The 224,773-nt window shown below is 72.9% G+C and carries 197 protein-coding genes (1 of these 197 cut by a window edge); 102 read left to right on the top strand and 95 right to left on the bottom strand.

What is annotated here, in order from left to right; translation table 11 throughout:
* On the top strand, positions 1–674 hold the 3' portion of the coding sequence (locus tag ACFWYW_RS22275; protein ID WP_379620951.1) for a thioesterase II family protein. It extends 22 nt beyond the left edge of the window; the window shows 674 of its 696 coding nt (coding positions 23–696); its start codon lies off the left edge, out of view; it ends in the stop codon at positions 672–674.
* A 2-nt stretch (positions 675–676) separates the two neighbouring features.
* Here the strand turns inward: ACFWYW_RS22275 and ACFWYW_RS22270 are convergent, their stop codons facing one another.
* The 5 genes from ACFWYW_RS22270 to ACFWYW_RS22250 form a co-directional block, all read right to left on the bottom strand.
* Positions 677–5,491 (bottom strand): SDR family NAD(P)-dependent oxidoreductase, encoded by a 4,815-nt coding sequence (locus tag ACFWYW_RS22270; RefSeq protein WP_379620953.1) that lies wholly within the window; start codon positions 5,489–5,491, stop codon positions 677–679.
* Positions 5,469–7,064 carry a non-ribosomal peptide synthetase gene (locus tag ACFWYW_RS22265; RefSeq protein ID WP_379620955.1) on the bottom strand — a complete coding sequence of 532 codons (1,596 nt, stop codon included), beginning with the start codon at positions 7,062–7,064 and terminating at the stop codon, positions 5,469–5,471. The genes ACFWYW_RS22270 and ACFWYW_RS22265 overlap by 23 nt, the downstream gene beginning before the upstream one ends.
* A 22-nt stretch (positions 7,065–7,086) precedes the next feature.
* A complete protein-coding gene (locus ACFWYW_RS22260) occupies positions 7,087–8,244 on the bottom strand; it encodes a peptidogalycan biosysnthesis protein (protein WP_379620957.1) in 1,158 nt (385 codons plus the stop codon).
* 44 nt (positions 8,245–8,288) lie between these two features.
* The gene (locus ACFWYW_RS22255) at positions 8,289–9,227 is read right to left on the bottom strand and encodes a sulfotransferase domain-containing protein (RefSeq protein ID WP_379620959.1); all 939 of its coding nucleotides are present in this window, start codon (positions 9,225–9,227) and stop codon (positions 8,289–8,291) included.
* A gap of 148 nt (positions 9,228–9,375) precedes the next feature.
* Positions 9,376–9,963, bottom strand: a complete 588-nt coding sequence (locus ACFWYW_RS22250) for a helix-turn-helix domain-containing protein (RefSeq protein WP_379620961.1) — start codon at positions 9,961–9,963, stop codon at positions 9,376–9,378.
* An 87-nt stretch (positions 9,964–10,050) separates the two neighbouring features.
* Between ACFWYW_RS22250 and ACFWYW_RS22245 the strand changes: the two genes are divergently transcribed.
* From ACFWYW_RS22245 to ACFWYW_RS22235, 3 genes are all read left to right on the top strand, one after another.
* The gene (locus tag ACFWYW_RS22245; RefSeq protein ID WP_379620963.1) at positions 10,051–10,680 is read left to right on the top strand and encodes a class I SAM-dependent methyltransferase; all 630 of its coding nucleotides are present in this window, start codon (positions 10,051–10,053) and stop codon (positions 10,678–10,680) included.
* A gap of 10 nt (positions 10,681–10,690) precedes the next feature.
* A complete protein-coding gene (locus ACFWYW_RS22240; RefSeq protein ID WP_379620965.1) occupies positions 10,691–11,131 on the top strand; it encodes a DinB family protein in 441 nt (146 codons plus the stop codon).
* Between the two features lie 68 nt (positions 11,132–11,199).
* A complete protein-coding gene (locus ACFWYW_RS22235; protein WP_379620967.1) occupies positions 11,200–12,189 on the top strand; it encodes an alpha/beta fold hydrolase in 990 nt (329 codons plus the stop codon).
* Between the two features lie 7 nt (positions 12,190–12,196).
* On the opposite strand, the gene ACFWYW_RS22230 is transcribed toward ACFWYW_RS22235, so the two are convergent.
* Positions 12,197–12,877, bottom strand: a complete 681-nt coding sequence (locus ACFWYW_RS22230) for a TetR/AcrR family transcriptional regulator (RefSeq protein WP_379620969.1) — start codon at positions 12,875–12,877, stop codon at positions 12,197–12,199.
* 103 nt (positions 12,878–12,980) lie between these two features.
* Here ACFWYW_RS22230 and ACFWYW_RS22225 point away from each other — a divergent pair, with 103 nt between their 5' ends.
* Positions 12,981–13,691 carry an NAD(P)-dependent oxidoreductase gene (locus tag ACFWYW_RS22225; RefSeq protein ID WP_379620971.1) on the top strand — a complete coding sequence of 237 codons (711 nt, stop codon included), beginning with the start codon at positions 12,981–12,983 and terminating at the stop codon, positions 13,689–13,691.
* 25 nt (positions 13,692–13,716) lie between these two features.
* Here ACFWYW_RS22225 and ACFWYW_RS22220 read toward each other — a convergent pair whose 3' ends face one another.
* Complete coding sequence (locus ACFWYW_RS22220) at positions 13,717–14,532, bottom strand: class I SAM-dependent methyltransferase (protein WP_379620973.1); 816 nt, start codon at positions 14,530–14,532, stop codon at positions 13,717–13,719.
* 193 nt (positions 14,533–14,725) lie between these two features.
* Between ACFWYW_RS22220 and ACFWYW_RS22215 the strand changes: the two genes are divergently transcribed.
* The 3 genes from ACFWYW_RS22215 to ACFWYW_RS22205 all read left to right on the top strand — a co-directional run bounded on the left by ACFWYW_RS22215 (position 14,726) and on the right by ACFWYW_RS22205 (position 17,912).
* On the top strand, positions 14,726–15,427 hold the full coding sequence (locus ACFWYW_RS22215) for a VOC family protein (protein ID WP_379620975.1): 702 nt from the start codon (positions 14,726–14,728) through the stop codon (positions 15,425–15,427).
* Positions 15,428–15,533: 106 nt separating this feature from the next.
* Positions 15,534–16,781, top strand: a complete 1,248-nt coding sequence (locus tag ACFWYW_RS22210) for an MFS transporter (protein WP_379620977.1) — start codon at positions 15,534–15,536, stop codon at positions 16,779–16,781.
* A 6-nt stretch (positions 16,782–16,787) separates the two neighbouring features.
* Positions 16,788–17,912 carry a M20/M25/M40 family metallo-hydrolase gene (locus ACFWYW_RS22205; protein WP_379620979.1) on the top strand — a complete coding sequence of 375 codons (1,125 nt, stop codon included), beginning with the start codon at positions 16,788–16,790 and terminating at the stop codon, positions 17,910–17,912.
* Positions 17,913–17,924: 12 nt separating this feature from the next.
* Here the strand turns inward: ACFWYW_RS22205 and ACFWYW_RS22200 are convergent, their stop codons facing one another.
* The gene (locus tag ACFWYW_RS22200) at positions 17,925–18,713 is read right to left on the bottom strand and encodes an alpha/beta fold hydrolase (RefSeq protein ID WP_379620981.1); all 789 of its coding nucleotides are present in this window, start codon (positions 18,711–18,713) and stop codon (positions 17,925–17,927) included.
* Positions 18,714–18,808: 95 nt separating this feature from the next.
* Here ACFWYW_RS22200 and proS point away from each other — a divergent pair, with 95 nt between their 5' ends.
* Both proS and ACFWYW_RS22190 read left to right on the top strand, forming a co-directional pair.
* Positions 18,809–20,242, top strand: a complete 1,434-nt coding sequence (gene proS, locus ACFWYW_RS22195) for a proline--tRNA ligase (protein ID WP_379620983.1) — start codon at positions 18,809–18,811, stop codon at positions 20,240–20,242.
* Positions 20,243–20,306: 64 nt separating this feature from the next.
* Positions 20,307–23,555 carry a BTAD domain-containing putative transcriptional regulator gene (locus tag ACFWYW_RS22190; RefSeq protein WP_379620985.1) on the top strand — a complete coding sequence of 1,083 codons (3,249 nt, stop codon included), beginning with the start codon at positions 20,307–20,309 and terminating at the stop codon, positions 23,553–23,555.
* Here the strand turns inward: ACFWYW_RS22190 and ACFWYW_RS22185 are convergent.
* A complete protein-coding gene (locus tag ACFWYW_RS22185; protein ID WP_379620987.1) occupies positions 23,548–24,762 on the bottom strand; it encodes a serine hydrolase domain-containing protein in 1,215 nt (404 codons plus the stop codon). The genes ACFWYW_RS22190 and ACFWYW_RS22185 overlap by 8 nt on opposite strands.
* Before the next feature lie 135 nt (positions 24,763–24,897).
* Here ACFWYW_RS22185 and ACFWYW_RS22180 point away from each other — a divergent pair, with 135 nt between their 5' ends.
* From ACFWYW_RS22180 to ACFWYW_RS22145, 8 genes are all read left to right on the top strand, one after another.
* On the top strand, positions 24,898–25,914 hold the full coding sequence (locus ACFWYW_RS22180) for a hypothetical protein (protein ID WP_379620989.1): 1,017 nt from the start codon (positions 24,898–24,900) through the stop codon (positions 25,912–25,914).
* A 66-nt stretch (positions 25,915–25,980) separates the two neighbouring features.
* Complete coding sequence (locus ACFWYW_RS22175; protein ID WP_379620991.1) at positions 25,981–26,361, top strand: hypothetical protein; 381 nt, start codon at positions 25,981–25,983, stop codon at positions 26,359–26,361.
* A 66-nt stretch (positions 26,362–26,427) separates the two neighbouring features.
* Positions 26,428–27,672 (top strand): alpha/beta fold hydrolase, encoded by a 1,245-nt coding sequence (locus ACFWYW_RS22170; RefSeq protein ID WP_379620993.1) that lies wholly within the window; start codon positions 26,428–26,430, stop codon positions 27,670–27,672.
* A complete protein-coding gene (locus ACFWYW_RS22165; RefSeq protein WP_379620995.1) occupies positions 27,669–28,241 on the top strand; it encodes an RNA polymerase sigma factor in 573 nt (190 codons plus the stop codon). The genes ACFWYW_RS22170 and ACFWYW_RS22165 overlap by 4 nt, the downstream gene beginning before the upstream one ends.
* Positions 28,238–29,023 (top strand): zf-HC2 domain-containing protein, encoded by a 786-nt coding sequence (locus ACFWYW_RS22160; RefSeq protein WP_379620997.1) that lies wholly within the window; start codon positions 28,238–28,240, stop codon positions 29,021–29,023. The genes ACFWYW_RS22165 and ACFWYW_RS22160 overlap by 4 nt, the downstream gene beginning before the upstream one ends.
* Complete coding sequence (locus ACFWYW_RS22155) at positions 29,020–29,856, top strand: ABC transporter ATP-binding protein (protein WP_379620999.1); 837 nt, start codon at positions 29,020–29,022, stop codon at positions 29,854–29,856. The genes ACFWYW_RS22160 and ACFWYW_RS22155 overlap by 4 nt, the downstream gene beginning before the upstream one ends.
* On the top strand, positions 29,853–31,280 hold the full coding sequence (locus ACFWYW_RS22150) for a hypothetical protein (RefSeq protein WP_379621001.1): 1,428 nt from the start codon (positions 29,853–29,855) through the stop codon (positions 31,278–31,280). Before ACFWYW_RS22155 ends, ACFWYW_RS22150 begins: the two co-directional genes overlap by 4 nt.
* Positions 31,271–31,954 carry a hypothetical protein gene (locus ACFWYW_RS22145; RefSeq protein WP_379621003.1) on the top strand — a complete coding sequence of 228 codons (684 nt, stop codon included), beginning with the start codon at positions 31,271–31,273 and terminating at the stop codon, positions 31,952–31,954. Before ACFWYW_RS22150 ends, ACFWYW_RS22145 begins: the two co-directional genes overlap by 10 nt.
* 4 nt (positions 31,955–31,958) lie before the next feature.
* Here the strand turns inward: ACFWYW_RS22145 and ACFWYW_RS22140 are convergent, their stop codons facing one another.
* The 6 genes from ACFWYW_RS22140 to ACFWYW_RS22115 all read right to left on the bottom strand — a co-directional run bounded on the left by ACFWYW_RS22140 (position 31,959) and on the right by ACFWYW_RS22115 (position 38,938).
* Positions 31,959–33,617: an alpha/beta fold hydrolase gene (locus tag ACFWYW_RS22140; RefSeq protein WP_379641047.1), complete on the bottom strand. Its 1,659-nt coding sequence runs from the start codon at positions 33,615–33,617 to the stop codon at positions 31,959–31,961.
* A 75-nt stretch (positions 33,618–33,692) separates the two neighbouring features.
* Complete coding sequence (locus ACFWYW_RS22135; RefSeq protein WP_379621006.1) at positions 33,693–34,250, bottom strand: TetR/AcrR family transcriptional regulator; 558 nt, start codon at positions 34,248–34,250, stop codon at positions 33,693–33,695.
* 37 nt (positions 34,251–34,287) lie between these two features.
* Positions 34,288–34,716: a pyridoxamine 5'-phosphate oxidase family protein gene (locus ACFWYW_RS22130; protein WP_379621008.1), complete on the bottom strand. Its 429-nt coding sequence runs from the start codon at positions 34,714–34,716 to the stop codon at positions 34,288–34,290.
* A 117-nt stretch (positions 34,717–34,833) separates the two neighbouring features.
* Positions 34,834–36,234 carry an amidase gene (locus tag ACFWYW_RS22125; protein WP_379621010.1) on the bottom strand — a complete coding sequence of 467 codons (1,401 nt, stop codon included), beginning with the start codon at positions 36,232–36,234 and terminating at the stop codon, positions 34,834–34,836.
* A gap of 288 nt (positions 36,235–36,522) precedes the next feature.
* A complete protein-coding gene (gene cydB / locus ACFWYW_RS22120) occupies positions 36,523–37,521 on the bottom strand; it encodes a cytochrome d ubiquinol oxidase subunit II (RefSeq protein WP_379641046.1) in 999 nt (332 codons plus the stop codon).
* Positions 37,522–37,534: 13 nt separating this feature from the next.
* Positions 37,535–38,938 carry a cytochrome ubiquinol oxidase subunit I gene (locus ACFWYW_RS22115; protein WP_379621014.1) on the bottom strand — a complete coding sequence of 468 codons (1,404 nt, stop codon included), beginning with the start codon at positions 38,936–38,938 and terminating at the stop codon, positions 37,535–37,537.
* Positions 38,939–39,014: 76 nt separating this feature from the next.
* On the opposite strand from ACFWYW_RS22115, the gene ACFWYW_RS22110 reads away from it, so the two are divergent.
* The gene (locus tag ACFWYW_RS22110) at positions 39,015–39,896 is read left to right on the top strand and encodes a LysR family transcriptional regulator (RefSeq protein WP_379641044.1); all 882 of its coding nucleotides are present in this window, start codon (positions 39,015–39,017) and stop codon (positions 39,894–39,896) included.
* Here ACFWYW_RS22110 and ACFWYW_RS22105 read toward each other — a convergent pair.
* The 3 genes from ACFWYW_RS22105 to ACFWYW_RS22095 all read right to left on the bottom strand — a co-directional run bounded on the left by ACFWYW_RS22105 (position 39,893) and on the right by ACFWYW_RS22095 (position 42,281).
* On the bottom strand, positions 39,893–41,269 hold the full coding sequence (locus ACFWYW_RS22105) for a cytochrome bc complex cytochrome b subunit (protein WP_379621018.1): 1,377 nt from the start codon (positions 41,267–41,269) through the stop codon (positions 39,893–39,895). The two genes, ACFWYW_RS22110 and ACFWYW_RS22105, sit on opposite strands and share 4 nt — an antisense overlap.
* Positions 41,270–41,374: 105 nt before the next feature.
* Positions 41,375–41,650 carry a DUF1905 domain-containing protein gene (locus ACFWYW_RS22100; RefSeq protein ID WP_379621020.1) on the bottom strand — a complete coding sequence of 92 codons (276 nt, stop codon included), beginning with the start codon at positions 41,648–41,650 and terminating at the stop codon, positions 41,375–41,377.
* Positions 41,643–42,281: a maleylpyruvate isomerase family mycothiol-dependent enzyme gene (locus ACFWYW_RS22095; protein ID WP_379621022.1), complete on the bottom strand. Its 639-nt coding sequence runs from the start codon at positions 42,279–42,281 to the stop codon at positions 41,643–41,645. The genes ACFWYW_RS22100 and ACFWYW_RS22095 overlap by 8 nt, the downstream gene beginning before the upstream one ends.
* Positions 42,282–42,367: 86 nt before the next feature.
* On the opposite strand from ACFWYW_RS22095, the gene ACFWYW_RS22090 reads away from it, so the two are divergent.
* Entirely contained in the window at positions 42,368–43,018 is a 651-nt protein-coding gene (locus ACFWYW_RS22090) for a TetR/AcrR family transcriptional regulator (protein ID WP_379621024.1), read from the top strand.
* Here the strand turns inward: ACFWYW_RS22090 and ACFWYW_RS22085 are convergent.
* Positions 43,003–45,360 (bottom strand): ATP-binding cassette domain-containing protein, encoded by a 2,358-nt coding sequence (locus tag ACFWYW_RS22085; RefSeq protein ID WP_379621026.1) that lies wholly within the window; start codon positions 45,358–45,360, stop codon positions 43,003–43,005. The two genes, ACFWYW_RS22090 and ACFWYW_RS22085, sit on opposite strands and share 16 nt — an antisense overlap.
* 95 nt (positions 45,361–45,455) lie before the next feature.
* Complete coding sequence (locus ACFWYW_RS22080; RefSeq protein ID WP_379621028.1) at positions 45,456–46,739, bottom strand: MFS transporter; 1,284 nt, start codon at positions 46,737–46,739, stop codon at positions 45,456–45,458.
* A gap of 283 nt (positions 46,740–47,022) precedes the next feature.
* On the opposite strand from ACFWYW_RS22080, the gene ACFWYW_RS22075 reads away from it, so the two are divergent.
* Entirely contained in the window at positions 47,023–47,463 is a 441-nt protein-coding gene (locus ACFWYW_RS22075) for a helix-turn-helix transcriptional regulator (RefSeq protein WP_379621030.1), read from the top strand.
* A 10-nt stretch (positions 47,464–47,473) separates the two neighbouring features.
* The gene (locus tag ACFWYW_RS22070) at positions 47,474–47,884 is read left to right on the top strand and encodes a VOC family protein (protein WP_379621032.1); all 411 of its coding nucleotides are present in this window, start codon (positions 47,474–47,476) and stop codon (positions 47,882–47,884) included.
* 3 nt (positions 47,885–47,887) lie between these two features.
* Here the strand turns inward: ACFWYW_RS22070 and ACFWYW_RS22065 are convergent, their stop codons facing one another.
* On the bottom strand, positions 47,888–48,241 hold the full coding sequence (locus ACFWYW_RS22065) for a VOC family protein (RefSeq protein WP_379621034.1): 354 nt from the start codon (positions 48,239–48,241) through the stop codon (positions 47,888–47,890).
* A 53-nt stretch (positions 48,242–48,294) separates the two neighbouring features.
* Between ACFWYW_RS22065 and ACFWYW_RS22060 the strand changes: the two genes are divergently transcribed.
* Positions 48,295–48,798, top strand: a complete 504-nt coding sequence (locus tag ACFWYW_RS22060) for a TetR/AcrR family transcriptional regulator (RefSeq protein WP_379621036.1) — start codon at positions 48,295–48,297, stop codon at positions 48,796–48,798.
* A gap of 640 nt (positions 48,799–49,438) precedes the next feature.
* On the opposite strand, the gene ACFWYW_RS22055 is transcribed toward ACFWYW_RS22060, so the two are convergent.
* Positions 49,439–50,929 carry an alpha/beta fold hydrolase gene (locus ACFWYW_RS22055; RefSeq protein WP_379621038.1) on the bottom strand — a complete coding sequence of 497 codons (1,491 nt, stop codon included), beginning with the start codon at positions 50,927–50,929 and terminating at the stop codon, positions 49,439–49,441.
* Positions 50,930–51,058: 129 nt separating this feature from the next.
* Positions 51,059–51,700: a GntR family transcriptional regulator gene (locus tag ACFWYW_RS22050; protein WP_379621040.1), complete on the bottom strand. Its 642-nt coding sequence runs from the start codon at positions 51,698–51,700 to the stop codon at positions 51,059–51,061.
* Between the two features lie 71 nt (positions 51,701–51,771).
* Between ACFWYW_RS22050 and ACFWYW_RS22045 the strand changes: the two genes are divergently transcribed.
* Positions 51,772–52,959 (top strand): CaiB/BaiF CoA transferase family protein, encoded by a 1,188-nt coding sequence (locus tag ACFWYW_RS22045; RefSeq protein WP_379621042.1) that lies wholly within the window; start codon positions 51,772–51,774, stop codon positions 52,957–52,959.
* Positions 52,956–53,756, top strand: coding sequence for an HpcH/HpaI aldolase/citrate lyase family protein (locus ACFWYW_RS22040; RefSeq protein WP_379621044.1), 801 nt, complete (start codon positions 52,956–52,958; stop codon positions 53,754–53,756). Before ACFWYW_RS22045 ends, ACFWYW_RS22040 begins: the two co-directional genes overlap by 4 nt.
* 131 nt (positions 53,757–53,887) lie before the next feature.
* Here the strand turns inward: ACFWYW_RS22040 and ACFWYW_RS22035 are convergent, their stop codons facing one another.
* The gene (locus ACFWYW_RS22035; RefSeq protein ID WP_379621046.1) at positions 53,888–54,646 is read right to left on the bottom strand and encodes a DUF6597 domain-containing transcriptional factor; all 759 of its coding nucleotides are present in this window, start codon (positions 54,644–54,646) and stop codon (positions 53,888–53,890) included.
* 61 nt (positions 54,647–54,707) lie between these two features.
* Here ACFWYW_RS22035 and ACFWYW_RS22030 point away from each other — a divergent pair, with 61 nt between their 5' ends.
* The 5 genes from ACFWYW_RS22030 to ACFWYW_RS22010 all read left to right on the top strand — a co-directional run bounded on the left by ACFWYW_RS22030 (position 54,708) and on the right by ACFWYW_RS22010 (position 59,416).
* The gene (locus ACFWYW_RS22030) at positions 54,708–55,253 is read left to right on the top strand and encodes a TIGR03086 family metal-binding protein (RefSeq protein WP_379621048.1); all 546 of its coding nucleotides are present in this window, start codon (positions 54,708–54,710) and stop codon (positions 55,251–55,253) included.
* Between the two features lie 161 nt (positions 55,254–55,414).
* A complete protein-coding gene (locus ACFWYW_RS22025; RefSeq protein ID WP_379621050.1) occupies positions 55,415–56,914 on the top strand; it encodes a PhoX family protein in 1,500 nt (499 codons plus the stop codon).
* Between the two features lie 82 nt (positions 56,915–56,996).
* A complete protein-coding gene (locus ACFWYW_RS22020) occupies positions 56,997–57,515 on the top strand; it encodes a SigE family RNA polymerase sigma factor (RefSeq protein WP_379621052.1) in 519 nt (172 codons plus the stop codon).
* The gene (locus ACFWYW_RS22015; RefSeq protein WP_379621054.1) at positions 57,512–58,603 is read left to right on the top strand and encodes a hypothetical protein; all 1,092 of its coding nucleotides are present in this window, start codon (positions 57,512–57,514) and stop codon (positions 58,601–58,603) included. The genes ACFWYW_RS22020 and ACFWYW_RS22015 overlap by 4 nt, the downstream gene beginning before the upstream one ends.
* Before the next feature lie 30 nt (positions 58,604–58,633).
* Complete coding sequence (locus ACFWYW_RS22010; RefSeq protein WP_379641042.1) at positions 58,634–59,416, top strand: SDR family oxidoreductase; 783 nt, start codon at positions 58,634–58,636, stop codon at positions 59,414–59,416.
* A gap of 4 nt (positions 59,417–59,420) precedes the next feature.
* On the opposite strand, the gene uppS is transcribed toward ACFWYW_RS22010, so the two are convergent.
* On the bottom strand, positions 59,421–60,158 hold the full coding sequence (uppS, locus tag ACFWYW_RS22005) for a polyprenyl diphosphate synthase (protein WP_379621182.1): 738 nt from the start codon (positions 60,156–60,158) through the stop codon (positions 59,421–59,423).
* Between the two features lie 92 nt (positions 60,159–60,250).
* Here uppS and ACFWYW_RS22000 point away from each other — a divergent pair, with 92 nt between their 5' ends.
* The 6 genes from ACFWYW_RS22000 (at position 60,251) to ACFWYW_RS21975 (ending at position 65,753) form a co-directional block, all read left to right on the top strand.
* On the top strand, positions 60,251–60,646 hold the full coding sequence (locus ACFWYW_RS22000) for a DoxX family protein (protein ID WP_379621180.1): 396 nt from the start codon (positions 60,251–60,253) through the stop codon (positions 60,644–60,646).
* Between the two features lie 50 nt (positions 60,647–60,696).
* Positions 60,697–61,254, top strand: coding sequence for a hypothetical protein (locus ACFWYW_RS21995; protein WP_379621178.1), 558 nt, complete (start codon positions 60,697–60,699; stop codon positions 61,252–61,254).
* A 99-nt stretch (positions 61,255–61,353) separates the two neighbouring features.
* On the top strand, positions 61,354–62,385 hold the full coding sequence (locus ACFWYW_RS21990; RefSeq protein ID WP_379621176.1) for an ABC transporter substrate-binding protein: 1,032 nt from the start codon (positions 61,354–61,356) through the stop codon (positions 62,383–62,385).
* On the top strand, positions 62,382–63,398 hold the full coding sequence (locus ACFWYW_RS21985) for a FecCD family ABC transporter permease (protein WP_379621174.1): 1,017 nt from the start codon (positions 62,382–62,384) through the stop codon (positions 63,396–63,398). The genes ACFWYW_RS21990 and ACFWYW_RS21985 overlap by 4 nt, the downstream gene beginning before the upstream one ends.
* A gap of 5 nt (positions 63,399–63,403) precedes the next feature.
* Complete coding sequence (locus tag ACFWYW_RS21980; RefSeq protein ID WP_379621192.1) at positions 63,404–64,450, top strand: FecCD family ABC transporter permease; 1,047 nt, start codon at positions 63,404–63,406, stop codon at positions 64,448–64,450.
* 10 nt (positions 64,451–64,460) lie between these two features.
* Positions 64,461–65,753, top strand: a complete 1,293-nt coding sequence (locus ACFWYW_RS21975; protein WP_379621172.1) for a lysine N(6)-hydroxylase/L-ornithine N(5)-oxygenase family protein — start codon at positions 64,461–64,463, stop codon at positions 65,751–65,753.
* Positions 65,754–65,755: 2 nt separating this feature from the next.
* On the opposite strand, the gene ACFWYW_RS21970 is transcribed toward ACFWYW_RS21975, so the two are convergent.
* Genes ACFWYW_RS21970 through ACFWYW_RS21930 form a run of 9 tightly spaced genes read right to left on the bottom strand, consistent with a single transcriptional unit; the run spans position 65,756 to position 96,484 of the window.
* Positions 65,756–66,496: a class I SAM-dependent methyltransferase gene (locus tag ACFWYW_RS21970; RefSeq protein ID WP_379621170.1), complete on the bottom strand. Its 741-nt coding sequence runs from the start codon at positions 66,494–66,496 to the stop codon at positions 65,756–65,758.
* On the bottom strand, positions 66,493–67,347 hold the full coding sequence (locus ACFWYW_RS21965) for a siderophore-interacting protein (RefSeq protein WP_379621168.1): 855 nt from the start codon (positions 67,345–67,347) through the stop codon (positions 66,493–66,495). The genes ACFWYW_RS21970 and ACFWYW_RS21965 overlap by 4 nt, the downstream gene beginning before the upstream one ends.
* Complete coding sequence (locus ACFWYW_RS21960) at positions 67,344–69,044, bottom strand: ABC transporter ATP-binding protein (protein ID WP_379621166.1); 1,701 nt, start codon at positions 69,042–69,044, stop codon at positions 67,344–67,346. The genes ACFWYW_RS21965 and ACFWYW_RS21960 overlap by 4 nt, the downstream gene beginning before the upstream one ends.
* The gene (locus ACFWYW_RS21955; RefSeq protein ID WP_379621164.1) at positions 69,037–70,716 is read right to left on the bottom strand and encodes an ABC transporter ATP-binding protein; all 1,680 of its coding nucleotides are present in this window, start codon (positions 70,714–70,716) and stop codon (positions 69,037–69,039) included. The genes ACFWYW_RS21960 and ACFWYW_RS21955 overlap by 8 nt, the downstream gene beginning before the upstream one ends.
* A gap of 6 nt (positions 70,717–70,722) precedes the next feature.
* Positions 70,723–70,932 (bottom strand): MbtH family protein, encoded by a 210-nt coding sequence (locus ACFWYW_RS21950; protein WP_379621162.1) that lies wholly within the window; start codon positions 70,930–70,932, stop codon positions 70,723–70,725.
* A gap of 24 nt (positions 70,933–70,956) precedes the next feature.
* Entirely contained in the window at positions 70,957–72,201 is a 1,245-nt protein-coding gene (gene entS / locus ACFWYW_RS21945) for an enterobactin transporter EntS (protein ID WP_379621160.1), read from the bottom strand.
* Positions 72,198–88,073: an amino acid adenylation domain-containing protein gene (locus tag ACFWYW_RS21940; RefSeq protein ID WP_379641041.1), complete on the bottom strand. Its 15,876-nt coding sequence runs from the start codon at positions 88,071–88,073 to the stop codon at positions 72,198–72,200. The genes entS and ACFWYW_RS21940 overlap by 4 nt, the downstream gene beginning before the upstream one ends.
* A 24-nt stretch (positions 88,074–88,097) precedes the next feature.
* The gene (locus ACFWYW_RS21935; RefSeq protein WP_379621156.1) at positions 88,098–92,024 is read right to left on the bottom strand and encodes an amino acid adenylation domain-containing protein; all 3,927 of its coding nucleotides are present in this window, start codon (positions 92,022–92,024) and stop codon (positions 88,098–88,100) included.
* Positions 92,021–96,484 carry an amino acid adenylation domain-containing protein gene (locus tag ACFWYW_RS21930; RefSeq protein ID WP_379621154.1) on the bottom strand — a complete coding sequence of 1,488 codons (4,464 nt, stop codon included), beginning with the start codon at positions 96,482–96,484 and terminating at the stop codon, positions 92,021–92,023. The genes ACFWYW_RS21935 and ACFWYW_RS21930 overlap by 4 nt, the downstream gene beginning before the upstream one ends.
* Before the next feature lie 238 nt (positions 96,485–96,722).
* Here ACFWYW_RS21930 and ACFWYW_RS21925 point away from each other — a divergent pair, with 238 nt between their 5' ends.
* The 8 genes from ACFWYW_RS21925 to ACFWYW_RS21890 all read left to right on the top strand — a co-directional run bounded on the left by ACFWYW_RS21925 (position 96,723) and on the right by ACFWYW_RS21890 (position 110,092).
* Positions 96,723–98,690 carry a multicopper oxidase family protein gene (locus ACFWYW_RS21925; protein WP_379621152.1) on the top strand — a complete coding sequence of 656 codons (1,968 nt, stop codon included), beginning with the start codon at positions 96,723–96,725 and terminating at the stop codon, positions 98,688–98,690.
* A 90-nt stretch (positions 98,691–98,780) separates the two neighbouring features.
* Positions 98,781–99,494 carry an SDR family oxidoreductase gene (locus ACFWYW_RS21920; RefSeq protein WP_379621150.1) on the top strand — a complete coding sequence of 238 codons (714 nt, stop codon included), beginning with the start codon at positions 98,781–98,783 and terminating at the stop codon, positions 99,492–99,494.
* A gap of 14 nt (positions 99,495–99,508) precedes the next feature.
* Positions 99,509–100,627 carry an isochorismate synthase gene (locus ACFWYW_RS21915; RefSeq protein WP_379621148.1) on the top strand — a complete coding sequence of 373 codons (1,119 nt, stop codon included), beginning with the start codon at positions 99,509–99,511 and terminating at the stop codon, positions 100,625–100,627.
* Complete coding sequence (locus tag ACFWYW_RS21910; protein WP_379621146.1) at positions 100,614–102,098, top strand: (2,3-dihydroxybenzoyl)adenylate synthase; 1,485 nt, start codon at positions 100,614–100,616, stop codon at positions 102,096–102,098. Before ACFWYW_RS21915 ends, ACFWYW_RS21910 begins: the two co-directional genes overlap by 14 nt.
* Positions 102,099–102,103: 5 nt before the next feature.
* A complete protein-coding gene (locus ACFWYW_RS21905; protein ID WP_379621144.1) occupies positions 102,104–102,751 on the top strand; it encodes an isochorismatase family protein in 648 nt (215 codons plus the stop codon).
* Positions 102,744–102,962 (top strand): phosphopantetheine-binding protein, encoded by a 219-nt coding sequence (locus ACFWYW_RS21900; RefSeq protein WP_379621142.1) that lies wholly within the window; start codon positions 102,744–102,746, stop codon positions 102,960–102,962. Before ACFWYW_RS21905 ends, ACFWYW_RS21900 begins: the two co-directional genes overlap by 8 nt.
* Entirely contained in the window at positions 102,959–109,459 is a 6,501-nt protein-coding gene (locus ACFWYW_RS21895; RefSeq protein ID WP_379621140.1) for an amino acid adenylation domain-containing protein, read from the top strand. Before ACFWYW_RS21900 ends, ACFWYW_RS21895 begins: the two co-directional genes overlap by 4 nt.
* Before the next feature lie 120 nt (positions 109,460–109,579).
* Positions 109,580–110,092, top strand: coding sequence for a hypothetical protein (locus ACFWYW_RS21890; protein WP_379621138.1), 513 nt, complete (start codon positions 109,580–109,582; stop codon positions 110,090–110,092).
* A gap of 7 nt (positions 110,093–110,099) precedes the next feature.
* On the opposite strand, the gene ACFWYW_RS21885 is transcribed toward ACFWYW_RS21890, so the two are convergent.
* Entirely contained in the window at positions 110,100–110,780 is a 681-nt protein-coding gene (locus tag ACFWYW_RS21885; protein WP_379621136.1) for an alpha/beta fold hydrolase, read from the bottom strand.
* Positions 110,777–112,618 carry an SIP domain-containing protein gene (locus ACFWYW_RS21880; RefSeq protein WP_379621134.1) on the bottom strand — a complete coding sequence of 614 codons (1,842 nt, stop codon included), beginning with the start codon at positions 112,616–112,618 and terminating at the stop codon, positions 110,777–110,779. Before ACFWYW_RS21880 ends, ACFWYW_RS21885 begins: the two co-directional genes overlap by 4 nt.
* A gap of 170 nt (positions 112,619–112,788) precedes the next feature.
* Between ACFWYW_RS21880 and ACFWYW_RS21875 the strand changes: the two genes are divergently transcribed.
* Together ACFWYW_RS21875 and ACFWYW_RS21870 are read left to right on the top strand one after the other, a co-directional pair.
* On the top strand, positions 112,789–114,444 hold the full coding sequence (locus tag ACFWYW_RS21875; protein WP_379621132.1) for an ABC transporter ATP-binding protein: 1,656 nt from the start codon (positions 112,789–112,791) through the stop codon (positions 114,442–114,444).
* Positions 114,437–116,167 (top strand): ABC transporter ATP-binding protein, encoded by a 1,731-nt coding sequence (locus ACFWYW_RS21870; protein ID WP_379621130.1) that lies wholly within the window; start codon positions 114,437–114,439, stop codon positions 116,165–116,167. The genes ACFWYW_RS21875 and ACFWYW_RS21870 overlap by 8 nt, the downstream gene beginning before the upstream one ends.
* Here the strand turns inward: ACFWYW_RS21870 and ACFWYW_RS21865 are convergent.
* The 4 genes from ACFWYW_RS21865 to ACFWYW_RS21850 are packed head-to-tail and all read right to left on the bottom strand — an operon-like array spanning position 116,130 to position 120,017.
* Positions 116,130–117,134, bottom strand: coding sequence for an ABC transporter substrate-binding protein (locus tag ACFWYW_RS21865; RefSeq protein WP_379621128.1), 1,005 nt, complete (start codon positions 117,132–117,134; stop codon positions 116,130–116,132). The two genes, ACFWYW_RS21870 and ACFWYW_RS21865, sit on opposite strands and share 38 nt — an antisense overlap.
* On the bottom strand, positions 117,131–117,922 hold the full coding sequence (locus tag ACFWYW_RS21860; protein WP_379621126.1) for an ABC transporter ATP-binding protein: 792 nt from the start codon (positions 117,920–117,922) through the stop codon (positions 117,131–117,133). The genes ACFWYW_RS21865 and ACFWYW_RS21860 overlap by 4 nt, the downstream gene beginning before the upstream one ends.
* On the bottom strand, positions 117,919–118,992 hold the full coding sequence (locus ACFWYW_RS21855; protein ID WP_379621124.1) for a FecCD family ABC transporter permease: 1,074 nt from the start codon (positions 118,990–118,992) through the stop codon (positions 117,919–117,921). The genes ACFWYW_RS21860 and ACFWYW_RS21855 overlap by 4 nt, the downstream gene beginning before the upstream one ends.
* Complete coding sequence (locus tag ACFWYW_RS21850) at positions 118,992–120,017, bottom strand: FecCD family ABC transporter permease (RefSeq protein WP_379621122.1); 1,026 nt, start codon at positions 120,015–120,017, stop codon at positions 118,992–118,994. The genes ACFWYW_RS21855 and ACFWYW_RS21850 overlap by 1 nt, the downstream gene beginning before the upstream one ends.
* 128 nt (positions 120,018–120,145) lie before the next feature.
* On the opposite strand from ACFWYW_RS21850, the gene ACFWYW_RS21845 reads away from it, so the two are divergent.
* On the top strand, positions 120,146–120,886 hold the full coding sequence (locus ACFWYW_RS21845; RefSeq protein WP_379621120.1) for a helix-turn-helix domain-containing protein: 741 nt from the start codon (positions 120,146–120,148) through the stop codon (positions 120,884–120,886).
* 12 nt (positions 120,887–120,898) lie between these two features.
* Here ACFWYW_RS21845 and ACFWYW_RS21840 read toward each other — a convergent pair whose 3' ends face one another.
* The 3 genes from ACFWYW_RS21840 to ACFWYW_RS21830 all read right to left on the bottom strand — a co-directional run bounded on the left by ACFWYW_RS21840 (position 120,899) and on the right by ACFWYW_RS21830 (position 123,776).
* Complete coding sequence (locus tag ACFWYW_RS21840) at positions 120,899–122,257, bottom strand: hypothetical protein (RefSeq protein WP_379621118.1); 1,359 nt, start codon at positions 122,255–122,257, stop codon at positions 120,899–120,901.
* A 151-nt stretch (positions 122,258–122,408) separates the two neighbouring features.
* On the bottom strand, positions 122,409–123,224 hold the full coding sequence (locus ACFWYW_RS21835; protein ID WP_379621116.1) for a hypothetical protein: 816 nt from the start codon (positions 123,222–123,224) through the stop codon (positions 122,409–122,411).
* Positions 123,225–123,776: an RNA polymerase sigma factor gene (locus ACFWYW_RS21830; RefSeq protein ID WP_379621114.1), complete on the bottom strand. Its 552-nt coding sequence runs from the start codon at positions 123,774–123,776 to the stop codon at positions 123,225–123,227.
* Between the two features lie 130 nt (positions 123,777–123,906).
* On the opposite strand from ACFWYW_RS21830, the gene ACFWYW_RS21825 reads away from it, so the two are divergent.
* The 3 genes from ACFWYW_RS21825 to ACFWYW_RS21815 are packed head-to-tail and all read left to right on the top strand — an operon-like array spanning position 123,907 to position 126,995.
* A complete protein-coding gene (locus ACFWYW_RS21825) occupies positions 123,907–124,905 on the top strand; it encodes an alpha/beta hydrolase family protein (protein ID WP_379621112.1) in 999 nt (332 codons plus the stop codon).
* A 24-nt stretch (positions 124,906–124,929) separates the two neighbouring features.
* Positions 124,930–126,075 carry a serine hydrolase domain-containing protein gene (locus ACFWYW_RS21820; protein ID WP_379621110.1) on the top strand — a complete coding sequence of 382 codons (1,146 nt, stop codon included), beginning with the start codon at positions 124,930–124,932 and terminating at the stop codon, positions 126,073–126,075.
* Positions 126,076–126,110: 35 nt separating this feature from the next.
* Positions 126,111–126,995 carry a helix-turn-helix transcriptional regulator gene (locus ACFWYW_RS21815; protein ID WP_379641040.1) on the top strand — a complete coding sequence of 295 codons (885 nt, stop codon included), beginning with the start codon at positions 126,111–126,113 and terminating at the stop codon, positions 126,993–126,995.
* On the opposite strand, the gene ACFWYW_RS21810 is transcribed toward ACFWYW_RS21815, so the two are convergent.
* Together ACFWYW_RS21810 and ACFWYW_RS21805 are read right to left on the bottom strand one after the other, a co-directional pair.
* The gene (locus tag ACFWYW_RS21810; RefSeq protein WP_379621106.1) at positions 126,948–127,601 is read right to left on the bottom strand and encodes a class I SAM-dependent methyltransferase; all 654 of its coding nucleotides are present in this window, start codon (positions 127,599–127,601) and stop codon (positions 126,948–126,950) included. The two genes, ACFWYW_RS21815 and ACFWYW_RS21810, sit on opposite strands and share 48 nt — an antisense overlap.
* Positions 127,602–127,649: 48 nt before the next feature.
* Positions 127,650–128,492 carry an alpha/beta fold hydrolase gene (locus ACFWYW_RS21805; protein ID WP_379621104.1) on the bottom strand — a complete coding sequence of 281 codons (843 nt, stop codon included), beginning with the start codon at positions 128,490–128,492 and terminating at the stop codon, positions 127,650–127,652.
* Between the two features lie 95 nt (positions 128,493–128,587).
* On the opposite strand from ACFWYW_RS21805, the gene ACFWYW_RS21800 reads away from it, so the two are divergent.
* On the top strand, positions 128,588–129,148 hold the full coding sequence (locus ACFWYW_RS21800; protein WP_379621102.1) for a TetR/AcrR family transcriptional regulator: 561 nt from the start codon (positions 128,588–128,590) through the stop codon (positions 129,146–129,148).
* 3 nt (positions 129,149–129,151) lie between these two features.
* Here the strand turns inward: ACFWYW_RS21800 and ACFWYW_RS21795 are convergent, their stop codons facing one another.
* A complete protein-coding gene (locus tag ACFWYW_RS21795) occupies positions 129,152–129,760 on the bottom strand; it encodes a TetR/AcrR family transcriptional regulator (protein WP_379621100.1) in 609 nt (202 codons plus the stop codon).
* Positions 129,761–129,844: 84 nt separating this feature from the next.
* Here ACFWYW_RS21795 and ACFWYW_RS21790 point away from each other — a divergent pair, with 84 nt between their 5' ends.
* The 3 genes from ACFWYW_RS21790 (at position 129,845) to ACFWYW_RS21780 (ending at position 131,935) form a co-directional block, all read left to right on the top strand.
* On the top strand, positions 129,845–130,252 hold the full coding sequence (locus ACFWYW_RS21790) for an ester cyclase (protein WP_379621098.1): 408 nt from the start codon (positions 129,845–129,847) through the stop codon (positions 130,250–130,252).
* Positions 130,253–130,313: 61 nt separating this feature from the next.
* Positions 130,314–130,877 carry a DUF305 domain-containing protein gene (locus ACFWYW_RS21785; protein WP_379621096.1) on the top strand — a complete coding sequence of 188 codons (564 nt, stop codon included), beginning with the start codon at positions 130,314–130,316 and terminating at the stop codon, positions 130,875–130,877.
* 155 nt (positions 130,878–131,032) lie between these two features.
* Positions 131,033–131,935 carry a BTAD domain-containing putative transcriptional regulator gene (locus ACFWYW_RS21780; protein WP_379621094.1) on the top strand — a complete coding sequence of 301 codons (903 nt, stop codon included), beginning with the start codon at positions 131,033–131,035 and terminating at the stop codon, positions 131,933–131,935.
* On the opposite strand, the gene ACFWYW_RS21775 is transcribed toward ACFWYW_RS21780, so the two are convergent.
* Complete coding sequence (locus tag ACFWYW_RS21775) at positions 131,870–132,529, bottom strand: TetR family transcriptional regulator (protein WP_379621092.1); 660 nt, start codon at positions 132,527–132,529, stop codon at positions 131,870–131,872. The two genes, ACFWYW_RS21780 and ACFWYW_RS21775, sit on opposite strands and share 66 nt — an antisense overlap.
* Positions 132,530–132,618: 89 nt before the next feature.
* Between ACFWYW_RS21775 and ACFWYW_RS21770 the strand changes: the two genes are divergently transcribed.
* The 4 genes from ACFWYW_RS21770 (at position 132,619) to ACFWYW_RS21755 (ending at position 135,875) form a co-directional block, all read left to right on the top strand.
* Positions 132,619–133,869 (top strand): aspartyl protease family protein, encoded by a 1,251-nt coding sequence (locus ACFWYW_RS21770; protein WP_379621090.1) that lies wholly within the window; start codon positions 132,619–132,621, stop codon positions 133,867–133,869.
* Between the two features lie 18 nt (positions 133,870–133,887).
* A complete protein-coding gene (locus ACFWYW_RS21765) occupies positions 133,888–134,226 on the top strand; it encodes a YciI family protein (RefSeq protein WP_379621190.1) in 339 nt (112 codons plus the stop codon).
* Positions 134,118–135,386, top strand: coding sequence for an RNA polymerase sigma factor (locus tag ACFWYW_RS21760; protein WP_379621188.1), 1,269 nt, complete (start codon positions 134,118–134,120; stop codon positions 135,384–135,386). The genes ACFWYW_RS21765 and ACFWYW_RS21760 overlap by 109 nt, the downstream gene beginning before the upstream one ends.
* Positions 135,387–135,458: 72 nt before the next feature.
* Complete coding sequence (locus ACFWYW_RS21755) at positions 135,459–135,875, top strand: ester cyclase (RefSeq protein WP_379621088.1); 417 nt, start codon at positions 135,459–135,461, stop codon at positions 135,873–135,875.
* Between the two features lie 147 nt (positions 135,876–136,022).
* Here the strand turns inward: ACFWYW_RS21755 and ACFWYW_RS21750 are convergent, their stop codons facing one another.
* Both ACFWYW_RS21750 and ACFWYW_RS21745 read right to left on the bottom strand, forming a co-directional pair.
* Positions 136,023–136,466 (bottom strand): hypothetical protein, encoded by a 444-nt coding sequence (locus ACFWYW_RS21750; protein WP_379621086.1) that lies wholly within the window; start codon positions 136,464–136,466, stop codon positions 136,023–136,025.
* Complete coding sequence (locus tag ACFWYW_RS21745) at positions 136,463–137,035, bottom strand: DUF2867 domain-containing protein (RefSeq protein ID WP_379621084.1); 573 nt, start codon at positions 137,033–137,035, stop codon at positions 136,463–136,465. Before ACFWYW_RS21745 ends, ACFWYW_RS21750 begins: the two co-directional genes overlap by 4 nt.
* A 100-nt stretch (positions 137,036–137,135) precedes the next feature.
* On the opposite strand from ACFWYW_RS21745, the gene ACFWYW_RS21740 reads away from it, so the two are divergent.
* Entirely contained in the window at positions 137,136–137,708 is a 573-nt protein-coding gene (locus tag ACFWYW_RS21740) for a TetR/AcrR family transcriptional regulator (RefSeq protein WP_379621082.1), read from the top strand.
* 153 nt (positions 137,709–137,861) lie between these two features.
* Here the strand turns inward: ACFWYW_RS21740 and ACFWYW_RS21735 are convergent, their stop codons facing one another.
* The 4 genes from ACFWYW_RS21735 to ACFWYW_RS21720 all read right to left on the bottom strand — a co-directional run bounded on the left by ACFWYW_RS21735 (position 137,862) and on the right by ACFWYW_RS21720 (position 141,506).
* Complete coding sequence (locus ACFWYW_RS21735) at positions 137,862–138,287, bottom strand: hypothetical protein (RefSeq protein WP_379621080.1); 426 nt, start codon at positions 138,285–138,287, stop codon at positions 137,862–137,864.
* Positions 138,288–138,525: 238 nt separating this feature from the next.
* Positions 138,526–139,044, bottom strand: a complete 519-nt coding sequence (locus tag ACFWYW_RS21730; protein ID WP_379621078.1) for a hypothetical protein — start codon at positions 139,042–139,044, stop codon at positions 138,526–138,528.
* Between the two features lie 45 nt (positions 139,045–139,089).
* Complete coding sequence (locus tag ACFWYW_RS21725; protein WP_379621076.1) at positions 139,090–140,613, bottom strand: hypothetical protein; 1,524 nt, start codon at positions 140,611–140,613, stop codon at positions 139,090–139,092.
* Positions 140,610–141,506: an ABC transporter ATP-binding protein gene (locus ACFWYW_RS21720; protein WP_379621074.1), complete on the bottom strand. Its 897-nt coding sequence runs from the start codon at positions 141,504–141,506 to the stop codon at positions 140,610–140,612. The genes ACFWYW_RS21725 and ACFWYW_RS21720 overlap by 4 nt, the downstream gene beginning before the upstream one ends.
* A 65-nt stretch (positions 141,507–141,571) precedes the next feature.
* Here ACFWYW_RS21720 and ACFWYW_RS21715 point away from each other — a divergent pair, with 65 nt between their 5' ends.
* The 3 genes from ACFWYW_RS21715 (at position 141,572) to ACFWYW_RS21705 (ending at position 145,561) form a co-directional block, all read left to right on the top strand.
* Complete coding sequence (locus ACFWYW_RS21715; RefSeq protein ID WP_379621072.1) at positions 141,572–142,159, top strand: TetR/AcrR family transcriptional regulator; 588 nt, start codon at positions 141,572–141,574, stop codon at positions 142,157–142,159.
* Positions 142,160–142,271: 112 nt separating this feature from the next.
* Positions 142,272–143,549, top strand: coding sequence for an NAD(P)/FAD-dependent oxidoreductase (locus ACFWYW_RS21710; protein ID WP_379621070.1), 1,278 nt, complete (start codon positions 142,272–142,274; stop codon positions 143,547–143,549).
* 35 nt (positions 143,550–143,584) lie between these two features.
* Positions 143,585–145,561, top strand: a complete 1,977-nt coding sequence (locus tag ACFWYW_RS21705; RefSeq protein WP_379621068.1) for a S9 family peptidase — start codon at positions 143,585–143,587, stop codon at positions 145,559–145,561.
* A 1-nt stretch (position 145,562) separates the two neighbouring features.
* Here ACFWYW_RS21705 and ACFWYW_RS21700 read toward each other — a convergent pair whose 3' ends face one another.
* The 3 genes from ACFWYW_RS21700 to ACFWYW_RS21690 form a co-directional block, all read right to left on the bottom strand.
* A complete protein-coding gene (locus ACFWYW_RS21700; RefSeq protein WP_379621066.1) occupies positions 145,563–146,336 on the bottom strand; it encodes a hypothetical protein in 774 nt (257 codons plus the stop codon).
* 88 nt (positions 146,337–146,424) lie between these two features.
* Positions 146,425–147,582, bottom strand: a complete 1,158-nt coding sequence (locus tag ACFWYW_RS21695; RefSeq protein WP_379621064.1) for an epoxide hydrolase family protein — start codon at positions 147,580–147,582, stop codon at positions 146,425–146,427.
* A 61-nt stretch (positions 147,583–147,643) separates the two neighbouring features.
* Complete coding sequence (locus ACFWYW_RS21690) at positions 147,644–148,534, bottom strand: helix-turn-helix domain-containing protein (RefSeq protein ID WP_379621062.1); 891 nt, start codon at positions 148,532–148,534, stop codon at positions 147,644–147,646.
* A 93-nt stretch (positions 148,535–148,627) separates the two neighbouring features.
* Between ACFWYW_RS21690 and ACFWYW_RS21685 the strand changes: the two genes are divergently transcribed.
* Positions 148,628–149,971, top strand: coding sequence for a serine hydrolase domain-containing protein (locus ACFWYW_RS21685; RefSeq protein ID WP_379621060.1), 1,344 nt, complete (start codon positions 148,628–148,630; stop codon positions 149,969–149,971).
* On the opposite strand, the gene ACFWYW_RS21680 is transcribed toward ACFWYW_RS21685, so the two are convergent.
* Both ACFWYW_RS21680 and ACFWYW_RS21675 read right to left on the bottom strand, forming a co-directional pair.
* Positions 149,972–151,543: an amidohydrolase gene (locus ACFWYW_RS21680; protein WP_379641038.1), complete on the bottom strand. Its 1,572-nt coding sequence runs from the start codon at positions 151,541–151,543 to the stop codon at positions 149,972–149,974. It lies immediately after the preceding gene.
* A complete protein-coding gene (locus ACFWYW_RS21675) occupies positions 151,519–152,934 on the bottom strand; it encodes an APC family permease (RefSeq protein ID WP_379627961.1) in 1,416 nt (471 codons plus the stop codon). Before ACFWYW_RS21675 ends, ACFWYW_RS21680 begins: the two co-directional genes overlap by 25 nt.
* A gap of 108 nt (positions 152,935–153,042) precedes the next feature.
* On the opposite strand from ACFWYW_RS21675, the gene ACFWYW_RS21670 reads away from it, so the two are divergent.
* Complete coding sequence (locus ACFWYW_RS21670) at positions 153,043–153,648, top strand: TetR/AcrR family transcriptional regulator (RefSeq protein WP_379627959.1); 606 nt, start codon at positions 153,043–153,045, stop codon at positions 153,646–153,648.
* A gap of 164 nt (positions 153,649–153,812) precedes the next feature.
* On the opposite strand, the gene ACFWYW_RS21665 is transcribed toward ACFWYW_RS21670, so the two are convergent.
* Positions 153,813–154,682: an N-acetylglucosamine kinase gene (locus tag ACFWYW_RS21665; RefSeq protein ID WP_379627957.1), complete on the bottom strand. Its 870-nt coding sequence runs from the start codon at positions 154,680–154,682 to the stop codon at positions 153,813–153,815.
* Between the two features lie 73 nt (positions 154,683–154,755).
* Between ACFWYW_RS21665 and ACFWYW_RS21660 the strand changes: the two genes are divergently transcribed.
* The 7 genes from ACFWYW_RS21660 (at position 154,756) to ACFWYW_RS21630 (ending at position 162,204) form a co-directional block, all read left to right on the top strand.
* The gene (locus ACFWYW_RS21660; RefSeq protein ID WP_379627955.1) at positions 154,756–155,622 is read left to right on the top strand and encodes a MurR/RpiR family transcriptional regulator; all 867 of its coding nucleotides are present in this window, start codon (positions 154,756–154,758) and stop codon (positions 155,620–155,622) included.
* The gene (locus ACFWYW_RS21655) at positions 155,619–156,365 is read left to right on the top strand and encodes a sugar isomerase domain-containing protein (protein ID WP_379627953.1); all 747 of its coding nucleotides are present in this window, start codon (positions 155,619–155,621) and stop codon (positions 156,363–156,365) included. The genes ACFWYW_RS21660 and ACFWYW_RS21655 overlap by 4 nt, the downstream gene beginning before the upstream one ends.
* Positions 156,366–156,422: 57 nt before the next feature.
* Positions 156,423–157,820, top strand: coding sequence for an N-acetylglucosamine/diacetylchitobiose ABC transporter substrate-binding protein (gene ngcE / locus ACFWYW_RS21650; protein WP_379641037.1), 1,398 nt, complete (start codon positions 156,423–156,425; stop codon positions 157,818–157,820).
* Entirely contained in the window at positions 157,817–158,701 is an 885-nt protein-coding gene (locus ACFWYW_RS21645; protein WP_379628203.1) for a carbohydrate ABC transporter permease, read from the top strand. Before ngcE ends, ACFWYW_RS21645 begins: the two co-directional genes overlap by 4 nt.
* Positions 158,698–159,546 carry a carbohydrate ABC transporter permease gene (locus ACFWYW_RS21640; RefSeq protein ID WP_379628201.1) on the top strand — a complete coding sequence of 283 codons (849 nt, stop codon included), beginning with the start codon at positions 158,698–158,700 and terminating at the stop codon, positions 159,544–159,546. Before ACFWYW_RS21645 ends, ACFWYW_RS21640 begins: the two co-directional genes overlap by 4 nt.
* A 26-nt stretch (positions 159,547–159,572) precedes the next feature.
* A complete protein-coding gene (locus ACFWYW_RS21635; protein WP_379641036.1) occupies positions 159,573–160,847 on the top strand; it encodes a cellulose binding domain-containing protein in 1,275 nt (424 codons plus the stop codon).
* A gap of 106 nt (positions 160,848–160,953) precedes the next feature.
* Positions 160,954–162,204 (top strand): cytochrome P450, encoded by a 1,251-nt coding sequence (locus ACFWYW_RS21630; RefSeq protein WP_379622929.1) that lies wholly within the window; start codon positions 160,954–160,956, stop codon positions 162,202–162,204.
* Here ACFWYW_RS21630 and ACFWYW_RS21625 read toward each other — a convergent pair.
* Entirely contained in the window at positions 162,186–162,542 is a 357-nt protein-coding gene (locus tag ACFWYW_RS21625) for an NIPSNAP family protein (protein ID WP_379622931.1), read from the bottom strand. The genes ACFWYW_RS21630 and ACFWYW_RS21625 overlap by 19 nt on opposite strands.
* A gap of 86 nt (positions 162,543–162,628) precedes the next feature.
* Here ACFWYW_RS21625 and ACFWYW_RS21620 point away from each other — a divergent pair, with 86 nt between their 5' ends.
* Complete coding sequence (locus ACFWYW_RS21620; protein ID WP_379622933.1) at positions 162,629–163,354, top strand: VOC family protein; 726 nt, start codon at positions 162,629–162,631, stop codon at positions 163,352–163,354.
* Between the two features lie 82 nt (positions 163,355–163,436).
* On the opposite strand, the gene ACFWYW_RS21615 is transcribed toward ACFWYW_RS21620, so the two are convergent.
* Entirely contained in the window at positions 163,437–163,838 is a 402-nt protein-coding gene (locus tag ACFWYW_RS21615) for a nuclear transport factor 2 family protein (protein ID WP_379622935.1), read from the bottom strand.
* A gap of 52 nt (positions 163,839–163,890) precedes the next feature.
* Here ACFWYW_RS21615 and ACFWYW_RS21610 point away from each other — a divergent pair, with 52 nt between their 5' ends.
* Positions 163,891–164,445, top strand: coding sequence for a TetR/AcrR family transcriptional regulator (locus ACFWYW_RS21610; RefSeq protein WP_379622937.1), 555 nt, complete (start codon positions 163,891–163,893; stop codon positions 164,443–164,445).
* Between the two features lie 94 nt (positions 164,446–164,539).
* On the opposite strand, the gene ACFWYW_RS21605 is transcribed toward ACFWYW_RS21610, so the two are convergent.
* Positions 164,540–165,031, bottom strand: coding sequence for an SMI1/KNR4 family protein (locus tag ACFWYW_RS21605; RefSeq protein WP_379622939.1), 492 nt, complete (start codon positions 165,029–165,031; stop codon positions 164,540–164,542).
* 203 nt (positions 165,032–165,234) lie between these two features.
* Here ACFWYW_RS21605 and ACFWYW_RS21600 point away from each other — a divergent pair, with 203 nt between their 5' ends.
* Together ACFWYW_RS21600 and ACFWYW_RS21595 are read left to right on the top strand one after the other, a co-directional pair.
* Positions 165,235–165,888, top strand: coding sequence for a DJ-1/PfpI family protein (locus ACFWYW_RS21600; RefSeq protein ID WP_379622941.1), 654 nt, complete (start codon positions 165,235–165,237; stop codon positions 165,886–165,888).
* 50 nt (positions 165,889–165,938) lie between these two features.
* Positions 165,939–166,457 carry a GNAT family N-acetyltransferase gene (locus ACFWYW_RS21595; protein WP_379622943.1) on the top strand — a complete coding sequence of 173 codons (519 nt, stop codon included), beginning with the start codon at positions 165,939–165,941 and terminating at the stop codon, positions 166,455–166,457.
* An 8-nt stretch (positions 166,458–166,465) separates the two neighbouring features.
* On the opposite strand, the gene ACFWYW_RS21590 is transcribed toward ACFWYW_RS21595, so the two are convergent.
* The gene (locus tag ACFWYW_RS21590) at positions 166,466–167,455 is read right to left on the bottom strand and encodes a DUF418 domain-containing protein (protein ID WP_379622945.1); all 990 of its coding nucleotides are present in this window, start codon (positions 167,453–167,455) and stop codon (positions 166,466–166,468) included.
* 111 nt (positions 167,456–167,566) lie between these two features.
* Between ACFWYW_RS21590 and ACFWYW_RS21585 the strand changes: the two genes are divergently transcribed.
* Positions 167,567–168,667: a sensor histidine kinase gene (locus tag ACFWYW_RS21585; protein WP_379622947.1), complete on the top strand. Its 1,101-nt coding sequence runs from the start codon at positions 167,567–167,569 to the stop codon at positions 168,665–168,667.
* Complete coding sequence (locus ACFWYW_RS21580) at positions 168,664–169,317, top strand: response regulator (RefSeq protein ID WP_379622950.1); 654 nt, start codon at positions 168,664–168,666, stop codon at positions 169,315–169,317. The genes ACFWYW_RS21585 and ACFWYW_RS21580 overlap by 4 nt, the downstream gene beginning before the upstream one ends.
* On the opposite strand, the gene ACFWYW_RS21575 is transcribed toward ACFWYW_RS21580, so the two are convergent.
* The 4 genes from ACFWYW_RS21575 to ACFWYW_RS21560 form a co-directional block, all read right to left on the bottom strand.
* Positions 169,314–169,544, bottom strand: a complete 231-nt coding sequence (locus ACFWYW_RS21575) for a hypothetical protein (RefSeq protein WP_379622952.1) — start codon at positions 169,542–169,544, stop codon at positions 169,314–169,316. The genes ACFWYW_RS21580 and ACFWYW_RS21575 overlap by 4 nt on opposite strands.
* 70 nt (positions 169,545–169,614) lie before the next feature.
* Positions 169,615–170,277, bottom strand: coding sequence for a M23 family metallopeptidase (locus ACFWYW_RS21570; RefSeq protein ID WP_379622954.1), 663 nt, complete (start codon positions 170,275–170,277; stop codon positions 169,615–169,617).
* Between the two features lie 142 nt (positions 170,278–170,419).
* Positions 170,420–171,217, bottom strand: coding sequence for an alpha/beta fold hydrolase (locus ACFWYW_RS21565; protein WP_379622956.1), 798 nt, complete (start codon positions 171,215–171,217; stop codon positions 170,420–170,422).
* Positions 171,214–172,422 carry an MFS transporter gene (locus tag ACFWYW_RS21560; RefSeq protein ID WP_379622958.1) on the bottom strand — a complete coding sequence of 403 codons (1,209 nt, stop codon included), beginning with the start codon at positions 172,420–172,422 and terminating at the stop codon, positions 171,214–171,216. Before ACFWYW_RS21560 ends, ACFWYW_RS21565 begins: the two co-directional genes overlap by 4 nt.
* A gap of 92 nt (positions 172,423–172,514) precedes the next feature.
* Between ACFWYW_RS21560 and ACFWYW_RS21555 the strand changes: the two genes are divergently transcribed.
* Complete coding sequence (locus ACFWYW_RS21555; protein ID WP_379622961.1) at positions 172,515–173,480, top strand: LysR family transcriptional regulator; 966 nt, start codon at positions 172,515–172,517, stop codon at positions 173,478–173,480.
* A gap of 88 nt (positions 173,481–173,568) precedes the next feature.
* Positions 173,569–176,709, top strand: coding sequence for a choice-of-anchor P family protein (locus tag ACFWYW_RS21550; RefSeq protein ID WP_379641034.1), 3,141 nt, complete (start codon positions 173,569–173,571; stop codon positions 176,707–176,709).
* Between the two features lie 21 nt (positions 176,710–176,730).
* Here the strand turns inward: ACFWYW_RS21550 and ACFWYW_RS21545 are convergent, their stop codons facing one another.
* Both ACFWYW_RS21545 and ACFWYW_RS21540 read right to left on the bottom strand, forming a co-directional pair.
* Positions 176,731–177,804 (bottom strand): tartrate dehydrogenase, encoded by a 1,074-nt coding sequence (locus ACFWYW_RS21545; protein WP_379622967.1) that lies wholly within the window; start codon positions 177,802–177,804, stop codon positions 176,731–176,733.
* 69 nt (positions 177,805–177,873) lie between these two features.
* The gene (locus ACFWYW_RS21540) at positions 177,874–178,746 is read right to left on the bottom strand and encodes a LysR family transcriptional regulator (protein WP_379622969.1); all 873 of its coding nucleotides are present in this window, start codon (positions 178,744–178,746) and stop codon (positions 177,874–177,876) included.
* Between the two features lie 126 nt (positions 178,747–178,872).
* Here ACFWYW_RS21540 and ACFWYW_RS21535 point away from each other — a divergent pair, with 126 nt between their 5' ends.
* Entirely contained in the window at positions 178,873–180,225 is a 1,353-nt protein-coding gene (locus ACFWYW_RS21535; protein WP_379622971.1) for a GntP family permease, read from the top strand.
* 52 nt (positions 180,226–180,277) lie between these two features.
* Positions 180,278–181,273, top strand: coding sequence for a methyltransferase (locus tag ACFWYW_RS21530; protein WP_379622973.1), 996 nt, complete (start codon positions 180,278–180,280; stop codon positions 181,271–181,273).
* A gap of 12 nt (positions 181,274–181,285) precedes the next feature.
* On the opposite strand, the gene ACFWYW_RS21525 is transcribed toward ACFWYW_RS21530, so the two are convergent.
* Positions 181,286–182,554 carry a DUF6585 family protein gene (locus tag ACFWYW_RS21525; RefSeq protein ID WP_379622975.1) on the bottom strand — a complete coding sequence of 423 codons (1,269 nt, stop codon included), beginning with the start codon at positions 182,552–182,554 and terminating at the stop codon, positions 181,286–181,288.
* A gap of 290 nt (positions 182,555–182,844) precedes the next feature.
* Here ACFWYW_RS21525 and ACFWYW_RS21520 point away from each other — a divergent pair, with 290 nt between their 5' ends.
* On the top strand, positions 182,845–183,378 hold the full coding sequence (locus ACFWYW_RS21520; protein ID WP_379622978.1) for an RICIN domain-containing protein: 534 nt from the start codon (positions 182,845–182,847) through the stop codon (positions 183,376–183,378).
* Here the strand turns inward: ACFWYW_RS21520 and ACFWYW_RS21515 are convergent, their stop codons facing one another.
* Positions 183,379–184,284 (bottom strand): GntR family transcriptional regulator, encoded by a 906-nt coding sequence (locus ACFWYW_RS21515; protein ID WP_379639639.1) that lies wholly within the window; start codon positions 184,282–184,284, stop codon positions 183,379–183,381.
* Positions 184,285–184,388: 104 nt separating this feature from the next.
* Here ACFWYW_RS21515 and ACFWYW_RS21510 point away from each other — a divergent pair, with 104 nt between their 5' ends.
* Both ACFWYW_RS21510 and ACFWYW_RS21505 read left to right on the top strand, forming a co-directional pair.
* Entirely contained in the window at positions 184,389–184,970 is a 582-nt protein-coding gene (locus ACFWYW_RS21510) for a GNAT family N-acetyltransferase (RefSeq protein WP_379622982.1), read from the top strand.
* Complete coding sequence (locus tag ACFWYW_RS21505; RefSeq protein WP_379622985.1) at positions 184,967–185,812, top strand: alpha/beta fold hydrolase; 846 nt, start codon at positions 184,967–184,969, stop codon at positions 185,810–185,812. The genes ACFWYW_RS21510 and ACFWYW_RS21505 overlap by 4 nt, the downstream gene beginning before the upstream one ends.
* A gap of 2 nt (positions 185,813–185,814) precedes the next feature.
* On the opposite strand, the gene ACFWYW_RS21500 is transcribed toward ACFWYW_RS21505, so the two are convergent.
* From ACFWYW_RS21500 to ACFWYW_RS21485, 4 genes are read right to left on the bottom strand one after another with little or no spacing between them, the layout of a single operon-like run.
* A complete protein-coding gene (locus tag ACFWYW_RS21500; protein ID WP_379622988.1) occupies positions 185,815–186,678 on the bottom strand; it encodes an ABC transporter permease subunit in 864 nt (287 codons plus the stop codon).
* The gene (locus ACFWYW_RS21495; RefSeq protein ID WP_379622990.1) at positions 186,675–187,637 is read right to left on the bottom strand and encodes an ABC transporter ATP-binding protein; all 963 of its coding nucleotides are present in this window, start codon (positions 187,635–187,637) and stop codon (positions 186,675–186,677) included. Before ACFWYW_RS21495 ends, ACFWYW_RS21500 begins: the two co-directional genes overlap by 4 nt.
* Positions 187,634–188,722, bottom strand: a complete 1,089-nt coding sequence (locus ACFWYW_RS21490; RefSeq protein ID WP_379622992.1) for a hypothetical protein — start codon at positions 188,720–188,722, stop codon at positions 187,634–187,636. Before ACFWYW_RS21490 ends, ACFWYW_RS21495 begins: the two co-directional genes overlap by 4 nt.
* Positions 188,706–189,308 (bottom strand): sigma-70 family RNA polymerase sigma factor, encoded by a 603-nt coding sequence (locus tag ACFWYW_RS21485; protein WP_379622994.1) that lies wholly within the window; start codon positions 189,306–189,308, stop codon positions 188,706–188,708. Before ACFWYW_RS21485 ends, ACFWYW_RS21490 begins: the two co-directional genes overlap by 17 nt.
* A gap of 85 nt (positions 189,309–189,393) precedes the next feature.
* On the opposite strand from ACFWYW_RS21485, the gene ACFWYW_RS21480 reads away from it, so the two are divergent.
* Positions 189,394–190,551, top strand: a complete 1,158-nt coding sequence (locus tag ACFWYW_RS21480; RefSeq protein WP_379622996.1) for an NAD(P)/FAD-dependent oxidoreductase — start codon at positions 189,394–189,396, stop codon at positions 190,549–190,551.
* Between the two features lie 54 nt (positions 190,552–190,605).
* On the opposite strand, the gene ACFWYW_RS21475 is transcribed toward ACFWYW_RS21480, so the two are convergent.
* Complete coding sequence (locus ACFWYW_RS21475; protein ID WP_379622998.1) at positions 190,606–191,412, bottom strand: UbiA family prenyltransferase; 807 nt, start codon at positions 191,410–191,412, stop codon at positions 190,606–190,608.
* Positions 191,413–191,475: 63 nt separating this feature from the next.
* Here ACFWYW_RS21475 and ACFWYW_RS21470 point away from each other — a divergent pair, with 63 nt between their 5' ends.
* From ACFWYW_RS21470 to ACFWYW_RS21440, 7 genes are all read left to right on the top strand, one after another.
* Positions 191,476–192,546, top strand: coding sequence for a type III polyketide synthase (locus ACFWYW_RS21470; protein WP_379623000.1), 1,071 nt, complete (start codon positions 191,476–191,478; stop codon positions 192,544–192,546).
* 6 nt (positions 192,547–192,552) lie between these two features.
* On the top strand, positions 192,553–193,077 hold the full coding sequence (locus ACFWYW_RS21465; protein ID WP_379623002.1) for an isoprenylcysteine carboxyl methyltransferase family protein: 525 nt from the start codon (positions 192,553–192,555) through the stop codon (positions 193,075–193,077).
* Positions 193,074–194,090: an NAD(P)/FAD-dependent oxidoreductase gene (locus ACFWYW_RS21460; protein WP_379623004.1), complete on the top strand. Its 1,017-nt coding sequence runs from the start codon at positions 193,074–193,076 to the stop codon at positions 194,088–194,090. Before ACFWYW_RS21465 ends, ACFWYW_RS21460 begins: the two co-directional genes overlap by 4 nt.
* A gap of 109 nt (positions 194,091–194,199) precedes the next feature.
* On the top strand, positions 194,200–195,111 hold the full coding sequence (locus tag ACFWYW_RS21455; RefSeq protein ID WP_379623006.1) for an ABC transporter ATP-binding protein: 912 nt from the start codon (positions 194,200–194,202) through the stop codon (positions 195,109–195,111).
* Positions 195,108–195,869: an ABC transporter permease gene (locus tag ACFWYW_RS21450; RefSeq protein WP_379623008.1), complete on the top strand. Its 762-nt coding sequence runs from the start codon at positions 195,108–195,110 to the stop codon at positions 195,867–195,869. The genes ACFWYW_RS21455 and ACFWYW_RS21450 overlap by 4 nt, the downstream gene beginning before the upstream one ends.
* A gap of 46 nt (positions 195,870–195,915) precedes the next feature.
* A complete protein-coding gene (locus ACFWYW_RS21445) occupies positions 195,916–196,644 on the top strand; it encodes a response regulator transcription factor (RefSeq protein WP_379623073.1) in 729 nt (242 codons plus the stop codon).
* The gene (locus ACFWYW_RS21440; protein ID WP_379623010.1) at positions 196,641–198,086 is read left to right on the top strand and encodes a sensor histidine kinase; all 1,446 of its coding nucleotides are present in this window, start codon (positions 196,641–196,643) and stop codon (positions 198,084–198,086) included. The genes ACFWYW_RS21445 and ACFWYW_RS21440 overlap by 4 nt, the downstream gene beginning before the upstream one ends.
* Positions 198,087–198,091: 5 nt before the next feature.
* Here the strand turns inward: ACFWYW_RS21440 and ACFWYW_RS21435 are convergent, their stop codons facing one another.
* From ACFWYW_RS21435 to ACFWYW_RS21415, 5 genes are all read right to left on the bottom strand, one after another.
* Positions 198,092–198,673, bottom strand: coding sequence for a hypothetical protein (locus tag ACFWYW_RS21435; RefSeq protein ID WP_379623012.1), 582 nt, complete (start codon positions 198,671–198,673; stop codon positions 198,092–198,094).
* A 62-nt stretch (positions 198,674–198,735) separates the two neighbouring features.
* Positions 198,736–200,325, bottom strand: a complete 1,590-nt coding sequence (locus ACFWYW_RS21430; RefSeq protein ID WP_379623014.1) for an FAD-dependent monooxygenase — start codon at positions 200,323–200,325, stop codon at positions 198,736–198,738.
* Between the two features lie 66 nt (positions 200,326–200,391).
* On the bottom strand, positions 200,392–200,769 hold the full coding sequence (locus tag ACFWYW_RS21425; RefSeq protein ID WP_379623016.1) for a VOC family protein: 378 nt from the start codon (positions 200,767–200,769) through the stop codon (positions 200,392–200,394).
* Positions 200,766–201,107: an ArsR/SmtB family transcription factor gene (locus tag ACFWYW_RS21420; RefSeq protein ID WP_379623018.1), complete on the bottom strand. Its 342-nt coding sequence runs from the start codon at positions 201,105–201,107 to the stop codon at positions 200,766–200,768. The genes ACFWYW_RS21425 and ACFWYW_RS21420 overlap by 4 nt, the downstream gene beginning before the upstream one ends.
* Positions 201,094–201,522 (bottom strand): SRPBCC domain-containing protein, encoded by a 429-nt coding sequence (locus ACFWYW_RS21415; RefSeq protein ID WP_379623021.1) that lies wholly within the window; start codon positions 201,520–201,522, stop codon positions 201,094–201,096. The genes ACFWYW_RS21420 and ACFWYW_RS21415 overlap by 14 nt, the downstream gene beginning before the upstream one ends.
* A 97-nt stretch (positions 201,523–201,619) precedes the next feature.
* Here ACFWYW_RS21415 and ACFWYW_RS21410 point away from each other — a divergent pair, with 97 nt between their 5' ends.
* Genes ACFWYW_RS21410 through ACFWYW_RS21390 form a run of 5 tightly spaced genes read left to right on the top strand, consistent with a single transcriptional unit; the run spans position 201,620 to position 208,609 of the window.
* Positions 201,620–202,879 carry an MFS transporter gene (locus ACFWYW_RS21410; RefSeq protein ID WP_379623023.1) on the top strand — a complete coding sequence of 420 codons (1,260 nt, stop codon included), beginning with the start codon at positions 201,620–201,622 and terminating at the stop codon, positions 202,877–202,879.
* Positions 202,879–204,207 (top strand): carotenoid oxygenase family protein, encoded by a 1,329-nt coding sequence (locus ACFWYW_RS21405; protein ID WP_379623025.1) that lies wholly within the window; start codon positions 202,879–202,881, stop codon positions 204,205–204,207. Before ACFWYW_RS21410 ends, ACFWYW_RS21405 begins: the two co-directional genes overlap by 1 nt.
* Positions 204,204–204,647, top strand: a complete 444-nt coding sequence (locus tag ACFWYW_RS21400; RefSeq protein WP_379623028.1) for an SRPBCC family protein — start codon at positions 204,204–204,206, stop codon at positions 204,645–204,647. Before ACFWYW_RS21405 ends, ACFWYW_RS21400 begins: the two co-directional genes overlap by 4 nt.
* 11 nt (positions 204,648–204,658) lie before the next feature.
* Positions 204,659–207,274 (top strand): ATP-binding protein, encoded by a 2,616-nt coding sequence (locus ACFWYW_RS21395; RefSeq protein WP_379623030.1) that lies wholly within the window; start codon positions 204,659–204,661, stop codon positions 207,272–207,274.
* Between the two features lie 42 nt (positions 207,275–207,316).
* The gene (locus tag ACFWYW_RS21390) at positions 207,317–208,609 is read left to right on the top strand and encodes an aspartate aminotransferase family protein (RefSeq protein ID WP_379623032.1); all 1,293 of its coding nucleotides are present in this window, start codon (positions 207,317–207,319) and stop codon (positions 208,607–208,609) included.
* Here the strand turns inward: ACFWYW_RS21390 and ACFWYW_RS21385 are convergent.
* The 6 genes from ACFWYW_RS21385 to ACFWYW_RS21360 form a co-directional block, all read right to left on the bottom strand.
* Positions 208,604–209,884: an aspartyl protease family protein gene (locus ACFWYW_RS21385; RefSeq protein WP_379623034.1), complete on the bottom strand. Its 1,281-nt coding sequence runs from the start codon at positions 209,882–209,884 to the stop codon at positions 208,604–208,606. The genes ACFWYW_RS21390 and ACFWYW_RS21385 overlap by 6 nt on opposite strands.
* A gap of 62 nt (positions 209,885–209,946) precedes the next feature.
* Entirely contained in the window at positions 209,947–210,894 is a 948-nt protein-coding gene (locus ACFWYW_RS21380; RefSeq protein WP_379623036.1) for a squalene cyclase, read from the bottom strand.
* Positions 210,895–210,925: 31 nt separating this feature from the next.
* On the bottom strand, positions 210,926–211,318 hold the full coding sequence (locus ACFWYW_RS21375) for a beta/gamma crystallin-related protein (RefSeq protein WP_379623038.1): 393 nt from the start codon (positions 211,316–211,318) through the stop codon (positions 210,926–210,928).
* 70 nt (positions 211,319–211,388) lie between these two features.
* A complete protein-coding gene (locus ACFWYW_RS21370; RefSeq protein ID WP_379623040.1) occupies positions 211,389–211,613 on the bottom strand; it encodes a helix-turn-helix transcriptional regulator in 225 nt (74 codons plus the stop codon).
* A gap of 2 nt (positions 211,614–211,615) precedes the next feature.
* Positions 211,616–212,035 carry a hypothetical protein gene (locus ACFWYW_RS21365; RefSeq protein ID WP_379623042.1) on the bottom strand — a complete coding sequence of 140 codons (420 nt, stop codon included), beginning with the start codon at positions 212,033–212,035 and terminating at the stop codon, positions 211,616–211,618.
* Between the two features lie 80 nt (positions 212,036–212,115).
* Complete coding sequence (locus ACFWYW_RS21360) at positions 212,116–212,451, bottom strand: helix-turn-helix transcriptional regulator (RefSeq protein WP_379623044.1); 336 nt, start codon at positions 212,449–212,451, stop codon at positions 212,116–212,118.
* 80 nt (positions 212,452–212,531) lie between these two features.
* Here ACFWYW_RS21360 and ACFWYW_RS21355 point away from each other — a divergent pair, with 80 nt between their 5' ends.
* Positions 212,532–212,951, top strand: coding sequence for an STAS domain-containing protein (locus tag ACFWYW_RS21355; RefSeq protein WP_379623046.1), 420 nt, complete (start codon positions 212,532–212,534; stop codon positions 212,949–212,951).
* Positions 212,952–213,095: 144 nt separating this feature from the next.
* On the opposite strand, the gene speB is transcribed toward ACFWYW_RS21355, so the two are convergent.
* From speB to ACFWYW_RS21340, 3 genes are read right to left on the bottom strand one after another with little or no spacing between them, the layout of a single operon-like run.
* Positions 213,096–214,157: an agmatinase gene (speB, locus tag ACFWYW_RS21350; RefSeq protein WP_379623048.1), complete on the bottom strand. Its 1,062-nt coding sequence runs from the start codon at positions 214,155–214,157 to the stop codon at positions 213,096–213,098.
* 10 nt (positions 214,158–214,167) lie between these two features.
* The gene (locus ACFWYW_RS21345) at positions 214,168–215,406 is read right to left on the bottom strand and encodes a LysR family transcriptional regulator (RefSeq protein WP_379623050.1); all 1,239 of its coding nucleotides are present in this window, start codon (positions 215,404–215,406) and stop codon (positions 214,168–214,170) included.
* A 9-nt stretch (positions 215,407–215,415) separates the two neighbouring features.
* Positions 215,416–216,843 (bottom strand): hypothetical protein, encoded by a 1,428-nt coding sequence (locus ACFWYW_RS21340; RefSeq protein WP_379623052.1) that lies wholly within the window; start codon positions 216,841–216,843, stop codon positions 215,416–215,418.
* A gap of 158 nt (positions 216,844–217,001) precedes the next feature.
* On the opposite strand from ACFWYW_RS21340, the gene ACFWYW_RS21335 reads away from it, so the two are divergent.
* The 3 genes from ACFWYW_RS21335 to ACFWYW_RS21325 all read left to right on the top strand — a co-directional run bounded on the left by ACFWYW_RS21335 (position 217,002) and on the right by ACFWYW_RS21325 (position 219,291).
* Complete coding sequence (locus tag ACFWYW_RS21335) at positions 217,002–217,301, top strand: AbrB/MazE/SpoVT family DNA-binding domain-containing protein (protein WP_379623054.1); 300 nt, start codon at positions 217,002–217,004, stop codon at positions 217,299–217,301.
* Positions 217,298–218,326, top strand: a complete 1,029-nt coding sequence (locus tag ACFWYW_RS21330) for an alpha/beta fold hydrolase (RefSeq protein WP_379623056.1) — start codon at positions 217,298–217,300, stop codon at positions 218,324–218,326. The genes ACFWYW_RS21335 and ACFWYW_RS21330 overlap by 4 nt, the downstream gene beginning before the upstream one ends.
* 110 nt (positions 218,327–218,436) lie before the next feature.
* The gene (locus ACFWYW_RS21325) at positions 218,437–219,291 is read left to right on the top strand and encodes a MerR family transcriptional regulator (RefSeq protein ID WP_379623058.1); all 855 of its coding nucleotides are present in this window, start codon (positions 218,437–218,439) and stop codon (positions 219,289–219,291) included.
* Here the strand turns inward: ACFWYW_RS21325 and ACFWYW_RS21320 are convergent.
* Positions 219,288–220,604: an MFS transporter gene (locus ACFWYW_RS21320; RefSeq protein ID WP_379623060.1), complete on the bottom strand. Its 1,317-nt coding sequence runs from the start codon at positions 220,602–220,604 to the stop codon at positions 219,288–219,290. The genes ACFWYW_RS21325 and ACFWYW_RS21320 overlap by 4 nt on opposite strands.
* Positions 220,605–220,860: 256 nt before the next feature.
* On the opposite strand from ACFWYW_RS21320, the gene ACFWYW_RS21315 reads away from it, so the two are divergent.
* Positions 220,861–221,394 carry a GNAT family N-acetyltransferase gene (locus ACFWYW_RS21315; RefSeq protein ID WP_379623062.1) on the top strand — a complete coding sequence of 178 codons (534 nt, stop codon included), beginning with the start codon at positions 220,861–220,863 and terminating at the stop codon, positions 221,392–221,394.
* On the opposite strand, the gene ACFWYW_RS21310 is transcribed toward ACFWYW_RS21315, so the two are convergent.
* The 4 genes from ACFWYW_RS21310 to ACFWYW_RS21295 are packed head-to-tail and all read right to left on the bottom strand — an operon-like array spanning position 221,391 to position 224,675.
* Positions 221,391–222,389 (bottom strand): amidohydrolase family protein, encoded by a 999-nt coding sequence (locus tag ACFWYW_RS21310; RefSeq protein ID WP_379623064.1) that lies wholly within the window; start codon positions 222,387–222,389, stop codon positions 221,391–221,393. The genes ACFWYW_RS21315 and ACFWYW_RS21310 overlap by 4 nt on opposite strands.
* On the bottom strand, positions 222,386–223,147 hold the full coding sequence (locus ACFWYW_RS21305; RefSeq protein WP_379623066.1) for an ABC transporter permease: 762 nt from the start codon (positions 223,145–223,147) through the stop codon (positions 222,386–222,388). The genes ACFWYW_RS21310 and ACFWYW_RS21305 overlap by 4 nt, the downstream gene beginning before the upstream one ends.
* Positions 223,144–223,929 carry an ABC transporter ATP-binding protein gene (locus ACFWYW_RS21300; protein WP_379623069.1) on the bottom strand — a complete coding sequence of 262 codons (786 nt, stop codon included), beginning with the start codon at positions 223,927–223,929 and terminating at the stop codon, positions 223,144–223,146. Before ACFWYW_RS21300 ends, ACFWYW_RS21305 begins: the two co-directional genes overlap by 4 nt.
* Entirely contained in the window at positions 223,929–224,675 is a 747-nt protein-coding gene (locus tag ACFWYW_RS21295) for an ABC transporter permease (RefSeq protein ID WP_379623071.1), read from the bottom strand. Before ACFWYW_RS21295 ends, ACFWYW_RS21300 begins: the two co-directional genes overlap by 1 nt.
* Positions 224,676–224,773 lie beyond the last annotated feature (98 nt).

Genomic DNA, 224,773 nt, shown 5'->3' with positions numbered 1-224,773 from the left:
ACTACATCGTCAGCCCGGCACTCGACGGCGGCCCGGCCGTCATCTTCGTCCCCGGCCTGGGCGGCCGGACGAAGTTCGTGGACCAGTGGAACGAACCGGGGCGGTTACCCGTCATCCGCCGGGCCAGCTGGAGCGAGCCGATGAGCGTACCCTCCGTCGACGAGCGGGGCGCGGCGCTGGCGTCCCTCGTCACGACGTCCGGTGCCACGGACGTGGTGCTGGTGGGCCACAGCATGGGCGGTCTGGTCTGCCTGGAGGCGGCCAGGCACCTGGAAGGGCGGCTTCGCGGCACCGTCGTCCTGTGCCAGTACCCGCCGCACCGCACGCCCCTCTCCCCTCTGGCCGAGCTGCCCGACCGGGCGCTGGCCGAGGAGATCGAGGCGCCGCGGCACATCACGGACACGGCGGCCCTGCCGGAGTACGCACGTCTGTGGCGATCCGAGTACCACCTGCTCAACCGCTATCTGGAGGCGGATCCGCGCCCGATGCTGCACACGCCGATCATCGCGGTCGGCGCCACCGGCGACGCGAGCTCCTGCGACACCGAGTGTCTCAACGACTGGAACCAGTACACGACGGACGAGGTGTCGGTCCAGATGGTCGAGGGCGGCCACCAGATGGTCGAGCGGCTCGATCCCGAGACGCTTCGCGAATGGGTCGGAAAGGTTCGCTGATCTCACCCGGTCAGCCGCCGCAGCTCGGCGACCAGTTCGGTCACCGTCGGGTGGTCGAAGATGGCCGCGATGCCGACGTCCACGCCGAACGCGCGGCGGATCTCCTCCACCAGCTCCACCGCGGTGAAGGAGTCGCCGCCCAGCTCGAAGAAGTCGTCGTCGGGGCCGACCGCGTCCGCGCCGAACGCGGCGCACCACATCCGCGTCAGCCGGACCTCCAGTGACTCCTCCTCCGACGGCGCGCCGCCCGGGTCGCGCCCGGGTGAGCTCCGCCGCTCGACGTCTGGGGCGTCCGGCCTGACCGCGGCGTTCCGCAGGACCGCGTCCTGTCCCGACATGGTGATCGCCACCTGCCGGTGGCCGGGTCCCCGCAGGATGCGCAGCAGCATGCCGACCCCGGTCGCGGGCGTGATCCCGTCGCCGGCGCCTCGCTGCTCGCGCGGGGCCACCATGGACTCGTCGACGCGGCGCATGGTGAAGCCCCTGACCTCGACCGCGACCTCACCGGCGGCCGTCAGCACGTCGATGTCGGCCACGATCGTGTCAGAACCGCTCGGGCGGCGGCGGATGTGGCTGTACGCACGCGCCGGGATCGGCCGGTGCACCACGATCGACTGGTAGGCGAACGGCGCGTGCGGCGGCTCATGGTCGGGATCGCGGGCCAGTGACACCGCCGCGTCCAGGAGGGTGGGGTGCAGCGCGTGCTCGGCGAGCTCGTGGCCGAACGCCTCGGGAAAGGTGAGGACGGCCAGCTTCGTGCCCGCGTCCGCCCCGGAGGTCCAGATCTCCTCCTCCGGCCAGTGCGGGCCGATGGTGAACAGCCGGTTCCCGGCGTCGTTGACGGGGACCCGCCGATCGGGCAGCGACGCGCGCAGGCCGTCCAGGTCCACCTCACCGGCGCCGGCGTCCACCAGCCCGATCTCACCCGTCGTGTGGACGCGGTAGTCGCCGGAGGACGGCGGCGCGGTGCGGACGGTGAACCGCCAGGAGTCATCGTGCGGCTCGAAGCCGACCTCCAGGCAGACGGGCTCCGGGGTGGTGATCGGCTGCCGGAAGACCATGTGGCGCAGCTGCGCGGGCCGCCCGTCCGGGTGGCCGATCGCCTCGCGGAAGGCGCGCAGCACGAAGTCGACCTGGGCGGTGCCGGGCAGGACCGGGACGCCGTCCATGCGGTGTTCGTCCAGGATCGGATAGTCCTCGGCCGACAGCGGGGCCGACCACCGCACCTCCGTCGCCGACGCCGCACGCGCGCTCTGGCGGGCGGCCATGCCGACCTCGGACCACGACGGCCAGTTGATGGTGGTCGAGGCGACACCGGCCAAGGGCTGGCGGCGTACCACCGCGTCGAGGAAGGCGTTCGCCGCGGCGTAGTCGGCGCTGCCGACCAGGCCCCGCAGCGCGGCGCGGCTGGAGAAGGCCACGAAGAAGTCCAGGCCGGCCCGGCCCCCCAGGACCTCGACCAGCGCCAGCGTTCCGTGAACCTTGGGCGCGAGCGTCGCCGCCATCTGCGCCCGCGTCCGGAACTGGATCATGCCGTCGCCCGCCACGCCCGCGAGGTGGAACACCCCGTTGGCGACCCCGAAGGAGTCGAGCACGCGCCGCAGCGCGGCCGCGTCGGTCACGTCGCAGGTCTCGAAGCGGCACTCGGCGCCCAGGGCCCGGATCGCGGCGAGCGCGGCGTCGTGCCCGTCCGTCGCGGTGCGGCCGAGCAGCAGCAGCCGCGGCCGTGTACCGGTCTCCGCCAGGCCGCGCGCCACGGCCAGGCCGAGGCCGCCGAGCCCGCCGGTGATGACGTAGGCGCCCCCGTGCCGCAGGTCGACCGGGCCGGGACCGCCGGGGACGAGTTCGCGCTCGCCGGGGACCCAGCGCCGGTCCCCGCGCAGGGCGACGATCTCCGATCGCCGCGGGCCGCGCAGCTCCGCGAGCAGCCGATCTCCGCTGACGCCGTCCTGGACGTCGACGAGCTTGCACGTGGCGCGCGGGTTCTCGAGCATGTAGCTCCGCAGGAGGCCGAGCAGCATGGCGCGTACCGGATGCACGCTTTCGCCGCCCGTCACGTCCGCGGACCGCTCGGCGAGGACCAGGACGTCGCGGGCGCGCTTGTCGGGCGCCCGGCGCGCCGCCTCCCGCAGAAGCTCGACGAGGCGGTGGAATCCGGCGTCGAGCTGGGCGTCGATGCCGCTCAGATCGGGTTCGGCCAGGGCGCCGAGCTGTGTCGCGTCGATGATGAGCTCCGGGTACCGGTGCTCTTCGCGCAGCTCGTCCAGCAGCCGGGCGACGTCGGCGGACGCGGTGCCGTACGGCACCCGCGGCACGTCGCCGAGCAGGGCGAGCAGGTCGCCGGCCCGTCGCGCGTCGGCGGGCAGGAACACCAGCGAGGGACCGGGAACGTCAGCACCGTCAGGTGCGGCAGGTGCGGCCTCCACCCACGTGGGAAGCCGGAACACCGCCTGGCGTTCCGTTTCCTCGACTTCCTCGACGACGGGCGCGGCGCGCTGCTCGATCCAGAACCGCTCGCGCTGGTACGGATATCCCGGCAGCGGTACGCGCGCACGCGGCCCCGCCGGCCAGTTCACCTCCGTGCCCAGGGTCCACAGCCGGGCCAGGGCGTGCAGGAAGGAGCTGCGTTCCGTGGCGCCCTTCGACGGCCCGCTCGGGAGCGTCGGGATCGCCAGGTGCCGCTTGGCGCGTACCTGCGGATGCGCGCGGGCCAGGGTGGTGAGCGTCCGCCCCGGGCCCACCTCCAGCAGCACCCGGTCACCGTCCGACAGCACGGCCTCCAGCGCCTGTGAGAACAGGGCGGGCCCGGTGAGCTGCCGGATCCAGAAGTCCACGCTCCGCGCCTCGGCCGGGCCGCCGGTGGAGGCGGAGTAGATCTTCCAGCGGGGTCTGCGCGGCGCGATGCCGTCGAAGGCCAGGCGCAGGAGTTCGGCGGAGCCGCTCGCACGGGCGCTGACCAGCCGTACCGCTTCCGGGAGTGTGAACACCTCGGCGAGCGCGGCGGCCGCGAGCTCTCCGACGCCCTGGCCGAGCAGCGCGCCGGGCTCGACGCCCAGCGTCAGCCACAGCCGTCCCAGCGCGTACTCGACGCTGAACGGCGACGCGTCCCGCCGCCCCTGGGCCGCGAACAGGGCGGAACACTCGTCGAACGCCGCGCGGAACACCGGTTCGGTGCGATGGAGCTCCGCCGCCATACGTTCGTGCCGCGCCTCTTCTCCCGGGAACAGGAACACGGTGCCGCGCTCCGCCCGCTCCTCCGGCGTCACGATCCGCCGCGCGGGATCGAGGACGGCGGCGGCCGCGTCGGCCACGCTCTCCACCACCACGGCCCCCCGGACCGGGTGCGGCGTGCGCCCCTTCTGCAGGGTGAACGCGACGTCGGAGAGCGGCTCCGCGCAGTCCTCGAAGAACCGGGCGAGCCGCTGCGGATACGCCTCGGCCGCGGCCGGGGTCCGTCCCGACCAGACGATCAGCTGCACCGGCTCCGGAGCCGGTTCGGTCACGCGGGACGGCGCCTCTTCGAGGATCGCGTGCGCGTTCGTGCCGCCGATGCCGAAGGAGCTGACCCCGGCCAGGCGCCGCCGGCCACCCTGTCGCGGCCACGGCCGCGACTTGTCGTTGACGACGAACGGCGAGTTCTCGAGGCCGAGCAGCGGGTTGACGTTCTCGACGTTGATGCTCGCCGGAATCTGCTCGTGGCTCAGCGACAGCGCCGCCTTGATCAGCGAGGTGATGCCCGACGCGTGACCCAGGTGGCCCACGTTTCCCTTGATCGATCCGATCGGGACCGCGGGTTGCGACGGGGCCCGGCCGCGGAACGCCTTCTTCAGCGCCGAGATCTCGATGGCATCACCCAGGCGGGTCGCGGTGGCGTGCGCCTCCACGTACCCGATGTCCTCGGGGCCCACGTCGGCGGCCTCCATGGCGCTCAGCACGACCTCCGCCTGCCGGTCGGCGCTGGGCGCGGTGAAGCCGACCTTGGCCGCGCCGTCGTTGTTGACCGCCACGGCGCGGATCACCGCGGAGATCCGGTCCCCGTCGGCCAGGGCGTCGGCGAGCCGCTTGAGCACCACGACGCCGGCGCCGCTGGCGAAGATCGTGCCGGTGGCGGCCGCGTCGAAGGGGCGGCAGTGGCCGTCGCGGCTCAGCGGGCCGTCCTGGGCCCACCAGTACCCGTGACCGACCGGGAACTCGACGTCCGCGCCACCGGCCAGCGCGACGTCGCACTCCTGGAGGCGCAGCGCGTTCACGGCGAGATGCACGGCCACGAGCGAGCTCGAACACGCGGTCTGCACGGTCATGCTCGGCCCGTGCAGGTTCAGCTTGTAGGAGACCAGCGTCGAGGCGCTGTCGGGGTTGTTCCACATGCCGGCGGCCATGCCGGTGGCGCTGCGCAGGGCCTCCAGGCTGCCGAGCACCCGGCCGATGGCGTACCGGTTCGCGGCGACCGACGAGAACACGCCCGTTCTGCCCAGTTTCGCGGGGTCGTAGCCCGCGTTCTCGACGGCGGCGTGCGCCGTCTCCAGATACAGCCGTAGCTGGGGGTCGCAGGTCTCGGCCTCCCGCCGGGTCAGGCCGAAGAACCCGGCGTCGAACAGGTCGAGGCCCGCCGGTTCCGCCACCGCCCTGACGTAGGCCGCGTCCTCCAGCGCCGCGCCCGGCACGCCGCTCGCGCGGAGCTCGGCCTCGGCGGGGAAACGCACCGCCTCCTCGCCGGCCACGAGGATCTCCCAGAGCCGCCGGGTGTCCGGCGCCGCCGGGAACCGGCCGGCCATCCCGACGATCGCGATCGGCTCAACGAGGTTGCCCATCATCATCCGCCCTCCGAAGATAGCCGGCGAAGCTGTTCAGGCTCGGATACTGGAAGACCAGCAGGGGAGAGATCTCCGTCCCGAGCCGGACCGAGACCTCCGACACGAAGGCCATGAGCGACATCGACGTGAACCCGGCCTCGAAGAAGCCGCCGTCAGGGTCGATCTCGCCGCCGCCGAGAGCCGACCGCGCGCTTTCGCGCAGAACCTCCATCAGCGTCGCCGGGTCGTCGTCGCCTTGGTCGTCGTCCGGCCACGCGTCCCGCACCTCGATGCTCGACGGCATGACCGCGGGGTCCAGGTGGTCGCGCAGCACCGCGCGGACCTCGTCCTCCGTCGTGGTGCCGCCCACGACGGTCAGGCGCACGGACCCGACGCCCCCGCCGTCCTCGACGAACGTCGCCACCGACTCGACGACACCGGCGACCTTGGCCGCCGCGCCCTCGATCTCGTCCAGCTCCACCCGGGCGCCGTTGACCTGGACCTGCCGGTCCGCCCGCCGGACGAAGCACATCGAGCCGTCCGGCAGCCGGCTGACGATGTCACCGGTGTCGTACCAGCCGCGCCCGTCCTGGCCGGGAGTCAGCAGAGGCGTTCCGTCGGTGTAGCCGAGCGCGCAGGCGGCTTCTTCAACGTGCAGCCGCCCTTCACCGTCGGCGGGGACGATCCTGGTGACGGCATGGCCGAGGGGGCGTCCGATGGGAACCGGGTCCTCGCTCACGGCCCCCTCTCCGGGCGGCACCCGGTGCATGCACAGCACCTGCGGGGTCTCCGACGCGCCGTAACAGTTGGCGATGGTGGCGTTGGGGGCGAACCGGGCCGTCGCCCGCAGCGTCGCGGCCGTGAGCCGGGCTCCCGCCGAGCAGACCAGCCGCAGGCTGCCGACGGGCGGCGACGAGCCCGCCATGAGCCGCAGCAGGACCGGGGAGCCCTGGAGCACGGTGATGGCGTGCTCCGCCAGCCAGGCCGCCGTCAGCCGGGGATCGGCCGCCGTGCGGCGGCCGGGGATGAACAACGTCGCGCCGGTGAGCCAGGGCGCGATCAGCTCCCGCAGGCTCGGGTCGTGGCCCGGCCTGCTGAGGAAGGCGACCCGATCGGATCCGTCCATGGGCAGTTCGTCGAAGAACGCCGTGCTGGCGGCCTCGAAAGCGGGTCGCCCGACCACGATCCCCTTGGGGCTGCCCGTCGTGCCGGAGGTGAAGAGGATGTGGCTGGCCTCTTGCGGCTGCTCGTCCGCGGTGGTGTCCAGAAGTTCCAGGGCGCCCGACGGTCCGAAGGTCGCCGCGGCGCGGGCGGCCGTCAGCGCGCCGCGTACCCGCTCGGGACCCCAGTCCCCCAGGATCGCCGGTACGGCTCCCGCCGCCCAGACCCCCGCGAGCCGCGCGACGAACTCCGGGCTCCGCTCGGCCGGCACGCCCACCACGCGGCGCTTCAGTAGGTGACTCCCGACATGGTTGCCGACGTCCGCGCCGAGTGCGGCGACGTCGCCGAAGGTGAAGGCACGGCCCTCGTGGACCAGGGCGACGGCGCCCGGGTCCCGAGGCCGTCCGAGAAGCCCCCGTTCGTGGCCTCGGCTCACGCTGTTCTCCCTCGTTGTCACGTCACAACAGCTCATCCCACACCGCGGGGAAGTAGGTGGGGTGAGCGCTGCGTAACTGGCGCCAGTGCGTCCTGCGTTCCTCCGCCTGCTCGGTGCCGATCCGCCGGTCCCGGCCGTCCGCCGCCCACGCCAGGTGCACCAGCGGGAGCACGGCCGAACCGCGCCGGGCCTTGCCCAGCTCCGCCCCCGCGCCGGTGACGACCCTCGACAGCCCGGCCGCGTAGGCGTGCTTGACGGGTTCGTAGATCGCCGCGTTGAAGTACACGAACGGGTCGGGCGCCCCGTCGTCGAGGCGCCCGAAATCGGTCACGTACAGCCGGTCATGCCAGCGGCACATGACCCCGGCGCCGACGAGCCGGCTCCCCGCCCGGCACAGCAGGGCCGTGGCCGCGGCGTCCCCGAGCGCACGGGCATAGGCCGACAGGCGCCGCGTGACCACGTCCACGCTGTACGCCATCCCGTGCTTGGCCCGCACGTTCACGATCATCGGAGCCACGGCCGGGATGGCTTCCCGGAGAGGCACGGTCTCGGCCGAACACTCCTTGGCGAAGACGCCCGTCTCCCTGCGCGCGCTGGTGCGGGTGTTGCGCGGCAGCGTCGCCAGGTAGTCCTCGAAGCCCGCTCCGGGGAGCTCCAGCTCGGTCTGCGCGACGCTCGCCAGCCGGTGGTGATCTCCGTCTGCGGTCACCGGTGCGAGCTCTCTCCACGCGGCGGCGTCGAGAAACAGGAAGAACGTGTACGGGAGCCCGCGCTCGGCCGCGACGGCGCGGGCGGCGTCCCGGAGCGCGCGCAGGACGGCGGTCTTGGCCGGGCTCGGCAGGGCGCGGTCCACGATGAGCCGCGTGCCGAACCCCGCGCAGGAGCCGGCCAGCAGTCCCAGCCGGCCACCGCGCGAGCTCGCGGCGATGAGGTCGCGAAAGTGCAGTTCGGGCCAGCTCAGGTAGTCGCCGCGGCTGGGGAGTGAGTCGTAGAGGGGCAGGACGCCGAGGACGCGCGGGTCCCCGGGCCGCCGGGCTATCAGGTACGTGACGGGTGCGTCACCGGACTGCTCCAGGGCCCGCAGCCACGCGTGGCTCTGGTACAGGTCCCGCGGGTCGGCGACGTCATTCCACGCACGCTCGGAAATGCCGCCTAACGAGGGGACGCGCTCGACCGTCACAAACTCAAGCGCGTCGGGTGGTTTATCCGGAATTTCCTGATTTATCATCGGTTATCGGGTCTGTGATGGAGCCATTCCAGCAAGCCGGGCTCCGCGAGTTCGGCCATCCGGCGGTCGTAGCGCGCCCGGTCCTCGGTGGTGAGGAACTGCTCCCATTCGCCTGACTTGCCGCTGCGGAAAAAGCGTTCGCGATCACGGATGTAGCCCAGTTGCTCGTCGGGCGCCAGTTCGGTCGCGCGGTCGCGCATCTGCCGGAACGTGGCCGCCTCGACCAGTTCGGGCCACCTGCTCTCGGGGATGTCGATGCCGAGCCGTTCCGCGAGCCGGCGCATCTGCCCGGCGAGGTCGGCGGACAGGTCGGCGTAGTGCAGCAGGATGACGTTCGGCTGCTCGCGGCGCACCCAGGCGCGGCTCTGCGTCCAGATCAGCGCACGCAGCGAGTCGAGGTTGACGAACGGCGAGTCGTCGTTGTCCACCCAGCGTAAGGTGTACGACCGCTCGTCGAGCAGGTCCCGCTCGTCATAGGCGTCCACCGGCGCCTCCGACCCGCCGGGACCGGGGTGGGCGGCCTGGTTGATCAGGCGGCGGATCACGTCGCGCTTGAGGTTCTTGCCGTGGCTGCGCAGGGATATGGCGACGTCGCGGGGGTCACGGCCCACAGTGATGTAGGTGACCTGCGGATCGCTCGGGATTCCGTCGAGCGGGATGTGGGTCTTGATGAAACGGCGGTGCTGCTGCGCGGCCAGGCGGTCCCAGACCTCCTGCTTCGGACGCACGAGCATGTCGATCCACGGGGAGAGGCTGGACAGGGGCGCGGGCAGCCGGGGCGTCTGGAAGATCAGGAGCGCGCAGATCATCTGCGTCCAGGTGGTGCCGCACTTCGCCGGCGAATTGATGACAATGTCGCCAGGCCGGAATTCGAACCCGTCCCACCGGGAGCTGTCCTCCATCGGTGTGAGGTAACGAGCCAGATGCGTCGTCATCGACGTGATTTTAATCACCGATTGGCAATTAAGGAAGGGCGGAAATTGCCGGAACTCTTTCCGTATAGGAAAAGCGTTTGACCATATTCCTGATCTGATGGGAAGGGAATTTGTAAACGCTGGTATAACTCCATATGGAAATACCAGGTCAGCGGCGTTGGTGAGGGTGGGCGCGCACGTGCGCGCGCTCGCCCTGCAGGCCGAACAGGATGAGCAGCTCGACCGCTCCCCCGTCGGCGCTGCCCAGCCAGTGCGGCAGGGACGTGTCGAACTCGGCCGCCTCACCGGCCGGCAGCGTCAGGTCACGCTCCCCGAGCACCAGCCGCAGCCGCCCGCTGAGCACGTACAGCCACTCGAAGCCGTCGTGGGTCTGCGGGGTCGGCTCGAGCGGCTCCGGCACGGCCGGGATGATCATCTTGAACGCGTGCACCCCGCCCGGCCGCCTGGACAACGGGATGAAGATCATCCCGAAACGTTGCACCGGCTTCAGATGGATGCGGGGGTCGCCCGTGCGCGGAGCGCCGACCAGGTCGTCCAGCGGCACGTCGTAGGTACGCGCCAGCGGCAGCAACAACTCCAGCGTCGCCCGGCGCTGCCCGCTTTCCAGCCGGGACAGGGTGCTCTCCGACACCCCGGTGGTCGCGGCGAGGTCGGCGAGGGTGAGGCCGCGTTCCCGCCGCAGCGTACGCAGCCGGGTCCCCACGCCGTCGAGCACGTCATCCGTTTCTTGGTCCACGGGGCCATCTTGCCAGAACCGCAAGTTTCCTTGCCGAACCATGGCAAGCCCGGTGAACCTGGGCGCGTCACGACGGAAGGAACCTCGATGAGCACCACCGATGCGGCCACGTTCTGGGACGGCGTCCACACCGCCCGCCCGGCCGCCACCGACCCCCGGCCGAACGACCGCCTCGCCGAGACGGTCGCGGACCTGCCGCCCGGCGCCGCGCTGGACCTCGGCTGCGGCGCCGGCGGCGACGCGCTGTGGCTGGCCCGCCGCGGCTGGCACGTCACCGCCGCCGACATCTCGGCCGTGGCGGTCGAACGGCTCGCCCGCCTGGCCCGTTCCCGCGGCCTGGGCGAGCGGGTCGTCGCCGAGCGGCATGACCTGCGTGAATCCTTCCCGCGAGGCGGGTACGACCTGATCTGCGCCCACTACCTGCACACCCCGTTCGACCTGGACAGGGCGAGCGTGCTGCGGGTGGCCGCGTACGCGCTGCGCGTGGACGGGCGCCTGCTGGTCGTCGACCACGGCTCGGCCACGCCGTGGTCGTGGAACCAGGATCCCGATGCCCGGTTTCCCGCCCCGCTGGAGGTCGCCGCGGGGATCGATCTGGACCCGGCGACGTGGACGGTCGAACGGGCCGACTCGCCCCGCCGGATCGCGACCGGTCCCGGCGGGCGTACCGCCGAGGTGACCGACCACGTCCTGCTCATCCGCCGCACGGCACCGTAAGGAGATCACGATGACCCGTAGAGACACTCCGCCGCCCCGCACCGGCGGCGGCGAGACCGAGGTCCTGCGCGGCTTCCTCGACTACCTCAGGAACTCGATCGCCGCGAAGGTCGACGGCGCCCCGGAACCCCAGGTCAGAACGGCGGCAGTGCCGTCGGGCACGAACCTGCTCGGCCTGCTCAACCACCTCACGTTCGTCGAGCGCGCGACGTTCCTCGGGGACAAGGTCACCAACTGGCCGTCGACCTTCCGGGCGGCGCCGGCCGACAGCGTCGCCGACGTCGTCTCCCGCTACCGGGAGACGGTCGAGCGCGCGAACGAGGTTCTCGACCGGAACACCGACCCGGGCAGTGTCCGCTGGGCGCTCGTCCACATGATCGAGGAGACCGGCCGCCATGCCGGTCACGCGGACATCCTCCGCGAACTGATCGACGGCGCGACCGGCCGCTGACTCCACCCCTTCATCCAGGACAGGAACACATGATCTCCGCACCACGGCCACGCCGTCTTCTGCGCACGATGGCCTCTCTCACGCTCGCCGTCCTGCTCACCGCCGGCGCGGGCGCCTGCGCCGCACCGGCGGCCGGGCCCGCTCCCGCTTCCGCCTCCGCTCCTGCCCACACCGCCGCCACGCGGAACGACCCCAAGTTCACGAGCACCTTCCGGCACGAGTTCGCCGACGTGGACGGCGTCCGAATGCACTACGTGGCCGGCGGCAGCGGTCCGCCGGTCGTCCTGCTGCACGGCTGGCCGCAGACCTGGTACGGCTGGTGGCCGATCATGCCCGAGTTGGCCAAGCACCACACCGTCTACGCCGTCGACCTGCCAGGACTGGGCGACAGCACCGGCTCCCCGACCGGCTACGACAAGGCCACCCTCGCCCGCTACGTCCACACCCTGATGGCCGAGCGCCTGGGTGTGCGGGACGCCCGCGTGATCGGGCACGACCTCGGCGCCGCCGTGGCCTTCCAGTACGCCGCCCAGTTCCCGGCCGACACCGCCCGCCTCGGCTACCTGGACCTGCCGCTGCCCGGCCCCGGCATCGACGCGCGCACCTACCGCTCGCTGAGCTGGCACATCGCCTTCCACTCCCAGCCCAAGGTCCCCGAGACGGTAGTGGGGGACGACGTCCGCGACTACCTGGCCCTGTTCTACCCCCAGGTCTCCTTCGGCGGCACCGCGTTCGGCGGCACCTCGACCCGATCCCCGTTCACCGACGCCGAGATCAACGAGTACGCCAGGACCTACAGCCGCCCCGCGGCCCTGTCCGGCGGCTTCGACCTCTACCGCAGCCTGGACAAGGACGTCGGCGACGCCAAAGCGGCCAAGCCGGTCCGCGTCCCGGCCCTGGTCATGAGCGCCCAGGGCCAGATCAAGGCGATCAAGGCCACGGTGGCCCCGCGCCTGACCAACATCGTGCGGGCGGTGGACGTGCCGAAGGCCGGGCACTGGCTCGTGGAGGAGAACCCCCGGTTCGTCACCAAGGAACTGCTGCGCTTCCTGGCCTGACCACCGGCTACCGCCAGCCTTCCCGCCGGCGCTCCAGCCCGTCGAGGATCAGCCCGAGGCCGACGTCGAACTCCTCCTGGTAGGCGTAGTCACCCTTGAGACCCCGCTCGGCGAGCATCTCGCTGAGATGCGGGAACTCCTCGTGCGGCAACTGCTCCATGATCGAACCCGCCACGTCCTCCAGCCCCTCCGGCGAGGTGAACGGCAGGCTGAGCTCCTGGAGCGTGAACCCGTAGATGTAGCCGTCCAGCACCGAGATCGCGTGCGAGGCGCCGGCGATCGAGAATCCGCCCGAGCGCAGGCAGCCGATGACCGCGTCGTGGTGGCGCAGGGTGGCGTTGCCGGGGTTGGTGCGCGAGTCCATGAGGCGGATCGCCCACGGGTGGCGGGTGAGGGCCGCGCGCATCGAGGCCGACCGGCGGCGCATCGCCGCCTGCCAGTCCATGCCGGCGGGCGGGAGTTCGATCTCGCCGAAGACCACGTCGATCATGCCGTCGAGGATCAGGTCCTTGTTGCGGAAGTGGTGGTAGAGCGACATGGCCTCGATGCCGAGGCGGTCACCGAGCCTGCGCATGCTCGGCACGCCGGTGCCCGCCTCGTCGGCCAGCGCGACCGCCGTACGGATCACCACCTCTTTGGTGAGCGTGTTGCGCCGGGGCGCAGGCGTGCCGGCTGTCTCGGTGTCCACGACGTTCTCCTGCCTGTTCTGCTGGGACGGCTTGACAACCTTACACTGCAAGGTTCTACCCTTACGCCGTAAGTGTAGGTGTTGCGGAGCAGAGGAGCGGGCCGTGGAACCGATCGGTTCGGGCAAGAAGGTGTGCGTCGTCGGCGCGTCGGGAAAGCTCGGGCGCTACCTGGTGCGGCACGCGCTGGACCGGGGCTACGAGGTCGTGGGCGTGTGCCGGGAGCAGAGCGTGGCCAAGCTCGCCGACTTCGAGGGACGCGTCACGGTGATCCCCGGAGCCACCAACACCCCCGCGATCATCGCGCGGGCGGTGCGGGACTGCGACGCCGTCCTCACGGTGCTGGTGCCCTGGGGCAGGAAACGCTATGCCTCCGGTACGGCCCAGGCCGTCCTCGACCACGCGCGCAAGGACGCCCGCCTGGTGTTCTCCTGCGGCTGGCACATCACCCGCGACGGGAAGGACGTCTATCCCCGGGCCTTCAAGCTGTACGCCGCCGTGTTCGGCCGGCTGGCCAAGATCGCCGGGGTCGTCGACGTGGACGACCAGGTGGAGGCGTGCCGGCGGATCTTCGCCAGCGACACCCGCTGGACGGTCGTGCGCGGCAGCGACTTGGAGGAGGGCGAGAGCCAGGGCCTGCCGGTGTGGAGCCGGCACGTGGGCGATCCGATCCTCGCGAGCAACCTGACCCGTCGCGTGGACTACGCCCGTTTCATGGTCGAGGCGGTGGAGGACGACGGCCTCGTCCACGAGGCCCCGGCCATCGTCGGCCGGCTGACCCCCTCGGCCCTCGCGCACACCGGCGATCCGGCCTGAGCGCCCGCCGGCCGGATGGTCGTGATCATCCCTTCGGGCGGGCCGCCCAGACGGTGCGTTCGGTGCGGACCATGAGGTCGTCGCGGCGCAGGATGCTGTGCGGGCCTTCGGTGTCGAGCAGGCGGTCGAGCGCGGCGAGGTCCTCCGGCGCGAGGAGGCCGGCGACGCCCTCGCGGATGCGGCGCAGGCTGGCGAGGGCGTAGCGGCCGACCGCCTCGTTGCCGGAGCCGCCGATGTTGACGGTGAGCGTGCGTTCGCCCTCGATGACGAATCCGGCGGCGGTCAGCTTCGGTCCCCAGTCGGCGCCGCGGTGCGGCACGTGCTCGGCGTGGAAGCGGGCGCTCGCCGCGTGGCAGCGTTCTTCCAGGCCGGGGCGGTCCTGCGGGGCGTACTCGGGCAGGAATCTGGGGAAGCCGGCCAGTTCGACGACGGCGAACAGCCCGCCGGGCGCGAGGATGTCGCCGACCTCGCGCAGCGCGCGGCCGGGGTCGGCCAGGTGGTGCAGGGAGGCCGAGGCCCACACGAGATCGGGCGTGCCCAGATCGGGCCAGCCGGTGTCGAGGTCGGCCTGGATGGTGACCACCTCGCGGGTACCCGCCTTCTCGCGCAGGCGGTGCAGGTGCTCGGGCGAGGAGTCGACGGCGATGACGTGCGCCTCGGGGAAGCGGGTGAGGAGGGCGAAGGTGCCGGCGCCCGTTCCGCTGCCGAGGTCCACGATCCGGCGAGGGGGCGTATCGATCGGCAGCCATGCGGTGATGGCGGCGAGGTGGCCGGCGAGGACTTCGGCGTCCAGGTCGAGGATTTCCGCCTGGGCGTGGTGAGAGGCGTCGTGTGGGTGCATATCCCCACGTTAGAGCGGGTATGCGGATGTGGCACGAGGTCTTGCCGGATCCGCAAGACGATGGTCGTGGGGGCTGCCGGACGCGCAAGGCCGCCGGATTAAAGCGTTGGCGGCGTCGTCAGCGGGCCGACTAGCGTTGCGTCGTTCACACGCCTGGTGTGCGTGCCGCACATCACCTGATGGGAGATGCCGGATGACCTCTCAGCTCGCCGCGCTCTGCTTCGACGCCAAAGATCCACTCCGTCTCGCCCGCTTCTGGGGCGAGCTCCTGGGCCGGGAGGTGACCGAGGACCCCCGCGACGGCGTGGTGCTGCTGCCGGGCGCCGACACCGAGTTTCCCCTCCGGTTCCTTCCGAGCCCGGCCGAGAAGCTGGGCCCGAACCAGTGTCACTTCGATCTGACGAGCGAGTCCCCCGAGGGCCAGGAGCGGACGGTGGCGCGGGCCCTCGAACTGGGCGCCGAGCACATCGACGTCGGGCAGTTGCCGGAAGAGGGGCATGTGGTGCTGGCCGACCCCGAGGGCAACGAGTTCTGCGTCATCGAGGCGGGCAACAAGTTCCTGGCCGGCACCGGGTTCATCGGCGCGCTGTCGTCCGACGGCACGCAGGCGGTCGGCTACTTCTGGAGCGAGGCTCTGGGCTGGCCGCTGGTCTGGGACCAGGACGAGGAGACCGCGATCCAGTCGCCGCACGGCGGCTCGAAGATCACGTGGGGCGGTCCGCCCGTGGCGCCCAAACTCGGGAAGAACAGGCTCTACCTCGACCTCTCCGCCTCCGGTCAGGAGGAGGTCGACCGTCTCGTCTCCCTCGGTGCCGCGGTGGCCGGGCAGAGCGAGGACCGGGTGGAGATGACCGACCCCGACGGCAACGAGTTCGTGGTCCTGATCTCCCGATGACGGCCGGCGGGAATCTCTCGGGTCGCTCAACCGTTCGAAGTTAGCTGGTGATCCCCGCTTGGCAGGGTGGCCCGCGTACTGATCCAAGCGCACAGAGGAAGACGACATGACCACGACCACCGGCTGGCGGCGCAACGTCGCCCTTTTCCTGACCGGGCAGACGGTTTCGCTGTTCGGCTCGATGATCGTGCAGTACGTGGTCATGTGGTGGGTGACGCTGCAGACTCAGTCCGGGCTGGCGGTCGCCCTCTACGCGGTGGCCGCGTTCCTGCCGCAGGGCGTGGTGTCGATCTTCGGCGGGGTGCTGGCCGACCGGATGAACCGCCGTGTGCTCGTGATGATCGCCGACGGCGGCATCGCCGCGGCGACGCTGGTGCTGGCGATATTGATGGCCAACGGCGTGACCGACCTGTGGATCGTCCTGCTGGCCGTCGCGGTGCGCTCGGTGGGGGCAGGCGTCCAGACCCCCGCGGTCCAGGCGATGATCCCGCAGATCGTGCCCAGCGAGCACCTGATGCGCGTCAACGGGATCTTCCAGACGATCCACTCGGCGATGGCGCTGCTCGCGCCCGCGGCCGCCGGAGCGATCTTCGCCGCTTTCGGCGTCGTCCCGGTCTTCTTCCTGGACGTGGTCACCGCGGTCATCGGCATCGGGCTGCTCGCCCTGGTCGCCGTCCCGACGCTGGAGCGGGTGACCGAGTCGACCGCCTCCTACCGGCAGGACCTGGTCGAGGGCATGCGCTACATCAAGAGCCAGCCGGTCGTGCGCTGGCTGCTCGTCGTGTACGCGACGATCTTCCTGCTCACGGTGGCGCCCACGTTCATGACGCCGCTGATGGTCGCCCGCACCTTCGGCCGCGACGAGTGGATGCTGGCCGTCCTGGAGGTCGCCTTCAGCGTCGGCATGCTGCTCGGCGGCGTCCTGATGTCCACGGTGCTGGCCAAGCGCAGCCCGGTGGGGCTGATCCTCATCGCCGTCTACGGTTTCGGGCTCGCGACCGTCGCGCTCGGGCTGAGCACCAACCTCTGGGTCTTCTACGGGTTCATGTTCCTGATCGGGCTGCTGGTGCCGCCGTTCTCGACCCCGTTCATGACCTTGATCCAGGAGACCGTCGAACCCGGCATGCAGGGGCGCGTGTTCAGCTACGTCACGATCGTGATGGCCCTGGCCACGCCTTTCGGCACCGTCGTGTTCGGGCCGCTGGCCGACGTGGTCAGCGTGCAGGTCCTGCTGATCGCCGCGGGCGTGGCGGCGGTCGTCGCGATCGCGTTCGCCGCCCGGCTGCCGTCCGGCCGGGCCACCATGGCCGCCGCACGGAAGCTGGCCGAGCCGGTCCCGGAGTCCGTAACCTGATCGTTCATGGAGTCCGGACGCCTTCTGGAGCGGTTGATCGCCCTTGACTCCGTCAACCCGGACCTGGTGCCCGGCGGGGCGGGCGAGAGCGCCGTCGCCGGGTACTGCGGCAAGTGGCTGGCCGGGCGCGGCTTCGAGGTCCACCGGCTGGAAGAACGTCCGGGCCGCCCCTCGCTCGTCGCCGTCGCCCGCGGCACCGGCGGCGGCCGGTCGCTCATGCTCAACGGCCACCTCGACACCGTGGGTACGGCCGGCTACGACGGCGACCCCCTCGGCCCGCGCGTCCACGACGGCAAGATGTTCGGCCGGGGCGCGTTCGACATGAAGAGCGGCATCGCGGCCATGATGATCGCCGCCGCCCGCGCCCGCGACGCCGGGCCGCGCGGTGACGTCATCCTGGCCTGCGTCGCCGACGAGGAGCACGCCAGCTTCGGCACCGAGGAGGTGCTGAGGTCCTTCACCGCCGACGCGGCGATCGTCACCGAGCCGAGCCATCTGGAGGTGACGCTGGCCCACAAGGGCTTCGCCTGGTTCGACGTGGTGATCGAGGGCCGCGCCGCCCATGGCTCGCGGCCCGACCTCGGCGTCGACGCCATCGCCAAGGCCGGCCACTTCCTGATCGCGCTGGAGCGCCTGGGAGCGCGGCTCGCGCGGAGCCCGTCCCACCCGCTGCTCGGCGCCGGAACCGTGCACGCCTCCGTCATCCGCGGCGGCCGCGAGCCCTCCACCTACCCGGCCGAATGCCGCGTCACGGTGGAGCGCCGCACCGTCCCCGGCGAGGATCCGCGGGCGGAACTGACCGCCCTCCTGGACGACCTGGCCGCCACCGTCCCCGGCTTCCGCCACCGCCTGAAGCCCGGCCTGCGCCGCGACCCGTTCGAGGCGGACCCGCAGGCGGAGGTGGTCCGCGCCGTGACCCGCCACGCACAGGCCGTCCTCGGCCGCCCGCCCACGGTCCGCGGCGAACCCTTCTGGACCGACGCCTCCCTCCTGGACCGCGCCGGCATCCCCTGCCTGCTGTTCGGCGTCGACGGCGGGGGCGCGCACGCGGACGTCGAGTGGGTGGACCTCGCCTCCCTGGACCACCTCACCGACGTCCTCACCCGCGTCATCACCGACTTCTGCGCCTGAGCCGACCGCGCCCTACTCGGGCATCGGGGCGTCCAGGTAGGTCAGCACGACGTCACGCACCACGTCGGTGTGGCCGAGTCCGTTGAAATGGGTCGTGCCGGGGAAGACCGCCAGCTGTGAAGCGGGCACACCGACGAAGTCGCCGTTGACGTCGCCGCCGCGCAGCCGTAGGAACTCCACGGCGTGATCGAGCTTGACGGCGTCGCAGTCGCCCACGGTGATCAGGGTGGGTGCGGCGATGGCGCGGACGTCGTCGTCCGACCAGCCGGCGAAGCCGGGGTCGAAGGCGCCGAGCTTGTCCAGCAGCGTCTGCAGCCGCTCCGGGTGCGGCGACTTGGCGAGATAGTCCTGCTCCATGGGGGTGCCGGCGATCATGTCGACGGTCATCTCGCCCACGGCGTCGGTGTTCTCAGAACGGTCCCCGCGAGGGTGGAAGGACACCGACGAGATGATCGCCTTGCGCACCAGCTCGGGATGGCGGATCGCCAGATGCAGCGCGACCGCGCCGCCGACGCTGAAGCCGAACACGTCCGCCCGCGGCACGTTCAGGTGCTTCAGCAGGCCCACGACGTCGGAGGCCAGGTCGGCCACGGTCAGCGGCCGGTCGACGTCGTTGGTGCGCCCATGCCCCTGGAAGTCGGCGGCGATGACCTGGCGGGTCGCGGCCAGGCCCGGGATCAGCGCGCCGAACTGCAGGTCGATGTTGAACAGACCGCCGTGCAGCAGGAGCAGCGGCGTCCCGCCGGAGCCGTGGATCTCGTAGTACATCTGCATGCCGTTCACCGGCGCGTACCCGGTCATGATGTCCTCTCTTCGGGGAAAAGTGACTACCCACCGTACGGCAGCACGCGAGAAAACCAGATGACCCCGGCCCTCCGCCCTCCTAACCTCCCTGCATGGGACGTGACGAACGCGGTGTGACACCTCAGAGCGAGGACTTCTCTGCCTGGTACAACGAGCTGGTGGCCAAGGCCCAGCTCGTCGACCGGGGACCGGCGAAGGGCACCATGGTCATCCGACCGTACGGCTACCGCCTGTGGGAACTCCTCCAGGGAGAGCTGGACCAGCGGATCAAGGACACCGGCCACGAGAACGCGTACTTCCCGCTGCTGATCCCGGAGAGCTACCTGCAGCGCGAGGCGCAGCACGTCGAGGGCTTCGCGCCCGAACTCGCGGTCGTCACGCACGCGGGCGGCAAGGAGCTGGAAGAGCCGCTGGTCGTCCGGCCCACCTCGGAGACGATCGTCGGCGAGATGATGGCCACCTGGGTGTCCTCCCACCGCGACCTGCCCTTGCTGCTCAACCAGTGGGCGAACGTCGTGCGCTGGGAGCTGCGGCCCCGGATGTTCCTGCGCACGACGGAGTTCCTGTGGCAGGAGGGTCACACCGCGCACGCCGACGCGGCGGGCGCGATGAGCGAGACGATGCTCGCCCTCGGCCTGTACACCGAGGTCTGCCGCGACATCGCGGCGCTGCCCGTGGTGCCCGGTGAGAAGACCGAAGGGGAGCGGTTCGCGGGCGCGGAACGCACGTTCACCGTCGAGGGCATGATGCGCGACGGCAAGGCGCTTCAGTCCGGCACCTCCCACTACATGGGGACGAACTTCGCCAAAGCCTTTCAGATCCGCTACACCTCGCCCGCCGGGCGGCTCGAATGGTGCCACACCACGTCGTGGGGCATGACCACGCGGATGATCGGCGCCGTCGTCATGACGCATGGCGACGACAAAGGGCTGGTCCTGCCGCCCCGGCTCGCGCCGTACCAGGTCGTGATCGTCCCGATCGGCCGCGGCGAGGAGGTCACGGCCGCCGCCCGCGACCTGGCGGACCGGCTCAAGGCGGCCGGTGTCCGCGCGCACGTCGACGACCGCGACCATCTCTCACCCGGCTACCGGTTCAACGACTGGGAGCTGCGCGGCGCCCCGGTCCGGCTCGAACTCGGTGCGCGTGAGCTGGAGTCCGGCACCGTGGTCATGGCCAAGCGGCTGGGCGAGGAGGGCAAGCGGACGATCCCGCTCGGCTCCGTCGCCGCGATCATGCCCGGCATGCTCGCCGACTTCCAGGCCTTCCTCCTGCGCCGGGCCACCGAGTTCCGCGAGGCCCGCACCCGTACCGTCGGCACCTGGGAGGCGTTCGCCGACGCCGTCACCACGGGCTGGGCCTCGGCCCTGCACTGCGGCCGCGCCGTGTGCGAGAACGACATCAAGGCCGAGAGCGCCGCCACGCCGCGGTGCGTCCCGCTCGACGCGCCGCCCGACAGCGGCGCCTGCGTCCGCTGCGGGCAGCCCGCCGCCTACGGCAAGCGCGTGCTGTTCGGCCGCTCCTACTGACCCTCACCCCCGTCGGCCCTCTCCTGGTACGGCGGGCCGCGCGCCCTCTGACACACTTCTGGCCATGGCCAAGGAGACCGAGGCGGGCGCCGGGGCGCGGGTGCGGGTCGGCGTGCTCGGTCCGCTGACGCTGGAGACCGCCTCCGGCCCGACGCCGGTCGGGGGCGCCCGGCTGCGGGTGCTGCTGGCCCGGCTGGCGCTGGAGGCCGGGCATGCCGTACGGCCCGCCGCGCTGGCCGAGGACCTGTGGGACGAGGCGGCGCCGGAGGCTCCCCTGCACGCGCTGCAGACGCTGGTGTCGCGGCTGCGGCGCCTGCTGGGCGACCCGGGACTGCTGACCTCGGGCCCGGACGGCTACCGGCTGGCCGTCGAGCCGGACGCGGTCGACGCGCTCCGGTTCGAACGGCTGGCCCGCCAGGCACGGCGTTCGCCCGCCGAGGCCCCCGCCGTCCTGCGTGAAGCCCTGAGCCTGTGGCGCGGCCCCGCCCTGGCCGACGTGCGCGCGGCGCCGTTCGCCGCCGCCGAGGCGGAACGGCTGGAGCGCGCCAGGCTGGCCGTCCTGGAGGACCGGATCGAAGCCGACCTGACGCTGGGCGCCGACCCCGACCTGGTCGCCGAACTCGACGCGCTGAGCGCCGCGCACCCGGTGCGCGAACGCCTGCACGCCCAGCTGATCCGGGCCCTGGCGCTGACCGGCCGCGGCGGCGAGGCGCTGGCCGCCTACGAGCGTGTCCGCGCCCTGCTCGCGGAGAGTTTCGGCACTGATCCCGGCCCGCACCTGCGCGAGGCCCACCTGGCGGTGTTGCGCGGCGAACGCCGCCGCCCGCCCGGCAACCTGGACCTCCCGCTGACCAGCTTCGTCGGCCGTGACGACGACGTGCGCCGCGTGGCCGCGCTGCTCGGCCGGGTCCGGCTGGTCACGCTGACCGGTCCTGGAGGGTCGGGCAAGACGCGGCTGGCCACGACCGTCGGCAGGCGGCTCACGCCGGCCGGCGGGGTGTGGTTCGTCCCCCTGGCCCCGGTCGGCGCCGGCGACGTGCCCCGGGCGGTACTCGACCGGCTGCGGGCCCGCGAGCAGCCCGGCCCGGCGCGGCCGGTCGCCCCGGAGGGGATCGTGGACCGCCTGGCCGGCAACCTCGCCGGCGACGACGTGGTGCTGGTGCTGGACAACTGCGAGCACGTGATCGAGGCCGCCGCCGCGCTCGCCGCGACGCTGCTCGGCCGCTGCCCGGGACTGCGGGTGGTGGCCACCAGCCGCGAACCCCTGCGGATCGACGGCGAGAGCCTGCACCCGGTGCTCCCGCTGGAGCTGCCGGAACCGGGCTCGACGGCCGCGCGGGCGCGCGCCTGCGCCGCGCTCCGGCTGTTTCACGACCGGGCCGCCGCGGTGAAGCCCGGTTTCACCCTGGAAGGCGGCGCGCTGACGGCCGCGGTCGAGATCTGCCGCCGCCTGGACGGCCTGCCGCTGGCGATCGAGCTGGCCGCGGCCCGGCTGCGCGCCCTGCCGGTCGAGGCGGTCGCGGCCCGGCTCGACGACCGCTTCCGGCTGCTGAGCGGCGGCAGCCGTACGGCGTTGCCGCGCCATCAGACCCTGAGCGCGGCGGTGGCGTGGAGCTGGGACCTGCTCAACGGCGACGAGCGGACCTTGCTGGAGCGGCTGGCGGTCGTGCCCGGCACCTTCACCGAGGACGCGGCGGCGGCGATCGGCGGCATGGACGACGCCGGCGAGCTGCTGACGGCTCTGGTCGACAAGTCCCTGCTGCACCCGGCCGAGTCCGCCGACCCGCTGGAGCCGCGCTACCGCATGCTGGAGACCATCCGGGAGTACGGGCTCCAGCGCCAGGAGCGGCCCGGTGCCGTCCGCGACCGGCACGCCAGGTTCTTCCTCCGGCTGGCCGAGACCGCCGACCCGCACCTGCGCACCGCCGGGCAACTGCGCTGGCTGGCCCGCCTCGGCGCGGAGCGTGACAACCTGGCGGCCGCGATCCGGTGGGCGGCCGAGTCCGGCGACGCCGATCTCGCGGTACGGCTCGGCGTCGCGCTGAGCTGGTTCTGGTTCCTGCGCGATCACCCGCCGGAGTCGCTCGACCTGCTCGGCCGGGTCCTCGATACCCGCGGCGCGAGCGATCCGCGATCCCGCGCGCTGGTGGTCGCCGCGCACGCGCTGGCCACCACCGAGACCATCAGCGGTCCGGACGAGGGCGCGGCGGCCTTCGCCCGGATCAGGACGGCGCTGGAACAGGCCGCGCCCGGCACGCACCCTCTTCTGGACATGGCCGGGCTGGCGCTGGCCGTGGGCTCGCGGGCCGGCCTGCCGAGCCCCTCGGGCGAGCCGACGGATCTCTGGAGCCGGTCGCTGACCCTGCTGGTCCGCGGCGTGCTGACCATGAACGGCGGGCACCCCGCCGAGGCGGCGCGGCTGCTGGCGGCGGCGCTGGCCGGGTTCGAGGAGGTCGGCGAGCGGTGGGGCCTCGGAACCACGCTGAGCACCCTGAACACGGCGCTGCGCCGCAGCGGCGACCCGGCCGCCGCGCTGGGGATGGCCGAGCGGGCGGGCCGCTGCTTTCGGGAACTCGGCATGGCCGAGCACACGATGGAGAGCGAGGTGGCCGCCGCGACGCACCTGGCCGAGGCCGGTGACGTGGAGGGCGGGCGGCGGCAGCTCGCGTACCTGCTGGAGAGGGCCGGGTCGGCGGAGTCGCGGGCGCAGGTCCGCCTGGGGCTGGCCCGGCTGGAGTGGCGGGCCGGGCGGCTCGACGCGGCGCGCGAGCATGCCGGCGCGGGGCTGGCGGAGGCGGCGCCCGGCCGGTCGACGCCGCACCTGGCCGCGCTGCTGCTGAGCGTGCTCGCGCACGTGGACGTCGCCGAGGGCCACCCCGAGCGGGCGGTACGCCGGCTCGACCACCCGGCGGTGCACGTGACGCTGACGTGGAACACCCCGGTCGCCGCCGCCATCGCGCTCGCCCTCGCGGCCATCGAGCTGTCCCGCCCGCCCGCGGCCGGTGGTGGCCAAGCTGGGCCGACTGGACAGCGGGACGGGGCCCAGCTTGATGACCGCGAGCAAGCAGGGCAGCGGGTCCGGACACCGTTTGATCATCGTGAGCGGGCGGGGCGGCTGCTCGGGGCCGCCGTCGTGCTGCGCGGCTGGGACGAGCCCGGCGACGCCGACGTGCGGACGATCACGCGGCGGGCGACGGAGGCCCTGGGGGCCGCCGGGTTCGCGGCCGCCCACGCCGCGGGGGCGGCGATGTCGCGGGCCGAGGCCGAGAGCCTGGTGTCCGCGATCATCACCGCGCCCGCGCCGGTCAGCTAGCCCGCGGCTTGCCGAACATCGTGCAGGTCACCGCGCTCTGCAACGCCTGGGCCGCCTTGGCGATCTTCGGGTCGGACTCGAACTCGGCCCAGTACTCCGTCGCGATGACCACGCTCGCCGTGCGGCCGCCGGTGCGGTCGGTGAGGGTGGTGGTCAGGTAGCCGGGCATGCCGCCGTCGTGACCCCAGAACGTGCCGCACGGGGTCGTGCCGGTCTGGACGCCCAGGCCGTAGCCGGGCCCGTCCGGCCGGGCGGGGTCCACCGGCACCGTGGCCCGCATCTGGGCCAGCTGGGCGGCGGGCAGCAACTTGCCGGACATCAGCGCGGTGGAGAACCGGGCCCAGTCCTGGCTGGTGGACACCACCGCGCCGGCCGCCGCGCCCCACCCGGGGTCGTGGCCGGAGACGTCCACGTGACCGTGGCGGCGCGGCCCGGCGAGGTTCCTGAACCCGGCCGGGACGCCCGGCGGCATGTGGGCGGCGTCGCGCTCGTAGCCGCGGGCATGGGAGCCGCGCCAGGTGCCGTCGGCCGGGTAGTAGGTGTGCTCGAGTCCGAGCGGGCGGGCGATCCGGTCGCGGACCAGCCCGGCCAGGCTCTTGCCCGTGGCCCGTTCCAGGACGGCGCCGATGGCCGCGTACCCGGTGTTGCTGTAGGACCACTTCGTGCCCGGCGCGAACAGCGGCGGGTGCTTCACCCCCACCGCGAGCAGCTTGTCCGAGGTCCACCGCCGCCGGTCCTTGCCGAGCATGGCCGGGCGCAGGGCGGCGTCCTGGGTGTAGTCGAACAGGCCGCTGGTGTGGTTCAGCAACATGCGCAGCGTGATCTGCCTGCCGTTGGGCACCTTGCCGGGCAGCCACTTGTCCACCGAGTCGGTCAGGGCGAGCTTGCCCTCGGCGACCAGTTGCAGCGCGAGGGTGGCCGTCATGACCTTGGTGTTGGACCCTACCCGGAATTCGTCGTCGGCTTTGAGCAGGTGATCCCGCTGGGTCCAGGCGGCCTGCTCGGCGATCTCGACGGGCCTGCCGCGGCCGTCGTCGACCCGCACGATCACACCGGGCGCCCCCGCCTCCACCAGGTCGCGCGCCAGCCGCTGGAGCTGGGCACGCCGCTCCTCGGCACTCGTGTACGGCGTGGCGGCGGCCGGGACCACCGCCGTCAGACCCACGACCAGCGCGGACGCCACGACAGAAAGGACACGTTGCGACATTGACCGGTTCCTCCGGGTGATAGGTGAAACGAACGACCCCACCCTCCAGCCCCCCACTCACAGACCGCACACAGCACGCTTTCAGCCCCGGGAACGCGCGATAGGCTGACCGCCCCCGAGCGGAGAGGGAGCCGGATGCGGGTGGCGGCCGTCATCGTCCTGCTGATCGCCTGCCTGTCGGGCGGCGGGCCGCCGAGGCCGGTGTGGGAGCTGACGCTCACCCAGCGGGCCGCCGTCCAGTCGATGGCGGCGACCGCGTCCGGGCAGGCGTGGCTGATCGGCAAGGACGGCGCGCTCCAGCGCTGGGACGGCCGGGCCTGGGCCCCGGCGGGCAAACCACCGCGCTTCTGGAGCGAACACGGCAGCCTGGTGACCTCGCCCGCCGGTGACGACCTGTGGCTGTTCGGCGGGGAGCAGCCGCTGCAGTGGCAGGGCCGGTGGGTGAGCAGGCCCTTCCCGCGCGGGGAGTTCGCCGCCGGGCCGCAGGCGGTGGCCGCTCGCGACCGGGTCTGGGTGGGCGAGCAGGGCGGGCCCGAGGACTGCGTCTGCGTCGGCATCCGCTACTGGGACGGCACGCAGTGGCGCGACGTCGCCACCGGCGGCGACCAGAGCTTCGACACCCAGTTCACGAAGGTGGCGCCGCCGTGGCTGGTCAACCACGAGGGGATGCTGCGGTGGGAGAACGGGCGGCGGCGGCAGGTCCCGCCGCCGGTGACCTCGTTCGGGTGCCGTTCGTGGGAGGGCTATGCGATCGAGCGCCTGACCTCCGGCCCCGGTGGGGCGTGGGCGGTGGCCCGGGTCGCCAGGCCGGAGGCGTCCTGGTGCCTGGGTCATCACGCTGAGCTGCGGGTACTGCTGCGCTGGGACGGCGCCGCCTGGCGGCAGGTCGAGCTTTCCCTGGACGGGACCGGGGTGGCGGGGCTGGCCGTGGACGCGGGCGGCGGGTTGTGGCTGGCGGCCAATCCGGGCGGCCGGCCGTACGTGCTGCGCTGGGAGAAGGGCAGGTGGCGCAGGACGGTTCTGCCGCGCGGGACCGGGATCGCCCGGATCGCCCCCGAACCCGGCACGGGCCGCCTGTGGGTGCAGGCACAGGACGGCCCGGACACGCTGATCTACCGCCTCACCGCAACCACCCCCGTTCACGGCGGCTGACCCGCGGACATCGGCCACGATCGGGCACCATCCGCCCCCAAGGTCATCACCGGGTAAAATGCGGCAATGGTGCGAGCGTTGGCGGTCGTGGGCGTCCTCATCCTCGGGGGCGTCATGGTGGTGGCCCTGGTGGCCTTGCGCGGCACCGGCGACCCCCGGCTCAGCGCCGCGTCCGCCGAGATGGAGGCGGTCGCCCGCACCATGCGGGACGGCGAGCTGCTCGGCCCCAGGACCGTCGGCGGGATGGCGTTCGAGGAGGTCCGCCGCGAGCAGGGCGTGGTCGTCTTCCAGGAGGGCGAGAACCTGTCCAGCCCGTACGGCTACGCCTGGAGCCCCCAAGGTGATCCGGCCCGGCGCCTTCAGGACGTGGTGTGGTCGGACGACCACGTCGATCATTCCTTCGAGCACCTGCGCGACGGCTTCTACTCCTGGCAGGGACGGCGCTGACGGGCCCAGCCTGTCGCGGAGGATCCGGGCGAGAGCGGTCAGGCGGGCTCCAGCACACTGGAGCGCATGAACCACACCAAGGTGCTCTTCCCCGGCTCCGGTGGGGAACCGCTGGCCGGCCGCCTGGAGCTGCCCGCCGGGCCGGTGGCGGCGACGGCCCTGTTCGCCCACTGCTTCACCTGCGGCAAGGACTCCGTCGCCGCCTCACGGATCTCCCGTGAGCTGGCGGCGCGCGGCGTGGCCGTGCTGCGCTTCGACTTCACCGGCCTGGGCCAGTCGGGCGGCGACTTCGCCAACACCACGTTCACCTCCAACGTCGGCGACCTGGTGTGCGCGGCCGGCCATCTGCGCGAGACGATCGGGGCGCCGGGCATCCTCATCGGCCACTCCCTGGGCGGCGCCGCCGTCCTGGCGGCGGCGGACCTGATCCCCGAGGCCAGGGCGATCGTCACCATCGGCGCGCCGGCCGACACCACGCACGTGGAGCACCTGCTCGGCTCCTCGAAGGCCGAGATCGAGGCGAGCGGGGCAGCGGAGGTGGTGCTGGCGGGCCGGCCGTTCCGGATCAGCAAGGAGTTCCTGACCGACATCAGGCGGCAGGACCAGCACAAGCGCATCGCCGGGCTGCGCCGCGCGCTGCTGGTCATGCACGCGCCGCAGGACGAGCTGGTGGGGGTGGAGAACGCCCGGCTCATCTACGACGCGGCCCGCCACCCCAAGTCCTTCGTCTCCCTCGACGGCGCCGACCACCTGCTCACCGACCGCCGGGACGCCGCCTACGTGGCCGACGTCCTGGCCGCGTGGGCCGGCCGCTACATCGACGCCGCACCGGACACTGACGCCGCACCGGACGCCGACGTCGAGCCGGGGGTGGACGGCGAGCCGGGGGTGGTCACGGTGGCCGAGACCCGCACGGGCAGGTACCGGCAGTCGGTCACGCTGGGCCGCCACCGCCTCATCGCCGGCGAGCCCCGCTCCTTCGGCGGCGACGACTCCGGGCCGGGCCCCTTCGACCTGCTCCTGGCCGCGCTCGGCGCCTGCACGTCGATCACGGTCCGCATGTACGCCGACGCCAAGCAGATCCCGCTCGACCACGTCGCGGTGTCGCTGCGCAGGAAGGGCAAGGACACCATCGTCAAGGACCTCGCCCTCACCGGCGACCTGAGCGCGAAGCAGCGGGACAAGCTGCACGAGATCGCCGACAAATGCCCGGTGCACCGCGCCCTGACCAGCCCGCTGACCATCGAACGACCCACGCGCGCGCACCTGTCAGAACCGCCGGGCACGGACGGTGCGATAGACCCAGCGTGAGACCGTTCCCCTTCCGCCGGCGCACCGCGCCCGACGTCGGCGCCGACAGCACCGACGCCGAGCTCGTCGCCGCCGTCGCCGCGGGCGCCACCGCCGCCCTGCGCCTGCTGCACCAGCGGCACGCCCCCTGGCTGCGCGCCCGGCTGGCCCGCCGCTGCGCCGACCCGGACGCCGTGGACGACGCGCTGCAGGAGACGTTCCTGGCGGTGTGGCGCTCGGCGGCCCGCTTCCGCGGCGACAACGCGGCCGGCTGGCTGTGGACGATCGCGATCCGGCGGCTCATCTCGGCGCTGCGCGGCAGCGGCGGGCGCTGGATCGGCTCGGGCGTCGAGCCGGACGACGCCTCGCCGGTCGCCTCGGCCGAGGACGTGGTGCTGCTCAACGTGGAGCACGGCGACCTCGGCAGCGCCCTGACCAGGCTCTCGCCCGAGCTGCGGGCCGTCATCGAGGCCACCGTCCTGGACGGTCTGACCACCAAGGAGGCCGCCGGTCTCCTGGGCATTGCGGAAGGCACGGTCAAGACCCGCGCGATGCGGGCCAGGGCCCGGTTGCGCGAGGAGCTGTCATGAGCTGGCACATCCCCGATGACCTGCGCGCACGCTATCTCGACGGGGCGCTGGAACCGGCCCTGGCCATGTCCGTGGACGCGCATCTGGGGCGGTGCGCGGCCTGCCGGGCGGCGGTGCCGTACGAGCGGGACTGGCTCGAAGGGTCCTGGGCCCGGCTGGAAGCCGAGCTGGTCACGGCGCGCCCGCGGCTGACGGAGAGAGTGCTGCGGCACGGCGGGGTGCCGGACCATCTGGCCAGGCTGCTGTCGGCGACGCCGACGCTGAGCCGGGCGTGGCTGGTCGCGGTGGTGGCGGTGCTGGGGTTCGCGGTGCTGGCGGCGCGCGAGCAGGCCGAGCTGCTGCCGGCGTTCCTGATCGTCGCGCCGGTGCTGCCGCTGGCGGGCATCGCGCTCGCCTACGGGCCGCGCGTCGATCCCGCCCACGAACTGGTGGCGGCGACGCCGATGTGGGGGCCGCGGTTGCTGCTGGCCCGGGCCACGGCGGTGCTGGCGGTGTCGGTGGTGCTGGCCGGGCTGGCCTCGCCGCTGCTGCCGGCGCCGCCCGGGTTGAGCGCCGCGTGGCTGCTGCCCGCGCTGGCCGCCGCCGCGGGCTGCCTGGCCCTGTCCAACCGGCTGCCCGTGCCGATCGCCGCCCTCGCCGTCGGCGGGGCGTGGCTGGCCATCGTCGGCGCGGGCGGCCTGCTCGGCGGCTGGATCGCCGTCTTCGGCCCGGCCCCGCAGATCGGGTACGGCGCCGCCGTCCTCCTGCTGACCTACCGCTTCTACCGAGTGAGCACCCGATGATCCAGATCAACGGCCTGACCAAGACCTACGGCGCCAGACGGGCGCTGGACGACCTGCACCTGACGCTCGGCACCGGCGTGACCGGCCTGCTCGGCCCCAACGGCGCCGGCAAGACCACCCTGCTGCGCTGCCTGGCGACCACGCTGGCGCCCGACGCCGGCACGGTCGAGGCGTTCGGCCTGGACCCCGCCGAGCGCGCCCAGCGCACCGCCCTTCGCCGCAGGCTCGGCTACCTGCCGCAGAACCCCGGCGCCTACCCGCACTTCACCGCCTTCGACCTCGTCGACTACGTGGCGATCCTCAAGGAACTGACCGACCGCGCGCACCGCCACGCCGAGGTACGCCGGGTGCTGGCCGAGGTGGACCTCACCGATCAGGCCGGAACGAGGGTCCGCAAGCTGTCGGGCGGCATGCGCCAGCGGCTCGCGCTGGCCCAGGCGCTGCTGGGCGAGCCGGACCTGCTCATCCTGGACGAGCCGACCGTGGGCCTGGACCCGGAGCAGCGGATGACGTTCCGCGCGCTGGTCTCGCGGCTGGGCGAGAGCCGTACCGTGGTGCTGTCCACGCACCAGACCGAGGACGTCGCCGCGTTGTGCGAGCGGGTGGTGGTCATGCGCGAGGGGCGGGCGGTCTTCGACGGCACGCCCGGCAAGCTCGCCGCGGTCGCCGAGGGCCGGGTGTGGCTGTCGCCGGCGCCGCCCGACGGGGCGCGGCTGTTCTGGAAGACGGCCGACGGCCGCTACCGTACGCTCGGCGCGCCCCCGCCGGCCGCGGACGCGGCGCCGCCCGGTGTCGAGGACGGCTACCTCATGCTGCTCGGGGAGGCGGCGTGACGCGGCGGCTGCTGTGGTTCGAGGCGCGGCGGCTGATCAGGCATCCGCTGGTGTGGGGGGCGAGCGTGCTGGTGGTGGCGCTGCAGACGTACCTGAGCCGCGACGGCCAGCCCGACCTCACGATGGATCCGGTCAACGCCACGGGGCTGTTCACCTGCCTGGGCGCGGCGGTGCTGGTCGTGGCGAGCCTGGCCGCCTCGCGCGAGGGCCGGCACGGCATGCCCGAGAGCCTGGCCGGGCTGCCCGGCCGGGCCGAGCACCGCACGCGCGCCCTGCTGCTGGCCGTCCCGCTGGTCGCGGGGCTCGCGGCGGCGCTGGCGATGGGCGGCTACCTGGCGATCCGGCTGCTGAGCGGCCCGGCCGGGGGCCGGCTGGACGTGGCCGAGCCGCTGACGGCGGTGGCCGCCGCGGTCCTGGCCGCCACCGCGGGGGTGGCGGTCGGTCGCTGGGCGCGGTGGCTGATCGCCGGGCCGATCGTGGTGGCCGTGCTCGGCTTCCTCATCTTCACCAACCCCTCCAACGGCCCGGCGGGCTGGCTGCTGCCGGTGATGCAGGTCCACCGCCCGGACTGGCCCGACCGCCCGTCGCTGGTCCACCTGGTGTACGTGCTCGCCGCCGCGGCCCTGTTCGCGGCGATCGCACTGCTCAAGCATCGGGTACGGCCGGCGCCCGCCGTGGCCGCGGTGCTGGCCCTGGCCGTCGCGGTGCCCGCGGGGGCCACCGCGGCGTCCACCCCGGCACCGGCCCCGTTTCCCACGACCGTGGACCATGTCGATTCCCGCGTCCGTGAGCGTTACTTCGGCCCCGCCGCCCACCGATGCGACGTGCGCCGGGGGCTGACCTACTGCGCCTTCCCCGGCTACGAGCCCTGGATCCCGCTGTGGGAGCGGGTGGTCGGCCCGGTGATGGCGGCTCTGCCCGCCGCGCGCCGCGCCCAGGCGCCCGCGGTCCGGCAGGTGAGCCCCACCTGGAACTTCGTCACGCGGCCGGCCGCGATCGGGGCGCCGATGAGCTGGGGCCACCCCGACCAGCGCAGGCTGCTGGCCGAGGACGCCGCGTTCTGGGCCACCGGGCTGAACGACTCGGCCGCCGCCCACCACGACCCCCGCCTGCGCATGCTGTGCGACGTGCGCGGCCAGGCGCGCACGGTGGTGGCGCACTGGCTCATCGGCCAGGCAGCCCCGCCCGAGGCCCGCAGGGAGCTGTACGTCGAGCGCGATCTGGGGCGGCGGTCGGGCCTGGACTGGGGTCCGGCCGAGACCGGCTACGCCACGCTCCTGCTCGCCGTCCCGGGCGCCCGCGAGAAGGTCGCGGCCCATTGGGACACGCTGATGAAGCCAGCCACCACGATCGACCAGGCCTTGCCGCTGCTCGGGCTGGAACGCCGGTTCACCGCGCCGATGGGAGCAACACCGTGCTTGTGACCGCCCGCCCCGAGGCCGCCACGTTCAAGGCCTCCCTACCGTCTCGCTTCCGGGTGGCGCTGCTGCTGGTGCGTCCCCTCGCCCGTGCGATCGACTGGGCGCCGCTGGCCGTGGTCGCCGTCTTCACCGCGGCGCTGGTGAGCCTGGTGGGCTTCGGTCAGGTGCTGCCCGGCGGGGACGCGCTCGTGCTCATGCGCGTCTGCGGCACACTGCTGGGCGCGGCGGCGGCGTTCGGGCTGGTCGACGCCATGTCCGCCGATCTCGGGGCGGCCGCGGTCCCCCGCTGGGTGACTCAGGCGTTGCGCTGCCTGCTGCCGGGCGGCGTGGCGATCGCGATCTGGCTGGCCGCCTTCGCCTATGTCCTGACCCGCCTGCCGGACGGCGCGTTGTTCCCTGTCGGCGACCTGCTCATCGAGGTGGGCGTCTGTCTCGGCATCGCGCTGGCGGCGGCGGCGAGCGCGGTGCGGTTCGCGCCGGGGCGGCAGGCGGCCATGGCGGCGGTGGTGGTGCAGATGGCGCTGGTGCTGGGGACCGTCCTGCTGCCCGAGCAGGTCCGGCTCTGGCCGCCGACGTGCGGGTTCGGGTACTGGGACCAGGCGCACCTGTTCTGGCTGGCGATGCTGCCGCTGCCGTACCTGTGGCTGATCCTCGCCGGGCGCGACCTGCGACGCTGACGCTTCAGTGCACGGCCCGCGCCACCTCGATCGGATGGGTGAGCTGCGGATAGTGACCGGCGCCGGGGATCTCGGTCACCGGATGCCCGGCCGTCACGGTGAGCGGGTCGGCCGCGCCCGTCACGATCCGGACCGGGACGCCCGCCCGTTCCAGCAGGGCCCGGGAGCTCTCGCGCTCGGCGAAGGCGGTGCGCAGGGCCGCGACCACCCGGCGGGCCACTCCGGGCCGGCGCAGATCCGCCGCGGCGCTCGCCACCTCCGGCCCCTCCGCAACCCCGAGCGTCCCGGCCAGCTCGGCGGGCGACATACGACGCAGCTTCGGTACGGCCAGCCGCGACCGGGTGATCCGGGCGCCGGGAGCCTGCAGGAAGGCCGGGGCGAGGAGGACGAGAGCGCCGACGCGCTCCGGATGCCCGGCGGCGTAGCGCAGGGCGGGACCGCAGGCCAGCGAGTGCGCGACCAGCACGGGACGGGTGCCCACCGGGCCCATCAGCGCCTCCATCCAGGCGCCCATCGGCGCGGCGGGCGCCGAACGGCCCAGGCCGGGCAGGTCGGGCGCCAGGACCGGGCCGTCGAGGTGCGCGGCGAGCGGCGCCCAGAGGTCGGCGTTCATCGGCAGCCCGTGCAGCAGGACGTACGCGGGCCGGTGCCGTTCCCCGGCGATCCACGTGCGGCTGCCCGCGACGTCGTGGAACCCGTACGGGCGCAGCGCGGGCGTCGCGGCGCCGAAGCGGGTGCCCACCAGGTCGTCGGCCCACGCCCGCACCACGTCGCCGACCGGCGGCGTCTCCAGGCCCGCACGCGCGGCGAACGCGCGGGCCGAGGCCGTCGGATAGCGCTCGGCCGACAGGAACGACAGCGTCTCGGGGTCGGCCCCGGTCAGCGCGCGCGGCAGGCGCCGTAGCAGCCCGGCCGGGATGGAGCGCCGGGGCGCCCGCACCCCGAGGTGGGCGGCGATCAGGCCGATCAGCTCGGGCAGCGGCGGGGTGTCGTCGTCGAGCACCCAGTAGTGCTCGCCCGCCGGACCGCCCGGGATCTCCGCCAGGAACCGGGCGAAGTAGCCGGCCGCGACGACCGGGACGAAGGTGGCGGGGCCGCCGGGCAGCGCGGGCAGCCTGCCGTTCCACAGGTCCTGTACGAGGGTGGCCGGGCCGATGTACTGGCCGGGCCCGATCACGGCGCTGGGGTTGGCGATGGTCAGCGGCACCCCGAGCGCCGCGGCCCTGGCGCGCACCGCGAGGTCGCCCTCGATCTTCGAGGCCTCGTACGCGCCGAGCGCCGCGTAGTCCGGCGGCCCGCTCGCCGCGCTCACCCGGTACCCGCTGACGTGCACGAGGCGGCGCAGGTCCGGCAGCGTGGCGGCCCATTCGAGCACGTGGAGCGCCCCGGCTACGTTGGCCGCCCTGGCCGCCTGCCTGGTGAGGCCGAAGGCGTAGCGCCCGGCGGTGTTGTAGACGTCGCGCGCGCCGGGCAGCCCGGTCAGGGGCCGCGTGATGTCGGCGGTGACGACGCTCAGCCCGCCCGAGCCGACGCCCCGGGCGTCCAGCCACGCGGTGAGGGTGTCTTCGCGTACGGCCGCCGCCACCCGCTGCCCCCGTGCCAGCAGTTCGGCGACCAGGTGGCGGCCGATGAAGCCGCTCGCGCCGAAGACGATCGCGTCCACAGAACTCCTTGAATAGATCGATCTACATATTTTCTGGCCGGAGAAAGAGCCCGCCGGTTGCGCGGCGGGCGGGGATCAGCGCAGCAGGGCGGCGATCTGGCGGGAGACGCGGTTCAGCGGCTCCCTGTCGCGATGCGTCCTGGCCAGCAGGAGCGCGCCCTCGACGAGCGCGAGGATGGTGAGCGCCAGGTCGTCGGCGTCCGGGCGGCCCTGCAATCGGGCGCGCAGGGCGTCCTCCCACGAGCGGTAGACCTGCGAGCACACCTGCTGCAGCGGATCGCTGCCGGCGGCCGTCTCCAGCGCGACGGTGGCCACCGGGCAGCCCTTGCTCCAGCCCGACTCCTCCAGCCGATCGCCCAGGAGGCGCAGCATGCCCTCGGCGAACGCGGCCACCGTGGGAGCGGTGGCGGCCAGGGCGTCCATGGCCTCGCCGATGCGCCGGCCGGCCCGCCGTACCGACTCGGCGACGAGCTGGTCCTTGCCGCCGGGGAAGTGGAAGTAGAGCGAGCCGCGGGGGGCGCCGCTGAGCGCGATGACCTGGTTGAGCCCGGCGCCGGCGTATCCGGCGGCCTCGACCAGGTCTTGTGTCGCGTCCAGCAGGCGCTCGCGCGTCTCGGCTCCCTTGTGTCCCATGCCGGACAAACTAGACCGGTCTACATATTTCGTCAATTCAGCCGGTGAACTCCTTGCCCCAGTCGTAGGTGAGCCAGCGCTCGGGGCGTACCCGGACGGTCTGCATCGAGCGGATGTATCCCTCGGCCGAAGTGAAGAACCGCTCCCCCGCCTCGGGCCCCAGATACCGGATCGACCAGCGGCGGTACTCCTGCAGGTCGACCGGCTCGTAGCCGAGCACCGGCCCCTCGATCGTGACGTACTTGTAGGGCATCTCCTCCTGCTGCACCGTGAACGTCACCCGTCCCGCGGCCCGGATCTGGGCCATCTTGCGGCTGTCCGGGCTGGTGGCGAAGGTGAGCTCGCCGCCGGGCTCGTAGCCGTACCAGATGGGCACCGCCATCGGGCCCGCGCCGCCGTCGTCGGCCACGCTCAGCACCCCGATGTGCGTACCGGCCAGGAAGCTCTCCCGCTCGTCCGTCGTCATGCGCGTCGACATCATCGGCTCCTCATCGTTGGTGGATCGACACCCGTCATCCTTCTGCGCGCCGCGCACGATCGGCTGCGGACTCGCTGGGGGTATGCCGTCGGCTGAACCGGCGCCTCAACCGCGCGGGTGGAAGAGCAGCGCCTCGTCACCCGGGCGGCAAATCAGCTGCAGGCCGACGGGCAGGCCGGCCGCCGTACCCGCCGGGAGGGACAGGGCGGGCAGGCCCAGCACGTTCCAGGGGCTGGTCAGTGCCAGCAGGGTGGCGCGGACGGCGGCGGGACGGCCCTCGATCGCGATCTCGCGCTGTCCGATGAGCGGGGCGGTGATGGGCACCGTCGGCAGGGCCAGCACGTCGTGCTGCTCGAACAGCGCCTCGGCGGCCGCGGCCAGGCCCGCGCGCGCGTCCATCGCCTGGACGTAGCGCCAGCCGGGCATCTCCATGGCGGCGTGCAGGCGTTCGAGGGTCTCCGGTTCGTACAGTCCGGGCGCGGCGGCCAGGCGGCCGGCGTGCACCGCGGCCGCCTCGCAGCTGTGCATGGCGGCGTAGGTCTCGCGCAGGGCGGGGGCGAGGCCTTCTGGCCAGCCGATCTCCTGCGGGGTGCCGGCCGCGGCGCGGGCGAGCCGTACCACCTGGGGGTCGAGCGCGGACAGCTCGGCGGGGTCGAGCCAGGCCACCCGCGGCGCCCTGGCCCGTCCGCCGTCATCCGCCCGCCCGCCCTTATCCGCCCGTGCGCTCTCATCGGCCCGTCCGCCCTTATCCGCCCGTGCGCCGTCGTCTGCTCGTCCGCTCTCATCGGCCTGGCGGCCGTCGTCGCCGGTCAGGCAGCGGTAGGCGAGCAGGCAGTCGCGCGCCGAGCCGGCCAGGACGCCCACGTGGTCGAAGGAGCGGGCCAGCGGGAAGACGCCGTCGGCCGGGATCGCGCCGTAGGCGGGCTTGAACCCCGCCACCCCGCACAACGCGGCCGGGATGCGGACCGATCCGCCCGTGTCGGTGCCGAGCGCGAGCGGCACCAGGCCCGCCGCCACCGCGGCCGCGCTGCCGGCGCTGGAGCCGCCGCTCATCCGCGCCGGGTCGCGGGGGTTGCGCACCGGACCGGTGGCCGACAGGTCGCCCGTGGGGCCGTAGGCGAACTCGTGGGTCGTGGTCGTGCCCACGATGACCGCCCCGGCCGCGCGCAGCCGCCGCACGCAGGCGGCGTCGGCGGGCGCGAGGTTGGCGGCGAAGTGCCGCGATCCCATGGTGAGCGGCAGCCCGGCGACGCCGATGAGGTCCTTCACCGCGACGGGCACGCCGTGCAGCGGCCCGCGGTCGGTTCCGGCGGCCCGTTCGTCGTCGGCCCGCCGCGCCGCCGCGCGGGCGCCGCCCGCGTCGACGGTGACGAACGCGTTGAGCTTGGCGCCGGGCCCGGCGATCGCGTCCAGGGCCAGCTCGGTGAGCTCGGCCGACGTGGTGCGCGCCTGGCGCAGGTCCTGGGCGAGGCCGTCGATGGTACGGCCGGCGAAGGGGCCGGTCATGGGGACCTTTCCGCAACAGTGGGATCTTCGTGCAGATCCCACTGAATACCACCGGGCCCCCGGCAGGCGCGAGCCCCCTCCCCTCGGGCAGGCCGACACCAGCACGTTCCCCCTCGCCGTCTGCGCCTTCGGACCCCTCGGCGCCCGGCTGACCCGCCCCAGCGCGCCTCCTCCCCTCGCCGCCTGCGCCTTCGCAGCCCGGCCGACCCGCGCCAGCACGCGCTCTCCCCTCACCGGCAACGGCTTCGGGCCTTTGCCGGCGCCGGGCCGTCCCCGCCGCGCGTGCGGTCAGAAGTAGTCGGGCTGGGCGACGCGGCCGCGGAAGGCCCACCACAGGAAGGCCTGGTAGCCGAGGATGACCGGGACGATCACGACGCCGAAGCCGGTCAGGAACTGCAGCGTCGCGCCGTCGGCCGCCGACTCGGCCAGCGTCAGCCCGGCGCCCGGCGTGACGGAGGAGACCAGCAGGTACGGGTAGTTGGCCAGGCCCGTGGCCACGACCGGGAGCCCGGCGGCGGCCGCGGTGGCGGCGAAGGCGAGGCCGGGACGGGAGGCGGCCAGGGCGGCGCGGGCGCCCGCCAGCAGCGCCGGAAGGGCGAGGGCCGCCACGATGGCCGGCGCCGCGTGGTCCGGCCGGACACCGAGCGCCGTCCCGGCGGCGGCCGTCGCCACCGCCGCGATCATCGCCCACCCCGCCGCCCGCCGTGCGAAGGCGGCGCCGCGGGCGGCCACCTGCCCGCCGGCGCGCAGGGCCAGGAAGGCGCCGCCGTGCCCGGCGAAGACCAGGACGGTGGTCAGCCCGCACAGCAGCACGAAGGGGTGCAGGACCTCGCCCGCCGACAGGGTGAAGCTGTGGCCGCCGTGCAGCGGAACGCCGGTCAGCAGCAGCCCGACCAGCATGCCGAGCGCCATCGCGGGGATGAGCCCGCCGGCGGTGAGCAGCACGTCCCAGACGCGCCTGCCCCCAGCGCTGACGCCACGGCCGCGCAGCTGGACCGCGCTCTTGCCGGCGACCAGGCCGAGCAGCAGCGCCACGATCAGCGGGTAGGCGCCCGACAGGAGGGTCCCTTCGAGAAAGGGGAAGGCGCCGAACAGTACGCCCGCGGCGCCGATCAGCCAGACCTCGTTGCCGAAGAAGAACGGGCCGAGGGCGGCGAGCGTCTGACGGCGGGCGTTCTCGTCCCGCCCGGTGAACGGCAGTGCGAGCTGTACGCCGTAGTCGTAGCCGCCGAGGATGAAGGATCCGGTGAGCAGGAAGCCCAGGATCGCCAGCCAGACAATGTCCATGGAGCCGTTCCTCTCAGAAGGTGGGGGGCGTCTGGGCCGGCTGCCCGAGGTGGGCGGAGTGGGGGCCGCGGCGGGCGTAGCGGATGATCAGCGTCCAGTCGGCGACGGCGAGCGCGCCGAGCACGAGCGCGAAGCTGAGCAGCGAGGTGAGCATCGCGCCCTGGCTCACGCCCGGCGACAGGGCCTGGGCGGTGGTGAGCTCGCCGTAGACGACCCACGGCTGGCGGCCGGTCTCGCGCAGGACCCAGCCGCCCACCGAGGCCAGGAACGGCAGCGGGATCGCGAGGATCAGCGCCCGGTGCAGCGGGCGGGTCAGGCGTCCGCCGTGGCGCAGGGCGGCGCCCAGGAGCAGGGCGACGGCGGCGTAGATGGGCAGCCGGTAGGGGCCCGCCTCGCCGAAGGCGACGCCGCCGGCGAACTCCCCCGCCGGCAGCGCCGTCAGCAGGACGGCCACGACGGCGACGGCTTTGCGCCGGGTCAGGCGCTCCCGGAAGACGATCATGACGGCGAACAGCGCGACGAGGCCCAGGACGTAGCCGAGCCAGAGCATCGCGTACTGGCCCCACACGGCCCAGTGCGGCGGGATGTAGTCGCCGGGGCCGTGGACGGCCCGCATGGCGTTCTGCAGGTGCTCCACTTCCGCGCCGCCGGACAGCAGGCCGAGCTTCATCGGCTGCGTCGCGGCCAGCAGGGGGTACTGCAGGGCGCCCACGACGTAGACGGCCAGGCTCGCCACGGCCGCGACCAGGACGCCCGAGCGCAGCGGGCGGCGAAACTCCCGCCGGCCGCGCAGCAGGTGGTGGGCGCTGATCCCGGCGACGAAGACGCCGCCGGTCAGCAGCGCCGCCGCCACGACGTGGCCGAGCGCGACCAGGGCGCTGGGGTTGGTCAGCAGGGCGCCGAAGTCGGTGAGGTAGGCCACGCCGTCGCGGATGAGGTAGCCGGTGGGGGCCTGCATGAAGCCGTTGGCGACCAGCACCCAGTACGCCGAGACGTAGGCGGTCAGCGTCACCAGCCAGATCATGCCCGCGTGCAGCCAGGGCCGCAGCCGCCCCCACCCGAAGATCCACATGCCGAGGAAGGTGGACTCGGCGAAGAAGGCGATGAGCGTCTCCAGGGCCAGCGGGGCGCCGAAGACGTTGCCGGCGAACTTGCTCAGCCCGCTCCAGTTCAGGCCGAACTGGAACTCCATCACCAGCCCGGTCGCGATGCCCAGCGCGTAGTTGATCACGTACAGCCCGCCCCAGAACCGGGTCATGCGCTCGCGGGCGGCTTTGGTGTCCGGGTCGCGGGCGCGTACCGCCGAGGTGTGCATGAGCGCCACCAGCGGGACGAGGCCGAGCGTGAGGATGACGAACAGCCAGTGCACGCCGGTGGTGAGGGCGAACTGGAGACGGGCCAGATCCACGATGTTCACGCCGCCGACCGTAGGCAACCTCGGCATATGCTGTCCAAGACCGAAATATCCATCAGTTCATAGCTTTAGAGGCATAATGGATTTGCTGCCGCTGCGTTACTTCCAGGCCGTGGCCCGGCACGAGCACATCAGCCGGGCCGCCGAGGAGCTGCGGGTGGCCCAGCCGTCGCTCAGCCGGACCATCGCCCGTCTCGAAGCCGACCTCGGGGTGCCGCTGTTCGACCGGCAGGGGCGCCGGGTGCGGCTCAACCGGTTCGGCGCGGCGTTCCTGCGGCGGGTGGACCGGGCGCTGGGCGAGCTGGAGGACGGGCGGCGCGAGCTCGCCGACGCCGCGGGCCTGACCCGGGGCAGCGTGACGGTGGCCTCGGAGACGCTGATCATGCTCGTCGAGCCGGTCAAGAGCTTCATCGCCGCGCATCCCGGTGTCGGCGTGCGGCTGCTTCAGTCCGACACCGACACGATGGCGCTGCGGCTGCGCGAGGGCGAGGTCGACCTCTGCCTGACCTCGCAGCCGCTGGAGGGCTCCGGGTTCGGCGAGCGGGTGTTTCCCGCCGAGCAGGTAATGCTCGCGGTGTCGCCGGCCCACCGCCTGGCCGGGCGTAGCCACGCCACGATGGCCGACCTGCGCGGTGAGCGGATCGCGACCACGCCCCCGGGCCACTGGCAGCGCGCGATGATCGAGCGGCTGTTCGCGGCGGCCGGCATGGAGCCGGTGTACGCGTGCGAGGCCAACGAGGCCTACGCCGTCGTCGAGCTGGTCAGCGCCGGGCTGGCCATCGGCTTCGTGCCGGCCTGGTCGGCCGCCAACCCGGCGGGCCCGCCGATCGTCCTGCTCCGCCTGGACGCGCCCGGCTGCGAGCGCGTCCAGCGGCTCATCTGGCGGGAGCGGGCGTATCTGTCGGCCGCGGCCCGGCTGTTTCGCGAGCACCTGCTGGCCGCGCTCCTGCCGGAGGACTAGCGGCCCAGCGGCACGCGTTCCTCGTGGGTGGTCGCGCCGTGGAAGCCGCCGTCGGCCGAACGGGTGATGATCCCGGTCTCCACGCCGTGCGCGACCAGGCGGCGATCGCCCTGCTGCAGGGCCAGGCAGATCCAGCGCGTCAGGGCGAAGGCGAGGATCGGGCCGGCGACGACGGCGACCTGGAAGGCGATCGTCACGGCTTCGAGCGACAGGTGGAACCGGTGGGCGAGCTGGTCGTTGGACGCGGCCGCCCACAGCAGGCCGTAGAAGGTGACGCCGGCGGCGGCCAGCGCGGTGCGCACGGCGGCCTCGCGGGGGCGCTGCAGGATGTCGTGCCGGGCCCTGGCCTTCTTGATGCGGGCGCTGGTCTTGGGGCGGCCTTCGGCGTCACGCCGGGTACGGCGTTCGGCCAGGCGGCGCTCCAGCAGGGGGTAGCCGGCCAGGACGGTGAAGAAGACGCCGGGCACGGCCAGGGTGGGCACCAGGACCGCGAGGCTGAGGGTGTAGCCGAAGACGGTGGCCTCCCAGGCGGGCATGAGCCGCAGGGCGCCGTCGAGGAAGCCCATGTACCAGTCGGGCACCGATCCGGCCGAGACGTGGGTGGGGTTGGCGGGGCCGTACAGCCAGATGGGGGCGACCTGGAAGGCCAGCCCGAGCACGAGCAGCACGCCGACGGTCGTCAGCGCCATGATCGGGCGGGCACGGCGGCGGCCGGGGGCCGCGTCGGCGAAGCGGGTGTGGCCGTGACGGCGCAGCAGCCGGGCGCGCACGGCCAGCAGCGCGATCATGGCGGCGGGGATCACCAGGACGTGCGCCCAGTACAGGACGGTGATGACGTTCTCGCCGGGGAATTCGGCGCCGAACAGCAGGTACATGCCGTAGGAGCCGACGACGGGGATCGACTGCAGCACCGACTTGATCAGCCACAGGCTGCCGCCCGAGAGCATGTCGTCGGGCAGGATGTGCCCGGTCTCGCCGGCCGCCATGGCCAGCGGCAGCAGCGTCACCCAGATCAGCCACTGCGCGGTGCGCGGGTGGCGGAAGGCGCCGGTGACGAACATGCGCAGCAGCTGCAACGCGACGGCGGCGGCGAACACCAGCGCCGCCCAGTGGTGCACCTGGCGCACCAGCAGGCCGCCGCGCACCTCCAGGCTCAGGTGCATCGTCGAGTCGAACGCCTTGCTGACCGGGATGCCGCTGAGCGGGGTGTAGACGCCGTCGTACAGCACGCGCGAGGTGCTGGGGTCGAAGAACACCATGAGGAACAATCCCGTGACCAGCAGCACGACGAACGACCAGATGGCGATCTCGGCGAACATGAACGTCCAGTGGGAGAACTGGAAGGTACGGCCTTTGGCCGGCAACAGGCGCATGGGAGCCCCCTCGTCTCGTCTCAACAACACGACGAAACAGGGCGCGGCGACGTGACGCCCCCGCGGGTGATACGCATCACGTGCGCGTGCCGCCTAACCGCGCCCTCAGGACAGGCGGCGGGTCAGGTGCACGGTCACCTCGTCGCCGAGCCCCTTGCCGATGATCTTCCGGAAGGGGGCGCGCAGCGGCATCATGTGGCTGCCGCCGCCGATCGGCAGCAGGGTCGCCTCGTAGGCGTGGCCGTCCACGGTGCCGGCCACCTTGACGGCCTTCCCGGTGCCGAACACGCCGGCCGAGCCGGGCATCCGCACGCAGGGCCAGCCGCTGTTGGAGTCGGCGACGACCGGCGCGGTGAAGGTGGTGTCGATGGGCTCAGCCATGGTGGGTTCCTCCGTCGTGGGTCAGGGCCGGGACGCCGGCTCCGGTCAGCTCCCCCGCCCGGGTGGGGCGTCCGGAGACGGCCAGCAGCAGCGCCAGGGCGCTGCCGCGCACCTGCGGGCCGTCGCCGGCGTCGAGGTCGGTGTCGGTGGCGACCAGGCGCAGCCCATCGGCCCGCTGGCGGCCGCCGCCCTGCCCGACGCTGGTGCGCAGCTGGTAGCGCAGCGCGGCGGCGACGGGCTCGGGCGGGTAGGGCCGGGTCAGACCGAGCGGGCGGCGGATGTCCTCCGCGTGGACGAACGCCTCCACCAGCCGGGTGGCCTTCGGCGCCGGGGCGCCTGTGGTGCGGTGGCTGACCGCGCGGAAGGCGGCGAGCGTGTCGCGCGGGTCGGCGGCGCGCTCGCGGGCCACGCCCGCCTGGTTGTAGCGGTCGAAGTCGAAGCGGGCGGCGGCCAGGCGCAGCAGGAAGGAGGCCGGGGTGGTCCGCGCGTCGTCGACGAGGTGGGCCAGGACGTCGTGGACGTCCCAGCCGGGACACAGGGACGGCGTGGCCCACCGCTCGGCGGGGACGTCCTCCAGGTCCCGGATCAGCGCCTGGCGTTCGGCGTGGACCGCGGGCCAGATCTCGTTCACGTCTCCCCCTCGTCGATAACTGAACTGAACTGTACAGGACAGATACTCCTGTACTCAAGGGTTCAGTTAGAGGTAGGATGCGGGACGTGGGCACAGACAGCACCAGGACGGCCGCGCCGACGGGCAAACGCGCCGAACGCAACCGGCAGGCCATCGTGGCCGCCGCGCGCGAGATGTTCACCCGCGACGGCTTCGAGGCCGGCATGGACCTGATCGCCGCGCGCGCCGGCGTGTCCAAGGTGACCGTCTACAACCACTTCGGCAGCAAGGAAGAGCTGTTCACCGAGGTCATCGGCCTGGCGATGGGCGAGGCGCACGCCACGATGGCCCAGGTCAGAACCGAGCTGGCCGGCACCGGGGACGTGCGCGCGTCCCTGCTGCACACCGCCCGCGCCCTGGTCAGTGCCGCCACCGACCCGACCAGGCTGGCCCTGCGCAACCTCGTCACCGGCGAGCTGCGCCGCTTCCCCGACCTCGCCCGCGCCTACCGGGAGCACGGCCCGTCCCGCTCGGCCCACGAGCTGGGCGCGCTGTTCGGCGACCTGTGCGCGCGCGGCCAGCTCGAGATCGACGACACCGAGCTGGCCGTGCTGCAGTTCTTCAGCCTGACCGTCTACCCCCACCTGATCGCCGCCTCCATCGGCGCCGCCCTGCCCGCCGACCTCGCCGACCGGCTGATCACCGACGGCGTGGAGACCTTCCTGCGCCGCTACGGGAGCTCTCAGGCGCCCACGTAGGCGGCCAGGTGCTCGCCGGTCAGCGTGGAGCGGGCGGCGACCAGGCCTGCCGGGGTGCCCTCGAAGACGATCCGGCCGCCGTCGTGCCCGGCGCCGGGGCCGAGGTCGATGATCCAGTCGGCGTGCGCCATGACCGCCTGGTGGTGCTCGATGACGATCACCGACTTGCCCGAGTCGACCAGCCGGTCCAGCAGGGCGAGCATCTGCTCGACGTCGGCCAGGTGCAGGCCCGTGGTCGGCTCGTCGAGCAGGTAGACGCCGCCCTTGTCGGCCATGTGCGTGGCCAGCTTCAGCCGCTGCCGCTCCCCGCCCGACAGCGTGTTGAGCGGCTGGCCCAGGCTCAGGTAGCCGAGCCCCACGTCGGCCAGGCGGCCGAGGATGGCGTGCGCCGCCGGGGTGCTCGCCTCGCCCGCGCCGAAGAACTCCAGCGCCTCGGTCACCGGCATCGCCAGCACCTGGCTGATGTCGCGGCCACCGAAGCGGTACTCCAGCACCGAAGCCTGGAAGCGCTTGCCCTCGCACTCCTCGCACGGGGTGTCGACGCCGGCCATCATGCCCAGGTCGACGTAGATGACGCCGGAGCCGTTGCAGTTGGGGCAGGCGCCCTCGGAGTTGGCGCTGAACAGGGCCGGCTTGACGCCGTTGGCCTTGGCGAACGCCTTGCGGATCGGCTCCAGCAGCCCGGTGTAGGTGGCCGGGTTGCTGCGGCGCGAGCCGCGTACCGGGGCCTGGTCGACCGAGACGACGCCGGCCGAGGCCGGGATGGAGCCGTGCAGCAGCGAACTCTTGCCCGAGCCCGCCACGCCCGTCACGACGCACAGGACGCCGAGCGGGATGTCGACGTCGACGTCCTGCAGGTTGTGGCGGGTGGCGCCGCGGATCTCCAGCGTGCCCTTGGGCGTGCGGGTGGAGTCCTTCAGCCGGGCGCGGTCGTCCAGGTGGCGGCCGGTGATCGTGCCGGCCGCGCGCATGCCCTCGACGGTGCCCTCGTAGCAGATGGTGCCGCCGGCCGTACCGGCGCCGGGGCCGAGGTCGACGACGTGGTCGGCGATCGCGATCGCCTCCGGCTTGTGCTCCACGACCAGCACCGTGTTGCCCTTGTCGCGCAGGCGCAGCAGCAGTTCGTTCATGCGCTGGATGTCGTGCGGGTGCAGGCCGATGGTCGGCTCGTCGAAGACGTAGGTGACGTCGGTCAGGGAGGAGCCGAGGTGGCGGATCATCTTCACGCGCTGCGCCTCGCCGCCCGACAGCGTGCCCGCCGGCCGCTCCAGCGACAGGTAGCCCAGCCCGATCTCCACGAACGACTCCAGCGTGTGCACCAGCTTGGCCAGCAGCGGCGCCACCGTCGGCTCGTCCAGGCCGCGCACCCACTCGGCCAGGTCGCTGATCTGCATCGCGCACGCCTCGGCGATGTTCATGCCCTTGATCCGCGAGGACCGCGCCAGATCACTCAGCCGCGAACCCCCGCACTCCGGGCAGGAGGCGAAGGTGACCGCCCGGTCCACGAACGCCCGGATGTGCGGCTGCATCGCCTCGCGGTCCTTCGACAGGAACGACTTCTGGATCTTCGGGATCAGCCCCTCGTAGGTGTAGTTGCCGCCGTCGACCTTGACCTTGGTCGCCTCCTTGTACAGGAAGGCCTGCATCTCCCGCTTGGTGAAGTCACGGATCGGCTTGTTCGGGTCGACGAACCCCGACTCGGCGTAGATCCGCACCGTCCAGAAGCTGTCGGACTTCCAGCCGGGAATCGTGAACGCGCCCTCGGAGATCGACTTGGAGTCGTCATACAGCTGCGTCAGGTCGATGTCGGAGACCTTGCCCCGGCCCTCGCAGCGCAGGCACATGCCGCCGGTGATGCTGAAGTCGCGCCGCTCCTTGACCGTGTTCCCGCCGCGCTCCAGCGTGACCGCGCCCGCCCCGCTGATCGAGGCCACGTTGAAGGAGAAGGCCTGGGGCGAGCCGATGTGCGGCTGCCCGAGCCGGCTGAACAGGATGCGCAGCATCGCGCTGGCGTCGGTGGCGGTGCCGACCGTCGAGCGCGGGTCGGCGCCCATCCGCTGCTGGTCGACGATGATCGCCGTGGTCAGCCCGTCGAGCACGTCGGCCTCCGGCCGCGCCAGCGTCGGCATGAACCCCTGCACGAACGCGCTGTAGGTCTCGTTGATCATCCGCTGCGACTCGGCGGCGATCGTGTTGAACACCAGCGAGCTCTTGCCCGAGCCCGACACACCCGTGAACACCGTCAGGCGGCGCTTGGGGATCTCGACACTGACGTCCTTGAGGTTGTTGACGCGCGCGCCGTGCACGCGGATCAGGTCGTGGGTGTCGGCAGCGTGCGGCATCGTGTCTCCATCGTGTGCGCGTGAACGGTACGCGGGGTCCCGCCGTGTAGATTTAAGCAGTTTGTCTGGTTTCTTGGGCGCGTGTGTCCCTCGGGTCACGCTAGGGGCGGCGCCGTACCGGATGCTTCTCCATTCCTGCTTGCTCTGGTCAAAGCTCCCCTGCGGGCCAGCAACAGCAGCACGCACGCCACCGCCCCCAGCGCCACCGTGACCAGGCCGGAGCCGGCCAGCGTCACCCGCGGCCCCAGCGCGGTGGTCAGCGGCCCGCCCAGCGCGGTACCCATCGGCGAGGCCGTCAGCAGCACCGCGCTGCGCGCCGCGAGCATCGCGGCCAGATGTCGCGGCGGCGAAGCCGTCTGCATGAGCGTCACCGACAGCGCCACGAACGGCCCGTAAACCACCCCGCCCAGCGTGAAACACGCCACCGTCACCGCCACCGGCGCCTCGAACCCGAACGGCAGCAGCAACACCCCCCACCCGGCCACGATCACCACCGTCACCGGCCACAACGGCAACCGCCGCAACGCGCCCACCGCCAGCCCGCCGGCCACCGCCCCGATACCGAACAACATCCAGTACAACCCCAGCAGCGTGCCCGGCGCCCCCAGATCCCGGGTCACGTGCAACGGCAGCGCGACCTCGACCGGGCCGTAGAGCAGGTTGAAGAACCAGGTCAGCGCCAGCAACCCCAGCAGTTCCGGATGCGAACGCAGCAACGCCAGCCCGCCCCGCGCCGCCGCCCGGTCGACCGGCGAGACCTGCCCCACCCGCGGCAGGCGGGTACGCGCGATGAGCACCGCCAGGAACACATACGTCAGCGCGTCCAGGCCCAGCACCAGCGCGGAACTCACATACGTCACCAGCACCCCGGCGATCGCCGGCCCCGCGATCGTGGCGGCGAAGCTGAGCGTGCTGACCACCGTGTTGCCCGCCAGCCGCTGCTCCCGCGGCAGCAACTCCGCCAGCAGCGTGTACTTGCCCGCGTTGCCCCACGCGTGCAGCAACGACGACACGGCCAGCAGCACCACGTACAACCACGGCGTGAGCACACCCGCCAGCCACGCGAGCGGCACCACGCCGAGAAACACGCCGCGCACCACGTTGTCGGCCAGCAGCAGCCGCCGCGCCGGCACCCGGCGCAACCACCGCCCGAGCACCAGCGCCCCCACGACCCCCGGCAGCGTGTACGCCGCCACCGCCCCACCGATCCACAACCCCGCATTGGCCGGCGGCGCCAGCTCCATCGCCAGCCACGCCACCGCGACGAAACTCATCCCGTCCCCGAGATAGGACACGGCGAACCCGCCGATCAGCCGCCGGAACACCCGGTTGGCCAGCACCGGCCGGTAAGCGGAGGGAAGCAGGCGGGGCAGCGTCATGGGGGGTTCACCGTCAGGCCGGCGCCGCTCAAGAGGACGACGGGAGAGGACGACTCGAGGGGGCGGCTTGTGGGGGCGATTTATCGGAGGCCACGACTCGTCGGAGGCCGACTCGTGGGACGTGACTCGTAGGGCGTGACTCGGAGGGTGTGACGCGTGGGAGGTGACTCGCAGGACGCGATGAGACTACCGGCGCCAGCGCCCCCGGCACAGCCCCCGCCCAGGACCGAGCCCGAGCGCAGGTCAGGGGCACTTTGTCAGCCGCCGGTGCTACGCTGCCCGCATGACCCCGCAAGACCTGGCCAACCTCGCGCACCTGCGGCGGGCGCGGGATCTGATCGACCGCGAATACGCGCGCCCCCTCGACGTGCCCACCATGGCACGCCACGCGCTCATGTCACCCGCCCACTTCTCCCGCCAGTTCCGGGCCGCCTACGGCGAGACGCCCTACGGCTACCTCATGACCCGCCGCATCGAGCGGGCCATGGCCATGCTGCGCGCGGGCGTCAGCGTGACCGACGCGTGCATGGCCGTCGGCTGTACCTCACTCGGCTCCTTCAGCTCCCGCTTCACCGAACTGCTCGGAGAGACACCGAGCGCCTACCGCGCCCGCGAGCACAGCGCCGTGGCCGCGATGCCCCCGTGCGTGGCACGGCTGCGCACCCGCCCCACCCGCGACGCGCCGAGCAGGATCGAAGAAGCCAAACGCGAGGCCGCCGCCTAACGTGGGCGGCATGAGCATCGCACTTCAGTACTGCCACGTCACCGTCAACGACGTCGACGAAGCCCTCGCCTTCTACCGCGACGCCCTCGCCTTCGAGGTACGCAACGACGTCGCCTCCGGCGGATTCCGCTGGGTCACCCTCGGCACCCCGTCCCAGGCCGGCACCGAGATCGTGCTGTCGGAACCCCACGCGGGCCGCTCCCAGGCCGACGGCGACGCCATCCAGGAACTCCTCACCAAGGGCGTCATGCCCATGATCGTCCTGCGCACCGACGACCTCGACAAGACCTTCGAGAACGCCCGCGCCTCCGGCGCCGAGATCCTGCAGGAGCCCATCGAACAGCCCTGGGGCCCGCGCGACTGCGCCCTGCGCGACCCGTCGGGCAACCTGGTACGCATCCAGCAGGAACCGAAGGCGTAGGACCTACCGCGGTCCCGCCGTGCTCTGGTCGAACAGGTGGATGGGGTTACCCGAGGGGTCGAGGAACGCCGCGCTCTTGCCGTCGGGCAACTCCAGGACCTCACCCACCCACTTCAGCCCGGGATGGGCGGCGATGTAGTCGTCGACGCTGTCGACCATGAACCCGCCGCCCCTCCCCCACTCCGGCCCCTCGCCGGGCGGGACGTCGAGCATCAGCTCGACCTCGGTGCCGGGCAGGTGGAACGCCACGGTCGTCTCGCCCTCCCGCCACGACTCATCGAGCCCCAGCACGTCGCGGTAGAACGCCAACGACTCCTGCAGATCGGTCACCGGCTGATAGAGGAAGATAAGCTTCATACGCCTGAACATAATCCGTTTACGTTATCGCGTCAATCAATTACGATGGTGTGGTGCGCGCATCCATTCCCGTACCCGGCTCAGCGAAGGCACGGCTCATCGAAGCCGGACTCCACCGCTTCGAACGCGACGGCTACGACGCCGTCAACGTCACCGACCTGGCCGCCAAGGCGAGCGTCACCACCGGCGCCCTCTACCACCACTTCGGCTCCAAACTCGGCCTCTACGGCGTCATCCGCGACGACTTCGAACAACGCGTCATCGACCGCATGCACGGAGCAGCAGCAGCCGCCGGCCCCGCCCCCATCCGCGCGGCCCTGCTGGTCGCCTTCGACACCGCCGTCCACTTCGGCACCTGCCGCATCCTGGCCGAACAACCCCCCGAACCACGAAAAGACCCCATCACCGAACTCCTACGCACCCTGCTGGAGAACCACCTGAGAAGCGCCGCCCCCATCCTCACCGCCGCCTGGCGCGCCGCCCTCCTCGAAGTAGCCGACGGCACCCCCGCCTCCACCGTCCGCCCCGCCCTCGACCTCATCCTCACCAACACATAACCCCCTCCCCCAACCCACCAGAACCCCCGGCCACCCAGAACCCCAGCCACCCGGCAGCCCAGCACCCGCAGTCACCACCGGCAACCCGCCCCAGGACGCACCGCACCCCGACACAACAAGCCACCAGCCCGACACACGCGGACCGGGACACACGGACCGGGAAGCAGTTCCGGGGCACGCTGGCCGGGACACGCCAGCCGGGAAGCAAGTTGGGGCACGCGGTTCGGGAAGCGGGTCGGGGCACGCGGATCGAGACACGCGGGTCGGGACACGCCGGCCGGGACACGCCGGCCGGGAAGCGGGTTGGGGCACGCGGGTCGGGACACGCAACACTGGGAGGCATACGCAGGGCAGCGCACGCCACGGGGCCGACCCGCGTCGCCGAGGCACGACTGCGCGCCATGACACAGCGCACCACCCCAACGCCCGCCGCCCGCCGATCTGTGCCCCAGAGGCAAACGCCCTTCCCGCACACGGCATGTCCCGCAACCGCCGCGCACCGACGTGGCATGTCTCCGGAGGCGTGTGCCTTGGCCCGCTCCGTGGCGTAGAGACGAGGTGTGTTCCGGAGGCGGCAGACGCTCCTGGTGCCGGCGCCCCGCATCGTGGCGGACCCCGACGAGCCGCCAGGGTGTGCGGGTTAAGGGGTGCAGGTGGTGTTGGGTGGGGGAAGGGTTCCGGTGGTGAAGTAGGTGTCGGCGTGCTGGCGGGCGCAGGCCGAGCCGGTGACGTAGATCTCGTGGCCGGTGTCGGGTTGCAGGACTGTGGAGCTGCCGGGGACCGAAGCCACGCTTCTGAACGTGGCCGGCGCGTCAGCCCACGTGCCCATGGCCAGCAGCGGCGGCACGCCGGACGGCAACGGCGCGGGTGGGTTCACCGATGGGATGGCCGCGCCCACACAGCCCAGCAGGAACGGCAGCGACGTGCCGCCGGGGCCGAAGTTCGGGGACTCCTTGCGCAGGCGCTTCACCATGGCGGACAGGTCGCGGTAGTCGGAGAGCCCGGGGGCGTCGCCGCACTCGGTGACCGCGAACTTGCTGGTCGACGGGTAGGGGATCCTCCCTCCCGGCGCCAGGGCGGAGGCGTCGCCCCGGGTCGCCTGGTCGATAGCCTTGGCGAGCTTGGGCCAGTCGGCGGCACCCGCCCGGATCAGCTGTCCGGCCAGGAGGCCTTCGAGGTGCTCGCGGGTGTAAGCGGCCTTCACGGCGGGGGCCGGAATGGGGGTCTTGGCCGCCTTGCGCAGGAGCTGGCGCCACAGGCGGGGCACGTCACGGCCGGTCAGGGCACAGGAGGTGTCGGTGGCGCACCAGGCTGTGAACCGGCGCATGCGCAGTTCCAGGTCGCGGGCGAGGGCGAGTTGCTCGCGCAGGAAGGGGTCGGCGTGGTTGCCGCCGCCGTCGAGCACCATGGTGCGCACCCGTTGCGGGAACTGCCTGGCATAGGACTGGCCGTACCAGGTGCCGTAGGAGCCCATGTAGAGGTTGATCTTGGGCGCGCCGAGCGCCCGGCGGATGGCTTCCATGTCGCGCGCGTGGACGGCCGAGCTCATGTTGTCGAACAGCTCCGGGTCGTGCGTACGGCAGGCTCCGGCCCGAGCCTTGTTGTCAGAGGCCAGACGGTCCATCTCCGCCTGGTTTCGGGGGAACGGCGGGACCGGCATGCGGCTGTCCTGCCACGCGCACCCCAGCTCGGGCCGGCTCAGACCGTTGGGATAGCCCCGCGTGTCCCAGGTCACGACGTCCATCTCGCGTCTCAGGCCGTCGAACGGCTTCGCCCAGTAATCCGCATGGTCACGCCAGGCGGTCACCCCCTGCAGACCCGGACCACCGAAGTTGACCAGCACGACCCCCTTGGACGCCGCCGGGCCGGTGGATCGTAGGCGGGCGACGCTCAGCGTGAGCTTCCGGCCGCCGGGTTTGGAGTAGTCGACGTGCACTTTGACCTGGGCGCATTCGAGGCCGCCCGGACCACACGGCTTCCAGGCCGGACCGGACGACGGCCCAACCCCGGCCGAATCCGGTACCGACGCCGTGGCGGTGGCGGTGGCCGAGCCCGTGGCCGGGCCCAGGGCCGAGATTCCGGTGAAGGACAGACCGAGCAGGCCGAGGGACAACAGGGTGTGTAGAAGCATGCGTCCAGGGTCGCGGCGAGCACCGCCCGGCCACATCAACCCACGGTCTGAACGACATCAGCCCACGGTCGGACGCCGCCAACCCCGGTCACGATGCCCCGGTTCACGACACCCCGGCCCACGCCCCGGTCACGATGCCCGGGACACGCCCGCCTGCCGTACATGATCGATCATGATCTTCTCGGCCAGGTCGCCGTCCGCCGCCCGCAACGCCGCCAGAATGTGCTCGTGCGCGTCAAGGTTGCCCCGCGCCTGCACCGGATCCAGCCACAACGACGCCGCCGCCGGAACCGGCACACTGTTACGAATCGCACGGGCATGCTGCCCCAGAAACGCCGGCCCCCCGATATCGGCGATCGACAGATGAAAAGCCCGCGACTTCTCCCCCAGCCCGGCCAGCGCACCGGCGGCCAGATCAGCGACCATCTCGGCGTGCAACGCGTGCAACCCCGCCAGATGCTCAGGAGTGATCCGCGCGGCGGCCAGCCGCGCACCCAGCCCCTCCACCACCGCGCGCACCCCGTAGAACTCCTCCAGCGCGTCCGCCCCCATGTCGATGACGGTCGCGCCGTGGTGCGGCTCGTAGCTGATCAGCCGGTCCTTCTCCAGACGGCGCAACGCCTCGCGCACGGGAGTGACCGAGACACCCAGGCGCTCGGCCACCGCGGCGGCACGCAGCGCGGTGCCCCCCGGAATACGCGCGCTGCGGATGTCGTCCAGCAGGACGCTGTAGACGTAATCAGCCTTACTCATCGGCGGCGTAGGCGGCATGTCCGTGATTGTTCCGTATTTCGGAGTCGCGCGGGTTGACGTATGACTTATTTCTTATAAGTTACATCATCATGACAAGCCTGCCCGACCTTCGGGTGATCGATATGGCGACCCTGTTCGCCGGACCCTCCGCCGCCATGATGCTCGGCGACTTCGGCGCCGACGTCATCAAAATCGAACACCCACGGCGCGGCGACCCCTCCCGCGGCCACGGCGCCGCCGTCGACGGCGTCGGCCTGTGGTGGAAAACCCTGTCACGCAACAAACGCAACGCCGCCATCGACCTGTCCCGCCCAGAAGGCCAGGAGATCATCCGGCAACTGGCCCACAACGCCGACGTCCTCATCGAGAACTTCCGCCCCGGCACCCTCGAACGCTGGGAACTCGACCCACAACACCTGCTGACCGCCAACCCCCGGCTCATCATCGCCCGCATGACCGGATTCGGACAGTTCGGCCCCATGTCCCACCAACCCGGCTTCGGCACCCTCGCCGAAGCCATGAGCGGCTTCGCCGCCATGACCGGCCAGCCCGACGGCCCACCCACACTCCCGCCACTCGCCCTCGCCGACGGCATCGCCGGCCTCGCCATGTCCTACGCCATCATGGTCGCCCTCCACAACCGCGAACGCACCGGCCACGGACAGATCATCGACATGGCGATCATCGAACCCATCCTCGGCCTCCTCGGCCCCCAGATGAGCGCCTACAAAGCCCTCGGCGTGACACCCCGCCGCACCGGCAACCGCTCCAGCAGCAACGCACCCCGCAACACCTACCGCACCCGCGACGGCCGCTGGCTCGCCATCTCCACCAGCGCCCAACCCGTCGCCGAACGCGTCGTCACCCTCGTCGGCCGCCCCGACCTCGTCGCCCAACCCTGGTTCGCCAGCGGAGCCGGCCGCGTCCAGCACGTCGAAGAACTCGACGAAGCCGTCGCCACCTGGATCGCCGCCCGCGACGCCCACGAGGTCATCGCCGCCTTCGAAACCGCCCAGGCCGCCATCGCCCCCATCTACGAAATCTCCGACATCGCCGAAGACCCGCAATACGCCGCCCTCAACACCTTCGTCGACCTGCCCGACCCCGAACTCGGCACCGTCACCATGCAGAACGTCATGTTCCGCATGTCCGAAACCCCCGGCGAAATCCGCTGGCCCGGCCGCCCCCTCGGCCACGACACCGACACCATCCTCACCGAACTCCACTACACCCCGGAACAGATCACCACCCTGCGCGAAGCCGGAGTCATCGCATGACCGTCACCTGGCTCTACGTCCCCGGAGACCGCCCCGAACGCTTCGCCAAAGCCGCCACCTCCGGCGCCGACGAGATCATCATCGACCTCGAAGACGCCGTCGCCCCCCACCACAAAGACCAGGCCCGCGCCAACGCCCTCGACTACCTCCACACCAACCCCGGCATCCCCATCCAGGTCCGCATCAACGACCTCACCACCCAGCGCGGCCGCGACGACCTCGCCGCCCTCACCGGCGCACCCGGCCTCACCGCCGTCCGCCTGCCCAAAGTCGAATCCACCACACCCCTGGACACCCTCGACGTCCCCGCCTGCGCCCTGCTCGAATCCGCCGCCGGCATCCTCAACGCCGCCGCCATCGCCGCCCACCCCCGCATCACCTCAGTCGCACTCGGCGAGCAGGACCTGACCGCCGAACTCTCCCTCACCTCGCCGGCCGCCCTCGACCACCTGCGCCTCCAGGTCGTCCTCGCCGCCGCCGCCGCGGGCCTGCCCCCCGTCCCGATGTCGGTCTACCCCGACGTCCACGACGAACAGGGCCTCATCGCCTCCTGTACGGCCGGCCGCGCCCTCGGCATGTTCGGCCGCACCGCCATCCACCCCCGCCAAATCCCCGCGATCCGCCGAGCCTTCCGCCCCACCCCCGAGGAAACCGCCCGCGCCGCCGAAATCGTGCAAGCCGCCACAGAAACCGGCCAGGCCGCCTTCGCCCTGCCCGACGGCCGCTTCGTCGACGCCCCCGTCCTCGCCAGGGCCCGCCGCATCCTCGCCCTCGCCGACCGCCTCACCGACTCCTGACCCTCACGAGACGAGGCGCGGTCTCTCTCGTCCCCGAACCGCGCCTGGAGGTCACCCCGCTCTATCCGTTGAGGCTTGGCTGTCGAATCGGAAAGTAGGTTTCAACCAACCGACCGCCTTTACTTTGTAGATCAAGATCTGCGACGCGCGTAAGCCGCCGGGGTCATACCGACCGCCGCCGTGAAGTCGCGGGTCAGGTGGGCCTGGTCGGTGTAGCCGAGCTCGGCCGCCAGCGTTGCCAGGTCGAGGCCCTGGTAGATGCGCTCCGCCGCCTCGTGCAGCCGGAACCGGCGGATCACCCACTTCGGGCCGATCCCCACATAGTCCCGGAACAGCCGCTGCAACGAGCGCATCGACCGGCCCGATCGGGCGGCCAGCTGCTCCACCCTGACCATGGGCACCTCGGCCTCCGCCAGAGCCACCAGCGCCGCCGCCTCCTCCGCCAGCGGATCCTCGCGCGGGTCCAGACCCAGCAGGAACGTCTCGACCCGCGCGATCGCCGCCCGCGCCTCGGGTTCGGCCAGGACCCGCTCGGCCAGTGCCGCGCCCGCCTCGCCGTACATGTCGCTGATCTCCACGAAACGGCCGGTCAGCTCGGAGACGGGGCCGCCGAGGAACGTGCGGAAGCCGCCGGGGCGGAAGCGGACGCCGAGCACGCGCCCGCTTCCGCGCATCGTGTAGGAGAAACCGCCCTTGATCACTCCCGCTATCCGGCGGTGGTCCGGGGCGATGTTCAGGTTCACGGTGGGATGGGAGACGATGCGCTGCACGTACGGCTCGGCCAGCTCCTTCCAGGTGACGACCCAGAAGTGGTCCACGAACGCCGCGAGGCCGGGCGCCGGCGCCTGCCGGGTGAAGTCGAAGGCCGCGAGCCCGGCATAAGGGTCCACCCAGCCACGCTGTCGCGTTTCTACAAGCCGCGCCTGTGACGGACGGGGAATCATCGCTGCCATGGACCACATGATGCCGCTGATGACACGTGCCGCCGAACGTACCGCCGGCGTGGTGCGCGGCGTACGGCAGGAGCAGTTCGCCGCACCCACGCCCTGCGCGAAGTTCGACGTCGAAGCCCTGATCGCCCACCTGGAGTGGGTCGCCGAGCTGTTCGAGTCGCTGGGCGCCAAGGGACCGTACGTCGAGCAGGGCCCCTACGCCGGCGACTTCCCCGAGCGGGCCGAGCGCGCGCTGGCCGTCTGGTCGCGGCCCGGGGCGTGGGAGGGGGACAGCGCCGCCATGGGCCTGCCGATGACGGTGCTGGGCCACATGTTCCTCGTGGACATGATCGTCCACGGCTGGGACCTGGCCAAGGCCACCGCGCAGCCGTACGAGCCGGACCCGGAGACCGTGACGGTGGCCGTCGGCTTCACCGGCCGGATGGTGGAGATGGGCAGGCAGCGCGGCGCGTTCGGACCGCCGGTGGCGGTGCCGGACGACGCCCCCGCCTTCGACCGCCTGCTCGGCGTCATCGGCCGGGATCCGGCCTGGGCGGCGACGTGATCGAAAAGGCACTGACCACGAACGCGGCTGACACGCGCCTCCTGATCGAGAAGGTGATTCACGTGCTCACCGACTGACAAATAGGCCCTCTCAGGGATGATCAGCGCGTTTACGCTGCAAAAGCAGTTGTTCATCGTGTGTTCACACAAGGAGAGGCACACATGACCGCGCTTGATCGACGATCCTTCCTGGGCCGCGGCCTCGCCACCGCCGGTGGCGTCCTGGCCGGCGGTGTCGCCATCGAGACCTTGGCAGCCCACGCGTCCTGGGCCGACGCCGGACGACCCGCCGCCGACCCGGGTAAGGCGGGGTATGGCCCGCTGCGCCGTACCCCTTCCAAGAACACCGGCGAAGAGCTGCTCGCCCTGCCCTCGGGATTCTCCTACATCGTGCTCGGTCAGACCGGAACCCCTATGACCGACGGGGTCGCGACCCCGATCGCCCACGATGGCATGGCCGCTTTCCCCGGCAGGCGACGCCACACCGTCCGGCTGATCCGCAACCACGAGGTCCGCACGACTCCGGGATCACCGACGGGCCGGGTGCACGTGCCCGGATCCCGGCGTTACGACGAGCTCGGCGTCGGCGGCACCACCACGCTTGAGGTGGATCTGCGCAGCGGCGAGACGCTGGAGCACTTCGTCAGCTTCAACGGTTCGATCGTCAACTGCGCCGGCGGCCGGATGCTTCACAACCGCGGCTGGCTGACCTGCGAAGAGACCACCTCCGGCCTGGACCGGGGCTGGCAGCGCAAGCACGGCTACATCTTCGAGGTGCCGCTGAACGGGCCCAGGCCGGGCGAACCCGCTCCGTCGATGCCGCTCACCGCGATGGGCCGTTTCTCCCACGAAGCCATCGCGGTCGACCCGCGGACCGGCTACGTCTACGAGACCGAGGACGACTCCGGCAAGCCCAACGGCTTCTACCGCTTCCGGCCCGGCAACCCGCGCGATCTGGCCGCGGGCGGCGTGCTGGAGATGCTCAAGGTCAAGGGCGCCGGCGAGTACGACTGCCGCGAGGGCCAGACGATGGGCAGCCGCCTGCCGGTGGAGTGGGTCAGAATCGACGACCCTGACCCGGATCTCGAGAACGGCGCCCCGACCTGCACCCAGCAAGGGCTGGCCAAGGGAGGCGCGAAGTTCAACCGGCTCGAAGGCTGCTGGTACGGCGACGGCGCCATCTTCTTCAGCTCCACCAGCGGCGGCGACGCGAAGAACGGCGACGCCCCCAACGCCGACGGCTACCGCGAGGGGTACGGCCAGGTCTGGCAGCTCGTCCCCGGCCGCCATCGCCGTTCCGACACGCTGGTGCTCGTCTACGAATCGCCGGGACGCAAAGAACTCGACTCCCCCGACAACCTCACCTTCACCCCGCGCGGCGGCATCGTCCTGTGCGAGGACGACGCCTCCTCCGCCGACGCCGACCCGCACCCGCTGGCACCGGGCCTGGACAACGTCAACCGGCTGATCGGCCTGGATCCACGGGGCGGGCAGCCGTTCGAGTTCGCCGTGAACATCGACAACGACAGCGAGTTCGCCGGAGCCTGCTTCAGCCCTGACGGCTCGGTGCTGTTCGTCAACTGTCTCGGCCACACTGCCGCACTCGACCCTCCCGGGCGTACGTTCGCCATCCGCGGGCCGTGGTCACGCGGGCCGCTGTAGGTCACGGCCGGACTGATCAGATAAGGGTTCCAACCTTTCGCCCCGTACGTGGCGTTTGACTGGGGTGAGAGGAGAACGAATCTTGGAACCACACGCCGGCTTCCGCGAGTTCGTGCTGGCCCGCCAGCAGGCGCTCATGCGGACCGCGTACCTGCTCACGGGGGACGCCCACCTTGCCGAGGATCTGCTGCAGAGCGTCCTGGTCAAGGTGGTGGGCCATTGGGCCCGCCTGGCCCGCGACGGCAACCCCGAGGCCTATACGCGCAAAGCGCTGGTCAACCAGTACATTTCCTGGCGGCGGCGGTCCCGCCCCGAGTCGCCCAGCGCCAGCCTGCCCGAGCACGGGCGGCGCTATGACGAGGCCGCGCTGGACCGCATCGTGCTGCGCCAGGCGCTGGCCAGGCTGACTCCCAAGCAGCGGGCCGTGCTCGTGCTGCGGTTCTGGGAGGACCTCACGGAAGCGCAGACCGCCCAGGTGCTGGGCTGCTCGCTGGGAACCGTCAAGAGCCAGACCCACCACGCGCTCTCGCGCCTGCGCGCGCAGGCGCCGGAGCTGGCCGGTCTGCTGTCGGAACATGTGATCGAGGAGGTGGCCCGATGACGAGGCTGCGTGACGCGCTCGGCGATCTGGCCGAGCAGGCCCCACGCGTGGATCTGGCGGAGGCGGCCATCGCGGGCCACCTGCGCAGGCGGCGTACCGGCCGGGTGGTCGCCGCCCTGGCCACCGCCACGGTGCTGGCCGTCGCCGGAGCCGTGGTGACGCTGCCGTGGCAGAGCACCGTGAGCCCGGTCGCGGCCGAGGGCGTGAAGAAGGCGCCCGACCTGCCCGCCACCGCGGTGGGCCCGCTCGGCTACGCCTTCCGTACACCCTGCCGCGTCAAGCCCGAGCACGACTGCTCCGCGTCGGAGTGGCGGGTCGTCACCCGCTCGGGCAGGACCTACCGGCTGCCGCACGCCCCCGCGTACCTCCACGGGGGGCTCGCCGCGCCGGTGGCGATCAGCCGTGACGGCGGCACGCTCGCCTACTACGACCCCCAGGAGGGGGCGCACGTGGTCCACGACCTGAAGCGCGGCACCCGGACGGTGTCGCGGTTGCGGCTGGGCGAGGACCGCGTCGGCGTCGGCTCCCTGCTCCTCGTCTCCGACGACGGCCGCTACCTGGCTTTCGACCCGCAGGAAGGCAGCAAGGAGCCGGGGATGGTCATCGACGTGCGTACCGGCGCGACTGTGTCGGTGCCGGGGAAGTTCGAGCCGGTCAGCGTCAAGGACGGCGTGGTGTCGCTGGTGCGCTACCTCAAGACCGACCTGTGGCTCATGCCGGTGACCGGCGGGGGCAAGCCGGTGCGGTTCGACGGCGTGTTCATCATGTTCAGCGAGCCCGCCCCCGACGGCCGCACGGTCGCCGCGGTCCGGCACAAGGACCATCTCCGCAACAAGCTGACCCTGCTGGACGCCAAGACCGGCAGAACCCTGCGTACGGTGCCCGTCCGCGGCCTGCCCGACGACCGCGGCGCCGTGACCGCGACCGGCCCTTGGCGCAGCTCCGGGGAGATCGACCTCAGCTATTCGGGCAGCACGGGCCTGCTCACCTACGCGGTCGACGTGCGCAGCGGCCGGGCCCGCCTGCTGGAGCGCTACCCCGGCAAGCGGTTGAGCGTGACCCTGCCCGGCCAGGCGGAAGGCGGGTAGGAGTCAGGACACTCGCCGAAGGAGGCCCTCATGTCCGCCGAACTCGTGGCCGTCGTGACCGGGGCGGCTCGGGGTGTCGGCCGCGGGATCGCGCTGGTGCTGGGCGAAGCCGGCGCCACCGTCTACGTCACCGACCGCGAATCCCGCGCCCACCGCCACTCCGACCTGCCCGGCACCGTTGAGGACACCGCCGGCCAGGTGAACGACCGGGGCGGCCACGGCGTCCCCGTCGTCGTGGACCACGCCGACGACGACGCCGTGGCGGCGCTGTTCGAGCGGGTCCGCGCCGAGCGGGGCGGGCTCGATCTCCTGGTCGCCAACGCGTGCGCCGGCAACGCGCTGCCGTTCGCCGGCGGGCCGTTCTGGACGCTGCCGATACAGCACTGGCGGAACATGATGGAGATCGGCGTCCGCAGCCACCTGGTCGCGGCCTGGCACGCCGCTCCCCTGCTGATCGAACGGCGCGGCCTGCTGGTCATGACCGGCTACGCCGACCCCGAGGCGGAGGTCATCGCCGGTCACGTCTTCTATGACCTGGCCATGACCGGCGTGAGCCGCCTCGCCCGTACGCTCGCCCACGACCTGCGCCCGCACGGCGTCACCGCACTGGCCCTGTCGCCCGGCTTCACCCGGACGGAGGCGATCATGGCCGCCTTCGGCGACCGGATGCCGCCGGGCGGCGACTCGATCGAGTTCCCCGGCCGGGCGGTGCGGGCGCTGCTGGCCGACGCCGGGGTCGCCCGGCACGCCGGGCGCACCGTCCGTGTGGCGGACCTGGCGGAGGAGTACGGCTTCGGCGACCTTCCGGACTGAGCGGTCAGCTCCGGGTGTCGCGGGCGAAGGTGCGCAGGGCCCGCAGGAAGTCGATGTGGCGGAAGCCGGGCCAGTTGACGTCGCAGAAGTGCAGCTTGGCGTGGGCGGCCTGCCACATCAGGAAGCCGGACAGGCGCTGCTCGCCGCTGGTGCGGATGATGAAGTCCGGGTCGCTGCGGCCGCTGGTGTAGAGGTGGGCGGCGATGTCGTCGGCCGTCAGCGTCCGGGCCAGCTCGGACAGGTCGGCGCCGTCGGTCTCCAGGAGGGCGCGGACCGCGTCCACGACCTCCTGCCGGCCGTCGTAGCCGATGGCGAGCGTGAGCTCGTGGCCGTGCTCGCGGCCCGCGGTGGCTTCCATGGCGAGTTTGAGCGCGTGCGCGGTCGAGTCGGGCAGTTCGTCGAGGCGGCCCGCCACGTGCAGCCGCCACAGGGGCGAGGAGGCGACCAGGCTGCCCGCGATGACCTTCTCGATCAGTTCCATGTAGAACGTGACCTGCTCGGAGGCGCGTTTGCGCACGTTGTCGGAGGAGGCCACGTAGATCGTGACCTCCTTGATGCCGAGTTCGGCGCACCAGCCGGCGACGGTCTGGATGTGCTCGACGCCGTAGCGGTGGCCGACGCTCGGGTTGGCGAAGCCCTCCTCGCGGGCCCAGCGCCGGTTGCCGTCCATGACCAGGCCGACGTGCCGGGGAACGCGGGTGACCTGGGCACGGAGCCTGCGGGCGTAGAGCGCGTGGAGCATGTTCCGACTCTATAGACAGTGCAGGCAGGTACACCCTCGCTTGGGCGTTACCTGCATTCTGAATCCCGGGCCGGGAACCTAGCGTCGGGATCATGACAACCTCGCTACGTACCATCGGGCTGTGGATCCTTCAGGTCGTCACGGCGGCGGCGTTCCTGCTGGCGGCGCTGGGCAAGTTCGCGGACGCGGAGCCGGCCGCGAGCACGTTCGACGCGATCGGCGCGGGTGACTGGCTGCGCTATCTGGTCGGCGCGCTGGAGGTCGCGGGCGTCATCGGCTTGCTGGTGCCGCCGCTGGCCGGGCTCGCCGCGCTGGCGTTCGCGGCGCTCATGGTCGGCGCGACGCTGACCCAGGTGCTGGTGATGGGCGGCGGCGCGTTCCTGCCGCTCGTCCTGCTCGCCCTGTCTCTGGTGATCGCCTGGGGGCGGCGGAGCAGTACGGCGAAGCTGTGGTCGGCCCTCAGATCCCGCGAAGCGCACAAGATCTGATGACAATCCGCATGGGTGCGTTGTTCGGAAATGCCCGCACGCTGTCACCCATGCGAACTCTCACCCATTACCGCGACGCCCTCCTGGCCCGGTGGCCGACGATGGTCGGCCTGGTCGTCCTCGCCCTCACCGGCCCCGACGCGCACGTCGCCGCCATGATCATCATCCTGGCCGCCCTCTGCTACCTCGGCGCCGCGGCGCTCGGCTCACGCCGCGCCAGCTGGATCGTCGCCGTCCTCGCCTCGGTCCTGGTGAGCATCGGCATGGCCACCGCGCTGGACGCGATCGTGCTGCTCCTCGCCGCCGCCGCGATCTTCCTGGTGTACGGCCTGCTGCGCGGCGACCGGATCGACCGGCGTGAACTCGGCATCCAGGCGGCCGCCTTCGCCGGCTACTCCGCGATCGCGCTGACCGCGATGACGGCCGGCCCGGTCCTCGCCGTCCACCTGGCGGCGCTGGCGGCCATCGGGCACGGCGTCTGGGACGTGATCCACCACCGCCGCGACAAGGTCGTCACCCGCTCGCTGACCGAGTTCTGCATGGTGCTCGACTTCGGCCTCGGCGTGCTGCTGCTGGCCGTCACCTGGGCGGCGATCCTCACCGCCTGAGGCGTTCTCGGGGAATATTTTAGTTAGGCTAGCCTAACCTAACTTCAGGGATCATACTTGTCGTGCACCACGTCGGATGACGTCGAAAGGAGCCGTCCTTTGGCACGGCATGAAGCCCCACCCCGAACCTCGGCAACCCTGAGGGCCGCCGCGTTAGGCCTGGTCCTGGTCCTGCTGGCGGCGTGCGGCAGCAACGTACGGAGCGCAGCGCCCACCTCGGCGCCGCCCGCGCCTCAGCAGGCGGGCGCCTTCCCCGTCACGATCAAGCACGCGGCCGGGGAGAGCCGCATCGAAAAGGCCCCCGCCCGCGTCGTCGCGCTCAGCACCGGCTGGGTCGACGCCACCCTGGCCCTCGGCGTGGTCCCGGTCGCGGCCAACCGGTGGAGCGCCACCCAGCCGGTCTTCGCCCCGTGGAACGCCGACCTGCTCAAGGAGTCCACGACCACGCCGATCAACACCGTGGCCGACATCTCCGTCGAGGAGATCGCCAAGCTGCGCCCCGACGTGATCTTCGGCTCGTACCAGGTCACCTCCAACAAGGGCCTGTACGCCGCGCTCAGCAAGATCGCGCCCACCATCGGCATCATCGGCGCCGACAACCAGGACGGCACCTGGCAGGAGATCCTGCTCACCGTCGGCAAGGTCCTGGGCAAGAGCGCCGAGGCCCAGGCCGCCGTGACCAAGGCCGAGGCGTCGCTGTCCGGGGTCGCCACCACGTACCCGGGGATCAAGGGCAAGACCGTGCAGTACGTCGTGCTGCGCCAGCCCGGCACCGTCCAGGCCGGCGCCAAGGCCAACGACCACCTCGTCCGCTTCTTCCAGACCATGGGACTCGGCCCCGCCCCGGGGCTGACGGCGCTGGAGGCCAAGGGCGGCGAGACCGGCTTCCTCAGCTACGAACAACTCGGCGCGCTCGACGGCGACCTCATGTTCATCGGCGGCTTCAGTGACGAGGAGATGACCGCGTTCGAGAAGTCGGAGCTGTTCAAGAAGATCCCCACCGTGCGCGACGGCACGTACCTGGTCCTGGACGCCGAGAAGATCGGCGCGATGCGCACCCCCACCGTGCGCAACATCCCCTACCTCCTCGACGCCATGAAACCGGCCCTGGAAAAGGCCGGAAACGCGTGAGCGACGGCCACCGGGGCCGTGCTGCGCTGCGCGGCGCCGCCTTGGTGGTGGCCTGCGGGGTGCTGTTCCTCGTGTGCCTGCTCAGCGTGGGACTGGGCTCGTTGCAGATGTCGCCCGCCACGGTGATCTCGGCCCTGCTGTCGCCCGACGACTCCTACTCGGCGCTCATCGTCACCTCGATGCGCGTGCCGAGGACGCTCGTCGGGCTGCTGGCCGGCGCCGCGCTCGGCGTGTCGGGCGCGCTCATGCAGTCCATGACGCGCAACCCCCTGGCCGATCCCGGCCTGCTCGGGGTCAACGCGGGCGCGGCCACCGCCGTGGTGTTCGCGGTCGCGTTCTTCGGGCTCGACCAGCTCACCTCGTACGTGTGGTTCTCGTTCGCGGGCGCGCTGGCCGTCTCCCTGCTGGTGTACGGCATCGGCTCGGCGGGCGGCGGCCGGGCCACCCCCGTACGGCTGGCGCTGGCCGGAACGGCCATCGGCGTGGTGCTGACCTCGATCATCCAGGCCGTCCTGCTGATCGACCCGATCGCCTTCGACCGCTACCGGTTCTGGGCCATCGGCGCTCTGGCCGGCCGGGACATGAAGGTGGTCGAGCAGGTGCTGCCGTTCATCCTGATCGGCCTGGCGATGGCGCTGGTCCTGGCGCCCTCGCTCAACGTGCTGGCGCTCGGCGACGACAGCGCCCGCGCGCTGGGGCTGCGGCTCGGACACGTGCGCGTGCTCACGGCCGTCGCCATCACGCTGCTGTGCGGCGGGGCGACGGCGGCGGCCGGGCCGATCGTGTTCGTGGGGCTGGCGGTGCCGCACATGGTGCGCCTGCTGACCGGCCCCGACCAGCGGTGGGTGATCCCGTACAGCATGGTCGTGGCGCCCATCCTGCTGCTCGGCGCGGACCTGGCCGGACGCGTACTGGCCCGGCCGAGCGAACTGGAGGTCGGCATCATCACCTCGTGCCTGGGCGCGCCCGTGCTGATGTGGCTGGTCCGCGGGAGGAGGCTGGCGAAGCTGTGAAGACCATGACGGCCGTCCCCGGCAAGACGGTACGCCTGTTCGGCGACCGCGTGTCGGCCCGCGTCTCCATCCGCACGGTCATCGTGTGCGCGCTGCTGGCCTGCGCCGCCGCCGGGCTCGGCATGGTCGCCCTCGCGGTGGGCGACTACCCGATCCCCCTCCCTGACGTCCTGGCCGCGCTCACCGGAGACGGGCCGGGCGGCGACCGCTTCATCGTCGCCGACCTGCGCCTGCCGCGCGTGCTGTGCGCGCTGCTCATCGGGGCGGGGCTCGGCGCCGCCGGGGCGATCTTCCAGGGCCTGACCCAGAACGCGCTCGCCAGCCCCGACATCATCGGCTTCACCACCGGGGCGGCCACCGGCGGCATCCTGGTGATCGTGCTGCTCGCGGGCGACTCCGCGCAGGTGGCGGGCGGCGCGCTCGCCGGCGGCGGCGTGGTGTCGCTGGCCGTCTACGTGATGTCGTTCAAGCGGGGCGTGCAGGGATACCGGCTCATCCTCATGGGCATCGGCATCACCTCCATCCTGGTGTCGGTCAACAGCTACCTGCTGGCCAGGGCCGAGGTCGAGACCGCGGCCAACGCCCAGCGCTGGCTCATCGGCTCGCTGAACGGCTCCACCTGGAGCAACACCGCCGTCCTCGCCGTCCTGCTGGCGGTACTGCTGCCCGCGGCGGCGTCCATGAGCGGCCGGTTGCGGCTGCTCGGGCTGGGCGACGAGCAGGCGCGCGGGCTCGGGCTCGCGGTCGAGCGGTCCCGGCTGGGGCTGATGCTGGTGTCGGTCGCCATGACCGCCGCCGCGACGGCCACCGCCGGGCCGATCGCGTTCGTGGCGCTGGCCGCCCCGCAACTGGCCCGCAGGCTCACCCGGACGAGCGGGGAGGGCGTGATGTCGTCGGCGTTCATGGGGGCGCTGCTGCTCGTGGCCGCCGACTTCGCCGCCCAGCGGGTGATACCCGGCGTACAGCTGCCCGTGGGCATTCTGACCGGGGTGATCGGCGGGCTGTATCTGGTGGCTCTGCTCACCGCCCAGTGGCGGGCAGGGCGAGGCTGACTCAAGGAGAATGCGGGTGACCATGCACGTTCTCGACGTCCTGGGCATCGGGTTCGGACCGTCGAACCTGGCACTGGCCATAGCCCTCGAAGAACACACCGCGGCGCCGCCGCTCACCGCCAGGTTCCTGGAGCGGCAGCCGCGGTTCGGCTGGCACCGGGGGATCCTCATCGACGACGCGACGATGCAGGTGTCCTTTCCGAAGGACCTGGTCACCATGCGCGACCCGAGCAGCGACTTCAGCTTCCTGTACTACCTGCGGGAGAAGGGGCGCCTGGTCGACTTCGTCAACCAGAAGACGCTGTTCCCGTTACGGGCGGAGTTCCACGACTACTTCGAGTGGGCGGCGGGCAGGCTGAGCCACCTCACCCAGTACTCCGCCGAGGTCGTCGCCGTCGAACCGGTGCACGAGCGCGGCGAGGTACGCGCGTTCGACGTGGTCACCGCCCAGGACGGCCGCCGGGTACGGCGGCGCGCCCGCAACCTGTCCATCGCCATGGGACTCAAACCGCACCTGCCGCCGGACACGGTCCTGTCCGACCGCGTCTGGCACACCAGCGAGGTCCTCCCCCGCATCGCGCAGCGCCTCGAATCGGGCGAGCCGGTACGCCGGGCGCTCGTCCTGGGCGCCGGCCAGAGCGCCGCCGAGGTGGTCGACCTGCTGCACCGCACGTTCACCGAGGCCGAGGTCTGCGGCGTGTTCGGCAAGTTCGGCTACACCCCCGCCGATGACAGCCCGTTCGCCAACCGCGTGTTCGACCCGGCGGCCGTGGACGTCTTCTACGGCGCCCCGCCCGAGGTCAAACGCTCGATCCTGGACTACCACCGCGGCACCAACTACTCCGTCGTCGACATCGACCTCATCCAGTCGCTGTCCTCGACCATGTACCGCGAACGGCTGCACGGCAGGCAGCGGCTGCGCATGCTGAACGTCTCGCGGGTCCACGACGTCCGCGAGCACGCCGGCGGCCTGGACGTGACCGTCGAGGACCTGCCGACCGGCCGGCGCGAGGTCCTGGCCGCCGATGTTCTCGTGCACGCCACCGGCTACCGCCCGCACGACCCGGCCGCGCTGCTCGGCGAGGCCGCCAAGTTCTGCCTGCGCGACGAGGAGGACGCCCTGCGCATGCACCGCGACCACAGGATCGTCCTCGCCCCGCAGGTCAAGGCCGGCATCTACCTTCAGGGGGCGACCGAGCACACCCACGGCCTGACCTCGACGCTGCTGTCCACGGTGGCGGTCAGGGCCGGCGAGATCCGCGACTCACTGCTGGCCCGCCGCTCCCCCGCCGCCTCCCCCTGACCTCACCCGGCCTTCGTGGCCGCCATGATCACGCGCGGGCTGGCCGGCAGGGTGGCGGGCGTGTCTCTGGCCTCCTCCAGCAGGACGGAGGCCCCAGGACCCAGCTCCGCCTCCAGCGCCGCGGCCCGCGCGCGCACCAGCTCGTACACCCGCAGCTGCCGCTCCAGCCATCGATCGGCCTCCTCCTTGGCCGTCACGGTGAACCCGGCCGCGGCCAGCAGCCCGCCGTGATCGAGGTAGGACGGCTCCCAGGTGCTGAACACGAACCTGCCGCCGGGCCGCAGCACCCGGGCCACCTCGGCGAACGCGGCCCGCTTGTTCCACACCATCCACAGCGCGTCCACGCTCAGCACCGCGTCGCAGGACGCCGGCTCCAGGCCCGTGGCGGTGAAACCGCCGACGGCGAAGCGCGCCTCGGGCAGGCCGAGCGACACGCTCAGCTCGCGCGCGCCCTCCACCGCGACGGCCAGGGGGTCCAGGCCGAGCAGCCGGGCACCCGCCGCGCGCGCCAGCGCGATCCCCGGCCCGCCCCTGCCGCAGCCCAGGTCCACGAGGGACATCCCCGGCCGCAGCTCCAGCAGGACGGCGAAGCGGGCCAGGTCCGTCCTGGTGACGAAGCCGAACGGGCGCAGTTCCTCGGGATGGTCGTCGCCGTAGACGTCGAGGTAGATGCGCGCCAGCGTCGGGCTCGACAGCTGCCTGGCGTAGAAGTCGGCGTAGCGGTCCTCCGCGGTCTGGCTCACAGGCCCGCCGCTTCCAGGGCCGCGTCGAACTCGTCCTGGCACTGCTCGGTGTCGCCGCCCCGCTCCCGCGTCACTGCGACCCTGGCCCTGACGTCGGGGGCGACCTGCTCGAAGCGGCGCTGCCACTCCTCGGCGGCCGGGCGCCAGTAGCCGAGCGTGGCGAAGTTGTCCGCGGGCAGCCGCCGCTCGTGGCGCAGGTGCTTGCGGATCGCCCGCATGGCCGCGGCCTCGCCCGCCGCCCAGACGTAGGCGTCGCGCACGTCGTGCCGCCGGACGATCTCCGGCAGGCCGGCGTCGCCCGGGTACAGCCAGGTGATGTCGGCCTGGCCCCGGGTGTCGAACTCCTGGCGTTCGGCCGGGCCGGCGACCTGGGCGTACACCTTCGCGCTGGTTCCGGCGGGGAGCTCTTCCACGATGCGGCCGATAGCGGGCAGCGCGGTCGCGTCACCCACGATGAGCTGCCAGGACGCCTCGCGCGGCGGGCGGTGGAGTCCGTGGGCCGCCGACACCCCGACCTTGTCGCCGGGACGCGCCCTCATGGCCCAGGGCGCGGCCACGCCGCCCTCGTGCAGGACGAAATCGACGTCCATCTCGCCGGTGGCCGGGGTGAACCGGCGCACCGTGTACGTGCGCAGCACCGGCTCCGGCACGCCCTCCGGGTACACCCAGCGGCCCTCGACGACCTCGGGCAGCACGGGCTCACGCTGTCCTTCCGCCGGGAAGAACATCTTGAAGTACTCGTCGGCCGCGCCGCTGCTGACATAGCCGTCCAGGCCGAGCGTGACCCTGATCATCAGCGGGGTCACGTGGCGGGTCGCGATGACCTCGGCGGGGAAAAGGTCGTTGCTCACGTCGTCTCCTCAGGGGTGGGGTGTGTGGCCACTTCGCCGCCGCGCAGTTCCACGCGGCGGGAGAAGCGGTCGATGGTGGCGCGGCGGTGGGCGATGACGATCAGGGTGCGCTCGCCCGCCTGCCGTTCGAGCGCGCCCTCGATGAGGGCCGCGGTGGCGGGGTCGACGTCCGCGGTGGCCTCGTCGAGGATGAGGACGGCGGGGCCGAGCAGCACGGCCCGGATGAGGCCGATGAGCTGGCGTTCGCCCGCCGACAGCAGGGCGCCGCGCGCGCCGGTCTCGGTGTCGAGCCCGGCGGGCAGGCCGTGCAGCCAGCCGTCCAGGCCGAGCAGCGTGATCGCCCGCTCCAGGTCCGCGGGGCCGGAGCCGGTGCCCAGGGCGAGGTTGGCGGCGATCGTGCCACGCACGGTCTGCACGTCCTGCGGGATCAGCGCGACGCGCCGCCGCCGCTCGGCCGGGTCGAGAGCGGCCAGGTCGGCGCCGTCGTGGCGGACCGTCCCCCGGTCGGGGGTGTAGAGGCCGGCCATGAGCTTGGCGAGCGTGGACTTGCCCGCGCCGGTCGCGCCCACCACGACGGCGCGCTCGCCGGGCGGGAACGCGAGCGTGATCTCGCGCAGGACGTCCTCGCCCGGGACGTAGGCGTAGCAGGCCGCGTCCAGGTGCAGCCCGCGCCCGGTTCCCGGCCGGTCCGGGCCGGAGGCGGGCGGGGGCTCGGTGGCGGCCAGCAGGTCCAGGACGCGGGCCAGCCCGACCCTGGTCCGCTGGACGCCGCCGGCCAGGCGGGTCAGCTCCATGAAGGAGTCGAACATGCCGCGGCACGACAGCACGAACACCACGACGGTGCCCACCTCGCCCGGCCCGCCCCCGAGCAGGACCCCGCCCAGCAGGATCACCCCGGCGATGGCCAGGCACTCGAACGCCTGGATGGCGGTCATGGTGTTGAGCGCGCGGGTGGTCTGGGCGATGCCGTCCAGCAGCCGGTCGTTGTCGCGGGCGTAGCGGCGGTCCCACTGGCGGGCCGCACCGGCGAGCTGGATGGTCTCGCGGGCCTCCAGGCTTTCGGCGAACGTGGCCGCCACCTTCGCCTGCCGGTCCGCCTCGACGTCCCACGCGGTGGCCGAGCGGACCCGGAAGCGGTGCAGGACGTACAGCGCCGGTGGCATGAACGCGGCGAACAGCACCACGGCCAGCAGCCACGACCTGCTCACCAGTACGTATCCGCCGATGAGCAGGTAGCCGGCGGAGGCGAGCAGGGCGGGCACCTGCTGGCGGACGAACACGGCCAGCTCGGCGATCTCCGCGGTGGCCCGGCCGACGAGTTCGCCCGCCGCGTGGCTCTCCACGAACCGCAGCGGGGCCGCGGCCAGCCGTTCGGCCGCCCGCTCGCGCAGCGTGCGGACCAGCCGCTCACCCGCGGCGCCGAGCAGCAGGTCGCCGCCCTGCCGCGTCGCCAGATGGACGAGGGTGAGCCCGAGGAGGACGAGCGTCACGGTCGTGATCTGGTCCGTGTCGCCGTCGAGCACGGCCGTGGCGATCGCGCCGACGGCGGCCGGCACCAGCGCCACCGCCGCCGACGCCGCCAGGCTCAGCCCGGCGCCCCACCCGATCCGGGCGAGGTGCGGTCGGAGATAGGGCAGCGCGGCCCGGACGAGGCCCCGTTTCGACGGCGTCTCCCGCAGTTTCCCGGCCTCACCCATGGGCCCGGCCGATCGGGATGATCTGGTCGGCGTGCCGCAGTACGGCGGGGCGGTGGCTGACCGCGATCACGGTGCCGGCGCCGAGCCAGTCGCGCACGCCCGCCAGCACCCGTTGCTCGGTGCGCTCGTCCACGGCGGAGGTGACGTCGTCGAGCAGCAGGACGTCGGGACGGCGCAGCAACGCCTGTGCCAGCGCGACCCGGCGCCGCTGGCCGCCCGACAGGGTGGCGCCGCCCTCCCCGATCAGCGCGTCCAGTCCGCCCGGCAGGGCCTCGACCTCGTCCAGGACCGCCGCGGCGCGCAAGGCGGCGCGTAGTTCCGCGGGACCCGGCGGATCGTCCAGGCCGAGGGTCAGGTTGTTCGCGACGGTGCCCGACACGAGCACCGGCCGCTGGGGCACCAGGGTGACCAGCTCGCGCAGAGTGGCCGGGTCTAGGTCGCGCAGGTCCACGCCGCGGTAGCGGACCTGGCCTTGGCGGGGTTCCTGCAGGCGTACCAGCACCCGCAGCAGCGTCGACTTGCCCGAGGCCACCGGACCGGTGACGACGGCGAAAGAGCCCGGCTCCACGCGGAAGCCGACCGGCCCGAGCACCGTGCGCCCTTCGTGCTCGACGCACAGGTCCACGACCTCGATCACGCCGCCGGGACGTTCCGGAGGAGCGGCACTCCCCCTCAAGGGCTCGGGGCCGTCGCGCAGCACCTCGGCGATCCGCGCGGCGGCCTCGACCGCCTGGGCCCGCTGGGAGACGCGCACGGACAACGTGGTCGAGGTGGCGGTGAGCATGAGCATCCAGGACGCGAACGCGGCCAGCCCGCCCACCGTCATCGTGCCCGCCGCCACGGCGGGGGCGGCAGCGGCGACGCCCAGAGCGATGGCCAGCAGCGGCACGAAGGACGACACGGCCGACCAGCCCGCGCCGGCCCGGATCACGGCCAGCGCCTTCCGGCTCACCTCGGCGCTGTGGTCGTGGTGGGTGCCGACGAGGGCCTGCTCGGCGCCGGCTCCCTTGACGGTCAGGGCCGCGCCGACCAGTTCGTCCACGACGTCGGCGCGCCGCCCCTGGGCCGCCGCCAGCGCGCCGCTGCGTACGCCGAGCACCCGGCCGAACACGACGTTCGTGACGAGGACGGCGGCCACGCAGCCCAGGCAGAGCAGCGCCAGCAACGGGTGCAGGAACGCGACCGCCACCACGACCGTGACGAGCCCGATGACCAGGTGCGGGAGGGCGGTGGTGCCGCCGACCCAGATCCAGATCAGGTCCACGTCGTGGGAGTTGCGCGCCTGGAGGTCGCCCCGGCCGAAGGCGGCGGCCGTACGGGTGTCGAGGGTGAGCAGGTGGGCGGAGAGCCGCCGGCGCAACCGGGTGATGATCTTGGCGCCGGCCATGTAGTCGAGGTGCTGGCCGGCGTGCTGGGCGAGCCAGGCGAGCAGCCCGGTGCCGGCGATCACCCCGCTCCACCGCAGCAGCGCCGCCCGGTCCGCGGCGACGAGCCCCTCATCGAGGGCGCGCTGGATCGACAGCGGCAGCGACACGAGCGCGAGCTGCCACAGCGTGGTGAGGGCGGCGGCGGCCGCGATCGCCCGCGCTTCGCCGCGCAGGCACCATCGCAGCAGTTCGCGGGCGGCCCGTGGGGAGCCGCCCGCGATCCGCGGGGTCGTCGTGGTGCTCACCGGCGCCTAACGGTCCATGGCCCGCTGCAGGCTCAGCGGCCGCATGTCGGTCCAGTGGCGCTCGACGTACTCGAGGGCGGCGGCGTGGGTCCCCGGCCCGTGGACCACCTCCCATCCGGCCGGTACGTCCGCGAACTCGGGCCAGAGCGAGTGCTGGCCCTCGTCGTTGACGAGGACGAGGAAGGTGCCGTTCTCATCGTCGAACGGGTTGGACATGGAACCTCCATACATAGAGTGTGACTAGGACGTCGGTGCCGGTTGGCTGTCGGGTTCGCGCAGGGCGGGCAGCAGGGCGGCCAGGACGAGCACGGTGACGCCGGCCCCCGCCCCGTACACGATCAGGGCGGTCGCGGGGCTGAACGCCTCGGCCAGTACGCCGGCGACGAGGGAGCCGGCCGCGGCGGCCGCCACGACCTGCGCCTGCCAGAGGCTCGCCACCCTGCCTCTGATCTCGTCGGGCGTGTGCCGCTGCAGCAGGGTGAAGCGGAGGATGTCGGTCAGGACGCGGCCGGCGCCGTACCCGGTGAGGGCGAGGAACGCCGCGAGCGGGACGGGACTCAGGCCCGTGGCGAGCACGGCGAGCCCCATCACGAGCAGGGACGTCAGCAGCGCGAGGCCGGGGCGGCGGGCGGCGCCGATCCAGCCGCTGGTGAGCGAGCCGGCCACGGCGCCGATCGCCGGGGCGCTGTAGAGCAGGCCGAGCACGCTCTCGCCGCCGCCGAGATGGGTCTTCACCAGCGCGGGCAGCAGGACGACGGGGCCGCTGAGCAGCATCGTGGCCAGCCCGGCGACCAGCACGCTCCTGACCGTGCGGTGGCGCACCGCGAAGGTCAGTCCGGCCGCCATCGCGCGCAGGGGCGGTTCCCGGCCGGTTCCCGGCGCGGGGTAGGAGGGCAGGCGGCTGATGCTGAACGCGGTCAGGACGGTCGCCGCCGCCGCGGCGGCGTAGTTGGCGGCCACGCCCCAGGTCGCGATCAGCAGCCCGCCGAGCGCCGGTGAGATCATCGCCGACAGGTCGGCGGTGAGGGAGAGCAGCGCCCCGGTGGCGGGCAGGTGCTCGCGGCCGACCAGGGTGGGCAGCAGGGCCGTGAGCGTGGTGGAGCTGATGCCGCCGGCCAGGCCGTCCCAGGCGGCCAGCGCGTAGATGGGCCACAGCGGCGGGTCGGGCAGCAGCGCGTTGACCGCCAGGAGCACGAACCCGATCCCGGCGGCGGTGCGGGCGGCCAGGATGACGCGGCGGCGGTCGTAGCGGTCGGCGAGCAGGCCGCCGGCGAGCGACCCGGCGAACACGCACGCGCCCGCCGTGGTCGCGACCGCGCCGAGATGCAGCGCCGAGCCGGTGATCGTGTACACCTGGACCGGGACCGCCACCATCAGCAGCCCGATCCCGAACAGCGAGGCCAGCCGCGCGGCGAACACCAGCCGGAACGGCCGCGAGGCGCGCAGCGGCGTCAGATCGAGAGTGATCTTCTTCAGGACGCTCATCCGGCCGTCTCCCCCGTGAGGTGGGCGGCGATGAGGGAGCCGGTCAGCGCCCAGCCCGCCGCCCGCCCGAGCGTGTGGTGGTCCACGGGCACCGCGTGCTCCACCAGCCGTCCGGACACCTGGCGCCGCCAGGCCGCCCGGTTGGCCGCGGCCTCCTCCTCGCGCTCGCCGGCCGAGGCGCCGATGAAGAGCATGTCTCCGTCGAACACCTCGAAGGAGGCGTGTCCCATCTGCTCGCTGTGGCGCAGGTAGGAGTCCACGATCCGGTCGAGCGCGCCCTCGTCGAAGGAGGTCAGCACGCTCTCGGTGCGCCGTACCCGGGCGTAGAGGTCCTGCTTGTCGGTGAGGTCGAGCGTGGCGGGGTCGAGCCCGGCGGAGGAGGCGACGTAGGCCATCGCCTCCGCGCGCAGCGCCGCGCCGGTGCCGTCCCCGCCGCCGCCGGTCTCGGTGATGTAGGCGTCGAGTACCGTCAGCGAGGCGATCGCGTGGCCCTCCCGCCGCAGCGTGGTGGCCACGCGGTGCGCGACCAGCCCGCCATAGGACCAGCCGACCAGATGGTACGGCCCGCGCGGGTCGACCCGCCTGATCCTTTCCAGGTACCCGGCGACGGCCTGGTCGAAGGTGAGCCGCGGCGCGCCCGGGTCGGACAGCAGCGGCTCCTGCAGCGCGTAGATCGGGTGCGCCCCCGGCAGATGGGCGACCAGCCCGGTGTAGGACCAGCCGAGCCCGCCGGCCGGGTGGAAGCAGAAGACCGGCGCCTCCTGCCCGGAGGAGCGGATCTCCAGCAGCGGACGCAGCCCGCCGGCGCCGCCCCGCCGGTCGGCCGCCCTGGCCACCAGCCGGGCGGGTGTGGGCGCGTCGTAGACGTCCCGGACGGAGACCGCGCCGATCCGCTCGCGCAGCCGGCCGACCAGCCGCACCACCAGCAGCGAGTGGCCGCCGAGCGCGAAGAAGTCGTCGTTCCTGCCCACGTCGGCCAGCCCGAGCACCTCGCGGAAGGCGTCCGCGACCGCCTCCTCCCGCGGGCCCTGGGGCGGTTCGCCCGCGCCGGGCGCGGTGATGACCGGGCCGGGCAGGGCGTCCTGGTCGAGCTTGCCGTTCACGGTGAGCGGCAGCCGGTCGAGCGTGACGACGGCGGCGGGCACCATGTAGCCGGGCAGCACGGCGGCGGCCTCGGCGATGAGCCGTTCGACGTCGAGCTCCTCGGCGCCGCCCGCGGGCACCAGATAGGCGACCAGGTGGACGGCGCCCTGGGCGTCGGTCCTGGGTACGACGGCCGCCTGCCCGACCCCGTCCAGGCCGGTGAGCACGTCCTCGACCTCGCCGGGCTCGATGCGGTAGCCCCTGATCTTGACCTGCCCGTCCGAGCGGCCCAGGAAGTCGATCAGGTTGTCGGGCCGCCAGCGGGCCAGGTCGCCCGTCCGGTACATGCGCCCGCCCGGCCCGCCGAACGGGTCGGCGACGAAACGCCCGGAGGTCAGGCCAGGCCGGCGGTGGTAGCCCCTGGCCAGCCCGTCGCCCGCCAGGTACAGCTCACCGACGGCGCCGGGCGGCACGGGCCGCAGCCCTGGGCCGAGGATGTAGGCGCGGGTGTTCCAGATCGGCCGGCCCACGGTCGAGGTCGTGCTCTCGGCCAGGTCCGCGCCCAGGGCGTTGATCGTGTACTCGGTGGGCCCGTACAGGTTGTAGCCCTCCACTCCCCCGGCCTCGCGGATCCTGTTCCACAGCCCGGCGGGCACGGCCTCGCCGCCGAGCGAGAAGAAGACCAGCCCCGGTGCGTCCGGCGGGGCGTCGCCGCCGCACCGGGGCCGGTCCAGCAGCCCGGCCTCGACGAGGAACGTCCCGTACGACGGGGTCACGTCGAAGCCGTCGACGCGCTCGCGGTCGAAGTAGTCCAGCAGCAGTGCCGGATCGCGCCGCGTGTCCTCGTCGATGACGTGCACCTCGTGCCCGGCCAGCAGCCAGAACAACTGCTCCCACGAGGCGTCGAAGGAGAACGACGTGGTGTGCGCGATGCGCAGCTTGCGCCCGTCCTGCCGGGCGGTCACGTGGTCGAAGATGTTCTCCAGGTGGTTGTAGTACATGGTGGTCAGCCCGCGGTAGGGCACGGTGACCGCCTTGGGCCGCCCGGTGGAGCCCGAGGTGAAGATCAGGTACGCCGGGTGTTCGAGCCCGGCGGGGGCATGCCGTTCGCCGGCCGGGATCGGCTCGGGCGAGGTCGCCGCCAGCTCGGCCATCGCCTCCGGCCCGTCGAGCACGACGGCGGGCCGCCCGGCCGGGAGCAGGTCGCGCAGGCTCTCGGTGGTGAGGACCACGACGGGCGCGGACTCCTCGATCATGTACGCGATCCGGTCGGCCGGATATTCGGGGTCGATGGGCACGTAGGCGGCCCCCGCGGCGAACACCGCGAACAGCGCCACCACCATCAGCTCCGACCGGGGCAGCACCAGGGCGACCGCGCTCTCGGCGCCGACGCCCCGGCTCACCAGCAGCCGGGCCAGCCGGGCGGCGGCTGCCTCCAGCTCGGCGAAGGTCAGCTCCGCCGTACCGCTGACCAGGGCGCGCTCGTGCGGGATCAGCAGCGCGCGCTCGTGCAGCAGGTCGGCGATCGACAGTTCCGGCACGGGCCTGGGCGCCGGGTTCAGCCCGTCGAGCAGGTGCGCGCGCTCCAGGTCCGAGACGGCCTCCACGCGGCCGATCGGCCGGTCGGGGTCGTCGGCGAAGGCCGTCAGGATGCGGACGTAGGTGTCCATGACCCTCGTGGCCTCGTGCTTGCCGAAGACGTCGGTGCGGAACAGCATGCGCAGCCTGGCGGTGCCGTCGGGCGGGCTGACCACCATGGTCAGCGGGTAGTGGGTGGCGTCGCGCAGGTCCCTGCCCTCGACCCAGAGCTCGCCGTCCGGCCCCCAGCGCTGGTCGGGGGTGACCTTCGGCTGGTTCTGGAAGACGAACAGCGTGTCGAACAGGTTGCGCCGGCCGGCCAGCTCCTGGATGCGGGCCAGGCCGACGTAGGGGTGGCGGACCACGGTCATGCGCTCGCGCCGCACCCGGGCGGCCATGGCCCGCAGGCTGTCGGCCGGGGCGGTGCGCACGCGCATGGGCACGGTGTTGAACAGCAGGCCGACCGTGCTCTCGATGCCGGCCAGCTCCGGCGGGCGGCCGTAGGTGAGCAGGCCGAACACGGCCTCGTCGGCGCCGGTGTGCTGGTGCACGAGCACCGCCCACGCGATCTCGAACAGCGCGCTCGCGGTCAGGCCCAGCTCGCGGCTGACCGCGCCGAGCCGGTCGGCCAGATCGGCGTCGAGGTCCTCCTCCAGCTCGTCCATGTGGCGCGCGTCGGCCGTGGTGTCCTGCGCGTGGGGCGCGATGAGCCCGGCCGCGCCGACCCCGGCCAGGAACGCGCGCCAGGCCTCCTCCGCCACGGACATGTCCTGTACGGCCAGCCATTCCAGATAAGTCCGGAAGTCGCAGACCTCGCGCCGTTCCTCGGCGTCCGGGTCGGTGTAGAAGGACAGCACCGACAGCAGGAACAGCGAGATCGACCAGCCGTCCATGAGGATGTGCTGGGCCCACACGACGAAGCGGTGCTCGTCCCGCGCCAGCTTGGCGAGCCCGAACCTGATCAGCGGTGGGGCGGCGATGTCGAACGGCTCGGCGGCGCCGCGTTCGCGGAACTCCTCGAACGCCTCCTCCGGCCGGGGCGCGCCGCTCAGGTCGGCCGCCGTCCAGGAGAACGGGACGTGGGCGGGGATCGCCTGGACGGTGGCGTCGCCGACGTCGTAGAAGCCGGTGTTGAGGTTGGGGAACTTCGCCAGCGCCGCCCGAACGGCCCCGGCCAGGCGGGCGGGGTCGAGAGGGCCGCGCAGGCGCAGCGTGTTCTCGGTGAGGTAGACCTCGCCGGTGGTGTCGGCCAGCATCAGGTGGAACAGCAGGCCCTCCTGGAGCGGGGAGAGCGGGAGCACGTCGCGCAGCGGGCCGGTCTTGTTCTCCAGCCACCGGCGGCGGAACGGCGACAGGGCGAGCATGGGCGCGGCGGCGGTCTCCCGGCCGGCGTCGCCGGTGGCGTGCAGGTGCTCCGGCGCCCAGGCCGCCAGCCGATCGGCCCAGGCGCGCAGCAGGTCGCTCGTGGTCTCGGCCGGGCCGGTGGCCTCCAGGACTGTCTCGTGAGGGCGGCGGTGGACGGTGAAAGTCAGGTCGTAGCCGGGGGGCGGGTTCTGGCCGAGGCTGAGCAGGATCCGGGCCTGGGGGGCCTGCTCCAGGAACTCGGCGGTGTCGGGGCGGTCGTAGCGGGCCGTTCCGTAGGCGAGGGCCGTTTCCCGGTCGGGGGGCAGCAGGGCGTGCAGGAGGTGGTCCGGGTCGCTTCGCATGAGGTCGGCGTCGAGCAGGACCGGGAAGACCCGGGTCAGCAGGCCCACGGTGGCGGGGGCCTGCTCGCGGTCGGGTTCGTACACGTCCAGCAGAATCGGGCCGGTGACGCCCGCCTCCGCCAGTGCCGTGGCCAGGGCGGCCAGGGCGACGGGGCGCCAGGGCTCGCCGTCCAGGCGGTGGGGCAGCTCGACGCGGCCGTGGGTGATCGGGCCCGTGGTCTGTCCCGGCCACAGGTGGCCGGACTCGGCGATGCGGTCGGCCAGGTCGAGCCATGCCTCCGCCGAGTCGTCGGGGTCGGGCGCGGCGGCCAGGGTTCTGGCGTAGTCGGCGAAGGACGTCGGGGCCGCTGTGGGCTGTCCGCCGGGGAGTTCTTCGAGGATGAGGTCCCAGGAGCGCTCGTCGACCAGGGCGGGGTGCGCGCTGAGGAGAAGCTCGTCCCGACCGGTCCTGGCCGCGTGGAAGACGTGTCCCGCGGCAAGGTCCAGGGCGGTGCCCGGGTCGACGAGCACCGGCCGGGCGAGCGCCTGGAGGGGATCCACGACGCTCGTCCGCCACAGGCCCGCGCCGTCGCGCCACACGCGGGTGCGCAGGGCATCGTGCCTCAGCACGCAGCCGCGCAGGGCCCCGATCACGGCCGAGTCGTCGGTGCCCGGCGGCAGCGTGACGCGACGCGTCGTGGGCATGCCCGCCTCGCCGGAACCAAAGCCGAGGTCGCGGCCGAGGCCGGGGCCGGGGCCGGGGATTGAGCCATGGCCGCGGTCGAGGAGCCAGCGCTGGGCGGGGGTGAGCGGGGCCGGTGCCGGGATGAGGGTGTCGGGGGTGACCAAGTCCGACAGGCGGGTGCCGGCGTGCGCCGCGGCCTGGGCCAGCACGGCGGCGACCCCGGACAGCAACTGGCGGGCCGTACCCTCGTCGAACAGGGCGGTCGCGTAGACCACCGACAGCTCCAGCGCCTGCTTCGCGCCGCCGTCGAACACGTGGAAGACCAGGTCGAACTTGGTGGTGCGGGTGTCGACCGGGCGGGGCGTGACACGCAGGCCGTCGAAGGCGAGGGCGACCGCGGGTGCGGTCCCGTAGGAGACGAGGACCTGGAAGAGCGGGTTCAGCGTGGCCGCCCGCGGCGGGTTGAGGTGCTCGACCACCTGCTCGAACGGCACCCGCGCGTGCTCCATCGCCGACAGGTTGCCCTCCCGCATCCGCTCCAGCAGGTCGCCGACGCGCGGGTCGCCGGACAGGTCCGCGGTGAACACGAGCGTGTTGACGAACAGGCCGACGACCTCGGCCAGCCGTTCCTCGGTACGCACGTCCATGGGCGAGCCGAGCGGGATCAGCTCCCCCGCGCCCGCCTTGGACAGCTGCACGGCCACCGCCGCCTGGAACACGGTCAGCACGCTCACCCGCCGCGACCTGGCCAGCTCGCGCAGCGACCGCGACAGCCCGGCGTCGAGCGGCTGCCGCAGCACCCGGCCCTCATGGTCACTGGTCTCGGGACGCGGCCGGTCGAGGGGCAGCGCGAGCCGCCGGGGCGCGTCGGCCAGCCGTCGCGCCCAGAAGGCCAGGTCGGCCGAGACACGCGACCCGGGGTCGGCGGCGTCACCCAGCGCGTCGTTCAACAGCCGCGCATAGTCGGCATAGCTCAGCTCAGCCGCGGCCGGCTCAGCCGCGAACGGCTCAGGCGCGCCCGGCTCGGGTATGGCCGGGTCAGGGGCGGCCGGGTCGGGGGCGTGGCCTTGGACGCGGGCGGCGTGGGCGGTGGTGAGGTCGCGCAGCAGGATCTGTGCCGAGGTGCCGTCGAAGGCGATGTGGTGGGTGCCGACGTGCATGAGGTGCGCGTCGTCCGCCACCCTGAAGAACGTCAGCCGCAGCGGCGGCTCCGACTCCAGGTCGAAGGCCCGGTTGACGGTGGCGCGGATGGTTTCCTCGCGGCCGGCTTCCGGCACGGTGCGCAGGTCCACCAGGTCGGCCCGCAGGTGCGCGGCGAGCGCCCGCTCCGGCAGGACGCGCTGGACCGGCCCGTCCGCCCGCAGCGGGTAGACGGTGCGCAGGATCGCGTGCCGCCCCGCGACGTCGAGCAGGGCCAGCCGGAACGGCTCGGGATCGACGGGCCCGCCGCTCAGCTCCAGCATGACGCCGGTGTTGTAGGCGCTGGACGATCCCTCCAGCCGGTCCAGGAACCACAACCGCCGCTGGGCGGGCGACAGGGGCGCCTCGTCGTGCCCGGCGTCGGGCGCGACGCCGTCCGGCTGGGCGGGTTCCGACGGAGCCAGCAGCTCGGCCAGGTCGGCGACCGAGGGCCGGTCGAAGATGTCGCGCACCTCCAAGGACGCGCCGGTGGCCGAGGTGAGCCGCGTGACCAGGCGCATCGCCAGCAGCGAGTGGCCGCCCAGTTCGAAGAAGTCGTCGCCGGGCGCCGTGACCTCCACGCCGAGGACGGCGGCGAACGCCTCGGCGACCACCCGCTGCGCCCCGGTCAGCGGGGACGGCTCACGCGCGGGCGCCGCCTGCTCGGGATCGGGGAGCGCGGCCCGGTCGAGCTTGCCGTGGGGGGTGCGCGGCAGCCGGTCGAGCGGCACGTACGCCGACGGCCGCAGATGCTCGGGCAGGTGCGCCGCGGCCAGCTCCCGCACCCGATCGACAGCAGCGGGCTCGGCCACCAGATAGGCCACCAGCCGCGGCTCGCCACGCGGATCGTCACGCACGACGACGGCCGCCTGGGTGACCGCGGGATGGCCGGTCAGCAGCGACTCCACCTCGCCCGGCTCGACCCGGAAGCCACGGATCTTGGCCTGGTCGTCGGTACGCCCGAGGTAGACCAGGCTCCCGTCGGAACGCCGCCGCGCCAGGTCCCCGGTCCGATACATCCGCCGCCCGGCGGCGAACGGATGCGCCACGAACCGGCCGGCGCTCAGCCCGGGACGCCCGTGGTAACCGCGGGCCAGCCCGGCGCCCGCGACGTACACCTCACCGGCCACCCCGTCGGGCACCGGCCGCAGCGCCCGGTCCAGCACGAACACCTGCGTGTTGACCACCGGCCCGCCGATCGGCAGCGGCCCGGCGTCGTCGCCGGGCAGGCAGCGCCACAGCGTGGCGTCCACGGTGGTCTCGGTGGGCCCGTAGGAGTTGAACACGCGGTGGCGCACCGCCCAGCGCGCCGCGAGCGGCGCGGGACAGGCCTCCCCCGCCACCACCACGACCCTGCCCGCGGGGATCTCCTCCTCGGCGATCTCCGCCAGCGCGGACGGCGGCAGCGTGCAGTGGGTGATCCCGGCCTCGGCGATGAACCCGCCGAGGGGCGCGCCGAGCCGCCGCCCGTCGGGCACGAAGACGAGCGCGGCGCCGGTCAGCAGCGCCATCGCGATCTCCCACACGGAGGTGTCGAAGCTCAGCGTGGCGAACTGCAGCACCCGGCTGCCCGGCCCGGCGCCGATCGCGCCGGCCATGGTGACGCCGAGGTCGGCGAGCCCGGCATGGGTGACCACGACCCCCTTGGGCCGCCCGGTCGAACCCGACGTGAAGATCATGTACGCGGCGTCGTCCACCCGCGCCCCCGGCCCAGGATGCGCACCCGCCCCCGGCTTCGGCGGCGTACCCGCCGGCGCGAGGTCGAGCTCGTCGAGCGGCACCGGCCGCGGCCCCGGCAGCCCGGCGGGCAGCGTCGGCAGGGTCTCGCGGGTGGTGAGCACCGCGACAGGATCGGCGTCGCGCAGCATCAGCGCGATCCGCTCGGCCGGGTAGGCGGGGTCCACCGGCAGGTACGCCGCCCCGGCCCGTTGCACGCCCAGCATGGCGACGACGGCCTCGGGACAGCGGGGCGCCAGCAACGCCACCAGGTCGCCCCGGCCGATGCCGCGCCCGGCCAGCGCCGCGGCGAGCCGGGAGCCGGCCTCGTCCAGTTCCCCGTAGGTCATCCGGGTGCCGTCCATCTCGACGGCGAGCGCGTGCGGGTCGCGGGCGGCCTGGCGGGCGAACAGCTCGGGCCAGGTGGCCGGCGCGACGTCGGCCTCGGTGGCGTTGCCCTCCAGCAGGATGTGCCCGCGGGCCTGCGGCGACAGCAGGTCGAAGGCGCCCACGCGCCGCTCGGGGTCGGCGACCAGCGCGGCGAACAGCCTGGTCAGCGCGGGGCCGGCGGATCGGGCCAGGTCGCCGGGCAGCACGCCCGGCCGGTGCCGCAGCACCAGGCGCAGGCTGTCGCCGGGCAGGGCGGTGATGCCGATCGGGTAGTGGGTGGCGTCGTGCCCGTCCACGGCGGTCACCGACAGGCCGGAGGCGGCGGCGAGCGTGTCGAGGCGCCGCTGGTCGAAGGGGAAGTTGTCGAAGACGGCGAAGGTGTCGCACAGGTCGGCGTGCCCGGCGGCGCGCTGGATGTCGGCCAGGCCGAGGTGGTGGTGGGCGATGAGCCCGGCCTGCTCCCGCTGGACCCGGCGCAGGCTGCGCAGCGCGGTGTCGCCGGGACGTAGCCGGAGGCGGGCGGGGACGGTGTTGACGAGCATGCCGACGAGGCGGTCGGCTCCCGGCACCTCGGGCGGGCGGCCGGAGGTCATGCCGAGCAGGACCACGTCGTCGCGGCCCGTCCAGTGGGCCAGCAGCATGGCCCACGCCCACTGCACGACGGTGTTGAGCGTCAGGCCGTTGCGCCTGGCCAGCCGGGTCAGCGCGGCGGTGAGCCCGGCGGGCAGGTCGATGTCGAGGCGTTCGGGCAGCGGGACGGGTTCGTCGAAGGGGGCCAGGAGGGTGGGCTCGTCCAGGCCGGCGAAGTGGTCCCGCCAGGCCCGGCCGGCGGCTTCCCGGTCCTGTCCGGCCAGCCAGGCGCGGTGGGCGCGGGGGTCGGGCGGGGGCGGGAGGACGCTGTCGTCGGCGGCGGCGCCGTACAGGGTGAGGAGCTCTTCGACCAGCACGGACAGGGACCAGCCGTCGAGAACGACGTGGTGGGTGGTGATGGTCAGGCGCCAGCGGTCCAGCGCGGTGGGCTGGAGGTCGAAGCGGATGAGCGAGGGGGCGGTCAGGTCGGACGGCTCCTCGCCGCCCCAGCGGGGTTCGGCCTCGGTGTGCACGACCTGGACGGCGGCGCCGGAGGGGGTGCGGGTGATGGAGCTGCGCAGGCTGGGATGGCGGCGGATGAGCGCGGCGCTCGCGCGGCGCATGCGCCCGGGTGACAGGGGGCCGGACAGGTCGAGGGTCCAGCTGATGAGGTACGGGTCGGGGCCCGCGGTCGTCTCCTTCCTGAACAGGATGCCTTCCTGGGGGGCGGTGAGCGGCCAGACCTCCTGCAGGGACGGGTGGCGGGCGCGCAACGCGGCGACGTCGGCCGGGCTGAGGGCGGGCGGCGTCCAGCCGGGGGCCGTGGTGGTGTCGTGGCGGGCTCGGGCGGCCAGTCCGGCCACGGTGGGGTGGGCGAACACGTCGGCGGGGGTGATCACGATGCCCTGGCGCCTGGCGAGGCCGGCGAGCCTGACGACGAGCACGCTGTCGCCGCCGAGCTCGAAGAAGCCCTCGTCCACGCCGGTCGCGGTGCGGCCCAGGACCTCGTCGTACAGGGCGCACAGGTGGCGTTCCACGGCGGTGGCGGGCGGGCGCCCGGCGGGGGTGTCCTGGCCGGGGGCGGGCAGCGCGTGCTTGTCGACCTTGCCGTTGGGGGTGGTGGGCAGGGCCGGGAGGGCGAGCAGGTGCGCGGGGATCATGTGGCCGGGCAGGGCGGCGCCGAGGTGGGCGCGCAGTTCGGCCGTGGTGGGTGGTTCTGTTTCCGGGACGTAGTAGGCGACGAGCCTGCCATGACCGGAAGCGTCCCGGTGGACGGCCGCGGTGGCCTGCCGTACGGCGGGGTGGGCGGTCAGGGTGGCGGCGACCTCACCCAGCTCGATGCGGAAGCCGCGCAGCTTGACCTGCTCGTCCTCGCGGCCGAGGAACTCCAGCGCGCCGGTGCCCGTCCGGCGGGCCCGGTCACCGGTGCGGTAGAGGCGGCCGGCGCCGGTGAAGGGGTCGGCGACGAAGCGGGCCGCGGTCAGCGCGGGCAGGCCGTGGTAGCCGCGGGCCAGCCCGGCTCCGCCGAGGTACAGGTCGCCCGGCACCCCGGCGGGGACCGGGCGGAGCCGTTCGTCCAGCACGTGGGCGACGGTGTTGTGGATCGGGGCGCCGATGGGCGGGTCGGCGGGCAGGTCGCCGCCGAGCGGGGCGCGGGTGGACCAGACGGTCGTCTCGGTGGGGCCGTAGAGGTTGACGACGTCGGCGCCGCGGGCGCGCAGGCGGGTGGCCAGGGCGCGGTCCAGCGCCTCGCCGCCGGTCAGGGCCCGGATGCCGTCGAGCGCGCCGTCTCCGTCGGCTTCTGCCAGCAGGCGCCACTGGGTGGGCGTGGCCTGGACGACGCTCGCCCCGCAGGCGCGTACGGCGGCCAGCAGCCTGGCCGGGTCGCGTACCTCCTCCTCGCGGGCCACGACCACGGACCCGCCCGCGATCAGCGGCGCGAACAGCTCCAGCACCGAGATGTCGAACCCCGCGGTGGTCAGCGCGAGGACGGTGTCGTCCTGGCCGATGTCCTGGCCGGTCATCGACTCCAGGAAGTTGACCACGGCGGCCATGGGCACCACGACGCCCTTGGGGCGGCCGGTCGAGCCCGAGGTGTAGATGACGTAGGCGGCCCTGTCCGGCAGATACTGGCTTTCGGCGAGCGGGGCGGCGACGCGGGGCCGGTCGATCTCCAGTCTCGGCACGCCCGCGGGGAGCTCGGTCGCCGACGTGGTCAGCACCAGCTCGGGTGCGGCATCACTCAGCATGTACGCCAGCCGTTCACCCGGATAGTCCAGATCCAGCGGCAGATAGGCGGCGCCCGCCCGCCACACCGCCAGCAACGCCACGACCAGCTCGGCCGACCGGGGCAGTGCGACGGCGACCACCGGCTCGCGGCCGTGCAGCCGGGCTCGCAGGTCACCGGCGAGCAGCGCGACCCGCTCCTCCAGTTGCCCATAGGTCAGGGTCTCGCCGTCGCAGCGCACGGCGACCGCGCCGGGATGCCGGTGGGCGCGCCGCCGTACGAGCTGGTCGGTCGCCGCGGGCGTCACCTGCCTGACCGGGCCCTGCCAGGCGGTCAGCAGGCCGGCGCGCTCGGCGCCGGTGACCAGGTCGAGGGCGGCGACCGGCGTCAGCGGGTCGCGGGTGACGGCCTCCAGCAGCAGCTCAAGGCGCTCGGCCAGCAGCGCGGCGGTGGCCGGGTCGAACAGGTCGGCGGCGTACTCGATCTCCCCGCGCAGCGGCGTGCCCTCGCCGCGCTCGCTGACGCGGAACGTCAGGTCGAACTTGGCGGTCCCGGTGCCGACCAGGCGCGGCTCGCCCCGGTACAGGACGCCGTCGCCGGTGCCGGCGGGCAGCGCGTGGTAGCTGACCAGCACCTGGAAGATCGGGTGCCGGGCCAGGGACCGGGACGGGTTGACCGCCTCCACGACCCGCTCGAACGGCACGTCCTGGTGGGCGTAGGCGTCCAGGTCGCTCTCGCGGACCCGGTCCAGGAGCTCGGCGAACGCCGGCCCGCCGGAGACGTCCACGCGCAGCGCCAGCAGGTTGACGAAGAAGCCCGCCACGCCGTCCAGCGCGGGGTCGCCGCGACCGGCGACGGGCGTGCCGACGCAGACGTCGTCGCCGGCGCCCATCCGGTGCAGCAGGGCGACGACGGCGGCGTGCACGAGCATGAAGGGGGTCACGGCGGCGTCGGCGGCCAGGCGTTGCATCCGGGCGCGAAGCTCGGGGCTCAGCTCGAAGGCGTGCACGCCGCCCCGGTGCCCGGCCCGGGACGGCCTGGGGCGGTCCGCGGGCAGGTCCAGCTCGGCGGGCGCGCCGGCCAGGCGGGCGGCCCAGTGCTTGACGCCGGCCAGGGCCTCGGGGCCGTCGCCGGCCGGGCCGTCGAGCTGCAGGAGCGCGTGGTCGGCGTACTGGAGGGCCAGCGGTTCCCACGTGGGCTCCACGCCCCTGCGCCTGGCCTCGTAGGCGTGGGCCAGGTCGTCCAGGAGCACGACCGTCGACCATTCGTCGGCGGCGATGTGGTGCACGACCAGCAGCAGCACGTGCCCGCCGGTGTCCCGTTCGCACAGCCGGGCCCGGATGGGCGGCTCGGTGGCCAGGTCGAAGGGATGCCGCGCGGCCGCGGCGAGCGCGTCGCCGAGCCCGGCGGCGCTCACCCGGACGACCTCCAGCGGCGGGGCCGCCTCCCGCGGATCCAGGACGCGCTGCCACGGCAGGCCGAGGTCCTCGGGGAAGACGGTCCGCAGGCTCTCCTGCCGGGCGGCCAGATCGGTCAGCGCCTCCCGCAGGGCGGGAAGGTCCACCTGGTCGCGCAGTTCGACCGCGATGGGGATGTTGTAGGTGGGCCTGGGGCCGTCGGTGCGGTAGAGGACCCACAGGCGGCGCTGGGCCGGCGACAGCGGAGGGCGTGCCGGGCGGGTGCTCGGGCGCGGCGCCGCCCGTTCCGGTTCCGCCGTCCGCAGGTACGCGCTGAGCGCGGCCACCGTGGGATGGTCGAACAGGGCGCGCATGGTGATCCTGACGGCCAGTTCGGCCCGGACCCTGCCCGCGACCTTGGCCGCGCCGAGCGAGTCGCCGCCCAGCCGGAAGAAGTCGTCGCCCAGGCCGACGGAGGGCACGCCCAGCACGCCGGCGAAGATCCCGCACAGCCGTTCCTGGGCCGGAGTGGCCCGGACGGCCGGCGCGGCGGCGCTCTCCACGGCGGGGTCGGGCAGCGCGGCGCGGTCGAGCTTGCCGTTGGCGTTCAACGGCAGCGCCTCCAGCCACACCACGTGGGCGGGGACCATGTACTCCGGCAGGCTCTCGCGCAGGGCGGCCGTCACCTCGGACGGGGCGTCCTCGCCCGGTGCCCGCACGACGTAGGCGACCAGGCGACGGGACGGGCCGCGCACGTCGGCGGCGGCCTGGGCGATGCCGGGCAGGGCGCGCAGCGCGTGCTCGATCTCGCCCAGCTCGATCCGGAACCCGCGCACCTTGACCTGCGCGTCGGCCCTGCCCAGGTAGTCGAGGCGGCCGTCGGGCAGCCATCTGACCAGGTCGCCGGTGCGGTACATGCGGCTGCCCGGCGCTCCGTTCGGGTCGCCGACGAACCTGCCCGCGCTCAGGCCGGGCCGGTTCAGGTAGCCGCGGGCCACGGCGGCGCCGCCGACGTACAGCTCGCCGGGCTCGCCGGGCGGGACCGGCCGCAGCGCGTCGTCCAGCACGTACGCGCGGGTGCCCGGCACCGGGCGGCCGATCGTGGGTGTGCCCCGGCCGGGGGCGACGGCTCCCGCCGTGGCGATCACGGTGGTCTCGGTGGGGCCGTACATGTTGAAGATCGCGCAGCCCGGCATCCGTTCCGCCACGGCGGCCACCAGGTCGGCGGGCAGCGCCTCCCCGGCGGCGATCAGGCAGCCCGCCCGCGCCCGGAAGGAGGGGTCGGCCAGGACCGTGGCCAGCACGGACGGGACGCCGCTGATCAGGCTGCCCTGCCAGGTCAGCCGGTCGTCCTCCAGCAGGGCGAGCGGGTCCTCGACGATCTCGACGGCGCCGCCGTTCAGCAGCGGGGCGAACATCTCCAGCGCGGAGACGTCGAAGGTGAGCGAGGTGGACAGCAGGACGTGGCGCAGGTGCTCCTCACCGAGGATCTCGCGTGCCCAGGCGGCCAGGCCGACCACGCCGCCGTTGGAGACGACGACGCCCTTGGGCGTGCCGGTGGAGCCGGAGGTGTAGATCACGTACGCGGCGGCGGCGGGGCCGGCGCCGTGCGGGACCGGCCCGCCGCCGTCCAGCGCGGTCCGGTCGTCGAGGACGAGCTCGGGCAGGCCCAGATCGCCGCCGCCCAGGCCGGTGCCGGGGGCGCGCAGCAGCAGCACGGGCGCCGCGTCGCGGGCGATCAACGCCGCCCGCTGGAGCGGGTAGCGGGGATCGATGGGCAGGTAGGCGGCGCCGCTCTTGAGGACCGCGAACACCGCCACGACCAGGTCGGCCGTCCTGGGCAGGCAGAGGGCGACCAGCTTCTCCGGTCCCGCGCCGCGCTCGCGCAGCAGTGCCGCCAGCGCGTCGGAGCGCCGGTCGAGCTCGCCATAGGTCAGGTGCGTGCCCGCGTGCCGTACCGCCACCGCGTCAGGATCGCGGCGCACCACGGCCGCGAAGGCCTCGGCCACCGAGAGCGCGGGGGCGCGGGCGGCCTCTCCCGCCCATTGCGTGAGCACGGTGTGCCGCTGGCCGGGTGTCGCGGTGTCCAGCGTGCCGATCGGCCGGTCGTCCGGCGCGAACCGGCTCAGGAAGTCCAGGAACCGCTCCCGGTGCGCGGCCAGTTCCTCCCGCGTGAACATCGACGGGTTGGCGTCGAACTCGAAGGCCAGCTCGGCCCCGGCCGGGTAGACGGAGATCGTCAGCTCCTCCACCGGCCCGGCCGCGAGGTAGCGCGAGGCTCCCGGGGCGCCGGCGAAGGCGAGCGGGCTCTCGAACGGCTTGATGTTGAGCCACACCCGCGAGGGCGCCCGGTCGCCGATCTCGGCTCGCAGGTCGCCGCGCATGTCCTCGAAGCGGTACTCCTGCCGTTCACGGGCCTCGGCCAGCCGTTCCCTGGTACGGCGCAGCAGCTCAGCCCCGCTGGTCCCCGGCTCGGCGGCGATGTCGACCGGCAGCACGTTGACCCACGTCCCCGGCACCCGCGGGTACGCCGACCCGGGCTTGCCCATGAACGGCACCCCCAGGACGACGTTCCGGTCGCCGGTCATCCGGTGCAGATATCCCGCCACGGCCGCCATGACGACCTCGGCCCAGTTCGCCCGGTGGGCGGCGGCGCCGTCCTTGAGCCGCGCCGTCGCCGCGGCGTCGAGGCGGCCCAGCTCGCGCACGAAGCTCCGTGCGGGCTGCCCCGCCCGCCTGGCCAGGCCGGTCGCGGCGGGCAGGTGCCGCTGCCGGTCGAGCCAGTGCCGCCGGTCCTCGTCGTAGCGCGCGGAGGAGCGGTAGCCGGCCTCCTGCTCCAGCGCCTCGGCCAGCGGCAGGAACGGGCTCGGCCCGGGTTCGCGCCCCGCGGCGAGCGCCGTGTAGACGGCGGCGACCCTGCGCTGCAGCTGGGCGTGGGCGTACCCGTCGAGCAGGATGTGGTGCGCCCGCTGGTACCAGTAGTGCCGATCGGCCCCGATGGTGAACACCACCTGCCGCACGAGGTCGTCGCCGGTCAGGTCGAGCGGCTCGGCCAGGTCGGCCCGCATCCGCTCCAGCGCCGCCCCGTGCGGGTCGGACGCGTCGCTGACGTCCACGATCCGCGCCCGGTACGGCGTCACGTCGGCGACGCGCTGCCGGACGGACTCCCCCTCGGCCTCGAACCGCACCCGCAGGACGTCGGTCTCGTCCATCACCCGGTCGATCGCCCGGACCAGGAGCGCGGGGTCGAGCTCGCCGGTGATCTCGACGTACTCGGCGGCGTTGAAGATGGGGTTGTCCGGGTCGAGCCGCTGGGCGAACCAGAGGCCGCTCTGCGCGCGGGACAGGGGCAGGATCGTCACCGTTCGTGTCTCCAGAGATCGCGTTCAGACGGGGAAGTGGCCCAGCAGGCCGGCCGCGGCGTCGCGGCCGATCACGGCGGGGTCGCCGGCCACCCAGAGGCGGCCCGCGTGCTCGGCGTGGGAGATGACCAGGGGGTAGTGCTGCTCGGGCGCGTCGGACCGGCCCTCGTCGGCGAGGGGTTCCAACAGGCTCCGGCGGATGAGGATCTGGCGTCGGGGGTGGCCGCGCAGCGCCGCGCCGCCCTGGGGATGCAGCAGGTGCAAGATCTCGTACTTCAAGGGGTCGGCCGGTGACTTCTCGTCCATCAAAGCCGGATATATCCGGCTAAGACCGCCAGCCGGGGTGATCTCCAGGTCGGCCACCAGCGTCGGCCGCCCCAGCCACGTCGCCGTAGCGGCGAGAATGTCGGCGGACGTGAGCGCGCCGACCGGCGCCGACATCCTGAACCTCGGCCCGACACCGGGCGACCAGGGCCCGAACACCTCGGCCGTGCCCTTGGCCAGCAGCCCGAGCCAGCCTTCGAGGTCATCCTCACTGGCCTGAAGGTGTTCGGGCGCGCCGCCCTGTGCCGCTTCTCCGGTCGAGAGCTGGTGCAGGACACGGTGCAGGGACGCCTCGTCGAACACCGCGGCGTGCGCGACCGCCACCAGCCGCCCGGCGACGGCGACCACCCGCAAGGGCCTTCCTGCGGCCAGGTCCACGCCCTTGCGCGCGAGTTCCAGCGCGCCGGCCAGATCCGTGCCGTCGTGCGTGAGCAGATCCGCGGCCCGGGGGACGATCGTGGCCCGCCACGGCCTGCGGTCCGGGGTGGCGATGGCCAGCCGTACCGCATCGTCCAGATCCGCGACGGAGGCGAGCGCCCGGCCCTCGACCATCCCGGTGATCAGGTACGACTCGACCGGCAGCCCGGAGCGCCGTAGCCGGTGCGCGGCCAGCGGCAGCTCGGCCGCTTTCGCCACCGGCGGAGGTTCGCCCTTCGCGAGCAGGAGGGCCAGGGCGGCCGGGGTCCGGTGATCGAAGACGTCGCCCACCGACAGGGGCGCCCCCGCGCGGCTGACCAGGCGCATCGCCGTGATGCTGTCCCCGCCGAGCTCGAAGAAGTCGTCCTCTGCCCCGACCTCGCCCGCCAGCCCCAGCACGTCACGGAACAGTCCGCACAGCCGCTCCTCCGCCGCCCCCGACGGCGGCCGGCCGGTCCCGCGCGACGGTGAGCCGGGATCGGGCAGCGCGCCCCCGTCCACCTTCCCGCTGGCCGTCCGGGGCAGCGCGTCGATCGGCACGAACAGCGCGGGCACCATCGCCGCGGGCAGCAACCCGCCGAGGTGCGCACGCAACACGCCGGGCTCCACCTCCCCGTTCCGCCCGACGACATAGGCGACCAGGTAGGTGCCCCCGTCAGCCCGGCGCGCCGCACGGACCGCGCAGTCGCGCACCCCGGGATGGGTCCGCAGCGCGGCCTCCACCTCCCCGGGCTCCACCCGTACGCCCCGGATCTTGACCTGGCCGTCGATCCTGCCCAGGAACTCCAGCACCCCGTCGGCCCGGCGGCGTACCAGGTCACCGGTGCGATACATCCGCGTACCGGCGCCGGACGGGCAGGCGACGAAGTGCCCGGCGCTCAGTCCCGGGCGCCCGTGGTAGCCGCGCGCGAGCTGCACCCCGCCCAGATAGAGCTCGCCCGCCACCCCGTCGGGCACCGGCCGCAGCCAGGTGTCCAGCACGTAGGTGGCGGTGTTCCAGATCGGCCGCCCGATCGGCACGACCGCCTCCGTGTTCGCCTCGAACGCGGTGACGTCGATGGTGGCTTCGGTCGGGCCGTACAGGTTCTCGATCGCCACCGTCCCCAGGACGGCCCGCGCGCGCTCCACCAGGTCCCCGGGCAGCGCCTCGCCGCTGCAGACGATCCGCCGGAGACCGGGAAGGTCCGCGCTGCCGGGGCCGTCCAGGAACTCCCGCAACATCGACGGAACGAAGTGCACGACCGTGACGCGCTCCCCGCGCATGACCTCGGCCAGGTAGGCGGGGTCGCGATGCCCGCCGGGCCGCGCCATCACGAGCTGGGCGCCGTGGGTGAGCGGCCACCAGAACTCCCACCCGGACACGTCGAAGCCCGCGGGCGTCTTCTGCAGCACCCGGTCATCGGCCCGCAGCGGGTAGGCGTGCTGCATCCACCGGATCCGGTTCGCCAGCGCCCGGTGGGTGATGGCGGCGCCCTTCGGCCGTCCGGTGGAGCCGGAGGTGTGCAGCACGTAGGCGACCCGGTCCGGGTGATGCTCCTCGTCGAGCACCCCGTCGGTGCCGGGCAAGCTCTCCTCGGTCACCACGTACACCGGTCCGGTGTCGTCCACGATCGCGCGCGACCGGGCGGCGGGCTGCTCGGTGTCGAGCGGCACGTATCCGGCGCCCGTCTTGAGCGCGGCCAGCAACGCCACCACCAGCTCGGCCGACCGGGCGCGGGCCACGCCCACCAGCCGCTCGGGCCCGGCGCCGCGCGAGCGCAGCGCCCCGGCCAGCCGCTCGGAGCGCCGGTCCAGCTCGGCGTAGGTGATGACCTGCCGCTCGTCGCGGACCGCGGGCCGGTCGGGGTGCCGCGCCGCCTGCTCCCTGAACATCCGCACCACATCGATCTCCGGTACGGCGACCGCGCTCCCCCGGGCGGGACCCGCCTGCTCCGGCAGCACGTCCACGACCCTGGCCCCCGGATCGGCGGCCATCGCGGCGAGCACGGCGGCCACCCGCTCCGCCAGATCCGGCGGCTCACCGGCGAGCGCCCCCGGCAGCCGGTCGACCGTCAGCCGCAGCCGCGCCCCCGGCACCACGATCAGCGTGAGCGGATACCCCGTGGCGTCGGTACCGCTCACCCCGCGCAGCCGCAGCCCCCCGTACGACCGCCCGTCCAGGACGGCCGCGTCCACCGGATGGCTCTCGACGACCACCAGCGTGTCGAACAGCGCCCGCCGTCCCACCGCCCGCTGAACCGCCGCCAGTCCCACGTGCTGCGCGCCGAGCGTGCGAGCGTGATCGTCGCGCACCCGGCGCAGCAGCCCCGCCACGGACTCGGCGGGATCCAGCACCACACGCGCCGGGACGGTGTTGACGAACAACCCGACCATCGACTCGATGCCGGCCACCTCGGCGTCGCGCCCGGAGACCGTCAGCCCGAAGACGACGTCGCCGCGGCCGGTGAGCGTCCGCAGCACCAGCGCCCACGCGGCCTGCGCCGCCGTACCGAGCGTGACCCCGGCCGTCCGGCACAGTTCCCGCACCGCGGCGGATGTGTCCTCGCTCATCTGCGCGGCCGAACGCTCCGGCCGCGCGCCTCGCGGCGCGTCCGGCACGCCTACCAGCGTCGGCCCGTCGAGCCCGGCGAGCCGTTCCCGCCAGGCGGCCAGCGCCGCGTCGTCGCCCCCGTCGCGCCGCCGCTCGCGCAGCCACGCCAGGAAGTTGCGGTACGGCGGCGCGGGCGCGAGCCGCCCCGGATCGCCGCCGCTCTCGTAGAGCCGGAGCAGGTCGCCGACGACCAGCGAGTTCGACCACCCGTCCAGCAGCAGGTGATGGTAGGTGAACAGCAGCCGGTGCCGCCCCTCCACGGTCACCAGGGTCATGCGCAGGCAGGGCGAGGCGGTCAGGTCGAACGGCCGGAGCGCGTCGGCCGCCTTGATCCGGGCGTAGGCGTCCCGGCTGGCTTCGCCGTACACGTGGAGGGGCAGGACGCTCTCGGCCGGGATGACCTGGACCGCCTGGCCGGAGGCGCGGGTCACGAACGCGGCCCGCAGGTTGGGATGGCGCACGAGCAGGGCCTGGCCGGCGGCGCGCAGCCGTCCGGGGTCGAGCGGCCCGTCGAGCTCCAGGTCGAGCTGGACGACGTAGGGGTCGTGGCCGCCGCCGGAGTGGAACAGGATGCCTTCCTGGAGCGGGCTGAGGGGGAGAACGTCCTCCAGGGCGGTCATGCGTGCCTCCACTCGCGCTGGAGCCGGTCCAGTTCGGCCGGATCGAGGTCGTCGATGAGCGGGCCGGCCGCTCCGCTCAGCTCCTCGTGCCAGAGGCCGGCCAGGCGGCTCACCTCGGCCTCGGTGAGAAGCTCCTGCGCCCAGGTCCATTGCACGTGCAGGGTGGGGCCTTCGCGGAGCACGGCGTTGATCTCCAGGCAGTGCGGGAGGGGCAGCGCGGGGTCGGCGTGGCCGCGGACGACTTCGTCCTGCTCAACCGACTGCCAGCCTTCCGCCCGGTCGTGGACGCGGCCCCAGTAGTTGAAGCCGATCTGCGCCCGTGGCAGGGACGCGAGGACCTGTTCCGTGCGGGGGTTGAGGTGGCGCAGGAGGCCGTATTCGACGCCGCGCTCGGGTGACAGGCGCTCTCGCATCTCGTCGTGCGGGCCGAGGCGGAGGCTGACCGGGTATTGGCTGGTCAGCCAGCCGACCGTGCGGGAGAGGTCGGCGCCGGGCAGCAGCGACTCCTCCCGTCCGTGCCCCTCGACCTCGATCAGGAGCGGCGGCTCGCCGCCGGTGTGCCAGCGGGGTACGGCTCGGGCCAGGGCGAGCAGCAACGTCGCCTGGGCGTCGGCGCCCGGGGCGGTGAAGGGTGCGGTGGTGAGCAGGGATCGGGTGCTGCCGACGGTGTCGCGGGCGGGGTCGAGCGGCCGCCCGCCGAGCGGGGCGCCCGCGTCCCGGGCCAGGTCGCGCCAATAGGCGAGGCCGGGCTCACCGGCCGCGGCCAGGTCGTGGAGGTGGCCCGCCCAGGCGCGTAGCGTCGTGCCCGGCTCGGGCAGGCTGATCGGCTCGCCGCGTACACCCTGGTCGCAGGCGGTGGCGAGGTCCTGCAGGAGGACCGGCCACGAGACCGCGTCCACGGCCAGGTGGTGGACGGCGATCAGCAACCTGCGGGAGTCCAGCCGCGCGAAGGCGGCCACCTCGGCCGTCACCGGGTCCAAGCCTGCCGAGACTCGCTGTTCGTCGGTTTCGGAGACCAGGACGTCCGCGGCACGGACCGCGCCGGGTTCCCTGATCACGTGCCGCCAGCCGCCGGTGCCGCCGGGGGGCAGCAGGCGTGAGCGCAGGGCGTCGTGGGTGTCGAGCACGGCCTGGACGGCGGCGGTGAGGACGGCGGGGGTGATGCCGGCGGGCAGGTTCACGACTCGGGCTTGTGTGTAGCCGGTCAACGGGCCGCCTCTGGCGAGCAGTTCGGCCAGGATCGGGGTGATCGGCACCTCGCCGGAGCCCGGTTCGCGGGGCGGGGGCTCGTTCGTGGTGGCTTTCAGGAGGGCGCGGGGGCTCTGGTGGACGAAGACGTCCCGGGCCGTGAAGCGCAGGCCCGCCGCCCGCGCGCGGCCGACGAGGCGGATGGCCGCGATGCTGTCGCCGCCGAGCGCGAAGAAGCCGTCGTCGGGGCCTGCCCGCTCCAGGTCGAGCACCTCGCGGAACAGGCGGCACAACCGCTGTTCCGCCGCGGTTCCGTGGCCCGCCGCCGGGGCTCGCGGTTGCGGCGCGGGGAGGGCGGTGCGGTCGAGCTTGCCGGCGCGGGTGAGCGGCAGGGCGTCCAGCACCACGACGTGCGCGGGCACCATGGCCTGGGGCAGGAGGCGGGCGGCGTGGGCGCGTACCTCCTCGGGGTCCAGGGCGGCCGAGCGGGACACCACGTAGGCGATGAGGCGGGCGCGGGCGCCGTGGGCGGCCACCGCGGCCTGGACGACGTCCTCGTGGGTGGTGAGCGCGGCTTCCACCTCGCCCGGCTCGATGCGGTTGCCGAGGATCTTGAGCTGGTCGTCGGCCCGGCCCAGGTACTCCAGCAGGCCGTCGCCGCGGCGGCGGGCCAGGTCGCCGGAGCGGTAGAGGCGCTCGCCGGGGGCGAAGGGACTGGCGACGAAGCGGGAGGCGGTCAGGCCGGGGTGGCCGAGGTAGCCGCGGGCGAGCTGGTCGCCGCCGAGGTACAGCTCGCCCGTCACGCCCGGCGGCACCGGCCGCAGCGCGTCGTCCAGCACATGGGCGGCGCAGCCGGGGGCGGGGACGCCGATGGGCACCGTCCCGGCAGGAAGCTCGCCGGCGCCGGTGAGCTCGTGGACGATACAGCCCACGGTGGCCTCGGTGGGGCCGTACTCGTTCACGGCGGTCCGGGCGCCGGGCTCGCTGCGGCCCGCGTGCCAGTCCCGCAGGTGGGCGCCGGTCAGCGCCTCGCCGCCGACCACGAGCGTGTGCGGTCCGCCCAGGGCGTCGCCACGGGCGCCGTCCAGCAGGGCGAGGTGGCTGGGGGTGCACTTGGCGAAGGTCAGCCCCTCGACCGGCTCGGCGAACTCACCGGCGACCACCCGCCCGCCCGCCGTCAGCGGCCCGAGGGCGCTGGTGATGTTGAGGTCGGAGGTGAGCGGGCCCGACAGCAGCGCCGTCCCGGCCAGACCCGGGTAGCGCTCACCCGCCCACGACAGGTACGCGGCCAGCGCGGCCCGGCCGACCACGACCCCCTTGGGCCGGCCGGTGGATCCGGAGGTGTAGATCACGTAGGCGGCCTGGCCGGGGTGGGGCAGCGCCCGTGCGGGCCCGCCGGACACGTCGCGGCCGAGATGGTCCGCAGGTGCGGGCCCGCCGGACGCCTCGCTGTCCACGCGGTCCGCTTGTGCGGGCGCTCCGGACGCGTCGCTGTCCAGGCGGTCCGCTCGCACGGCTTCGACACCCGCGGGCAGGGGCGGCGATCCGGCGGCCGTCACCGCGAGGCGGGCCCCGGCGTCGGCGATGATGGCGGCGTTCCTGGCGGGCGGATGGTCGGGATGGAGCGGCAGGAACGCGGCGCCGGCCTTCAGCGTGGCCAGGACGCCGACCAGGCCCCACGCCCCCGCCGGGAGCGGAAGCGCCACGACGCTCTCGGGTCCGGCGCCCCGTTCGGCCAGCCTTGCGGCCAGGACGCCGGAGAGGCGGTCGAGCTCTCCGTAGGTCAGGTGCCCCACGGCGATCCGCTCCGGATGGGCGGCGGCCCGCTCGGCGAAGCGGCGGGTCACCCAGGTCTCCGGCTCCGCGACCCGGTGCGGCGGGCCCTGCGCGAGGGCGAGCTGGTCGCGGTGTTCGGCCGGGGAAAGGAGGTCGACGCGGTGGAGAGGGAGGTCGGGGTCGGCGACGGCGGCCTCGATGAGGCGGACGAGCCGGTCGGCGAGGGTCCGGGCGGCGGCGGGGCTGAAGCGGGCGGTGGCGACGTTCAGCACCCCCTCCAGCACCCCCTCCAGCACCCCCTGCAGCGGCCCCTGCAGCGGCCCGTCTCCGGCGTGGTCGACGAAGGCGAAGGTGAGGTCGAACTTGGCGGTCTCGGCGGGGACGGGGATGACCTGGCCGAGGAGGTCGTCCAGCGGTAACCGGCGCCCGTCGGCCTTCTCGTACACGGTCATGACCTGGAACAACGGGTTGTGACCGGGTGAGCGGGCCGGGTTGAGGCCGTCCACGAGGCGGTCGAACGGGATGACGTGGTGACCGTAGGCGCGCAGCCCGCGCTCGCGCACGCGGGCGAGGAGCTCGCGCAGTGTGGGCCGGCCGGACAGGTCGGCGCGCAGGACCGTGGAGTTGACGAGCAGGCCGATGAGGTCGTCCCAGCGCGGCTCGTCGCGGCCGGAGACGGCGACGCCCAGCGGGATGTCGTCGCCCGCGCCGAGCCGGTGCAGCAGCGCGGCGACGGCGGCCTGCAGCACCATGAACGGGCTGGCCTTGCTCTGCCTGGCCAGGGTACGCAGCGCCGCGGCGGTGGCGGGCGGAAGGGCGAACGCCACGTCCGCGCCCTCGTCGCCGGTGCCGGAGCGGTCGGCGGGCAGGGGGATGTGCTCGGGCAGGCCGTCGAGTGCCTGCCGCCAGTGCGCGATCTCCCGGGCGGTCAGCGACCCGGCATCGCGCTTGTCCCCCAGCCGCTCGCGCTGCCACCGCGCGTACTCGCCGTACTGCGCGGCCCGCGCCGCCCACCACGGCGCTCCCCCGGCCCGGCGCGCGCGGTAGGCCACGTGCAGGTCCCTGGCCAGCACCTGGAACGACCACTGGTCGGCCAGCACGTGGTGCAGCACGAACAGCAGCACCGGCGCCCCGCCGTCCACCCGGAACAGCCACACCCCCCAGGGCGGCTCCTTCTCCAGGTCGTACGGCCGCGCCACCGCCGCGCGCACCCGCTCCCCCACCTCCGGCTCCGCGACGTCCACGACCACGAGGTCGCCCCGCCACCCCGCCTCCACGCGCTGGCACGGCTCGTCGCCGGCGGCGGCGATCACCGTGCGCAGGATGTCGTGCCTGGCCACCACGTCGGCCAGCGCCCGGCGGAGCGCGAGCTCGTCGGGCATGCCGTTCAGGCGCAGCGCGAAGGGCATGTTGTAGGTCGCCGAAGGGCCGTTCCAGCGGTGGAGGAACCAGAGGGCTCGCTGTGCGTAGGACGCCGGTGTGGAATCTGCTGCCATCGCGGGTGGTCCGCCTCCTGAAAGGTCCCCTGACCGTCCCGGACGGGACGAAGCAAACTTAGGTTAGGCTAACCTAAGTTCTCTGACAAGGGCCTCCGAGGAGAACATCCGCCCCCGGACGGGCGCGTGATCATAGGTGGTTCCGTCCGCATTTCAAGCCTTGAAGAGTCTTGTTTATTAGGTTTGCCTAACCTAACTTCGTGGCTCGGATCTCTACCCCTTTCCCGGGAGCCGCCCGATGTCGGACCAACCCTCGATCTCCCGGCGCAGCCTGCTCGCCGGCGCCACCACCCTCGGCGTGGCCGGCGGGTACAGCCTGCACGCCGTCCTCAGCCCGAGCTCCGCGGCCGCGCCCCTCCGCGCCCACGCCACGCACGCTCCCGCCTTCGAGGCCGTGACCCGCGAACCGGGCGCCGCGACGGTGTTCGTCCGGACGGCCGCCGCCACCGGCGACGTGCTCCAGTTACGCCCTTACCGCGACCGCCTGCGCATCCCGCCCCGCGCCAGGGTGCGGCGCGAGCGCGGCCTGTCCACGCTGACGGTCACCATGCGCGCCGTGACCGCCCGCCTGCACGCGGACCTGCCGCCCACCACGCTGTGGGCCTACGACGGCCACTTCCCCGGCCCGACCATCGAGGTACACCGCGGCGAACGGCTCCGCGTCACCTGGGCCAACGCCCTGAGCGGCGCCTACCCGGTCACCGCCGTTCAACTCCGCGCGGCGCCGGGCCCGGTGCCCGTCTGGGACCTGCCGGGCAGGAGCGGCGCGACGCCCAGGGCCGACGTGGCCGCCCTGCCGCCCTGGGCCGTGGTGCACCTGCACGGCGCGCACACCGGCGGCGGCAACGACGGCTGGGCCGAGAACGCGGTCCCGCCCGGCGCCGCCCAGCTCGCCGAGTACACCAACGACCAGCGCTCGGCCACCCTCTGGTACCACGACCACGCCATGCACATCACCCGGTTCAACACCATGACCGGGCTGACCGCGGGCCTGTACCTGATCCGCGACGACGAGGAACGCGACCTGGGCCTGCCCTCCGGCCCGTACGAGATCCCGCTCGTGCTGTGCGACCGCAACTTCGACACCGATGCCGACGGCAAGGTGAACGGCCGCCTGCTGCACAAGATCACGGAGTACCCGCAGCAGACCGAGACCGTCGTACGCTCCTTCACCGGCCCCTACACGCTGGTCAACGGCACCGTCTGGCCCTACGCGGAGGTCAAACCGGCGTGGTACCGCTTCAGGATCGTCAACGCCTCCAGCATCCGTCCCTACCTGCTGCGCCTGGTGGACCAGGACGGCCAGCCGGTGCCGGGCAGGGTGTTCCAGATCGGCAGCGACGCCGGGCTGCTGCCCGCGCCCGTGCCGATCGAGGACTGGGTGCTGGTCACGCCGGCCGAGCGGGCCGACGTCCTGGTCGACTTCACCGGGCTGGAGGGCCGGTCGCTGCGGTGGGTGGACGCCTCGTTCATCGCCTCGCCGGTGCCCGAGGTGATCAACTTCCGGGTGGGCAAGGACCGGCTCCCGCCGCGGTTCACGCTGCCTCCCAAGATCAGCGCGAGCTTCGAGCAGGTCGACCCCGCGGCCCTGCCCCAGCACAAGGAGCGGCTCGTGCTCATCACCCCGGCCTTCCCCATCAACGCGGAGATGTGGGAGATGGAACGCGTCGACGCGCCGCCGGGACCGCTGCCCGCCGACGGGATCGTCCAGTTCGAGGACGCGAAGGGGCAGGTCACCACCTACCGCAGGCTGTCCAGGGACTATCCGGACCCGGTCGCCTTCCACGTGGCCGACGGCGACTGGGAGACCTGGCGGTTCGTGTCGCTGGAGGGCAGCGGGGTGCCGCATCCCATGCACGCCCACGGATTCTCCTTCCAGGCGCAGGAGCGGCTGCGGTTGGACGCGTCCGGATTCAAGTACTTCACGACCAGCGGCTCCACCCGGCTGGGCGGCGGCACGGAGAAGCCGATCAAGATCCTCGAGGCCGAGCCGCTGCGGCCGGAGGAACGCGGCTGGAAGGACGTGATCGCGGTCGGCTTCCGCGAGATGATCACGACGGTGGGCCGGTTCACGGGCTCGGTCGGGCGCTTCATGCACCACTGCCACATCTACGAGCACGAGGACCACAAGATGATGCGCCCGTTCGTGGTGCTGCCGAAGCAGGTGGCGGCCATGGATCCGCATGGGCCGGGCGGTGGCCACTGAAGACCCGGACAGTCTTGACAGATGTCCGGCAAACGTACAAATTAGGTTAGCCTTACCTAACTTCATTCTGACCTACGAGGGGCTTCAGGATTGGATGGCATCGGGGACTCCGTTGCTCTGGTCACCGGCGCGGGCAGGGGCATCGGCGCCGCCGTCGCCGGCACACTCACCCAGGCGGGCGCCACGGTGGCCGCCGCCGACCTCGACGGCACGCCGTACCGGCTGGACGTACGGGACCCGCGCGCGGTGGACACCCTGGTCGACCGGGTGGAGCACGAGCTCGGCCCCATCGACATCCTGGTCAACGTGGCCGGAGTGCTACATCCTGCTCGCGCGCAGGACACCGACGACGAGCGCTGGCGGCAGACGTTCGCCGTCAACGCCGACGGCGTCTTCCACACCTGCCGGGCCGTCGCCCGCCGCATGATCCCCCGGCGGCGGGGATCGATCGTCACCGTGGGCTCCAACGCCGCCACGATCCCCCGCGTCGGCATGGCCGCCTACGCCGCGTCCAAGGCGGCCGCGCGGGCGTTCACCCAATGCCTGGGGCTGGAGCTGGCCGGGCACGGCATCCGCTGCAACATCGTCTCGCCCGGCTCCACCGACACGGCCATGCTGCGCGCGCTCCACGGGGGCGATCCCGTCGCGGGAGACCTGGCCACCTTCCGCACCGGCATCCCCCTCGGCCGCGTGGCCGAACCGCGTGACGTCGCCGAGGCCGTGCTCTTCCTGGTCTCCGCGCGTTCACGGCACATCACCCTGCACGACCTTCTCGTCGACGGCGGCGCCACCCTGCGCTCCTGAGTGATTGGAACTCGATGGAAAGTCTGACCACCGCCGCGGACCCGCTTGCGGGATACGAGCGCACCCGGTCGGTGCTGTTCGCCTCCCCGCGGGGGACGCTGCTCACGCGGGGCAGATCCACGATCGCCGGCGGCGAGCTGGCCACCCTCGCCGACCGGCTGCCCGCGTTACTGGGTCGGTCCGGCGGGCCGGCCGCCGGGGCGATCTCCTTCGACGGGACCGCGCACCTGCTCATCCCCACCGAGTCGGCCTGGTCGGCGCCGCTGCCGGCCGCCGCCCCGCCGGTGCCCAGCGGGCGCTGGTGGAGAAGGCAGACCCCGGCACCCGCCGCGTACCTGCGGGCGGTACGGCTGGCCCTGGCCGAGCTGGAGGCGGGAAACCTGGACAAGGTCGTCCTGGCCCGCACCCTGGAACTGCGCTCCGACGAGCCGATCAGCCTGCGGCACCTGCTGCGCCCCCTGCTGGGCCACGGCTACTCCTTCGCCACACCGCTGCCCGGCGGGAGCACCCTGGCCGGAGCCAGCCCCGAACTGCTCGTCGCCCGCCACGGCAGGCAGGTCCTCAGCAACCCGCTGGCGGGCTCGGCCGAGCGCAGCGCCGACCCCGCGGAGGACTCCCGCCGGGCCGCCGCGCTACTGGAGTCGGCCAAGGACCTGCACGAGCACCGCCTGGTCGTCGAGGCCGTCACCGAACGGCTGAGCCGATACTGCGACAGCCTGGAGGTGCCGAAGACGCCGCAGCTCACCTCCACCGCGACGATGTGGCACCTGTCCACCAAGATCACCGGTACCCTGCGCGACCCGGCGACGTCGGTGCTGACGCTGGCCGCGGCGCTGCACCCGACCCCGGCCGTGTGCGGCACCCCGCAGGCCGCGGCCCGCCGGGTGATCGGCGAGCTGGAGGCGGTCGAGCGCGGCTTCTACAGCGGCCTGGCCGGATGGTGCGACGCCGCGGGCGACGGCGAGTGGGCGGTCGCCATCCGCTGCTGCGAGGTGCACGAGCACACGGTACGGCTGTTCGCGGGCGCCGGCATCGTCGCCGGATCCGTCCCGGAACGGGAGCTGGCCGAGACCACGAGCAAGTTCCGCACGGTCCTGGACGCGCTGGGGGCGGGCACCGATGCACTGGACTGAGGAGGAGGCGGCCCGCTACCGGTCCGCGGGCTACTGGAGCGGCATCAGCTTCGGCGACCTGCTGCGCGAGCTGGCCGGACGCCACGGGGAGCGGACCGCGCTGATCGCGCCGCCGGCCCGATGGAGCTTTCGCGAGCTGGACGAGCGCGCCGACCGCCTGGCCGCCGGGCTGCGCGCGCGGGGCATCGGGCCGGGCGACCGGGTCGTGGTGCAGCTGCCGAACGTGCCGCAGTTCCATCAGGTCTGCTTCGCCCTCTACCGGCTCGGGGCGTGGCCGGTCTTCGCGCTGCCCGGCCACCGCTCGGCGGAGATCTCCCACTTCTGCGGCTTCACCGAGGCCGTGGCCTACATCTGCCCGGACGAGGCCCACCGCGCGTACGCCCCGGGCACGCCGTCGATCACCCTGGACGAGCTCCCCGAGGCCGAGCCGGTGGAACTGCCCGGCCGCGATCCGGGCGAGGTGGCGTTCCTGCAACTGTCGGGCGGCAGCACGGGACTGCCCAAGCTGATCCCGCGCACCCACGACGACTACATCTACAGCTTCCGCGCCAGCGCGCGCCTGTGCGGGCTGAGCGGGGACAGCGTCTACCTGTGCGCGCTGCCCGCCGCGCACAACTTCCCGATGAGCTCGCCGGGCGTGTTCGGGGCGCTGAGCGCCGGCGCCGCCTCCGTCCTGGCGCCCGACCCCAGCCCGAGCACCTGCTTCCCGCTGATCGAAGCCGAACGGGTCACGATCGCCGCGCTGGTGCCGCCGCTGGCGCTGCTGTGGCTGCGCGCCGCCGCCGACACCGCGCACGACCTGTCCAGCCTGGAGGTCCTGCAGGTGGGCGGCGCCAAGTTCAGCGAGGAGGTGGCCAGGCGGGTGCGCCCGGAGCTCGGCTGCACCCTCCAGCAGGTGTTCGGCATGGCCGAGGGACTGGTCAACTACACGCGGCTCGACGACCCCGAGGACGTCATCGTCTCCACGCAGGGCCGCCCCCTGTCCCCCGCCGACGAGGTCGTGGTGGAGGACGACGGGCAACTGCTCACCCGCGGGCCGTACACGATCCGCGGCTACTGGCGCGCCGACGAGCACAACGCGCGCGCCTTCACCGGCGACGGCTTCTACCGCACGGGCGATCTGGTACGGCTCACGCCCACCGGCGACCTGGTGGTCGAGGGCCGCGCCAAGGACCAGATCAACCGCGGCGGTGAGAAGATCGCCGCCGAGGAGGTGGAGAACCACCTGCTGGCCCATCCGTCGGTCCACGACGTGAGCGTGGTGGGCCTGCCCGACCCCTACCTCGGCGAACGCGCCTGCGCCTACGTCATCTGCGCCGGCCCGCCCCCGCCCAAGGCCGAGCTGCGCACGTTCCTGCGCGAGCGCGGCATCGCCACCTTCAAGATCCCCGACGTGTTCGAATACGTCGACGCCTTCCCCAGCACGGCCGTGGGCAAGGTGAGCAAGCGACATCTCCGCGAGAGGACCTGACGATCATGGCCATTCCCGAGATCGCCCCCTATCCGATGCCCAGTCAGGTACCCGCCAACCGCGTCGCCTGGCGCCCCGACCCGCGCAGGGCCGTCTTGCTCATCCACGACATGCAGAACTACTTCCTCGACGCCTTCACCCCCGGCCAGTCTCCGTTGATCGAACTGATGGCCAACGTCCTGGCGCTGCGCGCGCGATGCTCGGACCTGGGCGTGCCGATCGTCTACTCGGCGCAGCCGGGCGCGCAGAACACCGAGGACCGCGGCCTGCTGCGCGACTTCTGGGGTGAGGGCGTCGGCGCCGACCCCCGTGAGGCCGAGATCGTGGCCGGGCTCGCGCCGCGCGGCGACGGCGTGGTGATCACCAAGTGGAGGTACAGCGCCTACCAGCGCACCGACCTGGCCGGGCTGACGAAGGACAAGGGGCGCGACCAACTGATCATTTGCGGCGTCTACGCCCACATCGGCGTGCTGATGACGGCGTGCGAGGCCTTCATGCGGGACGTGCAGCCCTTCGTCGTGGCCGACGCGGTGGCCGACTTCTCCTTGGAGCACCACGAGATGGCGCTGCGCTACGCCGCCGAGCGCTGCGCGGTCACCGCGACGACCGCGCAGATCAGCCGTGCCCTCAGCAGGGAGGTGGCCGGTGTCTGAGACGGCCCGGCGGCTGCGCGCGCAGGTCGCCGAACTGCTCTACGTCGAGCCGGAGGAGATCGGCCCCGACGACGACCTCCTCGCGGCCGGCATGGACTCCATCCGGCTGATGACCCTGGCCGAGCGGTGGCGGGCAGAGGGCGCGGAGGTGTCCTTCCCCGACCTGGTCGAGCGCCCGACGCTGACGGCCTGGGCGGAGCTGCTGGCATGACCATGCCCCTGACCGGGGCTCAGGCGGGCATCTGGTTCGCCCAGCGCCTGGACCCCGGCAACCCCCTCTACAACGCCGCCGACCGGATCGACATCCACGGGCCGCTGGACGCCGCCCGCTTCGAGCGGGCGCTGCGGCGGTGCCTGGCCGAGGCCGAGCCGCTGCGGCTGCGCTTCACCGAGGAGCCGGCCCAGTACGTACCCGACTGGGACTCCGTCAGCGGCCGCCTGGTCCTGCTCGACCTGCGCGGCGAGCCCGACCCGGAGGCGGCGGCGCAGGAGTGGATGCGCGCCGGCACCCGCGCCCCCGTCGACGTGGTCACCGGGACCCTGCACCACCACGCGCTGCTGCGCCTGTCCGACGAGCACACGGTCTGGTACCTGCGGGCCCACCACATCCTCATCGACGCCTACGCGCTCTCGCTCCTGGTCGCCCGGGTGGCGGAGATCTACTCGGCGCTCACCGACGCGCTCGCGCCGGGGCCCAGCCCGTTCGGCACCCTCGCGCCCGTGCTGGCCCAGGAGCGGGACTACCGCCGGTCCCGGCAGTTCGCCGCCGACCGGGCCTACTGGCTGGAACGGCTCGCCGGCCGCCCGGACCCGGTCGGGCTCACCCGCGAGCCGCCGACCCCGGCCCACGAGGTCATCCGCTGCCGCGAAGCCCTGCCCCCCGCGCGGCACTGGGACGCCCTGGCCCGGCAGGCCCGCGCGACCTGGGCGGACGTGGCCGCCGCCGGGGTCGCCTGCTACGTCGGCAGGGTCACCGGGACCACCGACGTGGTGATCGGGCTGCCGCTGATGAACCGCTCCGGCGCCGGGCTGCGGGTGCCCTGCCTGGCGGTCAACGTGCTGCCGCTGCGGCTGGACGTGCGGCAGGGCCGTACCCTGGGCTCGCTCGTGGAGCAGGCGGCGCGGCGGATCGCCGAGGCGCGCGCGCACTGCCGCTACCGCGGCGAGGACCTGCGCCGTGACCTCGGGCTGGCCGGGACCCGGCACCCGCTGTCCGGCCCGATGCTCAACATCAAGCCGTTCCCCACCGAGGTGAAGTTCGCCGGATCCTCCGGCACCGTCACCAACCTCGCCGCCGGACCGGTGGACGACGTCGCCATCACGCTGAGCTTCGACGGCGACCAGCTGATCCTGGACCTCGACGGCAACGCCGCCCGTTACACCCCCGAGTCCCTGGCCGCGCACACCCGCCGCCTCGCCCGCTTCCTCGGCGCACTCGCCGACGTGCCCGCCGGCACCCCCCTGGGCCGCCTGGACCTGCTGACCGACGAGGACCGCGCCGCCCTGCCCGCGCCGCGCCGCCCGCCCGCCGCGCCGCCGTCCGTCGTCGCCGCCTTCCAGGAGCGGGTACGGCTCGCGCCGCACGACCTCGCCCTGGTCACCAGGGACGAGAAGCTGACCTTCGCCGAACTCGGCGCCAGGGTGGACCACATGGCCGGCCAGCTCGTGCTCGAAGGAGCCGGACCCGGCCAGATCGTCGCCCTGGCCCTCCCCCGCTCGGCCGAACTGGTCGTGGCACTGCTGGCGGTGCTGCGCTGCGGGGCCGCGTTCCTGCCGGTCGACCCCGCCTACCCCGCCGAACGGCGGCGCCTCATGCTCACCGACGCGGCCCCCTCGATCGTGATCACCCCCGGCTGGGCGCAGGAGGGCGAGACCCCGCGCACCCGCATGGCCGAACCGCACCCCGGCGACGCCGCCTACGTCATCTACACCTCCGGCTCCACGGGCAAGCCCAAAGGCGTCGTCGCCACCCACGGCGGCCTGGCCACGCTCCTGGCCGGCCACCGCGAGCGCCTGATCCCGGGCGGGGAACGGCTGCGCGTCGCGCACACCGCGTCGTTCTCCTTCGACGCCGCCCTCGACCCGCTGCTGTGGATGGTGCTGGGCCACGAGCTCCACCTGATCGGCGAGGACGTCCACGGCGACGGCGCCGCGCTGACCGCGTACGTGCGCGAGAACGCCATCGGCTGCCTCGACGTTACCCCGTCGCACCTGAAGGAACTGCCCGAGCTGCTGGCCGATCCGCCGCGTGTCACCGTGGTCGGCGGCGAGGCCGTGCCGGAGCCGATCTGGCGCGCCCTGCGCGAGCGTACGCGGGCGGTCAACCACTACGGGCCGACCGAGGCGACCGTCGACGCCTACACCTGGTTCGGCGACGGCCGGGAGGGACCCACCGCGGGAACCGGCGTCCACGTCCTCGACGGCGCCCTGCTGCCCGCGCCGCCCGGAGTCGTCGGCGAGCTGTACCTGTCCGGCGCCGGTCTGGCCCGCGGCTACCTCAACCGGCCGGCGCTCACCGCGGAACGGTTCGTGGCCGCGCCGGGCGGCGAGCGCCTCTACCGCACCGGCGACCTGGCCCGCTGGGACGCCGAAGGCCATCTGGAACTGCTCGGCCGCGGCGACGAGCAGATCAAGCTGCGCGGGCTGCGCATCGAGCCGGGCGAGATCGAAGCCGTGCTGGAAAGCCATCCGGACGTCGGCGCGGCCGCGGTGGCCGTGCACGGCGACCGGCTGATCGGCTACGTGACGTCCGCCGCCGACCCTCTTCTCGTGCGCGAGCACGCCGCGCAAAACCTGCCCGCCGCGCTCACGCCCGCGGCGATCGTGCCGCTGGCCACGCTGCCCCGCACGCCCGGCGGCAAGCTGGAGCGCGCCGCCCTGCCCCCGCCCGTCGCCGCCGCCGGGCGGGACACTGACGCCTGCTCGGCCGCGGAACGGGCCCTGTGCGAGCTGTTCACCGAGGTGCTGGGCGTCGCGGCCGGGCCGCGCGACAGCTTCTTCGACCTGGGCGGCCACTCGTTGCTCGCGGGGCGGCTGGCCGGGCGCATCCGGGAGAGCTTCGGCGTGCGGCTGCCGGTCAGGGAGGTCTTCTCCGGCCCCACGCCCGCCGAGCTGGCCGCCCGGCTGCCGGCCGACCGCGCCGCGCGGCCCCCGTTGCGGCGCCGGCCCAGGCCGCAGCCGATGCCGCTGTCCTCCGCGCAGTCGCGGCTGTGGTTCCTGCACCGCGCCGACGGGGGCGGGCCCGCCTGCAACCTCCCCATCGCGGTACGGCTCAGCGGGCCGATGGACCGCGAGGCCCTGGCCACGGCGCTGGCCGACGTGGCGGCCAGGCACGAGATCCTGCGCACGGTCTTCCCCGACCGGGACGGCGTGCCGTACCAGGAGATCCGGCTGCCGGCGCCGGTGGCATTGCCCATGTGGCAGCCGGACATGCCGGAGACGGCGATGCGCACCATCGCCCGCCGCGCCTTCGACCTGACCCGCGAGCCGCCCTTCCGCGCGCACCTGCTGCGGCTGGGCGCCCGCGAGCACATCCTCATGCTGGTCCTGCACCACATCGCGGGTGACAGCTGGTCGGCGGGCCCGCTGGTGCGCGACGTCCAGACCGCCTACGCCGCGCGCGCCGCCGGGCACAGTCCCGGGTTCGAGCCCCTGCCGGTGCAGTACGCCGACTACACGCTGTGGCAGCTCGATCTCGGCGAACCGGGCCGCGAGCACTGGACGAAGGCACTCGCGGGCCTGCCCGAGCGGCTCGACCTGCCCACGGACCGGCCGCGGCCCGCCGTTCCCACCGGCGCGGGCGACACCGTGCCGATCGCGATCGCGCCGGAGGTCTGGACCGGCGCCCTGGACCTGGCCCGCCGCAGCCACGCCACGCCGTTCATGGTGCTGCACGCCGCGCTCGCCGCCCTGCTGACCAGGCTGGGAGCCGGCACCGACATCCCCACCGGCACACCGGTCGCCGGACGCCACGACGGCGCGCTGAGCGGGGCGGTCGGCTCGTTCGCCAACCTGCTCGTACTGCGCGCGGACACCTCGGGCGACCCCACCTTCGCCGAGCTGCTGCATCGGGTACGCGAGGCCGACCTGGCCGCCTTCGACCACCCGGAACTGCCCTTCGACCGGCTGGTCGAGGCGCTGAACCCGGTCCGCGCCCGCGACCGGCACCCGCTGTTCCAGGTGATGCTGGTGGTGCGGGAGGCCGCGGAGGCCCGCGTGGTGCACACCGGCACGGCCGCGTTCGACCTGACCCTGCGGCTGGACACCGGCGGCAACGGCTTCCTGGAGTACAGCACCGACCTGTTCGACCGTGACAGCGCCCGGTCCCTCGCCACGCGCTTCACCGGCCTGCTGGGTCAGGCGGTGACCGAGCCGGACCTGCCGATCGGCCGCCTCGACCTGCTCGACGCCGCCGAACGCGCCTGGCTGACCGGCGGCGCCGACCCGGAGCCCGTCTCCGTCACCGGGGACACGGTTCCCGGCCGGTTCGAGGCGCTGGCGCGGCGTACCCCGCAGGCGAAGGCCGTCGGCGCGCTCACCTACCGCAGGCTCAACACCCGCGCCAACCAGCTCGCGCACAAGCTGATCGCGCACGGCGCGCGGCCCGAGGCGGTCGTCGCGGTGGACCTGCCGCGCGGGCCCGACCTGGTGGTGGCGATCCTCGCGGTGCTGAAGGCGGGGGCGGCGTGCCTGCCGCTCGACCCGTCCGACTCCCGCGAGCGCGTCGACGCCGTGCTCGCCGACGCCGGCCCGGTCTGCGTGGTGGACGAGAGCTGGCTGGAGGACCTGGGCGACTGGCTCGGCCACAACCCGGAACGTGCGCTGCGGCCCGAGCATCCCGCGTACGTGACGTACTCCTCCGGCCCGGCCGGGCTGCTCGTCACGCACCGCAACGTGCTGCGGCTGCTGACGGACACCGGGGCCTCGCTCGGGTTCACCCGCCGCGACGTGTGGGCGTCCTCCGGCCTTTCGCCCCGGGAGCTGTGGGGGGCGCTGCTGTCCGGCGGCCGCCTCGTCGTGGTGCCGCACCCGGTCGGCCGCTCGCCGCTCCAGCTGCTCGCCCTGCTGCGGCGGGAGAAGGTGACGGTGCTCAACCTGACCCCTTCCGCCTTCGACCGGCTCATGGCCGACGACGACGGCCGCGAGCTGCCGCTCCGCTACGTGATCCTGAACGGTGCGGTCCTGGACGCCACGCGCGTGCGCGACTGGCGGCCGGACGGACCCCTGACGGTCACCGTGCGCGGCCTCACCGAGACGAGCGCGCACGTCACCGGCCGTCCACACGTCACCGGCCGTCCGCACGTCACCGGCGGGCCGCGCGACGACGGCGGGCCGCGTGAGGACGGCCGCGACCCGCGCGTCTACGTGCTCGACGAGCGGCTGCAGCCGGTCCCGCCGGGCGTGACGGGCGAGGTGTACGCGGCGGGCCCCGCCCTGGCCCGCGGCTACCTGGGACGGCCCGGCCTGACCGCCGAGCGGTTCGTCGCCGACCCGTTCGGCCCGCCCGGCTCACGCATGTACCGCACCGGCGGCCTGGCCACCTGGCGGCGCGACGGCACCCTCGTCCACACCGGACACCGGGAACTCGGCCGGGCCGGAACAACGGCGCGCGCACCGCACGGTCCTGGCGCGGCGATCGCGCTGACCCGCGCGCCGTTCGATCCCGGCACGGAGGCCGCACCGGCACGCGCGCCCTACGGTCCTCGGGTGGCGATGCTGTGTGAGCTGTTCGCCGAGGTGCTGGGGCTGCCGCGGGCCGGCGTCGACGACGGCTTCTTCGAGCTGGGCGGGCATTCGCTGGCCGCGGTGCGCCTGATCGACCGCATCGGCCAGGTGCTCGGGACCACGCTCCCGGTCGGCGCGTTGTTCGCCGCGCAGACGCCGGCGGCCCTGCTGAGCCTGATCGACGGCGGCACCCGCGCGGACCCGCTCGGCGTGCTGCTGCCCCTGCGCCAGGCGGGCTCGCGGCCGCCGCTGTTCGCCGTGCACCCGGCCGGTGGGCTCGGCTGGTGTTACGGCGGGCTGATCAAGCACCTGCCGGACCGCCCGGTCTACGCCCTGCAGGCCCGCCGCCACCCGCCGCCCGCCTCGCTGACGGAGCTGGCCGCCGACTACGCCGCCCAGATCCGGTCGGTCCAGCCCGACGGCCCGTACCATCTGCTCGGCTGGTCCACCGGCGGCGTCATCGCCCAGGAACTGGCCGTGCTGCTCGCCGACGTACGGCTGCTGGCGATCCTCGACGCCCGGCCCGCCGAGGCGCTGCGCGAGCTGCCGCCCCCTGACGAGGCGGAGGCGCTGGAGGCGCTGCTGGCCATGGACGGCCACGCCCCCGGCGCCGCGCTCACGCTGGAGCGGGTGGCGGAGATCCTGCGCGGGGAGGGCAGCCCGCTGGCCGGTCTGCCCGCGGGCGCCTTGGCCGAGCTCAGGGACGTCCATCTCAACACCGACCGGCTGGTACGCGCCCACGACACGAGGGTGTACCAGGGCGACGCCCTGTACTTCCGGGCCACCGCGGACACCCTCCACGACCGCCGGCCGGCCGGAGCGTGGCGCCCGCACGTCACCGGCGTCATCGACGCGCACGACGTGGCCTGCGATCCCAAGGACCTGACCCGGCCGGGACCGCTCGCCGAGATCGGCGCGGTCATCAGCGCCCGGCTCCACGACCGCGAGGAGGAACCGCCTGACGCTCAGGCTGGGCGACCCTGAGTTGGCGGCCCTGAGTTGGCGGCCTTGCCAGAGCGCGCGTGCCACGGCGGGCGCGTGATCGCCGGGCACTCTTGACGAAAGGGCCGCTCTCGTGGTCAGCGCTTGGTGTTGAATGCTGGCATGCCTGGCTCGCGGGTCACCCGCGCAATGCTGTCCGCTGCTGTGCTCGCCGTGGTGGCGGCGTGCTCACCGGCCGCCCCGGAGCGCGCCGCGCCGTCCGCCCCCGCGACCTCCCCCTCAGCCGCCACCCCCACGTCCTCCCCCACCGCCACCCCCACGCCGTCACCTTCGGGTCCCAAGGACGGTACGAAGACCCGCGCGTGCGCCGACGGCACCTGCGAGGTCCGGGTGAACGGCTCGGCCAGGGTTCCGCTGCCCAAGCGGTTCGGGCTCAGCTCGCTCAAGGTGACCGGGATCGAGGACGAGATGGTCTCGTTCGTCGCGCCGATGATCGGGTCGAAGTTCTCCAGCGACGGCGGGTGCTCGGCCACCGTCACCGGCCCGACGGGGAACTCCGCCGCCTTCTGGGGCCTGACCTGCGGGGCGGGCGACACGACCGTCGTCAACAAGATGAGCCTGGAGGTCGTCGGCGTCACCGGCGGGGCCGCGGTCATCCGCATCCGCCCGGCGTGAGGCAGGGTCAGCCGGCGCACCACGTGTTGACCAGGGCGGCGAGTTCGTGCGGGCGGCTGAAGAAGGCGCTGTGGCCGCAGTCCAGGTACAGCCGGTCTGCCGCCGGGTGGAGGCGGGCCGCGTAGCGCTCCTGGGCGCGGCGCGAGAGGGCCCGGTCCCGGGTGGTGTGCACGTAGGCGAGGCGGACGCCGTCGGGGAGGCGGTGCCGTACCGGCGTGTTCAGGACGGCGACCGGTTCGGGCGTGAGGTTGCCCACCAGCGTCCGGGTGTCGTCGGGCGGCAGGTCGTGGCAGAGCAGCAGGCGGGCGAGGGGTGCGGGCATCACGATGTCGCCGCGGCTGCCGACGCCGAGCAGGTCGCGCAGGCGGTTCAGGGGCGCCGGGAGCGTGCCGAAGTAGGACTGGCCGTCGCGCGGGACGACGGCGGCGACGAACATGGCCCCGCGGATCCGGTCCCCGGCGCGGGCCAGCGCGTGGAGCGCCACGATGCCCGCCAGCGAGTGGGCGACGACGACGGCCGCCCGCATGCCGGACGCGGCATCGGCGACGGTGTCCGCCCACCCGTCCAGGCCGGCGTCGCGGGGCAGGTCGACGGCCACGGCGGGTAACTCCAGCCGGGGCAGCACCCGCGACCAGCACCACGACCCGTGCATCCCGCCGTGCACGAGGACCACGCCGTCCGCCTTCACCGATCCTCCGCCGAAGCGTCCATGACCCACATCCGATGATCCCACCCGATGTCGCGGGCCGTCCGCACGCGCAGTCCCGCCCGCTCGGCGAGCTCCCCGATACGGCCGGCCGTACGCAGGCCGGAGCCGAAGGCGCACCGCAGCCGCAGGTCGTGCAGCACCACGTCGGGATCGTCGAGACCCTCCGGCCTGAACTCCTCCACCAGGACCAGCGTCCCGCCCGCGGGCAGCCTCCTCGCGCTCTCGGCGAGCACGAGTCCGGCGTCCTCGTCGGACAGCCAGGTCAGCGCGTGCGCCAGCAGGACGGTGTCGTCCCCGCCGGGCGGCACGGGATCCACCGCGGGGACCAGCTCCACCCGCTCCAGCACGTCGGCGTCGAGGATCCGCTCACGCAGCACGCCGAGCGCCGACGGCATCGCCGCGATCCGCACGCGCAGCCCCGGGTCGGCCTTGACCAGGGCGTTCACGATGGTCGCCGCGCCGTTGCCGCCCGCCGTGAGCGACTTCACCGCGGCCCAGTCGTAGGCGCCGAGCACGCCGGGCGCGACCCAGCGGGCGCTCTCCTCGACGGCTTCGCGCGCCGAGCCGCCCAGGCGCGCGTCGGACGGCATCGCCGCCGCCAGCGGCTCGCCCGCCTCGGTCCGGTACCCGGCCCGGCCGGTGCGCAGCGTCCGCACCAGCCCGGACAGCGACAGGTCGAGCGCGGCCCGCGCGCCGCCGAGGTGGTACTCCTCGGCGGAGTGGTCGTCCTCGACGAGTTCCTCGCTGACGGGCGTGAGCCGGTACCGGCCGCCCGGCCCGGCGGCGAACACCTCGATCGAGACCAGGTAGTCCATCAGCGCGCTGAGCGCGGCGGGGTCCGTCGAGGTGCGCTCGGCCAGGCCGGCGAGCTCGCACACGCCGGAGTGGACCAGCTCGACCAGGCCGAGCGTGACCGCCGCCCTGATGGCGAAGCCGGGCGCCAGGTCGGTGAGCTGGTGCAGCCGTTCGTGCGCGCCGTCGTCCTCCTCCGGTACGGCGTGCGGAGCCTTGCTCAGCCGCCAGTAGCCGGTGATGTGGGTCTGCTCGCGCGGCACCCGGCGCTCGGCGGCGAGGTGGCGGCGCAGTCCCTTGAGGGTGACCGCCTCGCCCGCCGCCCACGCGAAGACGGTGCCCGGCAGCCAGTCCATCTGCCTGACCGCCCGCTCCAGCAGGTCCGTCGTGCCCGCCGGAGCGCCCTGGCGCGAGAGCCACGTGATGTCGGCGGCGGCCCGGGTCGGCAGGTCCTGGCGGTGCGTGTCGTCGCCGATCTCGATGAAGACCTTGGCCTTGACGCCTTCCGGCATCTCGGCCAGCCACCGGCCGATCGCGGGCAGCGCGGTCTCGTCGCCGGCGATCAGGATCCAGTCGGCGCCCTCGGGGTGGTGGTGGGACATCTTCGGCCCGGCGATCCAGACGGTCTGTCCTGGCGTGGCCTGTTCGGCCCAGGATGCCGCGGGCCCGGCGCCGTGCCGGACGAAATCGAAGTCGATCTCCCCGGCGTCGGGGTCGTAGCGGCGCGGGGTGTAGTCCTTGGCGATGGGGCGTTCGCCCTCCGGCCAGTCGAGGCTGCTGATGTTCTGGCGGGGCAGGACGGGACGGTCCCCGTCGGCGGCGGCGAAGAAGAACTTGACGTGGTCGTCGAAGCCCTCCGAGCGCAGCGGCGGCAGGTCGAATCCGTCGCGGTGGAAGGCGCGCAGCTGTGCGCCGCCGAGCGTGACGCGCCGCATCCCCGGGGTGACATCCGTGACGCGCAGGACGGTCAGTTCCCTCAGCACGATGGGGAACGTGACGACCGTACGGGGGTTGCGGGTGGGCATCCGCACTGCTCCTTCCTCGTGGCGACTCCGCCAGGCTAGGGCGGGCGGCTGGGCCGCGATCCAACCAGGTGTCCAGGCCGTGCCACTGCCGCGCACGATCGGGCCGCGGCTTCGACGGCGTGCGCTCTGCCTTGGAGCCGCGGGCGGGTGCGGAACCTACGGTTTCGGCCGTGACGAATCGGCGAGGACGGCTGCTGCTGCGGCAGTGCCTGATGCGGGTGAGGGCGGACCTGCTGCGCGCGGTGGCCGCGGCGGTGGTCAGGCAGCTCGCGTTCCTGGCCCTGCCGTGGCTGCTCGGGCGGGCGGTGGATCTGGGCGTGCGGGCCGGTTCGGTGCCCGCCGCCGCCGGTTACGCCGGGGCCTTCGTCGTGGTGGCCGCCGCCGAGTACGCGGGCATGCGGGGCTGGCAGAAATGGGCCACGCTGGCCGACGTCCGGGCGGGGGCGTGGCTGCGTACCCGGCTGCTGCGGGCGATCCTGGCGGTCGACACCGAGACGATGCGGCGCGACGCCGGCGGGTTCGGTGACCTGAGCACCCGGGCCACGCGTGACGTCGACACCGTGCAGGTCTGGGTGCACGGGCTCACCACGTGGGTGGTGATCGGCGCCACCGGGCTGGTGCTGGTCCCGGCGATGGCGGGTCTCGACCCGCTGCTGCTCCTGGTCGCCGCGCTGACCGTGCCGCTGCTGCTGGCGGTCAACCGGGTCTTCCCGCCGTTGTTCGACCGGCGCGCGGAGGAGCTGGCGCTGGCGCACAGCGGGCGCGCGACGGTGGCCGAGCACCTGCTGACGGCCCTGCTCCCCCTGCGCGGCGTGGGCGCCGACCGGCTCATGGTCGAGCGCCATCACCGCCACAGCGCCGAGGTCAGCCGCCACACGATGCGCCTGGCCTCGGTCGGCTCCGCCTGGGAGGCCGCGGTCTTCGTCGTGCCCCGGCTGGCGGTCGTGGCCGGGCTGTTCGCGGGCGGGTACGCGGCGCTGCAGGGACGCCTCACCGTCGGCGAGCTGACCACGTTCGTGTTGTGGATGAGCACGGTGTCGCTGGCGGTCACCGTCATGACCGCCAGGCTCGGCGACCGGGCCGAGGCGCGCGTCGCGGCCGGGCGGATCGAGGAGATCCTGGCGCTGCCCGGCGTGCCGGAGGGCGGGAGCGCCCTGCCGCGCGCCGGGCTGCTGCGGGTCAGCGGGCTGAGCGTCGAACGGGAGGGCGGGCCCGTGCTCGGCCCGCTGGAGCTGAGCGCCGCGCCCGGCGAGTGGGTCGTGCTCACCGGTGCGACCGGGTCGGGCAAGAGCACGCTCCTGCGGGCCATCGCCCAGCTCGTGCCCTCGACGGGCGAGGCCTCGTTCGGCGGGGTCCCGCTGCGGGGCAGCGACCCCGGCGACCTCTACCGCACGCTCGGGTTCGTCCCGCAGGGGCCGCTGCTGCTGCACGGCACGATCGCGGAGAACCTGCGGCTGAGCGGCGACCACCCCGATCACGAGATCGAGCGTGCCGCGTTCGCGGCCGGGCTCGACCTCGCGCTGAGCGGGCTCGCCGACGGCTGGGACACGCAGGCGGGCGAACGCGGCGGCGCCCTGTCCGGCGGGCAGCGCCAGCTGATCGTGCTGGCCAGGGCGTTGCTGCGCGACTGCCCCGTGCTGCTGCTCGACGACGTCACCTCGGCCCTGGACGCCGGCACCGAGGCGCGCGTGCTGGACCGGCTCCGCCGCGCGACGGCGGGCAAGGCGGTCGTCTTCGCCGGCCACTCACCGGCCGTCCTCGCCCGCGCCGACCGGCGGGTCACGCTCGCCGGCGGCACGCTCACGCCGGAGCCCACCCGTGCCTGACCAGCCCATCCTCGCCGACCTGCCGGACCAGCGGGCCGTCTTCCGCCGTGCGGCGGCGTTCCTGCGCGGGCACCGGCTCGCGCTGGCCGCCGTCGTGGCGCTCAACCTGACCGGCGCCGCTCTGGCGGTCGGGGTGACCGCGGCGATCGGCCGGGTGATCGACGCGGCCGGCGGCGGCCGGGCGGGCGCGCTGGCCCTGTGGTCGGGGATACTGCTCGCCCTGGTCGCGGCCGGAGGCGCGCTCGCGTGGTCGTCGCGGTACTGGCTGGTCAGGGTGGGTGAGCACGCGCTCGCCGGGCTGCGCGAGCGGGCCGTGTCCGCGCTCGGCACGGCTCCGCTGCGCTTCGTCGAGGCCAACCGCAGGGGCGAGCTGCTGCGCAGGGTGACCGGCGAGATCAACGGGCTGGGCTCGTTCGTGGGCGCCACGCTGCCCGACCTCGTCACCGGCGCCGCGGTCCTGGTGTTCACCGTGGTGATGCTGGCGGCGTACTCGTGGTTGCTGACCATGGTGATGCTGGTGACGTTCGTGCCTCCGGCCGTGCTGATCGTGCGCCGGTTCAAGGCCCGGGCCGGCGTGGCGTACGGCGCGGTCGCCGCGGCGCAGGCCACGGTCGCGGCGCGGTTCGCCGAGTCCCTACCGGCCCAGGAGCAGCTGCGCGTCAACGGCGCCGTGCCGCGCTGGCTGACGCGCTTCGCCGCCGACAACGACCGGCTGCTCGACGCGCAGGCGGCGCAGGTGCGCGCCGAGCTGGAGCTCAACCGGCTCGCGCTGCTTCAGGCGGCCTGCGTGGCGGTGGTGCTGGCCCTCAGCGCGTGGCTGGTCGGCCGTGGCATGCTCAGCGTCGGGGTGGCCGTCGTGTTCGTCCTGGCCACCCGGGACATCTTCCACCGCTTCGAGGATCTGGCCGCCTCGATCGGCGAGGCTCGGGAGGCTCACGTACGGCTGGCGCGCGTACTCGACCTGATCGAGGCGAGCGCTCCCACCGGCGGCGGCACGGACGACGGCGACCTGCCCGCGCGGGGCGAGCTCACCCTGTCCGGCGTCGGCTTCTCCTACGGCGGCGCGCGCACGGCCGTCGCCGGCCTGTCGCTGACCGTCGCGAGCGGGGACCGCCTGGTGATCGCAGGGCGGACCGGCTCGGGCAAGTCCACCGTGGGCAAGCTCATGGCCGGGCTGTACACGCCGGACACCGGTGCCGTCCGCTTCGCCGGGCACGATCTGGCCGCGGCGGATCCGGCCCGGGTGCGGGCGCGCGTCGTGCTGGTCCCGCAGGACGTCCTGCTGGTGGACGGCACACTCGCGGAGAACCTGGCCATGCTGCCCGTCCCCCCGGACCGCCGCCGTGTCGAAGCGGCGCTGCGCGAGCTCGGGCTGGCCGGATGGGTCGCGGCGCTGCCCGGCGGCCTGGACACGAGGGTGGGCACGCACGGCTCGCGCCTGTCGGCCGGGGAGCGGCAGCTGGTGGCCATCGTCAGGGCCTGCCTCGCCGACCCCGCGGTGCTGATCCTGGACGAGGCGACCGCCGAGGTCGACCACGAGACGGCCGCCATGATCGAGGGGGCGCTGTCGGCCGCGGCCGGCGACCGGACCCTGATCGTGATCGCCCACCGGGCGGGCACGATCGCGCGCGGTCGCCGCCTGCTGTCCATGCCCGCGGGCCTGGTCACCGCTCCCGGGCAGGGCGTCAGCCTCCGGCGACCGCCTTCGCCAGGATCGGGGTGAGCTGCTCGACCACCCAGGAGGAACTGAGCGCGTCGGGGTAGGCGATCGCCGAGGAGAGCGTGTTCTCGGCGGGCACCACCGCGACGTGCTTGTTCTTGACCGCCTCAAGCGACTGGAAGAGCTTGTTGCCCGCCAGCTCCGACGCGCTGAGCAGGCCCTTGTCGCCGAACGGGTAGGTGACCAGGACGACGTCGGCGTCGAGCTGGTCGAGGTTCTCCAGGCTGACCCCGTTGTCGTTGGCGCTGTAGCCGGCGGCGTTGGCGGTCTTGCGCAGGCCGAGATCCTCGAAGATGCCCGGGTCCTGGCCGGCGTAGGACATGAACGTGATCTGCTCGGGGTGGACGACGACGTAGGTGTAGGTCTTGCCGCGGAAGGCGGGGTTGGCCGCGGCGGCGTCCGCGATGACCTTGCGGTTGGCGCCGATCACCGCCTCCGCCTCGGCGCTCATGCCCAGCGCCTTGGCCGCCACCTTCAGCCGCTCCTGCCACGGCAGGGTGTCGGCGTCCTTCTTCTGGGCGTAGGTCACCACCGGCGCGATCGGCGCGAGCTTGGCGTAGTCGGTGTCCATCCCCCAGGTGTTGACGCCGAGGATGACGTCCGGCGCCTCGGCGGCGATGGCCTCGTAGTCCGTGCCGTCGGTGTCGTCGTAGGTCTTCAGGCTGGTGACGCCGAGCTTGTCCATGGCCCGCTTCTTGTACTCGGAGATCGCCCCGCCGTCCTCGACGTCGGGGGTGATCACCGGCACCAGCCCGAGGGCCAGGGCGATGCTGGTGTCACCGTCTGAGACGGTAGCCACACGCAGCGGCTTCTTGTCGATGGTGTCCTGGCCCCAGGCGTTGGTGAGCGTCACGGGGTACGCGCCCTCCGCCGGCCCTGGGACGGCGGCCTTGTCCGCGGGCCGGTCCGGTGCCGCGCAGGCGGTGACCAGGGCCAGGCCGGCCGCGGCCGCCGCGAGGAGCTTCTTCATCGGTTTCTCCTTGACAGTGGGAAGATCTGTGGCGTCCCGTCGACGGGGTGGGGCACGACCGCGCAGGTCAGGCCGAACACCTCCGCGACGGTCTCCTCGGTGAGCACGTGCTCGGGCGGGCCCTGGCGCACGATCCGGCCGTCGCGCATGGCGACGATGGTCGAGGCGTACAGGGCGGCCTGGTTGAGGTCGTGGGAGACGAGCACGATGGTCTTGCCGGTGCGCTCGTTGAGCTCGGCCAGCAGGTCCATCACCTCGATCTGGTGGGCGATGTCGAGGTAGGTGGTCGGTTCGTCGAGCAGCAGCGTCGGCGTGTCCTGGGCCAGCGCGAGCGCGATCCAGACGCGCTGCCGCTGGCCGCCGGAGAGCTGGTCGACCGGCCTGTCGATCAGCTCGGCGGTGCCGGTGGCCAGCAGGGCGTCGGCGATGACCGCCTCGTCGGCCGCGGTACGGCGCCGGCCGAAGCGGCGGTGGGGGTGGCGGCCCCGCCAGACGAGATCGCCGACGGTGATGCTCTCCGGCGCGACGGGCGACTGCGGCAGGACGCCGAGCCTGCGGGCCACCTCCCTGGTCGGGGTGGCGTGGATGTCGGCGCCGTCGAGCAGGACCGCGCCGGCGGCGAGCGGCAGCAGCCGGGCGATGGACTTGAGCAGGGTCGACTTGCCGCACGCGTTCGGCCCGACCAGGGCGGTGATGCGACCGGCGGCGATGCCGGCGGACAGCTCCTTGATGATCAGCGACGTGCCGTAGCCGCTGCTGATCGCGCGGGCTTCGAGCTGGTAGGTCATGACGTGGCTCCGGTTCCGCGGCGAAGGATCAGCCAGAAGAAGTAGGGCGCGCCGAGCAGCGCGGTGAGCACGCCCGTGGGCACGGGGCTGATGACGGGCGCGTGCTGGGCCAGCAGGTCGGCGCCGAGCACGATGACCGCGCCGGCCAGCGGCGCGAGGGCGAGCGTGTGCCGCCCGCCGGTCAGCCTGACCGCGATCGGGCCACTGATCAGCGCCACGAAGCCGATCGGCCCGACGACGCTGGTGGCCAGCGCGGCGGCGCCCGCGCCCAGCAGGAGGGTGGCGACGCGGGTTCTGGGCACGGTGGCGCCGAGGCCGGTGGCCAGGTCGTCGCCCAGGACCATGCCGCTCAGCGGGCGGTCGAGCGCCGTGGCGCCCAGCGCGCACAGGACGAGCGCCACGGCGAGGGTGGCGACGCCCTCCCAGCTCACGCCGTTGACGCTGCCGACCAGCCAGCGCATCGCGATCGCGATGCTGTGCTGGTCGGCCGCGGTGAGCAGGTAGTTGGTGTACGCGACGCAGACGGCGCTGAGCCCGATGCCGACCAGGACCAGCCGGTAGGTATCCACGCCCTGGCGCCAGCTGATGGCGTGGATCGCGGCCACCAGCAGGAACGATCCGCACAGCGCCGCCAGCGGGATGCCGAGGGGCAGGGACGGCGCCAGGACCAGCGCGGTGGTGGCGCCGGCGCCCCCGCCCGCCGAGATGCCCACGATGTCGGGCGTGGCCAGCGGATTGCGGATGAGCCGCTGGTAGAGGGCGCCCGACAGGCCGAACAGCGCGCCGGACAACGACGCGGCCAGGGCCCTCGGCAGCCGGTTCTGGAAGACCACGTAGTCGGCCAGGCCGGTACGCAGGCCGAAGGCGGCGGGCAGGATGTCGGCCGGATCGAGCCGGCGGGCTCCGCCGAGGAAGATCGCCGCCGTCAGCAGGGCGGCGAGCAGCGCGCAGCACAGGACGACGAGGGCCGCCAGCCGCCTGACCTGGCCCCGCCGCGTGCGCCTGATCGTGGACAGCACGGCGGCACGGCCGGAGGAGCCCGCGCCCACGCGGGTTTCGAGCAGGTTCATCAGACGCGCACCAGGTTCCGGCGGCGGGCCAGCCACACGAAGAACGGCGTGCCGACGACCGCGGTCATCACCGCGACCTGGATCTCCCCGTTGCGCAGGACGAGCCGCCCGGCGATGTCGGCGCCGAGCAGCACCACGGCCCCGCAGGCCATGGACAGCGGGAGCGACCAGCGGTGGTCGGCGCCGACGAGCATCCTGGCGCAGTGCGCGCCGACCAGGCCGACGAAGGCCACGGGGCCGACCGCCGCGGTGGCCGCGGCGCAGAGCAGCACCGCCACGGCCGCGCCGCCCAGCCGCGCCCTGCCGACCTTGACGCCGAGCGCGGCGGCCGCGTCGTCGCCCATGCTGAGCATGTTGAGGGTACGGCCCAGCGGCAACGCCAGCACGAGGCCCGCGAGGACGAACGGCGCGATCTCGTCGAGGATCTCGGCCCGGCCGGTGAGCTGGCCCACCGACCAGAACCGCAGGTGGGCGTAGACGGCTTCGTCGCGGACGACGAGCAGGGTGATGAGCGAGCTCATGACGGCGGCCACCGCGACCCCGGCCAGGACGAGCCCGATGGTGGTGCTGCCGATGGCGCTGCGCGTGCCGACGGCGTAGACCAGCGCGGCGGCCAGCCCCGCCCCGGCCAGCGCGGCCCAGAAGGAGCCGCCCACGCCGGTGATGTCGAAGAACAGGATGCCCAGCACCACGAACATGGCCGCGCCCTGCTCGACGCCGAGGATGCCGGGGTCGGCCAGCGGGTTCGCGGTGAGCGCCTGCATGATCAGGCCGGAGGCGCCGAGCGCGGCGCCGACCGCGAGCCCGAGCAGCGTGCGCGGGATGCGCTCGGTCCACAGGACGTGACCGTTGTAGCTGTCGCCGCCCGGGTCGGCCAGGACGCGGACGACCTCCATCGGCGAGATGTCGCGGGCGCCGAGGGCGATGCCCGCGACGGTCACGACGGCCAGGCAGAGGACGGCGAGCAGGGCGACCGCCACGCCACGGGTGAGCACCGGCTTCGGCTGCTGCGGGGTGTCAGTCATCGGTCATCCTGGGCTCCTAACCTGGCGAACGGCAGATTAGGTTACCCTTACCTTACTTGGGCGGGTCCAACGCGGCGGGCGGCCGCTCACACTCAGGGGCCACCCATCCACGAGGAGGTTGTGCGACCGTGACGGAGACAGTGGCCGCGCCGGAGGTCCTGGCCGACGACGAGTTCATCGCGGACTGGGGCCATCCGACGCACGCGCACGACTTCCACCAGTTCCTGTACGTCCCGCTCGGGCGGATCACCGTCACCGCGCACGGGTGCGAGCACCGGTTGTCGCCGTCGGTCGGCGTGTGGATCCCGGCGGGGGTGCCGCACAGCGCCAGGTTCGGCCCCGACTCGCTGATCGTCGTGGAGACCTTCGAGACGGACCTGTACCGGCTGCCGCACACCGAGGTCACGACCGTGAACGTCACCGACCCGCAGCGCAGGCTGCTGCTCAGCCGGATGCGCAGATCGGCCCCGGCCGGCGACGCGGACGTGTTCGCCGCCCTGTCTGCCGGACATCGGGCCAGCCTGCCTCTCCCCCGGCCCAGCAGCCGCGTGGCCTCGGCCGTGGCCGAGCAGCTCAGCCGTACGCCCAGCGACCCGCGCACCGCCGCCGAGTGGGCGCGCAGCCTGCACAGCAGCTCGACCAGCCTGCGCAGGGCCTTCAGGGCCGAGACGGGCCTGGCCTTCTCCGAGTGGCGCACGCGGCTGCGTCTCAACCAGTCCCTGGAGTTGCTGGATCGCGGGCACCTGGTCGGCGCGGTGGCCGCCAGGGTGGGCTTCACCAGCGCGAACGGCTACATCCTGGCCTTTCGCCGGCACTTCGGCCAGACGCCGGGGGCGTACGTGAGACGGTCGGCGGCCCGCTCCGCCTGACCCGCGCACCGCTCAACGGCGCCTCCAGGGCAGGCAGAGGGCGGCGGCGAGGCAGGCGATCGGGATCACCGGCAGCACGTAGCGGTGGTCGAAGTCGAGGACGGCGACCGGGCCGGCGAGCAGGCCCATCGCCAGTGCCCAGGGCAGCAGTGCCACGCGCGGGCGGCGGACCGCGGCCACCGCGCCGAGCAGCAGGATCGCGGCCAGCACCGGGCCGCGCAGATAGGCCCCGTACTGGTAGACGACCAGGAAGCCGGCGTACGGCCCGGCCGACGACAGCCCGCGGATGCCGGAGTCGTACTCCTTCCTCACCTTGTCGATCAGCGGCTGCTCCGGCAGCGGCCAATGTCCCTGGGCGAAGCCGAAGGCCGGGGTGGTGCGGGCGGGGTGGGCGATCGGGGTCCAGGAGAAGGCGATGGAGGTGTCGCGGACGACCTCGCCCAGATAGTCCAGGGGCTGGGCGAGGATCGCGCGGATGGCGAACGCGCGGGCCAGGTCGTTGTGGGAGAAGCGGTCGCCGGGCAACTGGTTCAGGGAGGCTCGCTCGGCCCAGACGTATTCGGAGGCGGCGTCCAGCACGGTCGCGTTGGGGCAGAGCCTGGCCTGGTCGGGGGGTGGCTGGATGACGGAGCAGTCGGCGAAGGTCATCGTGCGGGCCCACAATGCGACGCCGTCGGCTCCGCTGATCGCGAATCTGCCGTGGTGGGCGCCGTACCAGGCGGCGTACGCGATCAAGGGCAGGATGCCCGCCAGGGCCAGGGCCGCCGGCCGCCGCCACCCCACCCGCCGCACCGCCAGCACGATCAGGACCAGCAGCAGCAACGGCAGCGCGATCGTGCGGGTCAGCGCGGCCAGGGCGAACAGCAGCCCCGCCAGTACGGCGGCGCGCGTGCTCAGCCGCGGTGACCACATCAGGACGCTCAGCCCCGCCACGACCAGCACGATGAACTGGGTGTCCGACAGGACGGCGTGTTCGAGCCGCAGGAACGAGGCGTCGAGCAACGCCGGCACCGTGGCGAGCACGGCCGCCCAGCCGGGCACCGACCTGCGGCGCAGCACGGCGTAGATCATCACGCCGACGCTCAGGCCCAGGGCGTGCTGGACGGCGGCGACCAGTTCGACGCTGTGGAACGGCAGCAGCGCCCGCAGGAACAGCGGATAGCCGATCGGGTGGAAGGACGCCGACGGCGCGAGGTGAACGGCGGTGTCGAGGTAGGTGAAGGAGTCGTACCAGTAGAGCCGGGCCGGCCGGTAGCCGAGCATCGTCACCACGCGCAGGGCGGCGGCCAGGGTGAGGAGCACGACGAAGGCGCCGTGGCCGGCCAGGGCGCGGGGCGGCGCCGCCGGGATCACCCGGGTTTGTGTGAGCACGCGACATCCGATCGGGATCAGGGCATGACGGGATCCGCGCATGGCGGCATGCGCGGTCCCGGACGGGGTCAGGAGCAGAAGGGGTCAGAAGCAGGGAAGGTCAGGGGCCTGGAGGCGTCAGGAGCCTGGAGGCGTCAGGAGTGGGAAGAGGTCAGGAGCAGACGGCCTTCTGCGGGCCGGGGCGCGGGCGCGGGCCGGTCAGCAGCAGCGCGCGGCCGTCGGCGCTCATGACGCCGTCGTGGACGTACCAGCCCGCGGGCGCATCGGGCGTGGAGCGGGGCGCGCCGTAGGAGGTGAACTCGGGTTCGACGTCGCGGGCGCGGAGCATCGCCGTGACCTCGGCGACGCTCTTGTTGACATAGTTCACGCAATGCAGGGGTTCTCCGGGCATGGCGATGCCGGGTGGCAGGGTGTACCTCTCACCTGGTTGCGCCCGCCGGCCCAGGATGATCTCCGCCGATTTATCGTAATTAATCGGCACTTTCAGGCCGGTCGGGCAGCCACCGAACCGTTCGCACGGACCGGGGGCCTCGATCGTCGTGACGGGACCCTTGCCGGGCACCTGGTGGCCGGCCCTCAGCCGCTCGGAGTCGTTGATCACCAGGATGCTGCGCGCCAGGCTCGCCGAGGTCGGCGCGAGCTTGAGCGTGATGCGCAGGCCGCGTGCCCTGAGCTCGGACTCGTAGACACGGGGATCGGCGAACAGGTCGTTCACCGTGATGACGTAGTGGTCGCCCACCCGGTCGATGTCGAGCGCGGCGGCGGCCGGCGTCTGGCCCAGCCCGACGGCCAGGACGACCGTCATCAGGGCGAGGGCGGGCGCCACGAACCGGCGGCGCCACGAGAAGGCGGGACGCGGCGGGACCGGCTGCGCGGTGATCTCCTCCATCAGTTCGGCGGCCAGCGGGCTCGCGCCGGGCCCGGGGTCGGGCGCGATGCCGGCGACCAGCCGATCGATGCCGTTCATTCACATCGCCCCTTTCGCCAGCGCGATCGCGCGCGAGCCGTAGCGGGCCAGGTCGAGCCCGGACTCCTCGAGTTCCCTGGCCAGTCGTTTGCGGGCGCGGTGCAGGCGGATCCTGGCCGCGCCGCGCGAGCAGCCCAGGACGGTGGCGATCTCCGCCGAGCTCAGTCCCTCCCAGCCGGCCAGCGAGAGCACCTCGCGATCTTCCTGGCTCAGGCGCGAGAAGGCCTTCCGCACGTCGGTGACCTCCTCCGGGCCGCTCGCCTCCGCCCATTGGGCCAGGTGCAGGCCGAGCCGTTCGACCAGGTCGCTGCGCCGCGACTCGGCCCGGTGGCCGTTGGCCACGACCTTGCGGGCGACGCCGTACAGCCACAGGCGGGCCCTTCGGCCCTCGGGGATGTCGTCGAGGCGGCGCCAGGCGATGGAGAACGTCTCGGCGAGGGCGTCCGCGGCGTCGTCGTGACCGTCCATGCGCCGTCGGATGTAAGCCAAAATATCGGGATATTGGGCAGCGTAGATCTCCTCGAAACGCCGTTTGCGATCACGGGGGGCCACGCTGCCTTCTCTCTTCCTGGACACCTACACCCCCGTACGTGTCCGGACTCGGCAGAGTGTTTCACGCCCAATTCGGGGAACATGGCGAAGCGTTCGCAATACAGCCGATCGTATCGGTTACGATAGTTACATGAAGGTTAGAACGTGGGTGGTGCTCTGTGTGCTCGCGCTGGTCGCGGCGACCGGTGTGTGGATCGTCGTGCAGAACGACTTCGCCGTGCGCGAGGTGGAGGTGAGCATTCCGGGGCCGAGGCAGCCGCTGAAGGCGGTGCTCGCGCTGCCGGAGGAGGGAAAGGGGCCGTACGGGCTGGTCGTCTTCGCGCACGGGGACGGCGAGGCGGACGCGAGCCGGGACGGGTTCTACCGCCCGCTCTGGGAGGCGTTCGCGCGTGCCGGGTACGCGTCGCTGTCCTGGAACAAGCCGGGCGTCGGCGGCGCGCCGGGCAACTGGCTCGACCAGAGCATGGACGATCGCGGCGCCGAGGTGGAGGCCGCGCTGGACTGGGCGAAGAAGCGGCCGGAGATCGACCCGGGGCGGCTCGGGCTCTGGGGCATCAGCCAGGGCGGCTGGGTGCTGCCGAAGGTCGCCGGTGACCGTACCGACGTGCGCTTCATGATCCTCGTGGGTCCGGCGGTGAACTGGCTGCGGCAGGGCGAGTACAACCTGCGGGCGGAACTGCGCGGCCAGAGCACGCTCGACGCCGAGCTCAAGCGGCGCGCCGCCCAGATCCGCCTGCTGGAGGCCGGCGTGGGTTACGACCGCTACCTCGCCTCCGGGCTGGACGACCCGCCGATGAGCAAGGACCGCTGGCGGTTCGTGCTGCGCAACTTCCGCGCCGACGTGACCGATCAGCTTCCCGGGATACGCGTCCCCACCTATGTCCTGCTCGGCGACCACGACCGCAACGTCGACGTCAAGGAGACCGAGGCCGCCTACCGCGCGGGCGTCCCCCGCGACCTGCTCACCGTCGAGGTCCTGCGCGGCGGCTCCCACAGCGCGGCCAAGCACGAACTGGACAATCCCGACAGCATCTGGGGTGCGGTCACGGCCGTCGCCGCGCCGCGGTCCCTGTACGTCCCCGGATATCTCGCCGCGCTCACGGCGTTCGTGAACAAGCATGGACACTGACCACCGACACACGGAGGGACCACCATGATCTTCAGGACACTCGTGCCGGCGTTAGGCCTTCTCGTGGGCGGGCTGACCGTGCCCGCCTCGGCCCAGGTGCCGCTCACGATCGCGCTGGACAAGGCGTTCGCCAAGGCGGCGGCGAGCGTCGGTGATCCCGGCGCCCAGGCGGTCGCGATGCGCGACGGGAAGGTGATCTGGTCGGCGAAGTCCGGCCGGGCGATCAACGAACCGTCCGCTCCGGTCACCGGCTCGACCATGTTCAGCCTGGGCAGCTTCGGCAAGACCATCCTGGCCGCGTACGCCCTGCGCCTGACCGAGAAGAAGGTCCTGGCGCTGGACACCCCGATCTCCGCCTATGTCGGGAAAAAGGTGGCGGGTTCGAACGTCGTCACGCTCCGGATGCTGCTCACGCACACCGCCGGCTATCCGGACATGTACGCCGATCCCAAGACCGCTCCCCTGTTCGAGGGCGGCAGGAAGTACGACCCGAACCGGCCCTACACCTTCGCCATGCTCGCGCCGGGCATCCGCAAGCCGGTCAACCCCGGCAAGCGGCACGAGTACTCCAACACCGGGTTCATCGTCCTGGCCCACGTGCTGAGCAAGGCCTCCGGCGGCGGCGAAGCCCTCGAACGCGACCTGCGGCGCTTCCTGCGCGGGGCGGGCACCAGCGGCGACTCCCTCACCGCCGAGCGCTCGGGGCGCGCTTTGTCCCGCTTCGCCCACGGCTACACCGTCGGCGACGGCGGCGCGCTGACCGACTTCTTCACCGCCCACGGCGCCAAGGGCATCCCCACCGACCTGTACGGCCTGCCGTTCGGCGACGGGATGTTCGCCGGCACCGCGACCGGCGGCGCCCGCTTCCTCGACGCCCTGTTCGCCGACGAGCGGCTCCTGCGTCCCGCCACCGTCAAGACGATGACCACACCGTCACCCCAGTCGCAGGCCGCCGACGGCACCTACGGCATGGCCACCGAACGCACGAAGGTCGGCCGGCGCACCTGGCAGGGGCACGCGGGCGCGTACGGCGGATTCACCTCGATGGGCGCCACCGACCGCACCCGCGGCGTGACGCTGATGGTCGTGACCAACCGGATGGCCGCCTCGGACGTGGCCGGCACGATCTGGACGAAGCTCGCCCAGGCCTACGCCTCCGCCACCCCCTGACGCCACCGGCGATGGCTTCTGGCAGCATCGGCGGGGTGACGTCCGGGGACGAAGCGGCGCCGTACTTCGCCGTCCACGAGGGGTACGCGCTGTACCGGGGCCCGGTGTCCGACAGCGCCGCGCATCGCCACGCCGCCTTCCAGATCGCCATCGCCGTCGAGGGGGAGGTGTCCATGCTGGACGCCGCCCGGACCCGCCACCGTGCCGCGGCGCTGGTCGTGCCGCCGATGGTGGGGCACCGGATCCTCGCGGTGGAGAACCTGCTCACGTTCTTCGTCGAGCCGCACTGCGCGTTCGCCGACCGGCTGCGGGCGCGCGGCGGCACCGGGATCACCGCCGCCGCCGACCTGCGCGGCCTGCGCGAGCAGGACGTACGCGGCGGCGGCGCGCACCCGTCCGGCAAGCTCGACCCCCGCCTGGTGGCGGCGATGCGCGCCCTGTCCGACCACGGCATGACACCCGCCACGGCCGTGATCCCGGCCGCGGCCGGCCGGGACGAAGGAACACGCAACCCGGGCGCGAGGCCGGTCGCGGGCGGATGGGACGGATGGCCGGGCGCCCCGGGCGCGCTGCCGGTGGCGGCCGGTCCGGAGGGAGGGGCGTGTGTTCCCGGCTCCATGCCCGCGCTGGCCGCCGAGGTCGGGCTGTCGCCGCAGCGGCTGCGGGCGCTGGCGCGACGGGAGCTGGGCATGCCACTGTCACGCTGGCGGATCTGGGTGCGCCTGCGCCGGGCGGCCGAGGCGATGCGGGCCGGGCAGTCGCCGGCCGACGCGGCGATCACGGGCGGCTTCGCCGACCAGGCGCATTTCACCCGGCGGCTGCGCGAGATGATGGGGCTCACCCCGGCCGCCGTGGCGCCCCTGCTGCGCCGCTCAGCCGCGGCGGGCGACGTACACGGAGATGGAGCCCGTGATCGTTGAGACCACCTCGGCCTCGCGCACGGCGCAGAACCCGGCTTCGGTCATGAGCGCGGGCAGGATGCCGTCGGCGTTGGGCTGGGTGTCGGCCCGGCCGTCGGCGAGCTGGACGATCCGGAAGGCCGTGCGCATCAGCGCCGTGCGCTGCAGCCCGTAGTCGGCGATGACCAGCCGCCCGCCCGGCCTCAGCACCGCGAACATCGACGCGAGTACGGCCTGCTTCATCGCGACCGGGCACTGGTGCAGCACGAGGCTGGAGACGGCCGTGCTCGCCGAGCCCGCTTCGACGATCTCGGTGAGCGCGTCGCCCATGCCGGTGCGCCATTCCGGTTCTGCGCCCGCGGCGGCGGCCTTGCGGCGGGCCAGCGCCAGCACGTCCGGGTCGGGGTCGACGCCGATGACGCGGGCCCGCGGCTCGACCCGGTTCAGCAGCAGTGCCAGTGACCCGGTGCCGCAGCCCACGTCGACGATCACGTCACCGGGCCGCGGCGCGGCGTGCATCGCGAGCAGGCCGCGCCACAGGCGTTCGCGCGTCAGCGCGGCGACGGCGTCGTAGAGCCGGGTGGGGGCCAAGCGGCCCAAGGCGGGAGTGAAGGCTGGTCCGGTCATGCCGGGCAGTCTTCATCCCGCGTCAGGCCCCGGTCTTGAACGAACCGCTCACCTGCCGGCGAAGGCCAGCAGCGCCTTGTTGACCTCGGCGGCGTGCGTCCACAGCAGGCCGTGCGGTGCGCCCTCGACCTCGACGTACTCCGCCTCGGGGAACGCCTGGTGGAAGGGGCGCCCGGTGGCGTCGATCGGCAGGATGTTGTCCTTGGTCCCGTGCAGGATCAGCGACGGCTTGCCGGCCGCGCGTACCGCCTCGACGTCCTTGCGGAAGTCCTCGATCCAGGCCGGGACCACCGCGTAGGCGGCGACCGGGGCGGAGGTGGTGGCGGTGTTCCAGTTCGCGGTGACGGCCTCCTGGCTGATCCGGGTGCCGAGGTTCTCGTCGAGGTTGTAGAAGTCCTTGTAGAACTGGGTGAACCAGGCGTAGCGGTCGGCTCGGGCCGCGGCGGCGATGCCGTCGAAGACCTTCTGGGGCACGCCGGTGGGGTTGTCGTCGGCCGCCACGAGGAACGGCTCCAGCGACGCCAGGAACGCGAGCTTGGCGACGCGCTCGTGGCCGTGGTTCTTGACGTAGCGGGCGAGTTCGCCGGTGCCCATGGAGAAGCCGACGAGGATGACCTCGCGCAGGTCGAGGGTCTCCAGCAGCGTGTTCAGGTCGGCGGCGAAGGTGTCGTAGTCGTAGCCGCCGCCCACCTTGCTGGACTGGCCGAAGCCGCGGCGGTCGTAGGTGATGACCCGGTAGCCGGCGGCGAGGAGTTCGCGGGTCTGGAGCTCCCAGCTGTGGCCGTTCAGCGGGTAGCCGTGGATGAGCACGACCGGCTGACCCGCTCCCTGGTCCTCGTAGTAGAGCTCGATGGCGGTGCTGTTTTCCGTTCCGACCTTGATGTGGCCCATGAGATCTTTCCTCCCCTTCGGCGGAGAACGATCGTTCTCCTCTTCTGTGGACTACAGTAGAGAACGTACGTTCTCTGCGCAACCCGGGAGCTCTCATGAACAACGAGGAGGCGGCGCGTGCCCGCGTCGTGTCCACCGCAGACGGGCTGTTCTACGCCCAGGGAGTCCAGGCCGTCGGCATGGACGCGGTCCGTACCGCGTCGGGCGTGTCGCTGAAGCGCATCTACGCGCTCTACCCCTCCAAGGACGACCTGGTCCTGGCCGTGCTCCGGCACCGGACGGAGCAGTGGAACACCGGCCTGGCCAAGGCCGTCGCGGCGGCCGCGACGCCGCGCGACAAGGTGCTGGCCGTCTTCGACTTCCTGGCCGAGTGGTTTCGCGAGGACGACTTCCGCGGCTGCGCCTTCATCAACTTCTTCGGCGAACTGGGCGGCGGCAACACCAAGGTCGCGGCGGCCGTACGCGAGCAGAAGACGTCCTTCCAGCGCCACGTCGCCGGCCTGGTGCGCGACGCGGGCGGCCCCGACCACCTCGCCCCGCAGCTGGCCCTGCTCGCCGAGGGCGCCCAGGCCACGGCGGCGATCACCCGCGACCCCGGCACGGCGGCGCACGCCCGCGCCGCGGCCGAGACCCTCATCCGGTGCGCCATCGGGTAAGGACTACTCCGTCCGGAACGCCGGGAGCAACGCCCCGGCAACCGACTCGGCCGAAGGCAGCAGGCCGGCGGCCAGATCCCCCAGCAGGTACCGGTGCAGCGCCCGCTGATGCCCGGCCCCGATCAACAGCAGCGCGCCCGCCACCGGGTCCAGTGACGCGCGCATCCGCCCGGCCCGCTGCTCGGCCCGCAGCAGCTCGGCGACCGGCTTCAGCGCGAGATGCGGGCCCACCTCGGCCTCGCGTTCGACCAGCAGCTCGCGGAGCTGGCGGTCGGACTGCAGCGCGCCCAGAATCGGCATGATCCGCAGGTAGAACCGCTCCAGACCGCCGATGACCGCGGCCAGATCGGCCGTCAGGTCGCCGCTGCGGTCAGGGCGGCCGAGCACCACCGTGGCGTCGGCGAAGACCGGCAGGTGCAGGTTGATGACGGCCTGCAGCAGGCCGAGGCGGTTACCGAAGTGGTAGAAGACGCTCGACTCCACGACACCCGCCCGGCGGGCGATCTCCTTGGTCGACAGCGCCAGGCCCGCCTCGCCGAGAACCTGCTCCGTCGCCTTCAGCACCGCCTCGCGCACGCCGGTGGACGGCCGGCCGCGCCTGGATTCCGCCATCGTTTCACTCCCGATTTATTGAGTAATCGCTCAGGAAAGAGTAGCTTTATTGAGTAATCACTCAGAAATCCGACAGGAGACCTCGTGAGCATTGAAGCGCGCAAGGACACCGTCAGACGTCTGTACAAAGCCCTTGAGCTCGGCGACGTCGACATCGCCGACGAACTGTTCACCCCCGACTTCATCACCACCGAAGGCGAGCACCAGCACATCGTCGGGCCCCGGGGCTTCAAGGAGGCCATCCGCGAGGTGCACGCCACGCACGCCGGGCCCAGGTTCGAGATCCTCGACATCCTCGGCGAGGGCGACCAGGTCGCCGTGCGCTGGCGCATGACCGCGACCCACAGCGGCGAACTGCTCGGCGTCCCCCCGACCGGCCGGGAGGTGTCCATGGAGGCGTTCGCGCTCTTCCGCTTCACCGGCGAGCGCATCAGCGAACGCCACGCCGTCATCGACCGGCTCGGGCTGCTCAATCAGTTGCGCGCCGCCTGAGACCGAACCTGTCCGGCGGCAGCCGCGTATCCGGTCATGAGTGCTCCCGAAGGGATCGACCATGACAGGCTCCCGCACCACGCGAACCGCGATCGCCGCCCTGTGCCTGGCCGCCCTGGCCTGCGGCTGCGGCCAGGCAGCGGGGGCGCCCATCGCCTCCGGCGCCGGATACAACCCCGCCGACCTGGCCTTCTCCCAGCAGATGATCCCCCACCACCTGCAGACCATCCAGGTGGCGCAACTGGCCGAGAAGAAGTCCGGCGACACCTACGTCCGGCGGGTCGCGCGTGAGCTGATCAAGAAGGAGCGCGCCGACATCGAGCTCATGTCCTCCTGGCTGCGCTCCTGGGGTACGGCGGTGCCCTCCGCCCCGCCGCCCGCCGGCCACGCCATGCCCGGCATGCTCTCCCCCGTCCAGATCACCGAGCTGAAGCGCCGCAGCGGCGCCGAGTTCGACACGCTGTGGGCGTCGTTGCTGGCCACGCACCTGGGCAGCGGGGTGCGGATGGCCGAGACCGTGGCCGCGCGAGGCGAGCACGTGCCCACGACCGCGCTGGCCCGCTCCCTGATCCCCGACCAGCGCGCCCTGATCGCCGAACTCGGGCAACGCGCCGGTCAGGGCTGATCGGCGCCGCGGCGGTGCGCCCGCAGCGGCAGCCGGGCGCCGCCGGGTCATCCCGGCGTGGCAGCGCCCGGGGCGGCCGGCTGTGCCGCCGGGTGTAGCCGCGCGCGCATCGTGCGGCCGATGCGCGGCACACCGCCGCCCGCGACAGTGAACATATGAGTCTTGACGTCGCACTCCTGGGTCCGATGGAGGTACGGCTGGGCCCCACCCCGATCAGGCTGACCACCGGCCGGCTGCGGACATTGCTGGCCACGCTGGCGGTGTCGGCCGGTGACACCGTCACCTTCGAGCGCCTGGCCCTGGCGTTATGGGGCGAGGAACTGCCGGCCAACGCGCGCCGCAGCGTGCAGACCTACGTCGCCCGGCTGCGCCGCGTCGTGGGCCGGGCGGCGATCCGCACGATGCCCGACGGCTACCGGCTGCAGGCCGACCCCGAGCGGGTCGACGTGCTGCGCTTTCGCCGGCTGCTGGCCGACGCGGCACGTTCGCGCGGCACGGCCGCCGAGCCGGCGCTGGTGGAGGAGGCGAACCGGCTGTGGCGGGGCCCGCCGTTCGAGGGCATCGACTCGGACTGGCTGAGCGCGAGCCAGACCCCGTACCTGCAGGAGCTGTATCTGAGCGCGGTGGAGCGGCGGATCGACCTGCGCCTGGCCGGGGGGCGGCACGGCGAGCTGGTCGCGGAACTGCTCGACCTGGCCTCCCGGCATCCGCTGCGGGAGTCGCTGTGGGAGCGGCTGCTGGTCGTGCTCGATCGGTGCGGACGGCAGGCGGAGGCGCTGGCCCAGTACGAGCGGCTGCGGCGGCGCCTGGCCGAGGAGCTGGGCACCGATCCGGGCGCCGAGCTGCGCCGGCTCCACGCCAGGCTGCTGCACGACGATCCGCTCGGGCCGGCGCGGGGGCAGCAGGCGGTGGGGGTGTTCGCGGGCCGTACCACGACCCTGGACAGGACGGGCCGGCTGGTGGAGGACGAGGACGGGCAGGTGGCGGGGGTTTTAGTCCTGTCGGGGGCGGACGGCGGGGGCCGGACGTTCCTGGCTCTGGTCTGGTCGCCCGCCTGAGGGCGCGGTCAGCAGGCGCAGCGCCGTCGCGAACAGTTCCGGCGGGCAGTGCCCGGGGGCCAGGAGCGTGAGCAGCCGCATCCCGATGTCGAGAGATTTCAGGACGGCGTCCGCCTGCTCGTACGGCAGTTCGCCCAGCCCGCTGCCCGCCGGCGCCAGCGGATGGCGGCCCGGAGCGCCGGGCGGGAACAGCAGGGCGACGAGCTCCGCGCGCACCTCGGGATGACGCGTGGCATGGATCATGAGCTCGACGGTCATCTGCGCGAACGTGTCCTGCTCGCCCCCGCGGGCCCGCTCGGCCCAGTAGCGCCCGTACTCCTCCCCCAGCTCGCCGGCGTCCCGCCCGGAGTGGAGCAGGTGTTCGGCCTGCGCCCGCGCCTCCAGCCCCAGGCGGTGGCGCATGACCGCCAGCAGCAGATCCTCCTTGCCGTCGAAGTTGGAGTAGACGGCGCCCTTGGTCAGACCGGCCGCGGCGGCGACCTCGTCGAGGGAACTGCCCTGGATGCCGCGGTCCGCGAACACCTTCTCCGCGGCCTCCAGCAGCCTGAGCCGGTTGCGCTCGCGCTGCTCCTGCCGGGTGAGCCGATCTGTCACCGCACCGATCCCTTCCCCGCTGTTGACATTCTCAAGAGTATACGAATACTGATCGGTATCCAGATACTCACCGGTATTTGAAGGATGTCATGACCACTCGCCGTACCCTCCTGAAGTCCGCCGTCGTCGCCGGCCTGGCGGCGGCCGCCACACCGAAGACCCTCGACAGGGCGGACGAGCTGTTCGCCTCGGGCGAGTTCGCCGCCGCCGGAGCGCTCTACCGCAAGGTCCTCGGCGGCGACCCCGACCACGTGCACGCGCTCGCCCGGCACGCCTACATCACGCTCATGACCGGCCGCCTGCCTCTGGCGAAACGCCTGCTCAAGCAGGTGCTGCGCCTCGACCCGGGAAACACGCGCGCGCTGGGCAACCTGGCCGACGCGCTGTGGCGCGCCGACCAGTTCGCGGAACTGGCCGCGCTGCTGCCCTCGGTGACCAAGGACGGCCCCACCGCGACCGCGGCACAGTTGCGGAGCTTCGCGGGGCTGCGGCCGTACACGATCTCCGGTCCCGCGACGGTCAGGGTGCCGTTCGCGGCGGCCGACCCGCTGCCCATGATCGAGGTGTCAGTGAACGGCGCCGCGCCCGAACTGTTCTTCCTCGACACCGGCGCCCTGTTCGCCCTCAACCAGGACTACGCCGACCGCCTCGCCATCCCCACCTACGGCCACACCACCGGCCGGACCATGTACGGCGAGCACCAGGCCCACCAGGGCCGCGTCGACACCCTCGCCCTGCCCGGCGGCCTCACCATCGGCAACGTCCCGGTTCACACGATCCCCGACGCCATCCGGCTGACCGCGCCCGACGGCAGGCTCACCCAGGGCGCGATCGGCACGAGCGTCCTGGCGCGGTTCCTGCCCACCCTCGACTACCCCGGCCAGGCGCTCGTCCTGCGCCGGGACCGGCGCGCGGCCGTGCGCGCCCGGCACAGCGCGCCTCTGTGGTGGGTGGGCGACCACTACCTGCTCTCCCGCGGCACCGTCAACGACCTGGACCCGATGGTGTTCTTCGTCGACACCGGCGGCGGCGACATCGGGTTCACCGCGCCCCCCTCCACCTTCACCGCCGCCGGGATCGAGATCCCCGCGGGCGAGGGATTCCATCCGGTGACCGTGCGCGAGGTGACGCTCGGCTCGGCCACGGGCCGCGACGTGTCCGGCCTGACCGGCGCGTTCCCCCCGTGGTTCGAGCACGGCTTCGACTTCCGCATCGGCGGGCTGCCCACGCACCGGTTCTTCAAGCCGTACGCGATCACCTTCGATTTCCCGCGCGGCCGCATTCTCATGGAAGCGGATGTCCCCCCGGCGCCGGACCGTTCGTCGTCACAGGTACGGTGAGACGATCTGGAGGTCGCGATGCAATACGCCCTGGTGATCTATGCCGAGCCCGGCCTGGAGGAGACGGTGTCGGAGGCCGAGCGCGAGGCCATGTACGCCGAGTACTTCGCGCTGGGCGACGACCCGCGCGTCGTCGGCGGCGCCCAGCTGCAGGCGGTCGAGACGGCCACCACTGTACGCGTGTCGGAGGGCAAGACACTGATGACCGACGGCCCGTTCGCCGACACCAAGGAGGTGCTCGGCGGCTTCTGCCTGGTCGAGGCGGCCAACCTGGACGAGGCGGTCGAGATGGCGGCCCGGATTCCGGCCGCCAGGCTCGGCGGCGTGGTCGAGGTCAGGCCGGTGGTGCGGCGCTGACCGCGCTGGAGGCCGTCTTCCGTGACGAGTGGGGCCGGGTACTGGCCTCGCTGGTCGGCTACCTCGGCGACTTCGACCGGGCCGAGGACGCCGCCCAGGAGGCCTTCGCGATCGCCGCGCGGCGCTGGCCCACGTCGGGCGTACCGGCGAATCCGGGGGCGTGGCTGGTGACGACGGCGCGCAACCGGGCGATCGACCGGATCCGCAGGGACCGCACGCTGGCCGGGAAGATCCACCTGCTGCCGGTGCCGGAGGTCGTCATGGACGAGCTGGACGAGACGGTGATCAAGGACGAGCGGCTTGAGCTGATCTTCACCTGCTGCCATCCGGCGCTGCCGCCGGAGGCGCAGGTGGCGCTCACGCTGCGCACGCTCGGCGGACTGCGCACGGCCGAGATCGCGCGCGCCTTCCTCGTGCCCGAGGAGACCATGAAGCGGCGGCTGTCGCGCGCCAAGGCCAAGATCAAGGCGACCGGCATCCCGTTCGCCGTGCCTGGCGCCGGCCTGCTGACCGAGCGGCTCGGCGCCGTCCTGGCCGTCCTCTACCTGATCTTCAACGAGGGCTACAGCGGCCGCGTCGACCTGGGCGCCGAGGCGATCCGGCTGGGGCGGGTGCTGGCCGTACTCATGCCGGAGGAACCGGAGGCGCACGGCCTGCTGGCGCTGATGATGCTCCACCACGCGCGGCGGCGCGCCCGCTTCTCCGGCGACGACCTCGTCCTGCTCGACGACCAGGACCGCTCGCTGTGGGACACCGGCCAGATCGCGGCGGGGCGGACGGTGCTCGACCGGGCGCTCATGCTGGGCGGGCGCGGACCGTACGTGGTCCAGGCCGTGATCGCCTCGCTGCAGACCCACCGGCGCATCGACTGGGCGCAGGTCGCCGGCCTGTACGGGCGGCTGGCCGAGCTCACCGGCTCGCCGGTCGTCGAGCTCAACCGCGCCGTGGCGCTCGCCCAGGCCGGCGACCCCGCCGACGCGCTGCGCGCCGTCGAGCGCCTGAACCTGGACGACTACCTCTATTTCCACTCCACCCGCGGTGAGCTGCTGCGACGTCTCGGCCGCACCGCCGAGGCCAGGCAGGCGTACGGCCGCGCCCTCGGCCTGGCCACCTCGACCGCCGAGCGGCGTTTCCTGTCCGGGCGGCTCGAACAGCTCTGACCCGAGGCGTCCCCCCGGCACGGGCCCGTTCGTCGCCCGAGTGTGAACGACGACAACCCGAGGAGAAACCGCATGTCCAACACCGTCATCTTCGAGCGCCTGAACGACGCCGTCCACTCCCGCGACCTGGAGGTCATCGCCAAGACCGCCGGTGAGGTCGTCCATCCGCAGGCGCGCTTCCACACGCCCGTGCCGACCGACGCGAACGCGGCGCAGGTGATCACGAACGCGTGGACGATGCTGCTGCGCGCGTTCCCCGACATCCGGGTCACCGTCGAGGACGTGGTCGCCGACGGCGACAAGATCGTCTACCGCAACACCGTCACCGGGACCCACCTGGGCGAGTACCGGGGCGTCGCGCCCACCGGCAACGCGGTCACCTACCAGGAGATCTTCATCGTCCGCTTCGCCGACGGCCTGATCGCCGAGATCTGGGGGGTCACCGACGTGCACGCGCAGCTACGGCAGATCGGCGCCATCCCCGCCTGAGCCGCGATATCCGCCGACGGCCGGTGGCGGCCTGTCGCCCCCGCTCCGCGGGTCAGCCCTCGGCCGGGACGGGCGGGGGCTGATTCGGCCGGCCGCGGCGGCGGCCTTCGGCTCCGGCGGCGCGGCCGCTACACCGGCGTTAGCCCGCTACGCCCGCGTTATGGCTTTCGCCCTGGAGGGCAGGGCCACCGCGAAGGCGGCGGTGGCGATGGACATGGTGATGATCGGCGGGAGCAGGCGCGCGTAGGCGACGACCGCCAGGCAGGCCAGGCCGACACCGAAGTTGAACCACCTCAGCGGCCGGCTCGTGGCCAGCAGTCCGGCGGCGTTCCTGACGACGGCGAGGGTGATCACGCCGAAGGCGACGAACATGATCGACATCACCTGGCTCATGGCGTCGAACAGCAGCTCGAAGTTGGTCTGCAGGCCGAGGTCCGGCTCCGCGGCGCGCATAGCCCGGCGCGCGCCGGCCTCGCCGTCGAAGGGGATCGGCACAAGGGATCCCAGCAGGTGCACGGTCCCGGTGATGATCGCGGACCATGCCCCCACGGCTGTGGCGCGGGACGGGACGCGGGTGGGTGTGGTGTTCACCGGGTGCTCCTTGAGAGATCGCCGGTCCATCCGCGCGCGATGGAGCGGATCATCAGCGGGTAGACCACCTGGTGGCGGATCGGGGCGATGCCCGCCATGTAGGCCCGTCCGAACAGGCCGTGCGGTCTGACCAGGGTGGCGAACCGGCCTCGGTAGGCGCCGGAGCCGTCGCCGACCCAGCCCAGGTGCGCGATCGCGTCCACGCCGCCGGCGGTGGCGTGGGCGGCCCACTCGGTGCCGGTGATGTACAGGCAGGCGAAGGGGCCGAAGTCCGGCCCCGGCCGGTCGCGCAGGTCGCCGGGGATCGGCTCGCCGCGCCACGGCGCCCGGGCGCCGCCGCTGGGCGGGTTGAGGCCGAACGGCGCGCCGAGCCACAGGCGGATCGCCAGCAGGGCACGCACGATCGGATTGCCGGGGCCGGCGGTGAACTGTTCCACCAGCCGGGGGAAGTCATCCGCGCCGCCCGGGGTCGGCAGCGACCACACGTCCTCCACCCGGTAGTCAGGCGCGAGCGCGTGGATGCGCCACGGGCGCGAGGTGTGCTCGATGACGGGGAGCCTGCTGGACATGGCCCTGCCTCCTCCGAAAGGGTTATACAGTGGTGTATAACTCGAAGCTAGACCGGTTATACAGTCCTGCACAACCGATGCGGACGGTGAGGTGGGTCACATGATGGGCACATTGCGCACACCCCGCGAGAAATGGGTCGAACAGGGCCTGCGGGCGCTGGCCTCCGGCGGCGTGGACGCCGTGCGGGTGGACGTCCTGGCCAAGGCACTGGGAGTGACCAGAGGCGGTTTCTACGGCTACTTCGCCAGCCGCGGCGCCCTGCTGGCGGAGATGCTGGACACCTGGGAGCGGGAGGCCACGGACGACGTCCTCGACCGCATCGAGCAGGAGGGCGGCGAAATCACCGACAAGGCCCAGCTGGCCGGGCGGCTCACCTTCTCCGACCGCCTGCTCCCCATCGACCTGGCCGTGCGCGACTGGGCCCGCCGCGACCACGACGTCGCCGAGCGCCTGCGCCGCGTGGACAACAAGCGCATGCGGCTCCTGCGCGAGGCCATCGGCACCTTCTGCGCCGACCCCCGGGAAGTCGAGGCGCGCGCCCTGCTGGCCTTCTGCGCGGCCATCGGCAGCCACTTCCTGGCCGCCGACCACCCCGGCCAGACACGCGCCGAGGTCATCGCCCGCGCCGGCGACGTCATCCTCAACCGCTCACCGGCCGGCCCTTCGGCCTGAATCCGCGAACGGGAACGTGCACCGGACCACCCGAGCCCCGGCACACCCTACGGGCGAGCCGTAGCGGAGGTTGAGCGGCAACGCCGAAGCCACAGCCCGACCTGGCCGGAAGACGCCTGGCTTGGCGGCCGGCATCTCCAGGAATGCGGCTGATCAAGAACGGCGGGGCGCGGCGGCGGCCGGGCCGTACGACCTCACGCCGGCGGCGATCGCCGCCATGATCGCCGTCAGGGCGCAGAAGATGGTCGCCAGCCCCGCGGCGGTGCCGTTGACCTTGTCGAAACCGAAGAGGAACGTGAACTGAGTACCGAGGGGCGTGCCACGCAGGAGCGGCGCCAGCACGAGGTTCGCCACGACGTAAAGCACGCAGAGCCCGCACAATGTCCACACGCCGGGAATCCTGCGGGCGAACGTGAACGCCGCCGCGACCAGCAGGGCCCCGGCGCCGATGAGGCCGGCGACCACGTTCTGCACCACCAGCCTGGACCAGTCATCGTGCCTGATGCCGTAGAGGGCGTCGTTGAGCGCGAACCAGATGAGCATGCCGACGGCGATCAGCGCCAGAATGCCGGCGGCCACCGCCGCCACGGCATTCGCTCTCGGCTTGGGCGGCGCCCCCCAGGGGCTCGGCCCGCCACCCCACGGCGCGGGCCCGCCCGCCATCGGCGGCTGACCATACTGAGGAAACCCTGGCTGCGGTGGATTCGGCTGCATCCGCACTCCTCGCGCGTTTCGGCGACATGAACCAGCCGCCCGTCATGGTCCGCGTCATCGTAGCGAAAGGCGGGCCGCGCCCCGGCGGCCGGCAACGAGGTGATCAGATCCAGCCCGCCCCGCGCAGGACGTCCTCGGCGATGTCGGCAACGGAACGATCATCGGTCGTGACCACGAAGTCGGCGGCATCACTCCTGGCCAGCGTCTCGGCGAGTTCGACCGCCCGGCGCGACAACGCCTCCCGCGCCGCCCCGGCCTCCCGCCGCGCGACCCTGCTCCGCAACGTCGGCGCGCCGGCCGCGAGCCGGCACACCACGATCTCGGCATCCGGTACGGCGGCGCGGTAGCCGTCCAGCTCGGCGCGCGACTCCACCACCCGGGCCACGACCAGCCGCTCGACCCCGGCCGCCGCATAGTTCCGCCAGACGGCGGCCAGGTTGCGCAGGGCCATCCGGTCGTTGAAGGGGTCGCCGTCGCCGAACGGCCAGCACAGTCCGAGGTTGTCCAGGTCGACGACCGCGTGCGAGACGTCCCGGGCGAGCAACTGATCGAAGATCTCCCCCGCCACCGACGTCTTGCCCACACCCACCGGACCACTGATGATCAACACGGGAACGCTCATCCATCGATCATGCCCTGCGGCGGTACGTCCCAGTGACCAACCGCCTCACACCAGCAGGTCGCGACGGGCGAACCCGGCCCCGCCCACGACCACGAACACCACGGCGACCAGCGCGAACCCGACCGGAGCCACGAATCCCGACGAAACGGACGGATGAACGTAGCCGAACGGGGTGAGCAGGAACGCCGTGTCCCCGATCGTCCCGGCCTCCCACAGCGCCACACAACCACCCGACACCACCACCGCCGCCCAGCCGACCGGAACGGCAGCACGCGGGCGCAGCCCGTAGGCGGCGATCGTGACGCCCGCGATCGCCCAGGCGGCGGGCACGAAGACCAGGGCAGCGCCCACCTGGGCGAGGATCGGCGCCACACCGCCGGCGCCCAGCGCGTTCCCGGCACCGGTGCCGACACCCACGGCCAGCAACATCGCGACCGGCGCGGCCAGGGACAGCGCCGTGTGCCCGCCCAGCCAGCGCGTCCGCGTGGTGGGCGTGGCCAGCAGCGGCGCGGCACGGCCACGGCTCTCCTCCGTGTACAGCCGAAGCGCCCCGGCCACCGTCAGGCACGCCACCACCATGCAGAAGACATACGTGAAGATCGCCAGCAGCGTGTGCCCGGTCAACGTGGCCAGCTCGAACGAGGCCGACACCCAGCCCACGCCGGCGCCGGCCGTACCCAGAGCGAACGACCAGCCGGCCACCTGCCCGCCACGCAACCGCCACACAAGCGCGAGCGGGCTGCCCAGCCGCCCCCGCACCGGACCGGCGCCCCCCGCGCGGTCGCGCAGCACACCGGCGCCCAGATCCCGCCGCGCCGACAACGCGTAGACGGCCAGCATGAACACGGCCGCGAACCCCAGCGGAAGCAGCGGCACCCACCACCGCTCCGCACCGTAGGCACGGGCCAGGCTCGGCCACCCCGCCGGAAACATCCCGATCCAGCTCTCCGGCACCACGACACCCGGCACCAGCCCCGCCACCAGCACACCCACCGCCGCGCCACGCGCGGCCGGCGCGCTCTGCCATACCTGCGCCGCCAGCAGCCCGCAGGCGGCGAACGCCACACCGCCCGCCCCCACCGTCAGCGCGAACAACACCGTGCCGCCGGGCGGATAGCCGAACCCGAAGGTCAGCGCGACCGTCAGCAACGCGGCGACAACGAGGTTGACCACGGCGGCCACGACCGTGACGGCCGTGACGACGGCATGCCGGCCCACCGGACGGGCCGCCACCAGCTCCCCACGGCCCGAATCCTCCTCGGCCCGCGTGTGCCGGACCGCGAACAGCAGCCCGCCCAGCCCCGTGATCAGCAGGCTCTGCACACCCGACCGCCAGGCGACCAGGGACTCGATCGAGGTGCCGTGAACGGGCCCCAGCAGCGCCCTGCTGATCGGATTGGCAACGCTCATCTCCGCGAAGGCCACCCTCGTCTCCTCGCTGGGCAGCAACACCGCCAGCGAGTACGCGTTGAACAACGGCAGCGCGACCGCCACCCCGATCCACAACGCGATCAGACCGCGGTCGCGCCGGGCGATGAACCGCACGAGGACCCAGGCCCCGGCCCTCACCGCGCCGCCGCCTCGGACTGCTGCCGGTAGTGCCGCAGGAACAGCTCCTCCAGCGTCGCGGGCCGCGCCGTCACGTCCACCAGCCCGAACGCGGCCAGACGCACCAGCGCCTGCCCCGCCTGCCCGCTGTCCACGCGGAAGCGCACCAGCGTGCCCCCGTCGACCTCCAGGTCGTGGACACCCTCCAGCCGCTCCAGGGGCCGTTCCAGCCGGGCGGTGACCGACGTCCACGTGAAGTGCCGCAGCTCGGCCAGGGTGCCCGACTCCACGAGGCGCCCTTGCCTGACGATGCTCACCCGATCACACAGCGCCTCGACCTCGGCCAGGATGTGGCTGGACAGCAAGATCGTGGCCCCCTCCTCGCGCCGCCGCACCAGGCACCGGCGGAACTCGGCCTCCATCAGCGGGTCGAGCCCCGACGTGGGCTCATCCAGCACCAGCAGCTCGACGCGCGCCGCCAGCGCGGCGATCAGCGCGACCTTCTGCCGGTTGCCCTTGGAGTAGCCCCGGACCTTCTTGCCCGGATCCAGCGCGAACCGCTCGACCAGCTCGGCCCGGCGGCCCTCGTCGATCCGCCCGTGCAGCCGTCCCAGCAGGTCGATCGTCTCGCCGCCGGTCAGCTCCTCCCACAGGACGACGTCGCCGGGCACGTACGCCAGGCGCCGGTGCAGGCGTACGGCGTCGCGCCACGGATGCCCGTCCAGCAGCCTGACCTGTCCGGCGTCGGCCCGCAGCATGCCCAGCAGTACCCGCAACGTGGTCGTCTTCCCCGCTCCGTTGGGACCGAGGAAGCCGTGGATCTCCCCCGCCTCCACCCGCAGGTCGAGCCCGTCCAGCGCCCTGACCCGCCCGTACGACTTGACGAGCCCCGAGACCGAGATCGCAGCGTCCATGCCCGGCACGCTACGTCAAAACTTGCAGACCTGTAAATATGCAGTCGATGTAATATTCTGTCCCCATGGCGTCCTTGCGCGAACGAAAGAAACGGCAGACCCGGCAGGCCCTCATGGACGCCGCCGGCCGGTTGTTCGACGAGCGGGGATACGAGGCCACGACCGTCGACCAGATCGCCGCGGCCGCCGGGGTCTCCACCCGCACGTTCTTCTCCTACTTCCGGCACAAGGCCGACGTCCTGTACGCCAACAGCGCCGACTGCCTGGAGGCGGGCGTGGCCGCGCTGGGCACCAGGCGGCCCGGCGAACCGCCCGCCGCCCTGCTCGCCAGAGCCTTCGACGCGATGCTCGCCGAGAGCTGGGAGATGGGCCTGGTGGCCGGGCTCGTCGGCGAGGCGGTCAACCTGCCCGTCTTCTCCCCGCAGGCCGCCATCGACCGGTCCAACAACCGCGTGGAACGCCTGGCCACCGCACTCGCCGCCGCCTGCGAACTCGACCGCGTGACCGCGTACGCGATGGTGGGCGCCGCACTCGGCGCCGTCAGCACGACCGCGGCCGCCGCCATGTCCGACGGCAGAACCGATGAGGAGACCATGGCCGAGACCGCCCGCGCCTGCCGCCGCGCACTTGTCGGCTTCGCCCGGGACCAATAGCGAACGCCGGGCGCCTTTACAAAGTAAGCTTTTGACGAATGTCGTAGCGCGGGCCTCCGCCGCCATGGGTTCGTCAGTGGATCCGGCCGGGTCCAGCGGGCAGGCTGGCGGCATGAACGCGGACGCGGTGGTCATCGGTGCCGGTGTGATCGGGGCGTCGATCGCCCACGAGCTGGCGGGCTCCGGCCTGAACGTGCTGGTCGTCGACAAGGGCGGCGGCGCGGGCCAGGGCTCGACCGGGGCCTCCAGCGCGGTGGTCAGGTTCAACTTCTCCACCTGGGACGGCGTCGCCCTGGCCTGGGAGGCCAAGCACTGCTGGGAGTCCTGGCGCGACCATCTCGGCGCGCCGGCGGACGAGCCCCTCCCCCGCTACCACCGCACGGGCCTGGTCATGCTGGACGTGCGGGCCGCTCCCCGTTCACGGATTCTGCCGTTGTTCGACCGGGCCGGCGTGCCGTACGAGGAGTGGGATCCCGGCACGCTCGCCGCCCGCGTCCCCGGCATCGACACCGGGCGGCACTGGCCGCCCGCGCGGCTCGACGACGAGCGCTTCTGGAACGAGCCCGACGGCCGGCTCGGCGCGGTGTTCACCCCGGACGCGGGCTACGTCGACGACCCGCAGCTCGCCGCCGCCGGCCTGGCCGCCGCCGCGAGCCGCCACGGCGCCGCCTTCCGCTACCGGCAGGAGGTGGTGGAGGTCGCCCGCGCGCGCGGGCGGGTCTCCGGTGTACGGCTGGCCGACGGAACCCTGCTCGCCGCCCCGATCGTGGTCAACGCGGCCGGCCCCTGGTCGGCGGCGCTCAACCGGCTGGCCGGTGTGACCTCCGTGCGGACGCGCCCCCTGCGTCAGGAGGTCCACCACGTGGCGGCCGCTCCCCCCGGGTTCGGGCCCATCGTCGCCGACCTGGACCTCGGCGTCTACCTGCGCGGCGAGCCGGGCGGCGGGCTGCTCGTCGGCGGCACGGAACCGGCCTGCGACCCGCTGGAGTGGCTGGACGACCCCGACCAGGCGGCCATGGCGCCCACGGCGTCCTCGTTCGAGACCCAGGTCACCAGGGCCGCGCGCCGCTTCCCCGCGCTCACCGTGCCCGGCCGGGCCAAGGGTGTGGTCGGCGTCTACGACGTGACCGACGACTGGACGCCCGTCTACGACAGGACCGAGCTGCCCGGGTTCTACGTGGCGATGGGCACCAGCGGCAACCAGTTCAAGAACGCCCCGGTCGTCGGCCGGATCATGACCGCCCTGATCGAGGCGGTCGAAGCCGGCAGGGACCACGACCGCGAGCCCCTGGACTATCTCGCCCCGCACACCGGGCACCGGATCGGCCTGGCGGCCTTCTCCAGGAAACGGCCCGTCGGCACCGGCGGCACCGGCACCGTCATGGGCTAGCCCGATTCACCTACCACCGACGGACAGGAGTTCTCATGACACACGCCGACGTGCGCGGCAGCGCCACCTGGAACCTGGTCGAGGAGCACTTCCGCAGGCTGCACGACCCGGTGCTGGGCCGGCCGCACCGGCTGCTGGAGCCGTCCTGCTCCGCCGACGGCTCGCGGATCGCCGTGACCGGCCTGGTGTACGACGAGCTGGCCGGCCTCCCCCGGCAGGCCTGCTTCCTGGTCGACGGTACGGAACTGCGGCCGCTGACCGGATCGTCCGGCTCCTCCAGGCAACCGTGCTTCTCCCCCGGCGGCGCGACGGTGGCGTTCCTGTCGGATCGCGCGGAGGCGGGCAGGTTCCAGCTGTACCTGTTGCGCGAGGGCCACCTGGGTGAGGCGGAGGCGACCCCGGCCGTGCCCGGGACGGCCGAGTACTGCTCCTGGTCGCCCGACGGCACCCGGGTGCTGCTCGGGGTGGCCGGGCTCGGCGCCGATCTGGCCGGCGGCCAGGGGAGCGGCACGACGTACAAGCCGAAGGAGGAGCTGCCGGACTGGCACCCGCACGTCGAGGTCGGCGCGACGGAGGAGGCGTGGCGCTCGCTGTGGCTCCACGACCTCGCGGCGGGCACGACCACCCGGCTGTCGCCGGACGGACTCAACGTCTGGGAGGCGGTCTGGTCGGGCCCGGACGCCGTCCTGGCCGTCACCAGCACCGCTCCGGACGAGAGCGCCTGGTACACGGCCGTGCTCTCGCGCCTGGGCCTGGACGGGACGGTCACCGAACGTGCCCGCTCCGGCGTGCAGTTCGGCTGGCCCGCCGCCTCGCCTTCCGGGGGACGGCTGGCGGTGGTCGAGGCGGTGTGCAGCGACCGCTGGGTCGTCGCGGGCGACCTGCTGGTGGGCTCCGGTGACGCGGCTCTGGAGCGGGTCGACGCCGGTGGGGTGGACGTCACCGCGACGCAGTGGATCGACGCCGATCGCCTGGGATTCGCAGGGGTACGCGGCCTGGAGACCGTCGCCGCCGTGTACGACGCGGTGACCGGGAAGACGACCGAGCTGTGGTCCAGCACGGACACCAGCTGCGGCGTGCGCTACCCGGAGGCGGCCTGGACCGCCGACGGCCGCGTGGTGATCGTCGAGGAGGGCTACGCGCTTCCGCAGCGCGTCGTGGTGCTGGGCGAGGAACGGGCCGAGCTCGCCGCGATCTCGCATTCCGGCACCGACCACCACCTGTCGATCGCGGGCCGGGCCGAGACGGTCGCCTGGTCGGCGCCGGACGGGCTGGCCTTGGAGGGAATCCTGTGCGTCCCCGGCGGCGAGGGGCCCTTCCCGCTGGTGGTGAACATCCACGGCGGCCCGGTGTGGAGCTTCCGCAACCTGTGGTCGATGCTCTACCCCTGGACTCCGCTGCTGGTCGCCCAGGGGTACGCCGTCCTCAACCCCAACCCGCGGGGCAGCTCTGGCCGCGGCCAGGACTTCGCCCGGCTGGTGTTCGGGGAGATGGGCGGCGACGACACGGCCGACTTCACCTCGGCGGTCGACGCCCTGGTCGAGCGCGGGATCGCCGACCCGGCCAGAGTCGGCGTCATCGGCGGATCGTACGGCGGCTACATGTCCTCCTGGCTCGTCACCCAGGACCAGCGCTGGGCCGCCGCCGTGCCGTTCGCGCCCGTGACGAACTGGTACAGCCAGCACTTCACCAGCAACATCCCCTTCTTCGACGCGCTGTTCCTCGACGGGAATCCGGAGGTGCCCGGGGACAAGTTCCACACCAGGAGCCCGGTCGCGCATGCCAGCAAGGTGCGTACCCCCTGCCTGAACGTCGCCGGCGCCCTGGACCGCTGCACTCCCCCGACGCAGGCCAGGGAGTTCCACCAGGCGTTGCTTGAGCACGGGGTCGAGTCGCAGCTCGCGATCTACCCGGGTGAGGGGCACGGCGTCCGCGCCTTCCCCGCGGTGATCGACTTCTGTACGCGGGTCGTGGACTGGTTCCAGAAGCACATGCCGGCCACCCGCGGCTGATTCAGGGCGCGGCGTGCGGGTTCGGGCTGACCAGCGCGTCCGGCACCCGCTCGCGGGCCACGGCGGCGTGCACCCGGCAGGCCAGCTCGGAACCGCCCATGCCGGGCAGCTCGACCAGCATCTGGTGCAGGCCGCCGGGGTCGCAGGGCCGGTCGGCGTCGAGTTCGTCGGCCCACTTCTCGGTGGCGCCGCCCCGCAGCAGCTCGCACACCGTGCTGAAGCGGGTGGCGTGATCGGCGGAGGTTCGGGCCTCGCGCAGCGCGTCACCCAGGCTGTCCAGGTGCCGGCGGGCGGCCGGGTGGAGCAGGCGGTCCTTGTCGGCCGCCAGGTCGGCGACCTCGCGCCGCAGCTCCGCCACCGCCTCAAGCAGCTCCATCAGGTACAGGCCCGCCTCGCCCTCGCGCTCGATGAGCTCGTAGGCGTCCGCGCGCCGCTGGCACGGGTCGGCCGCGCGGGCGACGGGCCCGATCTCGCCAGGGGTGGCGAGCTTGCGCGACTGCAGCATCAGCACCGGCGTGAACAGCAGCGGCTCCTGCCCCTCGGCGTCCGGTTCGCCGGTGGCGATGCGGTCGCCGGGGCCCGCCAGCTCGCCCGACTCGTTGAGCGGCAGGTGGTCGATCCTGGCCACCACCGCCCAGTCGCGGGGTGCGCGCGGGTCGTGACCGGGCTCGATCTCGTCCACGTCGAGCATGACCGGCGTGCCGTCCGAGCAGCCGTCGGCGATGGCGGCCAGTTCGCCGGTGGTGGCGATGATGCGGCGCCGGCCGTACTCCATGCGGACTCTCCTCTTTCCCGGCGAGGCGGGCTGGTCGGACGACGGCCAGCGTAGCGCGGGAAGGCGCCTCACCTGGTGTCGGTCAGGCTCACCGGCGCAGGTGCCGGAAGGCGGCCCTGAGTTCGGAGACCAGGAGGCCGGGCTGTTCCAGGCCGGGGAAGTGGCCGCCGCGGTCCAGCTCGTTCCAGGACCGCAGGTCGCGGTAGCGGCGTTCGGCCCAGCGGCGGGCGGTCGGCCACGGCTCGGCGGGGAACAGTGAGCAGGCGGTGGGCACCGTCACCGGCTGGGCGTTCTCCGCCTCGGCGCTGCGGGGCACCCAGCGCATGGTCTCCCAGTACCAGCGGGCGCTGGAGGCGCCGGTGCCGGTCAGCCAGTACAGGGCGATGGTGTCCGCCTGCTGGGCCAGGCTGACTCCGCCGCCGTACTCCGGGCGGGGGTCGGAGTAGGCGGCGAATTTCTCGCCGAGCCACGCGGCCAGGCCCGCGGGCGAGTCCAGCAGGGAGTAGCCGAGGGTCTGGGGGCGGCTGGCCATGATCATCGCGAAGCCGTAGCCGTCGGCCAGATGCGTGTCGCGGCGGTCCAGCATGCGCTGCTCGGCCGGGTCCGGGGCGATCCGGTCCTCCGGCAGGGGCGAGGCGAGGGGCATGGTCAGGTGCAGGCCGGTGACGCGTTCGGGGGCCAGGCGGGCGAGTTCGGTGCTGACGAACGCGCCCCAGTCTCCGCCGTGCGCGCCGAACCGCTCGTAGCCGAGCGCGGTCATCAGTTCTGCCCACGCTCGCGCGGTACGCCCGGGATGCCAGCCGGGTTCGCGGGGACGGTCGCTGAACCCGAACCCCGGCAGCGCCGGGACGACCACGTGGAAGGCGTCGCTCGCCGAGCCGCCGTGGGCGACGGGGTCGGTGAGCGGGCCCAGGACGTTCTCGAACTCCAGGACCGAGCCCGGCCAGCCGTGGGTCAGCAGCAAGGGGACCGCATCCGGCTCGGGTGAGCGCACGTGCCAGAACGCGATGGGCAGGCCGTCGAGGCGTACGCGGTAGTGCGGGACCGTGTTCCACCGGTCCTCCACCGCCCGCCAGTCGTGCCGGCGCCAGGTGTCGAGCAGCGCTCGCAGCCGGTCGAGCTCAAGGCCCTGCGTGGCGTCCGGCACCGTTTCCGGCTCGGGCAGCCGTACCTCGTCGAGGCGGGTTCGCAGGCTCGCCAGGTCGCGGTCGGGGATGCGGATGGGATAGGGCTCGATGTCAGGCATGGACGCAACCCTAGGAACGGCGCACCCCGGGGGACCATGCCGGAGATTGCCGGAAAAACCATCAGGAATTGCGATACGCGGATGGCCGCGTGCCCGTGTGCCGCAGGAACGCCGCCGACAGGGCGCCGGGGCCGGCGAACCCGCACAGCGGCGCGATCTCGGCGACCGTGAGCGTGCTCTCCCGCAGCAGGTGCCGCGCCTTCTCGATGCGCAGGCGGGCGAGGTAGCGGTGCGGCGTCTCCCCCGTCGCCGCGCGGAACACGCGGACCAGGTGGAAGACGCTGAGGTACACCTCGTCCGCGATGTCGGCCAGCGTGAGGGGCTCGGCGAGCCGGTCGCGCATGAGGGCGATCGCCGCGCGGACGCGGGTGTCCTCCCGGGCCGGGGGCTTCTCGGGCGCCCGGGAGTGGCGGGTGAGCAGGTGGACGGTGAGGAACGCGGCCGCGGACTCGGCGTACAGGTCGCCGATCTCGCCGGTGGCGCCGACGGCGCGTACGGCCTCCTCGATCAGCGGATCCCCCGCGGCCACGGAGGCCGCCATGCTCGGGTAGTCCGGCGGGCGGCCGCCCAGTTGCTCGGCGGTCCGTTCGACGGTGCCGCGCGGGATGTGGACCTGCACGCTGCGCAGCGGCCCGTCCCCGCGGTAGCGGCGGCGGAGCGGCTGGTCAGGCACACCCAGTTCGAGCCGCCCCGGCGTCCAGGTACGGCGGCTCCATCGGCCGCCGCCGGTCCGCGTCTCCATGGCGGCCCGGCCGCCCACGGGCAGGATCAGGTGCAGGTCGGCGGCGGCCGGCAACTCCATGTCCTCGACCACGGGGACGTGCTCGAACCGCTGGACGAGCAGCGAGCGCCAGCCGAAGTTCTCCCAGCTGCAATGGGTCCGCCGGACATAACGCTCCATGTCGAATCCGGCATAGGGCTGGAGGTCGAAGTGATCGGAGGTGAACACCATACGGCCGAGGCTAGCCGGGCTTGCGCATCCGCCCATGCGGTGCGTACAGTGTTCGCATTAAGGAACGCGGTACGCATCTGCGGAGGATGGACCATGGATCTCGCATATTGGCAGGCCCGGCTCGACGAACTGCGCGCCACCCACCACGTGCCGGGCGCGACGCTGGCCGTGGTGACCGGCGGGGAGCTCTACGAGCTGGCCAGCGGCCTGCTCCACCGCGGCACGGGGGTGGAGGCCACCACCGGCTCGGTGTTCCAGCTGGGCTCGGTCGCCAAGATCTACACCGCCACGCTGGTGATGCAACTGGTCGACTCCGGTGAGCTCGGCCTCGACGCCCGGGTCGCCGACGTACTGCCCGGTTTCGCCGTAGCCGACGCGGAGGCCACCAAGACGATCACGGTCAGGCAGCTGCTCACCCACACCAGCGGTCTCAGCGGCGACTTCCACCTCGACACCGGCCGCGGCGACGACTGCATCGCCCGCTACGTCGAGGCCTGCAAGGACCTGAGCCTGGACTGCCCCACCGGCACCGCGCTGTCCTACAGCGGCAGCGGCTACGTCATCCTGGGCCGCATCATCGAGGTGATCACCGGCCTGACCTGGGACCAGGCGCTCAAGGAGCGCGTCCTGACCCCGCTCGGCCTCGATCAGACGATGACGCTGCCCGAGGAGGCGCTGCGCTTCCGCGTGGCCATGAGTCACCTCGGCGGCGCCGGCGCCTACCCCGAGCCCGCCCCCGTGTGGGACTTCCAGTCCCGCGCCGCCGCCCCCGCCGCCCGCGTCCTGGCCACCGCGGGCGATCTCGCCAGGTTCGCCCGGATGCACCTGAACGGCGGCGCCGGCGTCATCTCCCCCGAGACCATAGCCGCGATGCAGCGCCGCGAAGCCGACAGCCCGGACAAGTGGACGCTCAGCGCCGACGCCTGGGGCCTCGGCTGGACGCTGTACGACTGGAACGGCGTGCCCGGCTACGGCCACGACGGCTCGGCCGTGGGCCAGTTCGCCTACCTGCGCGTGGTGCCCGGAGCGGGCGTGGCGATCGCGCTGCTGACCAACGGCGGCGCCACCCGCCAGCTCTACGCCGACCTGTTCGGCGACCTGCTGTCCGAACTGGCCGGCGTGCGCATGCCCGAGCCGTTCGGCCCGGCCGCCGAGCCGCCCGCGGTCGACTGGGCCGCGCTGACCGGCACCTACCGCCGCGAGGGCGCGGCCCTGACCGTGACCGAGGGACGGCTGCTGTACGAGTTCGTCGACGGCATGGCGGGCATCTCCCCGCCCCTGGACGTCGAGCTCGCCCCCGTCACCCCGGCCGTGTTCGCGGGCACCGGCGCCGGTCCGTCGTTCAACGACGACTACATGCCCGTCGTGTTCTCCACGCTGACCGACGGCACTCCCTGCGTGTTCGTCGGGATGCGGGCCACCCCCAAGATCGCCTGATCAGGGCCGCTCGAAGACGACGCGTCCCCCGGTCATGGTCAGCGTGACCGGGGACTCGGCCAGCTCGTCCGCGGCCGTGGTGACCGGGTCGAGCGCGAGCGCGGTGAGGTCGGCCAGGAACCCGGGGGCGATCCGGCCGGACACCGACTCGGTCGAGGAGGCCAGCGCCGCGTGCGAGGTGCAGCCCTCCAGCGCCATCAGGCCGCTCAGCCCGCCGCCGGAGGCCGCCCCGCGCGGCTCAAGGGCGGCGGCCAGGATCTGGCGGGCGTCGTAGGGGGCGATCGGCCAGTCGGAGCCCAGTGCGAGGATGGCGCCGGCCTCGCGCAGGTCACGGCAGCGCCAGGCGCGCGCGGCCCGCTCGTCACCCAGGCGCCTGGACCATTCGTCGGTGTGGTCGGCGCGCGTGTAGGCGGTGTGCGGAGGCTGCATCGAGGCCGCCACGCCCAGCCCGGCGAACCGGCCGACCTGGTCGTCGGCCAGCGTCTCGATGTGCTCGACGCGGTGGCGCGGGCCGCCCGCCCCCAGCCCTTCGATCGTGTCGAGGACATGGCGCACGGCCGCGTCGCCGATCGCGTGCGTCGCGGTGGGCACACCCACCTGATGCAGCGTCCGTACGGCATGCCGGTAGTCGGCAGGATCGAGCCAGAAGGCCTCGGTGCCCTCACCGTGGCAGTCGGCGTGTTCGAGCCAGGCGGTGCCGCCCTCGACGGTGCCGTCCATGAACAGCTTCACCCCGCCGACCCGCCAGGTGCGGCCGTGCTTCTGCTGCATGCCGATCAGGCCGGCGAACTCGTCGGGGCCGTCGCCGGGCATGCACCACGGGGCCAGGCGGAGCCGTACCGGAAGGTCGTGTTTGTCCTCGACGGCGGTGAGCAGGTCGAGGTCGTCGGCGCCCACGTCCATGACGTGGGCGCCGGTCAGGCCGGTCGCGGCCATGCCGGACAGGAGTTCCAGCAGGCGTTCCGCCCGTACGGCCGGCGGCGTGACGGGCAGCAGCGGCTTCATCAGATCCATCGCGGCGTGTTCCACGAGATGGCCGGTCGGGCGGCCGCCGGCGTCGCAGACCACGGCGGCGCGCTGGGCGAACACACGCGGTCCGTCGATGCCCGCCCGCTCCAGCGCGGCCCCGCTGACCAGGACGGAGTGCGCGTCGTAGAGCCGCAGGTGCGCGGGCGCGCCGGACACCGCCTCCTCGATCAGGTCGTGGTGGAGCGCCCGGCCGCCGAACACGTTGTGGTCGAGCCCGTAGCCGAGCACCCACCCGTCCACCCGCGGCGCCGCGCGGAGGGCGGCGCGCAGCCCGCCGAGGTCGGTGACTCCGGACAGATCGGTGCCGGTGGCCAGGTCCAGTCCCCACAGCGGATGGGCGTGCGCGTCGGTCAGGCCGGGCACCAGGGTCGCTCCCGCCAGGTCCACGACGCGGGTGCCGTTCCCCCGCCAGTCCCGCGCGTCGCTGTCGTCGCCGACGGCGGCGATCAGGCCGCCCTTGACGGCGAGCGCGGTGGCGCGCGGCCGGGCCGGGTCGAGGGTACGGACGCGGGCGCCGATCAGGACGAGGTCGGCTGTGGGCACGGTTCACTCCCGAAGTTCTGGTAGACCTCCGCGCGGTGCCTTCTGAGCCAGAGCGCCAGCCCTGTTCCGATGGCGAAGACCGCGGGGATGAGGGTGAGGATGACCGTGTTCACCGCGACGGCACCGCCGGTGAACAGGGAGATCTTGGTGACGATCAGGCCGAGCGCCCCGGCGAGCAGGACCGCGGCGGCGACGGGCGCGACGAGCGTGCGCACGAGGCCCTCCCCCCGCCGGTCCCTGCCGAAGTAGAACGGTACGGCGATGGCCGCCAGCAGCATCAGCGTCACCAGGCTCATCATGCCCAGCGTGTTCACCCAGAGCAGCAGGTGGGTGTACGGGTCGGCGCCGGCCAGCCAGAAGGCGAGCACGACGACCAGGCCGAGCGCGGTCTGGGCGATGCCCGCGACGTACGGGGACTGGTGGCGGGGATGGATCCGGCCGAGCACGGACGGGAGCACCCGCTCCTCGGCCAGCGACAGGGTGTAGCGGTTGATCGCGTTGTGGAAGGCGAGCAGCGAGGCGAAGATGCTGGTCACGATCAGGATGTGCATGAGGTCGGCGGCCCAGCCGCCCACGTAGGCGGTGATCGCGCCGAAGAAGAGCCCGGCCGGGTCGTCCGCGGCGGCCTTCACGATGGCGGCGCCGCCGAAGGCCTGGATCACGATCCAGACGATGAACGCGTAGAAGACGCCGAGGAAGGCCAGCGCCACGTAGGTGGCGCGCGGGATCGTGCGGCCGGGGTCGCGGGCCTCGCGCCGGTAGATCACGGTCGACTCGAACCCGGTGAACGCGCCGAACGCGAACGCCAGGACGGCGATCATGCCCGGCGCCGTCACGTTGACCGGGGCGAAGGAGTCCAGGCTCAGCGTGCCCTTCAGCAGCACCCCGCCGGCCAGGAGCAGCAGGATCGCGGTCTCGGCGACGAGCAGGACGCCCAGGACCTTGGCGCCGAAGGTGATCGAGCGGTAGCCGCCGTAGTAGGTGATCAGCAGCCCGGCCACGGCGATGACGACCCAGGGCACGTCGATGCCCAGCAGGCTCTTCAGCGTGCCGGCGGTGGCGCTGCCGAGCAGGCCGTACACGCCGATCTCCATGGCGTTGTAGCCGACCATGGCCACCAGCGCGCCGCCGGCTCCGGCCGGGCGGCCCAGCCCGCGGGTGATGAACGCGTAGAAGGCGCCGCCGCCGCGTACGTGCCTGCTCATCGTGGTGAAGCCGATCGCGAAGATCGCCAGGACGAGCCCCGCGACCAGGTAGCCGGCGGGAGCCCCGATGCCACCGAGCATGATCGCGATGGGCGAGACCCCCGCCATGACGGTGAGCGGCGCGGCGGCGGAGATGACGAAGAAGGAGATGTCGACGCTGCCGAGCGAGTCGGATCTGAGAGGCATGGCGGTTACGCCCTTCTAGGCACCAGCACCAAAAACCTAAAGCGTTTTGATTTTGGCAATGTAGCCTCTGAGGGCACGCTTGAGAAGACGTAACGGGGAGAACGACACATGGGCCGGCCTCGGACACCACTCCTTGACCGCGAACGCATCACCACCGCCGCGCTGGCCCTGGTCGACGAGCAGGGCGAGGTCAGCCTGCCGCAGATCGCCCGGCGGCTCGGCGTGCAGACCGGCTCGCTCTACCACCACGTCGACGGGCGCGAGGGCGTCATCGAGCTGATCCGCGAGCACGTCTCCTACCAGATCGACTCCTCCATGCTCGACGTCCCGCCCTGGGACGAGGCGCTGGCCGGCTGGGCGCGTTCCTACCGCGCCGCCTTCGCCGCGCACCCGCGCGCCATCCCGCTGCTCCTGGCCACGCCGGTGCGGACGCCGCGGGTGCTGGGGCAGTACGAGCAGGCCGTACGGATGCTGAACGAGGCCGGGTTCGCCCTCCGGGACGTGCTCACCATGATCACCGCGGTGGAGAACCTGATCTTCGGCTCGGCTCTCGACCTGGCCGCGCCGGACCCGATCTGGGACCTGTCAGGCCAGAACGACGCCCCCGCCCTGTCCCAGGCGATGGCCGCCGCCCCGCCGTCGCGCGCCGACGACGCCTTCGAACTGGCCCTGGCCGCCTGCCTGACCCACTTCAGGACCGTGGCGAGCCGCTGACATCTCCTTCGACCGGCCCCCACGCCCCTCGGCCGACCCCCACGCCCTTCGGCCGGCCTCCACGCGGAGGAGGTCCCCGACCCCGTGGACGCCGATACCGCTCCACATGGGCCAGCCGCCCCACGCGGTCCTGCCGGGGCGGGCCGCAGAGTGCGTGGGGGTCATTATGGGAGGAAGTCCCGGTGGGGTGTTGCGGGTGCGAGTGCGCGTGCCGCCAGCCAGGCCGCGGCGTCCTCGCCCCGCCCGGCGACCAGCGGCGCGCAGTCCGGCAGCAGATCCCGTACGGCCCGCCGTACCGGACCCTCGCTCGTCAGCACGCTCCCGGCCAGCACCACGGGCGTGCCGGGCACGTGCACCTCGCGGAAGGTCCGCACCAGCAGCCCTGCCGCCCGCTCGACGATCTTCACCGCCGCCGGATCGCCCTCACCGGCCGCCCGGCTGACCAGGGGCGCCAGCTCGGCCAGCGCCAGCGGCGCGGCCGCCTGGACGGCCACCGCCACCATCTCCGGCTCGCGGACGCCAAGGTGCCCGAGCACCGACGCGGTGAGCGGGCCCGGTGTCCCGCGGACGGCCGAGCGGGCCGCCTGGCGCCCGATCCAGAACCCGGAGCCCTCGTCCCCGAGCTGCCAGCCGTGCCCGTCGGCCGTCGCCGCGATCTCGTGGTCAATAATTTTCGCCGCGATCGCCCCCGTGCCGGAGATCAGCACGGTTCCGGAGGCCGCGGGTGTGCCCGCGGCGAAGGCCACGACCACGTCCCCGACCACCCGGGGCTGCACCGGGAAGTGCGCGGCGAGCCCCTCGGGCAGCCCCTCGATGCCCGCCAGACCGATCACCGCCGCCCGGACCCCACCGGGCCCGGCCGTCGCCAACGCCTCCTCGATGGCCTTGCCCACCTGGCGAAAAGCCTCTCCGGGCGGGCAGGCGGCCGGGTTGCCGCATCCGGCCCGCCCCCGCCCCAGCACCTGCCCGTCCAGGGTGGCGACGACCGCGCGCGACGACGTCCCTCCGGCGTCCACGCCGAGAACTAAACTCATGTCAAGAATTATCGGCCTAAACCCTTGACGACACCAGATGGTGAGCATAATTTTCACCCTCAAGGAGGACGACGTGGAACTACTGCCCCGGATCCGGGCCGAGCAGGGCGAGATGCCCGAAGCGCTGCGCAAGGTCGCGGAGGTGATCCTGGACGACCCGGCGGAGACGGCCAGGATGACCATCGTGGATCTGGCCGAGCGCAGCGGCACGTCCACGGCCACGATCACCCGGTTCTGCCGGGCGCTGGGCTTCAGCGGCTACGCCGAACTCCGGGTCACGATCGCCAGCCAGACCGGCCGGGCCGCCCAGCAGCATTGGGACACCGACATAGGGCAGGAGATCCTGCCCGCCGACGGCTTGGACAAGGTGCTGGGCGTGGTCTCCAACAGCGACATCCGGCTGATCCAGGAGACCGCCGCCCAGCTCGACCTGGCCACGGTGGAGAAGGTGGCGAACGTCATCAAGAACGCCGGCCGGGTGCTGCTGTTCGGCGTGGCCAGCAGCGCGGCGGTGGCCGGTGAGATGGAGTACCGCCTCCAGCGCATCCGCGTCCCCACCTGGAGCAGGTCGGACGCGCACAGCGCGCTGACCGACGCCGCGCTGCTGGGCGACGGCGACGTGGCGATCGGCATCTCGCACAGCGGCAGGACCAGGGAGGTCATCGAGGTGCTCGCCGAGGCGGCGAGCCACGGCGCGATCACCGTGGCGGTCACCTCGCATCCGAGCTCCCCGCTGGCCGAGGTGGCCGAACTGGTCCTCACGACGGCGGCGCGGGAGACGACCTTCCGCAGCGACGGGTTCGCCGCGATCCACTCCCAGCTGCTCGTCCTCGACGTGGTCTACGTCGCGGTCGCGCAGCGCACCTACGAGCGCACCAAGGAGGCGTTCGACCTGACGGTACGCGCCGTCACCGGACACCGCCTAGACGGAGGGCAATGAACCCCGACACCTACGCAGACCATGTGGCCGACCTGGTCAGGACCATTCCGCGGACCCACGCCGGCGAGATCGGGCAAGCCGCCCGCCTTATCGGCAGATGTCTCGACAACGGGGGCGTGATCCAGGCCTTCGGCTCCGGCCACTCGGAAGCGGTCGCCATGGAGATCGCCGGCCGCGCGGGCGGCCTCGTGCCCACCAACCGGCTCGCCCTGCGCGACATCGTCCTGTACGGCGGAGCCGACCGCGCCGAACTCACCCGCTACGACCTCGAACGCGACCCCGAGGTCGCGCACCGCATCCTGGCCGCCGCCCCGATCGGCGAGCCGGACCTGTTCGTGGTCATCTCCAACTCCGGCGTCAACGGCGTCGTGGTGGAGCTGGCCCAGGCCGTCAAGAAGCGCGGTCACGACCTGATCGCCATCACCTCCCTGGCCCACAGCACCGCCGTCGCCTCCCGCCACCCCTCGGGCGCCCGGTTGTGCGACCTGGCCGACGTGGTGCTCGACAACATGGCACCGTACGGCGACGCCGTACTCCCCCTTCCGGACGGCGGCGCGGTCGGCGCGGTCTCCACGATCACCTCGGCCCTGCTCGCCCAGCTCGTCGTCACGCGGGTCGTCCGCGACCAGCTGGAGGCGGGCAAGGTCCCGCCGATCTACCTGTCGGCCAACGTGCCGGAGGGCGACGAGCACAACCTGCGCCTCGAAGCGCTCTACGCGGGCCGGATCCGCCGCGGCTCCTGAACTCCCTCGCAACCCCCAGCACAAGGACCCGTCTCTTAGCCGAAAGCTGTCTTCGTCATGCCTGAAAACACCCCCACGCGCCGCGGATTCCTCGGCCTGCTCGCCCTCACCCCGGTCGTCGCCGCCTGCGCCACCGGCGGCGGCGCGCCCGTGGCCTCCGCCCCGGCCGCCGCCGGGCCCACCAGCGCCGCCAACCCGCTCGGCGTCGCCGCCAAGGACCCGCTGGACGTCGTCATCTTCAAGGGCGGCTTCGGCGACGACTGGGCGAAGTTCGCCGAGTCGCTCTACACCCAGCGCCATCCCGGGGCGAAGATCACGCACGCCGGCATCCAGGGCGTCGGCCAGGCCATGCAGCCGCGCATGGTCGCCGGCGACCCGCCCGACGTGATCGACAACTCCGGCGCCGGCGCGCTGGACGTCGCCTCGCTCGTCGCCGACAAGCAGCTTCTGTCGCTGGAGAAGTTACTCGACGCGCCCTCGGCCGACGATCCGGCCGTCAAGGTGCGCGACACCCTGGTGCCCGGCATCGTCGAGGCGGGCAGCTTCGGCGGCGTGCCGTACGTGCTCAACTACGCCTATACCGTCTGGGGCCTGTGGTACAGCTCCTCGCTGTTCGCCAAGCACGGCTGGACCTACCCGGCGACCTGGGCCGAGATGCTGACGCTCGGCGACGAGATCAAGAAGGCGGGCCTGGCCCCCTGGACCTACCAGGGCAAGTACCCCGAATACATGAACGACCCGCTGCTCACCATGGTCGCCAAGGCCGGCGGCATGGAGCAGGTCGCCGCCATCGACAACCTGGAGCCCGGCGCCTGGCGGGCCGGCAGCGTCAAGGACGTCGTCGAGGCCTTCGCCGAGCTGGCCGGGCGCGGGCACATCATGAAGGGCTCGGAAGCTCTGTCGCACACCGAGGCGCAGACCGCCTGGTGCCAGGGCAAGGCCGTCTTCCTCCCCTGCGGCTCCTGGCTGGAGGCCGAACAGGCCAAGGTCACCCCCGCCGGCTTCGACATGGTCGCCGGACCCACGCCCCGGCTCTCGGACGGCGACAAGCTGCCCGGCACCGCCATCCAGGCCGCGGGCAGCGAGCCGTTCATCGTCCCCGCGCAGGGCAAGAACACCGCGGGCGGGCTGGAGTTCCTGCGCCTCATGCTGGCGAAGGAGAGCGCGGCCAACTTCGCCACGACCGCCAGCGCCATGCCGGTGCGCAAGGACGCGCTGGAGGGGCTCCCGCTGTCCAGCGGGCTGAAGTCGGTGGGCGAACTGGTCGCGGCGGCGGGCGAGCACGTGCTGTCCTACCGCTTTCCCGGCTGGTACGCGCCGCTGGCGAAAGCCGTACACGACTCGACGGGAGAGCTGCTCAACGGCCGGGTCAGCGCCGCGCAGTGGACCGATCGCGTGCAGAAGGCCGCCGACCAGGTGGCCGCGGACGCCTCGATCACCAAGTACGAGCGATGAGGCACCGCCGGCTGCCGTTCATCGCGGGGTTCCTCGTCCTGCCGCTGACGCTGTACGCGGTGCTGGTGCTCTCGCCCTACGCGCAGGCGTTCTACCTGGCGCTGACCGACTGGCGCGGGGTCTCGGCGCGGGCGGAGTTCGTCGGGGCGGACAACTTCGCCCGGCTGCTGGACGATCCGCAGGTGCTGGCGGCGCTGAAGAACAACGCGCTCATGCTGCTGGTGGTGCCGATCGCCACCGTGGTGCTCGCGCTGTTCCTGGCCGCGGCGCTCAGCCTCGGCCGCCGGCGGGGCGCGGGGGTCTACCGCGTCGTCTACTTCTTCCCGCAACTGCTGTCGGTCGCCGTGGTCGGGGTCCTGTTCCAGTTCGTCTACACCCCGAACTCCGGGCTGCTCAACGGGGTCCTGAACCTGCTGGGCATCGAGGGACGCTCCTGGCTCGGCGACCCGTCGCTCGCGCTGTGGGCGGTCATGGCGGTGGTCGTGTGGAGCGCGGCCGGCTTCTACGTGGTGTTGTTCTGCGCCGCGATGGAGTCGATCCCCCGGGAGATCCTGGAGGCCGCCGCCATCGACGGCGCCTCCGCGCTCACCCGCCTGACCCGCGTCGTACTGCCGCTGGTCTGGGAGAACGTCCAGGTCGCCTTCATCTATCTGGGCATGGCCGCCCTCGACGGCTTCGCCATCGTGCAGATCATGACCGTCGGTCCCGGCGGCCCCGACAACGCCACCGAGGTGCTCGGCCTCACCCTGTACCGCAACGCCTTCACCTACGGGAAGTTCGGCTACGCCTCCGCGCTCGGGGTCGCGCTGTTCTTCCTCACCCTGGCGCTTGCCGTGCTCGTGCTGCGTGGTTCGCGCCGCGATCGGGTGGAGATGGCATGACCCTCTCTCATCGGGTACGGCGGCCGCGCCCATGGAGCTCGTTGCTGCACCTGGCCCTCGTGGGCTGGGGCGCCATCGTCACGCTGCCGCTGGTGTGGGCGGTGATGAGCTCGTTCAAGGCCGACCGGGACATCCTGACCAGCCCGTGGAGCCTGCCGGACCGGTTGCATGGGGAGAACTGGGTCCGGGCATGGACAGAAGCCTCCATTGGCCGATATTTCCTGAACTCAGCGGTTGTGGTGGGGAGCGCGGTGGTTCTCACCATGTTGTTCGGGGCGATGGTGGCCTACGTCCTGGCCCGTTACCGCTTCCCCGGCTCGCGGCTCCTCTACTACCTGTTCATCGCCGGGATGGCCTTCCCCCTTTTCCTCGCCCTCGTCCCGCTCTTCTTCGTCGTGCGCTCCCTGGGCCTGCTCGGCACCCCGCTCGGGCTGATCCTCGTCTACACCGCGTACGCGCTGCCGTTCACCGTCTTCTTCCTGACCTCCTTCTTCCGCACGCTGCCCACCTCCGTCGCCGAAGCCGCCTTCCTCGACGGCTGCTCCCACTCCGGCGTGTTCTTCCGGGTCATGCTGCCCATGGCCAAGCCCGGCCTCATCAGCGTCGGCATCTTCAACTTCCTCGGCCTCTGGAACCAGTACCTGCTGCCGCTCGCGCTCAATCCGGAGGAGTCCGAGTTCGTCCTGGCGCAGGGGCTGGCGGTGCTGGCCGTACGGCAGGGCTACGCCAGCGACTGGAGCGGGCTGTTCGCCGGGCTCACGATCTCGATGCTGCCGGTGCTGGCCGCGTACGTGGTCTTCCAGCGCCGTATCACCTCCGGCCTCACCGCCGGAGCCGTCCGTTAGCACCAACAGGTGAGGAGAAACCCCCCATGATGAAGCACTTACTCGTGGCCCTGGCCGTGCTGGGCACGCTGGCCGTGCCCGCGCGGGCCACGGCCGCTCCGGCGGTGCGCCTGCAGTACTACACGACCGCGCCCCAGCCCGCCGCACCGCAGGCGGAGCCCCTGTTCAACCTCGTCAACACGGGCACGACGACGCTCCGGCTGCGCGACCTGAAGATCCGCTACTACTTCACCGGCTCGGGACCCCACGTCTTCGCCTGCTCGTGGGCGCGGGCAGGATGCTCGCAGGTCACCGGCACGTTCGGCAACGGCTACCTGGAGGTGGGCTTCCGCGGCGGGACGCTGGCCGCGGGCGCCCAGACCCAGCTGGAGGTGCGCTTCCACCGGGCCGACTGGCAGTCGTTCAGCCAGAGCGACGACTACTCCTTCGGCGCCGTGCCGGCCTACACCGACTGGCCGAAGGCCACCGTCCACCTGGCCGGCACGCGGCTGTGGGGCGACCCGCCCACGACCGGGCCCGCGGGCGTGCTGTTCGACGACTTCGCGTACACCAGCGCCGACGACCCGCTCATCGCCGCGCGTAACTGGACGGTCCGCACCAACCCCGGCGGGCCGGGCGTGCCGGGAGCCACCTGGCCGAAGGGGAACGTGACCTTCCCGACGGCCGACGGCGCCAAGGTGATGCAGCTGAAGGCGACCAACGACGGCGTGAACGTCACCCAGTCGGAGATGCTGCACCAGCGCAAGTTCTTCGAGGGCACCTACGCCGCCCGGGTGAAGTTCAGCGACGCCCCCACCACGGGCGCCGACGGGGACGAGACGGTGCAGACGTTCTTCACCATCACCCCGCTGGACGCGCCGATGGACCCGGACTACGGCGAACTGGACTTCGAGTACCTGCCCAACGGCGGGTGGGGCCTGACCGGCCCGCTCATGTACATGACGAGCTGGGAGACCTACCAGCCCGACCCGTGGCTGGCCGACAACACCTCGACGTTCGTCAACTCCAGCCACGCCGGCTGGCACGACCTGGTCGTCCAGGTCTCCGGCGGCACGATCCGCTACTACATCGACGGCCGGCTCGCCGCCGAGCACGGCGGCAAGTACTATCCCGAGACTCCTATGTCGATCAATTTCAACGAGTGGTTCATCTCGGCCGGCCAGACCGGGCCGATGCGCACCTGGATCCAGCAGGTCGACTGGGTCTACCACGCCAAGAACGAGGTCGTCTCCCCCGCCGAGGTGAACGGCCGGGTCGCCGGCTACCGCGCGGGCGGCGTCACCTGGCAGGACACCATCTGACCTGAACCGGCCCGGCCTCCCGGGGCCGGGCCGGCCTTGCCCGTGCGCGTACCGGTGGAAGATCGTAGTGTGAGGCCGTTTCCGCCCCACACCAAGGATCTCCCCCATGACGATGACTCTGACCGAGGCGGGACTGACCCTCGCCGACCCGTCGGCCTACGCCGACGAGGCCCGGCTGCACCGGGCGCTCAGCCTGCTGCGCCGCGACGATCCGGTGCACTGGGTCGAGGCGGAGGGATACCAGCCGTTCTGGGCCGTGACCCGCCACGCCGACATCATGGAGATCGAACGCAACCATCCCGTCTTCCGCAACGCGCCGCGGCCGGTGCTGGCCAAGGCCGAGACGGACGCGCGGATGGCTCAGAGCCGGGCCGAGGGCACCGCCCTGCGGACGCTGATCCACATGGACGACCCGCAGCACCGGGTGACCCGCGCGATCGGCGCCGACTGGTTCAAGCCCAGGGCCATGCGCGCGATGGAGCAGCGGGTGCGGGAGCTGGCCCGGCAGTACGTGGACCGGATGAGCGAGTACGGCGGAGAATGCGACTTCGCCACCCAGGTCGCCACGCAGTACCCGCTGTATGTGATCCTCTCGCTGCTCGGCCTGCCGGAGTCGGACTTCCCCCGGATGCTCAAGCTCACCCAGCAGTTGTTCGGCGGCACCGACAAGGAGTTCCAGCGGGGCGGCACCACCGAGGACATCATGGCGACGCTGCTCGACTTCTTCACCTACTTCCACGGCCTGACCGCCGCGCGCAGGGACACCCCCACCGACGACCTCGCCTCGGCCATCGCCAACGCCCGCGTCGACGGCGAGCTCCTGTCCGACTACGACGCCGCCTCCTACTACGTCATCATCGCCACCGCCGGCCACGACACCACCAGTTCCACGATCAGCGGCGGCCTGCACGCGCTCATCGAGCACCCCGCCGAGCTGGCCCGGCTGCGCGACGATCCCGCCCTGCTGCCGGCCGCGGTCGAGGAGATGATCCGCTGGGTGACGCCGGTCAAGGAGTTCATGCGCACGGCCGCCGCCGACACCCGGGTGAACGGCGTGGCCGTCAAGGCGGGCGAGTCGGTGCTCCTGTCCTACCCCTCGGCCAACCGCGACGAGGCCGTCTTCACCGACCCGTTCCGCTTCGACGTCGGCCGCGACCCCAACAAGCACCTCGCCTTCGGGTTCGGCGTCCACTACTGCCTCGGCGCGGCCCTGGCCCGCATGGAGACCCGGGCCCTGTTCGCCGAGCTCCTGCCCCGCCTCGGCTCGATCGAACTCGCCGGAAAACCCGAGTGGATGTCGACCACCTTCGTGGGCGGCCTGAAGCACCTGCCGATCCGCTACCGCCTGAAGAGCTGACCGCCACGGCGCAGCGCCTCAACGGCTTCCTCCGGCACCTCGATCACGATGGAGTGGTAGCTCTCGATCCGCGAGACGATCTCCTCCCGGGGACCCTTCAGCCAGGCTTCACTGCCGTAGAACTCCTCCTCCTGCTCGCGATGCGCCTCAAGAGAGGCGAAGGCCCGGATGAGGTAGGCCTCCTCCTGGCCGTCCTCATCCACCAGCGACGCCCCGCTGTCCACGACGTCGATGCCGTACTGGCGCAGCAGAGGTACGGCCAGCGAGGCCATCGCATGGACGAAGTCGGCACGGGTGCCGGGCTTGAGGCGGTAGGTCCGGAATTCGAGAACCAACATGATGCTCCTTGTCACAGTACGAACAAGGAACATCATGTCGCGCCCGGGTCCGGCATTAGTCAAATTTGTCTAGTAGAGTGCTCGGCATGACCGGTGAAAAGACCGTGCCGCTGCTGCCCTGCCGTTCCATCGACGAGATCGCCGAGTTCTACGAGATGCTGGGCTTCACCAAGACCTACCGTCAGACCCGCCCGAACCCGTACGTGACGCTGAAGCGCGACGACATCGAGATCGGATTCTTCGGCATGCCGGACTTCATCCCGGAAGACTCCTACGGGAGTTGCGTCGTGGTGGTGCCCGACACCGGGGAACTGTTCGGCGCGTTCGCCGAGGGGATGCGCGCGGCGTACGGCAAGCTGCTGGTCTCCGGCATCCCCAGGATGACCCGCCCGCGCAAGCGGAAGAACGCCGACAACCATTCCGGATTCACGGTGATCGACCCCGGCGGCAACTGGATCAGATTCATGGCCGCCCAGGCCGACACCGGCGCCGCGGACGCGGACCCGCCGCTGACCAAGCTGGCCGCGTCCATACGCAACGCCGTGGTCATGGGCGACTCCCACGGCAATCACGACCAGGCCGCCCGCATCCTGGACACCGCCCTGCGCCGCGACCAGGACACCGCGACGCCGAAGGAACTCCTGGAAGCCCTGGCCTACCGCGCCGAACTGGCCACCCGGGCCGACGACCACCCCGCCGCCCGCGAGTTCCTCACCAAGGCCCGGCAGATCCCCCTCACCGAAGCCGACCAGGACACGATGGCCGACACCCTCACCAGCCTCAACGACCTCGCCGCCGTCCTGCGAACCTGACGGTTCCGCTGCCGGAAGCCGGGGCTCGACCGAGCGACCCGGATGGGAGCCCTGGACCAGCGTCAGGTCCGGATATTTCGCGTCAACCGCCGAGAGGAACGCGCCGCGCGATCACCGTCCTGCGGCTGATCCGCCAGCCCTGGCCCAGCCGCAGGACGGTGTCCTCGTAGGTGACGCTCCCGCTGGTGCCGTCGGCGTTGACCCCGATGCCCTTGGAACGAGCACGCACCCGCCCATCGGCCTCCTCGTTCAGGACGATGTTCGTGACGTGATGCCCGACCGGGTTCAGCTCCCCCAGCGCGCGCCCGGCGTCGGCGCAGGCCGCCACCCCTCTCAGGACCTCCTGCCCGAAGTCGGTCACGTCATAGAGCACGTCGGCGGTGAACACCTCGTCCAGGCGATCGAGCTCTCCGCTGTCGCACAGGTGCCCGTGCATCGCGATCAGGTCGGTGATGGCGACGCGGTCCTCGTAGGTGAGTGTCATGATGCGCTACGGTAAACGGGGAACTCCCCATTTAGCAACCGAGGAGCATCGGATGGCGGCCGGACGGCCACGCAGAGCGGACGCGACCAGGAGTGCCCAGGCGCTGCTCGCGGCGGCGCGGGAGCTCTTCGACGAGCGCGGGCCCGACGTCGCGCTGGACGAGGTGGCCCGCCGGGCGGGCGTGGGCAACGCGACCCTCTACCGCCACTTCCCCACCCGTCAGGACCTGATCGTGGCGGTGTACGCGAGCGAGGTCACCGCGCTGGAGGAGCAGGGCGCCACACTGCTCGGTACCGAACCGGCGGCGCAGGCACTGTTCACCTGGCTGGACGCCTTCGTCACCCACGTCGCCACCAAACGCGCGCCGGCCCTGGCGGGAACGGACACCGAGCGCCGCACCGAGCTGTTCGACCGGTGGCACAGCTCCATGCGGGCAACCGCCCAGAAGCTCCTCACCCGAGCCCAGCGGTCCGGCGAGGTGAACGCCGCCCTCACCACGACCGACCTGCTCACCCTGGCCAGCGCCGCCGCCATCGCCGCCACCGGCGCGGAACACGCACGCGAACTCCTCCGCATCATGCACCACGGCTTCGCGAGCGGCGAGTAGCGGCTCACCGGCTCAGACGCTGGGCCGCTTCGCGGACACCCCGGCGCGCGACGGCCCGACGCGTGGCGGCCTGGCTCGCGGCGGCGAGTAGCGCTTACCGGGTCAGGCGCTCCCGGGCGAGGGTCCAGTGCGGCATCTCGGCGGTCTCCTCCGCGTCCTCCTCGTACCAGCCCGTCTCCGCCAGCCAGGTCTCCAGCCAGCCGGTCAGGTCGTCGGCGTCGACGTACCAGGCGAGATGCTCGTCATCGTCGCTGCTCAGCCCGTTCGGCTCGTACAGCAGCACCGTGGCGCGCGCGTGCGCGCAGTCGATCGCCGCGTACATCCCGCACCCCCAGTCCAGCACGGGCAGGACGCCCGCTGGCCATCGTTCCTCCTCGCGGGCCGCGACGGCCTCGCGCAGGGAGAGCAGCTGGTAGTCGGGCCCGAACCCGCCGTCGGCCACCTCCAGGTAGAGGCGCCGCAGCAGGGGTGGCAGCGGGAAGCCCAGCTCACGCTCGGCCTGCCCGAGCTCGTCGGCGGTCGCGGTGGGCGGCAGGTCCTCTTCGGACGCCTTGGCGATCACCCGCCGGAGCAGATCGTCGGTCATGGCGGCCATCCTGGCAGCCGCCACCGACGGTTTCGACGCGTCGGCCGAGCCGCCGCTCGTCGCCCGGCGCGATCTCGAGGCAGGCCGCAGACCGACTTGACGGGGGTGCGAGGTTTCCCGCGAATCCACGCAGCGAGGACCCGGCCGGACCCCCGAGTGGATAGTCATGGGCTGGCCGGCCCCACCCTCGAAGGAGTGTCCTCATGCACGTGGCGATTGCGCTGTATCCCCGGTTCGCGGCGCTGGATGTGGTCGCTCCTTACACGGCACTGGCCTTCACCTCGGGATACGAGATCACCTTCGTGGCCGCGCGGCCGGGCCCGGTCCTCGATGACCGCGGCAACCTGAGTCTCACCGCGACCGCCGCCTTCGCCGACGTGCCCAGCCCCGACGTGCTGCTCGTTCCTGGCGGGCACGGCGTGGCGCGGGCCATGGCGGAGCCTCATCTCATCCGCTGGATCGCCCGAGCCCATCAGCACACCACCTGGACGACCTCGGTCGGCACCGGCTCGTTCCTCTTGGGCGCCGCCGGTCTGATCGCCGAGCGGCGGGCCACCACCCACTGGCACGTCCTCGACGAGCTGGCCGGCCTCGACGCCCTGCCCGTCGCCGAACGCCTCGTCACCGATGGCAAGGTCATGACCGCGGCGGACTTCAGCGCCGGGATCGACATGGCGCTGACCCTGCTCGCCGGCGTCGGCGGAGACGACACCGCGCGGGCCGTACGGCTGGCGCTGGGGCTTGACCACGCACAACCGCGCCCCAGCACCCCGGAGCGGCCCGACCTCGACCACGCCCGAGCCCTCATCACCTACGCCGCGCTGGACGGATGGCCGCCCGCGGCCCCGCACGACTAGCAGCCCACCCGAAGAGCTGTCCCCCGAGGCCACGGCATAGGGTCGATCCCATGCACAGCATGATCACGATTCGCGAGGCGGGGCCCGGCGACGGTGACGTTCTCGGTGAGATTCACGCCGTCTCCTGGGGCGTCTCGCACGGCCCGTTGTGCACGCCGAAGGTCGCCGCCGCCGGGATCGAGGAGCGGCGCGCCAAGTGGCACACCATCGTGGCCGAGGGCGGGGATCCGATCCTGCTCGCGCTCCTGGACGACCGGGCAGGAGCCTTTTCCCGCTTCGGCGCCTCCTCCAGCCCAGGACTGGCGGAGATCCACACCTTCTTCGCCCACCCGGACGTCTGGGGCAGCGGCTTGGCGGCGGCCCTGCTGACCGCCACCTTGGACCGGCTGCGGGAGGCCGGCTACGACCGGGTGCATCTGTGGACGCTCCGGGATTCGGCTCAGGCACGCCGCTTCTACGGCAAGCACGGCTTCGCCGAGACCGGCAGGCGGCACGACCACGACTTCGGCGAGGGCCCTCCGGTCGCCCTGATGGAGTTCGATCGAGCCCTCCCCGGACCCGCCCTCTGACGAGCCGGTCACGGGGTGCGGTGCAGGGCCGGGCGGCGGGCCCAGGTGGCCCATCGCCAGAGCCATTCGAGCGGCCCCTGCCGGAAGCGCCGCAGCCACAACGTGGACACCACCCACTGGGGCACGAGTACGGCTCCCGCGATCAGCACGACCATCCCCGATGACCACGCGTCCGGCGACCCCCCGAGCACGAGGGTGGCCAGCAGCACGAGCACGGTGGCGGTCAGGTAGTTGGTCAGTGCCATCCGGCCCAGCGGCGCGAACACCCGGTGCAGCACCGGCCGCAGCGGCGTACGCAGCAGGAGCAGCAGGCCGCACACGTAGACGCCCGCCGTCAGCAGCCCGGCCACGGAGAACCAGAGGTTGGAGCCGGTCGCGACCTGCAGCCACACGGCGGGCACCGCCCCCGCCGCGAAGAGCACGAACAGGACTGCCGGGCCGCGCACGGCGTGCTCCATCCGCTCGATCACGCCGTAGCGCGTCAGCGCCGAGCCCAGCAGGAACAGCCCGGGTACCAGCGGCACGCCGTTGCTGCCGAGGATCAGCGGCGTCGCGATGAGGACGGCCGCCAGCCCCGCGACGGCCCAGCGCGGCAGCCAGGTCGAGGGCAGCAGTACGACGAGGCCGGCGACGGCGTAGATGGTCAGGATGTCGCCCCGCCACAGCAGGAACATGTGCGCCAGACCTATGGCGGCCAGGACCAGGAGCCGCCGCAGCAGCAGGACGCGCGGACGTGGGGTGTGGCGGCGCGCCGACTCCAGCAGCAGCGAGAACCCGACGCCGAACAGCAGCGAGAAGATCGGGAAGAAGCGCTGGTCGACGAGCAGCCCCAGCAGGGAAGGCCCGCTGTCCGGATCGGCCGGCGCGGTGCCGCCCATGTGGGCGATCGGCTTGACGTTGGCGAGCAGGATGCCGCACAGGGCGAACCCGCGCAGCACGTCGAGCGCGGCGACCCTCGGCCGGCCGGAGGACGTCGCGGGGAGCGTTTCTTGTGACATGAGGCTTCATCCTGCGAGCCGGGTCCGGCCCCCACATCGGCGGAAAGCAGGGAAAGGGACCGTACCTTTGGCCGGTACAGCCCGGCGGGGTCCTCTTCTAGCCTGGGCGACGTGCGTGTTCCCGAACAGCTGAAGGCCGCGGGGCTCGGTGCCGTGCTGGCGGCGGCCGTGGCCTTCCAGGCGTACCAGGTCGCCGGCAGCTGGGGGCCCGGTCATGGGTTGTTCGGGGCGGCGGTGGCGGTCGTGGTGTGCGTGCTCGCTCTCGTGCGCGGGCTCAGCCCGCTGGGGACGGCGCTCGCGGGCCTGGCCGTCGCCGCGCTCGCCGTTCTCGCCACCCGCCTCGTCCCCCTGCCCGCCGAGCCCAGCCCGGCCACCTCGCTGGCGCTGGCGGTGCTCGTCGGCGCCGCGGTCAGGACGCTGCCCGTGCGCGTGGCCGGCGCCGTGGCCGCCGCCGGGCTGGCCGTGGTGGCGGGCGGCTTCCTCGCCGATCCCGGCTCGGCGGTGCCGCCGCTGAGCGCCCTGGCCTGGCTGGCCGCCGTGCTGCTCGGGCTGGCCCCCCGGCTGCTCGCCGCCCGCCGCCACACCGCGGCCGAGCGGGTACGGCAGGCCGAACGCCTGGAGCTGGCCAGGGAGCTGCACGACGTCGTCGCCCACCACATCACCAGCATCGTGCTCCAGGCCCAGGCCGCCCAGCTCGTCACCGCCAAGCATCCGGAGAAGACCCCCGGCTCCCTGGCCGGCATCGAGTCGGCGGGCACCGCGGCGCTGGCCGCCACCCGGCGCGTGGTGGGCCTTCTGCGCGAGGCCGCCCCGGCCGGCGAGGGCCATGAACGGCTCGGCGAGCTGATCGAGGGCTTCGCCGGCCAGGGCCGCCGGACGTACCTGCGGATGGACGCGGAACCGTCCGGCTGGCCGCCGGAGGTGAGCAGTACCGTGTACCGGATCGTGCGGGAGGCGCTGACGAACGTCGCCCGGCACGCGCCGCACGCGCGCGCGGTCACCGTCGGCATCAGCGAGGACGACCGGGCGGTGACCGTCGCGGTCGAGGACGACGCGCCGCAGGCGCCCGCCCGCCGCTACCGCCGTCCCGGGTACGGGCTGATCGGGATGCGCGAGCGCCTCGAAGCGCTCGGCGGCACGCTGACGGCCGGGCCCCGGCCCGGCCGCGGCTGGTCCGTCCACGCCGTCATCCCGACCGGCGGACGCCGATGACGCCGCCCATCCGGGTGCTGCTGGCCGACGACCAGGAGATGATCAGGGCCAGCCTGCGGATCATCCTGGAGGACCAGCCCGGCATCATCGTGGTCGCCGAGGCCGCCGACGGCGTGGAGGCGATCGAGCAGGCGCGCCGGACGCTGCCGGACGTGTGCCTGGTGGACGTCCAGATGCCCCGCCTGGACGGGATCGGGGTGGCCCGCGCGCTGGCCGGCGCGCCGACGCGGGTGGTCATGGTGACCACGTTCGACCTGGACGAGTACGTCTACGGGGCGTTGCGGCTGGGGGCCGCCGGGTTCGTGCTGAAGGACGCGGGTCCCAAGCTGCTCGTGGAGGCGGTGCGGGCCGCGTACACGGGGGACGCGCTCATCTCGCCGTCGATCACGCTGCGGTTGCTGCGCCATCTGGCCGAACGCGGGGCGCGGGCAGGGGCGCGGGTGCCGGTACGGCCGCTGACCGCGCGGGAGGCCGAGATCGTCCGGGCGATCGCCAGGGGGCGTACCAACCAGGAGATCGCCGATGAGCTGTTCCTGTCGCTGAGCACCGTCAAGGGGTATGTGTCGGGCATCCTGGACAAGCTCGGCGTCCGCGGGCGGGTCGGGATCGTGGCCTGGGCCTGGGAGAGCCGCCTCATGGACGGCTCCTAGTCGGTGGGCTCGGCGTCGGGCTCCACGTCCGGGCTCTCCTGTTCGGCGGCCTCGCGCCGCTCCTCCCGCACCTTCCGCTCGGGATCGGGCGGGGGGTCGATCGGCTCCGCCGGGATCGGGCGCGGTGTGTCCCGTACTTCGACGCCGGCGCGCTCGACCCGCATGTCGCTCTCGCCGTTGACCCGACCGACGGCTTCGGGAAGGTCTTCGGGCTCTCGTTCGTCCATGCCGCTCATCTGCCCGGACGGCTCGCGCCAAACCTCCGGCAGGGGCGGGTGCGGCCGCCCCTGCCGATGGTCAGCGGCCGGGGCGGCCGCAGCTGTCCTGGGCGCCGGTGTTACGGCTGCGGATCTGCCACGACTCCCCGACCCCGGTGTACGTCTTGTTGTTGAACTTGACGGCCTTGCGCGGCGCTCCCGAGTTCCCCCAGTCCGCGGTCTTCCCGTAGGAGGCCGCCTGCTCGTAGTGCAGGTGGTTCACGCCGTTGGCGGTCGGACCGCTGCGGCCGACCTCGCCGATCTTCTTGCCCATCGGCACCGTCTGGCCCACCTTCACGCTGCGCTTCTTCAGGTGAAGGTAGGTCGTGAACCAGTCCTTTCCGGTCTTGAACGTGTGCCGGATCTGCACGACGTGCCCGGCCTGGTCGTCCTTGTAGGCAAGGACGACCTTGCCCGATGCGGACGCGCGTACCCACTGCCCATATGTCGAGGGCTTGTTGGTGTTGTGGTCGCCCAGCCAGAAATCGAGCGCCGGGTTGTGGTCTCTGGTCGACGCCTCCGCGTACCATTTCTGGTTGCAGGTGAAAGGCATCTGGAACTTGGGCCGCTTGACCGTCTTCCGCAGGTCGGCCGACTGCTCGGCCGCCTGCGGGGCCGCGGTCTCCGTCCGCTGCTCAGAGGCCTGCGCGGGGGCCGCCACTGCCAGCACGGCGGCCACGCCGACGGCGAATTTCAGAAACATGGGAAGCTCCTTCGAAACCGGGGAGATCAGGCTGATTTCCCGTTGGTGAAGGACACTATGAATAAGCGCTTTGGATTCCCTGTCGATGCGTTATATCCGGGGACCCTGAAAGCTTCCAGGTATACAGAATGTTCGCGAAAAGTCAGAGGACTGCGCGCAGGGCGGGGAGGAAACCGCCTGCGTCGTCGGCGAAGCCGGTGTGGTCGCCGGGGAACACGACCGGCTCGATGCCCAGGGCGGCGCCGAGGGCGCGGGAGGTACGGTCGCACAGTTGCCCGGCCGACTCCTCGCCGATGCCGATCACCAGGCGCGGGGCCGCGCGCAGCAGGTCCAGGTCGGGCGCCCAGTGGGTGGTGCCGTGCAGCTCGTGGGCGAACCAGCGCCGCTCGTCGGCCACGTCCTGCGGGTCGCGCTCGCCGCCGAACATCATCTCCAGCGCCTCGTCGGGCACCGTGATGCCGGCCTGCGCCATGAACTTCGCCCACGCGCCGACCGCGTCGCCCCCGAGGTAGGTGGCGATGAGCTCGCCGGTCTGGGCGTGGAGCTTGTCGCGGTCCTCCAGGAGTTCGACGAGCGGGGGCTCGTGGGCGATGACCGCGCGCAGCTGCTCCGGGTGGGTCTGGGCGAGGGCGAGGGCGGTGATCGCGCCGCCGCTGGAGCCGAAGACCACGGCGGGACCGGCGTCCACGTGGGCCAGCAGGCGTGACAGGTCGCCAGCGCGCAGTTCCGGCGTGGAGTCCTGGGCGGGGTCGTCGAGCAGGCTGCGCTTGATGCCGCGCGGGTCGGCGGTGAGCACGGTGTGGTCGGTGGCCAGCAGGTCGGCCAGCGGGGCGAAGGAGTCGGCGTCCATCGGGGCGCCGGCGAGGGCGACGAGCGGGCCCTGGCCGCGTACCTCGAAGTGCAGGCGGGCGCCCGGGGTGCCGAGAGTGCCGACGGTCATGATGTCCTCCTGTTTACGGTGGCCCTGAGGGGCCGGTGGTGGGTCGCTGCCGCGGAGACCGCGTTCAGCAGGGGTGGTGCAGCGGTGGCCACGAGCAGCGCGAGCGCCGCCGGGATCACCAGGGCGAGGGGCAGCGTCGCCGCCGTGGCGACGTAGCCGATGAGGGCGGGTCCGACGAGGCCACCGCCGTAACTGATGGTGGTGACCGCCGACAGGCGGCGGGCCGCGCCGTCGGCGGCGCCGAGCAGACTGGCCACGATCGGCCAGACGACGGCCATGCCGGCGCCGGCCAGCGCCCAGCCGGCCATCGCGCAGCCCACCCGCGCCGCCGCGCCGAAGGGCAGGACGCCCACGAGCAGGACGAGGCCGTAACCGGCGGTGGCGGTCACGCCGCACAGCCGGATCGTGGTGCGGACGCCGAGCCGGGTGCGCAGCGCGTCCCCGGCGAAGCGGACGAGTGTCATCGCGACGAAGAAGACGGTGTACACGAGCGAGCCGGTGGCGGGATCGGCGCCCAGGACGCGGGTGGCGTGCACCCCGGCCCAGTCGGTGGCGGCGCCCTCGGTGATGAAGGCCGCCGCGCCGACCACGCCCAGCATCACCATGATCCCGGGCCGCGGCGGAGCGGGCCGCGCGTGCCCGGCGGGCTGAGGGACGAGGCGCAGGGGTGGCTCCGGGATGCCTTTGACCCCCAGCAAGGCCACGGCCAGGATGATCGCGCCCGTGCCCATCAGCACCCGCACGTCCGCCCCGGCCCGCAGGGCCGCGGTGATGACCGCGCCGCCTGCCACGGCCCCGAGCGTCCACGTCCCGTGCACCGTGGCCATGACCGGCCGGGCGAGGGAACGCTCCACCGCCGTCGCCTGGAGGCTCAGGGCCACGTTGAGCAGCCCGAACAGCATGCCGAGCACGACCGCCGAGATCATCAGCGTGCCGGCCCCGCCGGCCAGCGCCGGGCCGGCCAGCCCGAGCCCCGCCGCCGGAGCGCAGATCCGGAGCAGGCGCCGCCCCGTCCACCGCTCGGCCAGCCGTCCGGCCACCGGCATGGCCACGAGGGCGCCGACGGCCAGCGCCATCAGCAGCCCGCCGAGCCGTCCCGGCCCGAGTTCCAGGCGGGCGTCGGTGGCCGGGAGCGTGGCGCCCCACAGCGCGTTCATCACACCGGTCAGCCCGTAGGCCATCATGATCGTCCCTCGTCCCGCCATGCCTCGATCCTGGCGGCGGCCCTCGCCTGGGGTCCAACACCTGTTCGAAGGTGATTCACGCGCCAGCTGCGTTAATCGGGTAGGAAGGAGGGGTGCCTGACGACGTGGAGATCCGGCTGTTGCGCCACTACGTGGCCGTGGCCGAGGAGTTGCACTTCAGCCGAGCCGCCCAGCGTCTGTTCGTGGCGCAGCAGGCACTCAGCCGCGACGTCAGGCGGCTGGAGGACCGGGTGGGCCGCCGGCTGCTGGAGCGCACGACCCGCAAGGTCACGCTCACGGCGGAGGGCCGCCTGCTGCTGACGCGGGCGCGGGAGATCCTGGGGCTGTTCGACACGACCATGATCGAACTGCGCGGCCAGCCCCGGTCGCTGACCGTCGACGTGGTCGGCTCCGGCCTCACGCCCGCGCTGGTGCTGGCCGCGGCGCGCGGGCGGGCGCCGGGGGTGGAGTTCTTCGCCCGCTTCCACAGCGGCGCGGAGGCCGCGGTGCCGCTGCTGCTGGACGGGCGGCTGGACGTCACGTTCGGCCGCAGTCCCGGCCTCCTGGACGGGGTACGGCAGCGCCCGGTCCGCCACGAGCGCATCGCGGTGCTGGTGCCCGAGCGGCATCCGCTGGCCGCGCTGCCGGCCGTACCGCTGGAGTCGTTGCGCGGCACCAACCCGTGCATCCGCGCGGGCGACCACGCGACGCCCGGGTGGGAGCACGCGCTCCTGCAGTTGCTGGCGCCCTTCGGCGTGGACCCCGCGCTCGCCCACCCGCACGTGCGGGGCGGCGACGAGCTCGCGCAGCACATCCGTGACCGCGACGCGCCCATCCTCACGTTGACCACGCAACCTGACATTCCGGGCGCGGTCCTGCGGCCGCTCGTGGATCCGGTCGCGGTGTTTCCCTGGATGATGATCTGGCGTTCCGACGGCGACCATCCGGGCCTGCGCGCCCTGCGCGAGGCCGTGGACGACCTGGCCACGGCCCATGACTGGCTGGCCCCGCCCGGCGACGCCTGGTTGCCGGAACCCGAGGCGAGCCTGCCCGCCCAGCCCCTGCGCAACCCGCTCTGAGTACGGGGTTACTCATGTTTCCGGACGTGACGCCCCCGACAGTCACAGGGAGGACATTCCCCTGTGAATCTCTCTGGAGCGGTACATCATGGCACTCTTACCACGCGGCAGATCCGTCGCCCTGATCGGCGTCCTGATCGCCGCCCTGATGGTGGCGCTGACCGGGAACGCGTCGGCGGACACCCAGGTCACGGTCACCGTCAGGATCGACTACCTCAAACAGATCGACAACCCCGACGACGCCTCCGGTGACGGCGACTACTACCCGGTGGCCACGATCGCGGGCGAGCGCTTCCCCCGCGGCCCGCGCATCGAGGACGACGAGTTCGAGCCCCTGGGCCTGCCCGAGGCTCCCAACGGCTGGGTGTTCAGCAAGGCGGTGAACCTGCAGGGCAACGACACGACGGTGGACCTGGCCATCGAGATCTGGGACTACGACGACGGCACCAACTTCGGCGACGACCAGATGGACCTCAGCAAGAACGAGCGCGACCTCACGCTCGACCTGGAGTTCGACATCGTCAACGCCACCTTCTCCGGCGACAACCTCGCGGTCGGCACCCCCTGCCTGCGCGACGGCGTGCCGAAAGGCCACACCTGCGCCGAGGGCAACGGCGACTTCGACTACCCCGAGGAGAACGACGGCGCCAAGACGAGGATCGGCTTCACGATCTCCTCGACCGTCGGGTCCAGCACCGACAGCGACGGCGACGGCCTGACCGACCTGGCCGAGATCCACGGCATCCGCAACGCCGACGGCTCGATGGCGCTGGACCTGAAGAGGTTCGGCGCGAACCCGCTGCGCAAGGACGTCTTCCTGGAGCTCGACTACTCGGCCGGCGAGGCGCCCGGCCGCGTCGACATCCAGGCGATGAAGAACGCCATGAAGTCCGCGCCGATCTCCAATCCGGACGGCTCGCGCGGCATCAACCTGTGGGTGGACACCGGCAACCTGGTCGACACGACAGTACGCCGCCAGCAGCAGCCCGGCACGTGCTTCGACGACCTGGACAACGGCCTGGACGGGCAGCGCGACGGCGCCGACGCCGACTGTCTGTTCATCGACGCCAGCGCCGAGGACCCCTCCCCCGGCGGCCGGTGCACCAACGCCGACGTGGCCAACCCGGCCTGCCTGGTCGGCGACGACCTCGGCGGCGGCGGCATGATCGGCGCGCTGAACAACTGCGGCATCGACGCCGCCTTCAACGCCGCCGCCGGCAACACCAACAACTTCGCGGCGGTACGGCGCGGCGTCTTCCGCTACGCGATCAGCACCTCCGAGGCGGCCACCTGCACCAGCGGCGGCCAGGCCAGCACGAACAACAGGTTCTTCGTCGACTACAACCACGACGGCGGCACGCTGCTGCACGAGCTCGGCCACACCCTGCGGCTGGAACACGGCGGTGATGTCGACGTCAACTGCAAGCCGAACTACGTCAGCGCCATGAACTACGACCTGCAGTTCGGCATCCCGCGCGTCGGCGGCGGCCGGATCGTGGACTTCTCGCCGCCCCGCCTGGCGCTGGACGGCACCTCGCGCGGCAAGGTGCTGCGCCCGCTGACCGAGAACGCGCTCGACGAGCTGCTCCTGGACGCCGACGACAACGAGAACAGGTTCATCTTCGTCAACGGCCGCGACCAAAGGCCGGGCATCCCCGGCGTCCAGGGCGCGAAGGTCACCGAGGACGTCAACGTCGACCCGGACTGGAACGACGACGGCGACGAGGACGACAACCCGGTCAACCCCGCCGTCAACATCAACACCGCCGGCCCGCCGGACCCGGTCACCGGCGCCAGGGACCCGGCCGACTGCGCCACCAACACCAGCAGCACCGACACGCTGACCGGCTTCGACGACTGGGCCAGGGTGGCGACCTCGATCCCGTTCACCGGCTTCGCGGGCGGATTGCGCCGTGGAACCGACCTGCCCGTCGTGGCCGAACCGCTGCCGGAGCAACTGCCCACCCTGGAGCAGCTGAAGGACAACTGGGAGGCGGTCAACACGACCGACGTCGGCGTCGCCATCACCGCCGCCCCCGACCCGGTGCGCGGCGGCGAGACCCTGACCTGGACGGTGAAGGCCACCAACGAGGGCCCCAACCCGGCCAGCTCGGTCGAGGTCACCACCACGCTGCCTCCCGAGGTCGCCTTCGTGGACAGCACCGGCCCGTGCGTGCGCGACGCCGCCAAGGTCACCTGTCATCTCGGCGAGCTGACCCGAGGCACCTCGCGGCAGATCACGATCCGCGCGAAGGTTCAGGACGATGTCGTGCACAGCGGCGAGGAGTGCACGATCACCGCGACCGCGGTGATCGACAACCTCGCCGGTCCGGACCCGAACGCGGCCAACGACACCGCCAGGGCCGAGACCCACGTGCTGGTCAAGACGGGCCTGAAGGTGAACGGCCCGGCCAACGTCGCCAACGACGCCCCGGCCACCCTGAAGGCCACGCTCACCGACGCCGCGGACCGTCCGGTCAAGGACCGGCCCGTGACGCTGACCCTCGGAACGGGCACGGCGGCGCAGTCGTGCCAGGCGCGCACGGACGCCGCGGGCGTGGCGAGCTGCGTGATCGCCAGTGTCGCCCAGCCGGCCACCGCGACGAGCGTCGCGATCAAGGCGAGCTTCACCGGCGACGCGTGCTACCTGCCGTCGGACGCCTCGGGCACGGCCAAGCTGCTGTACTACACCGGCCGTTCCCACGCGTTGTCGGTCAAGCCGATCCTGCTGCCGCAGACCGTCGTGGCCGACACGGGCGAGGTGTCCACCTCGGCCAGGTCCACGACCGAGAAGACGGCGGCCGCGATCTCGCTCGCGCTGGTCAACGCCAAGGCGCTCAAGGCCGGCGTGGTCACCGGCCTGGGCAGTTCCACGGGGCAGGCGACGGCCGACGAGGTGTCCATCGGGCTGCCCGGCCTGCCGGTCATCAAGGTCGCCGGGGTGCGGGCCACCTCGACGAGCACGTGCGCGCTCGGGACGTACACCGCGAGCGCGAGCGGCACGACGACGCTCGGCTCGCTGACCATCGGCGGGGTGTCGCACCCGGTCGCCTCGATCGCGCCCAACACCGTCATCCGGGCGGGCGTGGCGACGATCACGCTGAACGAGCAGCGGCCGGTGGCGGGCACGTCCGCCGGGATGCTGGTCAACGCCGTCCACGTGAGCGCCCCTGCGGTGGCTGACGTGGTGGTCTCCTCCGCAAGGAGCGGTGTGCACAACTGTCCGTGACCCTCTGACCGGGGAGGCCGCTCATGCCTGGCGTGGGCGGCCTCCTCCCGTGCCGAGACGGTTCAGCACCTCGGTGGTGAACTCCTTGGTCGTGGCGGCGCCGCCCAGGTCGGGAGTGCGTACCGGGGTCTCGGCCAGGACCGCGCGGAAGGCGGCGCGCACGTCGTCACCGGCCTCGGCGTGGCCCAGGTGGTCGAGCATCATGGCGGCAGACCAGAGGGCGCCGACGGGGTTCGCGACGCCGGTCCCGGCGATGTCGGGGGCCGAGCCGTGGACCGGTTCGAACATCGACGGGAAGTCGCGCTCCGGGTTGAGGTTGGCGGCCGGGGCCAGGCCGATGCCGCCGGCGACGGCCGCGGCCAGGTCGCTCAGGATGTCGCCGAACAGGTTGGAGGCCACGATGACGTCGAACTCCCGCGGCCTCAGGACGATCTTCGCGGCGAGCGCGTCGATGTGCTCCTGGTTCCAGGACACCTCGGGCCGCGCGCGTTCCCTGACGAGCTCGTCCCAGAAGGGCATGGTGTGGATGATGCCGTTGGACTTGGTGGCGGAGGTCAGGACGCCGCGGCGGCGGGCGGCCAGGTCGAAGGCGTAGTCCACCACGCGGGTGACGCCCGCCCTGGTGAACACCGACTCCTGGACCGCCATCTCCTCGGGGAAGCCGCGGTTGAGCCGGCCGCCGATCTCGGAGTACTCGCCTTCGACGTTCTCGCGCACCACGACGAGGTCCACGCCCTCCGCGGCGCGCAGCGGTCCCGCAACGCCGTCCAGGGTCGTGATGGGCCGCAGGTTGACGTACTGGCGGAAGGTCCGGCGGATCGGGATCAGCAGTCCCCACAGCGACACGTGGTCCGGCACGCCCGGCCGCCCGACGGCGCCGAGCAGGATGGCGTCGTGGTGGCGGATGCGGTCCAGGCCGTCGGCCGGCATCATCGCGCCCTCGCGCTCGTGGCGCTCGCACGACCAGTCGAAGGTGTCGTAGCCCAGCGTGAAGCCGTGCCTGCGGCCGACGGCGTCGAGTACGGCGGTCGCGGCGGGCAGCACCTCGATGCCGATCCCGTCGCCGGGAATGAGGGCGATGCGGTGGGAGGTCATGGCGCCATTGAGCCGGAACCGGCGGGCCGCGGTCCAAGACGAGGATCGTGGCCGTCCTATAGGCGTTCGCTATATCGCCGCGACGAAGGCGCGGGCCAGGGCGCTGACCGGCTCGGTGCGGTGCACCAGCGACACGTGCAGCACCTCCTCCAGCGCCAGGTCGCGCACGACCAGCCCCATCGGCTCGGCCAGGCGCCGCCAGGAGGCCGCGACCACGGCGATGCCGACTCCGGCCAGGACCAGCGGCAGCAGCGCCTCGCGGTGCTCCATCTCGACGGCGATCGCGGCATCGGGCGCGGCGGCCAGGATCTGGTCGGCGGCCCTGCGCATCCCGGTTCCGGGCTGGCCGACGATGAGCCGGGCGCCGCCCAGCAGCGCGGGCGCGACGGGATCGTCGCCCCCGGGCAGGTCGGCGGCGTCCTGCGCGACCAGGACGAACGGCTGCTCGTCCACGGGGTGCACGACCAGGTCGGGGTCGGGGCCGGGGCGTCCGAGCGTGGCGATGAGGCCGAGTTCCGCGGTCCCGGTCCGCAGGGCCGCGGCGACGTCGGCCGGGCGGTCGGCGGCCCGGACCGAGACCTGCACGCCGGGATGCAGGCGGCGGAAGGCGGCCACCAGTTCGGTCAGCGGGCTGACCGCCTGGCTGGGCATGGCGGCGATGGTCAGCTTCCCGGCCAGCAGGCGTTCCACCGCGGCCACGCTCTCGTCCGCCGCCGCCAGCCAGCGGGTGACCTGGCGGGCCGGGGTGACCAGGGCCTCGCCCGCGGGGGTGAGCACGAGGCGCCGGCCGTACCGGCGAAACAGCGGGGTGCCCAGGCCGCGCTCCAGTTTCTTGATCGCCTGGGAGACCGAGGGCTGGGCCACCCACAGCTCCTCGGCCGCGCGCTGCACGCCGCCGTGGTCGACGACGGCGAGGAAGTAGGCGAGCTGGCGAGCGTCCACGTCCGTCTCCGCACCCCCGGTTCCATAGGCGCTGCCTATGGAAGAACGACAAAGTTCATCGTAGACAGTATGCCGGGTGGCCTGCCTGACTGGTGATTGCCCCGTCACCCCCCGAGGAGGGCCACTGTGAGCAACGCTCTGCTCCTGACGATGACCGGCGTCGCCATCCTGGGCGTCATCGTCACCATCACCGTCTGGAAGATCCCGCCCGTCATCGCGCTGCTCCTCGGCACGATCTTCCTCGGGCTGACCACCGGCGTCGGGGCCGACGGCACCACCAAGGCGATCACCGCCGGGTTCGGCGAGGTGATGGCCGACATCGGGCTGCTGGTCACGTTCGGCGTGCTGATGGGCTCGCTGCTGACGCTGACCGACGCGCTGCGCCGGCTGATCGAGCTGATGCTGCGTGTCTTCGGCGAGCGGAGCATCCCGTACGTGTTCGCGGTGTCGCTCAGCTCGCTGTTCACCTCGATCTACTCCGACGTGCTGCTCGTGCTGACCGCGCCGCTGGCCCGCCGTCTCGGCCCGCGCCTGGGGCGCGACGGCAAGGCGCTGATGGGCGGGGCGCTGACCGCCGGGATCGAGGTCGGGCTGGTGTTCGTGGTGCCGGGGGTGGCGGCGCTGGCCGTGGCCGGGCTGCTGGACGTGCCGCTCGGCCAGATGTTCTGGTACGGCCTGATCGTCGGCCTGCCGACGGCGGTGCTCACCATGCTGGTCTTCGCCCTGCTCACCCCGCGCGCCCTGCGCTGGGACCCGGCCCTGGACGAGATCCCCGACGAGGAGCCGGCCGATGACGGCGGCTCGGCCGCCGGGTCCGTGCTGGTCAAGCGGGAGACCAAGGCCGGGCTGGGAGTGTCGCTGCTGCCCGTCGTCGCCACCCTGATGCTCATCGCGCTCGGCGCGCTGGCCGGCAACCTCGGCTGGACCTCGCCGGTGCTCGGCTTCGTGACCGATCCGGTGGTGGCCATGTTCGCCGGGGCGACCGCGTCGTACCTGCTGACTCTCCGCACGCACTCCCGCGCGGAGGTCCACGCCGCCATGGGCCAGGGGTTGTCGTCATGCGGGCCGATCCTGGTGCTGTCGGGCATCAGCGGCTCGCTCGGGGCGGTCATCGAGGGTTCCGGGCTGGCCAAGGTGCTCGGCGGCGCGTTCGGCTCGAACTTCCTGCCGCCGCTGATCCTGGTCTGGCTGGTGGCGGCGGTGCTGCACATCGCGCTCGGCTCGATCTCCGTCGCCGCGATCACCGCGGCCGGCATCCTCGCGCCGCTGGCGGGGTCGCTGGACACGCCGCTGGTGTTCGTGGCGCTGGCCGCCGGTTCCGGAGCTTTGTTCCTGCCGCACGTGAGCAGCAACTTCTTCTGGATGTTCCAGACCATGCTGGGGCTGTCCACGCGCGGCACGTTCAAGACCCACTCGCTGGCGATGTCGCTGTCGTCGGTCATCTCGCTGCCGCTCATCCTGCTGCTTGCGGCCCTGTGATCACCTTCGGGAGTACGCTCGGAGCTCGATCTCGCGAGAAGGGGCTCCGGCCATGACGGCGTGGGAAGAGGCGTGGGCGGTGCTGGCGCCGGTGACCGACCTGGTCACCCCGATGGCGGTGCGGGTCGCGGCCACACTGCGGCTGAGCGATCTGATGGGCGACGAGCCGGTGCCCGTGCACGAGCTGGCCCGCCGTTCGGGCGCCGACCCCGATGCTCTGGTACGCCTGCTGCGGCACCTGGCCGGCAAGGGTGTGTTCACCGAGCCGGAGCCGGGCACGTTCGCCGTCAACGGGCCCGCCGCGCTGCTGGCCTCGGCCCATCCGTCCGGGATGCGGGCCCGGCTCGACCTGGACGGGTTCGGCGGGCAGATGGACGTGGCGTTCACCGGCCTGCTGCACACGGTCCGCACCGGGCTGCCGGCGTGGGAGACGGTCTTCGGCGCGGATTTCTGGTCCTACCTGGCGGCGAACCCGCGGATGAGCGAGACGTTCGACGCGATGATGGCGGACGGGGCCGACTACCTCGCCGACGCGGCCGGGGGTTACGACTGGTCCGGTGTGCGGCACGTGGTCGACGTCGGCGGCGGGGCCGGGACCCTGCTGGCCGAGGTGCTCGGCGCCTTCCCGGATCTGCGGGGCACGCTCGTGGACCTGCCCGGCACCGTGGAACGCGGCCGGCGGCACCTCGCCGGGCTGGGGCTGGAGCCGCGGTGCTCGTTCGCGGGCCAGAGCTTCTTCGACCCGCTGCCGGCCGGCGGCGACGCGTACGTGCTCCGGCGGGTCATCCACGACTGGAGCGACGACGACGCCCGGCGGATCCTGCGGCGGTGCGCCGACGCGGCGGGGCCGGACGGGCGGGTGGTCGTCATCGAGCAGCGCGCCGATCCGGCCGGGTTCGCCGAGATGAACCTGCGCATGCTCGTGCTCAGCGGCGGGCGCGAGCGGACCGTCGCGGACTACGCCGGCCTCGCCGCGGGGGCCGGGCTGCAGATCGCCGGACTCCACGACACCCCGCTCGGCCACATCGTCCTGGTGCTCCGCCGTTGAGCGATGCCGCGCTCAGTTGTTGTCGTGGTAGACCATGGGGCCGGCCGCCGCCAGTGCCGCCTTCGACGCGTCGGTGAGCCACGGCTTGGTGCTGCTGCCGTCGGCGAGGTTCTCGTACAGGGCCAGGGTCGCGATGACGTAGCGGTGGTTGTGCTGGGTCCAGCCCCAGATGTACGCCGAGGACCAGCTACCGCGGCCGTTCGCGCACAGGCCGGAGCCCGGGCCCTTCAGCGGGCACATGAAGCCCCAGTCCCGGGAACCGGCCGGCAGCTTGTTGAACGTGCGCTTGGCGGTGCTCGAGTCCTTGAACGGGATGACCCGGATCACGACCATGATCCGGTTGTTCTTGGTCGAGTTGGCGCTGGCGTAGACGCCCGAGATCATCTCCTTGCAGCGCGCGCCGCGCAGCAAGGTCCGCACCCGGCCTTCCTGGAACCAGGCGGGGCAGTCGTCCGACCGGGTGCCCTTGAGGTTGTAGCGCACGCCCTTGCGGGTGGTGAAGGTGTCGGCGAGCAGCGCGCCGGTCGTGATCGGGGTCTGGTCGGTGTCCTCGTCGTCGAGCGTGGTCGCGTCGAACGGCTCCTCGGTCGGGGTCGGCTCGGGCGTCGGCGTGTACGTCTCCGAGGGCTGCGGATCAGCCGAGGCCGTGTCGGACGGCGTGGGCGTGGGCGTCTCCTGCGCGGCGGTGATGCCCTCGCGCACACCCGTCTTGACCAGGCGCTTGACCACGACGATTCCGCCGGCCACCAGGGCGATGACCAGGAAGCTCACCACCCCGCCGACCACCCAGCCCAGCCGGGAGCCCGAGGCGGGGGCCCCGCCCTTGAGCTCCTCGATGAGCGTGAACAGGACCAGGAAGTTCGGGAGGTCGCGGACATGCGTGGTGGTGAGCGGCCGCCACTGCTGCCGGACCTTGATCGAGGCGACGCCGTTCTCGACCCCGATCTCGCTGATCTCCGGCCACGGCACCACGCCGGCCGGGGTGAGCAACGCCTGCTGGGTCGCCGCGATCTCCCCGAACGCCACGGTGTTGCCCGCCTGCAGCGCCGCCCGTGCCTGTGGCAGATGTGCCCGCAGGACCGCCCCGTGAATGGCGGGCCCCCACTGCTCCGGCCGTTCGAACCCGTCGATGACCACGGGCGCCGAGCCCCCGTCGGTCAGCGAGTACACGCTCCGGAACGGATCGATGACATCCTTCAGCACCGTCACCGACTCCCATCGGAGCCCCTGAACCCGCCCGTCCGGCAACCGGACGACCAGCCCGTGCTCGAAGAGGTGCATCTCCCGATCCCAGGGAGTTCCCCCATCCGCGGGCCCATAGACCGCCTCAGGCCTACCAAGTCCATTTCGGGCGGCAATGTCCCTGATCTGATCATTCACGAGCCTATGATCTAACATTTCCAGTCAAATCGGGCCACAGACCACAAGGCCCGGCCGGGTGTGATGTACGTCTCGTGTGCGTGCCGGGTGAAGTGGTATTTGTGCGCTGACCACGACGTGACCCCGCTGTGTACTGATGCCGCCTTGAGCCGATCGGTCTCAAGGGACATCAACCAGGGGGTTCCTTTTTCATGTCCGCATCACACAACCTGCGCCGCTCCGTCGCGATGACGCTCGCCGCGGTGAGCCTGTCGGGGATCGGGGCGCTGGTCGCCTCTCCGGCTCACGCCGAGGTGTTCAAGGAGCTGGAGTATCGGGGGGACAACGCCAGGACGGTGCTCACGGCCTCCGCCAATTTCAACGGGGCCAACGTCGTGCTGAGGAGCGACACGAACAGCGGCTTCGGCCAGTGGGCGCAGACGGCCACCGTCTCGTCCGGGGGCGGGCAGAGCGCGTTCATCTACACCCTGCGGGCCAGCGTCGGCAGCGGCGCTCCGCTGTGCCTGACCGCCACGAACACGGTGAACGTCACCGTGGCGACCTGTGACAACAGCGACCGGCAGAAGTGGTTCCACCCGACCGCCGTGGCCGGACCGGGCGGCACGCTGCCGACGAAGAACGTCCAGACGCTCCGGCACCTCGGCCAGAGCCAGTCGTCCAGTGCCGTTCCGGTGTCGCAGTTCGCGCAGATCGGGATCCACTTCTGGGCCAAGCGCACCGTCTGATCATCGATCGATCAGGGTGGCGAAGCCGTCGAGGTGGCGGGCCAGGCCGTACTCGAACAGGCCGTCGGCGTCCGCCACCTCGTCGCCGGCCAGCGTGGCCAGCAGCGGGAACCGGCCGGAACGCAGGAGGTCGTCGGCCTTCTTCCGCTGGGTGAGCCACCATCGGTCGAGGGTCACGCCGGTCTCCTGCTCGGCTTCGACCTCCTCGGCCATGGACAGCGCGACGGTGAGGACCAGCGCGTGCAGCGTCAGGGCCTCACGAATCCGGATCGTCATCGGCAGTCCGAGCCCGTCCAGCGCGCGCAGGGTCCATTCGGTGTACGCCATCACGTTGGGCACCAGCAACGGCCGGGTGAAGGAGACGGCCCGGGGCAGCCAGAGGTGTCGCCGGCACAGCTCCCACTGCAGGCGGGAGATCAGTTCGAGCTTGGCCCGCCAGCCGTCCGGCCCCGGGTCGGGGAGTTCCTGCTCGCCGAAGACCTCGTCGGTCATCCGCGCCACCAGTTCGTCCTTGCCCGACACGTGCCGGTAGAGCGACATCGGGCCGACGCCGAGTTCGGCCGCGAGCCGCCGCATGGACACGGCGTCGAGGCCCTCGGCGTCGGCGATCGCGATGGCGGCGCGGAGGGTCTGCTTCCCGTCCAGCGCCTGCCGTGGTCCCGGCTGCCGTTTCAGGCCCGTGCGCCCGCTGACCACCGTGCCGGCGCCGACCCTCGTCTCGACCAGCCCGTCGTCGCGCAGGGTGGCCATGACCCTGGTCGCGGTCGCGACCGCGACGCCCCAGCGCTGGGCGATCTCCCGGATCGACGGCACCCGGTCGCCGGGCCGCAGGCGGCCGTTGACGATCCGGGCGCGGATCTCCGCCGCGATGTGTCTGTAGGGCGGTTCCGGACGCTGGGTCGACATGAAGCTTGAGTGTACTAGTTCAATCGCAGCCCTCGCTAGCGCACTTCCGCCCGCCAGATTCCAGAAATATGCGCATGTTAGCGAGCGGCGAATACCCTCAAGACATGACACTTGATACACCGTACGCAGACGTGCGGCGGGCGGAGGAGGCGGATCGGCGGGCGGTGCTGGACGTCCTCACCGAGGCGTTCCTGAACGACCCCCTCGTCCGCTGGCTCGGCCCGCCAGAGTCCGTCCAGGAGCACTACTACCGCCACCTGCTCACCCGCCCCATGGCCGAGGCGTACCTGGCCGGTGGCCGCGCGGGCGCCGCGATCTGGCTGACGTTGCCCGCCGGCCACACGCCCGAGGAGGAGCCGGGCGGCGGCGAGCGGCTGCGGGCTCTCGGCGAAGCGCTGGCCCCACGCCACCCCAACCGCGAACGGCACCTCTACCTCCCCTGCATGGGAGTGGTCACCGGGCGGCAGGGCGCCGGACTCGGCTCGGCGATGCTCCGGCACCGGCTCGAAAGAGCGGACGCCGACGCCCTGCCCGCCTACCTGGAGGCGAGCTCGGCCCGCAGCCGCGCCCTCTACCGCCGCCACGGCTTCGAGGATCTCGGCGAGCCGGTGCACGTGGCCGGCAGCCCGCCGCTGTGGCCGATGTGGCGCCCATCCAACCCCAGCCAAGGAAGAGAACGACCATGACCACTCTCGTGTTCATCCACGGCACCAACTCCTCGTCCTCCTGGGCCACCGGCCTGACCACCGAGCTCACCCTGCGCGGGCACCGGTGCGTCGCCGTCGACCTGCCGGGACACGGCCGGGAGGCCTTCTACCCCCGCTCGTACCAGGCCCCACAGGACCTGCGGGCGCTGGCCGCCGAACCGTCCCCGCTCGCCAAGATCACCATCGACGACTACGTCGAGCGCGTCGTGGACGTGGTACGCCGCGCCCGCCGCCACGGCCCGGTGATCCTGGCCGGCATGAGCCAGGGCGGCGTCACCGTCAGCCGGGTCGGCAACGCCATCCCCGACCTGCTCGACCGGGTCGTCTACGTCGCCGCCTACTGCTGCGTGGACCTGCCGAACCTGGCCGCCTACCTCGAAACGCCGGAGAACGAGGACAGCCTGGTCCACCTGCTGAGCGCCGCCGTGGTCGCCGACCCGGCGGTCCTGGGGGTGACCCGGATCAACTGGCGCTCGGCCGGCCCGGCACTGTTCCGGGCCGTCAAGCAGGCCTTGGCGGCGGACTTCACCGACGAAGGCGTGAGCCGGCTGCTCAACGCCCTCGAACCGGACGAGACCGCGAGCATTCCGCTGGCCGAGGCCCGGGGCGAGGCGCACACCTGGGGCCGCATCCCCCGCACCTACGTACGCCTCACCCTCGACCGGCTGATTCCGCTCGCGCTGCAGGACCGGTTCATCGCCGAGGCCGACCGGCTCACCCCGGACAACCGGACCGACGTGCGCAGCGTCGCGGCGCCGCATGTCGGCCCGTTCGACCGGCCGGAGCTGGTGGAGATCTTCTCCGAGCTGGCCGGCCGCTGAGTTCAGAGGTCGCGGCGGCGGAAGGACAGGGCGGCCAGGCCCAGGACGAGGACGACCCAGACGCCGGTCCACACCAGGTACGCCGGAGTCAGCGGGGCGTTGCTCAGAAACGGGAAACCGCCCTCCAGCGCCGGTCCGCCGAAGCGGGCCAGCACGATCGGGTCCTGGAAGGCGTTCATGGCCCCGCGCCACAGCCCGTCCGTCGGCAGCAGGATCTGGGAGACGGTGCCGATCCTGGCCACCCCCTCGTTGCCGAGGGCCAGCCCGACGCCGCCGACCACGCCCGCGATCCAGGTGGCGCCGAACAGGCCGACGGCCACGATGCCCGAGGCCATCGGCGAAACGGCCGTGGACAGCAGCAGGCCGAGGGTGAGCAGCACCGTCGTCTGGGCCGCGAGCAGCGCGAGGCCGGTCACCGGCTGCGGCGGCCAGTAGCCCACGATGAACCAGACGATGAGGAACTGGGCCAGCCCCGCCACGACCACGAAGCCACTGCCGAACACGACCAGGCCCAGCCACTTGCCCAGCAGCACCGCCCAGCGGTGCACCGGGCGGGCCAGCACCGCCAGCGCGATGCCCGACTCGATCTCGCCGGCCAGGGTGGGGCCGGCGAGGAAGGCGGTGCCCAGCGCGGCGATCAGGCTCATGCCGAACATCACCAGGTTGAGCATCTGGGAGGCCACCAGCTTGGCCTCCCCGGTGGTCATCACGCCGCCGTCGAACTCGATCGTGATCATCAGGGAGAACCCCCACGCGCTGAGCCCCAGCAGCACGACGGTCAGTACGGCCAGCGCGCGCAGCACCCTGCGCCGGGCCGACTCCTTGATGGTGAGGGCGGCGAGCGTGAGCACGATCCCGGCGTTCATCGGCTTTCCTCCGCCTGGTCGGAGCGGACGATGTCGAGGAGGCGTTCTTCGAGGGTGACCCGGCCGGGTTCGACCGCGTGCACGCGTACCCCGAGGGCGACCAGGTCGGCGACGAGGTCCGGCACGGTGGCGGGGTCCTGTTCCGCGGGCAGCTCGACGGTGTACGCCTCTCCGGTGCGGTGCACGCGGCCGGCGGCGGCCAGCCGTACCTCCGCTTCCTGACTCACCCCGTCGAGACGCAGCCGCAGCTCGCGCCCGCCGAGCAGTTCGGTGAGGGTGCCGGAGGCGGCGACCCGGCCCTTGTCGAGGATGACGGCCCGGTCGCACACGCGCTCGACCTCGCCGATGAGGTGGGAGTTGAGCAGAACGGCGACCTGGCGGGCCTTCAGCGACAGCAGGAGGTCGCGGACGTCGGCGCGGCCGATGGGGTCGAGGGCGCTGGTCGGCTCGTCGAGCACGATGAGCTCGGGGCGGGCGACCAGCGCGACGGCCAGGCCGAGGCGCTGCTGCATGCCCTTGGAGAAGCCGCCCACCCGATCCGCGGCGCGGTCGGCGAGGCCGACCGTCGCCAGGCATTCGCGCCGATCCCGGTCGGGGACGATGACGCCGGCCAGCCGCACGTGCAGGTCCAGCACCTCGGCGGCGGTGAGCCAGGGCTGGTAGCGGAACAGTTCCGGCAGGTAGCCGACGCGGGCGCGGGCCCGCGGGTCGTGGGCCGGCCGGCCGAGCAGGAGCACCTCCCCCGCGTCCGGCCGGACCAGGCCGAGCAGCATCTTGATCACGGTGGTCTTGCCCGCTCCGTTCGGGCCGAGCAGGCCCACCACCTCGCCGCGGGCGACGCTGAGGGAGACGCCGTCGACGGCGGTCCGGCGCCGGTAGCGCTTGCGCAGGCCGGAACCCCACGCGGCCGAAGCGGGCGGCAGCTCGGTGAGCAACCGGGCCGCGGTGTCGTCGATCATCGTTCCACCTTCAGTTCGCGGGCCACCCTCAGCACCTCGCCGGCGCTCAGGGTGCCGGCCACCACGGTGAGGACGCCGCGGTCCATCCAGATCACCGCCGCCATCGTGCCGTCGCGCGGGACGAGCAGGGTCGCCGGTACGCCGCCGACGTCGGTGGCCGAGCTCGTCACCTTCTCGATGGTCGTGAACAGGGGCAGCGTCGTCCCGTCGCCGGAGAAGGCGCGCAGCTGCGCGGCCACGTTCTCCGGCAGGACGCCCAGCGACAGCAGGTAGTCGCGGGCCTTCTGGAACGGCACGCCGGAGGACTCCGCCGTGGGCGGCACCGCGCGGGCCACGATCAGGGCGGGCATCGGCCGGCCCGCCGACCAGGCCGCGGCCACGGCGGGACCGGCGGCCAGGCGGAACCGGCTGCCGTCCAGGCCGGGGAGCGTGGGCGGCAGCGTCCGGCCGGCCGAGGCCACGGTCCGGGCCGTCTTCTCGGCCGAGAACGTGAGCGTCGCGCTCACCCGGCCGACGACGTGGAAGCTGGGCTGTCCGGTGACGCCGCGCGGCAGCGAGTCCACCCGGGGGACGGACAGCCCGGTGGCCTTCTGCGCGGCGGCGGCGTCGGCCACCCGCCGCAGGTCGATCTTCTCGGTGACCTCCATGTCGCCGAGGTCGGACAGGTCGGGCATCCGCACCAGGTCGGCGCGCGGGGCGACGACCGGGGCGATCTGCTCGGCGCGGAAGATCGGCAGCCACTCCGCGGCGGCCGCGGCGGTGACCCCGCTCACCAGGACGGCGGCGCCGGCGACCGCGGCCAGCGGGCTGCGCAGTGCCTTCCACCGCCGCCGGTGCGGCGTGGCCGGGGCCGTGACCTGCCCGCCCCCGGCGGTGAGCGCGCCGGACAGGCGGCGCCAGCCCGCGTCGGCGTCCACGCCGGGTGCGGTGCCCAATGCCGCGCCCACGAGCGCCGCGTCCTGCTGGACATCGGCCAGTCCCGACCGGCAGATCGGGCAGCCGGCCACGTGCTCGCGGTCGGCTTCGGCGACCGCGGCGGGCTCGTCGAGGAGCCGGCGCAGCGTGCCGTCACTCGGATGACGCATGACGGTTCAACTCCTTGCGCAGAGCGGACTCAGCGCGGCGCACCGTGGTGCCCACGCTGCCCGGGGACAGGTCGAGAACGGCGGCGACCTCGGCGTAACTGAGACCGCTGTGGCGCAGGACGAGCGCGACGGCCTGCCTGCGGGGCAGCCTCGCCAGCGCCTCGCGCACGCGGCGGCGCTCCTCGCGGGTGACGACCGCGTCGGCGACGTCCGGGCTCACGACCTCACCGGCGACCGCTTCGCGCGGACCGGCCGCACGGGAGGCGGCCTCCTCGCGCGAGGCGCGGCGGCGGCCGGTGCGCAGATGGTTCAGCGCGGTGTGCGCGGCGGCCACCGACAACCAGCCCAGCGCCTCCCCCGCGGGCACCGTGGAGCGCCCGAACGTCAGGAACACCTCCTGGGCCACGTCCTCCGCCTCGTCCCGGGAGCCGAGCACCCTGGCGGCGACCGCGACGACGCGCGGATAGGCCGTGCGGAACACCTGCTCGAGGTCGGCCCGGACGCCGGGGGGACTCGACACCACCGCGCCGTCCTTCCACTCGGCCCGCCTGGCCACCGCGGCCGATGCGCTCCTACGATGCCTCACAACGTTCACATCTGTAGAGCACCGCCGGCGCCGCGCGTGTGACACCGGGCGTTGCCGCGATGGTTGGAGTGGGTAGAGGCGCTACGTGACCAACGTGTGGGATGTGCTCGTCGTCGGTGGCGGACCCGCGGGCGCGGCGGCCGCGTTGCGCGCCAAACAGCTACGGCCCGAGGCGAGCGTCCTGCTCGTGGACCGCGACGACTTCCCGCGCGACAAGGCCTGCGGCGACGGCATCGCCGCGCACGGCCGTGACGAACTGGACCTGCTCGGACTGCCCGGCCTGCTCGACGACTACCGCCCGACCCGGCGCCTGTCCGTGGTCTCCCCCGGCGGCGTGCGCGTCTCGGCGACGGTCGCCCGGCCCAACCACGTCGTGCCGCGCATGGTGTTCGACGCGCGGCTGGTCGAGGCGGCCCGCGAGCGCGGCGTCGAGGTGCGGCGCCACCGGGTGCGCGCGCTGGCCGTCCGGGACGGCCTGCTGACCGTGGACGGCACGCTGACCGCCCGCGCCGTCGTCGCGGCCGACGGCGCCTACTCCGCGGTACGCCGCCTGCTGGGTGCCAGGCAGACGCCGGAGCGGCACATCGCGATCGCCGTACGCGGTTACGCCGACCTGCCGGATGACGACGACGCCCAGCTCATCGCCATGCAGCGGGCCGGGTGGCCCGCCTACGCCTGGGCGTTCCCGATCGGCGACGGCACCGCGAACGTCGGCTTCGGCATGCTGCTCCCCCACCTGCGCGCCACCGGCCTGCCCGGCCGCCAGGTCCTGCACGGCAGGCTCGCCGAACTGCTGCCGCACCTGCCCGCCCGCGACCTGCGCGCCCATCACCTGCCGCTGTCGCCCGGCCGACCGCGCGCGGGCGTCGGCCGGGTGCTGTTCGCCGGGGACGCCGCCAGCCTCATCAACCCGCTCACCGGCGAGGGCATCTACTACGCGCTGCTGTCGGGCCGCCTGGCCGGCGAGGCCGCCGTCACCGCGAGCGCCGACCCGCTGCCCGTCTACCGGCGCGGGCTGCGCGCCGCGCTCGGGCGGCACCTGCGCACGACCGACGTGCTGGCGCGCGCGGCACAGTCACCCGGCTTCATCGACGCGGCCATCGCCACCGCCGCGCGCCGCCCGGAGGTCTTCGACCTCCTCGTGGAGGTCGGCCTCGGCGCCGGTACGGTCCCCGCCCCGTTGGCCGCCGCCGTGGTGACCCGCTGGGCCAGAACCGGTCTGAGCACGGCATTCAGCCGGTGAACCCGGAGCGTTCACCCGGTGAGCCGGGAGCCAGAGCCGGGCTGAGCGTGGCGTTCAGCCGGTGAGTCTGGAGCCGTTGATCACCAGCAGCGCCACGTCGATCCCCGCCACCACGATCGCCGCGAGGAACGGCGCCCTGCCGCCGCGCCACAGCCCGGCCACGGTCACCGCGGCCGCCACGGCGAGGGCCGGCCAGGAGGCGGCGCCGTACACGCCGAAGGAGATCAGCGCGGTGGCGGCCAGCAGGGGCAGCGGGACGAGCGCGGCGACGCGGGCGGGGCCGAGCCGCTGCGGCCAGCCGCGTACGCCGGTGGCCAGGTCGTCCTTGATGTCCGGCAGGACGTTGGCCAGGTGGGCGCCCAGCCCGAGCAGCGCGGCGCCGAGGACGGCCCACCACGCCGGCCACGGCCGGCCGGGCAGGCCGAGCGTGACGAACGCGGGCAGCACGCCGAAACCGATCATGTACGGCAGCCACGACAGCATGGTCGCCTTCAGCCCGAGGTCGTAGGCCCACGCGGCGCCGACGCCGAGCAGGTGCGCCAGGCCCGCCTGCGGGCCGGAGGCCAGCGACAGCGGCACGCACAGCGCCAGGGCGGCGAACGCGGCCGCGCGCACGGTGCCCGCGGCCACCATGCCCGCCACGATCGGCTTGTCGCCGCGCGCGGCGGCGGCGTCGCGGGCGGCGTCGGCGGCGTCGTTGCACCACCCGATGGACAGTTGCCCGGTCAGGATCGCCGCCGCGACCAGGACGGTTCCTCGCAGGTCGCGTCCGCTGGCCGCGGTCACGGCGGTGACGAAGGCGGTGACGGCGAGCGTGGGCCCGGGATGACATGCGCGCGCCAGCCCTGCCACCGTTCGCACGCGCACCTCGATCCATGACGCTTTATGGGCATAGTAACCATGGGTGCGGGGCAATCTCCGGCTATGACCTGGATCGCAGCCGTGCACGGCGCGGTACCCCCGCATCGGTACGCGCAGACCGAAATCACCGAACTGGCGGCACGGTCCTTCCTCCCGGAGGGCGCCGACCGGCGCCTGCTGAACCGTCTGCACGACAGCGCCCGGGTCGATCACCGCAACCTGGTCCTGCCCCTGGAGGAGTACGGCAAGCTCGACGGCTTCGGCGCGGCCAACGACGTGTTCGTCGCGGCCGCCGTCGATCTGGGTGCCGAGGCGGTGTCCGGCGCGCTGGAGCAGGCCGGGCTCACCCCGGCTGACGTGGACCTGATCATGTTCACCACGGTCACGGGCGTCGCGGCGCCCTCGATCGAGGCCAGGGTGGGCCTGCGGCTGGGCATGCGCCCGGACGTCAAGCGCGTACCGATCTTCGGCCTGGGCTGCGTGGCGGGCGCGGCCGGCATCGCCCGCCTGCACGACTACCTGCGCGGCTGGCCGGACCACGTGGCCGTGCTGCTGTCGGTCGAGCTGTGCTCGCTCACCCTGCAGCGCGGCGACGGCTCGGTCGCGAGCCTGGTGGCCAGCGCGTTGTTCGGCGACGGCGCCGCGGCCGTCGTGGTCCGCGGCTCCGGCACTCCTGCCGGATCCGAGGGCACTGCGGCGGGGCCCGAGGTGGTGGCCACCCGCAGCCATCTGTACCCGGACACCGAGCACGTCATGGGCTGGGAGGTGCGCGACAGCGGCTTCGGCGTCGTCCTCGACGCCGGTGTGCCGGGGGTCGTCCGCGCCCACCTGGCCGGCGACGTCGACGCCCTGCTGGCCGAACACGGCCTGACCAGGAATGACGTGACCACCTGGGTGTGCCACCCGGGCGGGCCGAAGGTGCTCGAAGCCGTCGCGGAGACGCTCGGCCTGCCGCGCGAGGCGCTGGAGCTGACCTGGCGCTCGCTGGCCGGCAACGGCAACCTGTCGTCGGCGTCGGTGCTGCATGTCCTTCGTGACACTTTGCGCAGCCGTACCCCACCGCCGGGAAGCTATGGTCTGATGATGGCCATGGGCCCTGGATTCTGCTCCGAACTCGTCCTGCTGCGCTGGTAGCCGCCGATGTTCTGGTACCCGCTCCTCATCCTGCTCGTCGGCCTGGAACGCCTGGCCGAACTCGTCGTCGCCCGCCGCAACGCCCGCTGGAGCATGGAACGCGGCGGGATCCTCAGCGGGCAGGGCCACTATCCCTGGATGGTGCTGCTGCACACCGGCCTGCTGGCCGGGTGCCTGGCCGAGGTGTTCCTGGCCGGGCGGCCGTTCGTCCCGGCGCTCGGCTGGACGATGCTCGCGCTCGTCGTCGCCGCGCAGGGGTTGCGCTGGTGGTGCATCACCGCGCTCGGACCGCGCTGGAACACGCAGGTGATCGTGGTGCCCGGGCTGCCGCTGGTGCGTAGCGGGCCGTACCGGTTCCGCCGGCTGCGCCACCCCAACTACGTGGCGGTCGCCGTCGAGGGTCTCGCGCTCCCGCTCGTGCACACCGCCTGGGTGACCGCGCTGACCTTCACCGTGCTGAACGCCGTGCTCATGGTGGTCCGCATCCGCTGCGAGAACCGGGCGCTGGCCCAGCTGGACGAGGTCGCGTGATCGACGTCGTCGTGGCCGGCGGCGGTCCCGCCGGGCTGGCCACGGCGATCCACGCCACGCTGGCGGGGCTGCGCGCCGTGGTCGTGGAGCCGCGCAGCTCGCCCGTCGACAAGGCGTGCGGCGAGGGCCTGATGCCCGGCGGCGTGACGGCGCTGCGGGCGATGGGCGTCGAGCTGTCCGGCCACCCGCTCCTCGGCATCGACTACCTCGACGCCGGCACCCACGCGCGCGCCGACTTCGGCGACGCGCCCGGATTGGGGGTACGCCGGACCGTGTTGCACGCGGCGCTGTCCGCGCGGGCCGCCGAACTGGGCGTGGAGACCGTCACCGGCAAGGTGGTGCGGCCCCGCCACGACCGGGACGGCGTCGAGGCCGCGGGGCTGCGGGCCCGCTGGCTGGTCGCCGCCGACGGCCTGCACTCGCCGCTGCGCTCCTGGCTGCGGCTCGGGCTGCCCGACCGCGCGCCCGCCCGGTACGGCCTGCGCCGCCACTACCGGGTCGCCCCCTGGTCGGACCACGTGGAGGTGCACTGGTCGGCGGCCGGCGAGGCGTACGTGACGCCGGTGGCCGACGACCTGGTGGGCGTGGCGATCCTGAGCCGGGACCGGGGCGGCTTCGACGAGCGCCTGCCGTCCTTTCCCGGCCTGCTCGCCCGGCTGGACGGCCCCGCGGCCACTCCGGTGCGCGGGGCGGGGCCGTTGCGCCAGCGCGTACGCAGCCGGGTGGCCGGGCGGGTCCTGCTGGTGGGGGACGCGGCGGGCTACACCGACGCCCTCACCGGCGAAGGGCTGTGCCTGGCGGTCCTGACGGCGCGGGCCCTGGTCCGCTGCCTGGTCGAGGAGCGGCCGCAGGACTACGAGCGGGCCTGGCTGCTGCTGACGCGCAAGCACCGGGTGCTCACCGCCGCGCTCCTGGCCGCGGCGCGGCGGCGGGCGTCGGCGAGGCTGATCGTCCCGGCGGCGGCCCGGCTGCCGTCGGTCTTCACCGGGGTGGTCCGGGCCCTTTCCGGCTGAGAGTTTCCTGTGTGAGCCAGGCCGCCGCGGGCCGGGGCCTTCGCCGGTTCTCAGAGTTCTCCCAGAAGCGCTCAGAACCCGCCCAGCCGGGCCCGCCAGGATCTCCCGCATGACCACGATCGACGTCAGAGGACTGACCAAGAAGTACGGGCCCGACACCGTGGTGGACGACCTGTCGTTCTCCGTCGAGCCCGGCCAGGTGACCGGGTTTCTCGGGCCGAACGGCGCCGGCAAGTCCACCACCATGAAAATGATCATGGGGCTGGCCGCTCCGACCCGCGGCTCGGTGACCATCGGCGGCCGCCGCTACGCCGACCTGCCGGTGCCGCTGACCGAGGTGGGCGCGCTGCTGGACGCCGGGGCGGTGCACGGCGCCCGCAGGGCGTACGACCATCTGCTGGCGCTGGCGGTGAGCAACGGCCTGCCCCGGCGGCGGGTCGGCGAGGTGCTGGCCATGACGGGCCTGGAGGGCGTCGCGGGCAGGCGGGCGGGCGGGTTCTCGCTCGGCATGCGGCAGCGGCTCGGCATCGCGGCGGCGCTGCTCGGCGACCCCCGGGTGCTGATCTTCGACGAGCCGGTTAACGGGCTCGACCCCGAGGGCATCCGGTGGATCAGGGACTTCATGCGCTCGCTCGCCCGCGAGGGACGGGCGGTGCTGGTCTCCAGCCACCTCATGAGCGAGATGGCGCAGACCGCCGACCACCTGGTCGTCGTCGGCCGGGGACGGCTCATCGCCGACACCGGCATCAGCGAGCTGATGCGGGCCAATGGCGCGGGCACCGTGCTCGTGCGCACCTCCGACCCCGGATCGCTGGCACGGCGGCTCACCGCCGCCGGGGCCACCGTGCGCGACGGCCTGGAGTCCTCGCTGGTCGTCTCCGGCATGACGGGCGAGGAGATCGGCAAGCTGGCCGCCTACCACGGCGTCGCGCTCAGCGAGCTCACCCCGCAGCTCGCCTCGCTGGAGGACGCCTTCATGGAGCTGACCAAGGACAGCGTCGAGTACCAGGGGGCGGCATGACTTTCGCACAGACGCTCCACGCGGAGTGGATCAAGTTCCGCAGCCTGCGCTCCACCTGGTACACGCTGGCCACCCTGCTCGTCGTCGGCCTCGGCATCACGGCCCTGTCGATGGGCGCCGCCGGGGCGGACCAGGCCGAGTCCCCGCAGGACTGGGATCCGACCGGCCGCAGCCTGACGACGTACATCGTGGCCCAGCTGATCATCGGGGTGCTGGGCATCCTGGTCGTCACCTCGGAGTACGCGACCGGGCTCATGTCGACCACGCTCAGCGCCACGCCGCGCCGGCATCGGCTGCTGGCGGCCAAGGTCGTGGTGGCCACGGCGGTCGCCCTGGTGGCCGGTCAGGTGCTGATGTTCGCCGCGTTCTTCCTCGGGCAGGCCGTGCTCATCACGCAGGAGGTGCCGAACGCGCGGCTCGGCGACGCCGGTGTGCTGTCGGCCGTGACGGGCGGCGGGATCTACCTGTCGGCGATCGCGCTGCTCGCGGTCGGGCTCGGCACGATCATGCGGGCCACGGCAGGAGCGCTGGCGACCCTGGTGGGGATCGTCTTCCTGGTTCCTGCTCTTCAGGGCCTGTTCCCTCCGTGGACGCAGGGGCTGTTCGCGTTCTGGCCCACGAAGGGGGCGGCCGCGATCTTCGCCACGGTCCCGGACCCGGCCTACCCGGAGCCCTGGCTGAACCTGGGCGGGATGTGCCTCGGGGTCGCCGTCGTACTGGCCGCCGCGTTCGCGGTCTTCCAGCGCCGCGACGTGTGAACCGGGCCTCCGTATCCTGGCCCTCGTGCGAGCATCAGGACAGGCCATGACACCGGCGGAGGGCGGCGAGCGGCTGCTGGTGGTGGACGACGAGGCCACCGTCCGCGAACTGCTGGCGGCCACGCTGCGGTTCGCCGGGTTCCGGGTGAGCTCGGCGGCGACCGGCGCCGAGGCGGTCGCCGCCGCCAGGGCGGAGCCGCCCGACCTGGTGCTGCTCGACGTCATGCTGCCGGACATGGACGGGTTCGAGGTGGTGGGCCGGCTGCGTGAGCTGCGTCCCGAGGGAGGCGGCGGACCGGTGCCGGTCCTGTTCCTGACCGCCCGCGACCGCCAGGCCGACAAGGTCACCGGGCTCTCCCTCGGCGCCGACGACTACGTGACCAAGCCGTTCGACCTGCAGGAGCTGATCGCCCGGATCCGCGCGATCCTGCGCCGCACCACGGGCCACCAGCCCGGCGTGCTGACCGTGGGCCCGCTCGCGCTCGACCCCGAGGGACACCTGGTGACGCGGGCGGGCCGGCCCGTCCGCGTCTCCCCCACCGAGTTCCGGCTGCTGCACTACCTGATGGAGAACGCCGGGCGCGTCGTGTCCAAGACGCAGATCCTCGACCGGGTCTGGCGCTACGACTTCGGCGGCGACGCCAGCATCGTCGACACCTACATCTCCTACCTGCGGCGCATGGTCGACACCGGCGAGCCCAAGCTCATCCACACCGTGCACGGCACCGGCTACGTGATCCGCGAACTCCGCGAGCCCCGCGAGCCCCGGCCGTGAGCCGCCTCTCGCTGCGGGCCAGGCTGCTGCTGCTCACCACGGGCCTGTTGCTGGCCGGGCTCAGCCTCATCAGCGCCGTCGTCACCGACCGCCTGGAGCGTTACCAGCTCAACCGGCTCGACCACCAGCTCGGCACGCTCACCTCGATCATCTCCCGGGTGTCCGGCGACGGCCCGCCCGACCTCACGCAGGCCGGGACCCGCCCGGACCTGCTCGCCCCGGCCCTCGACCTGTTCGGCGCGCCGTACCTGGTGTATCTGGACGCGAACGGCGTGGTGTCGGGCCGCGTCCACTCCCCCGGGCTGAACGAGGCCGGCCTGCCTGCGCGCGAACGGCTGCGGGCGATCCCGGCCGACGGCAGGGCCGTGGACCTGCCGGCCGCCGAGGGCTCCGGACGCTGGCGGGCCGTCGCCCGCCCGACCGTCGGCTGGGGCGGGACGGTGATCGCGGTCGCGCCGCTCACCGAGGCCGACGCCACGATCGCGCAACTGCGGGCCAGCAGCCTGGTCAGCGGTGTGGTGCTGCTCGTGCTGCTGACGGGGGTGGGCTGGTTCGCCCTCGGGCGGGGGCTGCGGCCGCTGCGCCGGATCGAGCACACGGCCGCCGCGATCGCCGGCGGCGACCTCACCCACCGCGTGCCGGGCCTCGCGCCGCCCGGCACGGAGATCGGGCATCTCGGGGCCTCGCTCAACACCATGCTCGGCCAGCTCGAACGGGCCTTCGCCGACCGGGCCGCCTCCGAGAACCGGATGCGGACGTTCGTCTCGGATGTCAGCCACGAGCTGCGCACGCCGTTGTTCGTCATCAAGGGCTCGACGGAGCTCTACCGGATGGGCGGGCTGCCCGGACCGGCCGAGGTGGACGCGGCGATGGCCCGCATCGACCGCGAGGCCACCCGGCTGACCGCCCTCACCGAGGACCTGATGCTGCTCGCCCAGCTCGACGACGCGCCCGAGAGCCAGCTCGACCCGGCCCCGATGGACCTGCGCACCCTCGCCAACGACGCCCGCCACGACCTGCGCGCCCTCGACCCGTCACGCCGGGTCGAGCTCACCGGCCCCGGTGGCGGCGGGCCGCCGGGACCGGCTCCGGTCCGCGCCGACGAGGACCGGCTGCGGCAGGTCGTGGCCAACCTCGTGGGCAACGCCGCCGCGCACACCCCGCCGGGCACGCCCGTGCGGATCGGCGTCGGTACGGCGGGCGGGCGGGCCGTACTCGAGGTGGCCGACACGGGGCCGGGGATGACGGCCGAGCAGGCGGGCCGCGTCTTCGACCGCTTCTACCGCACCGACCGCTCCCGCAACCGCTCTGCCGGGACCAACGCGGGCCTGGGCCTGGCCATCGCGCGTTCCCTGGCCCGCGCGCACGGCGGCGACGTCGAGCTGGAGACCGCCCTCGGCGAGGGCGCGCGCTTCCGGCTGACCCTGCCGCTACTGGACTGAGGGGCTCACAGGTCCTGCGACAGGAGGGTCACCAGCTCCACCAGCTCTTCGCGGCTGAGGTTGCGGCGCAGCGCCTTGGCCGCGTTCTCCGGGCGCGAGACCGGCACGCTGATCGTGCGGGGGCGGAAGCCCGCCTGCACCATGGCCGCGTTCGTGCTCAGCTCGCCCGCCACGACCTTGCTGTGCAGCGCGGGCGCGTCCTCCCGCAGCCGCCGCAGCGCGGGCGTCTCCGGCGCCGCGACGCGGGCCTCATCCAGTTCCTCTGGCGTTTCCGGCTCCTCGGGCTGCGGCTGCCGCGCGGGGGTGGCCGCGAGCAACGCCTGGTCCAGTTGCGCGGCCACGTCGAGGTCGTCGGCCACCAGCGCCCGCACCAGCCCCGGCGTCACGCCGAGCCCGCGGGGCGGGTCGGCGGTGATGAACTCGACGAGGTCGCCGTGCTCCACGAGCTCGCCGCCCGGCCCGGTGAACTCCCGCCACGCCTCGGCGTCCAGCAGGGCGCGTACTCCGGTGGCCGCGCGCGCCAGCGTGGGACGCGCCTCCCCGATGACCGCCGACACCTCGGCCACGATCCGCCCGTGCTCCGTCACGTCTTCCCCCGCCTCCGATCGACCGGGCACCAGGGTACCGAGCCACCAGGGCGGACGCCGCGCTAGTCGTCCCGCACGTCGAAGGTGTTCCGCAGGTGCGCGGTGACGGCCGCGAGATCCATCGGCTGGGCACGGAAGCCCACGTACCCGTCCGGGCGGATGAGGTACGCGGCGCTGCGCCCGGCCGCGTACCGGTCGCGGAAGGCGCCCGTGGCGTCCCGGAGCACCCGCGCTCCCCGCTCGGGCGGCGGGACGCCGGGAGCCAGCACGACGTAGACGCGGACCAGACCGGCCAGGGTCTCGGCGTCGTCCAGGCCGGTCGCCGCGTCCGCGTAAAGGATCAGCGTGTGGCCGGGCCCCTGGAGCAGGTCGAACAGCCGTACCGGGAAGCCGAGCCCCTCCTGCGTCAGCCCCTGCACGTCCGGCGCGCGCTCACCCGGCCGGGGACCACCGACGCCGGGCGGGTACTGCCCCTCGCCGGACAACGGGCTGCCGGGGTAGGCGACCAGGAGCTGGCCCTCCCGGGCGAGCTGGGTCGCGTCGGCGTCGCCGAGTGACTGGGTGCGGGCGTAGCGGACCGTCCGGCTCACCACCTCCTCCCCCACCGGTCGCCGTTCGGCGCCGTACGTGCTCAGCAGCCCGGGAGCGGCCTCGCCGCGCAACGCCAGGGCGAGCTTCCAGGCCAGGTTGTACGCGTCCTGCATGCCGGTGTTCGCGCCCTGGGCGCCGGTCGGCGGATGGATGTGGGCGGCGTCGCCGCAGACGAACGCCCGGCCCGCGCCGTAGCGGTCGGCGAGGCGGTGGCTGATGCCGAACAGCGACGACCAGCGCAGATTGCCCATCGCCGGTTTCCCGGGTACGAGCCGGTCGACGACCTCCTGGAGCTGGGCGAGGCTCGGGCCGGGACGGTCGGTGACGATCCCGTGCCCGGCCCCGTCGTCCCCGCGCAGTTCCGCCGGTGCGAGCATCGACAGCCGGTAGCGGTTGTGGCCGGGCAGCGGGACGCAGACCAGCAGGTCCCGCCCGCCGTCCGGTGCTTCGGCGAGCAAGCGCAGCGCGTAGCCGGCGGGCATGGACCAGTCCACCTCGACGTCGCCGAGCATGTACTCCTCGGGGAAGCGGTCGCCCTCGAAGGCCAGGCCCAGGCCGTGCCGTACCGCGCTGTGGGCGCCGTCGCAGCCGACCAGGTAGCCGGCGCGGACGGTCCGCTCCGGCCCGCCGGGCAGCGCGAGGGTGGCGCTCACCCCGTCGGCGTCCTGGGTGAAGCTCCGCAGCTCGACGCCCCGCTCCACCTCGGTGCCCAGGCGGGCCAGGTGCTCGGTCAGGATGCGCTCGACCTCGTACTGCGGCAGGGCCAGGAAGCCGTAGGTGCCGTCGGGCACCCGGAGCTCGTAGGGGTCCCCGGCCACGCCGTCGGTGAACTGCAGCTGACCCCGCAGCCACACCCCCGCCGCGATCGCCTCGCGGACGACGCCCATCTGTTCCCAGACCTCGAGCGTACGCGGCTGGATCCCGACGGCCTTCGCCCAGCCCGTGGGCCGGGGCAGGCTGTCGATGACGCGGCAGGCCGCGCCGTGGCGGCGCAGTTCGGCCGCCATGGTCAGCCCCACCGGCCCCGCGCCCACCACCAGGGCGTATGTCGTCGATTCCATGTCGTCCCCCCACTCCATTGAACGCCCAGCCGCCGGCCGGACCGGGAGGGACCCCCGGGTGGCCGGTCAGCCGGACTCGGCGAGCAGGTGCACGATCCCGGCCGGGTTCTTGATCCAGTGGGTCCTCGTGGTGAGGTTCTCCAGCGGTTCCACCTCGTCGCACGGGTGGATGCCGGTCTCGGCCAGTTCGGCCGTCGCGGCGTCCATGTCGTCGGTGTGGAGCTGCAGCCACAGGTCGGGCCGGCTGTAGTTGTCGACGCGGTCCAGCCACAGCGTGTTGGGGCCGAACTTCACCGAATGGGTCCTGGAGACGGTCGGGGCGTAGCCGACGTCCTCCTCCTTGACCTCGAAGCCCAGGGTGTCGCGGTAGAAGGCCACGGTGGCCTCGTACTGCGCCTTGGGGATCTTCATCGCGATGTTCAGTCCAGCGGTGTACGCGGTCATGATTCCTCCATATCGAGAGCGTCTTCCAGTGCGGACAGCCGGTCGTCCCAGCGGTGGGCGAGCATGGCCAGCCACACCTGGGCGGCGCGGATCGGTGCGGGTTCCAGGCGGTAGGGGTGGCGGCGGCCGGTGGGTTCCGCGGCGCTGATCAGGCCCGCTTCGGCGAGCAGGCCGAGGTGCTTGGCCACGGCCTGGCGGCTGATCGGCAGCCGCCGGGCCAGATCGGTGACGGTGGCCGGACCCGCGCGGGCCAGCTCCTCCAGCAGCGCCCGCCGAGTCGGATCGGTCAGCGCCGCGAACACCGCCACGGCCTGAGCCTCCGCCTCAGGCGGCGGCATCGAGGTAACTCTCCAGGTCGGCCAGCTCGGCGTCCCAGCCCTGGGTGTTGGCCTGGCGGGCGGTGCGGGCCACGCCGGCGTCGGCGGCCTTGGCGAACCCGCTCTCCACCAGCCGCAGCCGGGTGCCGCCCGGCACCTCGTCCAGGGTGAACTCGACCGTTGTCAGCAGCGCGTCCACCCCCTCGATCGCCCAGGTGAAGGCGAACCGGTGCGGCGCTTCGACGACCGTGACCGTGGCGAGCGACTCCTGGCCGAGGTCGTCCCAGCGGAAGTACGCGCGCCCCCCGGGCCGCAGGTCGATCTCGGCCACCGAGCCGAACCACCGGGACAGTCCCTCCGCGGTGGTCAGCGCGGCCCAGACCCGGTCGGCGGAATGCCGCAGCACCACCTCACGTTCGATCGTGTTCGTCACCATGCATGGCAACCTACAGGTTGCGATAGAGGTTCACAAGTCAGCGAATAGGCGAAAACCACCGACGCGAGGACGTACGCCCCGCTGCGACCTTGAAGTCATGCACGGCACCGGACTCCACCGAACCGCCGCCTGGGCGCCCCTGGCCGCACTGGCCACCGCCCAGTTCCTCGTGGTTCTCAGCACCTCGATCGTGAACGTCGCCCTCCCGCAGATCCGCACCGGCCTCGCCATGTCGCCGGCCGGCCTGACCTGGGTGATCAACGCGTATGTGCTGGTCTTCGGCGCGATCCTGCTGCCGGGCGGCCGGCTCGGCGACGTGTACGGGCTGCGCCGCGTCTTCCTCACCGGCGCCACCCTGTTCGCCCTGGCCGGCCTGGCCGCCGCCCTGGCCACGGGACCGGCGATGCTGATCGCCGCGCGGGTCGCGCAGGGCCTCGGCGCCGCGCTCCTCGCGCCGGCCGCGCTCGCCCTGGTGCTGCGCCTGTTCCCGGACGGGAAGAGCCGCGGGACGGCGCTCGGGGTGTGGGGCGCGGTCTCCGGCGCGGGCGGCGCGGCGGGCGTGCTGCTGAGCGGCCTGCTCACCGATCTGTACGGCTGGCGCGCCGTCTTCGCCGTCCTGGTCCCCTTCGCCCTGGCGGTCATCGCGGCCACCTGGCGGCTGGTACCCGCCGACACCCCGCGCGGCGGCACCCTCGACCTGCCCGGCACGACGACGCTCGTCGCCGCCCTGCTCATGCTCACCTACGGCCTGACCAGCCTGTGGCCCGCGGCGCTTGCCGGTCTGGCGCTGCTGGCGGTGTTCGTGGTGATCCAGCGCCGCTCGCCCCACCCGCTGCTGCCCGCGCGGATGGCCGTGGTCGCCCGGCCCAACCTGCTGATGGCGCTGCTCGGCGCGGTCTGGCTGGGCCTGTTCTACTTCCTGCCCCTCTACCAGCAGCGGGACCTGGGCTACACGCCGCTGGAAGCCGGGCTGTCCCAGCTCCCCCTGGCCCTGATGATCACCATCGCGTCCTGGGCGGCCGGGAGGATCCGCGGCCGCGCGGTCCTGCCCGCCGGCCTGCTGCTGCTCGCCGCGGGCCTGGCCTGGCTCGGGCTCACCGGCGCGCTGATCGCGCCGTCGCTGCTCATCGGCGCCGGGCTCGGCGTGGCCTTCGTCCGCCTGACCGCCTGGGCCTCGGCCGGGGTCCCGGCCGAGGACAGCGGCCTGGCCGGCGGGCTGGTCAACGCCACCCGGCAGGTCGGCGGCGCCGTGGGCCTGTCCGCGCTGACCCTCCTTCCGTCGTACGGCGGGGCCTTCCTCGCCTGCGCCGCCCTGACCCTGCTCATCACGATCGTCTCGATTGGAAAGGCACCCTGATGAACGACCTCGCCAAGCCGTACCTGACCGGGCACTACTCGCCGGTCGCCGACGAGATCACCGCCCACGAGCTGACCGTGCGCGGCACGCTGCCGCCCGAGCTCAACGGCCGCTACTTCCGCAACGGCCACAACCCGAAGCCCGGGGTGACGCCCACCCACTGGTTCAAGGGCGCGGGCATGATCCACGGCATCCGGCTGGCCGGTGGCAGGGCCGAGTGGTACCGCAACCGGTGGGTGCGCACGCCGTACCTGGAAGGAGTGCCCTTCCACGGCACGGAGCTGGAGGTCTCCGCGGCGGCCACCAGCATCATCTTCCACGGCGGGCGCTACCTGGCCCTGCAGGAGGCCAACCTGCCCTGGGAGGTGAGCGCCGAGCTGGACACCGTCGGCGTGTACGACTTCGGCGGGAAGCTCACCAGCGCCATGACCGCCCACCCGAAGGAGGACCCGGTCACCGGGGAGCTGCACTTCTTCAGCTACAGCCCCTTCCCGCCGTACCTGACCTACCACGTCGCCGACGCCTCCGGGCAGATCGTGCGGACCCAGGCGATCGAGGGGGCGGGGCCGTCGCTGATGCACGACTTCGCGATCACCGCGCAGCACGCGGTGTTCATGTGCTCGCCGGTCGTCTTCGACCACGCCGAGCAGTCGGGCATCCCCTATCGCTGGCACGACGACGTGCCGTTCCGGATCGGCGTCATGCCGCGCGAGTCGGACCGGGTGACCTGGTTCGAGGTCGAGCAGAGCACGCTACTGCACGTCAGCAACTCCTACGTGGACGCCCGCGGGCGCGTGGTGCTCGAAGGGCCGCGCTTCGACCGCGCCGGGTGGGAGTCGTCGTGGAAGTGGTGGGTGGGCGCGCCCGCGTACGGCCCGAGCCCGCTGGCCGGCGCGACCCTGCACCGCTGGATCCTCGACCCGGCCACCGGCAAGGCCGCCGAGGAGCCCCTGGACAGCCTGAACGTCGAGTTCCCCGCCATCAACGACGCCCACACCGGCATCGCCAACCGCTACAGCTACGCCATCGCCTTCCCCGGCGCGGGCCTGTCCGGCTACCACACCGTCAAGTTCGACACCGCGACCGGCGGGCAGCGGTTGTTCTCCCACGGCGAGGGCCGCATGCCCGGCGAGGCCGTCTTCGTGCCCGCCGCCGGCAGCAACAACGAGGACGACGGCTACCTGCTCACCGTCGTCAGCGACCTCAAGGCCGGCGCGTCCGAGCTGCTCGTCCTGGACGCCGCCGAGCTGACCACGGTCGCCGCCGTCGAGCTCCCCCACCGGGTGCCGTCGGGCATCCACGGACACTGGATCGAGGACACCAAGTGATCACCGCCATCGACTTCGGCGCCCCCGTCGTCGTCCGCCTCGCCACCGTGATCGAGGCTCCGCTGGAGCGCGTCTGGCGCCTGCACACCGACGTGAACGGCTGGCCCGCCTGGCAGAGGGACATCACCAGCTCCTCCGCCCACACCCCGCTGGTCGCCGGCGCGGTCTTCCACTGGAGCACCTTCGGCCTCGACATCACCTCCACCGTGCACGTGGCCGAGCCGCGGGCCCGTATTCTGTGGGGCGGCCCCGCCCACGGCATCGACGGGCTGCACCTGTGGACCTTCCGTGAGGAGGGCGGCGCCGTACACGTGCACACCGAGGAGTCGTGGGACGGCGCGGCGATCCGCGCGGACGTGGCGGGCATGCGCGCCGCGCTCGAAGGGTCGCTGACCGCCTGGCTGCGCCACCTGAAGGAGGAGGCGGAGAAGGCCCCCTAGAGTGTCTGCCCATGGACATGGTGCTCGGGCGCGACGCCGAGATGGCGCGGCTCACCGCTCTGCTCGATGCCGCACGGCAGGGGCGGGGCGGCGCCCTCGTCGTCAAGGGAGAGCCGGGCATCGGCAAGAGCGTGCTGCTACGGCAGGCGGGGCAGGCCGCGGACGGATTCCTCGTCATCCGGGCCACGGGCGCGCAGTTCGAGATGGAGCTGCCCTTCGCCGCGCTCCATCAGCTGTGCGCGCCGCTCCTGGACCACCTCGGCGACCTGGCCCCGCCGCAGCGCACGGCCCTCGAAGGGGCGTTCGGGCTGAACTCCGGCACGCCGGAGCCCCTGATGGTCGGCCTGGGCGCCCTGGGACTGCTGCTGGCGGCGCTGCGCGAGCGGCCGGTGCTGTGCGTCGTGGACGACGCCCAATGGCTCGACCACGCCTCCGCCCACACGCTGGCCTTCCTGGCCCGCCGGATCGGGACCGAACGCATCGCCATGATCTTCGGCGTCCGCGAGCCGGGACCGGCCGCGCTGGCGGACCTGCCCGAGCTGGGGCTGCGCGGCCTGAGCGAAGCCGAGGCGCGCGCCCTGCTCGATCAGGCCGTCCACGCGCCGCTGGACGAGCGGGTCCGCGACCGCATCCTGTCCGAATCCAGGGGCAACCCGCTCGCGCTGCTCGAACTGCCGAGAACCGCGGGACTGGGCGGCATGGCGGGCGGCTTCGACGTCCCGGCCGTGATCGAACAGAGCTACCTGACCCGCCTGCGGGCCCTGCCGGAGCCGGCCAGAACCCTGCTCACCGTGGCGGCGGCCGAGCCGGTGGGCGACGCGGGACTGCTGTGGCGGGCCGCCGGGCGGCTGGGCATCACCGCCGACACCGCCGCGCGGACCGGCGGGCTGGCCGACTTCGGCACCCGGATCCGCTTCAGCCACCCGCTGGCCCGCTCCGCCGTCTACGGCGCCGCCACCGCCGGTGAACGCCGCCGGGCGCACGCGGCCCTGGCGGAAGCCACCGACCCAGCGGCCGAGCCCGACCGGCGCGCCTGGCACCGCGCCCAGGCCGCCCCCGGCCCGAACGAGGAGGTCGCCGCCGAACTCGACGCCTCCGCCGCCCGCGCGCAGGCCCGTGGCGGCATCGCCGCGGCGGCGGCCTTCCTGGAACGCTCGGCCGCGCTGACCACCGACCCCGCGGCGCGCGCCGAACGGGTGCTGGCCGCCGCCCGCGCCAAGCTCGCGGCCGGCGCGTTCGAGGTCGCCGCCGACCTGCTCACCAGCGTGCAGAGCGACGACCCGCGCTTCGACGTGCTCCGCGGCCGCCTGTCCTTCGCCCGCTACCGGGGCGGCGACGACCCTGCCGCCTACCTCCTGCGGGCCGCCCGCGCCCTGGCGGAGACCGACCCGGCCCGCTCGCGGGCCTGCTACCTGGACGCGATGGAGATGGGCGTGTTCACCGGCGAGCTGGCCGCCATCGTGGAGGCCGCCAGGTCCGCGCCGCCCGGCACCGGGACCGGCACCGACACCGTGCTCGACGGCCTGGTCACGCTCGTCACCCGGGGCCACGCCCCGGCCGCCGGGCCGCTGCGGCCGATCGTGCGCCGGCTCGACGACGAGGTCTGGGCGAGCCGCCCCTCCCTCGGCTACATGATCGCCGCCGAGCTGTGGGACATCGAGGTGATGCGCGGTACGGCCGAGCGGGTCGTGGCCACGGGACGCGAGTCCGGCGCCTTCCACCTCGTGCCGATCGGCCTGGCGATGCTGGCCACCGTCCGCGCGCACGAGGGCGCGTTCGGCCCCGCGGCCGAGATGATCTCGGAGGAGGAGGCCATCGCCTCGGCGACCGGGGCCGCTCCCCTGGTCTACCCGCGCCTGCACCTGGCCGCCCTGCGCGGACGGCGTGAGGAGGCCATGGCGCTGTTCGCGGACGTGCCGCCGAGGATGAGCCTCAGCGCGCAGTGGGCCGCGGCCGTCCTGCACAACAGCCTGGCCGACTACCCCGCCGCGCTGGTGGCGGCCCGGGCCGCCACCGCCAGCGGCGACCTGGGCGTGTCCGGTCTGGCCCTGCCCGAGCTGATCGAGGCCGCGGTGCGCTCCGGCCGCCCCGAGCCGGCCGCCGGAGCCCTGCGCGAGCTGACCGTGCGCGCCCGCGCCGCCGGTACCGCCTGGGCCCTGGGCGTCGAGGCGTACTGCCGCGCCCTCGTCACCGGCGAAGAGGACGGCTACCGGGAGGCCGTCGAGCACCTGCGCGACAGCCCGACGGCCATCCACCGGGGCCGGGCCCACCTGCTGTACGGGGAGTGGCTGCGCCGGGAGGGACGGCGCCGGGACGCGCGGGCACAACTCCGGCAGGCCCATGAGCAGTTGTCCGAGCTGGGCGCGGAGGCCTTCGCCAAGCGGGCGGCCGGCGAGCTGCGCGGCACCGGTGAGCAGGCGCGCAGCCGTACCGCGGCGGAGGGCGAGCAGCTCACCCTGCAGGAGGTGCACATCGCGCGGCTCGTGGCCGAGGGCGCGACCTCCAAGGACGTCGCCGCCACGCTCTTCCTCAGCCCGCGCACCATCGACGCCCACCTGCGCAACATCTTCCGCAAGCTCGGGCTCACCTCGCGCAGGCAGCTTCGGGATCTGCCCGAGATCCACTAGCGCGATGGACGCGTACGGCGGCGCGTGCCTAACGTCGGTGGCATGGTTCCCGAATCAGCCCGCCACCTCATCCGCTACAGCGGCCAGGCCGCGTTCACACCGGAGCTCATCGCCCGCGCGCGGGGCACCTCGGTGTTCACCGAGAGCGGCCACGAGCTGCTCGACTTCACCTCCGGCCAGATGAGCGCGATCCTCGGGCACTCCCACCCGGCGATCGTCGCGACGGTGCGCGAGCAGATCGGCCTGCTCGACCACCTGCACAGCGGCATGCTCAGCCGCCCCGTCGTCGACCTCGCCCGCCGGCTCGCGGAGTCGCTGCCCGATCCGCTGGAGAAGGCGCTGCTGCTGACCACCGGAGCCGAGGCCAACGAGGCCGCGGTACGGATGGCGAAGCTCGTCACCGGCCGGCATGAGATCGTGTCGTTCGCCCGGTCCTGGCACGGGATGACGATGGCCGCCGCGAACGCCACCTACAGCGCCGGCCGCAAGGGGTACGGGCCCGCCGCGCCGGGCAACTTCGCGCTGCCCGTTCCCGACCGCTTCCGTCCCGGCGTCGTCGACGCCGGCGGCGCGCTCGACTGGCGCCGCCAGCTCGACCTGGGCTTCGACCTGATCGACGCCCAGTCGGTCGGCAGCCTGGCCGCGTGCCTGGTCGAGCCGATCCTCAGCTCGGGCGGCGTCATCGAACTGCCGCCCGGCTATCTCGCCGCGCTGGCGGGCAAGTGCCGGGAACGCGGCATGCTGCTGATCCTGGACGAGGCGCAGACGGGGCTGTGCCGTACCGGGGACTGGTACGCCTTTCAGCACGACGGCGTGGTGCCCGACATCCTCACGCTGTCCAAGACGCTCGGCGCCGGGCTGCCGCTGGCGGCCGTGCTGACCAGCGCGGAGATCGAGCGGCGGGCGCACGAACGCGGGTACCTGTTCTTCACCACCCACGTCAGCGATCCGCTGCCCGCCGCGGTCGGCAACACCGTCCTGGACGTCCTGGAGCGCGACCACCTCGACAAGCGGGCGGCCGAGCTCGGCGCGCTGCTGCGGGGCCGGCTCGACGCGATCGCCGCCCGCCACGAGGTGGTCGGGGACGTGCGCGGGCGCGGGTTGCTGCTGGGGGTGGAGCTGGCCGGAGACGAGGTACTGGGCGCGGGCGGCGCCGACCGGCTGGGCGCGGAGGTCACCCGGCGCTGCTTCGAGCTCGGGCTGCACATGAACATCGTGCAGTTGCCCGGCATGGGCGGCATCTTCAGGATCGCGCCGCCGCTGACCGCGAGCGACGAGGAGATCACCCGCGGCGCCGCCATCCTCGACCAGGCCCTCGCCGAGGCCCGCCTATGACGGGCGGCTGATGGACATGCGCATGCGGGTGTAGTCGAAGGTGACGGCGTACGGCTTGAAGAACTCGTGGGTGAAGTTCGCGATCATGTCGAAGCCGAACTGCGCCGACTGGCCGGGGCCGGGCAGTCCCGGGAAGACCTTCTCGGCGGCCTTGCCGCGCACGTCGCGCCGGACCGCGCGGCCCAGGCCGGCCCGCTCCGCGGTGAGCGGGTAGGTCTTGATGCCGAACCGCTCGCTCGGGTTGTCGTAGTCCACCGTGAGGCCGTACTGCTCCGCGATCGCCACCGTGGTGTCCAGGGCACTGCCGATGCCGCCGGTGTCGATGCTGACCATCCTGGGCGGGTGGTCGCCGAGGCTGCCCACCGAGCACGGGAAGTGGTCCCCCGCCAGCCACAGCGGCAGGCGGGCGATCTCGTCGCGCGCGGCGCCGGGCGTGCGCCGCAGCAGCAGGGCCTTGCCCGCGTAGTCCATGGTGGTCAGGAAGTGGTAGAAGATCGTGGTGCCGAACGCGCCCGCCGCCTGCGAGCCGTCGGGCAGGGGCGGCCGTTGCGCGTCGTTCCACTGCACGGGGATGTTGCGGATCTCGATGTCTCCGACCCTGAAGGAGTCGAGGACGCCGAAGTGGAGCACGACGGGATGGGCGTCCACGACCCCGCCCTCGACGGTGGCCAGCGCGCGCAGCCCGGCCCGTTCCGCCTCCTCCATCGACAGGTCCAGCGTCGCGTAGGTGTCGAGGTAGAACTTCTGCGGCCTGCCGCCGTTGACGGTGGCCTCGACGGAGGGGACGGGATCGAGGGTGTGGAAGGGCACGCGGGTGCTCCGGGCGCCGGAGATCGTCCAGGGCGTGCCCTCGATGTGGGAGTAGACCTTGGCGAACGCCGCGTCGCGCGGGCGGCCGGTACGGCGCAGCAGCGGGACCGCGCGGGCCGGCTGGTCCTGGCGGACGAAGCACTCCGCCAGGCGCTGGGTGGAGGCGATGTCGCCCGGAGCCAGCGCGATGGCCTTGCCCAGGTGCGCCTGCGCGGTGCCGAACCGGTTGGACAGCAGCGCGATGTAGCCGATCTGCGCGTGGGCGCGGGCGGCGCGCGGGTCCTCGCGCAGTTGGCGGCGGTAGCCGCGTTCGGCGTCGGCGAACCTGCCCTGTTTGAACAACTGGTCGGGGTCCTCGGTGCCGGCCTCGGCCGCGAGGGGCAGGGCCGTACTCGCTCCGGCGGCAGCGGCGAGGGCCGCCGCTCCCTTCAGGAACGTGCGCCGGTCGGCATGGTGGAGGGTCATGTGTCCTGCCTCGTGTCGGGTGCGGATCGATCAAGGCCACACAACAGAGGCGGCGGTTAAACTCAGATAAGGGCGTCCCACCAGGAGAGCACCCGCGTCCCTGACAGGGTCAGCCACTTCGACGGCTTCCCCACCGGCGCGTCCACCTCGAACCACACCCGCCCCGGATACCGCCACGCCTGCTCCCAGGTGCCGTCCGGGCGCCGGGCGGACCGGATGAGCTCGATCGCCTCCGCCATCCGCGGGTCCGGCTTCGTACCGTCGAACAGCGCGGCCTCGCGGAAGTACTCGGCCGCGTTGAGCACGGTGTACTGCCACCGGACGGGGTACGCGAACCGCCCCGCCCACGGCCCGACCGGCTCACCGGTGGACAGGCGGCGGAAGAGGCCGCGCCGCAGCAGGTACTCCTCGCCGGAGCGCCGGGCGGCGCGGGTCTCGTCCGTGCCGCCGGTCGCCACGTCGTAGGCGAGCAGCCCCTTGAGCGAGTTGAGCGTCGAGTGGAACGACGAGCGCGTCGAGCCGTTGACCCACTCGCAGTTCCAGCCGCCGTCCGGCAGCCGGTGCTCAAGGAACCACTCGGCGATGCCGGTGACGTCGGCGCCGAGCCAGACGCCGTTCCCGGCCGTCCAGGCGTTGATGCAGCAGTCCACCTCGCCGCCCCAGTAGGGCAGGCCGTCGTACTCCCACCGGCAGTTCTCGGCGAGCAGTTCCGCGGTACGGCGTTCGCGCAGGACGGCCGGATCCATCCCCCATTCCCGCAGCGTGGTGAGCGTCCAGGTGGTCGCCGTCCAGGGCTGCCCGTCTTCTTTCTCAGGTTCCTTCGGGAAGAACGCGCCGCCCGCCCACTGGCCGTCCGGGTCCTGGAGGGCGAGCAGCCGGGCGCCGAAGCCCTCGGCCGCGATCCGCGCCCGCGTCGCCTCCCACACCCGCGGCGGCTCCCCGGCCAGATCGCGCTCGACCTGCCAGCGCAGCGCCGGATCGGAGTCACGCAGCCATGCGATCAGGTCCATGGAGCCGACCCTATCCAGGCGCGTGCCCGGGTCAGAGAGTCGTGCTGAGGAACATGGGGAACTGGAAGCAGTTCGGTCCGATGAGCCGCTGGACCGAGGAGATTGTGTCGCCGAACTGCCACCACCGGTGGTGCAGGTCGCTGATGCTCTGGCCGGGCAGCACGCAGTAGGCGCGGCCGCCGTTGTTGTCGTGCTGGTAGACGACCCAGGCCGAGTTGCCGGTGACCCGCAGGGAGCTGGCCCGGTCGTCGCTGCCGGTCGGTGAGAGGTTGCCGTTGGTCTCGCTGAAGGTCCAGTTCAGCCCGCCCAGGGACTGGTTCTGGCCGAGGATGAGGGTCCCGACCGATGCCTGCGCGGGCACGGAGCCCGTCAGCGCGGCCACGGTCGCCGCCGCGGCCAGGATCGCCGGCAGGTGCTTGCGCATGAGGTGCCTCCTCTGAGAGTGAATGTCATCAGAGGGGCGTGACATCCCGTTCCACCGTGGAACACCGCCGTCAGTCGCCGTCCTCCGGGTACTGGAAGACGTCGTCGAGCTTGACGCCCAGCGCGCGAGCGATCTTGAAGGCCATCTCCAGCGAGGGCGAGTAGCGGCCCTGCTCGATGGCGATGACGGTCTGCCTGGTCACGCCGACCCGCTCGGCCAGGTCCGCCTGCGTCATCTCGCCCCTGGCGAAGCGCAGCGCGCGGATCGAGTTCGTCACCCTGGTGGGCTTGACCATGCTCAGAAACCCCTGCGGTAGGCGACGATCCGGGCGATCGCCGAGGCGAGGGCCGACAGCACGAACGCCAGGTAAAGGGCGTTGGCGATCCAGAAGTGCGCGGCGCCGGCCAGGGTCAGCGCGAACACGCCGACGACGCCGGCGGCCAGCACGTAGTACTCGGCCCGCTGGCCGTACCGGCGGATGGAGGCGTCGCGCTCGTCCTTCAGGCCCGCCTCCCTCGGCGCGGCGATCGCGGTGGCGATCGACGCCACGATGTTCGCGAGTACGGCGACGCCGATGGCGGTGAGCAGGGCCGGGATGTAGGTGATCCGGGTGACGTCCGCGCCGGGCAGCTGCCGGAGGACGATGGTGAAGTAGACGACGGGGATCGCGAGCGCGACCGCCGCGTACGCCCACACCCGTTTCTCCTCGGTGGACATGACACTCCTCCATGTAAAGAAAAGCCGACATCGCCAAGGTAAAGCACCTTGGACATGATGTCAAAGATTCTTAACATGGATCAGGCGGGCCGCCGGCGTTTGGTGAAGATCTCGATGAGGTGGCGGACGGCGATGCCGGACTCGGTGGGGTAGCGGAAGTGCCGGTCGGGGTTGAGCGTGTAGATGTTGCGGCGGCCGACTCTTTCGCGGCCGAGGTAACCGGCTTCGTGCAGGTCGTTGACGACGCCCTGGACCGTGCGCTCGGTGATGCCGATGGTGGCGGCGATGTCGCGCAGCCTCACCTCGGGATCGCGGGCGATCTCCAGCAGGACCCGGGCGTGGTGGGTGAGGAAGGTCCAGCCGGGCGGGCTTTCACCCTGAGGTTCGGGCACGGCGTTCACTCTCTCGTCCCTCACGTGACGACTGTTATAGGAACATCGTATACTGAAACATCTTTCCTGTATTGTCATTCACCCATAGAGTAGAGTGACGCCGTTTGAGCAGGGTTTCTGTCCGGGAGATCACCGAGGTCGTGATGACGCCGTTGTCCTTGATGACCGTCAGCATGCTGCGTGGCACGCTGATCACCGTCACCGGCGAGCTGGACGCCGGCAACGTCGCGCAGCTGGCGGACTACGTCGCCGAACGCCACACCGAGCCGGGGCTGCCGCTGGTCCTCGACCTGAGCGGGCTGACCTTCATGGACAGCACCGGCCTGAGCCTGCTCCTGCATCTGAGAGCCGGCTCCGGCCAGCACGGCGGCAGTCTCCACCTGGCCACCGTGCAGCCCCGGCCCGCCCGCATCCTGGAGGTCACCGGCGCGTACCGCCAGTTCAACATCCACCCCACCCTCGAAACAGCACTCCAAGCCTCCGGCCTGACCACCGCCGACCCCTCCTCGGCCGACATCGCCTGACACGCGGCAGGGGCCCGCCGGTTGCCTCACACCCGCCATCGGCCGACATCACATGACATGCGGCGCGCAACGCGTCACGGGCACGAGCCGGTCACCGCGGACCCGCCATCGCCCGACATCACGTGACATGCGGTGCGCAACGCGTCACGGGCACGAGCCGGTCACCGCGGACCCGTCACCGGGTGACATCGTGTGCCTTTTGAGCAGGGGCTCGCCGCGGTCCCATGGCTGCAGTTGTCCGTGCTTCTCCGCGCGCTGCCTGGCCAGGCCGGACAGTGCCTCCAGCACGACGCGGCTGCCGAGCATGGCCGTCACGTCGGCGTGATCATGGGCGGGGGCGACCTCGACCACCTCGACGCCGGCGATCGGCAGCTCGTAGGACAGGCGCCGCACCGCGTCCAGCAGTTCGCGGGAGGTCAGGCCGCCCGGCTCCGGGGTGCCCGTTCCCGGTGCCATGCCCGGATCGACGACGTCGATGTCCACCGACAGATACACGGCGTCGCACTCGTCCAGCGCGATCTCGGCCGCCTCGCTCAGGCATTCGGCCAGGCCGCGCTCGACGATCTCGGTCATCTCGTACGAGCGCATCCCCTGGTCGGCCATCCAGCGCAACGTCTCCGGCCCCGGCCAGTAGCCGCGCAGCCCGATCTGCAGAAACCGGTCGCCCCTGGCCGCGCCCGACTCGATGAGCCGGCGCATGGGCTGGCCGTGCCCGATGAGCGTGCCGTAGGAGCTGTCGCCGGTGTCGGCGTGCGCGTCGAAGTGCAGGACCGACACCCTGCCCCACCCGGCCGCGCGGGCGACGCCGGTGATGTTGGGCAGCGCGATCGAATGGTCGCCGCCGATCACGAGCGGGATCTTGCCGGCCGCCGCGACCGTGTGAACCGCCTGCTCCAGGGCGGCGTGCGCCGCATAGGCGTCACCGCCCAACATCATGACGTCACCGGCGTCCTTCACCCGCAGGTCCAGCAGGCCGTCCACGCCGAGGGCGAGCGACGGGCGGACGCCGTCGTGTTCGAGGTAGCAGGCCTGCCGGATGGCGCCGGGGCCGAAGCGGGCGCCCGCGCGGTAGGAGGTTCCTCCGTCGTACGGCGCGCCCAGGATGACCACCTCTGCCTCCTCCCAGGAGGCCGGATCGTCCAGGTCGCAGGCGGGGACGCCGAGGAAGGTGAGATCAGGACCGTACATAGCGCCGAATCGGGTCATGGCCGCATCCTCACAGCGACCGGTCCTGATCCGGAACGCCCCGCTTTTCTGCACCACCTCCATAGGCTCTATGCAGCTCGGTCCAGACCCGGTCCACGACGGCGGGGCATGGCCCGGCGGGGGTGACGAACTGGATCCCGCGCGCGCCCACGTCCTGGAGCACCGGGCGGGAGACCACGTCGTACCCCTGCTCGAAGGCGAGCTCGGGCACCAGCGCCACCGCACCCCCGGCGCCGACGAAGCCGTGGATCACGCTGTAGTTGTCGGCGCGCAGCGCGATGCGGGGACGGAAGCCGAGGGACTGGCAGGTCGCGTAGAGGGTCTGGTCGCTCGGGTCGTAGGAGCCGCTGGAGATGATCCACCCCTCGCCGGCCAGCAACCCGAGATCGACAGGCCCTTCACCGGCGGCCAGGGCATGCCCCCTGGGCAGGAGCAGCCGGTAGGGATCGTCCATCAAAGTCCGCACCCGCAGATCCGCCCCATAACGCCCCCTCGCTCCCGCCCCACCCTTCACCCGCACGCCACCACGCGCCTTCACCCCCGACCCGAAGCCAGGCTCAGGCTCCACCCCCGAGTCGCCACCGGGCGCCACACCCGAGCCCAGCCCCGACCCGAGCCCGTGCTCCACACCCGACCCGAGGCCAGACGCCACCCCCGACCCGAGCCCGTGCTCCACACCCGAACCGTGGGCAGGCTTCACACCCGGGCTGTGGCCGTGCTCCGCCCCCGAGCCGAGGCTGTGGTCCATCCCCGAGCCGTGGCCGTACTTCGCGGCGGCGACGTGGCCGGCCTTGGTGGCCGCGACGTCGTAGATCAGGGCGCAGTGCAGCGACCTGGCCCGGAGCCGGGTGAGGAGGTCGAGGGGCTCGGCCTCGGTGAGTTCGATCCGGACGTCGCTGCCCTGGGTGGCGCGTCGCAGCGGGCCGGGCAGCAGCTTGGTCGCCGCCGTGGTGAACGCGCCGACCCGCAGCGTGGACACGCCGTGGGCCAGGCGCGCCGCCACGTCCGACTCCACGGTCTCGATCCGCTCCAGCACGTCCGCCGCGTGCTCAAGCACCATCGCCCCGATGTCGGTCAGGACGGCGCCCGTGGGGCCGCGTTCGACCAGCCGGGCGCCGAGGTGGGCCTCCAGCGCGTCGAGGTGGTAGCTGATCGTGGGCTGGCCGTAGTGGAGCCGGCGGGCCGCCCCGGCCAGCGAGCCGCTGACCGCGATCGCCCTCAGCACGTGGAACTGGCGTAGATCCATCATCCATACATGCTATGGAGGGTAGGTGGTCAGCTCGCCGTACGCGGACAGGGTCTTGGCCAGATCGCCCCCTTTGCCGCGCAGCGTGGCGTCCAGGAACGCGGTGGTGACCGCCGAGGTGAGCCGCGGGCCGGCGGTGCGCCCGGCGGAGCCGATCAGCGAGGGCAGCGGCGGCAGGTACAGGGGCGCGTCGGTAAAGGTCAGGTGGGCCGAGCCGGGGACGGTGAGCCGGTAGCTCGCCGCCTCGCTGAGGTCCAGCACCCGCGTGAGGCGGGAGAGGTAGTCCTGCTCCTCCCCCGGCCCGATGTCGTGCGTCAGTGCGAGCACGGGCTGACGGAACGGCCGGGCGACGGGGTCGCGCGGGTAGCCGTCCAGCACGATGACCGCGGCGAACCGCGCGTCCTGCCGGGCGGCCTGCAGCGCGGCGGCCCCGCCGAGGGAGTGACCGGTCGCCGCGGCCCGTTCCAGGTCGAGCCGCCCGGTCAGCGGGCCCTGGATCTCGCCGCTGTGCATCCGGCCGAGCTGCGTGAGCACGAAGCTGAGGTCGCCCGCGCGGACCGCCGTCCATCCGGCCGCCCGCCGCTCGTCCTCCGCGTCGTCACCGGTGGCCGCCAGCCGCGTACGTACGGCCCTGCCGTCGTCGAGCACGACCACGGCCGAGTCGTACGGATGGTCGACCCCCGCCACCACGTACCCGCGACTGGCCAGATCCTCGGCCCAGGCCGTGTTCTGGGTACGCACCCCGCCAAGCCCCGGCGAGAAGAGCACCACGGGAAACCGCTCGCTCCCGCCCGCCACCGGAGCCTCCGGGGCCGAACGCGCATGGGCACGCGCGACTTCGTCCAGCATGAACCCGGGCACCCCGAGATAGTCCGCGGCGCCCCCGGCCACGATCCGCGCCTCCTCCGCCGTGCGGCCGAGGTAGCGGCTCTGCCGGGCGCCCGTGGAGTCACCGGAGGGGTACCAGAGCTGGACGACGACCGTCCGCTGGTCACCCGCCTTGGCGGTGGCGGTTTCGTCCCTGTCGGCGTCGGTCCACTGCACCACGGTGGTCCCGGCCGCGTACGCCCCCGGCGGCCGGGGAAACACCGGCAGCGGCAACGCCCACGACGCCCCCGTACCCGCCACGACCAGGCCAAGCCCGGCCACCGCCCCCGGCAGCGCCGCCCACCATCGGGCCCTGCGCACCGGCCGCCCCGTCCGCCCTCTCATCAGCACGAACACCGCGAAAGCCAGCGCCACTCCGCCGGCGGCGAGCACCGGGACGAGCTGCCAGCGCACACCGGACACGACCAGCACCACCGCGCACACGGCGAAGACGGCCCCGGCCGCCGTCGCGACCGGCCGCCGCGCGGGAGGCGGGAGCCAGCGGGCCAGCACCAGTGCCACGGTGGCCAGTACGGCAAGGATCTCCAGGGGAGACAGCCCGAGAATCGTCACCCGCCCATTCTTCGGATCACCGCCGCGCCGGGCATCAGCTCTACGTCCAGACCTGCGTGCTCCCCTGGTAGGACCTCGTACGCCTCTGTCCGACCAGAGTCTGATGCCAACTAGTTGGAAAAGTGGGTACGATGCGACTAGTTGGCATAGGAGGGCATATGGCCGGAAAGATGATCGAAGGGCCGGACGGCCGGTACATCGTGGGCACGGTGAAGATCGGGGAGAAGGGGCAGATCGTCATCCCGAAGGACGCGCGGGACCTGCTCGACCTTCAGCCGGGTGACACCCTGCTCGTGCTCGTGGACCGCAAGCAGGGCATCGCGCTGGTCGACAACGAGAGATTCCGCAACTTCGCCGGCGGCGTGCTGGCCGCACAAGAAACCGCACAAGAAGCCGTACAAGAAACCGCACACGAGGCCGCGCAAGAAGCCGTGCAGGACGAGGAGCCGGAGAGATGACCGGCTACCGCAACCCGTTCGAAGGGCAAGGAGAGCCGTTGCCGCCCGCGCTGGCGCGGGCCGGGTTCCGGCAGGAGTTCGCCACGTTCGACGGCACGGTCATCAGCTATGTCCGCGGGCCGGAGGCCGGGGTGCCGCTTCTGCTCGTCCCCGGCCAGATGAGCCTGTGGAGCAGCTACCGCCGCGTCATGCCGGAGCTTTCACGGCGCTTCACGGTCTTCGCCGTCGATGTCCGGGGCCATGGAAACTCCTCCTGGACACCCGGCGACTACTCCTGGGACTCCGCGGGCAACGACCTGGCCCGCCTGCTGCGCGAGGTCATCGGCCGGCCGGCGATCGTCAGCGGGAACTCCTCCGGCGGCGTCCTTGCTCTGTGGTGCGCGAGCCGTACCCCGGAAGAGGTCGCGGCGATCGTGCTGGAGGACCCGCCGATCTTCTCCGCCGAGATGCCGCGCTTCCGCGACCGGGACCGGTGGGTCTACGGCAGTCTCGCGCACGCCGTCAGCGTGCTCGGCGACCTCGACCCGCGGCGGGTCGCCGGCATCTACCGCCAGGAGATCCCCGTCTCGGAGACCAGGTCCGTGCGGATGCCGGACCGGCTCGTCGGCCTGCTGGACCGGCTGGTGGCCCGGCATCGGCGGCGGCACCCCGGACGCCCCGCGAGCCTGGGCGTCCGGTGGCTGCCACGGTCGCTTGAGGAGATGGTGCGGGCGGCGTCGATGTTCGATCCCGACTTCGCCCAGGCCTTCCTCGACGGCCGCTTCTACGGCGACTTCTCCCACGAGGCCGCACTCCGCGCGACGTCCTGCCCCGTCCTGCTGCTGCACGCCAACTGGAACCGCTACGAGAACCACGGGCTGGTCGGCGCGATGGACGACGACGACGCGCGGAGGGTACGCGAGCTCGCGCCGCAGACCGTCTACCGGCGGATCGACGCCAGGCACGTGATCCACGGCGACAAGCCGGACGCGTTCACCGCCGCGCTGACCGATTTCGCGGCAAGGCTTCCCAGCAGAAGCGGTTAGGTTGGGTACCGGCGCGCGCCTTGACGGGTGGCAGAGGGGTCGTGGGTTGCACCTTCCGTAGCGGCATGTGATCCGGTGGACCTACGTCCCACTGAGGAAGGCTCCTGCTCATGTACTCGTCCTTCATCCCGCCGCGCCAGGTCAAGATCGGTGACGCGGCGGCCTTCGCCGGCACGACACCGCGGGCGATCCGTCATTACCACGAGATCGGCCTGCTCCCCGAGCCCGCGCGCGGCGGCGACGATCGCCGCCGCTACGGCTACGACGACATGATCCGGCTGTTGTGGATCCGCAGGATGGCCGATGCCGGGATCGCCCTGGACGACATCCGTGCCGCCTTCGCCGACACGACTTCCGAAGGCGGCGACGACGGCATCGCGAGCGTCCTGGAACGGCTGGAGGAAACCCTCGTCACCCAGGAAGCGGAACTGCGCCGGCAACGGACCGCCGTGGGACGCATGCGCACCGAGGGCAGCAGGATGGGCCTGCTCTCCGACTTCGTCGCCGACCGCCTCAAGAGCCTGCCCGAGGGCTCCCTGCGCCAGGCGGACCTGGACAGCCTGCTGGTCACCGAGCGGATCTTCGGCCCACTCGGCGCGGCCGTCCAGGCCACCCGTTTCATCGCCCTGGCCACCCACCCGGATCTGCGGGAGGACTCCGACCGGGTGGATGCCGCCGAGGAGGCACTCGATGACACGATCGCCGTCGACGACCCCCGGGTGGCCCGGGTGGCCGCAGAACGGCACGCCTTCGAAAGGGTGCTGCACGCCGTCATCGAGGACTCCAGCCTGGCGGAGAGCGACGACGCGCTCTGGGATTCCCGTGACGCCCCTGATGAGGCGGAGCAAGGGTCCATGAGCGCGTTCGAAGCCACCGGCAAGGTGCCCTACGACCTCTCCCCAGCCCGCCTGCGCTGCATGGAACTGGCCGAAGGGCTCGCCGCCCAGGAGGAGAACACGGCCTAAACGCCCCGGGCGATCACCGCGGCGACGGCGAGACCCGCGATCGCCAGCACGCCGCTCGTGACGAACGGGTCGGCGAGGCCGGGAGCGACCCCGAGGCCGATGTACACGGTGATGCCGGTCGAGCCGCCGAGCTGATCGGCCGCGCGCTGCACGCCGGAAGCCACGCCCGCGTCGTTCTCGCCCACCCCGGCCACCGCGGCGTACTGCAGCCCGACGAGCCCGAAGCCCATCCCGGCGGCGATCAGCACCATCGCCGGGACCATCGCGAGCGCGCCCGCTCCGGCGCCCACGACGAGCGCGATGGCCGCCATCCCGAGCGCGGTGCACCCGATCCCCGCGACGGCGCTGCCCCGGGCGCCCCACCGGCCGAGCAGCCGCGGCACGAACGTCGCGGCGGCGACCAGGGCCACCGCGAGCGGCACCAGCGTGAGCCCGGCCGTCAGCGGGCTGAGCTTCAGCCGGTCCTGCAGGTAGTAGGTGAACAGCAGAAACGAGGTGGACAGGGCGGCGCTGAGCAGCGCGGTCGCGAGGTTGGCCCTGACCCGCGCCCGGTCGCGGAAGAACCCGGCGGGGATGAGCGGATTGCCCGCGCGGCGTTCGACCGCGACGAACAGCACCCCGGCGAGCACCGCCCCCGCCAGCGCCACGGGCGGCAGCCAAGCGAGGCCGGTGTCTCCGGCGACGCCGAACGCGAACAGCAGCGGCGCCGCGGTCAGCAGCAGAGCTCCGGGCAGGTCGAGCGGGACCCGCCGTCCCGGCCGGTCGGCCGGGACGAGCAGGAGCGTGGCGATGAGCACGAACAGGATGAACGGCACCGCCACGAGGAAGACCCAGCGCCACCCGAGCAGCTGCGTGATCACGCCGGAGAGCACGAACCCGAGCACGAGACCGGTGCTCGCGACCGCGGCCCACACGCCCAGCGCCCGGGACCGGCGCGGCCCCTCGGGGAACATGAGGACGATCACCGCCATGGCCGCGGGCAGGGCGAGCGCCTCACCGGCGCCCTGCAGGAGCCTCGCCACCACGAGCAGGGCGAAGGACGGGGCGAGGCCGGCGAGCAGCGACGCGGCCCCGAACAGGGCCGTGCCGCCGAGCAGGACGCGCCGCCTGCCGAGCACGTCGCCGAGGCGGCCGCCGAACATCAGCAGGCCGCCGCCGGTGATCGTGTATCCGACGACCACCCACGTCAGCTGACGGGCGTCCGCGTGGAACTCGGCGCCGACGGACGGCAGCGCGATGTTGACCACGGTCACGTCGACCGCGATGAGGAACTGCAGCATGGACAGGCAGCCGAGGACCAGCCACGGCCGCACGGAAGAACGAAAAGGGGACGACACAAGAACGCTCCGGTGCGCGAGAGAGATTCGGGCGGCACGAAGCGACGGATCGTTCAGCGGAAAGTGAAGGAGGAACGCCCCGCCGCTAGCGGAGCGTCCTGGTCACGGCGGCGGCAGCCGCGGCAGAAGCGCCAGACATGCCGTGCATGCTACCAGGGGTCCCCCGGTACGGCCCGCCCCGCGAGCCCATGCGAAGCTCAGGAGAGCCGTCCCCACGGAGAGGAACTCGCGCATGGACATGCCACTGGCCACCGACCGTCTGCTCATCAGGGACTGGTCGGCCGACGACGCCGAGGCGGCCCTGGCGATCTACGGCTCCGCCGACGTCACCCGGTGGCTCACCCCGGCCATGCACCGCGTCGAGGACGTGGCGGGCATGCGATCCGTCCTGCAGGCCTGGCAGGAGGCGCAGCCCAACCTGCTCAAGCCGCGCGGCCGGTGGGCGGTCCAGCTCCGTGAGGGGGGCGAGGTGGTGGGCGGGCTGAGCATCCGGCTGCTCCCGCCGTACGAGGAGGACCTGGAGGTGAGCTGGCAGCTGGACCGCAGGGCGTGGGGCCACGGCTACGCCACCGAGGCCGCCCGCGCGCTCATCGCCTGGGCGTTCACCCAGGACGTGGACGAGTTGTTCGCCGTCGCCCGCCCGGCCAACCGGCGCGCCATCGCCACGGCCGAGCGTCTGGGCATGCAGTGGGTGGGCGAGACGTCCAAGTACTACGACCTCACCCTGCAGGCCTATCGCATCCGCCAGGGCGACCTGTCCGGCTAGAGCCCGATCATGGACCTGATGTTGAGGTGGTAGATCCGGTCGCGGGCGTCCGGGGAGAGGCCGAGCGAGCCGATCGCCTTGATCGTCTCGCGGATGTACATGGGCCCGCCTTCCGGGTCGAACGGGCAGTCGGTGGCGAACAGCACGTGCCCGGGACCGAAGAACTCGAGCCCGCACCGCATCCCGATCGCGGAACCCGACAACGCCGTGTCGGCGTAGAAGTTACGGAAGTACTCCAGGAGCCCCTTGGGCAACGTCTCGTCGAGCACCTCCCCCTCGGTGCGGCTGCCGAGCTGGTCGCTCCACCCCAGTCCGATCCTGCCCTCCAGGTAGGGGATCATCGCGCCCATGTGATGCGTGATGATCTTGATGCCCGGATGGCGTTCGAACAGGCCGGAGAAGACCAGCCGGGACATGGCCACACTCGTCTCGTACGGCCAGCCCAGCGCCCACCAGATCTCATACCGGGAGGCGTCCTCGGTGGCGTAGTCGGCGAAGGCGGCGCCGCGGGCCGGGTGCATCCAGATGGGCAGGTCGCGCCGGGCCATCTCGTCGAAGACGGGACGGAACGCCGGATCGTCCAGCGGCCGGCCGCTCACGTTGGTGAACACCTGCACGCCGCGGGCGCCGAGGTCGTCGATGGCGTACGCGAGCTCGGCCATGGCCGCGTCCGGGTTGTTCATCGGCAGGGAGGCGACGAAGGCGGGGAAGCGCTCCGGGTGCTCGCGGCACAACTCCAGCATCGACTCGTTGGCCAGCCTGGCCAGTTCGGACGAGTCACGCGGCCCGGCGAGCAGTTCGATCGGCGGCGAGGACAGCGTGAGGATCTGCTGGTAGCCGTCGCCGAACTCCTCCATCATCCGCAGCCGCGCCTCGACGTCGTGCAGCGCGGTCAGTTCCAGCCAGCGCTTGAGCGCGCCGGGGTCGACGGCGAGTTCGCGCATGCGCTCGAAGTAGGGCGCGGGCAGGATGTGGCTGTAGGCGTCGATCTTCATTGACTTCCTCTCGAGGTTTGCGGAACCCAGCCGGTCAGCCTGCGGTCCACGGCCTGGACCAGCCAGACCGCGCCCAGGGCGACGGCGATGATGACCAGCAGCACGGCCAGCACGCTCGCGCTGTCGAAGCGCCCTCCGGCCTCGGTGACGATGTGGCCGAGGCCGACCACGGCGATGAACATCTCGCCGTTGATCATGCCGGTCACGGCTCTGCCGACGCCGAGCCGTACCCCTGCCATGATCATTGGCGTCGCGGCGGGGAGCAGGACCCGCAGCAGGATCTGGCGCTCGCTCGCGCCGTAGGAGCGAGCCATCTCCACCAGGTCGGCGGACACCGTCTGGATGGCGGACGCGGTGTTGATGATGACGACGAACAGCGCGTACATGATCACGACGGCGATGATCGAGGCGCGCCCGTCTCCCAGCAGGGAGAAGAAGATCGGCGCGAAGACCAGCGCGGGGGCGGTGAGCAGGGCGTAGACGTACACGCCGAGGGCGGCCTCCACCTTGCGGTAGCGGCCCATCGCGACGCCCACGAGCAGCCCGGCGACCAGGGAGATCGCGAAGCCGATCAGCAGGTTGACCAGGCTGTCGGCGACGCTCCGGAAGATCTCGCCGTCCACCGCCATCTCCGCCAGGCGGGCGGCCACGGTGCTCAGCGGCGGGAAGAACGGCACACCCGACAGCCGGCCGATCAGTTCCCAGGCGACGGCCCCGGCGGCCAGGCTGACGAGGGCGGCGGGGATGCGGGTTCTCATCGTGCCGCCCGGTGCTCTTCGTGCATGTCGCGCAGCCGGTCCCAGAGGTAGGCGGTGATCTCGGCGTACTCGCCGGAGCGTTCGAGCGCGCCCACGTCGCGGGAACGCGGCCGCAGCAGCGGCACCGGCACGATCTCGGCGATCTGTCCCGGGCGGGCGCTCATCAGCACCACCCGGTCGCCGAGCAGCACCGCCTCCTCCATGCTGTGCGTGATGAACACGACGGTCAGCCGGCTTTCCTCCCAGATCGACAGGAGCTCCTCCTGCAACAGCCGCCTGGTCTGCTCGTCGACGGCGCCGAACGGCTCGTCCATCAACAGCACTCTCGGCTGTACGGCCAGCGCCCGCGCGATCCCCACCCGCTGCTGCATGCCACCGGACAGCTCGGCCGGACGCTTGGTCTCGAACCCGGCCAGCCCCACCATGGCGATCAGCGCACGGGCACGCTCCTCGCGCTCGGCCTTGCCGGCGCCGCGCAACTCCAGGCCGAAGGCGACGTTGTCCAGCACGGTCGCCCACGGCAGGAGGGCGAAGTTCTGGAAGACCATGCTGCGATCGGGGCCGGGGCCCCGCACCGGCGCGCCGTCGACGCGGATCTCCCCGGAGTCGGCGGGGACGAGCCCGGCGACCGCCTTCAGCAGCGTCGTCTTCCCGCAGCCGCTGGGGCCCAGCACGGTCAGGAACTCGTTCTCCGTCACGTCGAGATCGACGTCGCTCAACGCCTGTACCCGGCCGCCGTCCTGGCCGACGAAGCTCTTGCTCAGTCCACGGATCTCTATCATCAGACGCTCCTTCCGGTGAGCTTGCGTTCGCCCCAGCGGGCCACGGAGATCAGCAGGAGCGCCTCCGCCAGGATGATCACGATGGTCGCGTAGAGCTGCGGCGCCTTGAGCAGGCCCCGGTACTCGAGCATCAGCCCGCCGAGCGCGGTGGAGACCATGAGCAGCTCGACGAGCACCATCCCGGTGACCGCGCGGCCGATGCCGAGCCGGATGCCGGTCATGATCGCCGGCAGGGCGCCGGGCAGGAGGACGCGGGTCCAGATCCGCCGTTCGCTCGCACCGAAGCTGCGCGCCATCTCGATCAGCGACGGGTCGACCTGCCTGACGCCCGCGCGGCTGTTCACCACCACCATCACGATCGCGAAGATCGCGACGAGGATGACCCGTGCGGCCAGGCCGTACCCCACCGACATCCCGAGCAGGGGGATGATCGCGGCCATCGGCGTGACCAGCAGGATGTTGAGGTAGACGTCGGCGAAGCGTTCGAGCGACCGGAAGCGGCCGAGCACGATGCCCAGTGGCACGCCGATGCCGACCGCGACGGCGAAGCCGAGCACGAGCGCCTGGTTGCTGGCGTACAGCGCCTGCCACAGCTCGGCGCTGCCCAGCAGCTTCACGGCCGCCCCGACGGTCTCCGTGAAGGTGGGGATGAGCAGGCCGCCGCGCACGCGGGCGTAGACCTCCCAGCTCACCGCGAAGATCACGAACGTCAGCAGCTGGTACGGCAGAAGCCCCCGCCTGGTCACGCCGCCCTACCTTTCTGAGTAGGCACTCCCGTTACGCCAGGGGCTGAGCGCGCTGCTGAGCCTGGAGAGGCAAGATCGGGATGTGCGGGTGAGGCAGG

It is taken from the genome of Nonomuraea sp. NPDC059023, assembly GCF_042740095.1.
Taxonomy (GTDB): domain Bacteria; phylum Actinomycetota; class Actinomycetes; order Streptosporangiales; family Streptosporangiaceae; genus Nonomuraea.
This window is presented reverse-complemented; position numbering and strand designations above follow the sequence as displayed.

Excerpts from the sequence above, each read along its gene's own strand:
- ACFWYW_RS22270 (WP_379620953.1), bottom strand. The coding sequence starts at position 5,491 with ATGATGATGGGCAACCTCGTTGAGCCGATCGCGATCGTCGGGATGGCC.
- ACFWYW_RS22255 (WP_379620959.1), bottom strand. The coding sequence starts at position 9,227 with ATGACGACGCATCTGGCTCGTTACCTCACACCGATGGAGGACAGCTCC.
- ACFWYW_RS22245 (WP_379620963.1), top strand. The coding sequence starts at position 10,051 with ATGAGCACCACCGATGCGGCCACGTTCTGGGACGGCGTCCACACCGCC.
- ACFWYW_RS22240 (WP_379620965.1), top strand. The coding sequence starts at position 10,691 with ATGACCCGTAGAGACACTCCGCCGCCCCGCACCGGCGGCGGCGAGACC.
- ACFWYW_RS22235 (WP_379620967.1), top strand. The coding sequence starts at position 11,200 with ATGGCCTCTCTCACGCTCGCCGTCCTGCTCACCGCCGGCGCGGGCGCC.
- ACFWYW_RS22220 (WP_379620973.1), bottom strand. The coding sequence starts at position 14,532 with ATGCACCCACACGACGCCTCTCACCACGCCCAGGCGGAAATCCTCGAC.
- ACFWYW_RS22215 (WP_379620975.1), top strand. The coding sequence starts at position 14,726 with ATGACCTCTCAGCTCGCCGCGCTCTGCTTCGACGCCAAAGATCCACTC.
- ACFWYW_RS22210 (WP_379620977.1), top strand. The coding sequence starts at position 15,534 with ATGACCACGACCACCGGCTGGCGGCGCAACGTCGCCCTTTTCCTGACC.
- ACFWYW_RS22205 (WP_379620979.1), top strand. The coding sequence starts at position 16,788 with ATGGAGTCCGGACGCCTTCTGGAGCGGTTGATCGCCCTTGACTCCGTC.
- ACFWYW_RS22200 (WP_379620981.1), bottom strand. The coding sequence starts at position 18,713 with ATGACCGGGTACGCGCCGGTGAACGGCATGCAGATGTACTACGAGATC.
- proS (WP_379620983.1), top strand. The coding sequence starts at position 18,809 with ATGGGACGTGACGAACGCGGTGTGACACCTCAGAGCGAGGACTTCTCT.
- ACFWYW_RS22190 (WP_379620985.1), top strand. The coding sequence starts at position 20,307 with ATGGCCAAGGAGACCGAGGCGGGCGCCGGGGCGCGGGTGCGGGTCGGC.
- ACFWYW_RS22185 (WP_379620987.1), bottom strand. The coding sequence starts at position 24,762 with ATGTCGCAACGTGTCCTTTCTGTCGTGGCGTCCGCGCTGGTCGTGGGT.
- ACFWYW_RS22180 (WP_379620989.1), top strand. The coding sequence starts at position 24,898 with ATGCGGGTGGCGGCCGTCATCGTCCTGCTGATCGCCTGCCTGTCGGGC.
- ACFWYW_RS22175 (WP_379620991.1), top strand. The coding sequence starts at position 25,981 with ATGGTGCGAGCGTTGGCGGTCGTGGGCGTCCTCATCCTCGGGGGCGTC.
- ACFWYW_RS22170 (WP_379620993.1), top strand. The coding sequence starts at position 26,428 with ATGAACCACACCAAGGTGCTCTTCCCCGGCTCCGGTGGGGAACCGCTG.
- ACFWYW_RS22160 (WP_379620997.1), top strand. The coding sequence starts at position 28,238 with ATGAGCTGGCACATCCCCGATGACCTGCGCGCACGCTATCTCGACGGG.
- ACFWYW_RS22155 (WP_379620999.1), top strand. The coding sequence starts at position 29,020 with ATGATCCAGATCAACGGCCTGACCAAGACCTACGGCGCCAGACGGGCG.
- ACFWYW_RS22135 (WP_379621006.1), bottom strand. The coding sequence starts at position 34,250 with ATGGGACACAAGGGAGCCGAGACGCGCGAGCGCCTGCTGGACGCGACA.
- ACFWYW_RS22130 (WP_379621008.1), bottom strand. The coding sequence starts at position 34,716 with ATGACGACGGACGAGCGGGAGAGCTTCCTGGCCGGTACGCACATCGGG.
- ACFWYW_RS22125 (WP_379621010.1), bottom strand. The coding sequence starts at position 36,234 with ATGACCGGCCCCTTCGCCGGCCGTACCATCGACGGCCTCGCCCAGGAC.
- cydB (WP_379641046.1), bottom strand. The coding sequence starts at position 37,521 with ATGGACATTGTCTGGCTGGCGATCCTGGGCTTCCTGCTCACCGGATCC.
- ACFWYW_RS22110 (WP_379641044.1), top strand. The coding sequence starts at position 39,015 with ATGGATTTGCTGCCGCTGCGTTACTTCCAGGCCGTGGCCCGGCACGAG.
- ACFWYW_RS22105 (WP_379621018.1), bottom strand. The coding sequence starts at position 41,269 with ATGCGCCTGTTGCCGGCCAAAGGCCGTACCTTCCAGTTCTCCCACTGG.
- ACFWYW_RS22100 (WP_379621020.1), bottom strand. The coding sequence starts at position 41,650 with ATGGCTGAGCCCATCGACACCACCTTCACCGCGCCGGTCGTCGCCGAC.
- ACFWYW_RS22085 (WP_379621026.1), bottom strand. The coding sequence starts at position 45,360 with ATGCCGCACGCTGCCGACACCCACGACCTGATCCGCGTGCACGGCGCG.
- ACFWYW_RS22080 (WP_379621028.1), bottom strand. The coding sequence starts at position 46,739 with ATGACGCTGCCCCGCCTGCTTCCCTCCGCTTACCGGCCGGTGCTGGCC.
- ACFWYW_RS22075 (WP_379621030.1), top strand. The coding sequence starts at position 47,023 with ATGACCCCGCAAGACCTGGCCAACCTCGCGCACCTGCGGCGGGCGCGG.
- ACFWYW_RS22070 (WP_379621032.1), top strand. The coding sequence starts at position 47,474 with ATGAGCATCGCACTTCAGTACTGCCACGTCACCGTCAACGACGTCGAC.
- ACFWYW_RS22065 (WP_379621034.1), bottom strand. The coding sequence starts at position 48,241 with ATGAAGCTTATCTTCCTCTATCAGCCGGTGACCGATCTGCAGGAGTCG.
- ACFWYW_RS22055 (WP_379621038.1), bottom strand. The coding sequence starts at position 50,929 with ATGCTTCTACACACCCTGTTGTCCCTCGGCCTGCTCGGTCTGTCCTTC.
- ACFWYW_RS22050 (WP_379621040.1), bottom strand. The coding sequence starts at position 51,700 with ATGCCGCCTACGCCGCCGATGAGTAAGGCTGATTACGTCTACAGCGTC.
- ACFWYW_RS22045 (WP_379621042.1), top strand. The coding sequence starts at position 51,772 with ATGACAAGCCTGCCCGACCTTCGGGTGATCGATATGGCGACCCTGTTC.
- ACFWYW_RS22040 (WP_379621044.1), top strand. The coding sequence starts at position 52,956 with ATGACCGTCACCTGGCTCTACGTCCCCGGAGACCGCCCCGAACGCTTC.
- ACFWYW_RS22030 (WP_379621048.1), top strand. The coding sequence starts at position 54,708 with ATGGACCACATGATGCCGCTGATGACACGTGCCGCCGAACGTACCGCC.
- ACFWYW_RS22025 (WP_379621050.1), top strand. The coding sequence starts at position 55,415 with ATGACCGCGCTTGATCGACGATCCTTCCTGGGCCGCGGCCTCGCCACC.
- ACFWYW_RS22015 (WP_379621054.1), top strand. The coding sequence starts at position 57,512 with ATGACGAGGCTGCGTGACGCGCTCGGCGATCTGGCCGAGCAGGCCCCA.
- ACFWYW_RS22010 (WP_379641042.1), top strand. The coding sequence starts at position 58,634 with ATGTCCGCCGAACTCGTGGCCGTCGTGACCGGGGCGGCTCGGGGTGTC.
- uppS (WP_379621182.1), bottom strand. The coding sequence starts at position 60,158 with ATGCTCCACGCGCTCTACGCCCGCAGGCTCCGTGCCCAGGTCACCCGC.
- ACFWYW_RS22000 (WP_379621180.1), top strand. The coding sequence starts at position 60,251 with ATGACAACCTCGCTACGTACCATCGGGCTGTGGATCCTTCAGGTCGTC.
- ACFWYW_RS21995 (WP_379621178.1), top strand. The coding sequence starts at position 60,697 with ATGCGAACTCTCACCCATTACCGCGACGCCCTCCTGGCCCGGTGGCCG.
- ACFWYW_RS21980 (WP_379621192.1), top strand. The coding sequence starts at position 63,404 with ATGACGGCCGTCCCCGGCAAGACGGTACGCCTGTTCGGCGACCGCGTG.
- ACFWYW_RS21975 (WP_379621172.1), top strand. The coding sequence starts at position 64,461 with ATGCGGGTGACCATGCACGTTCTCGACGTCCTGGGCATCGGGTTCGGA.
- ACFWYW_RS21960 (WP_379621166.1), bottom strand. The coding sequence starts at position 69,044 with ATGGGTGAGGCCGGGAAACTGCGGGAGACGCCGTCGAAACGGGGCCTC.
- ACFWYW_RS21950 (WP_379621162.1), bottom strand. The coding sequence starts at position 70,932 with ATGTCCAACCCGTTCGACGATGAGAACGGCACCTTCCTCGTCCTCGTC.
- entS (WP_379621160.1), bottom strand. The coding sequence starts at position 72,201 with ATGAGCGTCCTGAAGAAGATCACTCTCGATCTGACGCCGCTGCGCGCC.
- ACFWYW_RS21935 (WP_379621156.1), bottom strand. The coding sequence starts at position 92,024 with ATGACCGCCCTGGAGGACGTTCTCCCCCTCAGCCCGCTCCAGGAAGGC.
- ACFWYW_RS21930 (WP_379621154.1), bottom strand. The coding sequence starts at position 96,484 with ATGGCAGCAGATTCCACACCGGCGTCCTACGCACAGCGAGCCCTCTGG.
- ACFWYW_RS21925 (WP_379621152.1), top strand. The coding sequence starts at position 96,723 with ATGTCGGACCAACCCTCGATCTCCCGGCGCAGCCTGCTCGCCGGCGCC.
- ACFWYW_RS21915 (WP_379621148.1), top strand. The coding sequence starts at position 99,509 with ATGGAAAGTCTGACCACCGCCGCGGACCCGCTTGCGGGATACGAGCGC.
- ACFWYW_RS21910 (WP_379621146.1), top strand. The coding sequence starts at position 100,614 with ATGCACTGGACTGAGGAGGAGGCGGCCCGCTACCGGTCCGCGGGCTAC.
- ACFWYW_RS21905 (WP_379621144.1), top strand. The coding sequence starts at position 102,104 with ATGGCCATTCCCGAGATCGCCCCCTATCCGATGCCCAGTCAGGTACCC.
- ACFWYW_RS21895 (WP_379621140.1), top strand. The coding sequence starts at position 102,959 with ATGACCATGCCCCTGACCGGGGCTCAGGCGGGCATCTGGTTCGCCCAG.
- ACFWYW_RS21890 (WP_379621138.1), top strand. The coding sequence starts at position 109,580 with ATGCCTGGCTCGCGGGTCACCCGCGCAATGCTGTCCGCTGCTGTGCTC.
- ACFWYW_RS21880 (WP_379621134.1), bottom strand. The coding sequence starts at position 112,618 with ATGCCCACCCGCAACCCCCGTACGGTCGTCACGTTCCCCATCGTGCTG.
- ACFWYW_RS21865 (WP_379621128.1), bottom strand. The coding sequence starts at position 117,134 with ATGAAGAAGCTCCTCGCGGCGGCCGCGGCCGGCCTGGCCCTGGTCACC.
- ACFWYW_RS21860 (WP_379621126.1), bottom strand. The coding sequence starts at position 117,922 with ATGACCTACCAGCTCGAAGCCCGCGCGATCAGCAGCGGCTACGGCACG.
- ACFWYW_RS21855 (WP_379621124.1), bottom strand. The coding sequence starts at position 118,992 with ATGAACCTGCTCGAAACCCGCGTGGGCGCGGGCTCCTCCGGCCGTGCC.
- ACFWYW_RS21850 (WP_379621122.1), bottom strand. The coding sequence starts at position 120,017 with ATGACTGACACCCCGCAGCAGCCGAAGCCGGTGCTCACCCGTGGCGTG.
- ACFWYW_RS21835 (WP_379621116.1), bottom strand. The coding sequence starts at position 123,224 with ATGAACGGCATCGATCGGCTGGTCGCCGGCATCGCGCCCGACCCCGGG.
- ACFWYW_RS21825 (WP_379621112.1), top strand. The coding sequence starts at position 123,907 with ATGAAGGTTAGAACGTGGGTGGTGCTCTGTGTGCTCGCGCTGGTCGCG.
- ACFWYW_RS21820 (WP_379621110.1), top strand. The coding sequence starts at position 124,930 with ATGATCTTCAGGACACTCGTGCCGGCGTTAGGCCTTCTCGTGGGCGGG.
- ACFWYW_RS21810 (WP_379621106.1), bottom strand. The coding sequence starts at position 127,601 with ATGACCGGACCAGCCTTCACTCCCGCCTTGGGCCGCTTGGCCCCCACC.
- ACFWYW_RS21805 (WP_379621104.1), bottom strand. The coding sequence starts at position 128,492 with ATGGGCCACATCAAGGTCGGAACGGAAAACAGCACCGCCATCGAGCTC.
- ACFWYW_RS21800 (WP_379621102.1), top strand. The coding sequence starts at position 128,588 with ATGAACAACGAGGAGGCGGCGCGTGCCCGCGTCGTGTCCACCGCAGAC.
- ACFWYW_RS21795 (WP_379621100.1), bottom strand. The coding sequence starts at position 129,760 with ATGGCGGAATCCAGGCGCGGCCGGCCGTCCACCGGCGTGCGCGAGGCG.
- ACFWYW_RS21785 (WP_379621096.1), top strand. The coding sequence starts at position 130,314 with ATGACAGGCTCCCGCACCACGCGAACCGCGATCGCCGCCCTGTGCCTG.
- ACFWYW_RS21780 (WP_379621094.1), top strand. The coding sequence starts at position 131,033 with ATGAGTCTTGACGTCGCACTCCTGGGTCCGATGGAGGTACGGCTGGGC.
- ACFWYW_RS21770 (WP_379621090.1), top strand. The coding sequence starts at position 132,619 with ATGACCACTCGCCGTACCCTCCTGAAGTCCGCCGTCGTCGCCGGCCTG.
- ACFWYW_RS21765 (WP_379621190.1), top strand. The coding sequence starts at position 133,888 with ATGCAATACGCCCTGGTGATCTATGCCGAGCCCGGCCTGGAGGAGACG.
- ACFWYW_RS21755 (WP_379621088.1), top strand. The coding sequence starts at position 135,459 with ATGTCCAACACCGTCATCTTCGAGCGCCTGAACGACGCCGTCCACTCC.
- ACFWYW_RS21745 (WP_379621084.1), bottom strand. The coding sequence starts at position 137,035 with ATGTCCAGCAGGCTCCCCGTCATCGAGCACACCTCGCGCCCGTGGCGC.
- ACFWYW_RS21740 (WP_379621082.1), top strand. The coding sequence starts at position 137,136 with ATGATGGGCACATTGCGCACACCCCGCGAGAAATGGGTCGAACAGGGC.
- ACFWYW_RS21730 (WP_379621078.1), bottom strand. The coding sequence starts at position 139,044 with ATGAGCGTTCCCGTGTTGATCATCAGTGGTCCGGTGGGTGTGGGCAAG.
- ACFWYW_RS21720 (WP_379621074.1), bottom strand. The coding sequence starts at position 141,506 with ATGGACGCTGCGATCTCGGTCTCGGGGCTCGTCAAGTCGTACGGGCGG.
- ACFWYW_RS21715 (WP_379621072.1), top strand. The coding sequence starts at position 141,572 with ATGGCGTCCTTGCGCGAACGAAAGAAACGGCAGACCCGGCAGGCCCTC.
- ACFWYW_RS21710 (WP_379621070.1), top strand. The coding sequence starts at position 142,272 with ATGAACGCGGACGCGGTGGTCATCGGTGCCGGTGTGATCGGGGCGTCG.
- ACFWYW_RS21705 (WP_379621068.1), top strand. The coding sequence starts at position 143,585 with ATGACACACGCCGACGTGCGCGGCAGCGCCACCTGGAACCTGGTCGAG.
- ACFWYW_RS21700 (WP_379621066.1), bottom strand. The coding sequence starts at position 146,336 with ATGGAGTACGGCCGGCGCCGCATCATCGCCACCACCGGCGAACTGGCC.
- ACFWYW_RS21695 (WP_379621064.1), bottom strand. The coding sequence starts at position 147,582 with ATGCCTGACATCGAGCCCTATCCCATCCGCATCCCCGACCGCGACCTG.
- ACFWYW_RS21690 (WP_379621062.1), bottom strand. The coding sequence starts at position 148,534 with ATGGTGTTCACCTCCGATCACTTCGACCTCCAGCCCTATGCCGGATTC.
- ACFWYW_RS21685 (WP_379621060.1), top strand. The coding sequence starts at position 148,628 with ATGGATCTCGCATATTGGCAGGCCCGGCTCGACGAACTGCGCGCCACC.
- ACFWYW_RS21675 (WP_379627961.1), bottom strand. The coding sequence starts at position 152,934 with ATGCCTCTCAGATCCGACTCGCTCGGCAGCGTCGACATCTCCTTCTTC.
- ACFWYW_RS21670 (WP_379627959.1), top strand. The coding sequence starts at position 153,043 with ATGGGCCGGCCTCGGACACCACTCCTTGACCGCGAACGCATCACCACC.
- ACFWYW_RS21665 (WP_379627957.1), bottom strand. The coding sequence starts at position 154,682 with ATGAGTTTAGTTCTCGGCGTGGACGCCGGAGGGACGTCGTCGCGCGCG.
- ACFWYW_RS21655 (WP_379627953.1), top strand. The coding sequence starts at position 155,619 with ATGAACCCCGACACCTACGCAGACCATGTGGCCGACCTGGTCAGGACC.
- ngcE (WP_379641037.1), top strand. The coding sequence starts at position 156,423 with ATGCCTGAAAACACCCCCACGCGCCGCGGATTCCTCGGCCTGCTCGCC.
- ACFWYW_RS21645 (WP_379628203.1), top strand. The coding sequence starts at position 157,817 with ATGAGGCACCGCCGGCTGCCGTTCATCGCGGGGTTCCTCGTCCTGCCG.
- ACFWYW_RS21640 (WP_379628201.1), top strand. The coding sequence starts at position 158,698 with ATGACCCTCTCTCATCGGGTACGGCGGCCGCGCCCATGGAGCTCGTTG.
- ACFWYW_RS21635 (WP_379641036.1), top strand. The coding sequence starts at position 159,573 with ATGATGAAGCACTTACTCGTGGCCCTGGCCGTGCTGGGCACGCTGGCC.
- ACFWYW_RS21630 (WP_379622929.1), top strand. The coding sequence starts at position 160,954 with ATGACGATGACTCTGACCGAGGCGGGACTGACCCTCGCCGACCCGTCG.
- ACFWYW_RS21625 (WP_379622931.1), bottom strand. The coding sequence starts at position 162,542 with ATGTTGGTTCTCGAATTCCGGACCTACCGCCTCAAGCCCGGCACCCGT.
- ACFWYW_RS21620 (WP_379622933.1), top strand. The coding sequence starts at position 162,629 with ATGACCGGTGAAAAGACCGTGCCGCTGCTGCCCTGCCGTTCCATCGAC.
- ACFWYW_RS21615 (WP_379622935.1), bottom strand. The coding sequence starts at position 163,838 with ATGACACTCACCTACGAGGACCGCGTCGCCATCACCGACCTGATCGCG.
- ACFWYW_RS21610 (WP_379622937.1), top strand. The coding sequence starts at position 163,891 with ATGGCGGCCGGACGGCCACGCAGAGCGGACGCGACCAGGAGTGCCCAG.
- ACFWYW_RS21605 (WP_379622939.1), bottom strand. The coding sequence starts at position 165,031 with ATGACCGACGATCTGCTCCGGCGGGTGATCGCCAAGGCGTCCGAAGAG.
- ACFWYW_RS21600 (WP_379622941.1), top strand. The coding sequence starts at position 165,235 with ATGCACGTGGCGATTGCGCTGTATCCCCGGTTCGCGGCGCTGGATGTG.
- ACFWYW_RS21595 (WP_379622943.1), top strand. The coding sequence starts at position 165,939 with ATGCACAGCATGATCACGATTCGCGAGGCGGGGCCCGGCGACGGTGAC.
- ACFWYW_RS21590 (WP_379622945.1), bottom strand. The coding sequence starts at position 167,455 with ATGTCACAAGAAACGCTCCCCGCGACGTCCTCCGGCCGGCCGAGGGTC.
- ACFWYW_RS21580 (WP_379622950.1), top strand. The coding sequence starts at position 168,664 with ATGACGCCGCCCATCCGGGTGCTGCTGGCCGACGACCAGGAGATGATC.
- ACFWYW_RS21575 (WP_379622952.1), bottom strand. The coding sequence starts at position 169,544 with ATGGACGAACGAGAGCCCGAAGACCTTCCCGAAGCCGTCGGTCGGGTC.
- ACFWYW_RS21570 (WP_379622954.1), bottom strand. The coding sequence starts at position 170,277 with ATGTTTCTGAAATTCGCCGTCGGCGTGGCCGCCGTGCTGGCAGTGGCG.
- ACFWYW_RS21565 (WP_379622956.1), bottom strand. The coding sequence starts at position 171,217 with ATGACCGTCGGCACTCTCGGCACCCCGGGCGCCCGCCTGCACTTCGAG.
- ACFWYW_RS21560 (WP_379622958.1), bottom strand. The coding sequence starts at position 172,422 with ATGGCGGGACGAGGGACGATCATGATGGCCTACGGGCTGACCGGTGTG.
- ACFWYW_RS21550 (WP_379641034.1), top strand. The coding sequence starts at position 173,569 with ATGGCACTCTTACCACGCGGCAGATCCGTCGCCCTGATCGGCGTCCTG.
- ACFWYW_RS21545 (WP_379622967.1), bottom strand. The coding sequence starts at position 177,804 with ATGACCTCCCACCGCATCGCCCTCATTCCCGGCGACGGGATCGGCATC.
- ACFWYW_RS21530 (WP_379622973.1), top strand. The coding sequence starts at position 180,278 with ATGACGGCGTGGGAAGAGGCGTGGGCGGTGCTGGCGCCGGTGACCGAC.
- ACFWYW_RS21525 (WP_379622975.1), bottom strand. The coding sequence starts at position 182,554 with ATGCACCTCTTCGAGCACGGGCTGGTCGTCCGGTTGCCGGACGGGCGG.
- ACFWYW_RS21520 (WP_379622978.1), top strand. The coding sequence starts at position 182,845 with ATGTCCGCATCACACAACCTGCGCCGCTCCGTCGCGATGACGCTCGCC.
- ACFWYW_RS21515 (WP_379639639.1), bottom strand. The coding sequence starts at position 184,284 with ATGTCGACCCAGCGTCCGGAACCGCCCTACAGACACATCGCGGCGGAG.
- ACFWYW_RS21510 (WP_379622982.1), top strand. The coding sequence starts at position 184,389 with ATGACACTTGATACACCGTACGCAGACGTGCGGCGGGCGGAGGAGGCG.
- ACFWYW_RS21505 (WP_379622985.1), top strand. The coding sequence starts at position 184,967 with ATGACCACTCTCGTGTTCATCCACGGCACCAACTCCTCGTCCTCCTGG.
- ACFWYW_RS21500 (WP_379622988.1), bottom strand. The coding sequence starts at position 186,678 with ATGAACGCCGGGATCGTGCTCACGCTCGCCGCCCTCACCATCAAGGAG.
- ACFWYW_RS21495 (WP_379622990.1), bottom strand. The coding sequence starts at position 187,637 with ATGATCGACGACACCGCGGCCCGGTTGCTCACCGAGCTGCCGCCCGCT.
- ACFWYW_RS21490 (WP_379622992.1), bottom strand. The coding sequence starts at position 188,722 with ATGCGTCATCCGAGTGACGGCACGCTGCGCCGGCTCCTCGACGAGCCC.
- ACFWYW_RS21470 (WP_379623000.1), top strand. The coding sequence starts at position 191,476 with ATGACCTGGATCGCAGCCGTGCACGGCGCGGTACCCCCGCATCGGTAC.
- ACFWYW_RS21465 (WP_379623002.1), top strand. The coding sequence starts at position 192,553 with ATGTTCTGGTACCCGCTCCTCATCCTGCTCGTCGGCCTGGAACGCCTG.
- ACFWYW_RS21455 (WP_379623006.1), top strand. The coding sequence starts at position 194,200 with ATGACCACGATCGACGTCAGAGGACTGACCAAGAAGTACGGGCCCGAC.
- ACFWYW_RS21450 (WP_379623008.1), top strand. The coding sequence starts at position 195,108 with ATGACTTTCGCACAGACGCTCCACGCGGAGTGGATCAAGTTCCGCAGC.
- ACFWYW_RS21445 (WP_379623073.1), top strand. The coding sequence starts at position 195,916 with ATGACACCGGCGGAGGGCGGCGAGCGGCTGCTGGTGGTGGACGACGAG.
- ACFWYW_RS21430 (WP_379623014.1), bottom strand. The coding sequence starts at position 200,325 with ATGGAATCGACGACATACGCCCTGGTGGTGGGCGCGGGGCCGGTGGGG.
- ACFWYW_RS21425 (WP_379623016.1), bottom strand. The coding sequence starts at position 200,769 with ATGACCGCGTACACCGCTGGACTGAACATCGCGATGAAGATCCCCAAG.
- ACFWYW_RS21420 (WP_379623018.1), bottom strand. The coding sequence starts at position 201,107 with ATGCCGCCGCCTGAGGCGGAGGCTCAGGCCGTGGCGGTGTTCGCGGCG.
- ACFWYW_RS21415 (WP_379623021.1), bottom strand. The coding sequence starts at position 201,522 with ATGGTGACGAACACGATCGAACGTGAGGTGGTGCTGCGGCATTCCGCC.
- ACFWYW_RS21410 (WP_379623023.1), top strand. The coding sequence starts at position 201,620 with ATGCACGGCACCGGACTCCACCGAACCGCCGCCTGGGCGCCCCTGGCC.
- ACFWYW_RS21405 (WP_379623025.1), top strand. The coding sequence starts at position 202,879 with ATGAACGACCTCGCCAAGCCGTACCTGACCGGGCACTACTCGCCGGTC.
- ACFWYW_RS21395 (WP_379623030.1), top strand. The coding sequence starts at position 204,659 with ATGGACATGGTGCTCGGGCGCGACGCCGAGATGGCGCGGCTCACCGCT.
- ACFWYW_RS21390 (WP_379623032.1), top strand. The coding sequence starts at position 207,317 with ATGGTTCCCGAATCAGCCCGCCACCTCATCCGCTACAGCGGCCAGGCC.
- ACFWYW_RS21385 (WP_379623034.1), bottom strand. The coding sequence starts at position 209,884 with ATGACCCTCCACCATGCCGACCGGCGCACGTTCCTGAAGGGAGCGGCG.
- ACFWYW_RS21380 (WP_379623036.1), bottom strand. The coding sequence starts at position 210,894 with ATGGACCTGATCGCATGGCTGCGTGACTCCGATCCGGCGCTGCGCTGG.
- ACFWYW_RS21375 (WP_379623038.1), bottom strand. The coding sequence starts at position 211,318 with ATGCGCAAGCACCTGCCGGCGATCCTGGCCGCGGCGGCGACCGTGGCC.
- ACFWYW_RS21370 (WP_379623040.1), bottom strand. The coding sequence starts at position 211,613 with ATGGTCAAGCCCACCAGGGTGACGAACTCGATCCGCGCGCTGCGCTTC.
- ACFWYW_RS21365 (WP_379623042.1), bottom strand. The coding sequence starts at position 212,035 with ATGTCCACCGAGGAGAAACGGGTGTGGGCGTACGCGGCGGTCGCGCTC.
- speB (WP_379623048.1), bottom strand. The coding sequence starts at position 214,157 with ATGACCCGATTCGGCGCTATGTACGGTCCTGATCTCACCTTCCTCGGC.
- ACFWYW_RS21345 (WP_379623050.1), bottom strand. The coding sequence starts at position 215,406 with ATGATGGATCTACGCCAGTTCCACGTGCTGAGGGCGATCGCGGTCAGC.
- ACFWYW_RS21335 (WP_379623054.1), top strand. The coding sequence starts at position 217,002 with ATGGCCGGAAAGATGATCGAAGGGCCGGACGGCCGGTACATCGTGGGC.
- ACFWYW_RS21330 (WP_379623056.1), top strand. The coding sequence starts at position 217,298 with ATGACCGGCTACCGCAACCCGTTCGAAGGGCAAGGAGAGCCGTTGCCG.
- ACFWYW_RS21325 (WP_379623058.1), top strand. The coding sequence starts at position 218,437 with ATGTACTCGTCCTTCATCCCGCCGCGCCAGGTCAAGATCGGTGACGCG.
- ACFWYW_RS21315 (WP_379623062.1), top strand. The coding sequence starts at position 220,861 with ATGGACATGCCACTGGCCACCGACCGTCTGCTCATCAGGGACTGGTCG.
- ACFWYW_RS21310 (WP_379623064.1), bottom strand. The coding sequence starts at position 222,389 with ATGAAGATCGACGCCTACAGCCACATCCTGCCCGCGCCCTACTTCGAG.
- ACFWYW_RS21305 (WP_379623066.1), bottom strand. The coding sequence starts at position 223,147 with ATGAGAACCCGCATCCCCGCCGCCCTCGTCAGCCTGGCCGCCGGGGCC.
- ACFWYW_RS21300 (WP_379623069.1), bottom strand. The coding sequence starts at position 223,929 with ATGATAGAGATCCGTGGACTGAGCAAGAGCTTCGTCGGCCAGGACGGC.